Raw genomic sequence first — 230,686 nt, 5'->3', positions numbered from 1 at the left:
TGCATGCCCAGCGCGGCCGCGGCCGTCACGTTCTCCGGCATGTCGTCCACGAAGAGGCACCGGTCGAGCGCGGCGCCCGCCCGCTCGGCCGCCAGCCGGAAGATGCGCGGGTCCGGTTTGGTGAGGCCGACGCGGGCGCTGCTGACGATGTCGTCGGCGAAGCCGGACAGACCGAGGGAGGCGAGATCGGCCTCCAGGGTCACCGAGGCGTTGCTGAGCAGGACGAGCGGGACGTGCTCCCGCGCCCGGCGCAGCAGCGCCACCACCGTCTCGTCGGCGTGGAACGGCGCGTCCGCAAGGGCGTTGCCCAGCTCATAGGCGACGGGCTCGGGCACCAGCCCGGCGAGGCCCGCGACGATCGAGTGGACCCACTCCTGCGGGGTGATCCGCCCCAGCATCAGCGGCAGATCGGTCTCGGGCGCGAACGCCACCTTCATCGTGGTGCCCTCGGCCAGCCCCGCCGCCCGCTCCAGAGCGGTCAGCCGGGAGGGGTCGTAGAACCGGATCACGTTGTCGACGTCACAGAGCACCACGTCGAAGGGCCGTCTGCCGCCCGCGTCAGTCACCCGACACCGTGACCTTCTCGTCGTTGTTCAGCTGCTCGACGAGTGTCTTCACCTTGGCCTCGTCCCAGACCAGGTTGCCGCCGGACGAGCCGGAGATCGGCATGTTCATGGACTTGCCGTCCCCGCCGCTGACGCCCTTCATCGCCCAGAACATGTCGGCCAGGTCGAACAGGCCCATGTCCTTGTCGACGATGAGGGAGTCCAGGCCCGCGCCCATGGTCGGGTACAGCTTGAAGGGGTTGAGGACCGTGCCCGGGGTGGCCACCTGGTTGGCGAGGGCCGAGAGGAACTTCTGCTGGTTCTTCGTCCGGTCCAGGTCGGAGCCGGCCAGCGCGTACCGGGTGCGGACGAAGGCGAGGGCCTGCTCGCCGTTGAGGGTCTGCTTGCCCGCCTCGAAGTCGGCACCGGACTTCGTGTCCTTCATGCCGCCCTTGGGGATCTCGATCTCCACGCCGCCGACCGCGTCCACGATGTTCGCGAAGCCGGCGAAGCCGATCTCGACGTAGTGGTCGATGTGCAGGCCGGTGTTGGCCTCTACGGTGCGGACCAGCAGTTCCGGCCCGTCCTCGGCGTAGGCGGCGTTCAGCTTCACATGCCGGCCCGTGCCCTGGTACGTCTTGCCGGACTCGGAGCCGACGAACGTCGGTATCTCCACGTCCGAGTCGCGCGGCAGCGAGATCAGCGTCGGCCCGTTGTCACCGGTGTGCAGGATCATCATCGAGTCCGTGCGCTTGCCCTCCGAGGACCCGGTGTGCAGCCTCTTCTTGTCCTCGGCGGACATGCCCTCGCGGCTGTCGGAGCCGACGATGAGGTAGTTGGTGCCCTCGCCCTTCTCCGGCCGGTCGATGACCTTCGACAGGTCGACGTCGCGGTTGAGCTTGGAGTCGGCCCAGAAGTACGTGCCGACGAGCGTCACGACGAGCACGGTCACCACGGTGATCGACGTCATCTTGATCCGGCGCCGCCAGTTCGGCGCGGGGCGCGGCTCGTACATGCCCGCACCGTCGCCGGGCCCGCCGGGGCCGCGGCCGCCGTAGACCTGACCGGTGTTGTAACCGCTGTCGTATGCGTCGTATCCCTGTCCGTCGACGTACGACGGCTGCTGCGGAACGCCGTACGGCGGTGCCTGGCCCCCGCCGGGCGGTGCCGCCGGGCCGCGCCGCACCTGGCGCATCACACGGGCGCCTTCAGGCTGTGCGCCTGTGCTGCCGCGCCCGTACCGGGTGCCGCGGTTGTCGTCGGACCATCCCTGGGGCCAATCATTCATGGGCCCCAGTGTGCAGGTCGCGGCTGTGTGCGTTACAAGAGTCGGCAGAAAATCACAGCGCGGCTGTTGCGAAGCCGACACAAAATCACCGGAAGTCGCTTCGGCATAAGGTGGAGGCCATGACAGACCAGGCCAGCGCCCCGGAGCAGGAGACACCCGGCACTCCGGACATACCGGGCAGGCACACCTCCGCTTCCCGGACCACCCTCAGCCACATCATGACCCACAACGACACCAACCTTCTGGGCACGGTGCACGGCGGGGTGATCATGAAGCTGGTCGACGACGCGGCCGGCGCGGTGGCCGGCCGGCACAGCGGCGGTCCCGCCGTCACGGCCTCCATGGACGAGATGGCGTTTCTGGAGCCGGTCCGCGTGGGTGACCTGGTCCATGTGAAGGCGCAGGTCAACTGGACCGGCCGTACCTCGATGGAGGTGGGGGTACGGGTCCTGGCCGAACGCTGGAACGAGTCCGCCCCGCCCACCCAGGTCGGCTCGGCCTACCTCGTCTTCGCCGCAGTCGACGCCGACGGCAAGCCCCGCCCGGTCCCGCCGGTGATCCCGGAGACGGAAAAGGACAAGCGCCGCTACCAGGAGGCCCAGATCCGCCGCACCCACCGCCTGGCCCGCCGCCGGGCCATCATGGAGCTGCGGGAGAAGCGCGCGGCCGAGGGCTTCGAGGACTGACGCGGCCCTACGAGCACCGCACCTCGTCCCCCCGCACCACCCCGGCCTCGCCCTGCCGGAGGTCCGTCCCTTTGACCTTCCGTACCTCCCGGAAGTCCGTCCCGACGATCACCTTGAGCGTTGCCCCCTGCCCCTTGACCGCCCGCAGCCGGCTTCCGGGCAGGGCCGCCGCGAGCGACTTGGCGGAACGGTCCCACTGGGGGTCGTAGGAGATGACGGTCCGCGCGACCGACTGATTCCTCGCGTTCTTCGGCTGCCGCGTCGTGAGGAAGCCGGCCCGCGCCAGCGCCGTGTCGACGCGTTGGCCCAGCCCGGCCGTCCGCGTGCCGTTCTCCACCTGGACGCGGATCTGCTGCGGAGCCACGTCCACCTGTACCGCCGTGTCCTTCGGGCGCCCGGCGGCCAGTGGTTTGTCGTCGCGCAGTGCCTGGAAGAGCCGCCGGGACTTGACCGGGTCCCACTTCAGCGTCGAACCGATGCCCTTCACGGCGTACCCCATCTGCCCGATCGGGACGGTCGTGAACTCGGACGACGAGGGGGAGAAGTTCCGCATCGCCCGTCCGAGGTCCAGCAGTTCGTGCGCGCCGAACTCCTTGTCCGCCCGCACCGAGCCCAGCACCGCCCGGGTCACGTCGCGGAACTTCATCGGGTTCAGCAGCACCCCGGAGGAGGTCGCCTGGTCGATCAGCGCGGCCAGGAAGCGCTGCTGCCGTTGCATCCGCCCGAGGTCGGAGGCCCCGTCGACATACCGGGCGCGCACGTACTGCAGGGCCCGCCCGCCGGTCAGCGTGTGGTTCCCGGCCCGTAGGTTCAGGCCGGTGTGGGTGTCCTTCAGCGGCCGGGCGGTGCAGATCTTCACGCCGCCGAGCACGTCCACCGTCTTCATGAAGCTGGTGAAGTCGACCTCCAGGTAGTGGTCGATCTTCACCCGGGTCATGTGCTCGACCGTGCGCACGGTCAGCTGCGGCCCGCCCTCCGCGTACGCCGCGTTCAGCTTGACCGGATGCGCCTTGTGCCGCTCACCGGTGGTGCGGTCGGTGTGTGCGGGCACCTCGGCGTAGGAGTCCCGCGGCAGACTCACCACGCTGGCCCGCTCCCGGTCCTCCGAGATATGCACGATCATGATCGTGTCGGTGCAGTGGCAGGGGGCCCCGCCGAGCCGGTACCGGCGCCGCTCGGCCTCGGAGATCTTGTCCCGGCCGTCGGTGCCGACCACCAGCACGTTCATGCCGTGACCGGCCCGAGGCCGGTTCTTCATGTCCTTGAAGGGATCGACCCGGGTGATGTCCGCGTCCAGGCTCGAGACCACCGCGTGCCCGATCCCGGCCGAGGCGAGGATCACCACGGACAGCGTGGTCACCGCCCGCATGGCCCAACGCGGCTTCCTCCGTCGTACGGGCGGCCGCACGGCGCGGCGCGACTCCGGCCGGCGCTGCGGCCGGACCGGGTACGGACGAGGCGGCGTTGCGGGCATGGGGGCACCTCCGCTGAAGCGGGAGCGGCGTAAATGGGATCATGAGCACCGTAGGCCCATACGATCTGTGGCCCGGTGCACCGACCCGGGCAGGGCGGCTCGCTGTCCCCCGTTCGCGGTAACGTGAGGCCCCTATGAACGCCAATCCCGACGTGCAGCTTCCCGCCGTGTCCGTCATCATGCCCGTCCTCAATGAGGAGCGGCATCTGCGCGGCGCCGTCCACGCGATCCTCGCCCAGGAGTACGCAGGCGAGATGGAGGTCGTGATCGCCCTCGGTCCGTCCACGGACCGCACGGACGAGATCGCCGCCGAGCTGGTCCGTGAGGACCCTCGCGTGCACACGGTCCCCAACCCGACGGGCCGTACGCCCGCGGCCCTCAACGCCGCGATCAAGGCTTCTCGGCACCCGATCGTGGTCCGCGTCGACGGCCACGGCATGCTCTCGCCGAACTACATCGCGACCGCGGTACGGCTCCTTCAGGAGACCGGCGCGCAGAATGTCGGCGGCATCATGCACGCCGAGGGCGAGAACGACTGGGAGCACGCGGTCGCGGCGGCCATGACCTCACGGATCGGCGTCGGCAACGCGGCCTTCCACACGGGCGGGGAGGCCGGTCCCGCCGAGACGGTCTACCTCGGCGTCTTCCGGCGCGAGGCGCTGGAGCAGCAGGGCGGATACAACGAAGAGTTCATCCGCGCCCAGGACTGGGAGCTGAACTTCCGCATCCGTGAGGCGGGCGGTCTGATCTGGTTCTCGCCGGAGCTGAAGGTGTCGTACCGGCCGCGGCCGAGCGTGCGGGCGCTGGCCAAGCAGTACAAGGACTACGGCCGTTGGCGGCACGTCGTCGCCCGCTACCACTCCGGCTCCATCAACCTGCGTTACCTCGCCCCGCCGACCGCGGTGTGCGCGATAGCCGCGGGCCTGGTCGCCGGCGCCGCCCTGACGCCGTGGGCGTTCGTGATCCCCGGCGGCTACCTCGCGGCGATCGCGCTGGGCTCCGTCCCCGCCGGCAAGGGCCTGCCTCTGAAGGCCCGCCTCCAGATTCCCGTGGCCCTCGCCACCATGCACATGTCCTGGGGCTTCGGTTTTCTCACCAGCCCCAAGTCGCTGGCGAGGAAGGTCATCGCCTCCCGGCGCCCGGCGGTCCGGGACTCCGCGACGGCGTGACGGCCGAGGGGCGTACCGCCTGCGGCACGCCCCTCGGCCGTCACGCCGCTACCAGCGGTACGGCTCGTACACGTCCATGCACTGGCCGCTGTCCGAGCCGTTGATCGCGTCGGCGGACTCGGGAATCTCCCCGGCCTGGGGGGCCGACTTCTTCGGGTAGCTGGTGCCGGTGCGCCAGTCGGCGCCCACGACGAGGGTGACCCCGGAGACGTCGGTCGACCTCTTCACCGAACTCAGCGGAATACCCAGTGACTTGGCGATCCGCTGGGCGTCGCCCTCGAGTTCCGCGCTCGGGTAGCGGACGACGGTCTGCTCCTCGGAGAGGCCGCCCGTCAAGTCCGCCGCCGCCCTGGTGAAGCCCTTCTCCACCAGCAGCCCGGCCAGCTCGCTCGCGCGTCTGTCGACCGCGCCCTCGGCGTCGGACCGGGTGGCGTTCTGCACCAGGACGCCGATCTCGGCGTCGTCCGCCGCGGGGTCGCTGGACGCCTTCTCCGTGCCCGACGTCTTCTTCGAGCCTGCCGCCTTGCCGTTCTTGTCGAAGGCCACGTCGTCGCGGACCATCGACCAGATCTTCTCGGCGTCCTCCCCGGCCGGCACCAGATGGTTCGCGTTCTGCGGATCCACGTCGGTCGGCATGGTCGTCATGGTGATCCGGTTCGTCGGCACCGTCTTGAGCTGCATGGCAAGGTCGTACAGCTTCTTGACCGAGCCGATCTCCTCGGAGACCTTCAGCGCGTCCGTGGCCGTCTCGGCCAGGTTCATCAGCCGGCCGGTGTCGGTGAAGGCGTTCTGCTCCTTCAGTGTGCGGATCATCGAGTTCATGTACATGTGCTGGGCCTTGGCCCGGCCCACGTCGCTGAAGAACGCGTGCCGGGTGCGCAGCCACTGCAGCGCCTTCTCGCCCTGCACCTTCTGCCTGCCCTCCTTCAGCTTCAGGCCGGAACCGCCGGGCACGCCGGGCAGGGGGCGGTCATGGACGTTCTGGTTCACACAGACCTCGACGCCGCCGACGGCGTCCGCCATGCTCACCACGCCCGCGAAGTCGATCATCATCCAGTGGTCGATATAGACCCCGGTGAGGTTCTGCCAGGTGGCCAGCGTGCAGCCGGCGCCGCCGCGGGCAAGTGAGGCGTTGATGATCGTGTTGGTCGCCGGATAGGTCTCGCCGGTCTCCGGGTCCGTGCACTCGGGGATGTCGACGCGGGTGTCGCGCGGAATGCTCACCACCGACGCGTGCTTGCGGTCCGCGGACAGGTGGACCAGCATCTGCACGTCCGCGAGCGGTTTGCTGCCGACGCTGCTTTTACTGCCGCCGAGCTCCAGGTTCTCCGCCGAGTTCCGGCTGTCGGAGCCGATCAGCAGGATGTTCAGCGGCGTCTGCCCGGCCGCGTTGGGCTGTGGCTTCTCGGCCTTGGAGTCACCGCTGCTGCGTTTGCCGGTCTCGAGGTTGGCGTTCAGATGCCGGTAGTAGAGATAGCCCGCAGTCGCGGTGCCGAGTATCACCACCGCCAGGACCGTGGCCGACCAGCGCAGCACCCGCCGTCTGCGGGGTGGCCGTCCGGTGCCGCGACGCCCCCCGCCACCGTGCCTTCCGCCGCTCTCGGCCGTACTGCTCCCGGATCGCGGTGCGAGGGACATCGTGTCCTCCACCGCCGGCACGTCCCCGCGCACACCGCTTCGCGCCAACTGCCTGCCCTCCCACCCCTGCATACGAACACGGGTCCGCCCCGCGACAAGTCAGACGCACGACGGACCCGTTGGGTTACCCCCCAATTCACTACTCGGCGCACACGACCTTGTCCGCCGTGGACTTGTCGACGTCCGGCGCCTTCGTCGGAGCGGTGAGGGAGACGCCCGCACCCTTGAAGTCCTTGCCCAGCGTCAGCGTCATCGTGGGCAGGCCCTGGGAGTTGGTCACGCTCTCGCCGGGCTTCATCGCGGACCCCGACAGACCCATGACGTCGGCCAGCCTGCGCGCCTGGTCCGCCTGGTCGGGCGCGTACTCCAGGGTGGTCTTGCTCAGTTCGGCGTCCGCGTTGCCGGCGTTCTCGGACTTGGTGACGCCTTCTTCGATCTGCAGCCAGTTGAGGGTTTCCTGGGCGCTGCCGTCGGGGGCACCGCCGTTCAGGATCTGCACCCGCACCTCGGACGGGTCGGCCTTGGTGCCCTTCAGCCGGGCGGCCACCGCGGCCTTCTCCTTCGCCTTCTGCTGCTTGACCTCGGTGAAGGAGACGTCGTTCTGGATCGCCTCGAAGACCTCGGAGGCCTGCGTCGGATGGGGCACGACCGTCGCCTTGACCGTCTCGGCCGGGTTGTCGACCACCGGCACGGTCGTGAACGTCAGGTTCTTGGTGTCGAGCTTGCCCAGCTCCAGACCGAGGTCCTTCAGCTTGCCGATGCTGTCCAGCTGGGAGTCGACGGTCAGCGCCTCGGTGCCCGCCTCGGCCAGCTTCAGCATCTTCGAGGGGTTGGTGAGCGTGTCGTTCGACTTCAGCTTGCGCATCAACGCGCTCAGGAACTGCTGCTGCAGGTTGATCCGGCTCAGGTCGCCGCCGGTGCCGACGGAGTGCCGGGTGCGGACGAAGGCGAGCGCCTCCTCGCCCTCGATCTCGTGTTCGCCGACCGGTAGGTTGAGCTTGGAGTCGGGGTCGTTGATGTCCTTGGCCAGGCACACCGTGACGCCGCCGACCGCCGTGGTCAGCGTCTTCACCGCGTTGAAGTCGGCGACCATGAAGTTGTCCGGCGTGATCCCGGTCAGCTCGGTCACCGTACGCATGGTGCAGCTGGGCGTACGGCCGCTCTGGCCGAGGCTGGTGTTGAAGCGGACGCCCTGCGAGCCCGGGATGACCTCCTGGGTGCCGTCCTCCTGCGTCGTCGGGCAGTCCGGGATGTCCACGATCAGGTCGCGGGGGATGCTGAGCGCGGTCGCGTTGGAGCGGTCCTTGGAGACGTGCAGCAAGATCGTGGTGTCCGCGTGTCCGGGGCTGCCCGCGTCGCCGTAGGACTCGTTGCCCGCGCCGGTGCGCTTGTCCGTGCCGATCAGCAGGATGTTGATGGCCTTGTCCTTCTGGAAGCCACCGGTGCTCGCCCCGTCGTCCGCGACCGACGTGATGTTGTCGTTGAGGTGCTCGAGGTAGAGGTATCCGGCGCCCGCCGCGGCGACCAGCACGAACGCCATCGCGCCACCGGTCCACAGCACGACCTTCTTCGCCTTGGACGCCTTCTGCGCCGGCCGTCGCCCGCGCCGTCCCGGCGGTGGCTCGGCGGGCGCACTGCGGCGCCTGCGCTGCGCCGGGATCTCACGGCTCGGTGCGTCCTGCGGCGGGCGGCCGGGTGTCGCCGTACGGCCGCGCGGTGTGCCGCCGCGGGGGGCGGATCTGCGAGGTCCGGGAACCGTCGACTGCGGTGCGGAAGGGCCCAGTCGCAGTTCGTATTCGCCGGTGTTCGGATTGAGCACCCACTGGTCTGCGGGGTCGATGTTGTCCGCCCGCCCACGGCCTTGCGCGTCCACGGTTGTCTGAATCCTCCGTCGGGGCCACGCGGCGCCTTCCCCCTTCGAGGCGCTCGGTCTCGTACAAACCTCGTACACAGTGCGCGCCCCCCGGAAATGGACTTCGTGGCCGGGAGTCGGGTGCACCGAAGCGCTCACACTATCCGCCCAGTTCAGCGTCGAGCGACGACGGTGACAAATTCCACGTCCCTACAACTGGGCAATCCGCCCATTTCCCGGAACGAAAGTTCGTCGGCTTGGTGAGTGCTTTACCGACAGTGGTCCTCATCGGCCGTACCCCCGCTGAAGGTGGGGGCCGGGGAAGCCTCGGAATCGGCGTACAGGCTGTAACCGTTCGACTCCGTATCGGCGTTTCCGTGGGTGTTCTCGCCGTAATCCCGCGCGAAGTTTCGGGTGACATCGACCGGAGCGTCGGACCGCAGTCGCTCGAAGAGTCGCTCCGCAGCGGGCTCCATCAGTTGGTCGCGATTGGAGTTGTGCACATACGACTCCCGCGGAACCGTCAGAAACTGCACATTTTCGGTGGGGATGTCGCGTACTCCGCGCACGAGGTCGTACAGACCGCGCAGACTCGCCAGTCCCGGGTCCGTGGTGAGTGCGGATGTGGCCGAGTTCAGCAGGGGATAGAGCTTCACCGGGTTGAGCAGTACGTCGTTGCTGCGCACCTTCTTCACCAGCGCTGCGAGGAATCGCTGCTGACGCTCCATCCGGTCGGTGTCGCTGCCGTCGCCGAGGGACTTGCGGGCGCGGACGTAGCCGAGTGCCTGTTCGCCGTTGAGCGTCACGCGGCCGGCGGGCAGCTGCAGCTTGGCGGCCTTGTCCCGGATCGGCTCGGCCAGGCAGATCTGCACACCGCCGACGGCGTCGACCATCTTCTTGAAGCCGCTGAAGTCGATGACGGCGTGGTGGTCGACTCGAATGTCCGTCAGTTTCTCGACCGTTCGGATCGTGCAGGCCGAACCGCCCTTTTCGAAGGCGTAGTTGAACATCGCGAACGTGGGTTCGGTGCGGCTGCCGTCCGACCGCCGGCAGCCGGGTATGTCGACCATCAGGTCGCGGGGTATCGAAACGGCGGTGGCGCTGCGTCGCCCGGCTGACAGATGCAGCAGGATCGTGGTGTCCGACCTCTCGGTCCCGAGGTCGCGTCCGTAACGCCGGTTGTCGCCCGCCCGGGAGTCCGATCCGATCAGCAGTATGTTCTGCGCGCCGTGCACCAGGGCGGTGGGCCGCTCCTTCTCGTACCGCGCGAGCTCCGCGGCGGCGGCCTCGTCGGGGGTGATGTTCCCGTTCAGCTTCGCGTAGAGGGCCCATCCGCCGGCCACGGCCCCGATGGCGAGGAGGGCAACCCCGACGGACCCGTACCGCGCCCATCTGCGCCGGTGCCTGCGTATGAGCCCGATCCCGGATGCGGACGCCCCGACCTCCGGCCCCTGGGCTCTGTCGCCGCCCGCCGCCGGCGTGTCGTCGTCCGGACCTCCGGATGGCGTACCTGCGGTGTCCGTCACGGCTGGATCCACCCCATCATGGCGTACGAGCGTGTACGAGCGAGTCGTGCATGTCGTGCTGCTCTTACGACCATGACGCGGACGGGAGGGGGCGCGGGCGGGGGAGGCCGAATGGGTGATGGGGGTGGGGGCGGCGCGGGTGGTGACGGTGCGCTTGCGGGCCTCTCGGGTTCTCCTCCACCGTGGGCGCGACCAGCCACGACGCACCCGCAGGAGGCGTACCGGACGTCCGGCGGAGCGCTCAGCGGGCCGTCGCCGTGATCCGTTCGCTTTCGATCCGCTTGGCCAGGGCCTCCTCGTCCAGCTCCGTCAGGTGACGGCAGAGCACCACGGAGCCGCCGGTCGCAAGCGGTGCGTAGAGCCCGGCGCTGAGGCCCTCCCAGGTGTCGTACGGCAGTGCGGACAGGATCCGCGAACCGGGCCCCGTCAGATCCAGCCCGGGCGCGTCGGTCAGCGCCCGCTCCACCACCTCGGCCCCCGTGTACTGCGCCCCGGCGACGATCAGCGCGGGCGCCTCCGGGTCGACCGGCGCGTACGGCGCGAAACGGTCACCGTGACTCGGCACGTCCACGGCGTAGTCGGCGTATCCCTCCGGCGGCACCGGAAAGCGGCGCCCCAGCGGCGCCAGCGACAGCGCGTACCGCTCCCCGCCGCACGCGAGTCCATCCTGGAACCGACCGGGCCCGGCCACCACGAAGTCGGCCCGCGCCGGATCACCGTCCATGTCCGCGAGGACGCCCACCGACGAACACGCCAGCAGCCACACCGCCGTCTGCCAGTGCGCGGGCAGCAGCAGTGCGACCCGGTCACCGGGTTCGGCGGACATCCCGTCCTGGAGGAGGTTGGCGGTCTTGGCCACCCAATTGGCGAAGGTGGCCACGGACAATTCGACACGTTCGCCCGTGGCGTCGTCGTAGAAGGTCACCAGGGGGCGCGCGGGATCCGCGGCGAGCGCGGAACGCAGCAGGTCGGCAGGGGTGCGATCAGTGGCGTTCACCCGCGCAAGCGTACGCGGGCGGCCGCCTGTGCATCGAGCGGCGGGGCTCACCGGTTCGGGCGAATGGGACCCGACGGCGTGTCAATTCCCCAATGGACAGATTCATATGGATATGTCCAAGATCGGGGGCATGCGCAAACTCCTCGCTTCCTCGATAGGCGTCACCTGCGCCGCCGCACTCGCCCTCCCGATGACCCTGACCACGACGACGACGGCGACCGAGATATCAGGGCCGGCCGCTGCACCGGGCGCCGAGCCCGCGCGAGCCGCCGATCCCGGTATCCCCGGCAGCACCCAGTCGCTGCCCCTCGCCCCCCTCGCCGACGACCGCACCCTCGGCTCCGCACAGGGCCTGACCCCGCGGGACGTACGGCCCTTCTCGCTCGTCGGCGTCATCTGGGACGACCCCGACACCGAATTGCACGGCAGCGTCCAGGTCCGCACCCGTGCCACAGCCACCGGCGCCTGGTCCGGCTGGCAGGACCTCGAGACCCACAACGCCGACCACGCACCCGACCAGGGCTCGGACGAACGCACCTCCGGTCGCGTGCGCGGAGCCACCGCACCGTTGTGGGTGGGCGAGTCGGACGGAGTGGAGGTCCGCGTGCGGCCGGCCGACGAGCCCGCCGGGACCACCCCGGCACCCCTCCCCTCCGGCCTCCGCCTCGAACTCGTCGACCCGGGCTCCGAATCCACCGCCGAGGCCCCCGCCGGCGGCGCCCCCGCCGACCCTCCCGTGACCGAACCGCTGAGCCCGGACACGGCCGACGCATCCGCCCCCAACTCCGACCTCGCCCCGCTCGGCGCCACCGAGATCCCGGCACTGGACCAGGCGCAGACACAGCACGAACTGCTCACCCTGCACGCCGCCGGGCTGACCGAAGAGCAGCGGGCCAATCCGTACATCGGCCCGCGCCCGCCCATCGTCACCCGCCGCGGCTGGGGCGCGGACGAGTCGCTGCGGGAGAAGGCGTTCCTCTACACGAAGCGGGTCAAGGCCGCGTTCGTGCACCACACGGCGACCGGCAACAACTACACCTGCGCGCAGGCCCCGTCCGTCATCCGCGGTATCTACCGCTACCACGTCGTGAGCAACGGCTGGCGGGACATCGGCTACAACTTCCTCGTCGACAAGTGCGGAAACATCTACGAGGGACGCGCCGGCGGCGTGGCCAACCCGGTCATGGGCGCCCACACCCTCGGTTTCAACAGCGACAGCGCGGGGATCGCCGTCATCGGCACGTTCAACACCACCAGGCCCTCCGCCAACACAGTGACGGCCGTCAGTCAGCTGGCCTCCTGGAAGCTGGGCCTGCACGGAGGCAATCCCAGTGGCAAGACATACCTGAAGTCCGCCGGTGGCAATCTCTACGCAAAGGGCAAGAACGTACGACTGAACGTGATCTCCGGTCACCGGGACGGTTTCCTCACGGACTGCCCAGGAGGACTCCTCTACGGCAAGCTCGGCTCGATCCGCTCACAGGCGGCCCGCTTCCAGGGGCGGCCCTGAGGCCGCACGACACCGACGGCCGTCGAAGGAGCCGGACAACGGTCTGCATACACTGGCCGGCCGAAACACAGTTCGGCCGGTCCCGGCAGGAAGCAGAGACGACAGGTGACAGAAGCGATCCTCCTGGTCGGCGGCAAGGGCACCCGGCTGCGCCCGCTCACGGTGCACACGCCCAAGCCGATGGTCAGGGCGGCGGGGGTGCCGTTCCTCACGCATCAGCTGGCGAGAGCGAGAGCGGCGGGCGTCGAGCACATCGTGCTCGCCACGTCCTATCTGGCCCAGGTCTTCGAGCCGTACTTCGGTGACGGCTCGGACCTGGGGCTGCACATCGAGTACGTCACGGAGGATGAGCCACTCGGCACGGGCGGCGCGATCCGCAACGTGGCCTCGCGGCTGCACTCCGGACCCGACGACCCGGTCCTGATCTTCAACGGCGACATCCTCACCGGCCTCGACATCCGTGCCCTGGTGCGCACGCACCGGACGACGGGCGCGGACGTCTCCCTGCACCTGACGAAGGTGACCGATCCGCGGGCCTACGGCCTGGTCCCGACGGACGAGTCCGGTCGCGTCACCGCCTTCCTGGAGAAGCCGCAGACGCCGGAGGAGATCGTCACCGACCAGATCAACGCGGGGGCCTACGTCTTCCGCCGCTCGGTCATCGACACGATCCCGGCCGGCCGCCCGGTCTCGGTGGAACGCGAGACGTTCCCCGACCTCCTGGCGGCCGGCGCCCACCTCCAGGGCATGGTCGACTCCACCTACTGGCTCGACCTCGGCACCCCGGCGGCCTTTGTCCGCGGCTCGGCGGACCTGGTCCTGGGCCGCGCCCCGTCTCCGGCGGTCCCCGGCCGCTGCGGCGACCGTCTGGTCCTGCCGACGGCAAGGGTGGCCCCCGACGCCAAGCTGGCCGGCGGCACGGTGGTCGGAGAGGGCGCGTTCGTCGCCGAGGGGGCGCGCATCTTCGGCAGCACGATCCTCCCCGGCGCCGTCATCGAACCCGGCGCCGTCATCACCGACTCCCTCATCGGCACCCGCGCCCGCATCGGCGAACGCTCCGTCCTCAGCGACACGGTCATCGGCGACGGCGCGATCATAGGCCCCGACAACGAACTCCAATCCGGCGCCCGAGTCTGGTGTGACGCCCAAATCCCAGCGGGGGCACTGCGGTTCTCGTCGGATCAGTAACGGGGGTGGGTGCTTGCGGGGCGCCGCGTCAGCCCGCGGGCGCGTGCGGCCACCCGTCAGCCCGCGGGCGCGTGCGGCACCCCACCCATCAGCCCGCGGGCGCGTGCCGCACCCCGCCGCCTCGTCAGTCCGCGGCAGCCGTGCCTCCCCTCAGAGGGGCCCCAGGGCGGCACGGGTGGGCGCGTGCGGCACCCCCATCAGCGCCGGGCTGCGCGACCCACCCCGCGTCAGCCCCAACGCCGCGCCCCTACAACCGCCCGATGTCCCCCCGCGGCATCCGCGGAGCCCTCCGCGCGGCACCTTCCCGCTCAGCAGAACGAACCGAGCCGCCCGATGCCGCTGCCCCGCATACGGCTCCAGCAGCTCAAGCATCACCGCGTCGTCCGCATCCCGATTCCCGGCCAACGCCCACCCCACAATCCCCGGCAGATGCAGATCCCCACGGTCACCGCATCCGCCGCCCCATGACTGCGCTGCACGGTTTCCGCCGACGTCCACGGCCCCACGCCCGGCACAACCTCCAACCGCGCCTGCGCGGCCCGGGCCTCCATCCCCACCGCCTCCTCCAGCCGCGCAGCAACCCGCACGGCACGCAGGATCGTGGACGCCCGCTTGTTGTCGACCCCGGCCCGATGCCACTCCCATGACGGAATCAGCGCCCACGTCCGCGGCGCCGGCATCACACACATCCGCCCCGGCACGGGCCCCGGCGCCGGCTCCCCGAACTTCCGCACCAGCAACCGCCACGCCCGATACGCCTCATCGGTCGTGACCTTCTGCTCCAGAATCGACGGAATCAACGACTCCAGCACCAACCCGGTCCGGGTCAGCCGCAACCCCGGCCGCCGATGCCGCGCCAGCGCCACGATCCGATGCCGCGGCGCGAAGACGGACGGATCGTCCGACGCCCCGAGCAGGTCGGGCAACTGCTCGAGCAGCCACTCCGCCCCCGGCCCCCACGCCTCCCCGCGTACTTCCCACCCCGCACGGAAACCCGCAACGTCCCCGGCCCGACCGGCGTACGGCTGGCCCGCCACACCGACCCGTCCGGCATCGCCCGGAACGTCGGATCCCCGGGCCCGCGCCGCAACGGCCCGAGCACCAGCCCCAGATCCAGCGGCCCGTCCGGCACCAGGACCCGTAGCCGCCCCGCCGCAGCCACCGCCTGCCGCGACACCCCGCGGACACGGCGACCTCCCCACCACGCACGGTCGTACGCGTGGGCCGCGGAGCGAAACGTCCTGCCACGAAGAGTTCCCGGAGAAGAGAAGGAGGGGCCCTACGAGGGTAGGCGCCCACGGGGCATGGTCACCGCACTTCGCGCGGCCGCGAGGTCACCGCACCTCGATGAACGCTCCCGCATCCCGCTCCGCCCGCGGCTTCGGCTCCTGAGCCGGATGCCCGACCGCAACCGCCCCCATCGGATCCCACCCCTCCGGCAGCCCCAGCACCTCGCGCACGACATCCCGGCAGAACATCGTCGACGACACCCACGCCGATCCGAGCCGCTCCCCGGCCAGCGCCACCAGGAAGTTCTGTACGCCGGCCCCCGCGGCGACCACGAACATCTCCCGCTCGGCCCCGTCCCGCCGTGCGTCCCCATAGGTGTGCGATCCGTCCATGACGAGGCACGGCACGACCAGATACGGGGCGTTGCGCAGCACATCCCCGCGCCGCACCCGCTTGGTGATCGACTCCTCGCTCTTGCCGTCCCGGCGCAGGTCCGCGATCCACGCGTCCCGCATCGCGTCCAGCAGCTCGGTCCGCGACCGGGCCGACTCCAGCAGCACAAAACGCCACGGCGTCGTGTGGTGCGGCGCCGGCGCCGTGACGGCCGCGGCCACCGCCCGTCGTACCGCCCCGGGGTCGACGGGCTCGTCCGTGAAGGCCCGGATCGTACGCCGCTGGGTCACCGCCTCCCGTACCGCCTCCGACGTACCGAGCCGGAACATGTCGTCGCGCGCATCCCGTACCAAGGCTCGCGCCCCCTCTCCGTCCTCCTCGGCCACCAGCTGCGGCAGGCCGCGCACCACGGCGACGGGCAGCCCGGCGGCCTTGCCCTTGACCAGGTCGCCCGCGGCGGCGAGTTCGTCGGCCGTGGCGACGACGGTGGCGCTGAGCGGATTGCCCTGCGCGTCCGCGCCCCCACGCAGATCGTCGACGACGCGCACACCGGCGGCGCCGATCGCCACATCCGTGAGCCCCGCGCGCCAGGGCCGCCCGAAGGTGTCGGTGACGACGACCCCGACGTTGACGCCGAGGGCGTCGCGCAGCCCGCTCCGGATCGCGCGCGCGGACGCGTCCGGGTCCTCGGGCAGCAACAGCACCGTCCCGGCGGCGGTGTTGGAGGCGTCGACGCCGGCGGCGGCCATGACGAGGCCCTGCCGGTTCTCGACGATGCGCAGTGCGCCACGCCGTGCCACCACCCGTACGGTCTCGGCGTCGATCGCGGCCTCCCGGTCGGTCGCCTCGACGATCCGGCCCTCCGCCTTGGACACGACCTTCGAGGTGACGAGCAGGACGTCCCCGTCGGCCAGCCCCGGTTCGGCGGCGGCGATCAGCTTGGCGAGGTCGTCACCGGGCGCCACCTCGGGGATGCCGGGCACGGCCCAGACCCGGTAGCCCTCCGCGGTCTCCTGACTCACGACGCCCGCACCTCCTCCGCCAGCGCCAGCGCCTCGCGAGCCATCTGCGCGGCCGTGTCCTCGTCGGTCATCAGCAGCGGTACGGCCCGGCAGCGGATGCCGGCCGCCTCGACCCGCTGCACCGATTCCGCGTCCACGGTGTCGACGAGCCAGCCGTCGAGCAGTCCCGAGCCGTAGTGCTCGGCGACCGCGGCGGCCGTCGACTCCACCCCGACCGCGGCGAGCACCTTGTCGGCCATGCCGCGCACGGGCGCGTTCCCGACGATGGGGGACAGGCCGACGACCGGCACCCCGGCGTCGGCGATCGCCTCCCGGATGCCGGGCACGGCCAGGATCGTGCCGACCGACACGACCGGGTTGGACGGCGGGAAGAGGATGACGTCCGCCGCGGCGATCGCCTCCAGCACACCCGGGGCGGGCTTGGCCTGCTCGGCGCCGACCGGCACCACCGCCTCGGCCGGGACGGAGGCCCGCAGCCGCACCCAGTACTCCTGGAAGTGGATCGCCTTGCGCTCGCCGTCCATCGAGACGGCGACATGGGTCTCGACGCGGTCGTCCGTCATGGGGATGAGCCGCACCCCTGGCTTCCACCGGTCGCAGAGGGCCTCCGTCACCGCACTCAGCGGATACCCGGCGCCGATCATCTGCGTCCGCACGATGTGCGTGGCGAAGTCCCGGTCGCCCAGCCCGAACCACTCGGGCCCGACGCCGTACGCCGCGAGCTCCTCCTTCAGGTGGAAGGTCTCCTCGGCCCGCCCCCAGCCCTGCTCCTCGTTGATGCCGCCGCCGAGCGTGTACATCACCGTGTCGAGGTCCGGGCAGACCTTCAGCCCGAAGAGGTGGATGTCGTCCCCGGTGTTGCCGATGACGGTGATGTCCGCGTCCGGCACGGCCCGCTTCAGACCACGCAGGAACCGGGCACCGCCGATGCCGCCTGCCAGAACCACAATGCGCATTGAAACAGTGTGTCAGCCGCCGGGCCGACTCGTTGAGGGGTGGTGGTCGGGTGACGGGTGGGACAGTCTTGCAGGCGGGTACGACAGCGTGGTGCCCGCTTACGGGACCTGGCCGACGGCCGTGCACTGGGGGGTGTGCATCGGCATCTGCGTGAGTCCCGGGTAGTAGACGTGCAGACTGACGGCGGCCTCCAGCGCGTCGTTGACCACCTCGTGCACATACCCCGGCGCGAACACCCGCTGTGCCCCCGCCCCCAACGCGCGCGTGCCGCGCTCCGTCCGCTCGGTCAGCGTGCCCTCCAGGACGGTCAGGACGCCGGAGGAGGGGCCGTGGTCGTGCAGGCCGCTGCCCTGACCGGGTACCCAGGACAGCAGCCACACCTCGTAGCCGGGGCCGGTGCGCAGCCGGTGGTACCAGCGGCTGGTCGCGTCGTACTGGACGAGGTGCTCCCACTGGGAGCGGTCGGCGGCGATGGCGCGGGCCAGGCCGACGAACTCGGCAACCGTGGCCGGGTGCTCGCGCGGGGCCTGGAGCAGGTGCGGGACCTCGAGGATGTCGCCGGCGATCTGGAGGTCGCTGTCGCTGTTCATGGGGTGCGGTGTTCCTCGGCGGAAGAGAGAGGACTGGCGGGGTGTCGCGTACCGTCCGCCCGGGTCACGGGCGAGGTGGAGGTGCCCTGGTGGGGCTTCACGGGGAAACAGCGGTCGGGTCGCGGTGGACTCGACGGCAGCCGGAGCGATGGGGGTCCCCCGCTCGAGTGAATTCGAGAGTGGGGGAGGCTCAACAGCTGGAACAGCAACAACAGCTACAGCGAGCGTGGGCAGCACCGAGGGACCCGGCGGAGCGGGTCGAGGTGGGCGCCAAGTTCGCGAGCATGCCCACAAGAACAGCGGTTCATACCCCCACTGTCAACTCGACGCCCGGAATGTGGGACATGGTTCACCTCATCCGGTTCATCTCTCAGGTGAAAGGTTTGTTCACGGGCCCACCGGGACACATGGCGCACAACCGGGCGCACAAGCCTCGTTGCGATCCCGTGATCCGACTGTGATCCGGTTCTCTTCGTCGCGCGTGCCGGAACGAGATCGAACCTGTGAGCGTCCTTCTCCGTACAGGTCCCGTGCGGAGCGGGAAGCCTCGGGGGTCTGATCTGCGTGTCAAGGTTTATGGCGATTTGAACACTTTCCGCATGACCTTGGTTCCGCAGAGTGAATAAGGGACTCAATAGCAGATCTCGGCTTGACTCGCCCGGAGCAGCACACTTGTAATTTCACTCGTGTCGTTCAGCCGAAATCGGTAACGGCTACATCACGGGGACGTGAAAGACAGACGAGGGGCGCACATGACCGAGCTGGTGCAGCAACTGCTGGTCGACGACGCGGACGAGGAACTCGGCTGGCAGGAGCGCGCGCTGTGCGCCCAGACCGACCCCGAGTCCTTCTTCCCCGAGAAGGGCGGCTCGACCCGCGAGGCCAAGAAGGTCTGTCTCGCCTGCGAGGTCCGCTCCGAGTGCCTCGAGTACGCCCTCGCCAACGACGAGCGCTTCGGCATCTGGGGCGGTCTGTCCGAGCGTGAGCGGCGTCGGCTGAAGAAGGCGGCCATCTGACCGAACGGCATGCATCTACTGCGTACATAGGGGGCGAACGGTCCGTCGCGGGTGGGTTATCCACAGGCGGCGGGCCGTCGTCATGGCCAGCCGATAGTGTGGTCGCTCGTCCGAGACACCCCGCTGCCCCCAGTGGGCACAGGTGTCCACCGCAGTCCACCGAACCGGGGCCCGTACCTCGATGTCCGTCCACAGCCACACGGCAGCCAGTCAAGATGTCGCTGCCACGGCGGGATTCGACCCGACCCGCCCACCAGAGTTTCCGCGTCACGTGGTGACGGCGGTGCTCGTCTCTCATGACGGCGCCCGCTGGCTGCCCGACGCGCTCGCCGGGCTGCTCGGCCAGGAGCGGCCCGTTCAGTACGCCATGGCGGCCGACACCGGCAGCGCCGACGACTCCGCCCAGCTGGTCACCGACGCCCTCGGCCCCGACCGCGTGCTCCACCTCGCCCGGCGTACCGGCTTCGGCCAGGCCGTCGAGGAGGCCAACCGCACCGCCCCCGACCTCACGCCGGAGGAACTGCCGTACCTGAAGCGGCCGAGCGGCTGGGACCCCGTCACGCGCACGTGGCGCGACGACGCGTACGACATGCCCGAGCTCCCGCACGGGGAGCCGGTGCAGTGGCTGTGGCTGCTGCATGACGACTGCGCCCCCGAGCCCGACGCGCTCGCACAGCTGCTGCGGGTCGTGGAGAACGAACTCGAACTGGGCCGCGACGACGTGGCTGTCGTCGGCCCCAAGCTCCGCGGCTGGTACGACCGCCGGCAACTCCTCGAGGTCGGCGTCACCATCGCCAACTCCGGTCGCCGCTGGACCGGCCTGGACCGCCGTGAGCAGGACCAGGGACAGCACGACCACGTACGGCCCGTGCTGTCCGTGTCCACCGCCGGCATGCTGATCCGACGCGACGTCTTCGAACAACTCGGCGGGTTCGACCGCCGACTGCCCCTCATGCGTGACGACGTCGACCTGTGCTGGCGCGCACACGCCGCCGGTCACCGTGTCCTCGTCGCCCCGGAGGCGGTCGTACGACACGCCGAGGCGGCCTCCCGTGAGCGCCGGACCGTCGACTGCGTGGGCCGGACGTCGGCGTCCCCGCACAAGGTCGACAAGGCCGGCGCCGTCTACACCCTGCTGGTCAACACCCGTACGGCCACGCTGCCCTGGGTACTGCTGCGCCTCGTCCTGGGCACGCTGCTGCGGACCGTCGCCTACCTCGTCGGCAAGGTCCCCGGGCAGGCGGTCGACGAGATCCGCGGTCTGCTGGGTGTGCTGCTGCGGCCCGAGCGGATCATCGCGGGCCGCCGCAGACGCGGCCGTCCGGAGATCGACAAGGGCGAACTGCGGCCGCTGTTCCCGCCGCCCGGCGCGACCGTGCGGGCCACCGTCGAGCAGGTGGCGAGCAGTGTCGTCGGCCGCTCCGACCCGGAGGTCGCCGGCGGCGCCGGACGGCACGGCGGCGCGGTCGAGTCCGGGCCCGGCGGCGACGACGCCGACTTCCTGGAGATCGAGCAGTTCGCACGCCTGAAGCGCATCGCCCGCAATCCCGGCCCGATGCTCTTCCTGGTGCTGCTGTTCGTCTCGCTGGCCGCCTGCCGCGAACTTCTCGGCGGTGGCGCCCTCGCGGGCGGCGCCCTGCTGCCCGCCCCCGCGGACTCGAGCGAGCTGTGGTCGCGTTACCTCGACTCCTGGCATCCCGTCGGCGCCGGCGGTGACGCGTCCGCACCGCCGTACCTCGCGCTCGTGGCGATGCTGGCCTCCACGCTGTTCGGCTCCACCGGGCTCGCGGTCACCGTCCTGCTCGTCGGCTCGGTGCCGCTGGCCGGCTTCACCGCGTACTTCGCCTCCCGCCCGCTCGTCGAGTCCCGGCTGCTGCGCGCCTGGGCGGCCGTCGTGTACGCCTTCCTGCCCGCCGCCACCGGCGCCCTCGCCGGCGGCCGCATCGGCACCGCCGTCCTCGCCGTGCTGCTGCCGCTCGTCGCGCGCGCGGGCGTCGCGGCGAGCGGCCTGGCGAACGCCTCGGGCGCGCGCGGCAGTTGGCGCGCCACCTGGGCCTACGCGCTGCTGCTGACGATCACCACCGCGTTCACGCCGATCGTGTGGCCGGTCGCGCTCGTCCTCGGCATCGGGCTGCTGGCCGTGCGCCGGGGCGACATCACCGCCTACGGCCTGCGCTTCCTCGCTCAGCTGGGCACACCCCTGCTGGTCCTCGCGCCCTGGTCGCTGTCGCTGCTGCCGTTCGGCTTCTTCCAGGAGGCCGGCCTTGAGTACGGCGCCTCGGCCGCCTCCGCCCTCGATCTGCTCGGCGCCAGTCCCGGCGGGCCCGGCACGGTCAGCGGACTGATGCTCATCGGCATCGTGCTGGCCGCGCTGGCCGCCCTGATGCGCACCGAACGTCAGTCGGGCATCTGGACGGCCTGGGCGGTCGCCCTGGTGGGTATGGTCCTCGCGGTCCTGTCGAACGGCTCCGCCTGGGCCGGCCCGGCCACGCTCGTCTACGGCATCGCCCTCCTCGCGGCCGCCGTGATCGGCGCCGAAGGTGCACGCGCGCGGGTCGCCGAGCAGAGCTTCGGCTGGCGCCAGCCGGTCGCCGCGCTGATCGCCTTCGCCTCGGCCGCGGGCCCGCTGCTCGTCGCCGCCGGCTGGATGATCCGCGGCGCCGACGGGCCGCTGGAGCGCCGCGACCCGGTGCAGGTGCCCGCGTTCGTCGCCGAGGAGAGCAACACCCGCGACCAGGCCCGCACCCTCGTCCTCGACAGCGACTCCACCGCGCACGTCGGCTACACCCTGGTCCGTGGCTCCGGCGCCCGCCTCGGCGACGCCGAACTCGCCGCGGCCGACGGGGACAACGCCGCGCTCGACAAGGTCGTCGCCAACCTCGTCGCCGGCTCCGGCGCCGACCAGGCCGACCAGCTCGGTGGCTTCGCGGTCCGCTACGTCCTCGTCCACAAGGGTGCACCCCGCGAGGTCAGCCGCGTCCTGGACGCCACACCCGGCCTGAGCCGGCTCAGCCAGCAGGACGGCAGCGCCCTGTGGCGCGTCGACCGCCAGGTCGCCCGCGCGGCCATCGTCCCGGCCTCCGGTTCGGGCGACCCGCAGCCCGTCGCCGCCGGTCCGGTCGAGATCCACACGACCGTCCCGGACGGCTCCGAGGGCCGGACCCTGCGCCTCGCGGACACCGCGGCCGCCGGCTGGACCGCCACCCTCGACGGCAAGCCGCTCACCCGTACCACGGTCGACGGCTGGGCCCAGGGCTTCGAACTCCCCACCACCGGCGGCACGCTGGACGTCACCTACGAGGACCCGATCGGCCACACCGCCTGGCTGTGGGCGCAGGGCCTCCTCGCCGTCGTCCTCGTCGTGCTCGCCCTGCCCGGCCGGCGCCGCGACATCGACGACGACCTCCCCGAGGAGCCGGCGATCCCCGCACAGGCCGTCGCCGGCGAGGGCCGCCGCGCCCGCCGCCTGCGCGCCCAGGCCGAGGCCGAAGAGGCAGACCGGGCCGAGGATTCCCCGTCCCCCGAACAGGAGGGGACACCGGTGGCCGTTCCGCAGCAGCAGTACGGCGAGTGGGACACGGCGAGCTACCCGGGCGCCGAGTACGGCACCTACGGCGGCGAGCAGTACCAGGACGCCGGTCAGCAGTACGCGCCAGGCGGGTACGGGCAGTCGTACCCGACGGACCAGTACCCGGCGGATCCGTACCAGGGCGGCCAGTACGACCCGTACGCGTACGACGGCTCGTCGCAGACCAGCGGATACGACCAGGCGTACGGCCAGTCCTACGACGAGACGTACCCGCAGGGCTACGACCCGGTGTACGACCAGACGCAAGCGCACCGCGGGCACGACAACGGCAGTGAGCGCCCCGACGGGAGTCAGCAGTGAACCGCACCACCCTGTCCCTGATCGCCGGCGTGACCGCGCTCGCCGCCGTCACCGGATTCGCCGCGCTGTCCGCCCCGGATCCCACCGGCACGGACACCGCCAAGGCGGCCGCCGAGCTGCCTGTGGAGCGCACCAGCCTGCTGTGCCCGGCACCCAGCACCTCCGACCTCGCTGAGACGACGTACACGTCCTTCACACCCGTCACCAAGGGCACGGCGAGTAAGGGCAGGGCCGAACTCCGATCCGCGATAGGGGAGTCCGACGAGGGCGGCAAGAAGGGCCAGGACGACAAGCCCGTGCTGGAGCCGAAGGAGCCCGGCAAGCCCGTCTCCGGTGACACCTCGGGAGGCGACTCGCCCGCGCTGATCGGTACCGCGGAGGGGAAGTTCGCGCCCGGCTGGACCGTGCAGGAGACCACGGAGGTCGCCGCAGGCGCGGGCCGGGGACTGCAGGGCATCAACTGCTCCGCGCCGGACACCGAGTTCTGGTTCCCGGGCGCGAGCATCGCCGACGGCCGCACGGACTACGTCCATCTGACCAACCCGGACGACTCCGCCGCCGTCGTCGACATCGAGCTGTACGGCAAGGACGGGGCGCTGGAGTCCACGGTGGGCGAGGGGATCACGGTCGCGCCGCAGGCCGACGAGCCGATCCTGCTGTCGACGCTGACCGACGCCGAGGAGACCGACCTCACGGTGCACGTCAACGTCCGCAGCGGACGGGTCGGCGCCGCCGTCCAGGCGTTGGACGACGAGCTCGGCGGCGACTGGCTGGCCGCGGCGACGGACCCGGCCGGCAGCCTGGTGCTGCCGGGCATCCCGAAGGACGCCACGTCCGTCCGCCTGATCGCCTTCACGCCCGACGACGCCGACGCCGACCTGAAGGTGCGGCTCGCCTCGCCGTCGGGCCTGATCACGCCCGCCGGGCACGAGACGCTGCACGTGAAGTCGGGCATGACAACGGCGGTCGACCTCGCCGACGTCACGCGCGGCGAACCCGGATCGCTGGTCCTGACGCCGACGGACCGGGCGGTGCCGGTGGTGGCGGCGGTTCAGGTGGTGCGCGGCAAGGCGGGCTCCCAGGAAACGGCGTTCATTCCGGCCACGCGTCCGGTGGGCACGCGCGCGACGTCCGCCGGCAACACCGGGAAGGGCGCCACGCTGTCTCTGGCCGCGCCGGGGGAGACGGCGCAGGTCAAGGTCACCGCGTCGGCAGGCGCGGAGGGCGGTACGGCTGCTTCCGAGACGTACACGATCAAGTCCGGCACCACCCAGGACGTCGACCTGCCGGTGCCGAGCGGCCTGAAGGGCACGTACGCGCTGATGGTCGAGCCCGTCTCGGGCGGCCCGGTGTACGCATCCCGGACGCTCGCGGAGGCGCAGGGCGGTGTGCCGGCGTTCACGGTGCAGACCCTCCCGGACGACCGGGGGACGGTGGAGGTGCCGGAGGCGGAGCAGGATCTGTCGGTGCTGCAGAAGTAGCGCGACGACAGCGTTCAGTCCTCGCCGTACCGCGGGTCCACGGTCTCCGGCGTCAGCCCGAGCAGCTCGGCGACCTGCTCGACGACGATCTCGTGCACGAGTGCGGCCCGTTCGTCCCGCCCCTTGGTGCGGATCTCGACGGGCCGCCGGTAGACGACCACGCGCGCGGGATTCCCCTCGCGCGCGGGAACCGTGCCGCCGAGCGGAACCGCCTCGTCGTTCCAGGCCTGCCCGGGCCCGTCCAGCCTCGGTACTTCGAGGACGAGGAAATCGATGTCGGCGAGCTGCGGCCATCGCCGCTCCAGGCGCTCCACGGAGTCCTGCACCAGGTCCGCGAACGCCTCGGCGCGGCTCGCCGCGAGGGGCACCTGCGGCGGGGCGATCGGCCCGCGCATGCCCCGGCCGTGGCGATCACGACGGCGCGGCCCGGGGCCGGTGGCACGGGGTGGTACTCGGTTGTCCATCACTGGTGAAGGGTAGTCCTCGCGGGCAGTGCGCGCCCGGGCCCCACGCGGCGTCCGGGACCCCCGTCGGCCCCCGGGACGGCATGTCGACAGATGACCATTCCAGCCAAGGTTGGGCTCGATTCTGTATCCCTCCAAGACCGGCGATCACTAGGCAATTGATGGCTTTTGTGTGGAGTGTTGACCGTTTCCGGGATCGTTCGGCATCCCGGAAAGCGGCGTCCGCGCAGGTCAGCCCGGCGGGTCGGAAGGGGCGTGTGGGGCGTTTCACAACACGACACGGTGGAGTGACCTGGTGGAGAGTCGTCGCGGCCCGCTCAAGAGTGCGGTACCGTCCAACGTCGTGAGCCCTGTACGTCGCTGTTCGCGCACCGCTTGCGGCCGTCCCGCCGTAGCGACGCTGACGTACGTCTACGCCGACTCGACCGCGGTCCTCGGCCCGCTCGCCACCTACGCCGAACCCCACTGCTACGACCTGTGTGCCGAGCACTCCGAGCGCCTCACCGCCCCCCGCGGCTGGGAGGTCGTCCGGCTCCTCGACGGTTCGGCTCCCGCCCGGCCCAGTGGCGACGACCTGGAAGCGCTCGCCAACGCGGTGCGTGAGGCGGCCCGCCCCCAGGAGCGCGCGGCCCAGGCCGGTGGCGGCGGACGCGCGGCGGATCCGATGGAGGTCGCGCGCCGCGGCCACCTGCGGGTTCTGCGCTCACCCGACAACTGACCGACCGGTTAGGCCGCCCCTCCCGTTGTGCATGAGTGATGCACGTCCATTGACACAGCGTTGTCGCGGACACAGCCATTCCGTCACCCGCGAGAAATCGCTTTCCGTATGGCGGAATCAGGGGAGGTGCTCGTGTACGTGCAGGAACTGGAACCCGTCGCCGGCTCGCTCGGCCTGTCCGCCCTGGTGGCGGCCCTGTCCCTCGTGATCGTCCTGGTCCTGCTCGGCGGCGTCCGCACGAAGGCGCACCTGGCCGGCGTCACGGGCCTGCCGACGGCCGCCCTCGTCGCCCTCGGCTTCGAGCCGGTGCGCGCCGCGGTCGTGGCGCTGGTCGCCAACACTGCGCCCGTGGCGTTCGGTGCCATGGGCACGCCGGTGGTGACGCTCGCTCAGGTCACGGGGCTGCCGCTGGAGGATGTGGCGTTCGTGGTGGGGCGTCAGACGCCGCTGCCGGCCCTCGTGGTGCCGCTCGTGCTGGTCGGGCTGGTGGACGGGCGGCGCGGCCTGCGGGAGGCCTGGGTGCCGGCGGTGGCGTGCGGAATCGCCTTCGTCGTCGCTCAGTTCGCCGCCTCGAACTATGTTTCCGCGCAACTGACCGGCATCGGCGCCGCCTTGACGGGTGCGGCCGCGCTGGTGGCCGTATCCCAGGCCCGCAGGCCCGCCGCAGAGCCTGTACGGGCGTCCGTGCTGACCGGGCGCAGAGCGAGGAGCTGGAGGACAAGGAGGGCCTGTTCTGCTCATCACCCCTGATGGGAGGGCGAGCGGCGCAGGCCCCGGCACTACGACCGGCCCTTCGTCAACCACCTGCTCACGGTGGAGCGGGCTTGCTGCTCGGGTCACCGATGGCTTCGATGGGGCCCGGCTGCGTCCAGCTGCCCGGCGAGCAGTAGGGGCAATTGGCTGCACCCCGCACCTAGCGTGGTCGACACCCGTACAACCGGGCCACCGGACATATCCGGAGTTGTGCCTTCAGGGGCTCGCACGCTGGGGCAACCCGTAGCATCGGCGCTCCGGAGCTGAGCCGGCTCCAACTCGATCGAGTGAACGGCGCCGACACGGCTCGCCTTCCTGCCGCCGGTGCTCGGCTGGTTCGGTGTCGCCGTCTCCGGATCGGACACCTCGGCCAGCGCGCTCTTCGGCGCCCGCCAGGTGACCGCCGCCCGCAAGTCGGGGCTGTCGCCGGAACTGCTCGCCGCCGCCAACAGCTCGGGCGGCGTGCTGGGCAAGGTGATCTCGCCGCAGAACCTCACCATCGCCTGCGCCGCCGTCGGGCTCGCCGGCCGCGAGGGGGATCTGCTGCGCAAGGTGCTGCCCTGGAGCGTGACGCTGCTGGTGATGTGTCTGATCGTGGTCGGCCAGAGTTCGCCGGTGCCGGCCTGGATGCTGCCCTGACCTGAGGTTACGGCTGGGCTTCCGCTCACGGCCCGCACGGAGCTCTGTCAGAGGCTGCGGGTACTTTGTGGGGCACCGATAGGACTTTTCAGGAGGGGTGGCCGTGGAGGCTGATCTGTCACAGGTCGTGAAGGCGTACGACGTACGGGGGGTCGTCCCGGACCAGTGGGACGAGTCGTCGGCCGAGCTCTTCGGCGCGGCCTTCGTCCGGGTGACCGGCGCGGACGCGATCGTGATCGGGCACGACATGCGGCCCTCGTCTCCCGGCCTGTCGGCCGCCTTCGCGCGCGGGGCGGCGGCGCAGGGCGTGGACGTGACCGAGATCGGCCTCTGCTCGACCGACCAGCTGTACTACGCCTCGGGCGCGCTGAACCTGCCCGGCGCGATGTTCACCGCCTCGCACAACCCGGCCCAGTACAACGGCATCAAGATGTGCCGCGCAGGCGCCGCCCCCGTCGGCCAGGACACCGGCCTGACGGAGATCCGCGAACTGGTCGAGCGATGGATCGAGTCGGGTGCCCCGGAGCCTGCCGCCGCGCCGGGAACGATCACCCGGCGGGACACGTTGGAGGACTATGCGGCCCACCTGCGCTCCCTCGTCGACCTGACCTCGATCCGGCCTCTGAAGGTCGTCGTGGACGCGGGCAACGGCATGGGCGGCCACACCGTTCCCACGGTCTTGGCCGGCCTGCCCCTGGACCTCGTCCCGATGTACTTCGAACTCGACGGCACGTTCCCGAACCACGAGGCCAACCCCCTCGACCCGGCCAACCTCGTCGACCTGCAGAAGCGGGTCCGCGAGGAGGGCGCCGACCTCGGCATCGCCTTCGACGGCGACGCCGACCGCTGCTTCGTCGTCGACGAGAACGGCGATCCGGTCTCCCCGTCGGCCATCACCGCCCTGGTCGCCTCCCGCGAGCTGGCCAGAAACGGCGGCAAGGGCACGATCATCCACAACCTGATCACGTCCTGGTCGGTCCCGGAGGTCGTCGAGGAGAACGGCGGCACGCCGGTACGCACGCGCGTGGGCCACTCCTTCATCAAGGCCGAGATGGCCAGGACCGGCGCGATCTTCGGCGGCGAGCACTCCGCCCATTACTACTTCCGCGACTTCTGGAACGCCGACACGGGCATGCTGGCTGCGCTCCACGTCCTTGCGGCCCTCGGCGGCCAGGACGGCCCGCTGTCGGCCCTGGTCGCCCAATACGACCGCTACGTCGGCTCCGGCGAGATCAACTCCACGGTCGACGACCAGACGGCCCGCCTCGCCGCGATCAGGGCGGCGTACGAGGGGACCGAGGGCATCACCCTCGACGAACTCGACGGCCTCACGGTCACCGCCGCCGACTGGTGGTTCAACGTCCGCCCGTCCAACACGGAACCGCTGCTCCGCCTGAACGCGGAGGCACGGGACGAGGCAACGATGACCAAGGTGCGAGACGGTGCGCTGGCGATCATTCGGGGCTGAGGTCCGCCAGGGGGTGCGTTGCGGCCAGCTCGCCGTCCGCGGGCAGTCGTGCCACCCCCTCAGTCCGCGGGCAGTCGTGCCGCCAGGGGCGGCACGGGTGGGCGCGGGCGGCACCCCGCCAGCGCCGGGCTGCGCAACCCACCCCCCAGCAGCAACGCCGCGCAGGCCTCACCCCGCACAGCGCAGCACGCCCCACACAGCACCCCACGGCGGTACCCTGACCAGGCACATCCGCACAACAACACCTGCACGCACCCGCCCGAACAAGACCACCCGATCCGCCCCCGAAGGGACGCCCCCATGCCGCTCGAAGCCGGCCTCCTGGAGATCCTCGCCTGCCCGGCCTGCCACGCCCCCCTCAAGGAGCAGGACGCGGAGCTGATCTGCACCGGCCAGGACTGCGGCCTGGCCTACCCCGTCCGCGACGGCATCCCCGTCCTCCTCGTGGACGAGGCCCGCCGCCCCGCGTGAACGAGGCCCGCTGCCCGCGCAGAACCAGGCCCGCCGCCCACGTGGACGAGGCCCCGGCCCGTACAGGCGAGAGCCTGCCCGCGTAACCGACGACCCGGCGTTCGGAGGCTCCCACCCATGCTCGACGAATCGCTGCTCGACTCCCCGGAGGGCCTCGCCGAGGCCGACCACCGAGGCCTGCTCCGCGGCGCCGCGGAAGCCGGCGCCCGCGTCCGCACCGCAGCCCGGCACGCCGCCGAGGCCGGTGTCCAGGAGCTCAAGCCCGACGGCCGCCCCCGCGCCGTCCTCATCGCCGGCCCCGGCGCCGCCGCCACCCAAGCCGCCGACCTCCTCGGCACGCTCGCCGGCCCCGGCAGCCCCGTGACCCGGCTGGCCCCCACCGGCGTAGCACCGGCCGCCGGTGCCCTGCGCTGGGAACTGCCCGGCTGGGTCGGCTCGGTCGACCTGCTCCTGATCGCCACCCCCGACGGCACCGAACCGGGCCTGTCCCTGCTCGCCGAGCAGGCCTACCGTCGCGGCTGCACGGTCGCCGCCGTGGCGCCCGCCCGCACCCCGCTCGCCGAAGCCGCCGAGGGCGCCCACGGCCTGTTCGTACCGCTGGCGACCGCCCCGTACGAGCACGACGAACCCCTCGCCGCGTCCGCCCCCGGCGTCCTGTGGGCGCTGCTCACCCCGCTCCTCGCACTCCTGGACCGCATAGGTCTGCTCGCCGCCCCCGCCGACGCGATGGAGAAGGTCGCCGACCGGCTCGACCACATCGCCGAGCGCTGCGGGCCCGCCATCGCGGCGTACAGCAATCCCGCCAAGACCCTCGCCGCCGAACTCGCCGACGCCCTCCCGGTGATCTGGACGGAAGGCACCTCGGCCGGCCCGGCGGGCCGCCGTTTCGCCGCCGCGCTGGCCGAACTCTCCGGCACCCCGGCCGTGGTGTCGGAACTGCCCGAGGCGCTCGCCGCGCACAGCGCCCTGCTCGCCGGCCGGCTCGCCGCCGGCGCCGACCCCGAGGACTTCTTCCGCGACCGCGTCGAGGAGTCACCCGCCCTGCACGCGCGCGTGGTGCTGCTCCGCGACCGCCCGATCGGCAGCCTCACCGCCGCCCCCGCCGCCCGTGACCTGGCGCTCAGCCACGACACGCCGATCAGCGAACTCGAACCGGACCCCGGCGGCGAACTGGAGACCCTCGCGGAACTGATCGCCATCACGGATTTCGCCGCCGTTTACCTGGCGCTCGCATCGAGGGCTTGATCTGGCCCAGGACGAGCTGACCTTCGTACGCGGACGAGAACCCGCGTCGTACGCAGAGAGAACGGGCAGAGAGAAACCGATGGACCGCCTCGACAACACCATCCGCCCCTACGCCTGGGGTTCCACCACCGCGATCCCGCAGCTGCTCGGCGTCGAGCCGACCGGCGAGCCGCAGGCCGAGATGTGGATGGGCGCGCACCCGGGCGCACCCTCGCGCACCGACCGCGGCACGCTCGTCGACGTCATCGCGGCCGACCCGGAACGCGAACTCGGCGCCGCGGCCGTGGCCAAGTTCGGTCCCACGCTGCCCTTCCTCCTCAAGATCCTTGCCGCGGGCGCCCCCCTCTCCCTCCAGGTGCACCCCAACCTGGAACAGGCGAGGGATGGATACGCGGACGAGGAGCGCCGAGGCATCTCCGTGGACGCCCCGTACCGCAACTACAAGGACGCCAACCACAAGCCGGAACTCATCTGCGCGCTCACCGGGTTCGACGGCTTGTGCGGCTTCCGCGACCCGAACGAGGCCGCCGAACTGCTCGACGGCCTCGGCGTCGACTCCCTCAAGCCGTACGTCGACCTGCTGCACGCCCACCCCGAGGACGCGGCACTGCGCGAAGTCCTCACCGCCGTCCTCACCGCCGACCGCGAGGAGATGGCCCGCACGGTCGCCGAGGCCACCGCCGCATGCTCCCGCCTCGGCGGCGCCTACGCCCCGTACGCCGACCTCGCCCACCACTACCCCGGCGACCCGGGCGTCATCGCCGCGATGCTGCTCAACCACGTCCGCCTCCAGCCGGGCGAAGCCCTCTACCTCGGCGCGGGCATCCCGCACGCCTACCTCGACGGCCTCGGCGTCGAGATCATGGCCAACTCCGACAACGTCCTGCGCTGCGGTCTCACCCCCAAGCACGTCGACGTCCCCGAACTCCTGCGCATCGTCCGCTTCGAGCCGAGCGACCCCGGCGTGCTGCGCCCGGAGGCGTCCCCCGACGGCGAGGAGGTCTACGAGACCCCCATCGACGAGTTCCGCCTCTCCCGGTACGTCCTCCCGGCCGGCGGTGCCGCCCACGACCTCACCCGCGCCACTCCGCAGATCCTGCTCTGCACGGCCGGCACCGTACGGGCCGGCGAGCACGAGCTGACGCCCGGCCGCTCCGTCTTCGTACCGGCGGGAGAAAAGGCCGAAGTGTCCGGCGCCGGCACGGTCTTCCGGGCGACGGTGGTGGCCTGACCGACTGGCATCGGTGGCCAGGCGCGCCGTTTGTCGTACCGGGCTGCAACAATGGCCCACCGGCAAAGGACGGGCAAAGCCCACCAGCGGCGCAGCCCTGGACGGCGTACGAAGGGACAACGCGAACAACATGAGCGCGTCAGGCGGCACCAAGGCGATCGTGGCGGCACTGCTCGCCAATCTCTCGATCGCGGTAGCGAAGTTCGTGGCATTCCTCTTCAGCGGCTCGTCGTCGATGCTCGCCGAGTCGGTGCACTCGGTCGCCGACTCCGGCAACCAGGGCCTGCTGCTCCTCGGCGGCAAGAAGGCCCAGCGCGAGGCGACCCCGCAGCACCCCTTCGGCTACGGACGCGAGCGCTACATCTACGCCTTCCTCGTCTCGATCGTCCTGTTCTCCGTCGGTGGCATGTTCGCCATCTACGAGGGCTACGAGAAGATCAAGCACCCGCACGACATCGAGCACTGGTACTGGCCGGTGGGCGTCCTCGTCTTCGCGATCATCGCCGAGACCTTCTCCTTCCGGACCGCCATCAAGGAGTCCAACGTCCTGCGCGGCCAGAAGTCCTGGAAGGAGTTCGTCCGCCACGCCAAGGCCCCCGAGCTGCCGGTCGTTCTCCTGGAGGACCTCGGCGCGCTCGTCGGTCTGATCCTCGCCCTGGGCGGCGTCGGTCTGGCACTCATCACCGGTGACAGCGTCTGGGACGGCATCGGCACCCTCTGCATCGGCGTCCTGCTCATCCTGATCGCGCTCGTCCTGGCCGCCGAGACCAAGTCGCTGCTGCTCGGCGAGGCCGCGGGCGTCGAGGAGGTCCAGAAGATCGAGGCCGCGATCGTCGACGGCGACACGGTCACCCGCGTCATCCACATGCGCACGCTCCACCTCGGCCCCGAGGAACTGCTGGTCGCCGCCAAGATCGCCGTACAGCACGAGGACACGGCCGGCGAGATCGCCGCCGCCATCGACGCCGCCGAGGCCCGCATCCGCGAGGCCGTCCCGATCGCCCGCGTCATCTACCTGGAGCCGGACATCTACAGCGAGGCCGAAGCGGCCAAGGGCCCCGACCGCGCGGCGTCCCCGGGCGGCCCGGCCCCGCACGCGACCGGCCACTGACCCATTTCCATGTCCACGGCCACGGGGCCCGCCGAACATTCGGCGGGCCCCGTCGGCTGTCGTCAGGCCTGGGTGGGCCACGGTGGCACCGGCGCCGCCCTCCGCCGCCGTACGATCATCGCGGCGATTCCCAGGCCCAGGCCCGTCAGCGCGGCAACCAACCCGAGCAGCGCACTCGCGGCGAGCAGCACCAGCACCGTGTGGTCCTCCAGCACCCGGCCCTGCACGGCGGCGACCGGCACCGTCCCGTCGTGGTCGCTCGCGAAGAACCGTGAGTCATTCGAGTTCAGCCGGTGGTCACCGAGCAAGAACAGCCGCCCTTCGGGCACCGTCACGTCGTAGGGCCGGTGTGTGCCGTCGGCGATGCCGTCCTTGACGTACGACTCCTCGAGCGATTTCCCGTTGACGGTGAGCCGCTCCTTGTCGCCCTCACCCGTGCAGCACACGACGCGATCACCGCCCACACCGACGACCCGCTGCATGACGGCCGCGTCGAAGCTGTAGCGCTCCGGCGCCGTGAAGAACACCACATCGCCCCGTCCGACCTCGTCCCCGCCGACCACCTCGAACACGACCGTGTCACTGGTGTCGTACGTCGGCGCCATGCTCTCGCTCGGCACCGTGGCCGCCTGGTAACCCACTCGCAGCCCGACGCCACACGCGACGGCCAGCAGGAGCCCCAGCGGTCCCAGCAGCCATGCCGCGACGGCGAGACCCCGCCCCTTACCCATGACATCTCCCTCCCTGCACGGCGCTTGCGCCGTGGCCGAGGCGGCAGGGTAGCGGGTCGTCGACGCGCTGTGCGGGCCCGCGCCTGCACGGTCGTGGACCGCCCTCGAGCGGCGACTGCACCTCCCGTAGGACGTCCAGCACCGCCCGCTCGTCCGACGCCCTCAGCAGGCGCTCCGGGAACTCGGCGTCCATCAGCTTCCGCGACAGCAGCGCAAGGATCCGCAGCCGCTCGTCGCCTGCGGCCGCCTCCGGTACGGCGATCTGCTCCAAGCCGCGAACGTGCCCGGCCAACCGCGGCCGATACCGATCACTTGCCCGTGAACGGCCTGAATTGTTCGAAGGCGGACTGGGGAAGGCCGGGGCGCCCGGTGTAGCTTGGGACGGAGCCAGACGTCGCTGCTGATGGCGGTCGGGCGGTCCCCCAGCGGACCGGCCGAGGGAGAGAGGGCCTCCGACGGACTGCGCTGCGCGCACGCGGCCATGCCTGTGTGCTTTCGGGCACCCATGTGTCCGCTGCGGCGCAGATCAGCCGTACCCACCCTCGACCCAACCCGAGGAGCAGCTCGCAATGACGACTGTCGACAGCCGACAGGACTTCAAGGTCGCCGACCTCTCCCTGGCCGAGTTCGGCCGCAAGGAGATCACCCTCGCCGAGCACGAGATGCCGGGCCTCATGGCGATCCGCAAGGAGTACGCCGAGGCGCAGCCTCTCGCAGGCGCCCGCGTCACCGGCTCCCTGCACATGACCGTGCAGACCGCCGTCCTCATCGAGACCCTGGTCGCCCTGGGCGCGCAGGTCCGCTGGGCGTCCTGCAACATCTTCTCCACCCAGGACCACGCGGCGGCTGCCATCGCCGTCGGCCCGAACGGCACGCCCGACAACCCGCAGGGCATCCCGGTCTTCGCCTGGAAGGGCGAGACCCTTCAGGAGTACTGGTGGTGCACGGAGCAGGCCCTGACCTGGCCGAACACCCCCACCGGCGGCCCGAACATGATCCTGGACGACGGCGGTGACGCCACCCTCCTCGTCCACAAGGGCGTCGAGTACGAGAAGGACGGCAAGGTCCCCTCGCCCGACACGGCCGAGTCCGACGAGCACCGCGTCATCCTCGAACTGCTCACCCGCACCGTGAGCGAGACCCCGCAGAAGTGGACCCAGCTGGCGTCCGAAATCCGCGGTGTCACCGAGGAGACCACGACCGGTGTCCACCGTCTGTATGAAATGCAGCGCGAGGGCACCCTCCTGTTCCCGGCGATCAACGTCAACGACGCCGTCACCAAGTCGAAGTTCGACAACAAGTACGGCTGCCGCCACTCCCTGGTCGACGGCATCAACCGCGCCACCGACACCCTGATCGGCGGCAAGACCGCGGTGATCTGCGGCTACGGCGACGTGGGCAAGGGCTGCGCGGAGTCCCTGCGCGGACAGGGCGCCCGCGTGATCATCACCGAGATCGACCCGATCTGCGCCCTCCAGGCGGCGATGGACGGCTACCAGGTCACGACCCTCGACGAGGTCGTCGAGACGGCCGACATCTTCATCACCACGACCGGCAACAAGGACATCATCATGGCCTCGGACATGGCCAAGATGAAGCACCAGGCCATCGTCGGCAACATCGGTCACTTCGACAACGAGATCGACATGGCCGGCCTTGCCAAGGTCCCCGGCATCGTCAAGGACGAGATCAAGCCGCAGGTCCACACCTGGACCTTCTCCGACGGCAAGAAGATCATCGTCCTCTCCGAGGGCCGCCTGCTGAACCTGGGCAACGCCACCGGTCACCCGTCGTTCGTGATGTCCAACTCCTTCGCGGACCAGACGCTGGCCCAGATCGAGCTGTTCACCAAGCCCGACGAGTACCCGACCGACGTCTACGTGCTGCCCAAGCACCTCGACGAGAAGGTCGCCCGCCTGCACCTCGACGCGCTCGGCGTGAAGCTGACCACGCTCCGCCCCGAGCAGGCCGACTACATCGGCGTCAAGGTCGAGGGCCCCTACAAGCCGGACCACTACCGGTACTGAGTCCGCAGCCGGTCCGCTGAGCAGTGCGTCCGTGCACTGACGCGATGCTCAGCAGCAGGTCCTCCAAGGCAGGCCCCCGCACCCCCGTGCCGGGGGCCTGCCCCTTTGGCCCGCCGGACCAGCCAGTCACACCCCAGGACCCCCATGCCCCGCGGCCGCTATTCGCTCCACGATCCGCACGATCACACCCCCTTCGCAGAAGAGCACTTCCACTGCGCCCCCGGCCCTTCCGGCTGGCGCTACGTCTCCCAACTGACCACCCCCGCCGGCGATCACCGAGGCTCCGTCGACCTCGCCCTCGACGAACTCGGCCGCCCCATCCGCCTGGAACTCCACGCGGCGAGCTGGCAGGTGCGTGGCGCCGCCCTCGACGGCGTCACCTGGGTCCGTACGGACCCCACCGGCGCCCATGCCACGGAAGGCAATGTCCGCGCCCACGCCTTCACCGGCACGTCCCCCGCGTTCCTCATCGCCATCACCCGTCTGCTGCGCCTCACCCCTTCCGACTCCGCAACCCGCGTACGCCTCGTCGCCTTCACTGATCCCGTCCTCGCCCCACGCACCGTGGACCAGTCCTGGACCCTGCTGAAAAGAGAAACACACGGCACTGACAACGGCTCCCTGACCGTGGACGAATACCAGGTCACAGCCCTGGACACGGGAGAGCAGCACCTCGTCCACATCGCCGGGGACGTCGTGCTCGCGGCGCCCGGCATCGAGCTGGAGGACCTCGAGTCGCCGCCGTCCGTCTTCCCCTGAGCGCGGGCCGACTGCGGAGCCAGGAACCCCCGAGATCGCCGAGAGGACGGGCATGCCCTCTCTGTCCCTCTGTCTCTGTCGTCCCTCTGTCTCTGTCGCGCCGTTGGCCGTTGGGCGCCGAACCAACGGGTCTGACGTCGGCTGCTGCGCGGGCCGACAGCGTTACGCGGGCGGCACGAACCCCGTGGCGGGCCGGTGCGGATCGACCGACGGCCCTTCCGGCGGCAGCGCGGGCGGAGGCTCCTCCGAATGATCCGAGGGGCGGCTCTCGGGCCCTGTGGCACCAGCGAGCGGGTGTGCAGGGGGCGCGGCCGCACTGTGCGGGTCCGGCACGGCGGGGGAGCGCGGTGCGGAAGGGGCTGGGGGACGCGCGTTCACCGAGCCGTACGAGCCCGGTGCCGCACCAGCCACGGACTGCGGTCCACCGGCGACGGGCGCGCCCGAAGCCATCCCGTTCCTGAAGGCCCGCCGAACCTCCCGGGCCTGCCGCTCCTGCACCACCGCGGCCAGATACGCCGCCGGAGGCACACCCTCCGGCACCGGAGTCCCGGTCCGCCCCGCGAGGTCGGCCGCCAAGCGCTCCGCCATGGCCCCGCCGACCTGCGGGTCAAGCTGCTGCATCCGCGTCAGGTACTGGCGCACGGCCAGCCACAGCCCATCGGGGACCGCGGAAAGGTCAGTCCCCGAGAACCGCCCGGCCAGCCATGGCGGTGGCGGAGGCATATAACCCGCCCGGGCGACAGGCACCCGTTCCCGTACGACCAAGGTCCCCGCGAACACATCCCCGAGCCGACGCCCCCGCTCCGAGACGAGCGAGGCGATACAGGCCACAACCCCGAACGTCATCAGAATCTCGACTGTACCGATGGCCCCCCGCACCAGCGCATGCCGGAAACGGATCGGCCCACCGTCGTCGCGCACCACCCGCAGCCCGAACGCCGCCTTCCCCAGCGAGCGCCCATGACTGAGCGTCTCCACAGCGATCGGCCCGCCCACCAGAACCAGCAGAAACGTCGCGATGGACAGCGCAATCTGTGCAGCCTGGTCCAACGACGCCGTGGACATCACCAGAACCATCGTCACGATGAGGTACGCGGTAACGGCCACCACCAGATCGAGCAGCACGGCCAGCGCCCTGCTGGGCAGCTTCGCAGGGCGCAACTCCAGCGCCACCGCCTCGCCCGTCACCAGCTCACTCACGCCCGCCGTCCTTCCCCTGGCCTGCCCTGAAGACCGCCAGTCTGCCAAGCTGAAGGCGCATCGCGCCGCAGTGCGACAAGCTGACATTCACGACGAGCCCGCCGACGAACAGCCGAGGAGCATGCAGAACGATGGACCTCGACGTCTTCGTCTCCGCGCACCGAGCGGAATGGGACCGCCTGGAGAACCTGCTCCGGCGCCAGCGCCGTCTCACCGGCGCCGAGGCCGACGAGCTTGTCGCCCTCTACCAGCGCACTGCCACCCATCTTTCCCTGATCCAGTCCAGCGCACCCGACCCACAGCTGACCGGCCGGCTCAGCCAACTCGTGGCACGCGCGCGTAGTGCGGTCACAGGCACCCGCCGTGCCTCTTGGCGCGATGTCACACGCTTCCTTGCGTACGGCTTCCCCGCCGCCGTCTATCGATCGCGCCACTGGTGGGTGCCCACCGCACTGCTTTCCATCCTTGTCGCGGCGCTCCTCGGCTGGTGGATCGGCGCGCACCCGGAAGTCCAGGCCTCCATAGCGGCACCGAGCGAACTGCGCGAGCTCACCCGCCCCCGCGGCCAGTACGAGACCTACTACTCCAGCCACCCTGCAGCCTCCTTCGCGGCCCGCGTATGGACGAACAATGCACAGGCCGCCGCAGTGTGCCTGGTTCTCGGAGTCTTCCTCGGCCTCCCGGTGCTCTGGATCCTCTTCCAGAACATGCTCAACCTCGGCATCGGATTCGGCCTGATGTCCTCGGCCGGCCGGCTCGACACCTTCCTCGGCCTCGTCCTCCCGCACGGTCTGCTGGAGCTGACGGCGGTGTTCGTCGCGGCTGGCACGGGACTGCGCCTGGGCTGGACCGTGATCGACCCAGGCCCACACACCCGCCGCAAGGCCCTGGCCGAGGAGGGCAGAGCCGCCGTGGGCATGGCGATAGGCCTCGCGCTGGTCCTCTTCATCGCCGGCGCCATCGAAGGCTTCGTCACCCCATCGGGCCTGCCGACCTGGGCCCGCATCAGCATCGGCGTCGTCGCCGAGGTGGCCTTCCTCGCGTACGTCTACGTGCTCGGACGTCGCGCGGCTCGGGCAGGGGACACGGGCGACGTCGACGTCGCCGAACGCAGTCAGACCGTGCCGACCGCCGCCTGATGTGCGGACACAGCAGGTGAACTGCTAGTGTCCTCTTCGCCTCACAGGAGCCGTTGACACGGAGCATGTGGGGAGGTAGATTCAAACAGTTGCCTGGACTGGACCCCGTAGGGCCCGGTCGGCACCTTAAGAATCTGCTTGCTTCACGAAACCAACTTTCGATGAAGCAGCTCCCGACGAACTCGGAAATGGATGGCCGGTCAGTCCGGTCGGAAACCTCTGATAAAGTCGGAACCGCCGGAAAGGGAAACGCGAAAGCGGGAACCTGGAAAGCGCCGAGGAAATCGGATCGGGAAAAGATCTGATAGAGTCGGAAACGCAAGACCGAAGGGAAGCGCCCGGAGGAAAGCCGCGAGAGAGTCTCTCGGGTGAGTACGAAGGAAGCGTCCGTTCCTTGAGAACTCAACAGCGTGCCAAAAATCAACGCCAGATATGTTGATACCCCGTCTCCGGCCGTCAGGCCGGGGCGAGGTTCCTTTGAAATAACACAGCGAGGACGCTGTGAACGGCCGGGCCTATTCCGCCCGGCTGTTCCGCTCTCGTGGTGTTGCACCGGATGACCGGTAAACATTCACGGAGAGTTTGATCCTGGCTCAGGACGAACGCTGGCGGCGTGCTTAACACATGCAAGTCGAACGATGAAGCCCTTCGGGGTGGATTAGTGGCGAACGGGTGAGTAACACGTGGGCAATCTGCCCTTCACTCTGGGACAAGCCCTGGAAACGGGGTCTAATACCGGATACGACCATCTTGGGCATCTTTGATGGTGGAAAGCTCCGGCGGTGAAGGATGGGCCCGCGGCCTATCAGCTTGTTGGTGAGGTAACGGCTCACCAAGGCGACGACGGGTAGCCGGCCTGAGAGGGCGACCGGCCACACTGGGACTGAGACACGGCCCAGACTCCTACGGGAGGCAGCAGTGGGGAATATTGCACAATGGGCGCAAGCCTGATGCAGCGACGCCGCGTGAGGGATGACGGCCTTCGGGTTGTAAACCTCTTTCAGCAGGGAAGAAGCGCAAGTGACGGTACCTGCAGAAGAAGCGCCGGCTAACTACGTGCCAGCAGCCGCGGTAATACGTAGGGCGCAAGCGTTGTCCGGAATTATTGGGCGTAAAGAGCTCGTAGGCGGCTTGTCACGTCGGGTGTGAAAGCCCGGGGCTTAACCCCGGGTCTGCATTCGATACGGGCTGGCTAGAGTGTGGTAGGGGAGATCGGAATTCCTGGTGTAGCGGTGAAATGCGCAGATATCAGGAGGAACACCGGTGGCGAAGGCGGATCTCTGGGCCATTACTGACGCTGAGGAGCGAAAGCGTGGGGAGCGAACAGGATTAGATACCCTGGTAGTCCACGCCGTAAACGGTGGGAACTAGGTGTTGGCGACATTCCACGTCGTCGGTGCCGCAGCTAACGCATTAAGTTCCCCGCCTGGGGAGTACGGCCGCAAGGCTAAAACTCAAAGGAATTGACGGGGGCCCGCACAAGCGGCGGAGCATGTGGCTTAATTCGACGCAACGCGAAGAACCTTACCAAGGCTTGACATACACCGGAAACGTCTGGAGACAGGCGCCCCCTTGTGGTCGGTGTACAGGTGGTGCATGGCTGTCGTCAGCTCGTGTCGTGAGATGTTGGGTTAAGTCCCGCAACGAGCGCAACCCTTGTCCCGTGTTGCCAGCAGGCCCTTGTGGTGCTGGGGACTCACGGGAGACCGCCGGGGTCAACTCGGAGGAAGGTGGGGACGACGTCAAGTCATCATGCCCCTTATGTCTTGGGCTGCACACGTGCTACAATGGCGGTACAATGAGCTGCGATACCGTGAGGTGGAGCGAATCTCAAAAAGCCGGTCTCAGTCGGATTGGGGTCTGCAACTCGACCCCATGAAGTCGGAGTCGCTAGTAATCGCAGATCAGCAGTGCTGCGGTGAATACGTTCCCGGGCCTTGTACACACCGCCCGTCACGTCACGAAAGTCGGTAACACCCGAAGCCGGTGGCCCAACCCGTTCGCGGGAGGGAGCTGTCGAAGGTGGGACTGGCGATTGGGACGAAGTCGTAACAAGGTAGCCGTACCGGAAGGTGCGGCTGGATCACCTCCTTTCTAAGGAGCACTTCTAAGCCGGGCTTGCCCGGTTCAGGGGCCGGTACATCGGCGAACGTCCGATGCCGGTTGCTCATGGGTGGAACGTTGATTATTCGGCACGGTCCAGGATGGACCAGGCGCTAGTACTGCCCGCAAGGGCGTGGAACGCTGATCTGGTCGGCTGGCCGTGCCGGGCACGCTGTTGGGTGTCTGAGGGCACGGCCGCATGGTCTGTCTTCGGATGCCGGCCCCGGTGAAGCATCACGTAGTGGTGTGTGACGGGTGGCTGGTCGTTGTTTGAGAACTGCACAGTGGACGCGAGCATCTGTGGCCAAGTTTTTAAGGGCGCACGGTGGATGCCTTGGCACCAGGAACCGATGAAGGACGTGGGAGGCCACGATAGGCCCCGGGGAGTCGTCAACCAGGCTTTGATCCGGGGGTGTCCGAATGGGGAAACCCGGCAGTCGTCATGGGCTGTCACCCATGCCTGAACACATAGGGCATGTGGAGGGAACGCGGGGAAGTGAAACATCTCAGTACCCGCAGGAAGAGAAAACAACCGTGATTCCGGGAGTAGTGGCGAGCGAAACCGGATGAGGCCAAACCTACGACGTGTGAGACCCGGCAGGGGTTGCGTCGTGGGGGTTGTGGGATCTCTCTTCCACGGTCTGCCGGCCGTGGGGCGAGTCAGAAACCGTTGATGTAGGCGAAGGACATGCGAAAGGTCCGGCGTAGAGGGTAAGACCCCCGTAGTCGAAACGTCAGCGGCTCGTCTGAGAGACACCCAAGTAGCACGGGGCCCGAGAAATCCCGTGTGAATCTGGCGGGACCACCCGCTAAGCCTAAATATTCCCTGGTGACCGATAGCGGATAGTACCGTGAGGGAATGGTGAAAAGTACCCCGGGAGGGGAGTGAAATAGTACCTGAAACCGTGTGCCTACAAGCCGTGGGAGCGGTCGGAATGGAGCTTGCTTCATTCTCGTGACTGCGTGCCTTTTGAAGAATGAGCCTGCGAGTTTGCGGTGTGTTGCGAGGTTAACCCGGGTGGGGAAGCCGTAGCGAAAGCGAGTCCGAACAGGGCGGTAGAGTAGCGCGCTCAAGACCCGAAGCGGAGTGATCTAGCCATGGGCAGGTTGAAGCGGAGGTAAGACTTCGTGGAGGACCGAACCCACCAGGGTTGAAAACCTGGGGGATGACCTGTGGTTAGGGGTGAAAGGCCAATCAAACTCCGTGATAGCTGGTTCTCCCCGAAATGCATTTAGGTGCAGCGTCGTGTGTTTCTTGCCGGAGGTAGAGCACTGGATAGGCGATGGGCCCTACCGGGTTACTGACCTTAGCCAAACTCCGAATGCCGGTAAGTGAGAGCGCGGCAGTGAGACTGTGGGGGATAAGCTCCATGGTCGAGAGGGAAACAGCCCAGAGCATCGACTAAGGCCCCTAAGCGTACGCTAAGTGGGAAAGGATGTGGAGTCGCAGAGACAACCAGGAGGTTGGCTTAGAAGCAGCCACCCTTGAAAGAGTGCGTAATAGCTCACTGGTCAAGTGATTCCGCGCCGACAATGTAGCGGGGCTCAAGCGTACCGCCGAAGTCGTGTCATTGCAGTACATACTCCCAACGGAGACTGTGATGGGTAGGGGAGCGTCGTCTGCCGGGTGAAGCGGCCGCGTAAGCGAGTCGTGGACGGTTGACGAGTGAGAATGCAGGCATGAGTAGCGATACACACGTGAGAAACGTGTGCGCCGATTGACTAAGGGTTCCTGGGTCAAGCTGATCTGCCCAGGGTAAGTCGGGACCTAAGGCGAGGCCGACAGGCGTAGTCGATGGATAACCGGTTGATATTCCGGTACCCGCTGTGGAGCGTCAAACATCGAGCATCGTGATGCTAAGGCCGTGAAACCGCCGTGTGCGTCTTCGGACAAGCACGGAGTGGTGGAGCCGCCGGACCAAGCGGTTAGTAGGTGAGTGATGGGTGACGCAGGAAGGTAGTCCATCCCGGGCGGTGGTTGTCCCGGGGTAAGGGTGTAGGCCGTGCGACAGGTAAATCCGTCGCACGTGTGGCTGAGACCTGATGCCGAGCCGATTGTGGTGAAGTGGATGATCCTATGCTGTCGAGAAAAGCCTCTAGCGAGTTTCATGGCGGCCCGTACCCTAAACCGACTCAGGTGGTCAGGTAGAGAATACCGAGGCGTTCGGGTGAACTATGGTTAAGGAACTCGGCAAAATGCCCCGTAACTTCGGGAGAAGGGGGGCCGCGCCCGGTGAAGAGACTTGCTCTCCGAGCTGGGGGTGGCCGCAGAGACCAGCGAGAAGCGACTGTTTACTAAAAACACAGGTCCGTGCGAAGCCGTAAGGCGATGTATACGGACTGACGCCTGCCCGGTGCTGGAACGTTAAGGGGACCGGTTAGCTCACCTTCGGGTGGGCGAAGCTGAGAACTTAAGCGCCAGTAAACGGCGGTGGTAACTATAACCATCCTAAGGTAGCGAAATTCCTTGTCGGGTAAGTTCCGACCTGCACGAATGGCGTAACGACTTCTCGACTGTCTCAACCATAGGCCCGGTGAAATTGCACTACGAGTAAAGATGCTCGTTTCGCGCAGCAGGACGGAAAGACCCCGGGACCTTTACTACAGTTTGATATTGGTGTTCGGTTCGGCTTGTGTAGGATAGCTGGGAGACTGTGAAGTCCACACGCCAGTGTGGGTGGAGTCGTCGTTGAAATACCAGTCTGGTCGTGCTGGATGTCTAACCTGGGTCCGTGATCCGGATCAGGGACAGTGTCTGATGGGTAGTTTAACTGGGGCGGTTGCCTCCCAAAGGGTAACGGAGGCGCCCAAAGGTTCCCTCAGCCTGGTTGGCAATCAGGTGTTGAGTGTAAGTGCACAAGGGAGCTTGACTGTGAGACCGACGGGTCGAGCAGGGACGAAAGTCGGGACTAGTGATCCGGCGGTGGCTTGTGGAAGCGCCGTCGCTCAACGGATAAAAGGTACCCCGGGGATAACAGGCTGATCTTCCCCAAGAGTCCATATCGACGGGATGGTTTGGCACCTCGATGTCGGCTCGTCGCATCCTGGGGCTGGAGTCGGTCCCAAGGGTTGGGCTGTTCGCCCATTAAAGCGGTACGCGAGCTGGGTTTAGAACGTCGTGAGACAGTTCGGTCCCTATCCGCTGTGCGCGCAGGAGTCTTGAGAAGGGCTGTCCCTAGTACGAGAGGACCGGGACGGACGAACCTCTGGTGTGCCAGTTGTTCTGCCAAGGGCATGGCTGGTTGGCTACGTTCGGGAGGGATAACCGCTGAAAGCATCTAAGCGGGAAGCCTGCTTCGAGATGAGGACTCCCACCCACTAGATGGGGTAAGGCTCCCAGTAGACGACTGGGTTGATAGGCCGGATATGGAAGCCCCGCAAGGGGTGGAGTTGACCGGTACTAATAGGCCGAGGGCTTGTCCTCAGTTGCTCGCGTCCACTGTGTTGGTTCTGAAACCACGAACAGCCCCACGCCACCGCGCGTGGTGCGGCGTTCACAGTTTCACAGTGTTTCGGTGGTCATAGCGTGAGGGAAACGCCCGGTTACATTCCGAACCCGGAAGCTAAGCCTCACAGCGCCGATGGTACTGCAGGGGGGACCCTGTGGGAGAGTAGGACACCGCCGAACAATTATTGAGAAAACCCCCGTGCCGGACGGCACGGGGGTTTTCTGCGTTTCCCTCACAGCCGCCCCGCCGTCTTCAGAGACAGATACGTATCGGCCAGGGTTGGGGCCAATTCGTCAGGGGTCGCGTCGACGACCGTAACGCCATGTCGACGGAGTTGTTCGGCGGTGCGATGGCGTTCGGATTGGGCCTGGGCAGCGGCTGCGGCATCGTAGACGGATTCGGCGTCGCCGCGAGACGTTGCCATGCGGGCGATATGGGGATCTGCCACTGATGCCACCAGGACTGTGTGGCGCTGGGTGAGCCGAGGGAGGACGGGCAGCAGGCCTTCCTCGACGGGGGCCGCGTCGAGGGTGGTGAGCAGCACGATCAGGGAGCGGCGAGGGGCTGTCCGGAGTGCTGTGGCCGTGAGGCCCCGGGCGTCCGTTTCGATCAGCTCGGGCTCGAGGTTCGCCATGGCGTTGACCAGGGAAGGGAGGACGTCGCCTGCTGTGCGGCCCTGGACGAGGGCGCGCACTCGGCGGTCGTATGCGAGCAGGTCGACGCGGTCGCCGGCACGGGACGCGAGGGCCGCCAGGAGCAGGGCCGAGTCCATCGAGGCGTCGAGCCGTGGGGCGTCGCCTACGCGGCCGGCGGAGGTGCGGCCGGTGTCGAGGACTAGGAGGATGTGGCGGTCGCGCTCGGGGCGCCAGGTGCGTACGGCGACCGTGGACTGGCGGGCTGTGGCGCGCCAGTCGATCGAGCGGGTGTCATCGCCGGGGACATATTCGCGAAGGCTGTCGAATTCCGTGCCCTCACCGCGCTGCAGCACGCTCGTGCGGCCGTCGAGTTCGCGTAGGCGGGCAAGTTTGGAGGGGAGGTGCTTGCGGCTGGTGAAGGGGGGCAGGACGCGTACCGTCCAGGGGACTATGTGAATGCCCTGGCGGGTGAACAGGCGCAGGGGGCCGTATGAGCGGATGGTCACTCGGTCTGCTTGGCGGTCGCCGCGGCGGGTGGGGCGTAGGCGGGTCGTGATGCGGCGGCGTTCGCCAGCGGGGACCGTGAGGTGGTGGCGGGAGGCTGCCACCTCGGAGCCGGAGGGCCAGCTGCTGGGGGGCCAGGCGTCGCGGAGGTCAGCGCGGAGTGGTCGGCGGGACGGGTTGCTGACCGTGAGAGTGACGTCGGCTGTTTCGCCCAGGCGTACCGAGGTGTCGCCGGAGCGGGTCAGGCGCAGGCGTCGTACGGGTGCTGCGAGGACGAAGTCGCAGGCGCAAGCGATCGCCAAGGGTGTGTTCACGGCGAGGATGCCCATCCAGCCGGGTTCCCACAGGCCGACGGGGAGGGAGCCGAGGGCCGCGAGGAGGGCTGCGCGTCCGGTGAGTGCCATCAGCGAGGTACGGGGACGTGGGCGAGGACGGCGTTGATGACGGAGTCGGCTGTCACGCCTTCCATCTCGGCCTCCGGGCGGAGTTGGACGCGATGACGGAGCGTGGGAAGGGCCAGGGCTTTCACATCGTCCGGGATGACATAGTCGCGGCCGGTCAGCCAGGCCCACGCGCGGGAGGTGGCGAGCAGGGCGGTGGCTCCGCGGGGGGAGACGCCGAGAGTGAGTGACGGCGATTCGCGGGTGGCTCGGCAGATGTCGACCACATAGGCCGTGATCTCCGGGGACACCGTGGTCTTGGCGACTGCCGCGCGGGCGGCCTCCAGGACGGCTGGGCCCGCTACGGGGCGTACGCCGGCTGCGCGCAGGTCGCGAGGGTTGAAGCCCTCGGCGTGGCGGGTGAGGACGTGGATCTCGTCCTGGCGGGAGGGGAGGGGGATGGTGAGCTTGAGGAGGAAGCGGTCCAGCTGGGCTTCGGGGAGTGGGTACGTGCCCTCGTACTCGACGGGGTTCTGGGTCGCGGCGACCAGGAACGGCTCGGGGAGGGGGCGTGGGGTGCCGTCGACTGTGACCTGGCGTTCCTCCATGGCTTCGAGGAGGGACGACTGGGTCTTGGGCGGGGTGCGGTTGATCTCGTCGGCGAGGAGGAGGTTGGTGAAGACCGGGCCGGGCTGGAAGGAGAACTCGGCGGTGCGGGTGTCGTAGATCAGGGAGCCGGTCACGTCGCTGGGCATGAGGTCGGGGGTGAACTGGACGCGCTTGGTGTCGAGTTCGAGTGCCGAGGCGAGGGCGCGGACGAGCAACGTTTTGGCGACCCCGGGGACTCCTTCCAGGAGAACGTGTCCGCGGCAGAGGAGTGCGACGACGAGGCCGGTCACGGCGGGGTCCTGGCCGACCACAGCCTTGGCGATCTCGGCGCGCAGGGCCTCCAGGGCGGCTCGGGCGTTGCCCGGGTCCCCCGGCTGCCCGGCGTTGTCAGTGGTCGGGTCCATCATGGACGGCGTACCTCTCTTTCGAGGGCGTCGAGTTGGTCGGCGAGGGCGATGAGGGCCGCGTCGTCGCTGGGCGGTGGGCCGAAGAGGAGGGTGTGCAGGGACTGTCGGTCACCGTGGAGGTGGGCGGACAGGGCGGGGAGCAGGGCTTCGGGCGCGTGCGCCTGGGCTACGGGGACCCCTACGAGGGGAGCGAGGCGAGTGCGGGTGGTGGAGCGGAGAGCGGCGGCCGCGCGGTCGTGGGCGTTGGCCTTGCGGTAGAGGCGGGCGCGGCCTTCGACGGTTTCGGAGGCGCGGATCGCCACGGGGAGTTTTTCGGGCACCAGAGGGCCGAGTCGGCGTGCTCGCCACAGGGCGGCGAGGGCTGCGGCGACGAAGAGCTGCAGGGTGCCCCAGAGCCAGCCCGAGGGGAGCAGTTCGAAGAGGGTCTGGTCGTCGTCCTGGTCGGCGGCCGAGGCGTCGGAGAGCGAGGGGAGGTACCAGACCAGATGGGGGCGCGAGCCGAGGAGTTGGAGGGCGAGCGAGGCGTTGCCCTGCTCGTCGAGGCGGTCGTTGACGAGAATGTCGGGCGCACCGAGGACGACGGTGTCTCCGTCCCCGGATGCATCCGGGACGCGGATCAGGGTGGCCAGGCGTTCGCTGGGATAGCACTGGTCGGCGTCGAGGTGGATGGTGGTGTAGCGCAGGCCGCCCGTGTCGGCGGTGCCGGCGCGCTGCGCGGCGGGGAAGTCACAGTTGGGGACGAGTGTCGACTCGAGGCTGGTGGCGGGGTCCGCGGTGACGCCAGGGGCGAGCTGCTCGACGGAGGAGCTGCCGGCGGCAACGAGGACGGTACGTCCGCCGGATTCGGCGATCGTGGAACGCAGCACGGTTTGTTGACGGTCCGTCAGCAGGTCCGGGACCGCGACCAGGAGGGTGGCGTCCGGGGCGGCTGCGGCGCGTGCCGCGTCCAGGGTGGTGACCACGCGGGTGGACACGCCGCGTTCGGCGAGGAGTTCGGCGACGGCGCGGCTGCCCTGAGGGTCTGCGGAGCGCGGGTCGAGGCTGCCGCGGTGGGTGTCGGAGCGGAGCAGGGCGATCGCGACGGCGGCCGCCAGGAGGAGGACAAGGGCGAGTGCGACGCCTCGCGTGCGGGTCCACACCTGGCGGGGGGTGGGCGAGGTCGAGGTGGACGGGAGCGTGGCCTCGGCGGCGGTCATCCGGCGGCTCCCTGGCGGGTGGTGTGGTCGGCGCTGTGGGCGTTGGTGCTGGTGAGCTGTGGTTTGGTGCGTTCCAGGTCGCGGTCGAGTTCGGCGATGCGGCGGTACGACTGCTCGGTCGCCGCGCGTCCGCCGTATGTCACGTCGTCGAAGTCCCGGGCGGCGGCGCGCAGCCGGGCTGTGTGGGCGGGCAAGGCGCGGCCTGCTTCCGCGGCCGCCTCGTCGGCGGTGCGGCCGGGGCGGGCGTCGAGGAGGGCGCGTTCCTCCAGAGAGCGGACGATGGCCCGCATGCGTTCCTGGAGGGCCCGGTTCCAGTGGTGCTGGGCGGCGTGGGCCTCGGCGGCCGCGCGGTGTTCGGCTGCACTGCGGGGGCGGGCGTCGAACAGGGTGGCGGAAGAGGTCGGTTGGCGGCGCGGGGTGCCCAGGCGCCACCACAGGGCGGCCAGGACGGTGACGACGGCGATGATGACGACGACGAGGCCGAGCGCGCCTCCGGGTGTGGCAGCGGACGCGGCGCCCAGCAGGTCGTTGACCCAGCCCCAGAAGGCGTCGAGGGCCCGTTGGAAGAGGCCGGGGTCGTCCTCGTGGTACAGCCGCTTGGACAGCTCGCGCCGAGCCGCCTCCCGCGCCGGATCCCGCGGGATCGTCAGCGGCGGCTCGTCGCTCGAGCCGGCGAGGGCCGACACAGTCGTGCCGCCGCCGTGGTGCGACGGGCGCACGGCATGGTCGCCGGCGCGGAGCCAGGCACATACGGCCGTGTCGGCGGCGCGCGGCAGGGCCGGCACGGCTGTGAGGACGTCCCCGGCCAGGCTCACTGCATCAGCTCCCGGGCGTGGAGCCGGCAGAGCCGGAGCCGTAGCTCTGGACACCGGCGGCGCGGGCGAGTTCGAGGTCGAGGGCCTCGCGGCGGATGCGCTGGTCGATGTAGAGGAGCACGGTCACGCCTGCCGTGATCGGGAACGTGATCATGGAACCGATCACCGAGCCGATCCCGCTGATGATCAGGAACGTCCAGCCGAAGTCGCCGGTGCCCTCCAGGAAGCCGCTGACGCCGTCACCGCTGAGCGCTGCGGCGAGGAACCCGAAGGGGATGACGACGATCGCAGCGACGATGTTCGCGATGATCGTGGCGAGCAGTTGGATGCCGAAGACCCGCCACCAGGAGCCGCGCACGAGCTTCGCGGAGCGGCTCATCGCCTTCATGATGCCCTGCTTCTCCAGCATCAGGGCCGCGGAGGCCAGGGAGAAGCGGATCATCAGCCACAGGGCGACGACACCGGTGCACAGGCTGCCCAGGACGATGAGTCCGGCGCCGGCGGCGCCCCCTCCCGCCAGTGCCACGAGGATGCCGGGGACGGCACCCACGAAGGCGACTCCAACGGCGATGAGGAGCAACAGGAAGATCAGGCCGAACAGTTTCACCACCCGCGGACGGGCGTCGCCCCAGGCCTCAGCTGTGGTCACGGGCTTGCCGAGGACCGCACGGCTGGTCACGGTGGTGAGCAGCGCGGTCGCCGCGACGGTGCCGATCAGGGAGATCAGGAAGACGACTCCGGAACTGAGCAGCGCGTCGCCCAGGGCGCGGGTCAGTTCGCCGAGGGTGGCGCTCGGGTCGTTGAGGGCCTCCGTGCTGGTCCTGTTGTTCAGGACGAGGCCCTGGAGCAGGATGACGACGATCTCCGTGACGACCGCGACCGTCAGCGAGATGCCGAGCACGGTGCGCCAGTAGGTGCGCATCGTGGAGACGGCGCCGTCGAGGATCTCGCCGACGCCGAGCGGACGCAGGGGGATCACGCCAGGCTTGGCCGCGGGCGGGGGACCGCCCCACTGGCCGCCCCAGCCGCCGTGTCCTCCGGGGCCTTGCCAGTTGCCGTGGCCGCTGCCGTACCCGCCGGGGGGCCGGCTGCCCCAGCCGGGGCCGGGCGGTGGGGGCGGCGGTGCCTGGCCCGGGGAGTCGCCTGGGGCAGACCACTGGGCGGGTGGCGGCTGCTCCTTGGACCACTTCGAGCCGGGGTCCTGCGGCTGCGGGCCCGGCTGGTCCGCGGGCTGTGCGGGGGTCGGCTGGTCGGGCTGTTCGGCAGGGCCGGACGTGCCGGGTTCCTGCCCGTCGGACGGGGCAGGTCCGGGCGAGGCCCAGCCCGGCGTGTCTTTCATCGTCGCTCCTTCACGGTGCCCGTCCGCTGTCGCGGCGGCAGGTTGGCAGACATCGTGCCATGGGGTGGTGACCCAGGGACCGGCCGCGGTATGGGCTGCACACCTTCAATTGTCCGCCGTACTACGGGCAGACTGACCGCATGGCTGATCAGTACGCGCAATCCGGCGAGGAAAAACCGTCGACCGGGATACCCGCGATCCGGTGGGAAGAGCCTCCCGAGGGTCCGGTCGTGGTCCTGCTCGACCAGACAAGGCTGCCGGCCGAAGAGGTCGAGCTGGTCTGTACGGACGCACCCGCGCTGGTGGAGGCGATCCGCTCGCTCGCCGTGCGCGGGGCGCCATTGCTCGGCATCGCGGGCGCGTACGGCGTCGCGCTCGCCGCCGCGCGCGGGTTCGACGTGGACGAGGCCGCAAACGCGCTGGCGGGCGCCCGGCCCACCGCGGTGAACCTCTCCGTCGGCGTGCGCCGGGCCCGGTCCGCATACTTGGTGGCGCTCGCCCGGGGCGGGAGTTCCGAGTCGGCCGCCGAGGCGGCGCTGGCGGCGGCGCGGCAGCTGCACCAGGAGGACACGGAGGCCAGTGCCCGGATGGCTGCGCACGGGCTGGCGCTGCTGGACGAGCTGCTGCCCGGCGGCGGTCACCGGATCCTCACGCACTGCAACACCGGGTCGCTGGTGTCGGGCGGCTCGGGGACGGCGTTCGCGGTGGCGCTCGCCGCACATCGGCAGGGACAGCTCAGGCGGCTGTGGGTGGACGAAACGCGTCCCTTGCTGCAGGGGGCCCGTCTGACGGCGTACGAGGCGGCGCGCAGCGGCATGGCCTACACCCTGCTCACCGACAGCGCGGCGGGTTCGTTGTTCGCGGCCAGGGAGGTGGACGCCGTGCTGATCGGGGCGGATCGCATCGCGGCCGACGGTTCGGTGGCGAACAAAGTCGGGAGCTATCCCCTCGCGGTGCTCGCGCGGTACCACCATGTGCCGTTCATCGTGGTGGCGCCGGTGACGACGGTGGATCCGGACACGCCGGACGGGGCGTCCATCGAGGTCGAGCAGCGGCCGGGATACGAGGTGACCGAGGTGGCGGCCCCCAACGTGCCGGTGACGGGAGGGGGCGGCGGAGTGCCGGTGGCGCCGCTGGGGACGCAGGCGTACAACCCGGCGTTCGACGTCACACCACCCGAGCTGGTGACAGCGATCGTGACCGAGGAGGGAGCCGTGTCGCCGGTGACCGCTGAGGCCCTGGCCGAGATGTGTGCCAGGTCGCGCCAGGCCGTGATCGGCTGACGAGCACCGTCCTTGTGGCCCCTGAGCGGGAGGTCGGGGCCGATTGCTGTGCGCACGAGGCGCGGCCCGGCATCCCCCGCTGAGATCAACGGCGACGGGCGAGGGCAGACAGTAGCGACCTCGTACGACTATCGTCACGGGCCAGTGACCTCCCTCACCAGCGGCCCGGTCACCGTTACGAGAATGGGATGATGTCGTTTATGAAGGGACGAGTCCTTGTCGTCGACGACGACACCGCACTGGCCGAGATGCTCGGCATCGTGCTGCGTGGTGAAGGTTTTGAGCCGTCTTTTGTAGCCGACGGCGACAAGGCGCTGGCCGCTTTCCGGGAGGCCAAACCCGATCTGGTACTGCTCGACCTGATGCTGCCCGGCCGGGACGGCATCGAGGTGTGTCGCCTGATCCGGGCGGAGTCCGGGGTGCCGATCGTGATGCTCACGGCCAAGAGCGACACCGTCGACGTGGTGGTGGGTCTGGAGTCGGGCGCGGACGACTACATCGTGAAGCCGTTCAAGCCGAAGGAGCTCGTCGCCCGGATCCGGGCGCGGCTCAGGAGGTCCGAGGAGCCCGCTCCCGAGCAGCTCGCCATCGGTGACCTGGTCATCGACGTGGCCGGGCACTCCGTGAAGCGGGACGGGCAGTCCATTGCGCTGACGCCGCTGGAGTTCGATCTGCTGGTCGCGCTGGCCCGTAAGCCGTGGCAGGTGTTCACGCGCGAGGTGCTCCTGGAGCAGGTGTGGGGCTACCGGCACGCGGCGGACACGCGGCTGGTCAACGTCCATGTGCAGCGGCTGCGCTCCAAGGTCGAGAAGGACCCGGAGCGGCCGGAAATCGTGGTGACCGTGCGTGGTGTCGGTTACAAGGCAGGGCCGAGCTGACATGTCCGGGGACAGTGCCGCTTCGGCGCCCGGCAGGTCCGGGGGCGGTGCGGGGCGGCCTGTCGGCCGGAAGACGGCGGGCTCCCGCTGGGGACGTTTTCTTGAGAGCGGGCTGCTGCAGGGCGGGGTCCAGGGCAGCCCGGTCCTGCGTCTGTTCATGCGCTGGGTGCGTCGGCCGTTGCTGCCCGTCATGCGGTTGTGGCGGCGCAACATCCAGCTCAAGGTCGTCGTCACGACGCTGCTGATGTCGCTGGGTGTCGTCCTGCTGCTCGGCTTCGTCGTCATCGGGCAGGTGCGTAACGGACTGCTGGACGCCAAGGTGAAAGCGTCGCAGAGCCAGGCCACGGGCGGATTCGCGGTGGCCAAGCAGAAGGCCGACGAGGCGGCGAGTGGAACCGGTGACGGGGCGGCCCAGGTCGACGGTCGGCCCTCCCAGAACGTGATCCAGTGGATGAGTGATCTCGTCTCCTCGCTCTCCAGCGGTGGTCAGGGTGCCTTCGACGTGGTGACGCTTCCGGCCGGGGACGACAGCGGCGGTGGGCGTGGCCCGCGTGCCTCCGGCGGTGTGGATCCCAACGAGAGCGTGCCGGAGGCACTGCGCGCGAAGGTCAGCAACAGTACGGCGGCCGCCCAGAGCTACACCCGCATCGTCTACAGCGGTGAGAAGGAATCCCAGCCGGCGCTGGTCATCGGCAAGGAGGTCGACGACCCGAACGGCGACCCGTACCAGCTCTACTACCTCTTCCCGCTCACGCAGGAGGAGAGGTCGCTGAGCCTGGTCAAGGGGACGCTCGCGACGGCCGGCGTCTTCGTCGTCGTACTCCTCGGGGCGATCGCCTGGCTCGTGGTGCGTCAGGTCGTCACGCCGGTGCGGATGGCGGCCGGTATCGCCGAGCGGCTGTCCGCGGGTCGGCTGCAGGAGCGGATGAAGGTCACCGGCGAGGACGACATCGCACGTCTCGGCGAGGCTTTCAACAAGATGGCGCAGAACCTGCAGCTGAAGATCCAGCAGCTGGAGGACCTGTCACGGATGCAGCGGCGGTTCGTGTCGGACGTGTCCCATGAGCTGCGAACGCCGCTGACGACAGTGCGGATGGCCGCCGATGTCATCCACGAGGCGCGGGAAGACTTCGACCCGGTGACCGCGCGGTCGGCGGAGCTGCTCGCCGACCAGCTGGACCGGTTCGAGTCGCTTCTGTCGGACCTGCTGGAGATCAGCCGCTTCGACGCGGGCGCGGCGGCGCTGGAGGCCGAGGCGATCGACCTCAGGGAGGTCGTACGGCGGGTCGTCAGCGGCGCCGCGCCGCTCGCCGAGCGCAAGGGCACGCGGATCCGGATCGTGGGCGATCAGCAGCCCGTCGTCGCCGAGGCCGACGCCCGGCGAGTGGAGCGGGTGCTGCGCAACCTCGTCGTGAATGCCGTGGAGCATGGCGAGGGCAAGGACGTCGTCGTCAAGCTCGCCGCGGCGGGCGGGGCGGTTGCGGTCGCGGTGCGCGACTACGGCGTCGGGCTCAAGCCCGGCGAGGCGACCCGGGTCTTCAACCGCTTCTGGCGTGCCGACCCGGCACGCGCGCGTACGACGGGCGGTACGGGCCTGGGCCTGTCGATCGCCCTGGAGGATGCGCGGCTGCACGGCGGCTGGCTGCAGGCATGGGGTGAGCCGGGCGGTGGGTCGCAGTTCCGCCTGACGCTGCCGCGGACCGCGGACGAGCCGCTGCGGGGCTCGCCGATACCGCTGGAGCCCAAGGACTCGCGCCGGAATCGTGGACTCAATGACGCGGGTCTGCCGCGCGGTGGCGGGACGAAGACCGCCACGGTGCCCGCACAGACGACGGGCAGCGGACCGCTGCCGCCGCGGGATCCGATCACGCCCAGGCTGGCCGCCGTTGCCCCCACGGCCGATCCGACGGCGCTACCCGGCAACGGCGCGCGGGTGGTGCCGCGGCCCGCGGGGGGCACACGACGGCAGGACGACCACTCCGCCGTGGAGGCGGCACGCAGCGCGGCCCTGAACCGTTCGACGGAGGCAGGGCCGGACGAGGCGAACGATCAAGGGGAGGTATTTCGTGGGCGCTGACCGCGAGGGGGGCGCCCGGCGGACGTCGGCGCGCGCGGTGGCGTACGTCGCCTGTGGTGCCGTACTTCTGACGGGGTGTGCCTCGATGCCGGACAACGGGGACCTGCGGGGCGTCGAGTCGACCCCGCGCCAGGACACCCAGGTGCGGGTCTTCGCCATGCCGCCCCGGGAGGACGCCCCGCCCTCCGAGATCGTGCAGGGCTTCCTCGAGGCGCTGACCAGTGACGATCCGCACTATGCGACGGCGAAGCAGTATCTGACCGCGCAGGCGGCGAAGACCTGGCGGCCGGAGCTGTCCACGATGGTGCTTGCGGACGGGCCGGCCACCGAGGCCGGTCCTGCGGGAGGCCGGGAGGACGGCGACAACGTCTCCTTCACACTCACCGGCACCAAGGTCGCTCTGGTGGACGCGGAGCAGTCGTATGCGCCGGCCGAGGGTGCCTACAGCAGGCAGGTGTACCTCACGCGGGACAAGAAGAACGGACAGTGGCGCATCGACGGGCTGCCGCCGGGTGTCGTCATGGGGCAGTCGGACTTCCAGCGCAACTACATGTCCGTCAACAAGTACTACTTCGCCTCGAACTCAGCGGTCGGGGCGGCCTCGCAGCCGGCCGCCGTCGCCGATCCCGTGTACGTGCGCCGGCGCGTGGATCCGATGACGTACATGGTGCGCTCGCTCCTCAACGGGCCCACGGCCTGGCTGGGGCCCGTGGTCCGGTCGAGCTTCCCGACCGGTACAGCCCTGGAGAAGGGCGCCGGCTCGCTGACGCCCGACGATCAGAACAAGCTGACGGTGCCTCTGAACGGGAAGGCCACCCGCGTGGGGCTGGCCAAGTGCAACGAGATGGCAGCCCAGTTGCTGTTCACGCTGCAGAGCCTCACTCCCGCGGTGGACGAGGTCGAAGTGCAGGCCGACGGAGCGCAGTTGTGCGTGCTCGACGAGGACGGGGCAGCGACCGTCGCCGCGCGCGGTTCGGCCGAGAGCCCCGAGTACCTGTACTTCATCGACGGTGAGCACCGCCTGGTACGGATTTCGGGCAGCAGCAGGGGCTCGAACGCCGAACCGGTGCCGGGCGAACTGGGCGAGGGTGCACAGGCGTTGCGGTCGGTGGCGGTGTCGCGTGACGAGGACACCGCGGCCGGGGTCGCCATCGACGGCAAGGAGCTGTACGTCGGCTCGCTCGTGTCGGGCGGTTCGCTCGGGGAGCCGGTGGTGAGCAGTACGGGCAGGACGGAGGAGGACCGGCTGACCGCGCCCAGTTGGGACGCGCGGGGCGACCTGTGGGTGGCTGACCGCAACCCCGAGAAGCCGCGCTTGCTCATGCTCCAGGAAGGCAAGGGCGAGCCGGTGGAGGTGGAAGTCCCGGGGCTGGACGGGCGGATCAAGTCCGTGCGGGTGGCGGCCGACGGGGTGCGGATCGCGCTGGTCGTGGAGAACGACGGTAAGCAGTCCCTGCTGGTCGGGCGGATCGAGCGGGCGGCGAAGGACGAGACGCACGAGAAGGACGGCGAACAGCCCGGAGTCTCTGTTTTCGAACTGCGGCCCGCCGCACCGGCGTTGGAGGAGGTCACCACCATGTCGTGGGCCGGTGACGGCCGGCTCGTGGTGGTCGGACGCGAGGAGGGCGGCGTGCAGCAGATGCAGTACGTCCAGGTCGACGGCTCCACGCCGGAGGGGCCGGCGCCCGACGCTCTGACCGGGGTGAAGGCGATTGCCGCCGCCGAGGACGACCAGCTGCCGCTGGTGGCGTACTCGGAGGACGGGATCGTACGGCTGCCGGACGGGGCGCAGTGGCAGACAGTGGTCAAGGACGGCTCTGCGCCGGTTTATCCGGGGTGACTCCTGTCCGGGTGAGGCCTTGGCGCGGCGCTGAGCCGGCGTCAGGGTGGTGGATCGGCGCGCGGCGCGGTGCGGTTGTTGCGCCGTGTTGGTGATGGCGCCGGTCAGGGTTGTGTTGTGACGCGTTGAAGGGCGGCCGTCTTCGTCGAGGAGAGACTCGGCGGAGACGGCTGTTTCTGCTGGTGGCGGGGCGACGGGGAGTTATCCACAGGCAGTTGTCCCCAGGGGTGGCCGCTCGGCGCGGGCGTTGGCACAGTGGTGGGCATGCGGGGGTGGTGGCAAGACCTCAGCGACCTGGTGCTACCGGCCGAGTGCGGAGGCTGCGGAAGGCCTCGCACGGTGCTCTGCCCGGAGTGCCGTGCCGCCCTGAGTGGGGCCGCACCGCGCCGGGCGCGACCGGCGCCGGAGCCGCCCGGTCTGCCGGTGGTGTACGCGGCCGCGCGGTACGCGGACGAGGTACGGGCGGTGTTGTTGGCCCACAAGGAGCGGGGCGCGCTGACCCTTGCCGGGCCGCTCGGCGTCGCTCTGGCCGGGGCGGTGCGGACGGGGCTTCGGGACGCACGGAAGGACCGGACGGCGGTGGGCGGTGCGGCGTCGGGGCGTGCGGGGGTGCGGCGGGCTCGGCCGGGATGCGGCGCGGTGCTGTCGATGGGACGGTGTTGCTCGTTCCCGTACCGTCCGGCCGTGGGGCCGTGCGGAAGCGAGGGCATGATCCGGCGCGCCGGATCGCGCTCGCGGCGGCTGCCGAGCTGCGGCAAACGGGGACACCCACACGGGTGCTCGCCGTACTGCGGCAACGGCGGGCCGTCGCTGACCAGTCCGAGCTCACCTCCCGGCAGCGGCTGGAGAACCTTGCCGGTGCTCTCCAGGTGACGGCCGGTGGTGCAGGGCTGCTGGGCGGCGGTCCGGTGGTGCTGGTGGACGACTTGATGACCACCGGGTCCTCCCTCGCGGAGGCTGCGCGTGCCATGCGGGCGGCGGTGGCGGACAGGGCGGTCGCTCACGGCGGTGTGGCGTCCGTGGTACGCGCAGATGTGGAGAAGGCCGTGTATGGGAGAGGCAATCGGGAAAGGGCAGGGGAACAGATGACGGGATCAATGGACGGGAGTACGGGCCTGGGCCGTGTCGTGCCGGGAATGGCGGGGCCGACCGGTGCCGGCGAGGTGATCTGCGCGGCTGTGGTCGCGGCAACGCCGGATTCTTTCGAGATGAACCGGAACTGACTGCGATCTTGCATCGTTGCAGGTAGTGAGAGGGTGTATTCACCTGAACGGAGGTACGTGACAGTAGAGGGTGACGACATCCGTCCGGGCGAGATATGTTCGGTTGTGAGGGAAAGCCGCAGGCCACACCTCGCAAATCTGAATGCCGTGCCGTGGGTATTCCGCAATCACCCGGGCCGGCTGGGTGGAGATCTTGCCCATGGGGGAGGAGGAGGTGGACGTCACCGAGTCCGAGGTTCCGGGGTTCCCCGGGACCGGGTGCACAAGGGAGATGCTCCGCCACTGAAGCGGAGCGATCCGGGAACGGAGTTCTGCGTGGACATCGTCGTCAAGGGCCGCAAGACCGAGGTGCCCGAGCGGTTCCGCAAGCACGTGGCCGAGAAGCTGAAGCTGGACAAGATCCAGAAGCTCGATGGCAAGGTGATCAGCCTCGACGTCGAGGTGTCCAAGGAGCCCAACCCCCGACAGGCGGACCGCAGCGACCGAGTGGAGATCACGCTCCGCTCCCGCGGTCCGGTGATCCGGGCGGAGGCAGCGGCCAGTGATCCGTACGCGGCACTCGACATGGCGGCAGAGAAGCTGGAAGCCCGGCTGCGCAGGCAGCACGACAAGCGTCACACGCGCCGGGGCGTGCGCCGGCTCACGGCAGCCGAGGTCCCCGACCACGTTCCGGGCGTGGCAACGCTCAACGGCAACGGCGGCGCCTTCCAGGCGGAGGAGCCGGGCGGGGTACCCACCAAGAGGATCGGCTCGCTGGAGGTGCAGGGTGAAGGCCCCCTGGTGGTCCGCGAGAAGACCCACGTCGCCGCCCCCATGACCCTTGACCAGGCTCTCTACGAGATGGAGCTGGTGGGGCACGACTTCTATCTGTTCGTCGACTCCGAGACCAAGGCGCCCAGCGTTGTCTACCGGCGGCATGCGTACGACTACGGCGTGATCCACCTCGAAACGGACACGATGGTCACCCAGGCGCCCGCACCTGAAGCGGGCGGCCCGCTGGGCGGCTGACCGTAACCGGACGACAGCTGATCCGGTGCCCCTGGAGTGTGAGTACGCCCCCAGGGGCACCGGTGCGCGACCACTTCGTCCGCCGCTCGGTCACCGGAGTGTCGTCCGGGCATGAAATCATGGCGGCAACGGCCCAACCGGTGGGCCGTTGCCTTGGGTTGGTGATGGCACAGGACCACGGGCCACAGCCTTCAGGGGGAGGAACGATGGCGGACAGGTTCGGACCGATGCAGGAGGGGGATGCCGACGACGGTGTCGTCGGCATGGGCCCGGACGCGGGCTCTCCACGCAAGGAGCCGATCCGGGTTCTGGTCGTGGACGACCATGCCCTGTTCCGCCGTGGCCTGGAGATCGTGCTCGCGGCCGAGGAGGACATCCAGGTCGTGGGGGAGGCGGGCGACGGGGCCGAGGCGGTGGAGAAAGCCGCCGACCTGCTGCCCGACATCGTCCTGATGGACGTACGGATGCCGAAGCGGGGCGGAATCGAGGCGTGCACCTCCATCAAGGAGGTGGCACCCAGCGCCAAGATCATCATGCTGACGATCAGCGACGAGGAAGCAGATCTCTACGACGCCATCAAGGCGGGCGCGACGGGTTATCTCCTCAAGGAGATCTCCACCGACGAGGTGGCCACGGCCATTCGCGCGGTGGCCGACGGGCAGTCGCAGATCAGCCCCTCCATGGCGTCGAAACTGCTCACCGAGTTCAAATCGATGATCCAGCGGACAGACGAACGCCGACTGGTGCCCGCGCCGCGGCTCACCGACCGGGAGCTGGAGGTGCTCAAGCTTGTCGCCACGGGTATGAACAACCGGGACATCGCCAAGGAACTGTTCATCTCCGAGAACACCGTGAAGAACCATGTGCGCAACATCCTGGAGAAGCTGCAGCTGCACTCCAGGATGGAAGCGGTGGTGTACGCGATGCGGGAGAAGATTCTCGAAATCCGGTGACCGGGCCGGGCTTCAGGCCAGGGCGCGGGCGAGTTCCGTGGTGAGAGGGGCGTGCAGTTCCGGGGCGTCCACCCGTTCCACGCGTACGTTTGTGCAGTCCACCCAGCTCGCCGCCTCGATCAGGGCCTGGGCCACGGCCGGAACAGCTTTAGGGCCGTCCAGCGTGACCTGCTTGGCCACCAGGGTGCGGCCTTCGCGGGCGGGGTCCACACGGCCGACGAGACGGCCGCCGGCCAGCACCGGCATCGCGAAGTAGCCGTACACCCGCTTCTGCTTGGGGACGTAGGCCTCCAGACGGTGAGTGAAGCCGAAGATCCGCTCCGTGCGCGCCCGTTCCCAGATCAGCGAATCGAAGGGGGACAGGAGCGTGGTGCGGTGGCGGCCGCGTGGGGGTGTCTCCAGGGCCGCCGGGTCCGCCCAGGCAGGCTTTCCCCAGCCCTCGACCGTGACCGGCACCAGGCCTGAATCGGCGATCACCGCGTCGACCTGCTCGCCCTTGAGACGGTGGTAGTCGGCGATGTCCGCGCGGGTGCCGACACCGAGGGACTGGCCGGCGAGGCGGACCAGACGGCGCAGGCATTCGGTGTCGTCGAACTCGTCGTGCAGCAGGGCGTCGGGGACCGCGCGTTCGGCGAGGTCGTAGATCCGTTTCCAGCCGCGGCGCTCGACGCAGACCACCTCGCCGTACATCAGGGCCCGTTCGACGGCGACCTTGGCGCCGGACCAGTCCCACCAATCGCTGGTGCGCTTCGCGCCGCCCAGTTGCGTGGCCGTGAGGGGGCCCTCCGCGCGGAGTTGCTTGATGACCTGGTCGTAGGCGCCGTCCGGGAGTTCGTGGTTCCAGTGGGGGCGGTTGCGGTAGGCGCGGCGGCGGAAGGCGAAGTGGGGCCACTCCTCGATGGGGAGGATGCAGGCGGCGTGGGACCAGTACTCGAAGGCGTGCGGTCGTGTCGAAGGGGCGCCGATGGATGCAGTCGTCCAGTAGGCGTTCTCGACGGTTCTGCGGCCCACGGCGCCGAGGCGGGCGTACGGGATGAGCTCGTGGGAGCGGGCGAGGACGGAGATGGTGTCGAGTTGGACTGCGCCGAGGTGACGGAGTATGCCGCGGACGCCGGCCTTGCGGTTGGGGGTGCCGAGGAGGCCCTGGGCGCGCAGGGCGATGCGGCGGGCTTCGTCTGCGGTGAGGTCCGTGGGGCGCGGGGTCGTCATGCCGTCGAACGATAGGCGGTGGGTCTGACAACGCGGGGTGAGCTGGGGATTCGTGAACCGGGGCCCTGTGCGGCTGAGCGAGGGGGTGCGCAGCCCGGCACGACGGGGTGCCGCCGGCGCCCATCCCTGCCGCCCTGGGGGTTCCCCCTCTGAGGGAGACGCGAATGCCCACGGACTTACTGGCGGGGCGGCAGATAGGGCGCCGTCGACGGCAACCCCAGGTCCGATGGCAGGAGGGAACCCACCCAGCAGTCCCGTCGTACCCCGTTGTTGTGGAGCGCGGCGCGTAGCGTGCCCTCGATGGTGAAGCCGGTGCGTTCGGCGACCGCGCGGGAGGCGGTGTTGCCCACTTCGGCACGCCATTCCAGGCGGTCGATCGACTGGTGGATGAAGGCCCAGCGGGCGGCGGCGAGGGTGGCCTCGGTCATGTAGCCGTTGCCGCGGTGGCGTTCGGTCGCCCAGAAGCCGAGCTCGCCCACGCCGAGGGAACGCATGGTGATACCGAGCATTCCTGCCAGTTCCCCCTGGCTGAGGAAGACGCCGAAAGTGAACATCGAGCCGGTCGCCCAGCCGTCGGGGACCAGGTGCTCCGTGAAGCTCTGGGCATGTTCATGGAGGTAGGGCGACGGGATCGTGGTCCAGCGCTGGATGACGGGATCCTGACAGGCGGCGTAGACGGTGTCCGTGTCGTCCTGGCCGACCGTGCGCAGGAGGAGGCGGGCGGTGGGGATGGTGACGGGCTCCATCGGCCGATTCTGCTCGGGAAGGCGTGACGATGCCATGCATTTCGCTGCGTGTGACCACGTGATCACGATTCGCGCAATTCGTGGGAGGGGCGCGGCACTATCCAGGACTCCCGGCCGTTGTTCCGTGTGAAGACAGAATTGAAGGCAGGTCTGACGTCGGATGCGACGTCGATGTGCTGCAGTGGACTGTCGTCGCCCGGCAGGCCTCCCGGCGCGGCCGGGTCCTCGCATACGATGGCCGTTGCTCAGTACGTCGAAGGAAAACCGACCGTCCCAGGCCCGACCGGCAAGGAGACCAAACCCCGTGTCCGTCCTCTCGAAGATCATGCGTGCAGGCGAAGGCAAGATCCTGCGCAAGCTGCACCGTATCGCGGACCAGGTCAACTCCATCGAAGAGGACTTCGTCGACCTCTCCGACGCCGAGCTGCGGGCCCTCACCGATGAGTACAAGCAGCGCTATGCCGACGGTGAGAGCCTGGACGACCTGCTGCCCGAGGCATTCGCCACTGTGCGCGAGGCCGCCAAGCGCGTCCTAGGCCAGCGGCACTACGACGTGCAGATGATGGGTGGCGCCGCCCTCCACCTCGGCTACGTCGCCGAGATGAAGACCGGTGAGGGCAAGACCCTCGTGGGTACGCTGCCCGCGTATCTGAACGCCCTGTCCGGTGAGGGCGTCCACCTCATCACGGTCAACGACTACCTGGCCGAGCGCGACTCCGAGATGATGGGCCGCGTCCACAAGTTCCTGGGCCTGAGCGTCGGCTGCATCCTGGCCAACATGACGCCGGCCCAGCGCCGCGAGCAGTACGCGTGCGACATCACCTACGGTACGAACAACGAGTTCGGCTTCGACTACCTGCGCGACAACATGGCGTGGTCGAAGGAGGAGCTCGTCCAGCGCGGGCACAACTTCGCCATCGTCGACGAGGTCGACTCCATCCTCATCGACGAGGCCCGTACACCGCTGATCATCTCGGGCCCGGCCGACCAGGCCACCAAGTGGTACGGCGACTTCGCCAAGCTCGTCACCCGGCTCAAGCGCGGTGAGGCCGGCCAGCCGCTCAAGGGCATCGAGGAGACCGGCGACTACGACGTCGACGAGAAGAAGCGCACGGTCGCCATCCACGAGTCCGGTGTCAGCAAGGTCGAGGACTGGCTGGGCATCGACAACCTCTACGAGTCGGTGAATACGCCGCTGGTGGGCTACCTGAACAACGCCATCAAGGCCAAGGAGCTCTTCAAGAAGGACAAGGACTACGTCGTCATCGACGGCGAGGTCATGATCGTCGACGAGCACACCGGCCGTATCCTCGCCGGCCGTCGCTACAACGAGGGCATGCACCAGGCGATCGAGGCGAAGGAAGGGGTGCCGATCAAGGACGAGAACCAGACGCTCGCCACGATCACCCTGCAGAACTTCTTCCGCCTCTACAACAAGCTCTCCGGCATGACCGGTACGGCGATGACCGAGGCCGCCGAGTTCCACCAGATCTACAAGCTCGGTGTGGTGCCGATCCCGACCAACAAGCCGATGGTCCGTAAGGACCAGTCGGACCTGATCTACCGCACCGAGGTCGCGAAGTTCGACGCGGTCGTCGACGACATCGCCGAGAAGCACGAGAAGGGCCAGCCGATCCTGGTCGGCACCACCTCGGTCGAGAAGTCCGAGTACCTCTCGCAGCAGCTCAGCAAGCGCGGCATCCAGCACGAGGTGCTCAACGCCAAGCAGCACGACCGTGAGGCGCAGATCGTCGCTCAGGCCGGCCGCAAGGGCGCCGTGACCGTGGCGACGAACATGGCCGGCCGTGGTACGGACATCAAGCTCGGCGGCAACCCCGACGACCTCGCGGAGGCCGAGCTGCGCCAGCGTGGCCTCGACCCCGAGGAGCACATCGAGGAGTGGGCCGCCGCGCTTCCCGCCGCCCTGGAGCGGGCCGAGAAGGCGGTGCAGGCGGAGTTCGAAGAGGTCAAGAGCTTCGGCGGCCTCTACGTGCTGGGCACCGAGCGGCACGAGTCGCGGCGTATCGACAACCAGCTGCGTGGCCGTTCCGGCCGTCAGGGCGACCCCGGCGAGTCCCGCTTCTATCTCTCCCTCGGCGACGACCTGATGCGGCTGTTCAAGGCGCAGATGGTCGAGCGCGTGATGGCGATGGCGAACGTCCCGGACGATGTGCCGATCGAGAACAAGATGGTCACGCGCGCGATCGCGTCCGCCCAGTCGCAGGTCGAGCAGCAGAACTTCGAGACCCGTAAGAACGTCCTGAAGTACGACGAGGTCCTCAACCGGCAGCGTGAGGTCATCTACGGCGAGCGGCGCCGCGTCCTGGAGGGCGAGGACCTGCACGAGCAGGTGCAGCACTTCATGGACGACACGATCGACGCCTACGTCGCCGCGGAGACCGCCGAGGGCTTCGCCGAGGAGTGGGACCTGGACCGGCTGTGGGGCGCCTTCAAGCAGCTCTACCCGGTGAAGATCACCGTCGAGGAGCTGGAGGAGGCGGCCGGCGACCGGGCCGGGCTCACCGCCGACTTCATCGCCGAGTCCATCAAGGACGACATCCACGAGCAGTACGAGGCCCGTGAGGCGCAGCTCGGCTCCGAGATCATGCGTGAGCTGGAGCGCCGGGTCGTGCTGTCGGTCCTGGACCGCAAGTGGCGCGAGCACCTCTACGAGATGGACTACCTCCAGGAGGGCATCGGCCTGCGCGCGATGGCGCAGAAGGACCCGCTGGTCGAGTACCAGCGCGAGGGCTTCGACATGTTCACCGCCATGATGGAGGGCATCAAGGAGGAGTCCGTCGGCTACCTGTTCAACCTGGAGGTCCAGGTCGAGCAGCAGGTCGAGGAGGTGCCCGTCGAGGACGCCAAGCCGACGCTGGAGAAGCAGGACGCGGTGCCCGCGCAGGCGGGGGCGCGCCCCGAGATCCGCGCCAAGGGCCTGGAGGCACCGCAGCGGCGGAACCTGCACTTCACCGCTCCGACCGTGGACGGCGAGGGTGGCACCATCGAGGGCGACTTCAGCGAGGAGGAGCCGGTGCGGTCTGCGGCCGACGGCCTCACGCGCGCGGAGCGTCGCAAGCAGGCCAAGGGCGGGCGGCGCCGCAAGAAGTGACGGCGCCTGAGGCGTCGTAGCAGCGGAAGGGCCGGGTCACCTGAGGGTGCCCGGCCCTTCGGCGTGAGTGGGGTGCGTAGTGGGTCAGTTATCGACGGCGGTGCGCGTGCGAGGGCCGCCCAGTTCCACGGCCGTGCAGCGCCAGCGGTGGTCTCGGCCCAGCTCCAGGCGAAACGCCATGGCACGCAGGCGGTCGCCCGCGCCGATGCGGGCGAAGGCCTCGATGGCGCCCGGGCGGGGTTCGTAGTAGCCGACGTCGCGGACGACGGGGCGCGGGCCGCGGGTGCGCAGGGGGCCGCGTTCAGCGAGGCGGGCCAGCTCGTCGTAGGCGGGGCCGGCGGTGTGCCGGAGCATGGCGTGGACGGGGCGTTGCCCACTCAGGACGAGCAGCAGCCGGTCGGCGAAGAGGTCAGTGGGGCGGGGCTGCGGGACGACCGGCTTTCGGGTGTGGGAGGCGCTGCGGGCTGGGGCGGGGGCTTGGGGCGTCGATGGGGTGCGGAGGGCCGTGGGGCGGCAGGGCTCGGGGCGGGGCGGTGAGGGGGCGTTGGGCGGCTGGGGGCGGGTGGATGGGGGGTGGGCGTGCGGCTGCTGGGGGCGTGGCGGATCGTGCCGCCGTAGGGGTCGTCGTAGAGGTGGTGGCGGGCGTGTGGCCGCTGGGCTTGTGCGGGAGGGGCCCGCGCCTGGAGTGCGGGTGAGTTGTTGCCGGGCGGCGGTGTCGCGCGGGTCGGGGACGGGTGCCGGCGTGGTGCTGTGGCGTCCTGGTCATGACCTTGTTCATGGGGGTCCCCGTTCGGTGGGCCCGGCGCGCGGTGCGTACCGGGCAGTAACTTGCTGTTGGGGATCTTGTACGGGCCCTGGTCGAGGGCGGGCAAACAAGCGGGCGGGAGGCCGGTGGCCGGAATGTTCACCTATCCGGGTGAGGAGCGGGGACAGGAGCCCGTGGGGAACGGGGTGCACCGGGTGACTTTCCGGCGTCGAGTGGACGCCCTGCGAGGCGCGGGCAGGGGCTCGAAAGGGGACCCCGCACGTATCCTGAAGGCCCTCACCGGGGCCTTGCGGAGGCCCTCCGACCACGAAAGCGGCCAACCATGCGCGTCTACGTCCCCCTGACCCTCTCCGGTCTCGCCGAGGCGTACAAGACGGGCGAGGTCGGCGCGGGGCCGCTCGTCGCCTACGCCGTCACGCCGGCCTTGCGTGAGTGGTACCTCTCCGACGACATCGAGGAGTTGGAGTACGCGGCGCTGAGCCGGGCCGCGCTGGCCTCGCTGCGGCTGCTCGCCGCGGACCCGGGGGCACCACGGCGGCGGGTGGTGGTCGCCATCGACGTCCCTGACGGACAGGCGGCCGCCGACCCAGGACGGGGGCCCGACCCGGCCGCGCTCGGCGAGGTGCGGATCGCCGGCGCCGTACCGCTGGCCAAGGCGGCCTCGGTGCATGTCGACTCGGGTGAGGCGGAGCCGGATGTCGCCGCAGCCGCCGAGGCGCTTCAGGCGGCGGACGGCGGGGACGACGACGCGCAGTTCGTCGTGGACGGGGCCGAGGACCACGAGTTGCTGTGGTACGCGACGCAGGAGATCCCCAACCTGGTCGGCTCGCAGGACTGACGCTCACCGTGGCACGACTGCTCACGGCTGCTTGGTGCCAGGCTGACCTGGGGATCTCTTGATTGTCAGTGGTGGCGGGTAACGTTTTTAGGCATGGGGAAGCACGGAGCTGAGCACATTGTCTGGGACTGGAACGGCACGCTGTTCCACGACAATGACGCGATCATCGGGGCGACGAACGCGGCGTTCGCCGAGCTGGGGCTGGAACCGATCACGATGGAGCAGTACCGGGCGCTGTACTGCGTGCCGGTGCCGAAGTTCTACGAGCGGCTGCTGGGGCGGCTGCCCACCGATGCCGAGTGGGAGGTCATGGATGCGACCTTCCACCGGTACTACTCGGAGCACCGGGTTCGGTGCGGGCTGACCGAGGGGGCGATCGAGCTGCTGGCGGAGTGGCAGTCGGCAGGGCGCAGCCAGTCGATCCTCAGCATGTACGTCCATGACGAACTCGTCCCGCTGGTACGGGGGTTCGGGATCGAGACGCACTTCATACGCGTCGACGGGCGGACCGGGCCCTCCGGGGGCAGCAAGGCCGAGCACATGGTGCGGCACCTCGCGGCGCTCGCCGGGGTGGAGCCCGGTCGGACCGTGGTGATCGGCGACGCCGCGGATGACGCGGTGGCCGCGCGGCACGTGGGAGCGCGGGCCGTGCTCTACACCGGGGGCTCGCACAGCCGGGCCAGCCTGGAGGAAGCGGGCGTGCCGGTGGTGGACTCGCTCGGGGAGGCGGTCGCGGTGGCGGAGGAGCTGGCGGCCTGAGGGAGCGTTGGTGCCGGTAGGGCGGTTCGCGCAGCCCGGCGCTGCGGGGTGCCTCCCCCACTCTCGGCTTCGCGTGAGCGGGGGGACCCCTATTGCCCTGGGTCCCCCAGGCCCTTGAGGCACTGGGGGAGGCACGACTGCCCGCAGCTCGGCGGCGCGGCGCCGGGGCGTTGCTGGTGGGCGGGGCTCAGGTTGCCGGGGCCTTGGCGCGCAGCACCTTGAGGAACTCGCGCATCCAGGCGGAGTGGTCCGGCCAGGCGCGCGAGGAGACCAGGGTGCCGTCGATCACTGCCTCGGCGTCCTGGAAGGTGGCGCCGGCGGCCTGCATGTCGAGTTCCAGCGCGGGGTACGCCGTGACGCGGCGGCCGCGGAGGCCGTCGATCGCGGCGGTGAGCAGGGGGCCGTGGCAGATCTGGGCGACGGGTTTGTCGGCGTCGAAGAAGGACTTGAGGATCTTGCGGAGTTCGGGATCGTTGCGGAGGTACTCCGGGGCGCGGCCGCCGGGGATGACCACGGCGGCGTACTGGCCGGGGTCGACCTCCGAGAAGGCGAGGTCGGCGGGCCAGGTGTAGCCGGGCTTTTCGGTGTAGGTGTCGAAGCCGGGTTCGAAGTCGTGGACGACGAATTGCAGTTTCTTGCGGGTGGGGGCTGCGATGTGGACGTCGTAGCCCTCTTCGCGGAGGCGTTGGTAGGGGTAGAGGACTTCGAGGGACTCTGCTGCGTCGCCGGTGACGATGAGGATCTTGGTGGTCATGGCGGTGGGCTGCCCTTCGTGGGTGGCTTCCGGCTGCGTGGGTCGTTCAGGGGCAAGGTGCCTCCGGGGCGGGGGGTTGCCAAGGGTACGCGCCGGTTTCCGGGCGAGGTGGGGTTGTGGGGCGCGTGGTCCGGCGCTGCGGCGTCCGCTACGGCCGCGGCCGGCGTTGGTGCTGGTAGGGCGGTTCACGCAGCCCGGCGCTGCGGGGTGCCTCCCCCACGCTCGAACGAGCTCGCGCGGGGGCACCCCCATCGCCCACCCGTGCCGCCCCAGCGGCACGACTGCCCGCAGCTGCGACGGCACGGTTGACCGGAGTTGCGGCGGTGCGACTGCCCGCGGCTCAGGCAGCCACCGTCGTCGCAGCGCGCTTGTCCCTGTGCAGACTGTCAAAGTTCCGGTCCCGGTTTTGTACACATACGGCTCATGACGGACCCCCGGTAATGAGCGATAGCCTTGTGGCGTGATCAGCGCGATAGTTCGCGGGGGCCTTGGTGTCCCTGCTCTGCGCCCGGAGAGCACGGACGACATCCGTATCCGGGCGGTGGTCGCTGGTCTTCGCGGGCGGGTCGGGGCCCCGAGGGGCTCCACGGTGACGCGCACACTGCGGGCGCAGACGTTGTGGAGAGCAGCGTCACATGCCCCGGTCGCGTTGGAAATGGCTGATAACCCACCGCTCATCTCACCTTGCGGCATAGCGTCGGAACGGACCGGACACCCCGCGTCACGGCGTCGCGTCGGAAGGGCAGAGACCGTACTTCCTTCTACGTCACGCAACGGCGCGCGACAGGAGCCAGAGGACAATGCAGACCAAGCTGGACGAAGCCAAGGCCGAGCTGCTCGATCGGGCCGCCCGGGTAGCTGAGCACAGCCCGGTCGGGGGGCACCTACCGACTGGGACGACGGAACACGGCATCCCCGACCGGGCGGCCGTGCTCGCGTTCCTCCAGCGCTACTACCTGCACACCGCCCCGGAGGACCTCACCGACCGCGACCCGGTCGACATCTTCGGAGCTGCCTACTCCCACTACCGACTGGCCGAAAACCGCCCCCAGGGCACGGCCAACGTCCGCGTGCACACCCCGACGGTCGAGGAGAACGGCTGGACGTGCAGCCACTCCGTCGTCGAGGTCGTCACCGACGACATGCCGTTCCTGGTCGACTCCGTCACCAACGAGCTGACGCGCCAGGGACGCGGCATCCACGTCGTCATCCACCCGCAGATGGTGGTGCGCCGCGATGTCACCGGCAAGCTCAACGAGGTGCTCACCACGCCGCCCACCGGCGACCTCCCGCACGATGCGCACATCGAGTCCTGGATCCACGTCGAGATCGACCGCGAGACCGACCGCTCCGACCTGAAGCAGATCACCGCCGACCTGCTGCGTGTCCTGTCCGACGTCCGCGAGGCCGTCGAGGACTGGGGCAAGATGCGGGACGGGGCGCTGCGGATCGCCGAGGGCCTGCCCGAGGAGCCCATCGCCGGTGACCTGCCCGAGCAGGAGATCGAGGAGGCCCGTGAGCTGCTGCGCTGGCTGGCCGCCGATCACTTCACGTTCCTCGGCTACCGCGAGTACGAGCTGCGCGACGACGACTCCCTCGCCGCGGTGCCCGGCACCGGTCTCGGCATACTGCGGGCCGACCCGCACCACGAGACCGGCGAGGCCCACCCGGTCAGCCCGTCCTTCGAGCGGCTTCCGGCCGATGCCCGCGCCAAGGCCCGTGAGCACAAGCTACTCGTGCTGACCAAGGCGAACAGCCGGGCCACCGTGCACCGCCCGTCGTACCTGGACTACATCGGCGTCAAGAAGTTCGACGAGCAGGGCAATGTCGTCGGTGAGCGGCGCTTCCTGGGACTGTTCTCCTCCGCCGCCTACACCGAGTCCGTCCGCCGGGTTCCCGTCATCCGGCGCAAGGTCGACGAGGTGCTCAAGCGTGCCGGGTTCTCGCCCAACAGTCACGACGGACGTGATCTGCTCCAGATCCTCGAGACGTATCCGCGTGACGAGCTGTTCCAGACACCGGTCGACGAGCTGCAGTCCATCGTCACCTCGGTCCTCTACCTCCAGGAGCGGCGGCGGCTGCGGCTCTACCTGCGCCAGGACGAGTACGGCCGCTACTACTCGGCCCTGGTCTATCTGCCCCGCGACCGCTACACCACCGGCGTCCGGCTCAGGATCATCGACATCCTGAAGGAGGAACTCGGCGGCACCAGCGTCGACTTCACCGCCTGGAACACCGAGTCGATCCTCTCCCGGCTGCACTTCGTGGTCCGGGTCCCGCAGGGCACCGAGCTGCCGGAGCTGTCCGACGCCGACAAGGAGCGTATCGAGGCCCGCCTCGTCGAGGCCGCGCGCTCCTGGGCGGACGGATTCGCCGATGCGCTGAACGCCGAGTTCGGCGAGGAGCGCGCCGCCGAACTGCTGCGCCGCTACGGCAACGCCTTCCCGGAGGGCTACAAGGCCGACCACAACCCGCGCGCCGCGGTCGCCGACCTCGGCCAGATCGAACGGCTCGAGGAGGACAACGACTTCGCGCTCAGCCTGTACGAGCCGGTGGGCGCCGCCCTCGACGAGCGCCGCTTCAAGATCTACCGCAAGGGCGAGGCCGTCTCCCTGTCCGCCGTCCTGCCGGTCCTCAACCGGCTCGGCGTCGAGGTGGTCGACGAGCGGCCGTACGAACTGCGCGGCGCCGACCGCAGCGTCTCCTGGATCTACGACTTCGGCCTGCGTATGCCCAAGGCGAAGGACGGCGTGGATTACGGCCGCGACGACGCCCGCGAGCGGTTCCAGGAGGCCTTCGCCGCCACCTGGACCGGCAAGGCGGAGAACGACGGCTTCAACGCCCTCGTGCTGAGTGCCGGGCTGAACTGGCGGCAGGCGATGGTGCTGCGGGCGTACGCCAAGTACCTGCGCCAGGCGGGTTCGACGTTCAGCCAGGACTACATGGAGGACACCCTCCGAAACAATGTCCACACCACCCGGCTGCTCGTCTCCCTGTTCGAGGCGCGGATGTCGCCGGACCGGCAGCGCGCCGGGCGCGAGATCGTCGACGCCCTGCTCGAGGAGCTCGACGCGGCCCTGGACCAGGTGGCCTCGCTCGACGAGGACCGGATCCTGCGGTCCTTCCTCACGGTCATCAAGGCGACCCTGCGCACGAACTTCTTCCAGGAGGCGTGGGGCGGCCGGCCGCACGAGTACGTGTCCATGAAGTTCGACCCGCAGGTCATTCCGGACCTGCCGGCGCCGCGCCCGGCGTACGAGATCTGGGTGTACTCGCCGCGCGTCGAAGGTGTGCACCTCAGGTTCGGCAAGGTCGCGCGTGGTGGTCTGCGCTGGTCGGACCGCCGGGAGGACTTCCGTACGGAGATCCTCGGCCTGGTCAAGGCGCAGATGGTGAAGAACACCGTCATCGTGCCGGTCGGCGCCAAGGGCGGCTTCGTCGCCAAGCAGCTGCCGGATCCGTCCGTGGACCGGGACGCGTGGATGGCGGAGGGCATCGCCAGCTACAAGACGTTCATCTCGGCGCTGCTCGACATCACCGACAACATGGTGGCCGGTGAGGTCGTCCCGCCCGCCGAGGTCGTACGGCACGACGAGGACGACACGTACCTCGTGGTCGCGGCCGACAAGGGCACCGCCACCTTCTCCGACATCGCCAACGGTGTCGCGGAGCAGTACAACTTCTGGCTCGGCGACGCCTTCGCCTCCGGCGGCTCCGCGGGCTACGACCACAAGGCGATGGGCATCACCGCCCGCGGCGCCTGGGAGTCCGTCAAGCGGCATTTCCGGGAGTTGGGTGTGAACACCCAGGTCGAGGACTTCACGGTGGTCGGCATCGGTGACATGTCCGGTGACGTGTTCGGCAACGGCATGCTGCTCAGCGAGCACATCCGCCTGGTCGCCGCCTTCGACCACCGGCACATCTTCATCGATCCACACCCGGACGCGGCCACCTCCTACGCCGAGCGACGCCGGCTGTTCGAGCTGCCGCGCTCCAGCTGGGAGGACTACAACACCGAGCTGCTGTCGGCCGGTGGCGGTGTCTTCTCCCGTAGCGCCAAAGCGATCCCGGTCAACGCGCACATCCGCGACGCCCTCGGCATCGAGGGCAAGGTCACCAAGATGACCCCGGCCGAGCTGATGAAGGCCATCCTCAAGGCGCCGGTGGACCTGCTGTGGAACGGCGGCATCGGTACGTACGTGAAGGCCTCGACCGAGTCTCACGCGGACGTCGGTGACAAGGCCAACGACCCGATCCGCGTCGACGGCGCCGACCTGCGCGTCAAGGTCGTCGGCGAGGGCGGCAACCTGGGCCTGACCCAGCTCGGCCGGATCGAGTTCGCCCTGCACGGCGGCAAGATCAACACGGATGCGATCGACAACAGTGCGGGCGTGGACACCTCCGACCACGAGGTCAACATCAAGATCCTGCTCAACAGCCTGGTCACGGACGGCGACATGACCGTCAAGCAGCGCAACAGGCTGCTCGCCGACATGACCGACGAGGTCGGCCGTCTGGTCCTGCGCAACAACTATGCGCAGAACACGGCCATCGCCAACGCCCTCGCCCAGTCCAAGGACATGCTCCACGCCCAGCAGCGCTTCATGCGCCACCTGGTGCGCGAGGGCCACCTCGACCGGGCGCTGGAGTTCCTGCCCACCGACCGCCAGATCCGCGAGCGGCTCGGCCAGGGCCAGGGGCTGACCGGTCCGGAGACGGCCGTCCTGCTGGCGTACACGAAGATCACGGTCGCCGAGGAGCTGCTGCACACCTCGCTGCCCGACGACCCGTACCTGCGCGGGCTGCTCTACGCGTACTTCCCGACCGCGCTGCGCGAGAAGTTCCCCGAGCACATCGACAGCCACCCGCTGCGCCGCGAGATCACCACGACCGTGCTGGTCAACGACACGGTCAACACCGGTGGTACGACGTACTTGCACCGCCTGCGCGAGGAAACCGGCGCGTCGCTGGAGGAGATCGTCCGGGCGCAGACCGCGGCCCGCACGATCTTCCGCTCGGGGACGGTGTGGGACGCCGTCGAGGCGCTGGACAACAAGGTCGAGGCCGCCGTCCAGACCCGGATCCGGTTGCACTCGCGCCGACTGGTGGAGCGCGGCACCCGCTGGCTGCTCAACAACCGGCCGCAGCCGCTCCAGCTCGCCGAGACCGTCACCTTCTTCGCCGACCGCGTCGAGCAGGTCTGGTCGCAGCTGCCCAAGCTGTTGCGCGGCGCGGACCTGGAGTGGTGGCAGAAGATCTACGAGGAGCTGACCGGCTCCGGCGTGCCGGACGAACTCGCCACCCGGGTGGCCGGGTTCTCCTCCGCCTTCCCGGCACTGGACATCGTGCTGGTGGCCGACCGTATGGGCCGGGACCCGATGGACGTCGCGGATGTCTACTACGACCTCGCCGACCGTCTCGGCATCACCCAGCTCATGGACCGCATCATCGAGCTGCCCCGCGCCGACCGCTGGCAGTCCATGGCCCGCGCGGCCATCCGCGAAGACCTGTACGCGGCCCATGCAGCCGTCACGGCCGACGTCCTCGCGGTGGGCAACGGGGCCTCGACCCCCGAGCAGCGCTTCAAGGTCTGGGAGCAGAAGAACGCGGCGATCCTCGGCCGCGCCCGGGCCACCCTGGAGGAGATCCAGAGCTCGGAGTCCTTCGACCTGGCGAACCTGTCGGTGGCGATGCGCACGATGCGGACGCTGCTGCGGAGTCACTCGTAGTCGGCAGTCGCGGTACGCATCCGACGTCCGGCGTCGGTACGTACGACAGCGGGGCGCCCCAAGCCGTTCAGGCCCGGGGCGCCCCGTCGTCCGTCGGTGGCCGTCGCGACGTCAGGAAGGCTGGGCGACCGTCGGCTCCGCCGGCTTGGCTGCGGCCTTCGGCTTGGGCTTGGGCTTCGGCTTGGCGTCCCCGGTGAAGGCCTCGTACTCCTTCATGACGTCCTCGGTGGGGCCGTCCATGCGCAGCTCGCCGCGTTCCAGCCACAGGACACGGTCGCAGGTGTCGCGGATCGACTTGTTGCTGTGGCTGACCAGAAACACCGTGCCGGCTTCCTTGCGCAGCTCCCGGATGCGTTCCTCGGAGCGCTTCTGGAACTTGCGGTCGCCGGTGGCGAGGGCCTCGTCGATGAGCAGGACGTCGTGGTCCTTGGCGGCGGCGATGGAGAAGCGCAGGCGGGCGGCCATGCCGGAGGAGTAGGTGCGCATTGGGAGGGTGATGAAGTCGCCCTTCTCGTTGATGCCGGAGAAGTCGACGATCTCCTGGTAGCGCTCCTTGACCTGCTCGCGGGACATGCCCATGGCGAGGCCGCCGAGGTGGACGTTGCGCTCACCCGTCAGGTCGTTCATCAGGGCCGCGTTGACGCCGAGGAGGGAGGGCTGGCCGCCCGTGTAGATCCGGCCGTTCTCCACGGGGAGGAGGCCGGCGACTGCCTTGAGCAGGGTCGACTTGCCGGAGCCGTTGGTCCCGATCAGGCCGATCGCCTCGCCCTTGTACGCGACGAAGGAGACGTCCCGGACCGCGTGCACCGTGCGCACGCCCGCCGCCTTCTCGGCCTTCTTGCGGCGCAGGATGCGGTTGAGGGCGGCGGTCGCGGAGCCCCGGCCGGCGCCCGTGCCGTTGACGCGGTACACGATGTCGACGTGGTCGGCGATGACGGTGGGGGTCAGGTCGGGCGTGTTCCCGTTGGTGTGCTCAGCCACGGCCGTAGGTCTCCTCAGCCTTCCAGAAGTAGATGAAGCCGCCGACTCCGGCGAGCAGCGCCCAGCCTGTCGCAAGCGCCCAGACGTGCGGGGGCAGCTGGCTCGCGTGGAAGCTGTCGATCAGCGCGAACCGCATCAGGTCGATGTAGACGGCGGCGGGGTTGGCCTGGAGTACGGTGCCCACCCAGGACGGAAGATCGGTGTGGCGGCTGAGGATGTGGTCGATGCTGAACATCACGCCGGAGGCGTACATCCACGTCCGCAGCACGAACGGCATCAACTGTGCCAGGTCCGGCGTCTTCGCTCCCAGCCTGGCCAGGATCATCGAGACGCCCGCGTTGAAGGTGAACTGCAGGACCAGGGCCGGGATCGCCAGCACCCAGGAGACGGCGACCGGCACGCCGAAGAAGAGCAGGATGACGACCAGGGCGGCCATCGAGAACAGCAGCTGCTGAAGCTGCTGGAGGCAGAAGGAGATCGGCAGCGCGGCGCGCGGGAAGTGCAGGGCGCGGACGAGGCCGAGGTTGCCGGAGATCGCGCGGGTGCCGGCGAGGATCGAGCTCTGGGTGAACGTCCAGATGAACACGCCCGTGACCAGGAACGGCACGTAGTCCGGCACACCCTTTTTGGTCTGCAGCAGCACGCCGAAGATCAGGTAGTAGACGGCCGCGTTCAGCAGCGGGGTCATCACCTGCCAGACCTGGCCCAGCTTCGCCTGGCTGTACTGGGCGGTGAGCTTGGCCGTCGAGAACGCCGCGATGAAGTGGCGGCGGGCCCACAGTTGGCGGACGTACTGGGGCAGGGACGGGCGGGCGCCGCTGACCGAGAGGCCGTGGCGGGCGGCGAGGGCCACGAGGTCGTCGTCGGCCGGGGCCGCCGGGGTGGGGGCCGTCTTCAGGGGCGGTGTGTCGAGGACCTGGCTCACATCCGCTGCTTTCGGTCGGGGGTGGGGATGCGTGCGTGCGGTCGAGGTGTGCGTCTTCCGGCGTTTCCTTACGCGTCTCTTCACGTTTTCTTACGTCGGGACGGGACCGTATCGTCGCAACGGGAGCGTATGGCCAGTGGGCGTCAGAACGCAACCGTTTCGTCGAACCGTATCCGTCGGGACGGGACCGTATCGTCGTGACGTGCCGGGCCGACCGGGTGGCGCGAGAGCGGAGGACGGTACCGTTTCGTCGCAACGTCACCGGCGTCAGAACGCAACCGTTTCGTCGTAACGCCCTATGCTGGTCCGCATGACGACGAACGCCGACGGGCCCCAGACGCGTCCGCGCCGCCGGACCCCCGCAGGAGCGGCCGTACTTCGCGAGGACGTGACGGAAGCCATCCGGGCGGCCGTGTTCGAGGAGCTCGCCGCCGTCGGCTATGCGCGGATGTCGATCGAGGGGATCGCCCGCCGGGCCGGCGTCGGTAAGACCGCGGTGTACCGCCGGTGGCGTTCCAAGCTGCACCTGGTGCTCGATGTCGTCTCGGCGATAGCGGTGCAGGGCCTGCCCGCGCCGGACACGGGCTCGCTGGAGGGCGATCTGCGGCTGCTGTACGAGGTGACGTCCCGTGCGCTGCGGCACCCGGTGGCCTCGCAGATCATCCCCGACCTCCAGGCGGAGGCGGCCCGCAACCCGGAGATCGCCGAGGCCCTGCAGAAGGCCCTGCGGGAGGGGCAGGAGGGGGTTGCCAGCAAGATCGTGGCGGCGGCGGAGCAGCGCGGCGAGCTCCGCGACGGCGTCGACGAGGAGCTTGCTCTCGACCTGATCTCGGGGCCGCTGTACTGGCGATCGGTGGTGATCCGCAGCCCGAAGCTGCCCAAGGGATACCTGGCGTCCCTGGCCCGGGCGACCGCGGCGGCGGTCAAGGCGCTGTGACCGGAGACAGCCCTGGGGCCTGTCCGGCGGATCAGGCCGGCTCCAACGGGCGGTGACTGATCGGCGCAGATGGGCGTGCCAGGCCCCGCGATTCCGGCATGATCCGCCGGACAGGCCCTAGTCCCGCACCGCCCCCGGATATTGCCGTACCCAGCCGTCCCACGCCGATGTGATCATGTCCTGGACGTCGTGCCGGGCCTTCCAGCCCAGTTCGGCGGTGATGCGGTCGGCGGAGGCGACGACGCGGGCCGGGTCGCCCGGGCGGCGTGGGGTGACCGTCGGCGGGCGGTGGTGGCCGGTGACGGCGTTGATGCGGTCGATCATCTCGCGTACCGAAACGCCTTCCCCGCGGCCGATGTTGAGCGTGAGGTCGCGGCCGGGGGAGGCCTGCAGAGCGCGGGCGACCGCCACGTGGGCCTCGGCCAGGTCCACCACGTGGATGTAGTCCCGGATGCAGGTCCCGTCGGGGGTGGGGTAGTCGTCGCCGAAGATGCGCGGGGGCGCCCCCTCCGTGAGCTTCTCGAAGACCATCGGGATGAGGTTGAAGACGCCGACGTCCGCCAGCTCGGGGCTCGCGGCACCCGCCACGTTGAAGTAACGCAGGGACGCCGTGGACAGGCCGGTGGCGCGTCCCGTCGCACGGACCAGCCACTCACCGGCCAGCTTCGTCTCGCCGTACGGCGACATGGGCGCACACGGCGTCTCCTCCGTGACGAGGTGTACGTCCGGCATGCCGTACACGGCCGCCGACGACGAGAACACGAAGGAGGGCACGCCGGCCGCCGTGACCGCCTCCAGCAGAACGCGCAGGCCCTCGATGTTCTCCCGGTAGTAGTGCAGCGGCAGGTCCACCGACTCGCCGACCTGCTTCTTCGCCGCCAGGTGGACGACCCCGGTGACGGAGTGCTCGGTGAGCACGCGCCCCAGCAGCTCACCGTCCAGCGTCGAGCCGACCACGAGCGGCACGCCGTCCGGCACGCGCTCGGCGATGCCGGTCGACAGGTCGTCGTACACGACCGCCTGTTCGCCCGCCTCGGTCATCGCGCGTACGACGTGCGCCCCGATATAGCCGGCGCCGCCGGTGATCAGCCAGGTCATGTACGGCCGTCCCCTCGTCAGTTGGCCTGTGCGGTGTCCGCCTCACGGCGAAGCACCCGCGTGATGTCCGCTTCAGTCAAGCAGGTGACGCGGCGTGCGTTCAGCTGGCGCCCGATGCCTCCGCCCGGGCCGCCGCGTCGAGCGCCGTCGTGAGCTGGTCGAGGCGGGTGCGCAGCTCGTGGATCTCGTCGATGTCGAAGCCGGTCGCCGCGGCGATACGGCGCGGTACCTGAAGCGCCCGCTCGCGCAGGGCGGCGCCGTCCTCGGTCAGGTGGACCTCGACCGAGCGCTCGTCGTGGGTACTGCGCTCCCGGCGCACCAGTCCGGCCCCCTCCAGCCGCTTCAGGAGCGGTGACAGGGTGCCGGAGTCGAGGCGCAGGTGTTCGCCCAGCTTCTTGACCGGCAGGTCGCCGTGCTCCCACAGCACGAGCATCACCAAGTACTGCGGGTAGGTGAGCCCGAGGTCCTTGAGGATCACGCGGTAGACACCGCCGAAGGCGCGCGACGCCGCGTTCAGGGAGAAGCAGATCTGCTGGTCGAGGCGGAGCCAGTCCGCTGTGGGCGTGGTCGTCATGGTCCCAGGGTAGCTCTTGCCCGCCATTTAGTTGTGCGCAATTGAATTGTGTGCTCTAATTGATGCGTCAGGCCGGCCGGACAGGCCGCCGGAAGACGACTTGAGAGGGATGTTTTTCCATGGACGCGCTCTACACCGCTGTCGCCACCGCCACCCACGGCCGCGAGGGCCGCGCCGTCTCCTCCGACGGCAAGCTGGACCTGCAGCTGGGCATCCCGACCGAAATGGGCGGCAATGGCCAGGGCGCCAACCCCGAGCAGCTCTTCGCCGCCGGTTACGCCGCCTGTTTCGCCAGCGCTCTCGGCCTGGTCGGCCGACAGGCCAAGGTGGACGTGAGTGATGCCGCCGTCACCGGTGAGGTGAGCATCGGCAAGCAGGGCGAGGGCTTCGGGCTGGCCGTCACCCTGCGCGTCGAGCTGCCCGCAGGCGTGGACGAGACGACCGGGCGCAAGCTGGTCGAGCAGGCCCACCAGGTCTGCCCGTACTCCAACGCCACCCGCGGCAACATCCCGGTCGAGCTCGTCATCGAGTAACCCCGCGGATCCCGGCCCGCAGCCAGGCCGCACCGCCGCTGCGCCACCCGGGTGACGAGATGCCGTCGCGGGCTCTCGTCGCCGACCGGTGGGCGTGACGCAGGGCGTGGAACGCCGTGTAGGCCCCGAGCGCCAGCAGCCGGTGCTGTACGCCGACGCTGCCGCCGGGTGCGCGGTGGCCGGCCCGAAGATGGCGGCGGTAGAGCACGCCCGCCCGGCGGAAGAAGGCGCGGCGGTGCCGCGCGGGCAGCCGGCGGGGATCGGCCGCCGTCCTCAGGGCCACAGCGAAGAGCTGGTCGAACAGGGCGTCGCGCCGCGCGGCGGACAGACGTTGCTCGGCGGCCTGGAACAGCACCAGTTCGACCTGGTCGAGCAGATCGAGCTGGTGCGCGCCCGGAAGATCGAGCCGGCTGCCCTGCGGGCGCAGCAGATGCCGTACGACGACCGAGCGGAGCACCGCCATCCGCTCGGCCGTCACCGTCACCATCCCGCCCCAGCCGAGGTCCGTGAAGTGCCCGTAAGGGAAGACGAGCTGGTGGGCGGTGAGGAATCCGCGGCGATAGGCCGCGCTCCAGGCGGGGCGGTCCACCGAGGTCAGCCGCGGTGCCGCATCGGGAGTGAAGGTTCCCGCGGGGGTCGGCGGGAGCGGGGGAGTGTGCGTGGGGTCGCTCCGCCAGTGCACGCGCTCGTGCTCGAAGTGCAGTACGTCCACCGGGCCCGTCTCCCGCAGCCGTGCGTCCAGTGCGGCCAGCGCGCCCGGTACGAGGGTGTCGTCGCCGTCGAGGAACAGCAGATAGGCGCCGGTGGCCTCGCGCAGGCCGGTGGTGCGCGCCGCGCTCAGGCCGGCGGACGGCGGCGAGTACGCGGGCGCCACCCGGCTGTCCTGCTTGGCGTACTCGGCAGTGATGTCCGCTGCGGGGGTCTCCGGCTCGTCGCACACCGTGATCAGCTCGAAGTCGCCGTAGGACTGGGCGAGGACCGAGTCAAGGGTCCGGGGCAGCAGGCCCTTCACCCCGTGCGAGGGGACGATGATGCTGAAACGGGGCATGTCGTTCTTTCGAGGTGGGTTGCGTCGAACTACGGGACATACGGGCTCCTGTCAGGTGAAACGGCGATCAGTGGCTTTCGGTGACGGTGAAGTGACCAGAAGGTTGCGGAACGGTGGCTACCAGGAGGGCGTCACGGGGATTCGCCGGGAACGCGAAGGGGCGGGCCGGTCGGCCCGCCCCAACGGTGTTGCTTCCGCGGTTACTTCACCGCGCCTGCCATCACACCGGACACGAACTGCCGCTGGAACGCGAAGAACACGGCCAGCGGGATCACCATGGAGATGAACGCGCCGGGCGCCAGGACGTCGATGTTGTTGCCGAACTGCCGTACCTGCGTCTGCAGTGCGACCGTGATCGGCTGGCTGCCGGAGTCGGAGAACACCAGCGCGACCAGCATGTCGTTCCACACCCACAGGAACTGGAAGATGCCCAGGCTCGCGATCGCCGGCCCGCCCAGCGGCATCACCACCCGTGCGAACAGGCGCAGTTCACCGGCCCCGTCCAGCCGGGCCGCCTCCAGCAGCTCGCGTGGGATCTCCGCGAAGAAGTTCCGCAGCAGGAACACCGCGAACGGCAGACCGAAGCCGACATGGAACAGGATCACGCCGAGCATCGAGCCGAACAGGCCGATGTTGCCGAAGAGCTCGGCGATCGGGATCAGCGCGACCTGCACGGGCACGACCAGCAGGCCGACCACCGCCAGGAACCACCAGTCGCGGCCCGGGAACTCCATCCATGCGAAGGCGTAGCCCGCGAGCGAGCCGATGACCACGACCAGCACGGTCGCCGGCACCGTGATCAGGATCGTGTTCACCAACGAGTCGGTGATGTCGCTGTTCTGGAGCAGCTTGTCGTAGCTCTCGAAGGTGAGTTGGGCGGGCTCGGTGAACACCGTCCACCAGCCGCTCTCGTTCATGTCCGCCGGAGTGCGCAGCGAGGAGAGCAGCAGACCGATCGTCGGCACCAGCCAGAACAGGCCGACGACGATCAGGAAGACGCGTACCAGACCGCCGCTGACGCCTTCGGCGAGGCGGGAGCCGAGGGACGCCTTGGCCTTGCCGGACTCCTTGGTCACGGCTTGCGTGGTCATCGCCGCACCTCCCGCCTGAGCCTGCGGACGTTGAACCACATCACCGGGATCACCAGAAGCAGCAGGAACACCGCGATCGCGCTGGCGATGCCCGGCTGGTCCTCGGAGAAGCCCTTGCGGTACAGCTCCAGGGCGAGCACGTTCGCGTCGTCCTGGGAGGAGCCGGGGGCGATGATGAAGACCAGGTCGAAGATCTTCAGGACATTGATCATCAACGTGACGGTGACGACCGCGAGGACAGGTGCGAGGAGCGGAACCGTGACCCGTCTGAACACCTGCCATTCGTTGGCGCCGTCGACGCGGGCCGCTTCGAGCAGTTCACGCGGGACGCCGGCCAGTCCCGCCGCGATCAGCACCATTGCGAAGCCCGCCCACATCCAGATGTACGAGCCGATGATGGCCGGCGTGACCAGGGACGGGCCGAGCCAGTCCAGGCCGTTGTACGGCTCCTTGAAGTTGTCGGCGGGCAGCCGCAGTTGGGCTCCCTCGGCGGCGGCCGGGAGCGTGAACGTGCCGTCGTCGGCGGCCGTGGTCGACGCGACCACCCTGCCGTCCTTGACGGCCTCGATCCTCATGCCGGGATAGCCCAGCTCGGAGGCGTCCGGGGCGCCGAGGGTGCCGACGCCCTTGCCGCGCGTGAAGTCCTGCCAGGTCGTGCCGGTGACCTTGCCCGGGTCGGCCTTCGCCGCTACGGCCCTCGCGGCGTCGCCGGGCATCTGGTCGGGGGCGACGCCGACCAGGGGCAGGGCGACCGGCTCGCCCAGGCGGACGGGCTCCTTGGTGACGAAGGCGCCGCCGCCGGCCGCTTCGAGCGGCGACTCACGGCCCGGATGCGCCTTCGGGAACGCCGACGACTGGGCGAACGTGTCGTGCACACCCACCCACACCGCGTTCGCGATGCCCTTGTCCGGATCCTGGTCGTACACCAGGCGGAAGATGATGCCCGCCGCGAGCATCGAGATCGCCATCGGCATGAAGACGACCAGTTTGAACGCCGTGCCCCAGCGCACCCGTTCGGTCAGCACCGCGAAGATCAGCCCCAGCGCGGTCGCGATCGTCGGGGCGAACACCACCCAGATGATGTTGTTCTTCAGCGCGGTGCGGATGCCGTCGTCGGTGAACAGGGCCTCGTAGTTGTCGAATCCGGCGAAGCCGTCGCCGGACTGGTCGTAGAAGCTGCGGACGACCGAGTACCCGATCGGGTAGACCACGAGCGCGCCGAGCAGCACCAGGGCGGGCAGCAGGAAGAGGGCTGCCACGGTCCTGCGGGTGCCGGTCACGCTCTTGTGCTTACGGGGAGGGGCCCCGGGAATCTTCGGTTCCGGGACCCCTGCCGTCGGCGCCGACGACATCATCGTCGGCTCAGTTCCCGTACGCCGCGGCCGCGTCGGCCTCCAGCTGTTCCTGGGTGCCCTTGACGTCCTTCGGGTTCTTCAGGAAGTCCTGCAGCGCCTTCCACTCGCCCTTGCCGGGCGTGCCGCCGAACGCCTGCGGGGCCTGGTCGGACATGTCGAAGCGGAAGTCGTCGCCGGCCGCGACCAGCGACTTGGCCATCTCCTGCTGCACCGCGTTCGGATACGCCGACGGGTCCACGTTCTTGTTCGGCGACAGATAGCCGCCGAGCTCCGCCTGGATGGTCGCCGCGTCCGGCGAGGCCAGGAAGGTGGCCAGCGCCTGCGCCGCCTTGGAGTCCTCCAGGATGACGGCCGCGTCACCGCCGGAGACCACCGGCGCGGTGTCGCCGACCGCCGGGAACGCGAACACCTTCGCGTCCGTCCCCACCTCGGCGTCCGTCTCCGCGATGTTGACCTGCACGAAGTCGCCCTCGAAGACCATGCCCGCCTTCGGCTGGTCGCCGCCGGTGAAGGTCTGGGTCACCGAGGCCGGGAACTCCGTCTGCAGGGCGCCGTCCGCGCCGCCCGCGATGTAGTCCTTCTTGCCCCAGATCTCCGCGAGCGTCGTCAACGCCTCGGTCACGGAGGGGTCCGTCCACTTGATCTCGTGCTGCGCGAGCTGGTCGTACTTCTCCGGGCCCGCCTGCGAGAGGTAGACGTTCTCGAACCAGTCGGTCAGCGTCCAGCCGTCGGCACCACCGATCGAGAACGGGGTGACACCGGAGTCGTAGACCGTCTGCGCGGTGGTGAGCAGGTCGTCCCAGGTCTTGGGCTCCTCGGCGCCCGCGTTCTCGAGGACCTGTGTGTTGTACCAGATCAGGGACTTGTTGGCGGCCTTGTAGTACACGCCGTACTGCTTGCCGTCGACCTTGCCGAGGTCCTGCCAGCCCTGCGAGTAGTTCTTGGCCAACTGCTCCTGGGCTTCCGCCCCGACCGGCTTCGCCCAGCCCTTGTCCACGGCCTGCTTGATCGCCCCGACCTGGGGCAGCATCGCGATGTCCGGCGGTGCGCCGCCCGCGATCTTCGAGCCGAGGAAGTTGATGATCGGGTCCTGCGCGGGGACGAAGGTGACCTTGGCGCCCGTGCGCTTCTCGAATTCCTGAAGGACCTTCTTGAAGTTGGCCTGCTCCGGGCCGGTCCAGACGGCGGCGACCTCCAGGGTCTCGCCGTTCAGCTTGGGGAGGGTGACGGTGCTGGCGGTCTCGTTGGCGCCGCCGTCGGTTTCGTTGCCGCCGTCGCCGTCGTCGCCCCCGCAGGCGGTGAGCGAGAACGCGAGCGCTCCCGCCAGTGCGGCTGCGGCGGCCCGAGCGGCCCTGCGTGTCCGTGTCCGGCTGGTGGTGTTGCTCCTGCTGTGCATCACGGCCCCGTTCTTCGTTCCTCGTCGAACGTTCGAGCGCTGTCCCGTGCGCTCTGGTCTACGCCGGGGAGGTGGGGTCGGCAAGAGCGCGTACGGTGTCAAGAGGGTGATCGTGACCGCGTCGTGACTCGGGGTGGCCGAAGCCGCGGGCTACAGAAGTGACGGCACCTCAGGCGCCGCAACCTCCCGCGCCGCCCGCTCCAACGCGCTCGCCAGCAGTGCCAGGTCCGTCGGCCCGTTCCCCAACTCCCGTACGGGACGGCGCGTCGGCGGGTCGCCCATCCGCTGCCACTCCAGGGGAACGACCGTCGGCCGCAGCGTCGCCGTGCGCGGGATGCGGCCGGTGACCCGACCGCCCTGGAAGGGCGTGACCCGTCCGTCGGGCCGGGTCAGCCGGCCTCGCCCCGGCGCCGGTTCGTCCGGCCCCGCGGTGGGTGCGTCGAGGGCGACGCGGAGGGAGGCCCTCCGCGCGGGTTCCGTCTCCGCCGTACGGCCCCCGGGGCCCGCCGCGGCCACGAGGTGGACGCCGAGCCGCTCGCCCTCCCGGGCCACCGCCTCCAGCGCACGCATCACGGACCCGGCCGCGGGCCGTCCCGGCGAGCCCAGCGGGGGTGACACCAGGGCGTCCAGATCGTCGACGACCACGACGAGCCGGGGCAGCGGCGGCGTCGCCTCCGCCTCCCTGCGAGCCGCGGGCCGCAGCCGCAGTGTGGCACTGGGCGGGGTGTCAAGATCCCCGGCACCGGCCGTGCTCGCCGAGCGCTGGGCGACCATCCGGCCCGACACCACACGCCCGGTGTGCCATTCCGCGAAGTCCGACCGGCCGAGCAGCTCGCCGCGCCGCTTCAGCTCGGCCGACAGGGACTGCGCGAACTCCCGCATACGGACCGGGTCGTTGGCGAGGAGATGGGTGGTGACATGCGGGATGTCCATACAGACACGCAGTCCGTCGCCGGGCCCGCGGCCCGTGCTCACACCGTCCCGGCCGTCCATCAGGACCACGCTGAGCCGGTCCGGCCGCTCGGCCGCGGCGAGCGAGGCGACGATCGCCCGCAGCAGTTCCGTACGTCCGCTGCCCGGTGGTCCCTCGACCAGCAGGTGTGGGCCCTCGGCGACGAGGTCCACGCCGACCGGCCCGCGCGGCCCGGCGCCGAGCACGGCGCACGCCCGGCCGCCGAGCGCCTCGGTGTCGTCGGCCGCGTCCGCCCAGCGCGCCATCAATGACGCCGGCGTGGCCCGGGCCAGCCCCAGTTCGTCCAGCAGCCGTGCCGCCTGCGGCAACGGCGCCGACACACGCGCGTGCCGCCCATCGGCGGCGGCATCCGTACGCAGCGGCGCCAGCGCCCGGGCGAACCGCTCGGCCCACGCGGGGGAGACGGCGTCCACGGCGGCCACCGTGCCGTGCCCCACGGGGCCCGGCCGATCTCCCTGCGCTGTCCCCGCCCGTGCGACCCGCAGCAGCCGCAACGCCGTCGCCACGTCACCGCTGAGCAGCGCGACGGCCCCGCACTCCCGGAACGCCGGCGCCACCGCGCAGGCCGCCTCGTAGGTCTCGGTGACGGGCGACGCGGGCGAGGCGGGGTCCGTCTCGGCCAGACACACCACGTGGATGCCGGCGCGGGGCCCCTCCACGACCAGCCGCGTCACCGCGTCCCGCAGTCCCGCACCGCCGGGATCGCCGTCCACGACGACCACGGTGTACGGCCCCGCGAAGCCGCCGCCCGGCTCCTCGTCCTCCGGTCCGTCGTCCCGGGCCCAGGAGGGGCGTCGAGGGGGCGGCAGGGGCGGTGCCGGGCGGTGGCGTGCTGTTCGGCGGCTCGGGGAGGTGTCCGCCGGGCGGGGGCCGGTGGGCGGTGCCGGGGGCCGGGTGGCGCTCGGCCGGTCCGTGAGGTGGTCCTCCAGGCGGCGCAGGAGTTCGTCGGTGCGGGCCGCGGCCTGTTCGCGGTCGTGGGCGAGGAGGAGGCGGCAGTCCTGGCCGTGCGCCGGGCGGACATGCGGAAGCCAGCCGAGCCAGGACCACTCGGCGGTGCGCTCCTCGATGGAGCGCGAGCGGTCCGTGCTGATCAGGACGATTTCCAGGGCATCGGGCGCGTGCAGGGCGGCGAGCTGGGCCAGCACCGCGCGCGCCAGCCCGGCCAGTCGGGGGCGCGGCCCGGCCAGGCCCAGTGCCCCGGCCTCGCGCAGGTCGGCGGTCACCGGCACCGCGGGCAGCAGTCCAAAACCGTCGGGCGCGGTCCGGTCGGCCGTGCCGAGCCGCACGGTGAGCGCCTCCGGATGGCCCGGCCCGCGCTCCCACAGCCGCGGCCCCGGCCCCAGGGCCGTCAGCAGCAGGGCCGCCGGGTCCGGCCATGTCTCCGGTGCCGTGGCCCCGGCGGCGTGCCCCGCCGCTCCAGCGGCCGCTTCGGCGTCGTACACCCCGGATCGTCCGGCCGCTCCCTGCTCGGCCCGCCCACCGCCAGCCGCCGCGCCCACGCCGTGAGCCCTCCGCGCCTGCGCACGCCCTGCGGTACGTCCATGCCCCGCAGCGGGGTGCCCTTGCGGCGGCCCTCGCCGGCCGGCACGCCGTCGAGGTGTCCTACGCCGAATCCGGCGTGCGTCTCGCCGCCGGGGGGCGCCGCCGGTCCGGAGCCCGGGTGCGGACGCGGGTGCGGGTCGGGGTGCGGATCCTGTCGGGTCTCGATCCGTGGAGCGCCGCCCTGCTCCGGAACGAGGGGCGCCTCGACGGGCCCGTGCTCCGAGCCGCCGGGCGATGCGGGGGACGTGGGGAAGGGATGGCGGCCGTCCTGGGGCGCACCGGCCGGGGGTGTCCGCCGGCTCTCGGGGGTACGGCTGCCGGGGTGCTCCGGCGGCTGTCCTGAGCCGTGGCTGCGTGATCCGACCGCGGGTTGTCCTGTGCCGTGCCGCGCGGATTCGACGCGGTTCGTCGTGAACCGTGCCCGCAGACGGCTCGCCCACCGGACCGGACCGCAGCATGTCCTGTGAGGTGCCCGCCGACCATCACGCAGTGCGCCCCCCGACACACCGCCCGCGGGCCGTCCTGCGCCGCCCCCGCAAAGCTGCCCCCGCCTCGCCGTCACGCCCTCGCTGCGCCCCCGCTCGCCGAACCGTCGTCCCCCGCTCGCCGGCGCCTCCAGGTCCGCCGCCGGGCCGTAGGTGTGCCGGGTCCCGTCGGCCGGGGTGTTCGCGCGCGCGTGGGTCTCGTCCGGCGTCGGAGACACCCGAACGTGTCCCTCCCCGTCAGGGGCCGTCCGCATCCGCGCCCCCGGCCCTCCGGCGGGGGCGAGGCGCAGGGTCGACTCGCCGATCCGCAGCAGCACGCCCGGTGTGAAGCGGACCGGGCGGGCACCCACGCGCGTGCCGTCCAGGGTGGTGCCGTTCGTGGAGCCGAGGTCGGCGACCGAGATGCGGCCCTCGGTGTCGAGAGTCACCGCACAGTGCAGCCGGGAGACGTCCGGGTCGTCGAGCGGGACGTCGGCGTCGGCGGAGCGGCCGATGCGGACCTGGCCGCCGTGCAGCAGATGGACGCCGCCGGCGTCGGGGCCGGCGATCACGTCGAGGCGGGCCGGGGCGTCGTCCACCTCCGGGTGGGGCTCGGGCTCGGCCGGAGCGCCCACGGACAGGACGGCGCCGTCGAGCAGCGGGGGCTCGCCCAGCGTGCAGCGCTGTGGGTCGAGGCGCTCCGCACCGGCGTACAGCACCACGGCTCCGGACAGCGGGGCACCGCCGTCTCCGGAGACCGCCGAGGCCAGTGCGGAGGCCACCGCCGACAGAGCCGTGCCGGCCGGGGCCGTGACCAGCACGTCGCGGCTCGCGGCGCGGCCCTGCGCGTCGGCGGGTGCGGGCGGGCCCAGCGGGTCTACGACGGTCAGCCGGATCTGCATCGCCGTCAGCGGTCCCTTCTGCGCGGGCGCCCGCGGAACGGGGCCGAGGCCGCCCCGCGGTCCCCCACCGCGGACTTCCCCCACCACCACACGAGCACGTCGGCCAGTACTGGAGGCATCCTCGCACCTGCCACTGACAACGCGCCCGCCGCCCGCCGCCAAGTGATCTTGATTGGTCGGCTCTGCCCGCAAAAGTGACTGACCAGGGCCGTGCGGATGACCGCTTGAGATCGGTCACGTCCGGGTTCGGCAACCAACGGATCGGGTCGAGCGTCTTTCCTTCGAACATGTACCGGAGCGACGTGCCGGAACAGGTACCGGAACAAGTACCGGAACAAGTACCGGAACAGGTAGGGGAACAAGTACCGAAGCAGGTACCGGAACAAGTACGGAGCGTGTACCGGAACCAGAAGGGAACCAGTCCGTAGGCCGCATGGACAGACGGCAGCCCGGTACCGAGGACGGCGGCACTACAGTGGGTCGGAAACAGTGGGTCGGAACACGCAAGCAAGCAGCAGGGAGCGCATGACGTGCGGCCGGTAGGCAGCAAGTACCTGCTCGAGGAGCCGCTCGGACGCGGCGCCACGGGCACCGTCTGGCGAGCCCGCCAGCGGGAGACCGCGGGTGCCGAGGCGGCCGTGCCCGGACAGCCCGGTGAGACCGTCGCGATCAAGGTCCTCAAGGAGGAGCTCGCGAGCGATCCCGATGTCGTGATGCGGTTCCTGCGGGAGCGGTCCGTCCTGCTCCGCCTGACCCACCCGAACATCGTCCGGGTCCGCGACCTGGTCGTCGAGGGCGATCTGCTGGCCCTGGTCATGGACCTCGTCGACGGCCCCGACCTGCACCGCTACCTGCGTGAGAACGGTCCCTTCACACCTGTCGCGGCCGCCCTGCTCACCGCGCAGATCGCCGACGCGCTGGCCGCCAGCCACGCCGACGGCGTCGTCCACCGCGACCTGAAGCCGGCGAACGTCCTGCTCCAGCAGCACGGCGGCCAGATGCACCCGCTGCTGACCGACTTCGGCATCGCCCGGCTCGCCGACTCGCCCGGCCTCACCCGCACCCAGGAGTTCGTGGGCACGCCCGCGTACGTGGCGCCGGAGTCCGCCGAGGGCCGCCCGCAGACCTCGGCCGTCGACATCTACGGCGCCGGCATCCTGCTGTACGAGCTGGTCACCGGCCGACCGCCGTTCTCCGGCAGCTCGGCCCTGGAGGTGCTGCACCAGCACCTGAGCGCCGAACCGCGCCGCCCCTCCACCGTCCCCGAACCGCTGTGGACGGTCATCGAGCGCTGCCTGCGCAAGAACCCCGACGAACGGCCCAGCGCCGAGAACCTCGCGCGCGGGCTGCGGGTCGTCGCCGACGGCGTCGGCGTGCACGCGAACTCCGCGCAGATCGCCGCGGCCGAGGGCGTCGCCGCCCTCCTCGCACCTGACCCGGCGCCCGCGCCCGTGCCCGGAACTCCAGGTGCCGCCGACCCGACGCAGGTGCTGCCGCACGGATCGGCCGGGGCGGGGGCGTACGACCCGAACGGCGCAACCAGCGTGCTGCCGCACACCGGGGGCCCGGCGGGCGCCGCCGACCCCACCGCCGTACTGCCGAACACCGGGGCCGCCGACCCGACCGCGGTGATGCCGCCGGTGCCGCCGAACCAGCCCGGCGGGCAGCAGGGGCAGCAGCCCGATCAGCCGCACCCGTGGCAGTCGCAGCTGCGTGCCGCGCGCGACCGCAACGAGCAGACGCAGGTTCAGTACCTCGACCCCGGCGAGGACCCGCTGCGCCGCCGCCCGCAGCGGCAGGTCGCCCGCCCGCAGCAGCAGCCGCGGCCGGCGCAGCAGCCCCAGCGGCGTCCGCAGCAGGGGCCGCCGCCCGGATACGGCCATCCGCAGCAGCAACAGCCGCAGCAGTACGCCCCGCCGCCGCACCAGCAGCCTCAGCGGTACGCCCCTGCGCCCACGCCCGAGCCGCAGCGGCCGGCGCGTGAGCCGCGCCAGCCGCGGCAGCGCAGCGCCAATCCGATGCGGATTCCGGGGCTGGGCTGCCTGAAGGGGTGCCTGTTCACGATCGTCATCCTGTTCGTCGCAGGCTGGCTGATCTGGGAGCTGAGCCCGCTGCAGGAGTGGATCGGCACGGGCAAGGGCTACTGGGACCAGCTCACGGACTGGTTCACCACGGTGACGGGGTGGATCGGGGATCTGGGCGGGGACTCCGGGACCTCCGAGGAGGGGTCCGGAGGTACGTCCACGCAGTAGCGGGTGAGTTGATTTGTCGACACCTGGCGGGTGATTTCCCTCTCCGCGGTGAAGGTAACGGCTCCGGGCGCGTAGTTTTGTCGGCTGGAGGTCCGGGGGTCGGCCCCCGGGACGGCGCAGCAGCGACAACACGCGTCTGTAGGAGCAGCCTTGGCACGGAAGATCGGCAGCCGGTACACCGCGAACCAGATCCTGGGACGTGGCAGCGCCGGCACGGTGTGGCTGGGCGAGGGACCCGACGGTCCCGTCGCCATCAAGCTGCTGCGCGAGGACCTCGCGTCCGACCAGGAGCTCGTCGGACGCTTCGTGCAGGAGCGCACCGCCCTGCTCGGCCTCGAGCACCCCAACGTCGTCTCGGTCCGCGACCTGGTGGTGGACGGCAACGACCTCGCGCTCGTCATGGACCTGGTCCGGGGCACGGACCTGCGCACCCGTCTGGAACGTGAGCGGCGGCTGTCCCCCGAGGCGGCCGTCGCGATCGTGGCCGACGTGGCGGAGGGGCTGGCGGCGGCGCACGCGGCAGGGGTCGTCCACCGGGACGTGAAGCCGGAGAACGTCCTGCTGGACATGCAGGGCCCGCTGGGCCCCGGGGGCTCGCATCGAGCGCTGCTCACGGACTTCGGCGTGGCCAAGCTGATCGATTCTCCACGGCGGACACGTGCCACGAAGATCATCGGTACGCCGGACTACCTGGCGCCCGAGATCGTGGAGGGACTGCCGCCACGGGCCGCGGTCGACATCTATGCGTTGGCGACCGTGCTGTACGAGCTGCTGGCCGGGTTCACGCCGTTCGGCGGTGGCCACCCGGGCGCGGTGCTGCGCCGGCATGTGACGGAGACGGTCGTCCCCCTCCCCGGCATCCCCGACGAGCTGTGGCAGCTGATCGTGCAGTGCCTGGCGAAGGGACCGGCGTCCCGGCTGCGGGCGTCGGAGCTGGCGGCACGGCTGCGGGAGCAGCTGCCGGCGCTTGCGGGCATGCCGCCGCTGGATGTGGACGAGCCGGACGTGGAGGACGGCGACGTCCCGGCCGAGGCGGCGCCGGTGGCGGGGGAGCCGGAGATGCCGGTACGGGTGCGGCGGGGGGCTGTGCCCCTGGTACCCGGCGCGAAGCCCGACTCCAACCGTGACACGCATACGTCGATGAGGGTGCCGGCCCCGGACGAGCTGGCGGGCGGTGCGCGGGGGACGGCACGGGCGCCGCGCGCGACGGGCGCCCCGCGCCCCGGTTCGGCCCGGCACCGGGCAACCACCCGACGCCGACGCCTGACCCTGGCCGTGGCGGCGGTCACGCTGGTGGCGGCGGCCGGGGTCGGTACATGGCTGGCCACGTCGGGTGACGGGCCGGAGACGACGCCTGACACGAAGAATTCGGCTCCGGCATCCCCCTGAGCGGGAATGTCTGCAGACCGGGCTCTTCAGCGCCGGGCGGCACCCATCAGCCCGTTGGGGGTGCCCCCTCTGGGGGAGTTTGAGGACGAGGCCGTTCAGGCCGAAGGGGGTCTGGGGGCGCAGCCCCCAGAGGGCCAGGCACCAGCGCCGGGTGCCCCCACAACCCACGCTCACCCGGCGCTGGCCACCTGGCGGAGCCGTTACGCTGGGAGCGTGGCAGTCGTCGATGTATCCGAAGAGCTCAAGTCCCTCTCCTCGACCATGGAGTCGATCGAGGCCGTTCTGGACCTCGAGAAGCTGAGGGCAGACATCGCCGTGCTCGAGGAGCAGGCAGCCGCGCCGTCCCTGTGGGACAACCCGGACGAGGCGCAGAAGATCACCAGCAAGCTCTCCCACCTCCAGGCCGAGGTCAGGAAGGCGGAGGCGCTGCGCGGTCGGATCGACGATCTTGCCGTGCTGTTCGAGATGGCCGAGGAGGAGGACGACCCGGACACCCGTGCCGAGGCGGAGTCCGAGCTCGCCGCCGTCAGGAAGGCGCTGGACGAGATGGAAGTGCGGACGCTGCTCAGCGGGGAGTACGACGCCCGTGAGGCGCTCGTCAACATCCGTGCCGAGGCCGGTGGCGTCGACGCCGCCGACTTCGCCGAGCGGCTCCAGCGCATGTACCTGCGGTGGGCCGAGCAGCACGGCTACAAGACCGAGGTCTACGAGACGTCGTACGCCGAAGAGGCCGGCATCAAGTCGACCACCTTCGCCGTCCAGGTGCCGTACGCCTACGGCACCCTCTCCGTCGAGCAGGGCACCCACCGCCTCGTGCGCATCTCGCCCTTCGACAACCAGGGGCGCCGGCAGACCTCCTTCGCCGGTGTGGAAGTGCTTCCCGTCGTCGAGCAGTCCGACCACGTCGAGATCGACGAGTCCGAACTGCGTATCGACGTCTACCGGTCCTCCGGGCCGGGTGGTCAGGGCGTCAACACCACCGACTCCGCGGTGCGCATCACGCACCTGCCGACCGGCATCGTCGTCTCCTGCCAGAACGAGCGGTCGCAGATCCAGAACAAGGCCACGGCCATGAACGTCCTTCAGGCCAAGCTGCTGGAGCGGCGCCGCCAGGAGGAGCAGGCCAAGATGGACGCCCTCAAGGGCGACGGTGGCAACTCCTGGGGCAACCAGATGCGTTCGTACGTGCTGCACCCGTACCAGATGGTCAAGGACCTGCGCACCGAGCACGAAGTCGGTAACCCCGAGGCCGTGTTCAACGGCGAGATCGACGGGTTCCTGGAGGCTGGAATTCGCTGGCGCAAGCAGCAGGAGAAGTAAGCGAAGCGTTTTGTCGACAAGGCAACTGCCGCCCTTCCGGCGGCAGTTGCCTTTTCTGTTCCTGCATGTCTGGGTTTTACATCACACTCACACGCTTCAACCCCCGGCAAAGAAGGCGTAACTGGACATCGCGCGCGCAACGGCCTTGACGTTGCTTTGAAAAATGGGAAGGGTGAAGCGTGGCATGCGTATCTCTGGGGCGCATGTGAACCGGGGGGCTTCACCACAGCTGTCTCCGTCGATCACGGCCCCGAGCGCCGCCTCACTGACGATCAGCTACTGGGGGTAGCAACCACATGACCAAGAAGACGCGGATCCGGATCGCGCGGATCGCGGCCGGTGCCGTGATCGCCGCCGGCGCCTCGCTGACCGCCGCGGGCGCCGCCTCCGCCGCGGAGACCGACGACTGCCTGCTCAGCCTTCTGTGTGCCGACGAGTCGCCCACCCCGACTCCGACCGAGCTTCCCACGGACCTGCCGACGGACCCGACGGATCTTCCGACGGATCCCACGGACCTGCCGACCGATCCCACGGAGGAGCCCACCGAGCCCACCGAGGAGCCGACGGAAGAGCCCACCGAGGAGCCGACCGCCGAGCCGACCGACGGCCCGGGCAACGGCAACGGTGGCGGCAACGGTGGTGGCAACAACAACACCGACCCCGACGGCGGCTCCGGCGACGCCGCCCAGGGTGAGGGCGACTCGGCCCTCACCGACACCGGTACGGAGCCCTCGGCCGACACCTCGGCCCAGGGCGGCGGCGAGGAGCTCGCCGAGACGGGTGCCGCACAGACCACGTTCCTGGTCATCGGTGCCGCCACGATGATCGCCGGCGGTATCGGCTTCCGCGTGCTGCCGCGTCTCGTGGGCGGCCGTGGTGGTGCGGCTGCCTGACGGTAGCCGTCAGTAGCCGACGCGGTACGGAACGTACGCACGACGTACCGCGAAGGGCCCGGAGCGCACGCTCCGGGCCCTTCGTATGTCTCTGACGGCTGCTGTTTCCGACGGCCGCGCGGATTACCGGATCACGCGGTCTGGTGCGCCAGCAGCGCCACCGCCGCGATCAGCACCGCGAGCAGCGCGATCAGCGTCATCGGGTTCAGCGCGGCGAACGGGTTCTCCTGCTGCAGCCGCTCGCGGTTGGCCCGGCATACGGGGCAGCGGCCCTCGCTGACGGGCGACGCACAATTCGCGCACACCAGCCGGTCGTACGTCATGCGCTCGCCCTCCTAGCGGCCGTACCGGTTCACTTCTCCAACGCTTGGGGGAACGCGAACGTTCCCCCTCCACTGTGCCAGGTTCCTCCGGAGGGTGCGCCGGGTCGCTCCGAGAGGGGTGGCTTGTCATGTTTCGCGGCTGCGGGTCGTCGGTGGTTTCTCGCGCAGTGCCCCGCGCCCCTTCACGTACGTGACCTTGCCGTCGGGACAAATGCGCACAAGCCTTACGCAACCCCTACCGGTGCCTGCGCTTGCGTCCCCGGGTCGCGTATGGTCACGCACATCTACCCCCGGCGACCCGTGGTGCATCCGTGATCCGATTCGACAACGTCTCCAAGGTCTACCCCAAGCAGACCCGCCCCGCACTCAGGGATGTCTCCCTGGAAGTGGAGAAGGGTGAGTTCGTGTTCCTTGTGGGGTCCTCCGGCTCCGGAAAGTCCACCTTCCTGCGGCTGGTCCTCCGCGAGGAGCGGGCCAGTCACGGGCAGGTGCACGTCCTGGGCAAGGATCTCGCCCGTCTGTCCAACTGGAAGGTGCCGCACATGCGGCGGCAGCTGGGGACGGTGTTCCAGGACTTCCGGCTGCTGCCGAACAAGACGGTCGGCGAGAACGTCGCGTTCGCGCAGGAGGTCATCGGCAAGTCGCGCGGCGAGATCCGCAAGTCCGTGCCGCAGGTGCTCGAACTGGTCGGGCTCGGCGGCAAGGAGGACCGGATGCCGGGCGAGCTGTCCGGTGGTGAACAGCAGCGCGTCGCCATCGCGCGGGCCTTCGTCAACCGGCCCAAGCTACTGATCGCCGACGAGCCCACGGGCAACCTCGACCCGCAGACCTCCGTCGGCATCATGAAGCTGCTCGACCGCATCAACCGGACGGGCACCACTGTGGTGATGGCGACGCACGACCAGAACATCGTGGACCAGATGCGCAAGCGCGTCATCGAGCTGGAGAAGGGCCGTCTCGTCCGCGACCAGGCCCGCGGCGTCTACGGCTACCAGCACTGAGACAGCAACCGCAGACCCCTCGCAGACGTCCACGGAAAGGCTTGAAGCAGACGCCATGCGCGCCCAGTTCGTTCTGTCGGAGATCGGTGTCGGTCTCCGCCGCAATCTGACGATGACCTTCGCGGTCATCGTCTCGGTCGCCCTGTCCCTGGCCCTGTTCGGCGGTTCACTGCTGATGAGCGACCAGGTGAACACCATGAAGGGGTACTGGTACGACAAGGTCAACGTCTCGATCTTCCTCTGCAACAAGAGCGACGCCGAGTCCGACCCCAACTGCGCCAAGGGTGCGGTCACCGGGGAGCAGAAGGAGCAGATCCTCACCGACCTCAAGAAGATGTCGGTCGTCGACACGGTGACGCACGAGTCGCAGGACCGGGCGTACAAGCACTACAAGGAGCAGTTCGGTGACTCCCCGCTGGCCAGCTCCCTCACGCCGGACCAGATGCAGGAGTCGTACCGCATCAAGCTGAAGGACCCGGAGAAGTACCAGGTCATCGCTACCGCCTTCAACGGGCGGGACGGTGTGCAGTCGGTGCAGGACCAAAAGGGCATTCTGGACAATCTGTTCGGGCTGCTCAACGGCATGAACTGGGCCGCGCGCGCGGTGATGGCGCTGATGCTGGTCGTCGCGCTGATGCTGATCGTCAACACCGTGCGCGTCTCGGCGTTCAGCCGACGGCGTGAGACCGGGATCATGCGCCTGGTCGGCGCCTCGGGCTTCTACATCCAGGCGCCGTTCATCATGGAGGCCGCGGTCGCCGGACTCATCGGCGGCGGTGTCGCCTGCGCGTTCCTGGTGATCGCGCGGTACTTCATCATCGATCACGGGCTCGCGCTGTCCGAGAAGCTGAATCTGATCAACTTCATTGGCTGGGACGCCGTTCTGACGAAGCTCCCACTCATTCTTGCGACAAGTCTGCTGATGCCTGCCTTGGCCGCGTTCTTCGCGTTGCGCAAGTACCTGAAGGTGTGACGCATGCCAAGAGGGCCGTACGGTCAACCCGCCGTGCGGCCCTTCGCGTTGTCCTAGACTCACCGGCATGTCAGGTCCCGACCCGTTCTGTCAGCCCCGCCGCCTGCGCCGTGGGGCCGCCCTGACATTGGTGTTCGCGAGCGTGCTCGTCGCCGGTGCGGCCACGGGCTCGCTGCCGACGTCGGACCGCAAGCCCACCCCCGGCGCCACCCGTACCGCCGCCTCCGCCGCCCGGCCGGACGAGGTCACCGAGGCCGCCGCCGAGGCCCTGGCCGAGGGCAAGTCCCCGATGGAGGCCGCGCAGCGCGCCGTCAGCCGTAGCGGGGACCGCTGGGACGCCGTCTACTCCCAGGGCGAGTACGAGGAGTTCGAGGAGGCTCTCGACGGCGAGTACACCGGCGTCGGACTGTCGGCGCGGCGTGAGCGGGACGGCCGGATCGAGGTGACCGAGGTGGCCGCCGGTTCACCCGCGGCCGCTGCCGGCATCCGCGCGGGCGACCGGCTGCACAGCATCGACGGCACGAAGGTCGACGGGCGTCCCGTCACCGAGGTCGTCTCCTTACTGCGCGGTGACGCCACCGACGCGGCCGCCGGGACGTCCGTCCGCCTCGGTCTGGAGCGCGGCACGCGCGCGTGGACCCAGGCCCTGCACCGGGCCCGCCTCTCCACCGACTCCGTGACCTCTCAGAAGCTGTCCGACGACGTCACCGCCATCAGGATCGGCGCCTTCACCAAGGGCTCCGGCGACATCGTCCGCAACGCCGTACAACAAGCCCCGGCCGCCTCCGGGATCATCCTCGACCTGCGCGGCAACTCCGGCGGTCTGGTCACCGAGGCCGTCACCGCCGCCTCCGCCTTCCTCGACGGCGGCCTGGTCGCCACCTACGACGTCGACGGCGAGCAGCGCGCCCTGCACGCCGAACCCGGCGGCGACACCGCCAGACCTCTGGTCGCGCTCGTCGACGGCGGCACGATGAGCGCGGCCGAGCTGCTCACCGGCGCCCTGCAGGACCGCGGCCGCGCGGTCGTCGTGGGCTCCCGCACCTTCGGCAAGGGCTCGGTCCAGATGCCGAGCCGGCTGCCCGACGGCTCCGTCGCCGAGCTGACCGTCGGCCACTACCGCACGCCCGCCGGCCGCAGCGTCGACGGCCACGGCATCACCCCTGACCTGGAGGCCGACCGGCAGGCGCTGCAGCGGGCGGAGACGGTCCTGACAGGTCTCGGTCAGTAGCCGCCCGCACTGTAAATCGGCTTCCCCCGGACCCCCTCCGTAGTGCGAAAATGGACGGCACTATGAGCAAGGGAATGTACGTACCGAAGGAGTCCCAGCCCAAGCAGGGCGGGGCGGCCGCGAAGGCCAGGGACGGTGAGAAGGGCGGCAAGCGCAAGATCGTCGCCCAGAACAAGAAGGCCCGGCACGACTACGCCATCATCGACACCTATGAGGCCGGCCTCGTCCTCATGGGTACCGAGGTCAAGTCGCTGCGCGAGGGGCGGACGTCGCTGACGGACGGCTTCGTCCAGATCGACCGGGGCGAGGCGTGGCTGCACAACGCCCACATCCCCGAGTACCACCAGGGCAGCTGGACCAACCACTCCGCGCGCCGCAAGCGCAAGCTCCTCCTGCACCGCGAGGAGATCGACAAGCTGGAGGCCAAGTCCCAGGAGACGGGTCACACGATCGTGCCCCTCGCCCTGTACTTCAAGGACGGTCGCGCGAAGGCCGAGATCGCCCTGGCGCGAGGCAAGAAGGAGTACGACAAGCGCCAGACCCTGCGGGAGAAGCAGGACCGGCGGGAGTCGGACCGGGCGATCGCGGCGGCGAAGCGGCGACAGCGGAGCGCCTGACGGGCGGGAATACAGTGGCATCGTCGTGCGTTGGTCACGTACGATGGCACCAACACCGGCTGGCCCGGTGGGCGCATTGAGCTGTTTCTTAATTAAACACAACAACATGGGGATGATCGGTTTCGACAGCGGCTGTTGAAGCAGGGGAAGCGTGTCGAGGAAGCGGCAATGATCTCGTAAACCATATGTCGCAAAAAATAATCGCCAACACCAAGCGCGATTCCTTCGCCCTCGCTGCCTAAGTAGCGACTTGCGAAGTGTCAGCCCGGGGCTGTTCCCGACCCGGATCCTGGCATCAGCTAGGGAACTAAACCTCGATCCCGGTCACGGGGTGAAGAGGGAAACCAAACAGTGACTGGGCCCGTCGGCGACTTGTTCGCGTGATCGCCGGGGCCAAGAAAATCACAGCGGACTGCACACGGAGAAGCCCTGATTCTGCACCGTTGGACGCGGGTTCGATTCCCGCCATCTCCACGATTCGGGAGGTTTCCGAACCTCCTTCCCCCATGTGGGCAAAGGCCTCGCCGCCTCCGGGCAGCGGGGCCTTTGTCATGCTGACCACCTGAACCAGAGTGATCTGTGACACTGCTGTGACCGGAGGTGTGGGTTCCGCCACAGCCTGGGGGTGCGGGCCCTGGTGAGGTGGGCGGATGCCTACCGCCCCGCGCACCGTTCCCGCCGCCCTCGCCGGTGCTCTGCTGCTTGCCGCGTGTGGTTCCCAGAGCGCCTCGCAGGGCGACGACGCGACGGGTGCCGGCGGCGACGTTCGGGTCCGAGCCGACGCGCTGTGCCCGTCCGACTTCTCGCAGTACGGCAGTCCGCCGCCGTCCTCCGAGCCGTCCGTCACCCCCTCCGGTACGCCGACGCCGCTTCCCCTGCCCTCCCTCGATGGTCCGGGCGAGGACGGGGTCAAGGTCACCGGCCTGTACGCCTGGGGTGCGGAAAGCGGATGCGCGGCGGACTTCTCCGCCGAATTCGAGGTCACCAACCGAGGGACGAAGGCGGCCACTTATACGGTGACCATCGGGTTCCTGACGGGTTCCGGAGGCGCGGTCGCCAACGTCGAGAAGACCGTCGAGTCGGTCGGGCCGGGGCGGACCGTCAAGGGGACCGTCGCCATGACGGAGCCGGCCGGGGACGCACCCGAGGTGTCGGGCGTGAAGGTGATCAAGGTGCGCAGCGTTCCCGTCGACGAGGCGCCGTCCGCCTCGGGGCCGTGCCCCGCGTCCGGCGTGCACGTCTACGCGGACAAGGGGGACGCCGCCATGGGGCTGCGCGTCGTCGGGCTGCATCTCGTCAACTGCGGCACCGAGACCTACCGGCTCAACGGCTACCCGGAGCTCGAACTCCTCGACGAGGACCACGACAAAGTCGACGGCGTGCGGATCCTCCAGGGGACCGACCGGATCAGCACCGCCACCGGTGGGAGCGGCAGCCCGCAACCCGTTGTTCTGCGGCCGGGTGAGGCCGCGCAGTCGACGTTGGCGTGGCGGAACACCACGGAGGCCGGCGTCGGCGACCCGGTCAACGCGCCGTACGTCCGCGTGCGGGCGAAGCCCGGTGCCGGCCCGGTGGTGGTCGAGCCGGAACTGGACCTCGGGACGACGGGTCAGCTCGGCGTCGGGCCGTGGAAGACGGACGAGATGCACCGAGGGACCGACACCGACACCGCGCGGCCGATGCCGCCGTACCCGTCCGTCGTCCCTTCGTCCTTCCCGTCTCCCTGAGCCCTCGGTGATCGGTTTCTTGGTCCTCCTCGCGTGGGCGGGAGCGCTGTACCTGCTCGCCCTGTCTGTTTCGTCAGCAGCCTGCTGCTGCTCGCGGTCGGCCTGTGGCAGGTCGCGCGGGACCCGAAGACGCTTGCGCGGCAGTTCCGTACGGGCAGGTCGCTCACTCGGTGAACCACCATGGTGGACGCGTCCGTTGTGGTGTCCCACTCCATATCGGCGGGTCGTTCACGCTTCTACGGTCCTTCCGCATGACACAGACCAGAGCCGCAAGTCGTCGCGTCGCCGTCCTGACCACTCTTCTCATCGCCCTGATCGCAGCCTTCCTCACGCCGGGCAGAGCCACGGCCGCCTCGCTCCAGGAAGTGACCGGGTTCGGCTCCAACCCCGGCGCCCTGCGCATGTTCCGGTACGTCCCCGACGGGCTGCCCGCCGGCCGGCCCGTCGTCGTCGCGCTGCACGGGTGCACGCAGAACGCCTCCGGGTACGGCACCGGCAGCGGATGGATGCAGCTCGCCGACCGCTGGGGCTTCTCCGTCGTGCTGCCGCAGCAGCAGACCGCCAACAACGCCTCGTCCTGCTTCAACTGGTTCCAGAGCGGCGACATCGCACGCGGCCAGGGCGAGGCCGCGTCCGTCGCGCAGATGGTCGACCGGCAGCTCGCCGACACCTCCGGCGACGCGTCGCGCGTCTATGTCACCGGGCTGTCCGCGGGGGGCGGGATGACCGCCGTGATGATGGCGGCGTACCCGGAGAAGTTCACGGCGGGCGGGGTCGTCGCCGGGCTGCCGTACGGGTGTGCGCAGGCCGCCGGGTCGCCGTATGTGTGCATGTATGTCGGGGCCACACAGACCCCGAAGCAGTGGGGCGACCGCGTGCGCGCCGCCCGGCCCGGGCACACCGGCCCCTGGCCCACACTGATCGCCTTCCAGGGCACGGCCGACTACACCGTGAAGCCCGTCAACATGACCGACCTGATGCGGCAGTGGACCGATGTGCACGGGGCCGATCAGGCCGCCGACGTCAGCGACACCGTCGCCGGCTATCCCCACCAGGTCTTCAAGGACGCGGGCGGGCGTGCGGTCGTGGAGACGTACAGCATCACCGGGATGGGACACGGGCAGCCCGTCGATCCGGGGAGCGGGAGCGAGCAGTGCGGGAGCGCCGGGGCGTATGTCCTCGACGTGAACCTGTGCGCAGCATTCCGGATGGGCGGGCCTGGGGGCTGGGCTGAGCCGAAGTGCTCTGTCGCCGCCGGCACTTGTCCGGTGGCGCGCCCTGTGGGTGCGTCCTCCCTTCACCCCGGGCCCCCGGTTCCCTCGGGGCCCGGGGTGAAGAGAGCGGTTCCGGGACCGAGCAAGGCCGCCTCACGTCGTTCACGCAACCGCCCGCCGCGCCGTACTCCCCCGCTCCGTCATCCTCGGCGCCAGCAACGTCGCCTCCGGTACGGCCTTTCCGCCCAGCTTCTTCACCAGCAACTCCACCGCCCGCGCCCCCACCTCACCAGACGGCAGCGCGATCGACGTCACCGGCACCCGCAGCGACTCGGCCAGCTCGTCCGGGCAGATCGCGGTGACGGACAGGTCACCCGGCACCCGCAGCCCCAGCTCCTCGAAGGCGTCGATCAGCGGCTCCAGGATCGCCTCGTTGTGGACGACGACGCCCGTCAACGCGGGCTGCTCCCACAGCAGTTGCTCCGCGACAGCGCGAGCCGCCGCGGGTGACGCCGCGCACGGGTGCACGGACGAGGCGAGCCGCCCCCGGTCGGCGGCGGCCGTGAAGCCCTGCACCACCCGCTGGGCGAACGCCGTCTGCCGTACGTACACCTCCGGCGGTGAGCCGACCAGCGCCACCACCCGGTGCCCGAGCCCGGCCAGATGCTCCACGCAACGCTCGCCGGCCGCCTTGAAGTCGAGGTCGATGCAGGTCAGGCCGGCCGGCTCGGCGGGGAAGCCGATCAGCACCGACGGCCGGTCCAGTGAGCGCAGCAACGGCAGCCGGGGGTCGGCGAGTTGGACGTCCATCACGATCAGCGCGTCCACCAGCGCGGTGTCCGCGACCCGCCGGAGGCCCTCCTCGCCCTCCTCCTGCGTCAGCAGCAGCACATCGTGGTCGTGTCCGCGTGCCGTGGTCACCACCGACACCGCGAACTGCATCACCACCGGCACATGGATCCCGGCCCGTAACGGCACCACCAGCGCCAGCACCTTCGACCTGCTGGTGGCCAGCGCGCGGGCGCCGGCGTGCGGGCGGTAGCCGAGGGCGCGGATGGACGCCTCGACGCGCTGCCGGGTCTCCTCGGAGATCGGGCGTTTGCCGCTGAGCGCGTAGGACACGGTGCTGGGGGAGACCCCGGCGTGCCGGGCCACGTCCGTGATCTTGACCATCAGTCCAGCTCCAGGGAGAGAAACGTCGAAGCGCTTCGACGGGGGAAGGTATGGGGGAGCTGTGAGGGCGTCAATGGGTTGCGCGGGAACTTGCGCTGGAACTTGCGCGGGAATCCGTGAGGCGGTTCGGGCCGCCGAACGAACCGAGCGAGACCGCCAGCGCCAGGGTGGCCGCCGCGACGGGCACGCCGTACCCGGCCGTCACCGACAGCTGCTCCACCGCCCAGCCGCCGACGGCGCTGCCGCAGGCGATGCCGCCGAGGAGGGCGGTCACGGCGAGGGTCATGCCCTCGTTGAGCCGGTCGGCGGGCGTGCGGTGCTGGAGAAGCGTCATGGCGGTGACCATCGTGGGCGCCGTTGCCGTGCCGGCCAGGAGCAGTGCGGCCGCCAGGGCGACGAGGGACGGCGTCAGGTTCGCGGCCAGTAGGGGGAGGGCCATGAGGGCCGCCATGGCGGCCATGCACCACGGCAGCCGGCGTTCCGCCGGGCCCGTCGGCCGCAGCGTGCCGAACAGCAGCCCGGCCGCGCCCGAGGCCGCCGCCTGGAGGCTGAGCAGGACACCCGCCGCCGCGCGGCTGCCCTGTGCGTCGGCGAAGGCGATCGTGACCACCTCCATCGAGCCGAACACCGCGCCGGTGGCCAGGAAGGCGGTGAGCAGCCGGGGGATGCCGGGTGAGCGGAGCGGGGACCGGGTTTTCCGGAGGGGTCCGACGGGCGGCTGCGTCGAACGCTGTGCGGTGAACAGCAGCATGCCGGTGAGCAGCAGCACCGCGCCGGCCAGCGTGCCCGCCTCCGGGAAGAGCGTCCCGCACAGCAGGGCCGCGAGCACCGGGCCCAGCATGAAGCACAGCTCGTCCGCGGCCTGCTCGAAGGAGTTCGCGGTGTGCAGGGCCTCGGCGTCGCCGCGCAGCAGATGGGCCCAGCGGGCGCGGGACATGCCGCCGATGTTGGGGGTCGTCGCGGTGGCGGCGTAGGCGGCGAAGAGGGTCCAGTCGGGGGCGTCGTAGTGCACGCAGAGCAGCAGGGCCAGGCTGCCGAGGACCGCCAGCAGCGTGGCCGGTACGGCGATCCGGGCCTGGCCGTGGCGGTCGATGAGCCGGGCGACCCACGGAGCGACCACCGCGGTCGCCGCGAGGCCGGTCGCGGTGACGGCGCCGGCGAGGGCGTACGAGCCCCGCGTGCCGGCGATCATCACGACCGCGCTCACGCTGAACATGCCCATGGGAAGCCGGGCGATCAGGTTCCCGGCCGTGAAGGCCCGGGTGCCGGGGATCGTGAACAGGCGGCGGTACGGGCTGGGCCGGCGGTCGCCGGAGCGGGGGGAGAAGTCGACGGTGACGAGGGAGTCCGCGGTGACGGTGTGGAGGGGCTGAGGGGTGGCGGTGCGGAGGGGCTGAGGGCTGTCCGGCATGGGGCAACCGTCGCCCGTGAACGATCACCGGGTCCAACACTTACTCCGTACCGATTCACGCACCCGTGTTGTAAGTTCGCCGGATGCCCGCCCCGCCCCACCTCGACCCCCGCCTCCTGCGCGCCTTCGTCACCGTCGCCGAGGAGCTGCACTTCACCCGCGCCGCGGCCCGTCTCTACGTCGCCCAGCAGGCGCTCAGCAGGGACGTACGGCGGCTGGAGCGGGAGGTGGGCGCCGAGCTGTTCGTACGGACCACCCGGCAGGTGACGCTGACGGCGGACGGCGAGCGGCTGCTGCCGTACGCACGCCGGGTGCTGACGGCGCAGGAGGAGCTTCTCGCCGCCTTCGGGCAGGCCCGCCCCCTGCTGGTCGACCTGAACTCCCCGGGGCTCGGCACCCCGCGCCAGGTGCTGCACCGGGCCCGTGAACTCGCCCCGGAACATGAGCTGATGGCCCGCTACGAGAGCGGGCTGACCGGCGCGGCGGGGGAGCTGCTCGCCGGGCGGCTCGACGCGTCGTTCGGGCACTTCGCGGGGCTGGAACCGGCGCTGCAGGCCCGGCTGGAGCACCAGTTCGTCCGGTACGAGCCGATGGCGATCGTGCTGCCCGAGGACCACCGGCTGGTCTCCCTGGAGGCGGTGCCGCTCGCCGAGCTGGCGGGCGAGACCGTGTACGCGGGGGCGGGGAACCCGCGGACGCCGGAGTGGACCGACCTGGCGCGCCGACTGTTCGAGGGGCGGGGGATCGAGATCGCGCCACCGCTTCCCCTGGCCGTCGGCGACGAGGAGTTCGAGCGGATCATGGCCAAGACCCGCTGCCCGGTGCTTGCCGTGGTGGACTTCCCGGACATGCCCCGGACGGTACGGCGGCCGCTCGTCGACCCCGTTCCGCTGTCACCGGTGTCGTTGGTGTGGCGGAAGGGGCTGGTACATCCGGCGTTCGACGCGCTGCGTCGGGCGGCTGCCGGGCTGGCGGCCGAGAAGGGGTGGCTGCGGCTGCCGGTGGGGGGCTGGATCCCCGCCATCGACAGGCGCTCGCCGAATGTCCAGAAATGACACCCCGCACACACACAACCTCCGCGTGCGCTACATTCATGGCCCGAGCACGGTGTGGTAAACGGGGCGCTCGAACCTCATGGGGGCTTGGTTCGGTCGACGGGTGCTCGGTGTCGTCTGCGCACCCGGAACTGTCCCGTGGGGGGAAGTGCGCGCGTGAGCAAGTGGCGAGAAGACGCCCGACCTGAAGCAGAGTGGCCCGAGCCTGCGTCCCCGACGGGGGAAGTGCGGGGGCTGCCGGGCCGGGGTCGGGACCGGGTCGGTCAGACCCAGGCCTTCCCGGAGACCGCGAGTACGTCGGCCGTACAGGACGACGACCGCGATCCGGAGACCAGGGCGATCGCCCTACGCGATCCCTGGGCGGAACCCGAGGAGAGCGGACACCCTGGTAGACGTGCCGGCGGTGCGGCGGGCAGGCACACCGAGATGTCCCCCGAGATATCCGGCGACCCCACCCACGACCCCCACGAGGTCACCGTCCAGCTCGACGCCGTAGGCCTGCACCTGGGTCAGCTGGTCCCCGGGCAGCCGGGACCCGCGCGGCCGGGCGGGGCGCAGGACGCCTCCGACGGGCCTGTGTTCGTGGACGAGTCGGGGCGCAGAAGCCGCACGTTCCGCCGCATAGGCATGGCCGTGGGCCTGGCCTGCGCGATCTACGCCGTCGTCATGGTCGCGACGCTCCTGTCCGGCAGCTCCAACGCCCCCTGGCTGCCCGTCCCGGACCAGAACGGCAAACCGGCCGGCAAGGTCGACAGCCCTCCGCTGCCCGCACAGTCGGCGCAGCCCACCGCCCCCGGCGTCGAAACCCCGGGCAGCACGCCGACGGCCGCGCCGACACCACCCGGTGCCGGGCGACGCCGACGCCACCGCCCCGGCACCGCACCACCCCCGACGCGCAGGGCACGTCCGCCGACCCCACGCCCACCGCGACGCGACGATCCCGGCCCCGCACCAGCGACCCGGCCCCGCCCGTTCCGTCGTCGCCGGTCACCAACTCGCCCGACCCGAGCCCCACCGGCGGCCCCTCGGCCGACCCGTCCCCGTCGGCGGGCGGTGACAGGGGGCACGAGCGCCGGCACCGGCACGGTGGCGGACGGCCCGCCCAGCCGTCCCCGCCGCCCAGGACCAGGCTGCCGCCGCGCTCACCACCCCGTCCCTGTAGTCCCTGGAGTACCACCTCTGATGGCATCCCGCCCAAGCCGTCAAGGGGCCGGCCGGACCGGAGCCCGCGACGGCTCCCGACGCCGCCGCCTGCCCCTGCGCTATCTGCTGCCCGTGCTCGTCCTCGTCGCCCTGATGGCGATGCTGATGCTGCGCGGCTATGTGCACAGCGAGATCCTGGCCGACCACCGCGTCCGCCCCCCGGCCGCCACCGACCGCGTACCGGAGCGGATCCTGAACGGCGGCCCGGTCATCGACACGCGCAGCGGCCGCACCGCGAGCCTGAGCGTGCCCGACCACCGTCTCGTCCTCACCTTCGACGACGGCCCGGACCCGGTCTGGACGCCGAAGGTCCTGGACGTACTGAAGAAGCACGACGCGCACGCCGTCTTCTTCGTCACCGGCACCATGGCCTCGCGCTATCCCGACCTGGTCAAACGCATGGTGGAGGAGGGCCACGAGGTCGGCCTGCACACCTTCAACCACCCCGACCTCTCCTACCAGTCGAAGCAGCGCATCGACTGGGAGCTGTCCCAGAACCAGCTCGCGATATCCGGCGCCGCCGGCATCCGCACCTCGCTCTTCCGCCCGCCGTACTCCTCGTTCTCCGCCGCGATGGACAACAAGTCCTGGCCGGTGACGGAGTACATCGGCAGGCGCGGCTACATCACCGTCGTCAACAACACCGACAGCGAGGACTGGCGCAGGCCCGGCGCCGACGAGATCATCCGCCGCTCCACCCCGGCCGACGGCAAGGGCGCGATCGTCCTGATGCACGACTCCGGCGGCGACCGCAGCCAGACGGTGGTGGCGCTGGACCGGTTCCTGCCGGACATGAAGGACCGGGGCTACGAGTTCGACAACCTCACCGAGGCCCTCGACGCGCCCAGCGCGCACACGCAGGTCAGCGGCCTGGAGCTGTGGAAGGGCAAGGCATGGATCGTTCTCGTCCAGGCCTCGGAGAACATCACCGACGTGCTGGTGGTCGGCCTGGCGGCGGTCGGCTCCCTCGTCATCGGCCGCTTCGTCCTGATGCTCGTCCTCTCCGGCTGGCACGCCCGCCGCGTCCGGCGCCCCGGCTTCCGCTGGGGACCGCCGGTCACCGAACCGGTGTCGGTGCTGGTCCCGGCGTACAACGAGGCCAAGTGCATCGAGAACACCGTCCGTTCCCTGATGGCGAGCGAGCACCCGATCGAGGTGATCGTCGTCGACGACGGCTCCTCCGACGGCACGGCACGGATCGTCGAGGCGATGGGCCTGCCGAACGTCCGGGTGGTACGCCAGCTCAACGCGGGCAAGCCGGCGGCGCTCAACCGGGGCCTGGCGAACGCCCGTTACGACATCATCGTGATGATGGACGGCGACACCGTCTTCGAACCGTCCACGGTCCGCGAACTCGTCCAGCCCTTCGGCGATTCGCGCGTGGGCGCCGTCGCGGGCAATGCGAAGGTCGGCAACCGGGACTCCCTCATCGGGGCCTGGCAGCACATCGAGTACGTGATGGGCTTCAACCTCGACCGCCGCATGTACGACATCCTGCGCTGCATGCCGACGATCCCCGGCGCGGTCGGCGCGTTCCGCCGATCGGCGTTGGAACGAGTCGGCGGCATGAGCGACGACACCCTCGCCGAGGACACCGACATCACCATGGCGTTGCACCGCGACGGCTGGCGAGTCGTCTACGCGGAGAACGCCCGCGCCTGGACCGAGGCCCCGGAAACGGTCCAGCAGCTGTGGTCGCAGCGTTACCGCTGGTCGTACGGCACGATGCAGGCCATCTGGAAGCACCGCCGCGCCCTTCTGGACCGAGGCCCGTCGGGCCGCTTCGGCCGCGTGGGCCTGCCGCTGGTGTCCCTGTTCATGGTGCTGGCCCCACTCCTGGCCCCGCTGATCGACGTGTTCTTGTTGTACGGCATCATCTTCGGCCCGACCGGAAAGACGATCATGGCCTGGCTGGGCGTCCTGGCCATCCAGCTCTTCTGCGCGGCGTACGCGTTCCGCCTGGACCGCGAACGCATGACCCACCTCATCTCGCTTCCCCTCCAGCAGATCCTCTACCGCCAACTCATGTACGTGGTCCTCCTCCAGTCCTGGATCACCGCCCTGACGGGCGGTCGGCTGCGGTGGCAGAAGCTGCGGCGGACGGGAGCGGTCGGGGCGCCGTTGGGGGCGGTCCCCAGCCCGCGGACTACGAGCAGTGAGGACCGGAGGCCGGTGGGATGAGCAGCCCAGCCACCATGCCGTCCGGCACGGACGCCCCAGATCAGCCACCCTCCCATTCCCAGGGGCGGGTCAGAGACCGCTACTTCGACCTGCTCCGCGCCATCGCCCTCTTTCGAGTAGTCCTCTACCACCTGACAGGCTGGGCGTGGCTGCCGTTGGTGTTCCCGTCCATGGGCGTGATGTTCGCCCTCGCGGGCAATCTCATGGCCCGCTCGCTCAAGCGCCCGCCGTTGTCCGTCGTACGAGGCCGGCTCCGCCGACTGCTTCCTCCGCTGTGGCTACTGGGTGCGATCGGCGTGGCGGGGATGCTGTTGCAGGGTTGGGGACCGGAGGACGACGGCCACCCCGGTTCGTGGTGGCTCCACCTCACGTTTTGGATCCTGCCGCTCAGCGACCCGCCGTACGCCGAGGGCCTGCCCGGCATTCAAGGTCTCCTCGGTGAGGACTGGGCCACGGAACTGGCCGGACCGCTGTGGTACGTCCGCGCCTATGTCTGGTACGTCCTCCTTTCCCCCTTCCTGTTGCGAGCTCTGCGCCGGCTGCCGTGGCCGACGATCCTGATGCCGATCGCCCTGTCGGCCGCCCTCGAATCCGGCCTGCTCTCCCTGCCCGGCGAGCGAATCGACTCCGCCGTCACGGACTTCAGCACGTTCGGCGCTTGTTGGATCCTCGGCATGGCGTACCAGGAAGGCGTCCTGAAGCGCCTGCCGCGCTACGTCATCCCGTCCGTCGCCCCGTTCATCGCAGGCCTGGGCCTCTGGTACGCCGTGAGCCACAACTTCACCACGGACCACGATCTGGACAGCATGCCCCTGGCCCAGGCCATGTGGTCCTTCGGAACGGTTTTGCTGCTGTTGCACGTCAGCCCGTCCTGGTCCGAGTGGCCCCACCGGCTGCACCGCTGGTCCGGCCTGATCGAGCTCCTTAATTCCCGCGCCGTGACGATCTACCTCTGGCACAACATCTGCATTCTCGTGGCCGCGACGCTGTGGGACCGGCTGTGGAGTGTGGAGACGTTGGAGCAGCACTACTCGTGGCTGTTGGAGAGCCCATGGCCGACCCTGGCCCTCACTTGGGTGCTCATCGGGGGCTGCATCGTCTGGTTCGGTTGGGCGGAGGACCTGGCGGCGAAGAGGAAGCCGCAGCTGTGGCCGGACGGGGGTCGCAAGAGGCGCACACACGCCAGGTAGGAGATACCGGGACCTGGCTGGAGACCGTTTCCTTTCTTCTGTCGCACGTGCACCTGGCCGCCAGTGTCGTCAACTGGCGGCCAGGGACGGCGTCACCCGATCGCGATGCGCGTCTTCCAGTAGCTCGCCGGAGCGATGATCTCTGTGCCGGACCCCGGAACGGTGGTCCGCCCGCCCGCGTAGAACCGTACGGATCCGTCGGACCGCACGCCCCATACGTCGGGGATGGCGTCGCCGTTGGCGTCGGGGGTGCCCATGAGCAGCGGGAAGTTGCTGACCGCCCAGCCTGCTGCGCCGTACTCGCTGTCCTCGCCCCCGGCCGAGCTTCCGGCGTTGCCCAGTGAGGTGAGGCTGACCCCGCCTCCGGAGGCGGCGATGCCCTTGCGCAGCAGGAGCCTGCCCGACGTGTCGGACCGGTAGACGAGGTCGGTGACACCGTCGCCGCTGATATCCAGCGCGGTGACGATGTCCCGGCTGGTCCAGCCCGAGGCCCACAGCCGGGTCGCCTGGTCGATGGTTGCTCCGTGGTAGCCGGTGAAGACCCACAGCTCGTCGCCGATGGTGGCGAAGAAGTCGGTCCGGCCGTCTCCGGTGGCGTCGCCTGCCGACACGAACTGGGTCAGGTCGGCGGGGCTGGGGGCGCCGTCGGGGAGGAGGATTTCGCGGCGCTTGTCGATGTTGACGGCGCCGTAGCCGTCACCGGGGTACACCCACAGCTTGCCTCCGACCCTGACGACCAGGTCCTGGAGACCGTCGCCGCCGTAGATGTCGCCGTTGTGGGTGATCAGCGCGCCCTTGAAGTGACCGTTGGGCGCGGCCACGTAGGGTGGCAGGTCGTCGCCGTTGGGGTCCTTGTCGGGGTTGTCCCGGTAGGCGCCGGGCATCGAGTAGTCCAGGTCGCCGCTGCCCTTGGCGAGGTCGGTGGTGGCCTGCGAGGGATACATGGCCAAATTGCCAGCCTCGGTGACCACCATCATGTCGGGAAGTTTGTCGCCGGTGAAGTCGCCGGGCGCGTCGGCCTGGTCCCGGGGCGTGACGTAGAAGAAGTACTTCGTCGCCTGTGAGGGGTTGCCCGCGCTGTCCACGGCTCTGACGTAGAGCACGTTGGGCCCGGCCGTCGGCGGTTTGGCGTTCGAGAGGGTCGCGCTGACGCTGGTGGCCGTGCCAGCGGTGCGGGTGAGGCTGCCGGTGTAGGTGGGCGAGTTGAAGCCATACTCGTAGCGCACGACGTCGCTGTTTAGCGCGCGGACCGTGAACGACCCGGGTGTGCCGAACTTCTTGGTGGACCAGTTGGCGTCCTCGGCGTCGTTGCCGAAGCCGTTCTCGCTGCCGTCGGCGTTGGGGAAGTCGGTGGAGCTGACCTTCGGCGGCCTGGGCGCGGTGGTGTCGAGGACGAAGCGGCACGGCGTCTTGGCCGGGGCGTAGCTCGAGCTGGTACCGGCGTCGTCGACGGCGCGCACCCGCCACGAGTACAGGGTGCCGTTGGTGAGCTTGCTGGTGGAGAAGCCCGTCGTCGTGCGCAGTGCGGTGTCCTTGTCACCGCCGACGGAGACCTTGCCGGTGGAGCCCAGCAGATCGCCAGTCGTCTCCCACTTGCCGTGCGGCCACAGGTCGAAATCGAGGTAGTCGAGGTTGCTGTCCTTGTCGGACGCTCGTGCGGTGAACGTCAGGTTGCCCGAGCCCATGCGGACGTACGGCTCGGTGGTGGTGCACTTGCCGTCCGGGCCGAGATCGAGCGACTTGGCGTCCACGGTCGGTTTGCGGTTGTAGACGAGCTCCAGCACGGGCGCGTTGTCGCCATTGGCCTGGAACTTCTTCCACGCGTACTGCGAGTGCTCGTCACGTGCGCGCAGGCCGAAGGTGATGGTGTCCTTGCCCTGGTCGGCCTGCTTCTGGGCCGCCTTCCGCACGTCGAACGTCTCGTACGCGTCCCGGCAACCGGACTTGTATCCGTGCGCGAAGCTCTTGGTCGCGAACTTGTTGCCATCGTGCAGCTTGGGTGCGTTCTTCCAGTTGGTCTTGCCGTTGACCGGGCCGGTGAGGTGCACGCTCATCGAACGGGCGCTGCACGACCAGGAGTACGTCTCCAGCATCCGCAGCTTCGCGCTGGTGATCTTCGTGCCCTTGAGGTCCTTGTCGAAGGCGATGTTGAAGTACGAGCGCGAGGTGCCCCAGGTGTCCGACTCGAAGCCGACGCGGGCCTCGTGCGTACCGCCCTTGTTGAAGCCCCTGCCGTTGTAGAAGGTGGCGTTGGGGTGGCGGCTGTAGGCGGTGGTCCAGTCCTGCGTGTGCTTCTTCACCGACGGGTCGATGAAGACCGGGTACGTGGTGGCCGGGTCGTTGAGGAAGGCCAGGTCGGGGATGAGTACCCAGTTCGCCCCATTCAGGCTGGGCTCGACCAGCTCGCCGCGCGAGTCGGGAGAGGGTCCGTCGAGGCCGGGCAAGCTGAGCGTGGCCGCCGAGCCGGTCTGTGAGGGCGCGGGCGTCGGCTCGGCCGGGGCGGACGGCAGCGGGGACTCGGACACCGAGGGCTCGGGGCCGTCGGTGGCCGCCGGCAGGGTCTCGGGGGCGGTGTCCGCCTGTTCGTCGGTCTCGATGAGCTCCTCGGTGGGGCTCGGGCTCTCGCTCGGCCCGTCGGTGGCCGACTCGGTCGGTGCGGGGCCTTCCGACGTGGTCGGCTGGGCGGTGGCGCCGACGGATCCGTCGGTGACGGCCGGCTGGCCGCTGTTGTCCCACATCAGCGGTGTCGGCGACATCGCGACCTCGTTGGCGTAGGCGTCCTCGGCGGTGAGGACGCCCGTGACCGGATCCAGCCGGAAGTTCAGCGTTGCGGAGGTGATGCCGTACGAGATCTGCCGGGCCCGCGGATCGGCCGCGGCTTGCCGGTTCTTGAGGACCAACAACTGGGCGAACCCGTCGTCGTCGGCCGTCAGCACCAGGTCGGCGCCCGGGAAGATCTCGGGGTACAGGGCGCGCGAGCCGTCGATGACCGGGGCTGGGACCGTGCCCGGCCAGGTGAGCTGGATCTCGTGGCCGTCGACGGTCAGGGTGACCAGGGGGCTCGCGGTCTCGTCAGCGGTGGCGCTCTTCAGCCCTTTCACCAGGGAGACCCGGCGCACGGTGGAGCGCGAGGCGCGCTGTTCCCCGTCGCGCGACTCGGAGCCGGCCGAGAACACGATCCGTGTGTTCGTGGCCCTGGGCTCCCAACCGGCCTTCGTGCGGCGGAGGTCGTAGTCGATGTCCCTCCATTCGCCGCCCACCTTGGCCCGGATCGGTGACGAGTACAGTTTCTTGGCCATCAGACCGTCGGGCCGCGCCCATGTGGTGGAGCGCGCGGTGCGCAGAGCGGTGACCTCGACAGACTTGCCGGTCTTCGTCGCCCGCGCGATCGCGGCGGCCTCGGTCACGGGCTTCGCCTTCGCCTCTTGGCCTGACCCCTCGCGCGAACCTGGGTCGTCCAGACCGAGGCCGAAGAAGGTGATGCCGGTAGCGGCGAGCGCCGCGGTCAGTACGGCGGCGATGGTCCGACGTCCGGGCACACGGCGCCAGTTGCGCGTCTTGCGCGTCATCGGGCGAGCTCCCCTTCCCCCTTGGAACCGGCGCGGGACAGGGCGCGGCCGGGCGAGCCGATGATGACCTATGAGCGGGCTGTCGTCACCCTTCGCGAGCGGGGAAGGGAGTTGAGCCAATCAACCTCCTGGGTCGTAAGGGTGGTTGTCGTGAAGTGCATCAACTCGAGTGCGTCACCATGGGCTTGGGGGCAAAACGCCGCGAATTATTCATCAACGCCCTTGATTTGACGGCTATTTGCCAGGGTAATCGACGAATTATGCGATTGATCGCGGAGGTGCAGCGCCTTCCGTTATCTCAGGTAGGTGGCGGACCCGGGCATCACGTACCGCTATAGAGCACTACGCACCGTGATGGTCATCACATCCGCACAGTCGATCTAGCGGAACTCCACAGAGGCATCACAAAATCTCCGGCATCTGATACGCCATCACGCGTGGTCCGTTCCCGGTCCCGCCTTGAGTGGTCCGGGGGGCCTCGTCGTGTTCGGTCGCTCTTCGCATGCCCGTCGCCGCCGTCTGCGTCGTCTGCGCACGGCCGTCGTACCCACCATCGGGGCCGCCCTGTTCGTGGGTCTCCTGCCCGCGCAGTCGCTGGCGCTGCCGCCCGATCCATCGGTCGCCGAAAAGGGCCGCGAGACCCTGGACCTGGAGACGCTCGCCCAGGATGAACCCGTTGCCGGCCAGGTCTTCGAGCGGGACCTGGAGTCCCTGAAGGTCGAGGTCCCCCCGGACCAGCAAGCGGCCCCGGCGGGCACGACGACAGCCCCGCAGCCCGACACCGGCACGGTGAGCTTCGGCGCGACGGCTTCCACCACGACCCAGGCCTCGGCCCGCACAGGCACGACCGCCCAGCAGGTCGCCCTGACCCCCGTCGACGACCTCCCCGTCAGCCTCGGGCAGGCCCCGGACCAGCCGGCCCCCACCGGTACCTGGTCCGTCCAGGTCTTCGACCGCACCGCGCCCGTGTCCCAGGGCGTCGACGGCGCCGTCGTGAAGGTGCAGGCGCCCGCGACCGGCTCGGTCCCGATCTCGGTCAAGCTCGACTACGCCAAGTTCAAGAACCTGTACGGCGCCGACTGGGCCTCCCGGCTGCGCTTCGTCCAGTTCCCCGAGTGCTACCTGACCACGCCGGACGACGAGGCGTGCCAGGTGTACGAGGAAATGGAGACGACCAACGACACCAAGACCCAGTCGATCACGGCGACGGTCGACACGGCGGCGGACGGAACGGTCACCCCGGCCTCGGCGGAGAGAACCACTACGGCCGACGGCCCGTCGATCGCCCAGGCGGCGTTCCGTACCTCGGCCACCCCTGTCGCCGCGACGGGTGACACGGCCGTCGTCGGCGCGGTGGACTCCGGCGGCGGCGCGGGCGGTACCTTCAAGGCCACGCCTCTGGTCTCCAACGGCAAGTGGGAGGCGGGTGGTTCGTCGGGCGCGTTCACCTGGTCGTATCCGCTGACGGTGCCGGCGGCTCCGGCAGGCCCCGTACCCAGCGTCACCTTCGATTACAACTCCCAGATCGTGGACGGTCGTACGGCGGTCTCCTCCCCCCAGGCCTCCTGGATCGGTGAGGGTTGGGACTACGACCCGGGCCATATCGAGCGCCGCTACCGCACTTGCCAGGACGACCGCAAGACGCTCAAGTCCGGCGCCCCCAACAACACGGCCAAGAAGGACAAGACGTCCGACCTGTGCTGGGTGTCGTACAACGCGGTGATGTCGCTGGGCGGCAAGACCACGGAGCTGGTACGGGACGCCGGCTCCGGCAGCGACCCCGAGACGGACACCGAGATTTACCGTCCCCAGCAGGACGACGGCACCCGCATCGAGCGCCGCACCGGCGGCACCAACGGCGACAACAACGGCGAGTACTGGATCGTCACAACCCGGGACGGCACCAAGTACTACTTCGGCCTCAACCAGGTCGGCGGCGGCCACGCCGACACGAGCTCCGTCTCCACGGTCCCCGTCTTCGGCAACCACCCCGGCGAACCCTGCCACGCCACCGCCTTCGCCGACTCCCGCTGCGGCGCGGGCAAGAAGCAGGCCTGGCGCTGGGGCCTGGACAAGGTCGTCGACATGCACGACAACACGATGGTCGTCAACTGGAAGCAGGAGACGAACCACTACGCCGTCAAGAAGAAGTTCACATCCCCCGAGCAGTACGACCGCTACGCCTACCCGACGTCTATCGAGTACGGCATGCGCTCGGACCTGACCAAGCCGTCCGCCACCGTCGAGTTCGGCGTCAAGCAGCGTTGCCTGAAGTCGGAGACGGCCTGCGACCCCGCCAACTTCGCCAAGACGGACGACCCCGGCGCCTACCGCCCCTGGTGGGACACCCCCGGCAACTTCAACTGCAAGTCGACGTCGAAGCTGTGCCCACCCTTTCCTACCTTCTGGACGCAGATGCGCCTGGACTCGGTGACGACGAAGGCCGCCCGCGCGGGCCAGACGGGCCTGGGCAAGGTGGACACGTACGAGCTCCACCAGTCCTTCCCCGAGGACTGGTACGACACGGCCCCCGGCCTGTGGCTGAACTCGATCACCCGCCGCGGCTTCGCGCCCGGCGACACCACGGGCACCCTCCAGCACAAGGACGGCGTGAGCTTCGCCGAGTACTCGGTCGGCTCGACGTCACCTTTGCACACCCGCCTGAAGGACAGGCAGCTCCCGAACCTGGTCCCCAGCGGCCCGAACGACCAGCGCCCGGCCTTCACCCGCCCGCGCATCGGCACGGTCGCCACCGAATACGGTGGGGACATTGAGGTCGAGTACACGGGTGGCTGCGCCACCGAGCCATCCCAGGACAAGGGCGCAAACAACGGCACTTGCTACCCCGTCCGCTGGTCCCCCGACGGCGACGAGAAGACACCTGCGAAGTCCTGGTTCAACAAGTACGTCGTCGACTCCGTGACCGAGACCGACAAGGTCACCTCTCACGGCAAGCCCGTCCACACGGTCTACACGTACACGGACTCCGCCTGGGCCAAGAGCGACGACGAGTTCACCCGCCCCTCCCTGCGCACGTACAGCGTCTGGCGCGGCTACCGTCAGGTCGCGGTGACCAAGGGCAGCAAAACTAGCTCCCAGACGGGGTTGCCGCAGGCGCAGTCGTACACCGAGACGCGGTACTTCCTGGGCGCCGGCGGAGAGGTGAAGGACTCCACCGACAAGTACACGCTGGTCACCGACGACGCGCCGCAATACGCGGGCGTGGTGGCGGAGAGCATCACCTATCTCGACTCGGGCAAGGACGTCAAGAAGAGGACACTGAGTTTCCCCTGGTCGAAGCAGACCGCGTCCCGTGCCCGGGAGAACGAGGACGGGACGGACATGGCCCCGCTCCTCGCGCATCAGAGCGGCATCAAGCGCACAGACGAGATCCAGATGGCCGACCCGAGCTGGCGGGCTGTCCGGACGCTCACCGAGGTCGACGACATGTACGGCCTTCCGGTCCAGGTTGAGACGGCCGTGGTCAAGCCGAACGGGACCGGCGAGACGCTGTCCGACCAGTCCTGCACCAAGACGTCGTATGTGCACAACACGTCGGCGTGGCTGATCGGGCTGGTGAAGGAACAGCGGACCACGGGCACGTCGTGCGCCGCGCATGACACCGCCGACCCCGCGACCAAGCTCGTCAATGCGGTGCGCAATAGCTACGACGACTTGACGTACGGCGCCACCCCGGTGAAGGGCCTGGTCACCTCCGAGGCCACTGTGGACGGCACGGGTGCTTCGTACTCGGTCGTCACGAAGACCACTTACGACGGCCTCGGCCGCACCCGCACCGTCACCAAGCCGGGTGCCGGCACGACCGAGACGCAGTACACCCCGGAGACGGGCGGGCCGGTCACCTCCGTCAAGAACATCAACGCCGAGGGCCACGCCGTCACCACTACCTTCGACCCGGGCCGCAGCCTGGTGCTGACGGTCACCGACGCCAACGGCCGGGTCACACGCAACGAGTACGACGTCCTGGGCCGACTGGTGAAGGGCTGGTCCCCGTCTCGCTCCTCGGGCGGCAAGTCCCCGGACGTGGAGATCGCGTACCAACCGGCGATCGCGACCGCCGACGAGACCCGCCCCGCCGCGGTCACCATCAAGACCCTGAAGGACGACGGCACCTACAGCCGCCAGGTGACGATCTACGACGGCCTGTTGCGGGAGGTACAGACCCAGTCCGAGGCCCACGGACCCGGCCGCGTCATCACCGACACCACCTACGACGACCACGGCCTGGTCGATGAACAGACCAGCGCCTACCTCGCGAAGGGTGAACCGGCCGCCGAGGTCTTCGCCCCCAAGTCGAAGTCGCTGATCCCGAGTTGGATCAAGTACCGCTACGACGGCATGGAGCGTAAGGCGCGCGAGTCGACGTACCACGACGGCGACTACGTCTACGCGACCTACACCTACTACAGCGACACGAGCACCTACGTGGACCCGGCGGGCTCGACGGCCCCGCGGACCCGCACCTTCACCGACGCCCTCGGCCGGGTCACCTCGATCCGTCACTACAAGGACGACGCGGCCACGAGCGAGGGGCGCACCACCGTCTACGAGTACGACGCCCGCGGCTACCGCAGCAAGGTCACCGACCCGGCGGGCAACTCCTGGACGTACACGTACGATGCACGCGGCCGGGTCACCTCCGCCGCCGACCCCGACGTGGGGAAGACCGAGACGTGGTACGACGACGCCGACCGTCCGAAGAAGGTCACGGACGCCAAGTCGCGGACGACGTACACGGAGTACGACGAGCTGGGCCGGATCACGCACGTCCGTGAAGGCTCCGAGACGGCCATCCCGGTCAAGTCGTTCACCTACGACACCCTGCCGGGTGCCCTGGGCCAGCCGGTCGCCCAGGTCCGGCACACTGCGAACGGCGACTACATCAACCGCGTCACCGGCTACGACACCGAGTACCGGCCCACCGGCAGTGAGACGGTGATCCCCGCCAACTCGATGACCACGGGCGTCGCCGGCACGTACGCCTACACCTACACCTACACCGCGACCGGCAAGCCGCTCTCGGTCACGCTGCCCGCCGTGGGCGGACTGGCGAAGGAGAGGGTCGTCACTCGCTACAACGGCGACGGCCTCGCCGAGTCGACCTCGGGACTCGCCTGGTACACCTCCGACGCCACCTACTCGCCGTACGGCGAGGTCCTGCGGACGGTGTCCGGCTCCCAGCCCTACCGGGTCTGGACCACCAACTTCGTCGACCCGCACACCGGCCGTCTCCAGCGCACGGTCGCCGACCGGGAGACCTCGGGTCCGCATCGCATCTCGGACGGCTACTACTCGTACGACAAGTCGGGCACGATCACGTCCCACGCGCGCAAGCTGTCGGACGCCTCGGGCGAGACCTGGGACAGCCAGTGCTTCACGTACGACGTTATGGGCGAGCTGGTCAACGCCTGGACCTCGAAGATCACCCCTGACGGCAACGGCACCGGCTGCAAGGCGTCGAACGGCACGACGTGGGGCCACCGCACCGACTATGTGGCGTCCTCCGGCCCGGTGGCCGATGCCCCGGACGCGTCGACGGACGTGTCGAGCCCGGACAGCTCGCTGTCGTCGACACTGGCGGCTACCGCTCCCGACGCGGCCACGGTCGCCACCGGCACGACGGCCTATCGCCAGTCCTTCACCTACGACTGGCTCGGCAACCGCCGCGTGATGACGGAGCAGGACCCGGCGGACGCGTCCAATAACACCACCTTCACGTACGGCTACGACACCGCGCGGCCGCACCTCATGAAGTGGGTCAGCTCCAACCCGTCCGGCCAGGGCAGCAGCTACACCTACGACGCGGTCGGCAACACCGAGGTCCGGGACCTGTCCTCCACGACGCAGAACCTGACCTGGACGGCCGAGAACAAGCTCGACACCATCACGGACGACGGTACGAAGACGACGTACGTCTACGACGCGAACGGCAACCGCATCCTGGAGAACTCCCCGTCGGGCTCCACGCTCTACCTGGGCGAGACCGAGGTGACGACGGACGCGGCAGGTGCTGTGACTCGCGCGTCCCGCACGTACGCCCACACCGGCGCACCGACGGTGGTCCGCACCACGAGCAACGGCGCGACGACGGCCCACAAGCTCAGCGTTCTGCTCGCCGACCACCTGGGCACGGCCGGCACGTCCGTGGATCTGTCGAGCGGCCAGCCGGTCACCCGCCGCGCCTTCAAGCCGTACGGCGAACTCCGCGGTCCCAAGCCGTCGACATGGCCGAACAAGCGCAGCTACCTGGGCGTTGGCATCGACGACGCAGCCACGGGCCTGACCCACATCGGTGCCCGTGAATACGACCAGAACTCGGGCCGCTTCCTTTCCGCCGACCCGATCATCGACATCGCGGACCCGCTCCAGATCAACGGGTACGCCTACAGCAACAACAGCCCTGTCAGCAAGAGCGACCCCACCGGCCTGTGCCCGAAGGACATATGCGATGGCTACGGCCAGAACACGGCCGAGACTCCGTTCCAGAACACAGGAGGTGCCGGTGGCGGCGGTGGTGGCGGAACGTCAACGGACAAGAAGGGACGAGACAGTAAGGAGATGGTGGCCGACACCATTCGCCACAACGCCGCAGTCCGGACTATCGCGGCGTATCTGTCCGCCATTTACTGGCAGAATCCCCAAATACAGGTCAGGACCAATGTGAAGATTCCCAACGGTGGCACGGGAAAGACCAAGGACGGATTCGCCGACGTGGTCGTCTACTTCGATGACTACATCTTCATCTGGGAAGTGAAGTCCGCCAAGACCGCTGAAAAGGACGCACCTGCCCAGCTGGACCGCTATGTCAGGGCGATGCAGAAGGAACAGCGCAAGTACGGCAAGACCGTGCAGCGAGGCCATGAACTCCCTCAGCTGGCGACGATCGATCCGTTGAACCCCAAGCAGCAGCTGGTCGTGCAGTCGACGCGAACCCGGCTGGGCTCGCCGCACAAGGGGCCCAGGTACCAGGGGGTCGTGGGCTGGTGGACGCGCAAGCAGTCCTTCAAGACCCCCAAGGGGCATGAAGCCTCCAGCGTCTACGCTCCGCTGAGCATCCAGGTGTGGCAGCCGACTCCCGAACAGCAGAGAAACATCGCATGGGGAGCCATCACAGCTGGCACCCTGTATGTGCTCGGGAAGATGGTGACGAGCCCGTTCGGTCTTGAGTAGGCTCAACAGGAGGCTCAACAGGAGATGGGTTCAGTGGACATCCTCGACGCGATCAATGCCAACCTTTCACATGCGCTGGTGATGGAGCTCACGGTGTTCGACACCGAATTCGCCGGGTTGCACGACTGTGCGTTCCGCTGGCTCACCGAGGGCGTCCGAGAATATGCGGGAGTCGATATCCTGCAGAGCGCTGGCCGGTACAGAATCTCCACCGAAGGGCTGTCTCGGGTTCCCGCCCTGAAACCACATGGCGACTCGAACCGATGGTCCTATGTTTCGGTGGCGCCGCGCGACACGTTCGAAGTCCGCTACAACCCGTACAGCCCGCAAGTATTTCCGTGGCTGAAGATGGCCATCGACGATCGAGCGGAGTCGATCACCGTCGAGAGCGGGGAATTCACGTCCGAAGGTGAAATCGGCGACCCTGACGTCTGGATCTCGGCCACTTTTGATGAGGACCTTCCGGAATATGTGAAGTTGGTCGTCCACATGGATGAGGCCGAACTTCTCGATCCGGGAAGGGCTTCGGACGCACAGGACCGCCTACTGCGGTCCGCCCGGTGGGTGTGCGATCGGTACAACGTCGTGTACGGGCATGTCTCCTACCGCCACGCCTGTGAAATGACGGAGCTCGAACGTTTCCTCCGGGGTGAGGCCGGTGACCCGACGGTCAACACTCCTCGATGGCGCTCGGAGTTGCGGGGCTATTCATGGCTCATGGTCATCTCCGCCGACGTTGCCGTCAGACTGGGAGGCGCCGACGCCCTGCGGGAATCGCAGGCCTTCCACTCCGTGATCGCACTGCCCAACGGATCGCTGCTCCTTCAGGCCACACCGACGTTCCGGGAGTACCGCGGCCCGGCAGTCGCGAACGTCTACCGCGCCGTGCGGGACGTGCTTGTTACCGGCGAATTCCGCGTCCCTCCGCCCATGCCCGGCGTACCTCCCGCCCACATGGTCGTCCTGCCGGACTGAACGGCAGGAACCTTGTGCGACGGACCTCGCGCCAGCGCGAACTGGGGGACACACAGGGCTGTTTCAAAGTCCCGGTGACGCTGCGAAGTTGCAGGTCACGGTGGTGTGACTGCTGCTGGTCAGCCCCGTCTCGTATGCAATGAAGCTCCGGTTGGAGCGGGTGACCTATCAAGTCGCCCTGCTGAACCGGAGCTTCGGTGTGCCGCCAGTCTGTCAGTGTCTGCCTGATCAAGTCGCCTCGCGTCGGCACCGCGCACTGCCGGGACTGCCACCGAGGCTGGCCACACTGGCTGATCCGCGGCACTGGCGCGGGAAGCGTCACCCGTTCGTGAGCGTGCTGCTGATCGCGTGCTCGGCCGTGCTGGCCGGGGCCCGCTCGTTCGCCGCGATCGGGCAGTGGGCCAAGAACGCTCCGAAGGAGGCTCTCGCCCGGCTCGGTGCCCCCACCACCAGCGTGTTCGCCGTCCGCGTCGCGCCGAGTCCGGCGACCGTCCGCCGGATCCGAAGTCCGCCCAGCCCGGGGCGAAGAAGGACCTGTGGGCGGACCGTGAGCTCGATCCGGGGCCGAACGGCGTGGACTTCGTCGGCGGCACGCTGGCGCGCTGCGCCGAGTCCTTCTGCCCTCCCGGTTCGGAACACTGGCTCTTCCTCCACCTCGACCACCCCACGGACATTCCACTCCCGGTCTGTGCAGCAATCGGGCCGGCGCAAGCTCCCCGCGAGGAGACGCTCCGTGCCCTCACCGAGGCGGACGACCCGAACGCGGTCGAACCTTCCGTCGTCAAGAGCTTCCGTTCCGAGCGGCTCGGCGAAGGCGTGACGACTTTCCGGTATGTGTCACAAGAAGACTCACCGCATCCGCTGGCCTGCGTTCGCTATGCGTGGCAGGTGGCGGAGCACGAAGCGGACGTAGTCATGTGGACCGCCACGGAGGACGTCGGGCGCATCCATCAGGCCGCCGAGGACCTGGAAGAGCTGGCGCGTTCGCTGGCAATCTTCGTTCCTTGATATGGAGCAGGGCACCTCAATGACCCTGGACAGGGTCGGTCATTGACGGCTGCCTCGCTGGCACCGACCTGGTCCTGGACGCGTGAGCCCGCCTCGGTGGTATGCCGGTGCGGGTGGCGTGCGTCGGCTGCGGCACCCCTCACCGATCCCGCCCCGAGAGGTAATTGGCAGATTTGGGTCGCTGTCGGGGCCGTCCGACCGGGGCATTCGCCCTCTTGGGGTGTCCCAAACCCGCCAGTTGCCGATGCGGGTGCGCCGTGAGATCGCGCTGATCCGGATGTGCCGTGGTGGGCGAGTGAACGGGGACAGCCCGGCAAGCCAGCGCAATTCACTCGGGTGCGGCGCCCGGAACCACCACTAACGTAGCGCTGCCTCCAGCCCCACATCCTGCCCAGGAGCCCCCTGTGACCCGCCGCCCTCGCCGCCTCCTCATCACCACTGCCGCCGCAGCAGCAACGGCCGCGCTCCTCCTCGCGGGGTGCGGCGATGACGGCGACGCGAAGGCGAACGAGGAGATCGCGGGGGCGGACACCGGCAGTGAGGGGTCGTCCGCTTCGCCGACTGCGAGCGCGACGGAATCGGTGGAGCGGCCCATGATCAACCTGCCGTCCGATCTCACGTACACATTTGATTGGCCGAAGACGGGCGATGGAGACAAGGACGCTGTCCTGAACGATGGCCAGCAGTTCATTAAGGCTGTGGATATAGCCATTGCCGAACAGGATCCGCTCAACAAGGCCTATCGCTTTTACTCCGAGGGCGCAGCGGCGGCAGGGACGCAGGATTTCATCCAGGAGTTCGTGGAATACAAGGACCGCATCACCGGGAAGAAGCACTACTACGACGCCAAGGTGCAGGTCAACGATGACGGAACTGCAGGTCTTGTCTACTGCGAAGACCAGAACAAGGCCTACAACAAGAGCCTGAAGAACGGCAAGATGGCGGTGACTCCGGAGTCGAAGGACAACTACGTCCTCTACAACAGCCGACTGCGGGTGAACAAGGAAGGCATCTGGGTCACCGAGACACTGACGTCGCAACGGGGGAGTGCCGTATTCCAGCCCTGAAGTACCGAGGTTGGGCGGTAGTAGTCCAGTTGACGCAGCGTTATTCCAGCGCGTCGAGAAACTTGCGGCGCTTCTTTCGGTCTGCTCGAGTGGGGGGAAGCCAGATCTGGCCGGTGAGGCGCCACCACTTCAGGCGTCCCCACAGGTCTTCCAACGTGCCCGGAAGCTTTTTCCGAAGGTGGTCACACGAGCGCTCGACGGTGTAATCGAGCTCGCCGTGCACGTTCGTCCAGAAGGGGGACGTGTCCACGCCCGGGCCCAGCGTCCATCGATAGCCGCGCGGTGCCTTTGTCCTGGCGAATCGCAGCATCCTGGCCTCGTGGCCTTCGCCTTGCATCACCGCAGGAACACGGGCGTGCTGTATATGCACGCGCTGGCAGGCGCGGCATACGTCATAGTCGATCGATCCCCAGCTCCGCTTGCCCAGCATCAACAAAACCTGCCGGCATTCGGTGTCCGGTGAGCAGCGTAGGTACGCGAGCTGGGTCGAGTCAGCCGTGGACTACGCAGACCCGTATTCGAACCGCATCGCTCCAGCGTAGACCGAGCTACCAGCGCGGAAAACAAGCGTGGCAGATCCTTCCGGTGCCGACAGTGGGGACGAAGTAGACGAAGTAGCTGTTGGTTTACGGGTCGTCCTGGCAGTCGTTGCCGGGCCGCCTGGCGAAGTGGGACCGCGTGGTGACGCTGTCCAACAACCGCGCGGTCACGATCTACTTGTGGCACAACACGCTGATCATGGCGACGGTCCCGATCATCGACCTGGCGTACGAACTCCCGTTCCTGCAGAGCGACACCGCGGTGGCGGCGCTGGACGCGGCCGACCCGGTGCTGATGTTCTGCCTGGTCTGGCCCTTGATCGGGCTCGCGATCCTGACGGTCGGCTGGATCGAGGACATCGGCGCGGGGCGGGGGCCGCGGTTGTGGCCGGACGGGGGGAAACGTGGGGGGTCACCGAGGAGGCCGTTGAGCGCATGCCGGCGTTCAGCCGGTTCAGCCATGCCGATGGACTTCATTGCGGTATGAAATATTGTCCATGCGATCACACTCTTCGTAGGCGGCTTCTGTCGGGATTTTCCTGGTTAGAGAGTCAAGCTCGACGCAAACACACCTGGTGTCACTCAGGTCGCGTCGATAGCGTTGGTCCGCTTGAGTTACCCCACACCTCAACGGGAGTCCAGAGTGAACCGCCCCGCCCGGCTCGCGACGGCCGTGCTCACCGCATCCGCGGCCCTGCTGCTCACCGCCTGCAGAGGCGGAGGCGGCGGATCCGACGACACCGACAAGATCGCAGGCGCGGACGTCGGTGATGAGAAGTCGGCGTCGCCAACGGCATCGGCCTCGACAGCCGTCGACCGTCCGAAGATCGCGCTGCCGTCGGATGTGACGTACAAGTTCGAGTGGAAGAAGACCGGCGACTCGGACAAGGACGCCGTGCTGAGGGATGCCGAGCAGCGGATCAAGGCCGTGGACATGGCCATCGCGAAACAGGACCGGCTTCATGAGGCGTACCGCTTCTACTCGGAAGGCACTGCAGCGGCCGGAAGCGAGAAGTACATCCAGGAGTTCGTCAACCACAAGGCACGCACGACCGGCTTGACGCGCTACTACAACGAGAGCGTGACCGTCAAGGACGACGGCACCGCCGCCCTCGTGTACTGCGAGGACCAGAGCAAGGCGTTCAACAAGTTCCTGGAGACCGGCAAGACGGACGTCACGCCGGTGACGAAGGACAGCTACGTCATCTACGCCAGCACCCTACGCAAGAACAAGAACGGCGTCTGGGTCACCGAGCGTCTGGACTCGCAGAGGGGGAGCGCAAAGTGCCAGCCTTGATCCGGCGAAATCCCCTACTCCTCGCTTCAGGACTCACGGCCCTGACCCTGGCTGCCGCTGGCCCTGCTCATGCCGAGAAGGGCTTCGACGGCGGCACGGACGGTCAGACGGAACAGCACGCCGACACCGGTGACGACGGCACCGTCTCCGTGACCGTCGGTGGCGTCGTCTTCGACCGCTCCAAGAACGGCAGCGGCAACGCCACGGGTGCGCTGACGTCGAGCACATCGTGGACGCCGCCACCCTGCTGGTATGCCCCCAAGTACACCCCCGAGCAGCTTCAGAAGTACCTGGAGCCGATCTGGGAGGCCGGGTCGACGGGTTATCAGTGGGATGCCCAGCAGCGGGAGAAGTACCTCAACAAGGAGGATCCCTCCAAGGACTTCAACAAGGACAAGACCGGCGAGGGCTACTGGTGGGGCTCGTACGTCAACGAGAGCTACCCGCCGGGCTGGGACTCCTGCACGAAGGACTACTTCTGGGTGGACACGGGCGACGCCCCGCCCGCCGACATCGAAAACGCCGTCACCCCGGAGATCCTCGCCGAACTCGCGTACGCCGAAATCCGCGTTCCCGGCACCAAGGTGACCCTGGCCCCCGAGAACGCGACCAAGGTCAACCTCCCGACCTGGGCCTGGCTGGACGCCGCCGAGTTCAAGCCTGTCTCCGTCACCGCGTCCGTACCGGCGATCGGCATCGAGGCGACCGCGACGGCAGAGCCGGTCTCCCTGAAGATTGCGCCTGGCACTGGGGACGCCGTGACCTACCCGGCATCCGGCGTGTGCGAGATCAACAACGGCCGTATCGGCGAGCCCTACGCCAAGGGCAAGGCCAACGAGACACCGCCCTGTGGCGTGAAGTACCTGCGCTCCTCGGGCGACGGTACGTACCCGCTCCAAGCCACCATCACTTGGAAGATCCAGTGGACCGGTAGCGGCGGCGCGGGTGGTGACCTTCCCGACGGCACGTTCGGCGCCACTCAGGATGTCGTCGTACAGGAGATCCAGGCGATCAACCGTTGAACGGCCCACGCCAGTCGGGAACGCAGTGTCCCGGTACAGGTGATGCGGGCGGAGAGCAGATCCAGTCGGTCAACCGCTGAGCCACGGCATGCTTTGCTACCAACCGGAGCCGGTTTCGACCGCATCAGGGCGAAGGGAGACGCATCGATGTCGGACCCGGTACTCGGCATCCGGGCGACCACCATCGCCGAACCGGTCTCTCTCAAACTCGACCCCGGGACTGCGGACGCCGAGACCTACCCGGCATCCGGTGTCTGCGAAATCTCAGGCGGCCGTATCGGAGAGCCGTACGCAAAGGGCAAGGCGGACGAAACCCCGCCGTGCGGTGTGAAGTACCTCCGCTCGTCGGGCCAGGGCTCGTACCAGCTCAAGGCCACCATCACTTGGAAGATCCACTGGACCGGCACAGGTGTTGACGAGCCACAGAATTTGCCTGATGGCGAGTTCGGTGCCGAGCAGGACGTAGTCGTCCAGGAGATCCAGGCGATCAACCGCTGAAGGAGGATGCGTTTCCGGCCAGTGACCGACCGCTCCCGCGGAGGGCGGTTGGCCCGGCCGGGCGAAGCGCGGTTAGTGTCGGTCCTCCCTCTGATACCGACGGGACTGGACGGGGTGGAACGCGGTGGCGGATCGGCTGGCTGTTGACGGCGATGAGCTTGCGAATTTCATGAGAATGCTCAATAAATCGGCCAATTCGCTCAAGGGTGTCCGTAAGGCGCTGTCGGACGCCACCGTAACCGGGCTGGGCACGGACGATCTCGACGGCGCGTGTGAGGAATTCCAGGAGGACTGGAAGTACGGCTCGGAGGAGATCGGCAAGCAGACGGAGGACCTGGCCGAGATCATCGGCAAGAGCAAGGACAGCTACCGCGAGGTGGACGTGGCCCTTGAGCAGGCGTTGAAGGAGGCCGCGGGCGGCAAGGGCGGAGGCAAGAAGTGAGCCTCACGCCGGGCGTCGAGCCTTCGCCGTACGCCGATTCCGAAGCCCGCAGGAACGGCCCTCTTCCGCAGGGCCTGAAGTCCTATCCGGAGATCCCGAACCCCAACTATCCACACCTGGGCTTCAACCCCGTGCCGGGCGACACGGAGATGGTACGGAAGCTGCACAAAAAACTCTCCGGTTGCGCCAAAGTCCTCGCGGACACACACGACTTGGTGACCAAGCTCCTGGACGGAAGCTACTGGAAGGGCGACGCCGCAGTCGCCTTCCGCGAACAGCTCCAGGACGGCCCTCTGCCGCTGAACCTGAAGAACGCGGCGCGCTCCATCCGGAAGGCGGCCAGGCAGCTCACCGACTGGGAGAGCGAACTCGACGACTTCCAGCGCCGGGCGAAGAAACTCGAGGAGGAGGCCAAGGACGCGCAAGACGCGGTGGACCGGGCCAAAGGACGCGCCACCAGCGCTGCCGACAGTCCTGACCTGGACAAGAAGGGCGCCGGCCGGGAAGACTCACAGAAGGCACTCGACCGCGCGAACGCGGCAGTCGAAGAGGCCGAGGCCGAGCTGGAGAAGATCCGCGGCAGGGCGAAGAAGCTCGCCGAGGAACACGAGAACAAGGCCAAGCACCGCGCGGGCAAGATCCGCGAGGCGACGGAGAAGCTGGCGCCGCAGGAGCCGGGGTGGTTCGACGAGGCGCTGGATTGGCTCGGCGAAAATCTGCCGGACATCCTCAGCTTTGTGGCGGGCGTCATCGGGGTCGTGGCGATCATCTTCGCGGGTCCACTGGGGATCGCGATGGTGGCGGCGCTGATGCTGACGGCCTCTGCCCTGAGTGCAACCGCCTTGGGGCTCCGTCTTTCCAACCCTGAGACGCTGGCCTCTCTCATGGACGGCTTCACCAAAGGGGAGTTCGACGCCGACTTCTGGAGCAACCTGGTTTCAGTGGGAGCTGACGCGATGGGGGTACTTCCAGGGATCGGAGCGGTCGTAGGCGGAGCTAAAGGGCTGACGACTGCGATGCGGACCGGGAGTGAGGCCATGACTCTCGGGCAGAAGTTCACCACGTTCGGTACTAAGACCCTGGAAAGCATGCAAGGCATCGCTCGCCTGGACAATCCAATGATCGCCCGGGCCGTACGGGGTCTCAGCAACCCTGAGAGCGCGGCCAAGGCCGTGGCTGCCACCTCGGGCCTGGTGGGCGTGGGCACCGGTGGTTTCGGCCTCTACAACAAGGTGGCGGACGCGGATGACAGCAAATACAAGGACGGTACTGTTGCTGTTATCGACGGTACGCGCCTCGCTATCGACAACGGTGGGATCCTGAACCTTGTCCGCCATGTTTTCTGACAGCCGCTCGTCTGAAGAGGGAAACCTGTGAATCCCGCTGACTACCCAACCGCCTGGGAGCACCCACCCACCCGACGGGCTTGGGCTGGCCACATGACTATGAATGTCGTCGGCCTAATCGGTTGGATTGTTGGCTGGTGGGCCCTGTTGTACGTACTGGTTGTGTTCTTTTCTCCCGGTTTCAGTGTCCTGTTTGTTTTGCCCCTTTGTTACTGCTTGTATCGGGTTGTGACGCAACTGCGCTACTTCTCTCCGGCAATTCGAATGCTTCGGATTTTGCGAACCTATCCCTGGCGGATGGTACAAAACGTCCCATATGGGCTGACCGAGCACCCCGATGTCCCCGGAAAGAAGAACGGCTGGTTTGAGTTCGTCAACCCGGCTCGCCCCGAACAACACATTGCGCTTGTCTTCCCGACGCATCTCCGGACTGAGTGGTGGCACCGCCGGATGGCTCTGCGAGCCAAACCCAAGCTGAAGGAGCAGATCCAGACAGTCTGGTTCGCTGGCGACCCGCGTTTCATCGGTCTCATCGCCGCGCCTGCACATAGCGGTTCTGAGCCCCGTCGCCTGCACGTTCTTGAACAGTGGACGGCACTGCAGAACGGTCGGACCTTCGCCGACTGGGGTGCCACCCCGGATGACATCGAGCGCGGCCGACGCGTCGGCGTCTCCCCGGCCACACTGCCTCCCCGTGTGGGAGAAGGCCTGTGAGTGCCCCCACGTTCCTCCTCGATGACTCCGTCAACGACCCAGAAGCCGAACTGTGGTTCGCCGAACCCGCCGGCTTCACCACCCTCCCCCTCGACGCCCTGTTGCCCGAATCCGGCTCTCCGGCGGCCGAACAGTTGCGTACGGCCGTCGCCCCCTTCCTCGACGCCGCACCCGACGAGATGGCCCGGCAACAGTTCATTGCGCAGTTCGCGTCAGCCCAGCAGTTGATGAGCGCGCTGCGTGAGGTGGGCACCGTGCACTGTTCCATCGGCCTGCACCGCGACGACGTAGACGAGACGGGAGCCGACAACGGCCGGCCGCTGCTCTCCTTCTTCACTCTCTCCTGGCGTGAAACAGCAGTGGCCCCGCGTCGGGTAACGGCCGCTCGCGCGGTGACCGGTGCCGAGGGGCACACGCACATCGAGTACCGCGAACTGCCCTGCGGACCCACCACGTTCAGCGAGACCATCCGCACGCCCTTGGCTGAGAGCGGGCTCCCGCCGCACCCTCTCCTCCAGATCCACGCCTACCTGCCCCACCCGGACTGCAAGCGCCTGGCCGTCCTCACGCTCAGCACGACGGCCGTGGCGCGACGGGGTGAGTATCGGGCCGTACTCCACCAGATCGCAGAGACAGTCAGCTTCGAGAACCCGCTCGCGGCGTCCGAGGAGCAGCCGCGTAAGAAATGAAGGGCGCCCAGGCGGAGGGCGGGAAGGTGAGATGGGGGCCCTCGGCGCGCTTGGAGTCGCGTATGTGGATGGTGGCCGGGGTGGCTGCTATCTCGACGCAGTTTGAGCCGTCGCCGCTGTACGTGGACCTCTGCCAGCGGGTGATCTGCATGGTTGGTCCTTTCAGAGGTTCTGGAGGCGATGGTGGATGAAGTCGCGTGACTCGGCGGGGTCGAGAGCGCAGGCCTCCATGCGATCCAGTACCGCCCGGTACTTGCTCAACTGCGCTTCGGCGTCGAGGAATTCGCAAGCCCCGTGATGTGTGTCCAACTGGACCGTGTCGAGCTGTGGGACAGGACCCTCGACGTAGTCGAAGGACTGTCCTGTGGTCGGGAAGTGATCCGTGCCGAACGGGATCACGCGCACGGCGACATGGGGCAGCTCGCTCATGTCGAGCAGGTGCTTGAGCTGACCCCGGGTGACCGCGGGGCCACCGAAGCCCATGCGGAGTGCCGTTTCGTGAATGATCGCCTTGTACGGTGGCGGGTCCTCACGGTGCAGGACGCCTTGCCGCTTGATGCGGTGCGTGAGGCGGTGCTCGATCTCGTACTGCCGCATGGGCGGGACCACGGCTTGGAACAGGGCGCGGGCGTGGTCGGTGGTCTGTAGTAGCGCCGGGATATGGATCACGAGTGCGACGCGCAGCGCGGTGGCGTGGTGCTCCAGTTCCGCCAGGTCGACGAGCGCCGGGGGTACGTGTTCTCGGTACGACTCCCACCAGCCGCGAGTTCGGCGGCCCGTCATCGAGGCGAGGGCGTCGATGAGCCGTTCGTCGGAGCAGTCGTAGGCGGATGCCATTGCGCGCACGCGGTCAGCGCTGACGGGCGTGCGTCCGGTCTCGACCATGCTGACCCGCGCCTGGTTGACGCCTAGCAGTTCGGCGGCGCCGGTGGCGGTAAGGCCGGACCTCTCGCGGAGTTTGCGCAGCTCAGCTCCCAGCCTCCGCTGTCGCAGCGTGGGGTTGCTGGTGGGCGGCACAGGTTCTCCTTTCGGGCCGCGGCACGGCGTCCTCTCCCTCACACGGGTGATGCCTGGATGCTTTTCACTGATTTCATTAGAGGTATCTAACCATCCACCCTACGATGGTCACGTATCGCTCAACTCCCCCCGCTCATAAGTCGGAAGCGCACCAACCAGGCACTGCCACCGCCCGGCGCGGCCATGGGCGAGTCGTCCAATTCCCCTTCCTTCCGGAGGTGTTCCATGGTCACCGTAGCCCTGCCCAACGCCTGGGTGTACGCCCTCCGTCTCCCGCATGACCCCCGCGCCGCACGTGTCGCACGTATGACCGTGCGCGCGGCGCTTCACGGGCACGGCATGCATGAAGTCCTGGACGTCGTCGAGCTGTTGACCTCCGAGCTGGTCAGCAACGCGTACCGGCACACGCATGGACCCGCCTCGTTGCGGCTGACCGCACTTGGCGGCGGGCGGCTGCAGGTCGGCGTGTGGGACAGCCACCCGCGTATCCCCGCCCCTTTCAGCAGGCCTCCCGGCGAGCGCGTCCCGCCTGTTCCAGCCGACGCCGACGACGGGCGCGGGCTGTACCTCGTACAGCAGTATGCCGATGCGTGGGGCGGCTGGCCGCTCGGCGACGGTCTGCTCGACAGCGGAGCCGGGAAGCTGCTGTGGTTCGAGGTCGGGGGAGGTGGCGAGCGGTGGTAGGCAATCCGGGATTCCTACGGTGAGTAGCGGAGACGTTACCCTTATAGGCTAGCCTGAACGCGACTAGGCTAAGTGAGGTAAGGCTAATCGCCATCAGGCCAGGAGGCCGGACCCATGCCCATCCCCAAGCCGACCCCCCTCTTCGACCGATCCCACGAGTGGGACGAACTGACGCGCTTCTGTACCGACCGGGCGCCTGGCCTGCGTATCGGTGTCGTACGTGGCCGGCGCCGGCACGGTAAGTCGTTCCTGCTGGAGCACCTGTGCCGGGCCGTGGACGGCGTCTACACCCTTGCCCTGCAGCAGAGCCGCGCCATGGCTCTGGACCGTTTCGCCGACAGCCTCGCCCAGGGGCTCGGCTTCCGGATCGGGCGGTTCACCTCGTGGGTGGAGGCCATGGACACCGCCGCCGACGTGCTCACGAGCCGCCGGGAGCAAGGGACGCCCCCGCTGCTCGTCCTCGACGAGTTCCCCTACCTTGTCCAACACTCCCCGGAACTGCCATCCGTTCTCCAGGCCCTCTACGACCAGCGGGGTCCGTCGTCCGGAAAGCCGCCGCTTCGGATCATCCTCTGCGGCTCGGCGATCTCGACCATGTCGACCCTGCTCGCCGGCGACCAGGCACTGCGGGGACGGGCCGTGATCGACATGCGGATCGGGCCCTTCGGGTTCCGGGACGCTGCGGAGTACTGGGGTGTGACCGATCTCGATACGGCCTTTCTCGTGGACGCCGTTCTGGGCGGGGCGCCCGGCTACCGGGACGTCGTCGGAGACCCGCCCGAGCCCGGAGATGACGGGTTCTACGCGTGGCTGGCGCGTAGCGTCTTCAATCCGTCGCACATCCTGTTCACGGAGCCTGAGTATCTCCTGGCGGAGGATCCACGCATCAGCGACCGTGCGACCTACCACGCCATCTGGGAGGCGGTGGCCTCCGGTGCCGCCACGCCCACACAGATCGGTGGCCTGGTCGGCATGGACGCCAAGTCGCTGACCTATCACCTCAACATCATGAAGGCGGCCGCCTTTGTCCGATACGACCAGGACTTGCTGCTCCAGCGCAAACCCCTGATCACTGTCGCCGATCCCATCGTGCGGTTCCATGATCTGATCGTGCGGCCGAATCTCGTCGACTTCGAGATGAGGGAGGGGCGGGCGGCCTGGGAGCGGTCGAGGGAAACCTTCTCCTCCAAGGTCCTGGGGCCCCATTTCGAGGACCTGGCCCGGCAGTGGACGCTCCGGTACAGCCGCGAGCGCGGTCTCGACGACATCGGGCACGTGGGTACGACGATCGTCGCCTGCCGCGAACACCGTGGGCACGAGGTGGACGTCGTCGCGCTCAGCCGTACGTCCCGTCCGCGTGACAAGAAGGCCCGCATCACCCTGCTCGGTGAGGCCAAGGCGACGAACAAGCAGCGAACAGTTGCTGATCTTCAGCGACTTGAACATATTCGTGATCTTCTCGGCGCCCAGGGATGGGATACGGACACCTGTGTCCTCGCCGTTTACGTACGCAGCGAGCCCGCACCGGACCTCGCTCTGGCGGCGGAGGCGGGACGCGTGCAGATCGTGGGGATGCGGGATCTGTACGGCACCGGATGACTCCCCGACGCCCGTGTGAAAAACTGCCCCGCGTTGCGGACGTGAAGACGGTGACCCGGCGGGGGAGTTGGTTGCGGGTGAGCAAGCGGCAGGTGCAGAAAATGCTGCAGTTGATGGCCGGGGGTGGGCCGGTTCAGCTCACCAGTCCCATGGCCTCCGTGAAGAAGCTCGCCCGGCTCGCCTTCATCGCCCAGCAGTTCGGGTACGAGTACGCGGACGCACGGCAGACCGGCGGTCGCAACAACGCGCTCGTGATGATGATCGTGCCCGATCCCAGCCCGCACGCCCGTGCGCGGGCCGCGCAGAACTGGGCGCAGTATCCGAACGCCGGCGACGGTGTCTCGCTGCCGCCCCTCGTGCCGGACGCCGTCGAGCTCCTCAAGGCGCGGATCAACTTCGACCTCACCGGCCGGCACTCCGAGAAGCAGCGGCTGGGGTACGCGGCGATCGCCATCACGGTCGGGTCCTTTGTCGTTGCTGTGAACATCGGCGGGGACACCGGCTTCCTCATCGGCGGGATCATGTGGGCCGTGACCATGGGCCTGCTCGGCTTCGCGCTCACCTGGGGCCGGAAGCGCAACGCCAAGTTCGCCGCCCTTCTCCAGGCCGCCGGGTTCGCGCCGGTCACGGACGAGACCGGGCGGCTGCGGTATCTGCCGCCGGGGGCGCAGCTTCCGGGGCACGGGAATCCGTTCGCGAGCGGGCCGTACGGGGGGCCGGCCGCGGGGCCGTACGGCGGTCCGGCCGGTGGGCCGTCTGGCGGTCAGCCGGGTGCGCCCGGTGGTTACGGGCAGCAGCAGGCGCCGGGGCCGTACGTCCCTCCGCCCGCGTCCGGGACGCCGGGGCCCTACGCCCCTCCGCCCGCCTCCGGGCCGTACCTCGCCGCCCCCCAAGCCCAGCCCCAGCCGGGGCCCCAGCCCTACGGTCCCCCTCAGCCGTATCCACAGCAGTCACCTCAGCCCCACCAGCCCCAACCCAACCCCCACTGGCAGCCCCCACAGCACTGACCCGGCACCAACCTGGCACCACCCCCGGGCCACCCCGCGCCGAAGAACCTCTCATCCCACCCCCGCCCAGGGTGAGAGCAAAGTTCCTTTCCGGTCACCCACAGCCACAGACAGGAAACGCGCCCTCCCTACCTTCGGGACTCAACCGCTCAGAGCAGTACCCGAGTCCCGGAGCACCGTGGAGGCGTCATGACAGCCCCGAGTACAGCCCCCGCACCCCCGAACAGGGGCGGCCGCTGGATCCAGCACTGGGATCCGGAGGACGAGACCTTCTGGAACGAGACGGGTGAGAAGGTCGCCCGGCGGAACCTCTTCTTCTCCGTCCTCTCCGAGCACATCGGGTTCTCGATCTGGACCCTGTGGTCGGTGATGGTGCTCTTCATGGGCCCGGAGTACGGGCTCACCCCGGCCGACAAGTTCTTCATCGTGTCGATGGCGACCCTGGTCGGCGCGCTCGTGCGCGTGCCGTACACCTTCGCCGTCGCGATCTTCGGCGGGCGGAACTGGACGATCGTGTCCGCCTCCCTGCTGCTGCTCCCGACCATCGCCGCGTTCGTCGTCATGGAGCCGGGGACGTCCTTCACCACCTTCCTCCTCTGCGCCATGCTCGCCGGTATCGGCGGTGGCAACTTCGCCTCCTCCATGACCAACATCAACGCCTTCTTCCCGCTGAGGAAGAAGGGGTGGGCGCTCGGCCTCAACGCCGGCGGCGGCAACATCGGTGTGCCTGTCGTGCAGCTCGTCGGTCTGGCCGTCATCGGGGCCAGTGGTGGGCCGCGGGTGCTGCTCGGGATCTACATTCCGCTCATCGTCATCGCCGCCGTCCTCGCCGCGCGGTACATGGACAACATCGCGTCCGTGAAGAACGACACCGGCGCCGCCAAGGAGGCCGTGAAGGACGCCCACACCTGGATCATGTCCTTCCTCTACATCGGCACGTTCGGCTCGTTCATCGGGTACAGCTTCGCGTTCGGGCTGGTGCTCCAGACGCAGTTCGGGCGTACGCCGCTGCAGGCCGCGTACGTCACCTTCATCGGGCCGCTGCTCGGCTCCCTGATCCGCCCGGTGGGCGGTTCGCTCGCCGACCGGTTCGGCGGGGCGAAGATCACGCTGTGGAACTTCGTCGGCATGGCCGCCGCGACCAGCGTCATCATCATCGCCTCGATGCAGGAGTCGCTGCCGCTGTTCACCGTCGCCTTCATCGCGCTGTTCGTGCTGACCGGTCTCGGCAACGGGTCGACGTACAAGATGATCCCCGGGATCTTCCAGAAGAAGGCGCTCGCCATGGGGCTGACCGGTGAGGAGGCGGCCTCCTACGGGCGGCGGCTGTCCGGGGCGTCCATGGGGCTCATCGGCGCGGTGGGCGCGCTCGGCGGGCTCGGGATCAACCTGGCCTTCCGCCAGTCGTTCCTGAGCGTGGGCTCCGGCACCGGTGCCTTCGTCGCCTTCCTGGCCTTCTACGGCCTGTGCTTCGTGGTCACCTGGGCCGTATACCTTCGCCGCCCGGCCGCCACGGAGACCCACGCCACATCGGCCACGGAGGCAAAGCCGCAGCTCAGCTACGCCGAGGTGTGACGTAACACGGGCGACATCGAGCCGAACCGAGCCTGTCACGCACCGTTGACAGGCTCGGTCGGCATGTAGGTGCAACGACTCGAGCGCGGGACGAGAGTTATGTACGAGCAACAACAGCGACCGGATCAGCCGGCGAGGCAGGCGGCGGACATGGCGGGACAGCGGGCGGAACACGGGCCCCTCGCCGGGTTCACCGTGGGCGTGACGGCCGCGCGCCGGGCCGACGAACTCGGGGCGCTGCTGCAGCGGCGCGGCGCCGCCGTCCTGCATGCTCCCGCCCTGCGCATCGTGCCGCTCGCCGACGACAGCGAGCTGCTCGCCGCCACCAAGGAGCTCATCGACCGCGTGCCGGATGTCGTCGTGGCCACCACGGCCATCGGTTTCCGGGGCTGGGTCGAGGCCGCCGACGGGGGGGCTCGGGGAGGCGCTCCTGGACCGGCTGCGCGGGTGGAGCTGCTCGCGCGCGGGCCGAAGGTGAAGGGGGCGATCCGGGCCGCGGGGCTGACCGAGGAGTGGTCGCCGTGCTCCGAATCCATGGCCGAGGTGCTCGACCGGCTGCTGGAGGAGGGCGTCGACGGGCGGCGGATCGCCGTACAGCTGCACGGGGAGCCGCTGCCCGGGTTCGTGGAGTCGCTCAGGGCGGGCGGGGCCGAGGTCGTCGGCGTGCCCGTCTACCGGTGGATGCCGCCGGAGGATCTCTCGCCGGTCGACCGGCTGCTGGACGCCACCGTCTCGCGCGGTGTGGACGCGCTCACCTTCACCAGCGCGCCGGCCGCCGCGTCCCTGCTGTCCCGGGCCGAGGAGCGCGGGCTGCTGCCCGAGCTGCTCGCCGCGCTCCACCACGACGTGCTGCCGGCCTGCGTCGGGCCGGTCACCGCGCTGCCGTTGCAGGCCCGCGGCGTGGACACGGTGCAGCCCGAGCGTTTCCGGCTCGGTCCCCTCGTACAGCTGCTGTGCCAGGAGCTGCCCGGGCGGGCGCGGTCGCTGCCGATCGCCGGGCACCGGGTGGAGATCCGTGGGCACGCGGTGCTGGTGGACGGCGACCTCAAGCCCGTACCGCCGGCCGGGATGTCCCTGCTGCGTGCGCTGTCCCGGCGGCCCGGCTGGGTGGTCGCCCGCGCCGAGCTGCTGCGCGCGCTGCCCGGCGCCGGCCGGGACGAGCACGCCGTGGAGACGGCGATGGCCCGGCTGCGTACGGCGCTGGGGGCGCCGAAGCTGATCCAGACGGTCGTCAAGCGCGGCTACCGGCTCGCCCTGGATCCGGCTGCCGATGCGAAGTACGCGGACGTGTGACGGCCGGACAGGAGTAGCGCGCGGGCCCGGACGCGCGCTCGCATAAGCGGGCGTCCAGGAGCGCACGGTACGCGGGGTTCCGGTGGCCGCGGCGGGCAGGCACTGTGGGAGGGAACGGTTCCTCAGCCTCCCCCGGCTAGGCGGTGACGCGCGCATGGCACTGGGTACGGCCCCGGCCCCGTACGAGCTGCGGTTCGACGCCGGGCGGATCTGTCTGGACCTGCTGGCGACCACCCACCCGGTGGAACGGCTCGGCTCCGTCGAGGTGCTGCGCGCCTGGATCACCGGGTCGGGGCTCGTCCCGCCCGGCACCCCGCTGGCGCACGCCGACGCCTCCTGGCTGGTCGGCGTCCGTGAACTGCGCAGCCACGTCGGCCAGTTGGTGCACGGCACGTCGGCGCCCACGACCCGGCCGTATGATCTCGCGCTCGCCCGCGTCAACGACATCGCCCGCACCGCACCACCGGCGCCGCGCGCCCTGCGCGCCGAGGACGGCACGCTCGTACGGGAGTTGGACGGGCCCCCTGAGTGCGCCGCACTGCTCGGTGCGATCGCCCGGGACGCCGTGGAGCTGCTCACCGATCCCGTCGCCCGGGCGAGCCTGCGGCAGTGTGCGGGCGACGACTGTCCGATCGTCTACCTCGACACGTCCCGGGGCCGGCGCCGACGCTGGTGTTCCAGTGAGGTGTGCGGGAACCGGGAGCGGGTCGCCCGGCACCGGCGTCGCACGGCCGCGCTCGCTCGCGGCTGACGGTCCTTTATGTGCCTTCTGCGGCATGTCGGTTGGTGTGTCGTCGAAGTGATTTCGACAACATCGCGTTTCGGACTCCGAACGCCCCAGGGCCGTAACGATCTTGCCAGTGTGGCGGAAATGTGAAGGTCGGGCGGGGGGATTGTGCACCCATGTCCCGCTCGTCACGTCACTCCGAAGAAAAATGTCACCTCACTTTGAACACACAACGGCCTGCGTTCGTACCCGGTGTTGAGCGACCGACTGGGGGAACCCCCGGACACCGGAGGTGGGCGTGCGCAAGGATGCGGCCGTGGCCAATGAACGTGGATCGAGGGCCCGACATCGCATGTCCCAGCCCTCGGAACCTGACGAGGAGCTGATGCGTGCGCTGTATCGAGAGCACGCCGGACCGCTGCTCGCGTACGTGCTGCGCCTGGTCGCCGGAGACCGGCAGCGCGCCGAGGACGTCGTGCAGGAGACGCTCATCCGTGCCTGGAAGAACGCCGGTCAGCTCAACCGAGCGACCGGATCGGTACGCCCCTGGCTGGTGACGGTCGCCCGGCGCATCGTCATCGACGGCCACCGCAGCCGGCAGGCCCGGCCGCAGGAGGTCGACCCGTCGCCGCTGGAGGTCATCCCCGCGGAGGACGAGATCGACAAGGCGCTGTGGCTGATGACGCTGTCGGACGCACTCGACGACCTGACCCCGGCCCACCGGGAGGTGCTCGTCGAGACGTACTTCAAGGGGCGTACCGTCAATGAGGCGGCAGAGACGCTGGGCATACCCAGTGGCACCGTGCGTTCACGGGTGTTCTACGCCCTGCGTTCGATGAAGCTGGCACTGGAGGAGCGGGGGGTGACGGCGTGATGAACACATACGGGGGATACGGAGCAGGGGGTCCGGGTATGTCTGGCCCCATGCAGGGAGCACAGGGCGGCGGGTCGGTGGGTCCGAACGAACACGAGACCGTCGGGGCCTACGCCCTCGGGATTCTCGACGACGCCGAAGCAACCGCTTTCGAGGCCCACCTCGCCACCTGCGAGTGGTGCGCCCAGCAGCTCGACGAGCTCGCCGGGATGGAACCGATGCTGGCCGCCCTCGCCGACCTGCCCGGTGCCGGCACGCCCTCGATCGGCGAGTCACTGTCCGCCAGGCCCAGCCCGCGACTCGCGGAGAAGCTGGTCGACGAGGTCGCCGAGCGCCGTGCCCAGAAGCGCCGCCGCGGTATGTACATGGTGGCCGCGGCCGCCGCGCTGATCGTCGGCGGCCCGCTGGTCTCCGTCGCGGCGACCGGGGGCGACGACTCGGGGGGCGGCAACGTCCCGCTCCAGGCGTCCAGCCCCGCCAAGGCCGCGTTCGACGGTATGCCCGACCGGGTCACCGCGACCGACCCGAAGACCAAGGTCAGCGCGACCGTGGCCATGGAGGAGAAGCCGCACGGCACCGACGCCGTCCTGGAACTCAAGGGTGTCAAGGGCCCCGAGAAGTGCTCCCTGATCGCCGTCGGCAAGAACGGCGAGCGCGAGACGCTCAGCAACTGGTCCGTCCCGAACTGGGGCTACGGCCTCCCGGACGCCAAGACCGAGCAGGCCAAGAACCCGCTCTACGTCCAGGGCGGCGCCGCCTTCACCCCCAATGAGATCGACCACTTCGAGATCATGACCTTCGACGGTGAGCTGCTGGCCGAGGTCGATGTGTAAGTCGTACGGCAGGCCCCGGGACGTTGTGGACAACGGACCCGGGGCCTATACGTAGCCTTTCCGGGTCCCCTTCGCGTACGGTGGACGGCTGCCCAGCACGTCAGAAGGGGGCCCGGTGGCCGCTCAGGCTCAACAGGAAACCGCGCTCGGCTCGGTCCATGACTCCGTACGCGACCGGGAGATCGGCGTGGAACAGGAACACCTGGACCGGGTGTACCGCCGCCTGGAGGAGAAGATCCACGAGGCGGAGTTCCTCATGCAGGACGCGGCCAAACGCGGCCAGGTCGGCACACCCGGCGCGCTCGCCGAGCGCGACGCACAGGTCTTCCGGGCGGGCGTCCACCTGAACCGGCTGAACAACGAGTTCGAGGACTTCCTCTTCGGCCGCATCGACCTGCTGCCCGGCAAGGACGGCAAGAAGGGCCCGGACGGCGCGTACACCGCGGTCGAGCCTGCCGAGGGCGCGGTCCGCGACGACGGCACGGCCGACATTGCCGAGACCCTGCACATCGGTCGCATCGGCGTCCTCGACCAGGACTACGCGCCGCTGGTCATCGACTGGCGGGCTCCCGCCGCGGCCCCCTTCTACCGCTCCACGCCGGTCGACCCCGGCCGGGTGGTCCGCCGCCGGGTCATCCGCTCCAAGGGCCGCCGCGTCCTCGGTGTCGAGGACGACCTGATGCGCCCCGAGCTGAAGGCGTTCCTCGACGGCGACGAACTGCCCGTCATCGGCGACGGCGCCCTGATGGCCGCCCTCGGCCAGGCCCGCAGCCACACCATGCGGGACATCGTCGCCTCCATCCAGGCCGAGCAGGACCTGGTCATCCGCGCCCCCGCCGCCTCCGTGACGTACGTCGAGGGCGGCCCCGGCACGGGCAAGACCGCCGTCGCCCTGCACCGCGCGGCATACCTCCTCTACCAGGACCGGCGCCGCTACGCGGGCGGCATCCTGATCGTCTCGCCGACCCCGCTGCTGGTCGCCTACACCGAGGGCGTGCTGCCCTCCCTCGGCGAGGAGGGCCAGGTCGCCATCCGCGCGATCGGTTCGCTCGTCGACGGCGCCGAGGCCACGCTGTACGACTCCCCGTCCGTGGCCCGCGCCAAGGGCTCGTACCGCATGCTCAAGGTGCTGCGGAAGGCCGCCCGCGGAGCGCTGGAGCTGAACGATTCACCACAGCGGCTGCGCGTCGTCGCCTTCGGCCGGCGGCTCGAACTGGAGGCCGCCGAGCTGGAGCGGATCCGGCGCACCGCGCTGGGCGGCACGGCTCCGGTGAACCTGCTGCGTCCCCGGGCGCGCAGGCTGCTCCTCGACGCGCTGTGGGAGCAGTCGGGCGGTGCGACCCGCCACTCCGACCCCGAGCTCGCCGCCGAGCTGCGCTCCTCGTTCGACGAGGACGTGACATCCGAGGACGCCTTCGTGGGCTTCCTCGACGCCTGGTGGCCGGAGCTGACCCCGCAGCATGTGCTGCGGGCCATGGCCGACGAGAAGCGGTTGGGCCGCTGGGCCCGCCGGATCCTGAACCCGGGCGAGGTGCGCAAGGTGGCCCGCTCGCTCAGGCGGGACGGCCACTCCGTGCACGACATCGCCATGCTCGACGAGCTGCAGGCCACCCTCGGTGTCCCCGCCCGCCCCGGAAGAAGCGCGAGCTCGACCCGCTCGACCAGCTCACCGGTCTGGAGGAGCTGATGCCGGTGCGCGAGGAGTCGCAGCGCGAGCGGGCCGAGCGGCTGGCGCAGGAGCGCACCGAGTACGCGCACGTCATCGTCGACGAGGCCCAGGACCTCACGCCCATGCAGTGGCGCATGATCGGCCGGCGCGGCCGGCACGCCACCTGGACGGTGGTCGGCGACCCGGCCCAGTCCTCCTGGTCCGACCCGGACGAGGCGGCCGAGGCCCGCGACGAGGCGCTCGGTACCCGCCCCCGCCGCCGCTTCCGCCTCACCGTGAACTACCGCAACCCGGCCGAGATCGCCGAACTGGCGTCGAAGGTGCTGGCCCTCGCCATGCCCGGCTCCGAGTCGCCGTCGGCGGTGCGCTCCACCGGCGTCGAGCCGCGCTTCACGGTCGTACGGGAGTCCCTGGGGCACACCGTGCGCGAGGAGGCAGCCCGGCTCCTCGACCGCGTGGACGGCACGGTCGGTGTGGTGGTGGCCATGAACCGGCGTGAGGAGGCCCGGCGCTGGCTCGCCGGGCTCGGTGACCGGGTGGTGGCGCTCGGCAGCCTGGAGGCGAAGGGCCTGGAGTACGACGCGACGGTGGTCGTCTCGCCCGCGGAGATCGCCGACGAGTCGCCCGCCGGGCTGCGGGTGCTGTATGTCGCCCTGACCCGGGCCACCCAGCAGCTCACGGTCGTCTCCGACGCGCGCGACGAACCGGACGCGGCCGGGGTGCCTGACCTGCTCAGAGACTGACGCGGAAGAGACCGACCCGGATGGACTCCCGGGACGGGAATGGCCGTGCGGGATCCGTTTGTTAGCCTTGACGTGACACCGGCCCGATCCAAGCCCCCGGGCCCAACCTTCGTCGCTTCGAGCGACCACTTGCCGCGAGGCGAGCATGGCGGGTCGGTGTCACTGACTGGTGAGAGGCCCACGTCACGATGTGACGTGGGCCTCTTTCGTTGTCTGATCGTTTCTCGTATGGTGGAAGGAGTTTTCCGAAATTGCATCCCTGGGTGTGAACTAAATGAGCGCAATCCCGGGCGGCTACCGCGTACTCAGGGGTAGGTGCGACGATCGGACGGCACAACGCAGCATTCGGTGAAAGCAGAGGAAGTCGGCCATGGCAACGGCGCCCAGCGTCTCCTACTCGATGACCATCCGGCTGGAGGTGCCCGCGAGCGGAACCGCCGTCTCGCAGCTCACCACCGTCGTGGAGTCCTCCGGAGGCTCGGTGACCGGCCTCGACGTCACCGCGTCCGGCCACGAGAAGCTCCGCATCGACGTCACCATCGCGGCGACCTCCACCGGCCACGCCGACGAGATCGTGGAGAAGCTCCGCGGCATCGAGGGCATCACGCTCGGCAAGGTCTCGGACCGTACGTTCCTCATGCACCTCGGCGGCAAGATCGAGATGCAGTCCAAGCACCCCATCCGCAACCGTGACGACCTGTCCATGGTCTACACGCCGGGTGTGGCCCGCGTCTGCATGGCGATCGCCGAGAACCCCGAGGACGCCCGCCGTCTGACGATCAAGCGCAATTCGGTTGCGGTCGTGACGGACGGCTCGGCCGTTCTGGGCCTCGGCAACATCGGCCCGAAGGCCGCACTGCCGGTCATGGAGGGCAAGGCGGCCCTCTTCAAGCGGTTCGCCGGCATCGACGCCTGGCCCATCTGCCTGGACACCCAGGACACCGACGCCATCGTCGAGATCGTGAAGGCGATCGCCCCGGGCTTCGCCGGTATCAACCTCGAGGACATCTCCGCCCCCCGCTGCTTCGAGATCGAGGCGCGGCTGCGCGAGGCCCTCGACATCCCCGTCTTCCACGACGACCAGCACGGCACCGCGATCGTCGTCCTCGCCGCCCTCACCAACGCACTTCGCGTGGTGGGCAAGGCAGTTGGGGACGTGCGGGTCGTCATGTCCGGCGCGGGCGCGGCCGGTACGGCGATCCTGAAGCTGCTGCTCGCCGCGGGCGTGAAGCACGCCGTTGTCGCCGACATCCACGGTGTCGTGCACTCCGGCCGCGAGGACCTGGTCGACGCCGCCCCCGACTCGGCGCTGCGCTGGATCGCCGACAACACCAACCCCGACGGCATCACCGGCACCCTCAAGGACGCCGTGCGCGGCGCCGACGTCTTCATCGGCGTCTCGGCTCCCAACGTGCTCGACGGTGACGACGTGGCCGGAATGGCCGACGACGCGATCGTGTTCGCGCTCGCGAATCCGGACCCCGAGGTCGACCCGGCAATCGCTCGCCAGACCGCGGCAGTTGTGGCCACCGGCCGCTCCGACTTCCCCAACCAGATCAACAACGTCCTGGTCTTCCCGGGCGTCTTCCGTGGCCTGCTGGACGCACAGTCCCGTACTGTTAACACGGAAATGATGCTCGCCGCCGCGAAGGCGCTGGCGGACGTGGTGACCGAGGACGAGCTGAACCCGAACTACATCGTCCCGAGCGTGTTCAACGACAAGGTCGCCGGCGCGGTCGCGGGTGCGGTGCGGGAAGCGGCGAAGGCTGCCGGAGCGTCGGCGACGGCGTTGTAGTACATGCGGCGCCGGCGTCAACCCGCGCTGGGCTGTGGCTGTGAGGATTGCCACGGCTGCGCTGGTCAACGGCGCGTCGTGGAACCACCCAGCGTCGGCTGCCATCTAGGGTGGCGGCCGGTCAGTGGCGCTTTTCGTGTGACTCCCACGGGTGTTCTCACGACTCCTGCGGGTGCCGGATTGGCATTCCCGCCGCAGGTGGGGGCAGGATGCGTCCCTGGGCGCGAGCGTCGGACGACGGACCCGGGTCCGGGGACTGTCCGAGGACCCTGGCAGCATCGGCTTCGCTGTGCCCGATATGCGGCTCCGCCGCGTGGCACGCCTCAACGGCAAGAAGAACACGGGAGTAACAAAATGAACCGCAGTGAGCTGGTGGCCGCGCTGGCCGACCGCGCCGAGGTGACCCGCAAGGACGCCGACGCCGTGCTGGCCGCGTTCGCCGACGTGGTCGGCGAGATCGTCTCCAAGGGCGACGAGAAGGTCACCATCCCCGGCTTCCTGACCTTCGAGCGCACCCACCGTGCCGCTCGCACCGCGCGCAACCCGCAGACCGGCGACCCGATCCAGATCCCGGCCGGTTACAGCGTGAAGGTCTCCGCGGGCTCCAAGCTCAAGGAAGCCGCCAAGGGCCAGTAATCCTTGCCCGTACACCACGGGACGGTGTACGGCGCCTGAGTAACGCCAATGGGGCGGCCACCCGGCATCCGGGAGGCCGCCCCATCGTCGTAGCTGTGCTCATCCGGTGGCAGCCCCCGGGCTCCCGGCTGGGAGCGGCGCTGCCCCGGGCCGGAGCGGGGAGGCGGGTGCCTAGCCGAGCGCCTTGCCCGGCAGCTCCACCTTCGCGCCCAGCTCCACCAGCTTCTCCATGCTGTGCTCATCCGGGGTAACCCCCGGCCCCCAGCCGAAGGCCTGCGTGCTCTGGGCCGGCGTTAAGAGATCGCCGTCAGCCGAGCGCCTTGCCCGGCAGCTCCACCTTCGCGCCCAGCTCCACCAGCTTCTCCATGCTGTGCTCATCCGGGGGTAACCCCCGGACCCCCAGCCGAAGGCCTGCGTGCTCTGGGCCGGCGTTAAGAGATCGCCGTCAGCCGAGCGCCTTGCCCGGCAGCTCCACCTTCGCGCCCAGCTCCACCAGCTTCTCCATGAAGTTCTCGTAGCCCCGGTTGATGAGGTCGATGCCGTGGACCCGGGACGTGCCCTGGGCGGCCAGTGCGGCGATGAGGTAGGAGAAGCCGCCGCGGAGGTCGGGGATGACCAGGTCGGCGCCCTGGAGGCGGGTGGGGCCGCTCACGACCGCCGAGTGCAGGAAGTTGCGCTGGCCGAAGCGGCAGTTCGAGCCGCCCAGGCACTCGCGGTAGAGCTGGATGTGGGCGCCCATCTGGTTGAGCGCGGACGTGAAGCCGAGACGGGACTCGTAGACCGTCTCGTGAATGATCGACAGCCCCGTCGCCTGTGTGAGGGCGACGACCAGCGGCTGCTGCCAGTCGGTCTGGAAGCCGGGGTGGACGTCCGTTTCGAGGGCGATGGACTTCAACTGTCCGCCGGGGTGCCAGAAGCGGATGCCCTCGTCGTCGATCTCGAAGGCGCCGCCCACCTTCCGGTAGGTGTTGAGGAACGTCATCATCGACCGCTGCTGAGCGCCACGGACATAGATGTTGCCCTCGGTCGCGAGCGCCGCGGACGCCCAGGAGGCGGCCTCCAGGCGGTCCGGGAGGGCGCGGTGGGTGTAGCCGCCGAGCTGGTCCACACCAGTGATGCGGATCGTGCGGTCGGTGTCCATCGCGATGATGGCACCCATCTTCTGCAGTACGCAGATGAGGTCCTCGATCTCCGGCTCGACCGCCGCGTTCGCGAGTTCCGTCACGCCCTCCGCGAGGACGGCCGTCAGCAGCACCTGCTCGGTCGCGCCCACGGACGGGTACGGCAGCTGGATCTTCGTACCGCGCAGCCGCTGCGGGGCCTCCAGGTACTGCCCGTCCGCCCGCTTCTCGATCCGCGCGCCGAACTGCCGCAGCACGTCGAAGTGGAAGTCGATGGGTCGGCCGCCGATGTCGCAGCCGCCGAGGCCCGGGATGAACGCGTGGCCGAGGCGGTGCAGCAGGGGGCCGCAGAAGAGGATCGGGATGCGCGAGGAACCCGCGTGGGCATCGATGTCAGCGACGTTCGCGCTCTCCACCCGGGTCGGGTCGAGGACCAGCTCGCCCGGCTCGTCGCCCGGACGCACCGACACGCCGTGCAGCTGGAGCAGACCGCGGACCACACGGACGTCACGGATGTCCGGGACGTTGCGCAGTCGGCTCGGCGCACTGCCCAGCAGGGCGGCGACCATGGCCTTCGGTACGAGGTTCTTCGCACCACGGACACGGATCTCGCCCTCCAGCGGGGTTCCGCCGTGGACAAGCAGGACATCGTCGTTGACGGTCATGAATCTCGCGTTCCGATGAGTGGGGCAGGGGCCGGGGAGACAGGGTAATCGCCGCCCACACAATCGGGTAAAGTCCGTGGCGGGAGCTGCGAGAACCAAGCATGTGCTCACCAATGACGTTCATGTCAACCGGGCTGGTTCCAACCCGGCTGGTGTTGAGGGTGTAAGACCTCGCCGTTCGCTGAGCGGTGAGGCGACCTGAGCCAGGAATCTCCCGCCCAGGCGGGAGAGGGTTCAAAACACGAACCGTTCCCATCGGGTTCACGAGGTCGTCGGCGCCACCGTGCGTCGGCGACCATTCCCGTTTGCCTCCCCACTTCAGGCGAAGATGCGGGATCATGTCTGCCATGACCGAGGTGTCCTCGCTCACAGGGCGGCTGCTCGTGGCAACGCCCGCCCTGGCGGACCCGAACTTCGACCGCGCGGTGGTGCTCCTTCTCGACCACGACGAGGAGGGCTCGCTGGGTGTCGTTCTCAACCGTCCGACGCCGGTGGGGGTGGGCGACATCCTGGAGGGCTGGGCGGAGCTGGCCGGCGAACCCGGCGTGGTCTTCCAGGGCGGGCCGGTCTCCCTGGACTCCGCTCTCGGTGTGGCGGTCATCCCGGGCGGCGCGTCCGGGGAGGCCGTCCCGCTCGGCTTTCGGCGGGTGCACGGCGCGATCGGCCTGGTCGACCTGGAGGCCCCGCCGGAGCTGCTCGCCTCGGCCCTCGGCTCGCTCAGGATCTTCGCCGGATACGCGGGCTGGGGCCCCGGCCAGCTGGAGGACGAGCTGGTCGAGGGCGCCTGGTACGTGGTCGAGTCCGAGCCGGGCGACGTCTACTACCCGGCCCCCGAACGGCTCTGGCGGGAGGTGCTGCGCCGACAGCGCAACGAGCTGGCGATGGTGGCCACCTATCCGGACGACCCTTCGCTCAACTGATGCGTGTGAGCTTCAGTACCCTTGGCCGTATGAGCACTCTCGAGCCCGAGCGCGGGACTGGTACGGGGACCCTCGTAGAGCCCACGCCGCAGACTTCCCACGGCGACGGTGACCACGAGCGCTTCGCCCACTACGTCCAGAAGGACAAGATCATGGCGAGCGCCCTCGACGGTACGCCCGTCGTGGCGCTGTGCGGCAAGGTCTGGGTGCCCGGCCGCGACCCGAAGAAGTACCCGGTGTGTCCCATGTGCAAGGAGATCTACGAGTCCATGGGCGTCGGCGGGGACGACAAGGGCAAGGGCGGCGACAAGAAGTAGGCCGTCAGGCCGTCAGGCCGGTAGGCCGTAGGTCCGTAGCCGGGCAGCTCTGCCCGTCTGGTTTTCCGGGAGGCCCCCCGGGGTGTGTTTTGGTGCACCCCGGGGGCCTTCGTGCCGGGCCCTCCCTGGACTCCTTCCGGCGTTTCTTCGGGGAGCAGGAACTCGGCCGGCAATTCTTCAACAGTCCTGGTCGCCAAGTCCCTCATCATCAGCGACACTTCGCAGTCGACGCAAAGGACTGACGACGTGACTGCATTGACGGATCTGATTCCGGCGCCGCGCGCCGTCGAGGGGCCCATGCGCTGCGAGGTGCTGTTCGACCGGAAAACGGCCCTGTGGGCCGCCCCGGGCACGGGCACCACGGAGCGCTGGCTGCGCTCCACCGTGGGTGCGGCCCTCGGCCTGCCGTTTCCGCCCGGACCGGAGGACCGCCCCGGCTCCGTACGGCTGTACCTGGACGACGCACTGGAGCCGGAGGCGTACCGGCTCTCCGTCGGCGCCGACCGGGGCGTCGAGATCCGGGGCGGCAGCGCGGCCGGCGTCTTCTGGGGTGCGCAGACACTGCGCCAACTCCTCGGCCCCGACGCCTTCCGACGCGCCCCTGTACGCCCCGGAACCACCCTCGGAATCCCGCACCAGATCATCGAGGACGCCCCCCGGTTCCGCTGGCGCGGCCTCATGCTCGATGTCGCCCGGCACTTCATGCCCAAGGAGGGCGTGCTGCGCTACCTGGACCTGATGGCGGCGCACAAACTCAACGTCTTCCACTTTCACCTGACGGATGATCAGGGCTGGCGGATCGAGATCAGGAAGTACCCGAAGCTCACCGAGGTCGGTTCCTGGCGGGCGCGCACGAAATTCGGCCACCGGGCTTCGCCGTCGTGGGAGGAGAAACCGCACGGCGGCTACTACACCCAGGACGACATCCGGGAGATCGTCGTCTACGCCGCCGAGCGGCATATCACCGTCGTCCCGGAAATCGACGTACCGGGACACTCGCAGGCCGCCATCGCCGCGTATCCGGAACTCGGCAACACCGACGTCATCGACACCACCGCCCTCACCGTCTGGGACACCTGGGGGATCAATCCGAACGTACTCGCCCCCACTGACAACACCCTGCGTTTCTACGAGGGGGTGTTCGAGGAAGTCCTGGAGCTGTTCCCGTCGGAGTTCATTCACGTGGGCGGCGACGAATGCCCGAAGGACCAGTGGAAGCAGTCGCCGGCCGCACAGGCGCGGATCAGGGAACTCGGGCTCGCCGACGAGGACGAGCTGCAGTCCTGGTTCGTCGGCCACTTCGACAAGTGGCTCTCCGCGCGCGGGCGCAGGCTCATCGGCTGGGACGAGATCCTGGAGGGTGGGCTCGCGGACGGGGCGGCCGTGTCGTCCTGGCGCGGCTACGCGGGCGGAGTCGCCGCCGCGCGGGCCGGTCACGACGTCGTCATGTGCCCTGAGCAGCAGGTGTACCTGGACCACCGCCAGTCCGCCGGCACGGACGAACCCGTACCGATCGGCTATGTGCGCACCTTGGCGGACGTCTACCGGTTCGAGCCGGTCCCGCCGCAGCTCAGCGGGGAGCAGATGCGCCATGTCCTGGGCACGCAGGCCAACGTGTGGACCGAGGTGATGGAGGACCAGGCGCGCGTGGACTACCAGGTCTTCCCGAGGCTCGCGGCCTTCGCCGAGGTCGCCTGGAGCGCCCTGCCCGCCCCGGCGGAACGGGACTTCGAGGACTTCGGGCGGCGGATGGCCGTCCACTACCGGCGGCTCGACGCCCTGGGAGTGGCGTACCGGCCGCCCGCCGGACCGCGGCCCTGGCAGCGGCGTCCCGGCGTGCTCGGCCGGCCGATCGACGGCCCGCCCCCGAACAAGTGATGGAAAAAGCGTCCAAGCGTCACCGAAGAGTGGCAATTCCAGCGCACGGGTGACGAACGTCCAAATCGGACCATTTCCCCGGTGAGGTGGGCGAACGCCTCCTAGCGGACCCGCGCGTTCGGGTCCTGCGAAGATGTGCCAGAGTTGCCACGTCCGCCCTGTCAGCACGTACCGTACGGCAGCACGGGCGGGACCAGGTGGGGCAGCGGGAAGGGGCAGCCGGTTTGACCACGCACGCACCGCAGGCGGCGCAGGCCGTCACGCTGCCCGCCACGCTGGACGAGGCGGTGGCGGCGCTCACCGCCATGCCCGCCGCCGTGCCCGTGGCCGGCGGCACCGATCTGATGACCGCCGTCAACTCGGGGCAGCTCAGGCCCGCCGGGCTGGTCGGCCTCGGCAAGATCAGCGAAATCCGCGGCTGGCAGTACCAGGACGGGCACGCCCTGCTCGGCGCGGGCCTCACCCACGCGCGTATGGGCCGCCCCGACTTCGCCGCGCTCATCCCGGCGCTCGCCGCCGCCGCGCGGGCCGCCGGTCCGCCGCACATCCGCAACGCCGGCACCCTGGGCGGCAACATCGCCACGGCCGCCCCCACCGGCGACGCGCTGCCGGTGCTGGCCGCCCTGGAGGCGACGCTGATCGTCGCGGGTACGGGCGGGGCCCGCCGGGAGCTCCCGGTGTCGCACCTGCTGGCCGGCATGGAGATGCTGCGTGCCGGTGAACTCATCGGCTACGTGCGCGTGCCGCTGCTGCACGCGCCGCAGGTCTTCCTGAAGGCGACCGGCCGCACCGGCCCCGGGCGGGCCGTCGCGTCCGTCGCGCTCGTCCTCGACCCCGCCCGCCGCGGAGTCAGGTGCGCCGTCGGCGCCATAGCGCCGATGCCGCTCAGGCCCCTGGAGGCCGAGCAGTGGGTCGCGCAGCTCATCGACTGGGACAACAACCGCGCGATCGTCCCCGAGGCGCTGAACGCCTTCGGCGAGTACGTCGCCGCGGCCTGCATCCCCGACCCGGTCCCGGCCGAGGACGGCTCCGTACAGCAGCTTCCGCCCGCCGTACTGCACCTGCGGCGCACCGTCGCCGCGCTGGCCCGACGAGCACTGGGGAGGGCGCTGTCGTGACCGACGACCAGCACGAAGGGGGCACGCCCCAGGGCGGCGGCCGCTGGGACCCGCTGCCCCAGGGCGACTACGACGACGGTGCCACTGCCTTCGTGAAACTCCCCGAGGGCGGCATCGACGCACTGCTGGCCTCCGCCGAGAGCCCGCTCGCCGCGCCCGGCCACGGTTACGTACCGCCGCCGATAACGGTCACGCCCGCGACCACCGCCGGCACCGACCCCGCCGCCACCGGCACCTGGGCGATGCCCTCCGAAGGCGTGCAGTGGCCCGACCCGAACGCGGTGCCGCAGGACGCCTCCGGGCAGGACCGGTTCACGTACAACCCCCCGGCCACGGGCCAGTGGACCTTCGAGGACGCCAACGCCGCGGAGGCACCCGCGGCACCCGGCCACGACGTGACCGGGCAGTGGTCGATTCCCGTTGCGAATGGCGATCTTCCGGACGAATCGGGCGAGTTCACCACCTCGTCCCTCGTGGAGCAGTGGGGCGGCACACCACCGGCCACGCTTCCCGGGGGTGCATCCGCGCCCTGGGCGACCGAGTCGGTGGGGCAGCCGTGGAGCCGGGAACCGTCGCCGGGCGCGGGGCCGGGGCCGTCCGGGCATGAACACGGTGAGCCGGGGGCGTCCGGGGACCGGCGTCACGAGCCGGAAGAGTCCGGTGCCGCCGCGCCGCAGCCCGATCCGGGGCAGGCCGCGCAATCCGCTTCCGCGTACGCGTCGGCCGCGGGCGCCGAGGCGGCCGCTCAGGCAGCCAGTCCCGCCCAGCCGTACGCGGAGGCCCCGCCGCCCGCCCCTGTGGCCGGCGAGACGGTCGAGGACACCCGGGGGCTAGGGCCCGCCGAGGCCGCTGAGAGCCCCGCTGAGCCCTCCGCGCCGCCCGCACCGGCCTCCGATTCGGGCGCCGGGCCGGAGGGCGCCGAGCCGCCCGTGACGGACGCCGACGGCGAGACCACGGACGACGCCCCGGAGGATGCCGGCGCACCGGCCGCCCCGTCCGCACACGAGGAGCACCCGCTCGCCTCGTACGTGCTGCGCGTCAACGGCACGGAGCGCCCCGTCACCGACGCGTGGATCGGCGAGTCGCTGCTCTACGTCCTGCGGGAGCGGCTCGGCCTCGCGGGCGCCAAGGACGGCTGCTCGCAGGGCGAGTGCGGGGCCTGCAACGTCCAGGTCGACGGGCGGCTCGTCGCCTCCTGCCTGGTGCCCGCGGTCACCGCGGCCGGCAGCGAGGTGCGCACCGTGGAGGGCCTGGCCGCCGACGGGCAGCCCTCGGACGTGCAGCGGGCGCTCGCCAGGTGCGGTGCGGTGCAGTGCGGTTTCTGCGTGCCGGGCATGGCGATGACCGTGCACGACCTTCTGGAGGGCAACCCGGCGCCGACCGAGCTGGAGACCCGCCAGGCGCTGTGCGGCAACCTGTGCCGCTGCTCCGGCTACCGGGCCGTCCTGGACGCCGTCAAGGACGTCGTCGCCGAACGCGAGGCGCACTCCGCGGCCGACGCGTCCGAACACGACGCGGACGAGGCACGTATCCCCCACCAGGCGGGGCCCGGGGCCGGCGGTGTCAACCCGTCGGCGTTCGAGTCCTCCGGGACACCCGGCCCGCACGACCAGCCGTACGGACAGGGACAGGACGGAGGCCAGGCGTGAGCAACGAAGCCGCCACCGCGACCACCACCGCGGAGGCCGTCCCCGCTGCCGAGTCGATCCCGCACGGCCTCGGCGCCTCCCTGCCCGCCGCGGACGCCCGCGCGAAGACCGAGGGCACCTTCCCGTACGCGGCCGACCTGTGGGCCGAAGGACTGCTGTGGGCGGCCGTGTTGCGCTCACCGCACCCGCACGCGCGCATTGTGTCCATCGACACCTCCCACGCGCGTGAGATGCCCGGCGTACGGGCCGTCGTCACGCACGAGGACGTGCCCGGCGCGCCGCTGCACGGCCGCGGCAGGTCCGACCGCCCCGTGTTCGCCTCCGAGGTCGTACGCCACCACGGTGAACCCATCGCCGCCGTCGCCGCCGACCACCCCGACACCGCGCGGATGGCCGCTGCGGCCGTCATCGTCGAGTACGAGGTACTCGACCCGGTGACCGACCCCGAGCAGGCCTTCGAGGCCGAGCCGCTGCACCCCGACGGCAACCTGATCCGGCACATCCCGCTGCGCCACGGCGACCCGGAGGCGGCCGGCGAGGTCGTCGTCGAGGGCCTGTACCGCATCGGCCGCCAGGACCCGGCGCCCATCGGCGCCGAGGCGGGCCTCGCCGTGCCGCGCCCCGACGGCGGAGTGGAGCTGTACCTGGCGTCCACGGACCCGCACACCGACCGCGACACCGCCGCCGCCTGCTACGGCCTGGAACCGGAGCGTGTGAAGGTCGTCGTCACCGGCGTGCCCGGCGCCACCGCCGACCGCGAGGACCAGGGCTTCCAACTCCCGCTCGGCCTGCTGGCGCTCAAGACCGGCTGCCCGGTGAAACTGACCGCCACGCGCGAGGAGTCCTTCCTGGGCCACGCGCACCGGCATCCGACCCTGCTCAGGTACCGCCATCACGCGGACGCCGAGGGCAAGCTGGTGAAGGTCGAGGCGCAGATCCTGCTGGACGCGGGCGCCTACGCCGACACCTCCTCGGACGCCCTTGCGGCCGCCGTCTCCTTCGCCTGCGGCCCGTACGTCGTTCCGAACGCCTTCATCGAGGGCTGGGCCGTGCGCACCAACAACCCGCCCTCCGGCCATGTGCGCGGCGAGGGCGCGATGCAGGTGGCCGCCGCCTACGAGGCGCAGATGGACAAGCTGGCGAAGAAGCTGGGCGTCGACCCGGCGGAGCTGCGCCTGCGCAACGTCATGGCGACGGGCGACGTACTCCCGACGGGCCAGACGGTGACGTGCCCGGCTCCCGTCGCGGAACTCCTCCAGGCCGTACGGGACTTCCCCCTCCCGGCGCTTCCCAAGGACACGCCCGAGGACGAGTGGCTGCTGCCCGGCGGCCCGGAGGGCGCGGGCGAACCCGGCGCGGTGCGCCGCGGCGTCGGATACGGCCTCGGCATGGTGCACATGCTCGGCGCGGAGGGCGCCGACGAGGTCTCCACGGCGACGGTGAAGGTCCAGGACGGCGTGGCGACGGTGCTCTGTGCGGCCGTCGAGACCGGCCAGGGCTTCAGTACGCTCGCGCGTCAGATCGTCCAGGAGACGCTGGGCATCGACGAGGTGCACGTGGCCCCCGTGGACACCGACCAGCCTCCGGCCGGCGCGGGCTGCCGTGGCCGCCACACATGGGTGTCGGGCGGTGCGGTGGAGCGCGCGGCCAAGATGGTCCGCACGCAGCTTCTGCAACCCCTGGCGCACAAGTTCGGCATGTCCACCGAACTGCTCCAGATCACCGACGGCAAGATCACGTCGTACGACGGAGTCCTGTCGACCACCGTCACCGAGGCGATGGACGGCAAGGAACTGTGGGCGACCGCGCAGTGCCGCCCGCACCCGACCGAACCGCTCGACGCGACCGGTCAGGGCGACGCCTTCGTCGGGCTCGCCTTCTGCGCGATCCGCGCCGTGGTCGACGTCGACATCGAGCTCGGTTCCGTACGGGTGGTGGAGCTGGCGGTCGCCCAGGACGTCGGCCAGGTGCTGAACCCGGCGCAGCTCGCGGCCCGTATCGAGGCGGGCGTCACCCAGGGCGTGGGCATCGCCCTCACGGAGAACCTGCGCACCCCGCGCGGAGTGATACGGCATCCCGACCTCACCGGGTACGCCCTGCCGACCGCCCTGGACGCGCCCGACATCCAGATCGTCAAGCTGGTCGAGGAACGCGACGTGGTCGCCCCCTTCGGCGCGAAGGCGGCCAGTGCGGTACCGGTCGTGGCGTCCCCGGCGGCGATCGCGTCGGCCGTGCGCGCCGCGACGGGCCGCCCGGTGAACCGACTGCCGATCCGCCCGCAGGCGGCGGTGGTGACGGGGCAGTGACCCGCAGCTGCTGATTCTCCGACGGACGCTGTTCGCTCGCTGTTTGCGCAGGTCGGAGCGATTGTCAGTGGTGCCGCGTAGTGTTCTGGGCAGTGGGACGGCCGGTGCCGGGAGGCACGGACGACCGGCGTCGCCCTGGGGACAACCATGCGCGGGGGAACCATGAGCACGATCGATGCCGCTGCGGCGGTGATCACCTTGACGGAGGCCGAGCTGGATCCGTACGTCACGCATGCGCCGACGCGCCGCTGGCTGACGGGTCCCGGACTGCCGGGCGACAGCGGGCTGTTGACGTTCGAGGCGCTGCGCAGCGACGGCCTGCGTACGGTGGCGGACTCGACGGGCGACCCCGACCGCCTGGCGGCTCAGCTGCGCGAACAGCTGGTCCTAGGCGGACTCCTGGCTCCCGAGGGCCTGGAGGGCGAGTCGGTCCTGCTCGACGGCGTGACGGGCGAGGTCTCGACGACGTACTTCTTCCACGACTGCCCCGACCTGATGGACACCCGCCCGCTCGCTCCGTCGCTGCGGACGCTGGTGCGCTTCGCGTCGACCACGGAGGAACTGGCCCAGCTGCGCGGACAGTTCGCCGCCTACGCGGGCCGCTTCGGGCCGAAGGCGGTGGCGCAGGCGTCCCGGCAACTGCTGGCGGTGTTCGAGGAGGAGACGGGCCCGGACGGTGAAGTGCCGCCCTTCTGGCGGATTGCGGCACTGATCCGCCCCCTCGCCCTGGTGGCGGGCCCGGGTACGGAATCCGGCCTCACCCTCGACCTGCCGGCCCGCCTGCTGGACCAGGAGTTCGGCCCGGGCCGGGTCGCCCGTTTCGAGGACGTCGACTTCCCCACCACTCTCACCCACGAACCGACCCGCCGCTTCCTGCGCGAGACGGGCCTGCCCGAGGACGGCTTCCTCTTCTCTCTGGACACGGACGTCCCGCTGCCGACCCTGACCGAGTACTACGCGGACGAGCGCCCCGGCGACTATCCGACCGAGCAACTCCCCGCGCGTGCCGACCACTTGATACGCCTCGGATACCTCATCGAGGACAACAGCCTGGTCGTCGACGGCGCGACGGGCGAGGTGCTGAACTGGAGCGAGCCCGAGGCGAGGCTGTACGCCCTCAACACGGACGTCTCCACGCTGGCCTTCACCCTCTGGCTGCTGCACCGGGAGAAGGCGCTCGACGAGGAGTCGGACCACGCGCTCACGACCGACGCCTACGACCAGTTGGCGGCGACGATGATCCAGGTCCTGAGAACCGTCGACCCGACGGGCACGACACCCTCCTCGCCCTGGCACTACTGGACGGAGCTGTTCCAGGACGAGGCGGGCGGGGTGCTGTGACATGGCTGGCGTGGAGGCCGTGATCGGAATCGAACCGACGTAACTCGCTTTGCAGGCGAGCCCCTCAACCACTCGGGCACACGGCCGTGTGATTCGAAGGTAGGGCCGGCCGACGCGGGCCTCAAGGAAAGCCGGGGCGCTGCAATGGGACTGCCATACGGCGTTCACAAAAGCCCAGGAAGGGCCTGCGGGCCTACGACCATGGGCTGAGTCCACCACCGTCTCCCGACAGGGGTCACATCAGGTTGTGCCCCTTACGCTGGCGTACATGGCTGCCCTGGACCCCCGCGACACCGACGTCGCAGACACCCGCACCGTCCCGTCGGAACCCGACAGTGACAGTGTGCTGAGCCGGTCCTACCGGGCGCTCAGCGTCGGGATCGTCTCCGTCGTGCTGCTGATCGCCTTCGAGGCGACGGCGGTCGGCACGGCGATGCCGGTCGCGGCGCGGGAGCTGGACGGTGTGTCGCTGTACGCGTTCGCGTTCTCGGGGTACTTCACGACCAGTCTGTTCGGGATGGTGCTCGCCGGTCAGTGGTCGGACCGGCGCGGCCCGCTCGGCGCGCTGACCACGGGTATCGCGGCGTTCGCCACGGGGCTGCTGCTGTCCGGGACCGCGGCTGCGATGTGGCCGTTCATTCTCGGGCGGGCGGTGCAGGGGCTCGGCGGCGGGCTGGTCATCGTCGCGCTGTACGTCGTCGTGGGCCGCGCCTATCCGGAGCGGCTGCGGCCGGCGATCATGGCGGCGTTCGCGGCGAGCTGGGCCGTTCCGTCCGTGGTCGGCCCCCTCGCGTCGGGCGCGGTGACCGAACACCTGGGCTGGCGTTGGGTGTTCGTCGGGATCCCGCTGCTCGTCCTGCTCCCGCTGGCCCTTGCGCTGCCCCAGATACGCAGGCGCGCGGCCGGGCCGGTGACGAAGGAGACCGGGGAGAGTTCCTTCGACCGCCGCCGGATCCGGCTCGCCCTCGGCATCTCCCTCGGCGCGGGCCTGCTCCAGTACGCCGCCCAGGATCTGCGCTGGCTCTCGCTGCTGCCCGGCGTCGCCGGTGCTGCGCTGCTCGTACCGGCGGTGCTGGGCCTGCTCCCGCGCGGCACTTACCGGGCAGCCCGCGGATTGCCCTCCGTGGTGCTGCTGCGCGGTGTCGCCGCCGGGTCCTTCATCGCCGCGGAGTCCTTCGTGCCGCTGATGCTGGTGACTCAGCGGGGGCTGTCGCCGACGCTGGCCGGCTTCTCGCTGGCGGCGGGCGGGGCGACCTGGGCACTCGGCTCATGGATGCAGTCGCGTCCGCGCCTCGAGCCGTACCGCGAACGCCTGGTGACGCTGGGGATGGTGCTGGTCGCCGCGGCGATCGCCACCGCGCCGAGCGTGCTCATCGACTCCGTGCCGGTGTGGATCGTGGCCGTGGCCTGGGGCTTCGGCTGCTTCGGGATGGGCCTGGTGATCTCCTCCACCAGCGTTCTGCTCCTCCACCTCTCCGCTCCCGAGGAGGCCGGCACCAACTCCGCCGCCCTCCAGATCTCCGACGGCCTCTCCAACGTCGTCCTCCTCTCGGCGGGCGGCGCGGCCTTCGCGGCCCTCGGGGGCGGCTCAGTGACGCACGCGGCGACCGAGGCCACGGGTTCGCATCCGGCCGCCTTCGCTGCCGTGTTCCTGCCGATGGCGGGGGTGGCGTTGGTGGGGGCTTGGGTGAGTACGCGGTTGCGGAAGCCAACGCCCTGAGTGGTACCACTATGACACCAGCGTGTGGTACCGTTTTGGTATGGCAATGAACCTGCGTCTTCGCGACGACCAGACGGAAGCTCTGAAGCTGCGGGCCGAAGAGGAGGGCGTCAGTATGCACGCCATACTGCTGAGGGCTGTGGACGACTACCTGGCCCGGACGGCGCACGAAGTACTTGTCCGCAAGGCCGCCAAGGAACAGACCGTCAAGTGGGCTGAGCTGCTGGAGCGGCTCAAGTGACCTGTATCTACCTGTCGGCCGAGGATGTCCTGGCCATCGCAGAGCTCGCAGTCGATGACCAGGACGTCGTCGTGCGTGATGCGGGCCTGCTGGAGTCGGCCGTGCATCGCCCTTCGGCTTCGATGTTCGGGCAGGAGGCCTACACCGACCTGTTCGACAAGGCGGCGGCGCTCCTGCAATCGCTGGCGATCAATCACCCCTTCGTCGACGGGAACAAGCGCACGGCGTGGACGTCATGCGTGGTCTTTCTTGCACTGAACGAGGTGCAGCTGCGGCCGGACATCGATGCCGCCGAGCGCCTGGTGATCGCGGTGGCCACAGGCAGCCTGGACGAAGTCAAGGGCATCTCCGAGGCGTTGCGGGAGCTCGCCGAGTAGCTGGTGTGACGTCGATCCCACCCACGGACGACCCAGGGTGGTTCGCCGCTTGGCGGGAGTCGCCCGCCGGTAGGGTGGCCCGGTTGTCCTACCCAGCCGAGCCGCCCGACCCCCCCCCGGAGACCGTGACTACCTCCCGCCCGTCGCCGCCACCACCCTCAACGGAGGGCCCTCCGGGCCCGCCCCTGTGTCTGCTTCCTCCTCGTCCTCCCATCACCTCTCGCCCGCGTTCCCCGGCCGCGCCCCCTGGGGTACCGCCAGCAAGCTGCGTGCCTGGCAGCAGGGTGCGATGGAGAAGTACATCCAGGAGCAGCCGCGTGACTTCCTCGCGGTCGCCACCCCCGGCGCCGGCAAGACGACCTTCGCGCTGACGCTGGCGTCCTGGCTGCTGCACCACCACGTCGTGCAGCAGGTCACCGTGGTCGCGCCCACCGAGCATCTGAAGAAGCAGTGGGCGGAGGCCGCGGCGCGGATAGGGATCAAGCTCGACCCGGAGTACAGCGCGGGCCCGCTCAGCAGGGAGTACCACGGTGTTGCGGTCACCTACGCGGGCGTCGGCGTCCGCCCCATGCTGCACCGCAACCGCGTCGAGCAGCGCAAGACCCTCGTCATCCTCGACGAGATCCACCACGCCGGTGACAGCAAGTCCTGGGGTGAGGCCTGTCTCGAGGCCTTCGAGCCCGCGACCCGCCGGCTCGCGCTCACCGGTACGCCCTTCCGGTCCGACACCAACCCCATCCCCTTCGTGACGTACGAGGAGGGGAACGACGGGATCCGGCGGTCGGCCGCCGACTACACCTACGGGTACGGCAACGCGCTCGCCGACCACGTCGTGCGGCCCGTCATCTTCCTCTCCTACAGCGGCAACATGCGCTGGCGCACCAAGGCCGGGGACGAGATCGAGGCCCGGCTCGGCGAGCCCATGACCAAGGACGCGATCAGCCAGGCCTGGCGTACCGCGCTCGACCCGCGCGGCGAGTGGATGCCTGCCGTGCTGCGCGCCGCCGACCAGCGGCTGACCGAGGTCAGGAAGGCCATCCCGGACGCGGGCGCCCTCGTCATCGCCTCCGACCAGGACTCGGCGCGCGCCTACGCCAAGCTCATCCGGGACATCACCGGCAACAAGGCGACCCTCGTCCTGTCCGACGACGCCGGCGCCTCCGACCGGATCGACGAGTTCAGCAACAACACCGACCGCTGGATGGTCGCGGTGCGGATGGTGTCCGAGGGCGTCGACGTGCCGAGGCTCGCGGTCGGGGTGTACGCCACCACCATCTCGACGCCGCTCTTCTTCGCGCAGGCCGTCGGGCGTTTCGTACGGTCCCGCAGGCGCGGCGAGACCGCGTCCGTGTTCCTGCCGACCGTGCCCGACCTGCTCTCCTTTGCCAACGAGATGGAGCGCGAGCGCGACCACGTCCTCGACAAGCCGAAGAAGGACGGCGAGGAGGACCCGTACGCCGAGGAGGAGAAGCTCCTCCAGGAGGCCGAGAAGCAGCAGGACGAGGACACCGGCGAGCAGGACATGCTCCCCTTCGAGGCCCTCGAGTCGGACGCCGTCTTCGACCGGGTCATGTACAACGGCGCCGAGTTCGGTATGCAGGCCCACCCGGGGAGCGAAGAGGAGCAGGACTACCTGGGCATCCCCGGACTGCTGGAGCCCGAGCAGGTGCAGCTGCTGCTGCAGAAGCGGCAGGCCCGGCAGATCGCACACAGCCGCAAGAAGCCGGACGCCGAGGCCGACCTGCTCGAACTGCCCGCCGAGCGGCGGCCGGTGGTCTCGCACAAGGAGCTGATGGAGCTGCGCCGACAGCTCAACACCATGGTCGGGGCGTACGTCCACCAGAGCGGCAAGCCGCACGGCGTCATCCACACCGAACTGCGCCGGGTCTGCGGCGGCCCGCCGAGCGCGGAGGCCACGGCCGGGCAACTGCGGCAGCGGATCGCCAAGGTGCAGGAGTGGGCCACCCGGATGCGGTGACGCTGGGCGCTGTGCCTGAGCTGGTCTTTTCGGGGGGCACCTGGCGCGCTTCGGCTGCGGCCCGGTGAGGGCTGGTCGCGCCCACGCGGCGGTAGCCGCATATCGACTACAGCCCCGCGCCCCTTGGGGGCGTACATATCGCCGCAAATCAAAACAGTCCGTACCGGCCACTGCCCGGATTCTGGACGGAGCCTTCCGCTCAGCGAACCCCCTTCGCTACTGTCCCGCTACGCACACGCCCCGTGGCAGCGCCGCCGCGGAGCGCAGCCGTGAAGCGACTGGGTCCGGACCACCGGCCGGGCCGTCAGCCGATCGGCAGCCTCTGAAGCGCGTCGCTGACGGGACTCGGCGACGCATCCGCCGCGAGGGGGCTGTCGACCTCACCACCAAAGGAGTGGGCGTCGTGACCGCGGAGACCTCTCAGACGCTCGACCGGGGACTGCGCGTCCTCAAACTGCTGGCCGACACCGACCACGGGCTGACCGTCACCGAACTGTCCACCAAACTGGGCGTGAACCGGACCGTGGTGTACCGGCTGCTGGCCACGCTGGAGCAGCATGCGCTCGTACGTCGTGACCTGGGCGGACGTGCCCGGGTCGGGCTGGGTGTGCTGGGGCTCGGACGCCAGGTGCATCCGCTGGTACGGGAGGCTGCGCTGCCGGCGCTGCGGTCGCTGGCCGAGGACATCGGCGCGACCGCGCATCTGACGCTGGTGGACGGGGCCGAGGCGCTCGCCGTCGCCGTCGTCGAACCGACCTGGACGGACTATCACGTGGCCTACCGGGCGGGCTTCCGGCATTCGCTGGAACGTGGCGCCGCCGGCAAGGCGATCCTCTCTGCCCGGCAGCGGCCGGCCGGTGAACCCGGGTACACCCTGACGCAGGGGGAGTTGGAGGCAGGGGCCTGTGGGGCCGCCGCGCCGTTGGTCGGGGTCACCGGGGTCGAGGGCAGCGTCGGGGTCGTGATGCTGGCGGACGCGGTGCCGGAGCGGGTCGGCCCGCGGGTCGTGGACGCGGCACGCGAGGTGGCGGAGGCGCTGCGCTGACCGGCGTGATCCGAACCGGGGGCGGCTCGAACACGCCGTCGCGTTAGATTGACCTCGTGCTCTCTCGTCTCACACGCTCCCAGGCTCTCGCCGTCTGCGCTCTGCCCGTCGTGGGCCTGATCGCCACGGCGGTGTTCGCGCCGCTGCCGTTCTCGGTGGCGCAGCCCGGGATGACGGCGAACGTCCTCGGCGATGACCAGGGCACGCCGGTGATCACGATCTCCGGTGCCCCGACCCGGGACACGAGCGGGCAGCTGCGGATGACGACGATCGAGGCGACCAACCCGGACGCGCACATCTCGCTCGGCGATGTGATCGACGCCTGGTGGCGTACCGACCAGGCCGTCATGCCGCGCGACGCGGTCTATCCGAGCGGTGACAGCGTCAAGGAGATCGAGCGGCACAACGAGGCCCAGATGCGCCAGTCCCAGGACGAGGCGACCCGGGCCGCGCTGACCTACCTGGACCGGGGCGACGAGAACATCAAGGTCGACCTCGAACTCGCCGACGTCGGCGGCCCCAGCGCCGGCCTGCTGTTCTCCCTGGGCATCGTCGACAAGCTCGACGGCGACGGCAGCGGCGGCGACCTCACGGGCGGCCGCACCATCGCCGGTACGGGGACGATCGACGCCGACGGCACGGTCGGCGCGGTGGGCGGTGTGGCCCTGAAGACGCAGGCCGCTCGGCGGGACGGGGCGACGGTGTTCCTGGTGCCGCGGGCCGAATGCTCCGACGCCAAGTCGGAACTGCCGAAGGGGCTGCGGCTGATTCCGGTGACCACGCTGAAGGGGGCGGTGGACTCCCTGGTGAATTTGGAGAAGGGAACCGGCTCGGTACCGAGCTGCTAGGCCGAGCACGGCTCACCCCTCCTTGACGAACCCCTCCTCCACCAGCCAGTCCAGCGCCACCTGATGCGGATCCTCCCCGTCGACGTCCACCTTCGCGTTGAGCGTCTGTGCCACGGAGTTGTTCAGCTTCTTCGTGATCGGGTCGAGGATGCCGGTGATCGCCGGCCACTCCTTCAGTGTCTTGGTGTTGATCACGGGTGCCGCGTTGTAGTTGGGGAAGAACTTCCGGTCGTCCTCCATCACCACCAGGTTCATGGACTTGATGCGCCCGTCGGTGGTGAACACCTCCCCGAAGGTGCAACTCCCCTTCGCCGCCTGGGTGTAGATGATCCCGGTGTCCATCTGGGTGATGCGGGCCGGCGGGATGTTCATGCCGTACGCCTTCTGCATCCCCGGCAGCCCGTCCGCCCGGTTGGCGAACTCGCCCTCCACGCACAGCGTCACGGCCGAGGGGTTCGACGTGGACAGGGCGGCCACGTCGGAGAGGGTCCGCGTGCCGTACTTCTTGAAGTTGGCCTGGTTCATCGCCAGGGCGTAGGTGTTGTTGAGGGACGCCGGCGGCAGCCAGGTCAGGCCGTTCCTCAGGTCCGCGTCGTGCACCGCCTGCCACTGCTGCCGGGGGTCGGTGATGGGCTCGCTGTTGCCCATGTACGTGATCCAGGCGGTGCCGGTGTACTCGTAGACGCCGTCCGCGTCACCGCTCTTGACCGCCTCGCGGGAGCCCACGGAGCCCTGGATGCCGGTGCGGTCCAGGACGTTCGCACCGGCCGCCTCGAAGGCGATGCCCATGATCGCGCCGAGGATGAGCTGCTCGGTGAACTCCTTCGACGTCACGGTCAGATCGGCGCCCTTCAGCGGCTCGCCCTGTCCGATCGAGCCGGGCTGCACGTCGTCCACCATCGGCGAACCGCTGGTCAGGCCGCAGCCGGAGGCGGCGACCAGCAGCCCGGCCAGCAGCAGACACCCGCGCCTCATCGCCCCACCTCCAACCCCCGCGGCCGCAGCAGCAGTTCCGCCAGCGAGGCCATCCAGTCCACCAGCAGGGCCAGCGAGACGGTGAGGATCGAGCCCAGCACCAGCACCGGCATCCGCTGGCTGGTGATGCCGGTGGTGATCAGCACGCCCAGTCCGCCGCCTCCGCCGAAGGCCGCCAGGGTCGCCGTACCGACGTTCAGGACCAGCGCCGTACGAACGCCGGCCAGGATCAGTGGGACCGCCAGGGGGAGTTCGACCTGCCTCAGCACCCCCGTCGGGGACATGCCGATGCCCCGCGCGGCCTCCAGCAGGGTCGGGTCGTTGGCCTTCAGGCCGGTGATGGTGTTCGACAGCACCGGCAGCACGGCGTAGACGATGATGCCGATCAGGGCCGCCCTGCGGCCGATGCCCAGCCAGATCACCAGCAGGGCGAGCAGGCCGATCGCCGGGGTCGCCTGGCCCATGTTGGCGATCGCCATGGCCGCCGGGGTTGCCCTGCGGAAGGCCTTGCGGGTGAGCAGGATGCCCAGCGGGATGGCGATGATCAGCACGAAGAAGGTGGAGATCACGGTCAGTTCGATGTGCTGCCACAGCGCCTTGGACACCCGGCCGCCGGACAGCGCGTTCTCGGAGATCGTGTCCAGGTCGGCCTGCGCGAACCACAGCCAGGTCGCGAGCAGCAGCGCCACCAGGAACGCGGGCAGCACGGTCAGCTTCTGCCAGCTGATCCGGGGGGCCGTCGGACTCGGCGGGGGCGGCGGCTCCTGGTCGTCCGGGAGCTCGCCCTCCTCCAGGTAGGGGTGGCCCTCGACGTCGTGCTCGCCCGCCGGCCGGTTCTGGTCCGAAGAGGTGGTCACGCCTTCGCCTCCCCTGCGTTGCCCTCCTGCTCGGCATGCGTCTGGGCGGCCCTCGCCTCCTCCAGGTCGTGCTGGTGCGCCATGGCCTCCAGCCGGTCGGCCTCCAGCAACTCGTGCACGGAGTTGATGAGCGTCTCCATGTCGACGACGCCGGTGTACTCGCCGCGCCGCCCGGTCACCGCCACCCGCCCGGCGCTGTCCGTGAGCACCGCCTCCAGCGCGTCCCGCAGCGTGGCGTCCCGGGTCACCGTGTCGTACACGAGCGTGCCCGCGCGCGCCAGCGAGCCCTTGGCCCGCATCAGGTCGCCACGTCTGAGCCACTTGTACGGGCGGCCCCGCTTGTCCAGCAGGAGGATCTCGTTGGTGCCGCTGGAGCGGAGCAGGCTGAAGATGGACTGGAGCGGGTCGTCGACGGTCACCGTCGGGTAGTCGGTGATCTCCACATCCCGTACGCGGGTCAGGTTCAGCCGTTTCAGCGCCGCCCCGGCGCCGACGAAGCCGGAGACGAAGTCGTCCGCCGGGTTGGTGAGGATCGCCTCCGGGGTGTCGAACTGCGCGATGTGCGAGCGCTCCCGCAGCACCGCGATCCGGTCGCCGAGCTTGATCGCCTCGTCGAAGTCGTGCGTGACGAACACGATCGTCTTGTGCAGCTCGCGCTGCAGCCGGATCAGCTCGTCCTGGAGGTGGTCCCGGGTGATCGGGTCCACCGCGCCGAACGGCTCGTCCATCAGCAGCACCGGCGGATCGGCGGCCAGCGCCCGGGCCACGCCCACCCGCTGTTGCTGGCCTCCGGACAGCTGGCGGGGATAGCGGCCGTGGAACTCGCGCGGGTCGAGCCCGACCAGGTCGAGCATCTCCTCGACCCGCTCCCGGATCCGCGTCTTGGACCAGCCGATCATCTTCGGGACGAGCGCGATGTTCTGCGCCACCGTCATGTGCGGGAACAGGCCGGACGCCTGGATCGCGTACCCCACATGGCGGCGCAGCTTGACCGGATCCATGCGGGTCACGTCTTCCTCGTTGATCCGGATACGACCGCTGCTCGGCTCGATCAACCTGTTGATCATCTTGAGCGTGGTTGATTTTCCGCATCCGGACGGACCGACGAAGATGACGGTCTCGCCCGCGTTGATGTGCATGGTGACGTTGTCCACAGCCGGGCCCGGGTTGCCCGGGTAGCGCTTGCTGAGGTTCTCCAGCTCGATCGCGGCCCCCCTGGTGGACGTCTCAGGCACGGATCCCCCTGGGGATGGTCAGCCGTCCGATGAGGACGTAGACGGCGTCGAACAGCAGGGCCAGGATGATGATCGCGAGCGTGCCGGAGAGCACCTGGTTGAGCGCGTTCTTGCTGCCCAGGGACGCGAGGCCGCGGAAGATCAGATTGCCGAGGCCGGGGCCGGAGGCGTACGCCGCGATGGCCGCGATGCCCATCAGCATCTGCGTCGAGACCCGGATGCCGGTCAGGATCGGCGGCCAGGCGAGCGGCAGTTCGATCCGCACCAGGCGCATCGGCCGGGACATCCCGATGCCCGTGGCCGCGTCCACCAGAGTGGGGTCCACGCCGCGCAGCCCCACGATCGCGTTCCGCACGATCGGCAGCAGCCCGTACAACGTCAGTGCGATCACCGTCGGCGGTACGCCGAGCCCCACGACCGGGATCAGCAGACCGATCATCGCCAGCGACGGAACGGTCAGGATGGCAGAGGTGGTCAGGGTGGCGAGGTTGCCCGCCCGCTCCGAGCGGTAGGTGACGACGCCGATCAGCACGCCCAGCACAGTCGCCACGACCATGCACTGGAAGACGGCGCTGGCGTGTTGGTAGGCGTCGGTGAGCAGCTGCTGGTGGCGGCTGCCGAGGTACTCCCAGAAGTTCACCCGCGATCACCCCACAGCCTTGCTCACGCCCACCGGTCGCGGTGGCTCACTCCCGAAGCGCCGCCTGCTCCACCAGCGGGATGATCCGCAGCGGAACGGGGTTCTCCATCACGATCGCCGTGGCGGCCCGGACGATGCCATCAAAACCGACGACCCGGTCGATCACACGTTGAAGGTCGGCGTTGGAGCGGGCCACCAGCCGGCACAGCATGTCGCCGCTGCCGGTGGTGGTGTGCAGCTCCAGTACCTCCGGTACGGTCGCCAAATGGGCCCGTACGTCGGGCCCTTGGCCCTGCCGGATCTGCAGGGTGGCGAAGGCGGTGACGGGGTAGCCGAGGGCCGCCGGGTCCACCTGCGGGCCGAATCCGCGGATGACGCCGTTCGACTGAAGCCGGTCCAGCCGCGCCTGCACCGTGCCGCGCGCGACGCCGAGTCGCCGCGACATCTCCAGCACGCCGATCCGCGGCTCACGGGCCAGCAGCACGATGATGCGGCCGTCCAGGTGATCGATTGCCACAGCGGGCCTCCCAGCTGGTCATCCTGTACACAACGCCCGCCGATACGGGCATCTCACTGGTCACATTGCCCAGCAAGGACGCAAACTATTGCGCACCTTGCGGGACCGGAGAGACGCTGCGGCTATGACGCAGACCACACACCACACTCCCGACACCGCACGGCAGGCCGACCCCTTCCCGGTCAAGGGAATGGACGCGGTCGTGTTCGCCGTGGGCAACGCCAAGCAGGCGGCGCACTACTACTCCACCGCCTTCGGCATGCGCCTGGTCGCCTACTCCGGACCGGAGAACGGCAGCCGCGAGACCGCTGCGTACGTCCTGGAGAACGGCTCCGCCCGTTTCGTGTTCACGTCGGTGATCAAGCCCGCCACCACCTGGGGCCACTTCCTCGCCGAGCACGTGGCCGAGCACGGCGACGGCGTCATCGACCTCGCCATCGAGGTGCCCGACGCACGCGCCGCGTACGCCTACGCCGTCGAGCACGGGGCCCGGTCGGTCGCCGAGCCGTACGAGCTGAAGGACGAGCACGGCACGGTGGTCCTCGCCGCGATCGCCACGTACGGCCGGACCCGCCACACCCTGGTCGAACGCTCCGGCTACGACGGCCCCTACCTCCCCGGCTTCGTCGCCGCCGCGCCCCTCGTCGAACCGCCCGCCCAGCGCACCTTCCAGGCCATCGACCACTGCGTCGGCAACGTCGAACTCGGCCGGATGAACGAGTGGGTCGGCTTCTACAACAAGGTCATGGGCTTCACGAACATGAAGGAGTTCGTGGGCGACGACATCGCGACCGAGTACAGCGCGCTGATGTCCAAGGTGGTGGCCGACGGGACGCTCAAGGTCAAGTTCCCGATCAACGAGCCCGCCATCGCCAAGAAGAAGTCCCAGATCGACGAGTACCTGGAGTTCTACGGCGGCGCGGGCGTCCAGCACATCGCGCTCAACACGGGCGACATCGTCCAGACGGTACGGACGATGCGGGCGGCCGGCGTGCAGTTCCTGGAAACGCCCGACTCGTACTACGACACCCTGGGGGCGTGGGTCGGCGAGACCCGCGTCCCCGTCGACACCCTGCGCGAGCTGAAGATCCTCGCGGACCGTGACGAGGACGGCTACCTGCTCCAGATCTTCACCAAGCCGGTCCAGGACCGCCCGACCGTCTTCTTCGAGATCATCGAACGCCACGGCTCGATGGGCTTCGGCAAGGGCAACTTCAAGGCGCTGTTCGAGGCGATCGAGCGGGAGCAGGCAAGGCGCGGCAACCTCTGAGCCGAGCGCTGGGGACAAGGACAGCGGCGGCCTCCGCCGCTGCTCCTACATGCCGTCCTCGGTCGGCTCACCCAACTCCCCCAGCGCCGCCTCGGCCACGGGCACATGCAACGGCGAGAAGTACGGGTTGATCCGCAGCGCCTCCCGCAGATGCCGCCGCGCGGGCCCGTCCAGCCCCAGCTCCTTCTCGATCATCCCCCGGTGGTACGAGTACAGCGCACTGCGCACCTCACCCCCGTGCTCCCTGTTCGTCGCCCGCTCCGCGAACCACAGCGCCTCCTCGTGCGCGCCCGCCCGGTGCAGCGCCCACCCCAGCGCGTCGGCCACCGCGAGCCCGGGCTGGCGCCGCCACTCGGCCCGCAGCCGCTCCACCGCCGCCTCGGGATCACCGTGGTCCGCCTCGAACCGCCCGAGCACCAGCTCCTCGTCGACCCCGCCCTCGGCGGCGCTGAGCACCTGCGACCGCAGCCGCTCGAACTGCACCCCCGCCGCCTCCTGCAGCCCCAGCGACTCGTACAGCTCGCCCAGCTCCAGGGCGTAACCCGGCGACGGCTGCTTGTCGAGCGCCACCCGGTAGGCGCTCAGCGCCTGGGCCGTCCGCCCCAGCGCCGCCAGCACCCGCCCCTGCCCGGCCTGCGCGGCCCGCTGGTCGGGATCGAGCCGCACCGCCTCCTCGAAGTACCGCAGCGCCGCCTTGAGGTCCCCGCGTTCCCAGGCGAGCTGCCCGGCCTGCTCCAGCCACGCCGCCCGCTCGGCCGGAGACCCGGCGGCCGCCGCCGCGTCGGACAGGGTCGCCGCCGCGTCCTCGCGCCAGCCGCGGTCCCAGTACACGCCGGCCGCCCGGGCCATGACCGCCGGGCCGGAGTGCAGTTCCTGGAGCCGTTCGAGGGTCCGCCGGCTCGCCTTGTAGTCACCGAGGCCGGTGTACGCGTCGATCAGCAGCGGATAGGTCGTCCACCTCTTGGGGTCCGCCTTCAGTGCCGCTTCCGCCCACTTCCGCGCGGTGCGGAAGTCACGGCGGGCGCCGGCCAGGGCCGCCATGCCGTTCAGCGCGTCGACGTTGCCGCGCGGCCGCACCTTCAGGGACATCCGCAGCGCCTGCTCGGCCTTCGGGTAGTTCGTGGCGTCGGCGGTCCGCCGCCCCTGCTGGACGTACGCCGCGCCCAGCACCGCCCACGACCGGGCGTCCGTGGGCCGCGCCCGCAGCCGGGCCTCGCGGTCGCCGATCAGCGCCTCCAGCTCGGCCGGCGCGGCCGGCATCCCGTTCGTGACCGCGGTCATCGCCGGTGCCGCCGGACGCGGCGCGGGCCGCGGCGGGCGGTCCGGCCGCTCGGGCCGCTCGGGCCGCAGCACCAGCACCCCGGCGACGAAGAGGCACCCCACGAGCGAGCCGATCACGACACCCGCGAGGAGCCGGGAACGGCGCCGCGGGTCACGCCGTCCCGCCCGCTTCCGACCCTCGTCGCGCTCCTGGTTCTTCCGGGTCTCCTCGGTCTCCATGACGGTCTTCATGCCGCACACTGTGCGCCAGTACGACGACCGGGTCCCGGCACGCCGAGGGTGCCGTCGACGGGGTTCACACCGATGGCCCCGGGTGACACGCTGTGATCATGAGCCGTATCCAAGCCCCTTCCGACGAAGTGCAGGGCAACCTCACGGACCGGCTGCTGGCGGGCCTGCCGGCCGAGGCCGTCCTGACCGACCCCGACGTCACCGCCTCCTACGCCAACGACATGGCGAGCTTCTGCCCGGCCGGCAGCCCGGCCGTGGTCGTGCTGCCGCGCACCGTCGAACAGGTCCAGCACGTCATGCGCACCGCCACCGAGCTGCGCGTCCCGGTCGTCCCGCAGGGCGCCCGCACCGGGCTGTCCGGCGGGGCCAACGCCTCCGACGGCTGCATCGTGCTGTCCCTGACGAAGATGGACCGGATCATCGAGATCAACCCGGTCGACCGCATCGCCGTCGTCGAACCCGGCGTCATCAACGCCGCTCTGTCCCGCGCGGTGGGCGAGCACGGCCTGTACTACCCTCCCGACCCCTCCAGCTGGGAGATGTGCACCATCGGCGGCAACATCGGCACCGCCTCGGGCGGCCTGTGCTGCGTGAAGTACGGGGTGACCGCCGAGTACGTCCTCGGACTCGATGTCGTCCTGGCCGACGGACGGCTGATGTCCACCGGCCGGCGCACCGCGAAGGGCGTCGCCGGTTACGACCTCACACGCCTGTTCGTGGGCTCCGAGGGCTCCCTCGGCATCGTCGTACGGGCGATCCTGGCGCTGAAGCCGCAGCCGCTCCAGCAGCTGGTGCTGGCCGCCGAGTTCGCCTCCGGAGCCGCCGCCTGCGACGCCGTGTGCCGGATCATGGCCGGCGGGCACGTGCCGTCCCTCCTCGAACTGATGGACCGTACGACGGTCAAGGCCGTCAACGACATGGCGCACATGGGCCTGCCGGAGACCACCGAGGCCCTCCTCCTCGCCGCCTTCGACACCCCCGACCCGGCCGCAGACCTCGCCGCCGTCGGCGCGCTGTGCGAGGCCGCCGGCGCCACCGAGGTCGTCCCGGCCGACGATGCGGCCGAGTCCGAACTGCTCCTCAAGGCACGGCGGTTGTCGCTCACCGCACTCGAGGCCGTCAAGGGCACCACGATGATCGACGACGTGTGTGTGCCCCGGTCCAGGCTCGGCGAGATGCTCGACGGCGTCGAGCGCATCGCCGAGAAGTACCAGCTCACCATCGGCGTCGTCGCCCACGCGGGCGACGGCAACACCCACCCGACGGTCTGCTTCGACGCACAGAACCCCGACGAGTCCCGGCGCGCCCGCGAGTCCTTCGACGAGATCATGGCCCTCGGCCTGGAACTCGGCGGCACGATCACCGGCGAACACGGCGTGGGCGTCCTGAAGAAGGAATGGCTGGCGCGCGAGATCGGCCCCGTGGGCGTGGAGATGCAGCGCGCGGTCAAACAGGTCTTCGACCCGCTGGGCATCCTCAACCCGGGCAAACTGTTCTGAAGCGCGCGCCTCACCAGGCGAGCAGCTCGGCCAGACCGTCGTCGAGGCCGAGCTGAGCGCCCTCACTCCCCGGGGGCACCACCCGCAGCGTGCGCTCCAGCCAGGCCGACACCTGCGCCGCCGGGGCGTGAAGCAGGGCGTCCCCGTCGGGTGAACTCAGCGCTATCAGAACGACGCTGCGCCCGTTCGCCTTCGACGGCCATACCCGCACGTCCCCGCGTCCGCACGGCCGGAACACCCCCTCCACGAGGAGTTCACGGGCGAACGTCCAGTTGACGGGCTGGTCGGAGTCGATGTGGAAGGTGATGTGGACGGCGTACGGGTCGTCGGAGCGGTAGCCGAGCCGGGCCGCGACCGGGACGCTCCGCTCGGGCGACAGAACGAGCCGCATCTCCAACTCCCGCTCTACCACGGTGTGCATGGCTGTCTTTCCTCTCTGCACAGGTCTGCACGGATCTGTCGTACGGGCCCTGTGGGCGGGCCCGTACGAGTGGAGAGCGGGGGAAGCCGGGAGCATTACGCGGATTCCCCGAAGTTTTTTCGCGGGGGTAGCACAAGCGTGCTCGAAAGGGGCGGGTCCGGCGGGACGGGCGGTGCTGGTCCGGCGGGTCTGATAGATGTGGAGGCCCCCATAACACCCCCGAGCAGATACGGGACGACGGACATGAGCGCCCCAACCCCGGCACCCGGCGACGACAGGCCCCGCGAGGGCTATTACCCGGACCCTTCCATTCCCGGATATGTCCGGTACTGGAACGGCGCCGCCTGGGTGCCGGGCACCAGCCGTCCGGCCCCGGCCGACGGCGAACCGCTCGCGCCGCCGCCCGGCGCGCACCCCGCGCAGCCCGCCGTCGAGGAGACCGGGCCGCACTTCTTCGACGAGGATCCCGAACCGCAGGCCCAGGCCGGCCCCGCCGACGCCCAGCACGGCAGCCGGCCCGAGCCGGCCTCCGCATGGGGCGCCGACCGCTCCCGGCAGTCCGGCTTCGGCGGCGACCAGGACCGCCGCGTCTCCTGGGGCGCACCGCAGGGCGCCGACCCGCGCGTACCCGCAGACGCCCCCACGTCGCCCGACGGCCAGTCCGCTCGCACGGACGGCACGGCGACGATCCCGCCGGCCGCGTCCGACGCGGACGCGGCCGGCGGCAACACGTTCGTCTTCCGCCGCCCGACCGCCAACTCCCAGGGCCCGGGCGCCGGTACGGACGGTGCCGCCGAGGACGAGGGCACGATGACCTTCCGCGCCGTCACCCGCAGCACGGGTCAGCAGGACGGGACACCGGGGGCGCAGCCCGGGAGCCCGGGCATGCCGGGGCCGCGAGCGTCGGGCGCGGCGGGGGCCTCCGGCTTGGCGGGTTCCGGCCCGGCGGGCGCCACCCCGGCGGGTTCCCCCCTGGGCGTATCCGGCCTGGCGGGTTCCGGCCCGGGTGTGTCCGGTCCGGCGGGTTCCACCCCGGCGGGCGCCGCCCCGGGCGCATCCGCCCCGGCGCATCAATCCCCGGCCCCTCCGGCCCCGGCGCCCCCACCCCGGCGCCCTCCGCCGGATCGGGCGCCCCCGGTTTCGGTGCCGGAAAGGCGGCCGCGGCGCGCGCTGCCGCGGTGCAGGCCGGGCAGGCGCAGGTGGCGTCGGCCGCGCAGGCCGGTGTGCAGGAGGCGCCGGCCACCCCGCAGTCCACCACCCCCTCGTCCGCGCCCCCGGTGTGCCCCATCAGGCCGCCGCTCCAGGCACCGCCGCCCCGGTGACCAGCGGCCCCGGTGGCGGCCAGTCCTCCTGGGCACAGCAGGTCCACCATCTCGCCGGCACCTCGGGGGCCGACGAGCAGCCGGTCGCACCGTGGAAGCCGCCGGTCGAGGACCCGTTCCAGGCGGCGGCGCGGCGGCAAGCGGCGGCGCGGCCCGCGGCGCTCGGCAAGCGGCTGGCCGCCCGCCTGATCGACACCGTGGTCATCGGCGCCGTCACCGCCGTCGCCGCCGTACCGCTCGGCGCACAGGCCCTCGACCACATCCAGGGCAAGATCGACGAGGCCAAGCTCTCCGGCCGGACGGTCACGGTCTGGCTGCTCGACGGCACGACGTCCACCTACCTGGGCATCATCCTCGCCGTCCTGCTCCTCTTCGGTGTCCTCTACGAGGCGCTGCCGACCGCCAAGTGGGGCCGCACGCTGGGCAAGCGACTGCTCGGCCTGGAGGTGCGGGACATCGAGGCCCACGAGGCTCCGTCCTTCGGCGCGGCCCTGCGCCGCTGGCTGGTCTACAGCGTCCCCGGACTGCTCTGCGTCGGTCTCATCGGTGTCCTGTGGTGCCTGTTCGACAAGCCGTGGCACCAGTGCTGGCACGACAAGGCCGCACACACGTTCGTCGCAGGGTGACCTCCACCCGGGTGACCAGGTAATTCTGTACCCCCGGACGGCCGCTCGCCGGATGCGCGGGGGGAGGGTTCGCGGTCCACTCGGGCCATGAGCACCGAACCGCCCCCCGGATCCGGCGGACAGCCGCCGGAGGACGATCCGTTCAAGAAGCAGCCCCCGCCCGGCGAGGGGGCCGGCTCACCGTACGACTCGCCCCCGGGCGGCCAGGAACCCCCGCCGTACGGCGGTGACCAGCCACCTCCCTACGGCGGTGGCCAGCCACCCCCGTACGGCGGCGGCCCTTATGGCGGCGGCCCCGAGGAGCCGCTCGCGGGCATGCCCCCGCTCGCCGACAGCGGCAAGCGCACGCTCGCCCGCATCATCGACATGATCCTCGTCGGCGTCGTCGTCTGGCTGCTCGCCTGGGGTTTCAACGTCGACGAGTACGGCGTGGGCGCCGACGAGGTCGACACCGGCAGCTCCCTCGCGCAGTCCACCATCGCCGCCGTGCTCTTCATGGCGTACGACACCTTCATGATCAGCAAGTGGGGGCAGACACTGGGCAAGAAGTGGCTCGGCATGCGGGTGGCCAACCTCGACAACGGCGCCACGCCCTCGGTGCAGACCGCGCTGATCCGCTCCGCGGTGCTCTGGATTCCGTTCGCGTTCTGCTGTGCCTGCCTCTGGACGGTGATCTGCGGCGGCTGGAGCTTCTTCGACAAGCCCTACAAACAGGGCCTGCACGACAAGGCGGCCAAGACGGTGGTGGTCAGCGCGACGTGACGCCGGACGTCGGCTCCCGTACCGGCTCGGGTGCCGCCGGGACCGGAGCCGCCACGCGGGAGGCCGGGGCGGAGCGCCGTACGACGGTCGGTGTGCGCTTCGGCACGGGTACCGTCAGGGCGACCAGCAGCCCGAGGACGAGCGCCGCGACGGCGATGACCGCGATCCCCGCATCCGAACTCGTCTGTGACAGCAGCAGCATGGCGAGCGTCGAGGCGATGACGGTCAACGAACCGTAGGCGAGCTGTACGGCAGTCGGACGAGGCATGGCAATCGAGTCCTAGAAAGTGGGGGTGGTCTCCCCCCGTGCCTCTCGCTTGGGGGAGGGTGCGGACAGAATCTATTCGCGTGCATGCCCGAGTGGAACGAACCGTAAGCGTGAGATGACCAACAGTGCCGATGCATAAGGGGCGCACCGATTCATGCAGTCCGACAAGTGGACGGTCCTGCGCGCCCGTTGAGCGAAGCACACTGTTCGGTGAGCGAAACGTCGTCTCCGCATAATGCAGTTGTCCTGCTCAAGTCAAGGTCTGTCTTTTCTCCTCAACCTCTAGTCAAATGTCGTCACTTGACTACACGCGTTGATCACGCGCGCGCGGAGCGCTCCATGACCGGGCCCTCTCCTTCCGCGCGCCCGGACGCGGGGGAGGATCTCAAGTGACCAGCAGACCCTGGACGTTCAGAGCGACCGCGACCGCGGTCGCATTCGCGGCGGCGACCGCCATGTTCTCCACCTACGCGGTGGCGCAGGGCGATCCCGCCGACTCCGCCGCCGTAGAGCGGAGGGACCCGGCGACACCCGAGGCGCACGACGAGCACGAGCACGACCTCGACGGCCCGCTCACCAAAACCGTCGAAGCTCAGCGCGAAGAGGCCCTGAAGCAGGTCATATCCGGCGAGGCCGAGGTCGAGGAGCGCAAGGGCTCCAAGGTCGTCGAGCTCGAGAGCCGTAAGGGCCACAGCAAGTACGTCGAACTCGGCCGGGAGAAGACGGACAAGATCTTCACCGTTCTGGTCGAGTTCGGCGACCAGATCGACAGCCGCTACGGCGGCACCCCCGGCCCGCTGCACAACCAGATCGCCGAGCCGGACCGCAAGCAGGACAACAGCACGGCCTGGCAGGCGGACTACAACCGCGAGCACTTCCAGGACCTCTACTTCGGCGACGGCACCGCCTCGATGAAGACCTACTACGAGAAGCAGTCCTCGGGCCGCTACTCCATCGAGGGCGAGGTCACCGACTGGGTCAAGGTCCCCTACAACGAGGCCCGTTACGGCTCCAACAAGTGCGACCCCGACAACTGCGCCTGGTACGCGGTGCAGGACGGCGTCAACGCGTGGGCCGACCAGCAGAAGGCAGCCGGCAAGACCGACGCGGAGATCAAGGCCAAGCTCGCCGAGTACGACCAGTGGGACCGCTACGACTTCGACGGCGACGGCGACTTCAACGAACGCGACGGCTACATCGACCACTTCCAGATCGTGCACGCCGGCGAGGACGAGTCCGCGGGCGGCGGCGCGCAGGGCGAGGACGCGATCTGGGCCCACCGCTGGTACGCGTTCGGCACCGACGCCGGCTCCACCGGCCCCGACGGCAACCGGCTCGGCGGCACACAGATCGGCGACAGCGGTATCTGGGTCGGCGACTACACCATCCAGCCGGAGAACGGCGGACTCGGCGTCTTCGCCCACGAGTACGGCCACGACCTCGGTCTGCCGGACCACTACGACACCAACGGCGGCGAGAACTCCACCGGCTTCTGGACGCTGATGTCGTCCGGTTCCTGGCTCGGCACCGGCAAGGACACCATCGGCGACCTGCCCGGCGACATGACCGCCTGGGACAAGCTCCAGCTGGGCTGGCTCGACTACGACGTCGCCAAGGCGGCCACGAAGTCGACGCACAAGCTGGGCGTCGCCGAGTACAACACCAAGAACAAGCAGGCCCTGGTGGTCGAGCTGCCCAAGAAGGCGGTCACCACCGAGCTCGTTCCTCCTGCACAGGGTGCGACTCAGTGGTGGAGCGGCAGCGGAAACAACCTGAAGAACACGCTCAGCCGCTCCGTGGATCTCACCGGCAAGTCCTCGGCGACCCTGACGCTGGACGGCTGGTGGGCGATCGAGGCCGACTACGACTACCTCTACGCCGAGGTGTCCACCGACGGCGGCGCCAACTGGACGGCGGTCGACGGCACGGCGGACGGCCAGGCCATCCCGCGCGACGGCAGCGACAAGCCGGCGTTGACCGGCTTCTCCGAGCAGTACAAGAAGCTGTCGTACTCCCTCGACGCCTACGCGGGCAAGAAGATCGAGCTGCGCTTCCGCTACGCCACCGACGGCGGTGTCGCGGAGAAGGGCTTCGCGGCCGACCAGATCTCCGTGACCGCCGACGGCACCGCGCTGTTCACGGACAACGCGGAGAGCGCGGACGTGGCTTGGACGGCGACCGGCTTCTCCCGGATCGGCGCGTCGTTCACCAAGGAGTACGCGCAGTACTACATCGCCGAGAACCGCCAGTACGTGTCGTACGACAAGACCCTGAAGGTCGGCCCGTACAACTTCGGCTTCGCCACCACCCGTCCGTCCTGGGTCGAGCACTTCCCGTACCAGAACGGCCTGTTGATCTGGAAGTGGGACACCTCCCAGGCCGACAACAACACCAGCCAGCACCCGGGCGTGGGCCTGCTCCTGCCCGTCGACTCCCACCCGACCGCGCTGAAGTGGTCCGACGGCACGCTGATGCGCAACCGCATCCAGACCTACGACGCGCCGTTCAGCCTGTACCGCACGGACGGCATCACGCTGCACAAGGCGGACGTCGCGACGCGGATCCCGTCGTCGAAGGGCGTGCCGGTCTTCAACGACCACACCAGCACCTACTACGACGAGAGCAACAAGGCCGGCGGCGTCAAGATCACTGACACCAACACCAAGATCAGGATCGTCAAGGAGGCCAAGAACGGCTCGACGATCTTGCTCCAAGTCGGCCCCGCGGTGAAGTAAGCAGCATTTCCGCAGGTCAGAAACGTATCGGCGGTAACCCCTGGCGGGTTGCCGCCGATCGTGTTTAGGTGCGTCCTGATGGCTCTCTTATTGACACCTGAGCGAACGGGGATGTGACTGCATGGCCGCAGGAGGTTTCTGCAAGCTGCCGAACGGCACGGTGGTCGTGGCGCTGAACCTGCCCAGCCCCGCCGCCGACGGCCCGGCCGGAGTGCGTGTCCTGGTGCACGCCCGGAACCGGGCCCGTGCCCTGACCCGGCTGCGCAACCTCGGCCTGCGCGCGATCTACCTGCGCGGCAACGCGGCCCCGCCGACCCCGGACGAGATCACCGCGGTCCTGCACCACCCCGACGGTCTGATATGGCGCACGGTCCCCGACAGCGAAGTCGGTCCCATGGAGCTGTGGCGCCCGATCAGGGCCCTGCTCAGACAGCCGACGGCACAGGTGTAAGGCCCGCCCCTACTGAACGACCGGCTTCCCGGACAGCTCCACGCCCGCTTCCCGCAGCTCCTCCAGCGCCCGCTCGGTGCTCTCCGGGGCCACCCCGGCGGTGAGGTCCAGCAGCACATGCGTACGGAAACCCTCCCGCGCGGCGTCCAGGGCGGTGGCCCGTACGCAGTGGTCGGTGGCGATGCCGACCACGTCCACCTCGTCGATCGACCGGGCCTTCAGCCAGTCGGCCAGGGACACGCCGTTCTCGTCGACCCCCTCGAACCCGCTGTACGCCGCCGAGTACGCCCCCTTGTCGAACACGGCGTCGATCGAGCCGGACGCGACGGCCGGGGCGAAGTTCGGATGGAAGCCGACCCCCTCCGTGCCCGCGACGCAGTGCGCGGGCCAGGAGTGGGCGAAGTCGGGGTTGTCCGCGAAGTGGCCGCCGGGGGCGATGTGGTGGTCGCGGGTCGCCACGACATGGCGGTACCCGGCGGGGGCCTGCCCGATCAGCTCGGTGATCGCGGCGGCCACATCGGCACCTCCGGCCACCGGGAGGCTGCCCCCTTCGCAGAAATCGTTCTGCACGTCTACGACGATCAAGGCGCGGCGCATGGTCGGTGTCCTTCGGCTATGGGGCGGCTATGGGGTCTCTTCGGTCACGGTGCCGAGAGGTGCGGGCCCGGCCGGTGACGAACCTGAACCTCCGAGCCTAGAGACTTCGGGGACGGTGCGGGAGGGGGCACCACCGGCGCGCACCCCTAACCCGCGGAACCCTCGTTGACGTACTCCGTCGGAATGACGGGTTCCCCCTGGGACAGCTGCGTAGCCGAGAGCGGCAGAGCGGCGAGGGCGGCGATGTGCCGCTCGCGCGGGGTGTCGAGCGGCTCGCGGGCGACCACCTCGCCGCCCTTGACCAGCTCGACCAGGAGCTGCCGGTCGACGAGCCCGTCCGGTACCGGCCCGGTACCGACCACCTCCGCCTCCGCGATGCCCTGCTCGTCCAGCCGGCGCGCGGCCCACTTGCGGCCGCCGATGGACGTCTTGCCGCCGGTGGCCTTCTTCGCCACCGGCACCAGTGGCGCCTTCGGGTCGGCGGACCCGGCGCGGGCGACCAGCTTGTACACCATGGAGCAGGTCGGGTGCCCGGAGCCGGTGACCAGCCGCGTACCGACGCCGTACGCGTCCACGGGCGCCGCGGCGAGCGAGGCGATGGCGTACTCGTCGAGATCCGAGGTCACGATGATCTTCGTGTTCGTGGCCCCCAGCTCGTCCAGCTGCTGCCGCACCCGGTGCGCGACCAGCAGCAGGTCACCGGAGTCGATCCGGACGGCGCCCAGCTCGGGACCGGCGACCTCCACGGCCGTACGGACCGCCTCGGCGACGTCGTAGGTGTCCACCAGCAGGGTGGTCCCGCGGCCCATGGTGTTGACCTGGGCCTGGAAGGCGTCCCGCTCGCGGTCGTGCAGCAGGGTGAACGCGTGCGCGGACGTGCCGACCGTGGGGATGCCGTAGCGGAAGCCGGCCGCCAGGTCGGAGGTGGAGGCGAAACCGCCGACGTACGCGGCGCGCGCCGCGGCGACGGCGGCCAGCTCGTGGGTGCGGCGGGCGCCCATCTCGATCAGCGGGCGCTCCCCGGCCGCCGACGCCATGCGCGAGGCGGCCGCGGCGATCGCGGAGTCGTGGTTGAGGATGGAGAGGATCACCGTCTCCAGCAGCACACACTCGGCGAACGACCCCTCGACCCGCATGACCGGCGAGCCCGGGAAGTACACCTCGCCCTCGGGATAGCCCCAGATGTCGCCGCTGAACCGGTAGTCCGCGAGCCAGTCCAGGGTCTCCTCGCCGACGATCCCGTGTGCGCGCAGGAAGCCGAGGACGCCAGCGTCGAAGCGGAAGTTCTCGACGGCGTCCAGGACACGGCCGGTGCCCGCCACCACGCCGTAGCGGCGCCCCTCCGGCAGCCGCCGGGTGAAGACCTCGAAGACACTGCGCCGCCCGGCCGTGCCCGCCTTCAGAGCGGCCTGGAGCATCGTCAGCTCGTACTGGTCCGTGAAGAGCGCCGTAGACGGAACTCCCACCCGTCGCCCACCACCACCCTTCTGCGGATGCGCTTCGCGCTCTTCCTTTTCTGGCAGCCCAATGTCCGCTGTGCTCATGGCAACCGATGGTACCCCCATTTCGTCAGTGTGACGATTTAGCGGGCGCATGGCAGCATGGGACATGTGACGTCAGCCGCTCCCATCGAGATCGAACGCACCGAGTCGGCGGAGGAGGTCTCTGCCGTACCAGAGCCCGACGTCCCCTGGGTCACGATCGTCCACAACGACCCGGTCAACCTCATGAGCTATGTGACGTACGTCTTCCAGTCGTACTTCGGCTACTCCAAGGACAAGGCCACCAAGCTCATGCTCGACGTCCACCACAAGGGCCGGGCGGTCGTCTCCAGCGGCAGCCGCGAGGAGATGGAACGCGACGTGCAGGCCATGCACGGCTACGGTCTGTGGGCCACCCTCCAGCAGGACCGGAAGTAGCGATCGCCGCCATGCCAGGAACCTTCGAACCGCTCCCCGGCGGCGGCGCGGCCGTCGCCCTCGACGACGTCGAGATCTCCATCATCCGGTCGCTGGCCGTCCAGCTCCTGGAACTCATCGGCCCCGGCCCCGGCGAGGACGCCTCCGCCGACCCGCTCGCCGAGCTGTTCGCCGAGGGACCCAGCGAACCGCCCTCCGATCCGGTGCTCCAGCGCCTGTTCCCGGACGCCTACCGCGACCCCGAGGGGACGCCGGGGCCCGAGGCGGCCGAGGAGGAGAAGGCGTACTCCGCCGAGTTCCGCCGCTACACCGAGAACGACCTGCGCGCCGGTAAGCGTGAGAACGCCCTCGCGGTGATCCGCTCACTGGACACGCTGACGTCCGCGGGGGACGGCGGGGCGGTCCTGGAGCTGACGGTGGAGCAGTCCCAGCAGTGGCTCGGCGCCCTCAACGACCTGCGCCTGGCCATCGGTTCCCGGCTGGAGATCACCGACGAGGACGACAGCGACCTTCTCTACCGGCTGCCGGACGAGGACCCGCGTAAGCCGATGGTGATGGCGTATCTGTGGCTGGGCGGGCTCCAGGAAACGTTGGTCGGCACACTGATGTCGTAAATATGCGGATCTTGTGTTCGCTCAGCGGACACTCAAATCCGAATAACGATCCCGTTACCTCGCCTGCGTTATATGCGTGTTTAAGGTGCGGTCTGTCCGCTTCTTCCTGTGTGATGCGCCACAGGGTCGCCGGGTGATCAGAGTTGCGGCCGTGATAAATCTTCACGACCGCCCGGCGAACACCACCCTTATGTCCGCCGGGTGCGCCACCAGCCGGCGACCGCCGGCCAGGCACGAGCGGCCCGGGGAGGCCGCTCAGCTCCATCAATCCGGGGGGATCGAAACCCGATCCGAGGCCGACGAGAGGCCGGGGTCGGCATGGAGAAAGGCGCACTACACATGACCTCTGCGAAGGTCACCGAAGCCCCTGAAGAGGGGTACGAGCGGGGACTCGGCAGCCGTCAGGTCCAGATGATCGCGATCGGCGGCGCCATCGGCGTCGGCCTGTTCCTGGGTGCCGGGGCGAACATCGCCAAGGCCGGGCCCAGCCTGATCCTCATGTACGCCCTCGCGGGCGTGATCATCTTCTTCATCATGCGGGCGCTCGGTGAGCTCCTGCTCTACCGCCCTGTCTCGGGCTCCTTCGCGGAGTACTCCCGCGAGTTCCTCGGCCCGTTCTTCGGCTACTTCACCGGCTGGACGTACTGGCTGATGTGGGTGGTCACCGGCATGGCGGAACTCACCGCCGCCGCGATCTACGTCAACTACTGGTTCCCGTCCATTCCGCAATGGGTGACGGCACTGGTCTTCCTGGTGATCCTGTTCGGGGTCAACCTGATCTCCGTGAAGCTCTTCGGCGAGCTGGAGTTCTGGTTCTCGATGGTCAAGGTCACCGCCCTGATCGGCATGATCGTGATCGGCCTCGGCGTGCTGACCTTCGGCTTCAGCAGCGCCGGTGACACGGCGGCCGTCTCCAACCTCTGGGCCTTCGACGGCTTCTTCCCCAAGGGCATCGGTTCGTCCCTGATGACCCTCCAGGGCGTCATGTTCGCCTACCTCGCCGTCGAGCTGGTCGGTGTCACGGCCGGCGAGTCCGAGAACCCGGAGAAGACCCTCCCCAAGGCGATCAACACCCTGCCGTGGCGCATCGCCCTGTTCTACGTCGGTGCCCTCACCGTCATCCTCTGCGTCGTGAAGTGGACGGAGTTCGCGCCAGGCGTCAGCCCGTTCGTCGAGGCCTTCGCGCAGATCGGCATCCCGGCGGGCGCGGCCATCGTCAACTTCGTCGTGCTCACCGCGGCGCTGTCGTCCTGCAACTCCGGCATGTACTCGACGGGCCGCATGCTGCGGAACCTGGCCGAGAGCGGCGAGGCCCCCCGGGCCTTCACCAAGCTGTCGTCGACCAAGACGCCCGCCCTGGGCATCCTCGTCTCCGTGTGCTTCATGGGCATCGGCGTGATCCTGAACTACGTCGTCCCGGAGAAGGCCTTCGGCTACGTCACCTCCATCGCCACCGCCGCCGGCATCTGGACCTGGCTGATGATCCTGGTCAGCCACGTCCTGTACCGCCGCGCGGTGGTCGCGGGCCGGCTGCCCGCCTCGTCCTTCCCTGCGCCGGGCGGCGCGGTGTGCTCCTACATCGCCATCGCGTTCCTGCTCTTCGTGACCGGCATCATCGCCTACGACGCCGACGCCCGCGTCTGCCTCTACGTGATGGCCGGCTGGGCCGCCGCCCTGGCCGTCGGCTGGGCCGTCCTCAAGGCCCGCAACCCGGAGATCGCCGAGCGCCGCACGCCGGAGTTCGAGAAGGTCGGCTGACGACCACCGGACGGCCCTGGCGGCAGGGAGTACTCGTGGCACTCCCTGCCGCTGCCGCTCAGGACGTCCGGCATGTGGGCCGCCCCGTACCACCCCTCGGTACGGGGCGGCCCTTCTGCTTATCCTGGCCAGCATGCTGACCCTCACCCAGGCCCTCTTCGACCAGATCGTCGCCCACGCGCGCGAGGACCACCCCGACGAGGCGTGCGGCGTGGTCGCGGGCCCGGTGGGCTCGGGCCGCCCGGAGCGCTTCATCCCGATGCTGAACGCCGCCCGCTCACCCACGTTCTACGAGTTCGACTCCGGCGACCTCCTCAAGCTCTACCGCGAGATGGACGACCGCGACGAGGAGCCGGTGATCATCTACCACTCCCACACGGCCACCGAGGCCTACCCCTCCCGCACCGACATCTCCTACGCCAACGAGCCCGGCGCGCACTACGTCCTGGTCTCCACCGCGGACACCGACGGGGCCGGCGAGTTCCAGTTCCGGTCGTTCCGGATCATCGACGGCGAGGTGACGGAGGAGGAGGTCAAGGTCGTGGAGGCCTACTGATCCCGGGATTCGGTCAGAATTCATCCACTATCCGAGATCACATTCCAGGACCCGGACCGGGAATCGATACGATGAGCCCATGGTTTTCCACGACGTGAGCGAGAAGACGCCGGGCGCACTGCTCGTGGCGCGGCTGCACGTCGACCTGTGCAGGCTCGCCAGCGCCATCTGTTGACGCTGCCCTGCCCGCCGTACGGCCGTGAGCCGCGGCGCCTCATCACGCACGACCTGCTGTAGCTGCGCTGCCGCGCGCCCACCGACCTGACCACTCCCGACAGGAGCCCTGAGCCATGGCCATCGAGGTCCGCATCCCCACCATCTCGCCGAGCTTCGTCGACCGACGCCGACCCCGGTCGAAGGCAGTGCACCTCGCCGAGCTGTTCGCCGACCTCGACGCCCGGCACACGGGAATCCAGGCCCGCATCGTGGACGGCGACCAGCTGCGCCGCTTCGTCAACGTCTACCTGAACGACGAGGACGTCCGCTTCCTCGACGGCATCAACACCAAGCTGTCCGACGGCGACAGCGTCACGATCCTGCCGGCCGTGGCCGGCGGCATGGCCTGAGGTCTCTGACCACCGATGCGTTACGACTCCCCGCTGGCTGCGGTGGGCAACACCCCGTTGGTGCGCCTGCCGCGGCTCTCGCCGTCCGCCGACGTCCGGATCTGGGCCAAGCTGGAGGACCGCAACCCGACCGGCTCGGTCAAGGACCGTCCCGCCCTGCACATGATCGAGCAGGCGGAGAAGGACGGCCGGCTGACCCCGGGCTGCACCATCCTCGAGCCCACCTCCGGCAACACCGGCATCTCACTGGCCATGGCGGCCAAGCTCAAGGGCTACCGCATGGTGTGCGTGATGCCCGAGAACACCTCCACGGAACGCCGGGACCTGCTCGGCATGTGGGGCGCCGAGATCATCTCCTCCCCGGCCGCGGGCGGCTCCAACACCGCCGTACGCGTCGCCAAGGAGCTGGCCGCCGAGCACCCCGACTGGGTGATGCTCTACCAGTACGGCAACCCGGACAACGCCGGCGCCCACTACGCCACCACCGGCCCCGAGATCCTCGCCGACCTCCCCTCCATCACCCACTTCGTGGCCGGACTGGGGACGACGGGCACGCTGATGGGCGTCGGCCGCTATCTGCGTGAGCACAAGCCGGACGTGAAGATCGTCGCCGCGGAGCCCCGCTACGACGACCTGGTGTACGGCCTGCGCAACCTCGACGAGGGCTTCGTACCCGAGCTGTACGACGCCTCCGTCCTCACCACCCGCTTCTCGGTCGGCTCCGCCGACGCGGTCACCCGCACCCGGGAACTCCTCCAGCAGGAGGGCATCTTCGCGGGCGTCTCCACCGGTGCCGCCCTGCACGCGGCGATCGGCGTCGGAAGGAAGGCGATCAAGGCCGGCGAGAGCGCCGACATCGTGTTCATCGTGGCCGACGGCGGCTGGAAGTATCTGTCGACGGGGGTGTACACGGCGGCGACGACGGAGGAAGCGATCGAGACGTTGCAGGGTCAACTCTGGGCATGAGCAGCCGGCCCAGGGGCGCGGGGCTGTAGTCGATATGCGGCTAACCGCCGCGTGGGCGAGACCAGCCCCCACCGGCCCGCAGACGGCGAACCGGCCCTCCAGCGGAGCTACGTCGCGAGGTGACGGACCTGGTCCCACAGGACCGGGTCCACCACCCCCACCCGCCGCCGGAAGTCCCACACCGCGACCTCCCGCAGCTCGTCCGTCTCCAGGAAACTCGCCCGGCCCTGGGTGTCCCCGACCGAGCCCGGCGGCAGGGGTATCACCCCGGCCCGCTCGTCGTGGAACCTGCTGGTGATCTTCGCGACCGTCGCCCGCCGCCCGTGCACCGCCAGCACCAGACACGGCCGGTCCTTCGCGCCGGGACCGTCCTCGTAGGGCACGTTCGCCCACCAGATCTCCGCGGCCCGCGGCCGCTGCGCCGCCCGCGACCGCTCCGCCCGCCCCGGCGGCCGCGTGCGACGGCCCTCGGGACGCCGCCGCCCCCAGCCGTCGACGAGCGCGGCAACGAGCGCGAGCAGTATCACCGCCGCGAGTGCCAACCACCAGGACGTGTCCATACGATGACGTTACCGGCGCACGCATCAGGTCGCGCGCCCTGTCCCACACCCCATGCGCCCCACATCCAGCCGAACCGGTGACAGCACAGGTGAGTTCGCCCACAACGGCCCTTGGTGGAGGAGCGACCAACGGTTTTGCGCCTTACGCTCGACGGACCGCACGACCCCCGTTTTCTCCACATCCGCCAGCGGAGGTTTCTGCTTCATGAAGCTCACCGTCGTCGGCTGCTCGGGGTCGTTCCCGTCCGCGGAATCGGCCTGCTCGAGCTACCTCGTCGAGGCCGACGGCTTCCGGCTGCTCCTCGACATGGGCAACGGCGCCCTGGGCGAGCTGCAGCGCCACTGCGGTCTCTACGACCTCGACGCGATCTTCCTCAGCCATCTGCACGCCGACCACTGCATCGACATGTGCGCCTACTTCGTGGCGCGCTACTACCGGCACGACGGTGGCCGCTGCGCCCCCCTCCCGGTCTACGGCCCCGAGGGCACCGAACACCGCCTGACCACCGCGTACGCCGACACCCCCTCGGCCTCCTCGATGAGCGAGGTCTTCGACTTCCACACGGTCAAGCCGTCCACCTTCGAGATCGGCCCCTTCACCGTCCACACCGAACGGGTGGCCCACCCCGTCGAGGCCTACGGCATCCGCATCGAGCACGGCGGACGGACCCTGACCTACTCCGGCGACACGGGCGTCAGCACGGCACTGGACGAACTCGCCCGGGACGTCGACCTGTTCCTGTGCGAGGCCGCCTTCACCCACGGCAAGGAAAAGATCCCCGACCTGCACCTCAACGGCCGCGAGGCGGGCGAGACGGCCGCGCGGGCAGGAGCCCGCCGACTGCTCCTCACCCACATCCCCCCGTGGACCGACCCGCAGGTCAACCTGGCCGACGCCCGCGCGGTCTACGACGGGGCGGCGGAGCTGGCGGTGCCCAGGAAGTCGTACGAGATCTGACATCCCCAGCATGACGAAGGCCCCCGGAGCTCCTGGCTCCGGGGGCCTTCGTACGGTCGGGGCGGACGGGTCTACTTCGCCTCGGCCTTCTGCAGTTCCGCCAGTTCCTCGTCGGACTCGCGGCCCGGCGTCGGCAGGTTGAACTTGGTGATCGCGAAGCGGAAGATCACGTAGTAGACCGCCGCGAAGCACAGGCCGACCAGCGCCAGGCCCCACGGGTTGGTCGCGATGCCCAGGTTCAGGAAGAAGTCGACCGCGCCGGCCGAGAAGCCGAAGCCGTCCTTCATACCGAGCGCCCAGGTCAGCGCCATCGACACACCCGTGAGGAGCGCGTGGATCGCATACAGGACCGGCGCGATGAACATGAACGTGAACTCGATCGGCTCGGTGACGCCCGTGACGAACGACGTGAGCGCGAGGGAGAACATCATGCCGCCGACGACCTTGCGGCGCTCCGGGCGGGCGCAGTGGACGATCGCCAGGCACGCGGCGGGCAGCGCGAACATCATGATCGGGAAGAAGCCCGTCATGAACTGGCCCGCGGTCGGGTCACCGGCCAGGAAGCGGGCGATGTCGCCGCTCTTGCCCTCGAACTCGCCCGCCTGGAACCACGGGAAGGAGTTCAGCAGGTGGTGCATGCCGATCGGGATCAGCGCGCGGTTGGCGACACCGAAGATGCCCGCGCCGGCCGCGCCGGAGCCGACCAGCCACTCACCGAAGTTGTGCAGACCCGTGCCGAGGACCGGCCAGATGTAGCCGAAGACGATACCGATGACCAGACCCGCGAAAGCCGCCAGGATCGGGACCAGACGGCGGCCGCCGAAGAAGCCCGCCCAGTCGGGCAGCTTGGTGCGGTAGAAGCGCTGGTAGAGCAGGGCGACGACGAGGCCCATGACCACACCGCCGAGCACCTTGGCGTCCACCGCCTGCTCGACCATGACGATCTTGCCGTCGACGATGGCTTCCTTCTTCGGCAGACTGCCGTCGGTGAACGTGGCCAGCACGTTCTTGAAGACCAGGTAGCCGACGACGGCCGCGAGCGCGGTCGAACCGTCCGACTTCTTCGCGAAGCCGATCGCGATGCCCACCGCGAACAGCAGCGCCATGTTGTCGAGGATCGCGTTGCCGCCGGCGGTCATGAAGGAGGCGATCTTCGTCAGGAAGGCCGGGAACTCCGGGTCGCCGAGCATGTCGGGGTTGCCGAAGCGGACCAGCAGCGCGGCGGCGGGCAGAACCGCCACCGGCAGCATCAGGCTGCGGCCGATGCGCTGCAGGACAGCCATCGTGCCGGAGCCCTTCTTCTTGTCGGCCGCGGGAGCGGCGCTGGCCGTGGTCACAACTTCCTCCAGTGGGCATGGCGCCGCCCAGGGACAATGAGAAGGGGACGGCGGCGTCCGGCGATGCCCCGCGGCAGCACCGCAAGGGTCTACACCACTCAGTGGTGTAGACCTGTTGTAGCACGATGAAGGCGGGATAAGGAACCCGCGATTCCCGCGCCCGTGCGGCTGCTTACCCCTTCGTGACGTCCTCCACCTCCTCCTCCGCCTCCCGCCCCGGCGTCTTCAGATCGAACCTGGTGATCGCGAAGCGGAACACTACGTAATAGACGGCAGCGAAGCACAGCCCGATCGGAATGATCGCCCAGGGTCTCGTCGCCAGATTCCAGTTGATGAGGTAGTCGATCAGACCGGCCGAGAAGCTGAACCCGTCGTGCACCCCGAGCCCCCACGTCACCGCCATCGACACACCCGTCAACAGCGCGTGGACCGCATACAGGACCGGCGCGATGAAGAGGAACGAATACTCGAGCGGCTCGGTGATGCCTGTGACGAACGACGTCAGGGCGGTGGACAGCATCAGCCCGCCGACCTCCTTGCGGCGGCTCGGCCGCGCACAGTGCGTCATCGCCAGCGCGGCGGCCGGCAGCGCGAACATCATGATCGGGAAGAACCCCGACGTGAACTGACCCGCGTCCGGGTCGCCGTTCAGGAACATGTTGATGTCGCCGTGCACCACCGTGCCGTCGGGCTTGGTGTACGTGCCGAACTGGAACCAGATGGGCACGTTCAGAAACTGGTGCAGGCCGATCACCAGCAGCGCCCGGTTGGCGACACCGAAGACACCCGCACCCCAGGCGCCCAGATCACTCATCCAGTCACTGAAACTCTCCAGCGCCTCACCGATCGGCGGCCAGACCCACAGGCACAGCACCGCGAACGCGATCGCCACGAACGCCATGATGATCGGCACCAGCCGACGCCCGTTGAAGAAACCGAGCCAGTCCACCAGCTTCGTACGGTGGAAACGCGCCCAGAAGAAAGCCGCCAGCAACCCCATGACAATGCCGCCGAACACCCCTGGATTCGAGTAGGTGAACTCGGTCACCGTCCCGTCCGCCACCTGGCAGCCCGTGCCCACCGCCCGCGAACCCTCCGGACAGTCCTCCGGGAACTGGCGCAGCACATTGAAGTAGACGAGGAACCCGGCAACCGCCGCGAGCGCCGTCGACCCGTCCGCCTTCTTCGCCATGCCGATGGCCACACCCACACAGAACAGCAGCGGCAACCCCAACGAAGCGTCCAGGAGCGCGCCGCCCGCACCCGCCATCACCCTCGAGACATCGATCCAGCCCAGCCCCTCCTCGCCGAACACATCCGGCTGCCCCAGCCGGTTCAGAATGCCCGCGGCCGGCAGCACCGCGATCGGGAGCTGAAGACTGCGCCCCATCTTCTGCAAGCCCTGGAACAGGCGGTTCCAGCGCACACGGGAGGGACTGGCAGCGCTGTCGGCACTCATCGGGCTCCTCCCGGAAGGACCGGGTTTGGCGACCACCCCCCAGCTGGTGTAGACCAGTTGGCGGAAGGTTCCGCTGTCGTGACGCCATCATTCGGTACGCACGCCATGACCGCTCGCGAAGCTGAGCCAACTGTGGGTAACTGCGACATAGCGCTTCGGACCAGGCCGGATCAGGGAGAAAGACATGGCCAGCAAGGCTGAGAAAATCGTTGCCGGACTCGGCGGCATCGACAACATCGAAGAAGTCGAAGGCTGCATCACACGGCTGCGCGTCGAGGTGGCCGACGCCTCGCTGGTCGACGACGCCGCACTCAAGGGCGCCGGCGCCCACGGCGTCGTCAAGATGGGCACCGCCATCCAGGTCGTCATCGGCACCGACGCCGACCCCGTCGCCGCAGACATCGAAGACATGATGTGAGCACCCCCTCACCCTCAGGGGCCCCTTCCCCCACCGGAAGGGGCCCCTCGGCCGCAGCGAGCTAGGCTCACCCCATGTCTCGAATCGACGGCCGCACCCCCGAACAACTCCGCCCGATCACCATCGAACGCGGCTGGAGCAAGCACGCCGAAGGCTCCGTCCTCGTCTCCTTCGGCGACACCAAGGTCTTCTGCACCGCCTCCGTCACCGAAGGCGTCCCACGCTGGCGCAAAGGCAGCGGCGAAGGCTGGGTCACCGCCGAATACGCCATGCTGCCCCGCTCCACCAACACCCGCGGCGACCGCGAATCCGTCAAGGGCAAGATCGGCGGCCGTACACACGAGATCTCCCGCCTCATCGGCCGCTCCCTGCGCGCCGTCATCGACTACAAGGCCCTCGGCGAGAACACCATCGTCCTCGACTGCGACGTACTCCAGGCCGACGGCGGCACCCGCACCGCCGCCATCACCGGCGCCTACGTCGCCCTCGCCGACGCCGTCTCCTGGGCCCAGAAGAAAAAACTCGTCAAGCCCGGCCGCAACCCCCTCACCGGCACCGTCTCCGCCGTCTCCGTCGGCATCGTCGGCGGCATCCCCCTGCTCGACCTCTGCTACGAAGAAGACGTCCGCGCCGAAACCGACATGAACGTCGTCTGCACCGGAGACGGACGCTTCGTCGAAGTCCAGGGCACCGCCGAAGCCGAACCCTTCGCCCGCGACGAGCTCAACGCCCTGCTCGACCTCGCCGTCGCCGGCTGCACCGAACTGGCAGCACTGCAGCGCACCGCGCTCGAAACCCCCGCCGAAAAGTAAAGGGCACACCAAGACACGGGGTCGGAGCGGGCAACCACGCCCACCACCACCGCGTCTGAAGAAATACGGGCGCACGGCTCATCCCTGTGCGCCCGGCCAGCTGACCGGGCCCGCCGGGCCCAACCAAGGGAGGGACCGTTCCATGGCCGCGAGCCGCCGCCGACGCCGTACCACCGCCGTCGCCACCACCCTGGCGGCGATAGCGCTGACCGCCGGACTCACCACCGGCTGCGACGCCGTGAACAAGGCGCTCGACTGCGTCAACACCGCCGACGCCATCGCCGACAGCGTCACCGACCTCCAGCAGGCCGTCGACAACGCGGCCAACGACCCCACCCAGCTCGACGAATCCCTCGACTCCATCGAGCAGAACCTCGGCGAAATCGGCGACAAGACCGACAACACCGACGTCAACAAGGCGGTCGACGACCTCGAGAAAGCCGTCACCAACGTCCGCACCGCCATCGAGAACGGCGACGAAACCCCCGACATCAGCCCCGTCACCGACGCGGCCGGCGAACTGACCAAGGTCTGCACGCCGTAACAAGCGCGGCGAGGCAGCCGGGATACTGGACGGCATGACCCGCCTGATCCTCGCCACCCGCAACGCCGGAAAGATCACCGAACTCAAGGCCATCCTCGCCGACGCAGGCCTCCCACACGACCTCGTCGGCGCGGACGCCTACCCCGACATCCCCGACGTCAAGGAAACCGGCGTCACCTTCGCCGAGAACGCGCTCCTCAAGGCCCACGCCCTCGCCCAGGCCACCGGCCTCCCCGCCGTCGCCGACGACTCCGGCCTCTGCGTCGACGTCCTCAACGGCGCGCCGGGGATCTTCTCGGCCCGCTGGGCGGGGCGGCACGGCGACGACCACGCGAACCTGGAGCTGCTGCTGGCCCAGCTGGCCGACATCGCCGACGAGCATCGGGGGGCCCACTTCGCGTGCGCGGCGGCGCTGGCGCTGCCGGACGGGCGGGAGCGGGTGGTCGAGGGGCAGCTGAGGGGCGTACTGCGGCATGCGCCCGCGGGCACCGGTGGCTTCGGCTACGACCCGATCCTCCAGCCGGAGGGTGAGACCCGGACGTGCGCGGAGCTGAGCCCCGAGGAGAAGAACGCGATCAGTCATCGGGGGAAGGCGTTTCGGGCGTTGGTGCCGGTGGTGCGGGAGTTGTTGGGCTGAAGCGCGGGAGGGGCCGTCCAGACGGACGGCCCCTATGTGCGTGCGGCCGATGGGAGTCGAACCCACATGGGCAAATGCCCCGAGGCACCTAAAACCTCTGCTTATACCATTCAGCAACGGCCGCGTGCCCGCCCATGCTACCGGGGATGCGTCCGGTTTCGGTTCCCGCCTCTGCACCACGTGCTGGTGATCGCGTGGCAGTTGGGGCACAGCAGCCGCAGGTTCTCCCGCCGGTCGTCGCTCCAGTCCCCGTTGATGTGATCGACCTCCAGCGTCATGGGCTTGCCGAGCCACTCGGGGCCGATCCCGCAGTCTGCGCACTCTTCGGGGACGCCGACTTCGCACAGAGCGCGGCGTAGCAGGTAGGTCCGGGTTCGGCGCTTTCCGTCGTGCTGTACCAGGACATCCTGCGGGCGCCTGAGGATGTCAGGGCGGCTCTTCCCTCGCTGGTGGGCCTGCCCCAAGAAGTGCGCAGTATTGAGACCTTCCTCGGCGACCCACTGACGCAACAATGCGCGCTGCCTGCCGTTGTCCGGGCGTTCCAGGCGGCGCAGCGCTTCTGCGATGGACACTGATCCGGCGATTGCAGCTCGCAACTCGTCGGGGGTGGGGCGTCGCCGCCTGCCATAGGGGCTGAAGTGCGAGATGTCGATGCCGAAGTGGGCGAACCGCCGGACTAGGTAGCGGCGGAGTGTGGCGTACGGCTGGGTGCCAAAGAAGGCGATGACCTCCTCGATGTCGGAACACCGCGCGGCGGCTTCGGCCAGTCGTTCCCGCGTGTACTGCACGCCGCTGCTCATGAAGCGCCACCTTGGGTGCGCCCTTTGCCGCGGCCCCGGTAACTGTCTGTCGTGGAGTGGCAGTTGGGGCAGAGGAACCGTAGATTCTCGATGCGGTTGTCCCGCCAGTTGCCGTCGATGTGGTCGACTTCGAGGGGCAGCGGATACCCACGCCAGACTGCTTCGATGCCGCACAGAGCGCACCGCTCTGGTACGCCTACGCTCGTCATCGCCCACCTGAGGCGATCGCTTTGGATACGCCGGGCGTCGTCTGCCGACTGCTCGATGAGCAGGTCCCCTGGCGTTCGAGGGCGCAGCGCCCTGCCCCGTTGGGTCGGCACCTGGAAGTGCGAGGTGTCGATGCCGTACGCCTTGATCCGGCGGCTGATGTGCGTGTGCTGCCCGCCGACGACCTCAACCCCGAGACGGCGCAGCACCTCGCACATGTTCGTCGATGCCGAAACCGCGGCTTCAAGGACCTCCCTCGTCCACCGGCCCCCCCTCCCGCTCGAAGTGCGAGGTGTCCACCCCCAGCTTCTTCATCCGCTCCCGGATGTAGTTCCGCGAGGAGCTTTTCGGATCCACCCCCAACCACACCAACGCCTCCGACAACGTCCGCGCCCCCCGAGCCGCCTCCTCCAGCCGCTCCTTGGTGTACGCACTGGCCCCCATCGAGCCCCTCCGTTCCGACCACACGTTCGTGGTCCACACGGAGTAACGAACCGGTTATCGGACAGTCACGCCCGACATGCAAAGCGACCCGTGCCGGGTCACCCCGGCACGGGCCGCTCCCGTCGGGCGGAGCCTGCGCTCAGATGCCCAGGTCCTTGATGATCTTGGCCACGTGCCCCGTCGCCCGCACGTTGTACAGCGCGCGCTCGACCTTGCCCTCCTCGTCGACGACGATCGTGGAGCGGATGACGCCCATGTACGTCTTGCCGTAGTTCTTCTTCTCGCCGTAGGCGCCGTACGCCTCGATGACGGTCTTGTCGGGGTCGCCGGCGAGGGTGACCTTCAGGGATTCCTTCTCGCGGAACTTCGCCAGCTTCTCGGGCTTGTCCGGCGAGATGCCGATGACGTCGTAGCCGGCGGTGGCCAGGACGTCGAGGTTGTCGGTGAAGTCGCAGGCCTGCTTCGTGCAGCCGGGGGTCAGGGCGGCCGGGTAGAAGTAGACGATGACCTTGCGGCCCGTGTGGTCCGACAGGGAGACCTCGTTGCCGTCGGCGTCGGGGAGGGTGAAGGCGGGGGCCACGTCCCCGGGCTGGAGTCGCTCACTCATCGGGCTAGCGTAACCGGGGGTCCTGACGGTGCGGTCGCCCGAAGAACTGACAGACTGTCCGGAACAAGCATCAGCTGACTTCGGAGGCCGTACGGTGGCGGACACGTCGGACACCAGAACCCCGGCGCAGATCGAGGCGGACATCAGGCGTCGCCGCGAGAGGCTGGCCGAGACGCTCGACGAGATCGGGGTGCGGGTGCATCCGAAGACGATCGTCGGGGACGCCAAGGCCAAGGTCGTGTCGAATGTCGATCGCACCCTTGGGCGGGCGTACGTGCAGGTCAATCGGGCGGTGAGTGATGTGAAGGGGCAGTTCGTCGATGAGAAGGGCGCGCCTCGGATGGAGCGTGTGCTGCCCGTCGCGCTCGTGGCCGTCGGGGTTGTGGGACTGCTCGTGCTGGGTACTCGGCGGCGGAACCGCTGACCCTCCCGCGGACGAACGCTTCGATGGCAGGTAGGTTCAAAGGCGTGAGCTCCAACAGAAACGACCACAGCACCCATCCCGACAAGCTGCCCATCCGGATGCTGCACGACCGTGTGCTCGTGCGGCAGGACACCAGCGAGGGCGAGCGGCGTTCCGGTGGCGGCATCCTGATTCCCGCCACGGCGGCCGTGGGCCGTCGGCTGGCGTGGGCGGAGGTTGTCGCGGTGGGGCAGAACGTACGGACCGTCGAGCCGGGTGACCGGGTGCTGTACGACCCGGAGGACCGCGCCGAGGTGGAGGTGCGGGGTATCGCGTATGTGCTGATGCGCGAGCGGGACCTGCATGCCGTGGCGGCGGACCGGTTCGAGGGGTCGGAGGATTCGACCGGGCTGTACCTGTAGATCAGGGCTGTACCTGTGGATCAGGAGCTGTACCTGTAGATCAGGGCTGAGAAGGGGCTGGTGACCATCGTCACCGGCCCCTTTTGTCGCCTTCCTTGCTACATTCGAAGGAGCCCGACGAGACGCGCCGTACCGGGACGAAGGCAAAGACGACGCACCCCCGTTCGTCCTGTCTGTGTCTCGGAGGTGCCTGTCATGGCCTGGGTTCTGCTGATCGTCGCCGGTGTGCTCGAAGTCGGCTGGTCGGTCGGGATGAAGTACACCGACGGTTTCACGCGGCTCGTGCCGAGCCTGTTCACCGGTGCCGGCATCGTCGCCAGCATGCTGTTGCTGTCGTATGCGGCGAGGTCCCTGCCCATCGGTACGGCCTATGGCGTCTGGGTGGGGATCGGGGCCGCCGGGTCGGCGGTGGTCGGCATGGTGGTGCTGGGTGAGCCGGCGACCGCCGCCCGGATCTTCTTCGTCTGTCTGTTGCTGGTCGCTGTCGTGGGGCTGAAGGCGACGTCGGGGCACTGAGCCGCGCGGTTCACAGTCTGATCGTGTACCGCGGAGCCGAGTTCGATGTGCTCGTGCCCGTGGTCGTTCCGCCGCCGGTGGTGCCTCCGGTGGTTCCGCCGCCGGTGGTTCCGCCGCTTGTGGTGGGGTCACCGCCGGTTGTGGTCCCGCCGCCTGTGGTGGTGCCGCCGTCGGTGGTCGTGCCCCCGTCCGTGGGTGTGCCGCCCGTCGTGGTGTCGCCGGTCGTTCCGTCCGTGGGCGTGCCTCCGGTGGTCCCGTCCGTGGGTGTGCCCCCGGTCGTGGTGTCGCCGGGGGTCTCGTCCGGGCTCTCCTGGCCGGTGTCGTCGCTCGGTGTGGCGCTGTCGGTGGGGGCGCCGGTGCCGGGGCTCTGGGAGGGCGGGATCTCGGGGAGGTCCCATTCCTCGGCGCCGTCCTGGAGCTGGAGGTTGAAGTCGGTGGGCGGGGTGCCTTCGAGGGCGTCCTTGGTGAACTGGGCCCAGATGTCGGCGGGCGCGCCGCCGCCGTTGACGCGGTTCAGGCCCATGGCGCCGTAGAGCGGCATGTGATCGGCCGTGACGGGGTCCTGGCCCATGACGGCGACGACGGTGGCGAGGTCGGGGGTGTAGCCGGCGAACCAGGCGGCGGTGTCCTCCTCGGCGGTGCCGGTCTTGCCCGCGGCGGGGCGGCCGGCGGCCTGGGCGGCGGTGGCGGTGCCGTTCTCGACGACGCTCTGCAGGACCGATGTCGTGGTGTCGGCGGCTTCGCGGCTGACGGCCTGGTGGGTCTGGCGGGTGGGCAGTTCGATGACGTCGGTGCCGTCCTTGGTGATCTTCTCGATCATGGTGTACGTGCCGTGTTCGCCGTGGTTGGCGAGGGTGGCGTACGCCTGGGCCATGTCGAGGACGCTGGCCCGGGCCACGCCGAGTGCGATCGACGGGTAGGGGCCCATCTCCGGTGTGGCGGTGGGCAGGCCGAGGTCGATCGCGGTCTGTTCGACCTTGTCGGGGCCGACGTCGACGGCCATCTGTGCGTACACCGCGTTGACGGACTTGTCGGTGGCCTCGCGGACGGTGATGTCGCCGTACGACTTCTGGTCCTCGTTCTCGGGGTTGTAGGCGCTGTTCCAGCCCTGGACGGGGCGTTTGTTGGTGCCGTCGTAGTAGGTGTTGGGGGTGATCGGTGTGCCGCCCTGGGTGGTGGAGTCGTTCTCGACGGCCGAGGTGAACACGAACGGTTTGAAGGTGGAGCCGACCTGGAAGTCCCGGCGGGTGGCGCCGTTGGTGTACTGCTTGACGTAGTCGATGCCGCCGTACAGGGCGACGACCTTGCCGGTTTTGGGGTCGACGGCGGCGCCGCCTGCGCGGACGTAGGTGTCGACCTTGCGCTCCTTCGGGTCCAGTTTGGACATCAGCTGGTCGTTCACGGCCTTGACGAAGGCGTCCTGCCGGGGCTTTTCGAGGGTGGTGGTGATGCGGTAGCCGCCCCTTTCGAGCTCGTCCGGGTCGACGATCTTGTTCTCGGTGAGGTACTGCTTGATCGCGTCGACGACGTAGCCGCGCTGCCCGGACATGCCGGTGGAGACGGTGGCTTCCTTCGGCATCGGGAACTTCAGGCCGGCCCGCTCGGCGCGGCTGAGCCAGCCTTCCTTGACCATGCCGTTGAGGACGTAGTTCCAACGGGCCTCGGCGGCGGCCTTGTTCTCGGGGTGGGCGACGACGTCGTACTCGCTGGGCGCGTTGAGCAGTGCGGCGAGGTAGGCGCCGCGGGCGGGGTCGAGGTCGGTGGCGTCCATGCCGTAGTAGGCGTGGGCGGCGGCCTGGATGCCGTAGGCGTTGCGGCCGAAGTAGCTGGTGTTGAGGTAGCCCTCCAGGATGTCGTCCTTGGTCTTTTCCTGGTCGAGCTTGATCGAGATGAAGAACTCCTTCACCTTGCGGGTGAGGGTCTGTTCCTGGGCGAGGTAGTAGTTCTTGACGTACTGCTGGGTGATCGTGGAGCCGGACTGCTTGCCCTTGCCGGTGGCGGTGTTCCAGGCCGCGCGGAGCATCGCTTGGGGGTCGATGGCGGACTCGCTGTAGAAGTCGCGGTCCTCGGCGGCCAGTACGGCGTGCTGGGCGTCCTTGGAGATCTGGGCGAGGGTGACGTTCTCCCGGTTGACCTCGCCGTCCCGGGCGAGTTGGGAGCCGTCTGCGTAGAGGTAGACGTTGCTCTGCTTGGTGGCGAGGGCGTTCGCCGGTGGGATCTTGACCAGTGAGTAGCCGAGGAAGAACAGGCCGATCACCAGCAGGGCGCCGAGGACGAAGGTGCCGAGCACCATGCGCCAGGTGGGGATGATCCGGCGCCAGCCGGTGCGCTTGGGCCGCTTGGGCTTGCCGTCCCCCGTCGCGCCCTGGGTCGGCTGCTGCTGCTGCGGCTGCGGCTGCGGCTCGTGGCTCATGTCGTGCACGGACTCCTGTTTTCCTCGTACGTTCCGGTACGAATTTCTCCTCGTACGATCCCGTACGGTCCCGTACGCCCTCGTACGTCTTCTGCGCCCCCTGTTGAAGACTCTCGCACCAAGCGTTCCGTTCCCGTTCCCGGCACGCGTTGTGCCCGGAAATTGCGTGGCCGCCGGGGTCGGCCGCGTACTAGGCTCCTGCGCTTCGGTGCCGGGCGCGGTCGGGAGGGTGGTGGGTGTGGGCACGGGACGGTTGTACGTGGCCGTCGCGGTGGGAGGTTTCCGACGATACGCGACGTACCGGGTGGCCACGGTCGCCGGGGTGTTCACCAACACCGTGTTCGGGCTGATCCTCGTCTACACGTACCTGGCGCTGTGGGAGGAGAGGCCGCAGCTCGGCGGGTACGACCAGGCGCAGGCCGTCACCTATGTGTGGCTGGGGCAGGCGCTGTTGTCGACGCTCGCGATCGGGGGTGGCGGCTTCGAGGACGAGTTGATCGAGCGTATCCGTACGGGTGATGTGGCGATCGACCTCTATCGGCCGGCCGACCTCCAACTGTGGTGGCTGGCAAGTGACTTGGGCCGGGCGCTGTTCCAGTTGCTGGGGCGTGGGGTGGTGCCGTTCGCGTTCGGGGCGCTGGTCTTCGATGTGGCGCTGCCCTCGGATCCGGTGACGTGGGCGGGTTTTCTGCTGGCGGTGCTGTTCGGGATGGTGGTCGGTTTCGGGATCCGGTACCTGGTGGCGCTGAGCGCGTTCTGGCTGATGGACGGCACCGGGGTGGTGCAGATGGCGTGGCTGCTGGGGTTCTTCTGTTCGGGGATGCTGCTGCCGCTGAACGTCTTCCCGGGCCTGCTGGGCGAGATCGTACGGGTGCTGCCGTGGTCGTCGCTGCTGCAGGCGCCGGCGGATGTGCTGCTGGGGCGGGCCGATCCGCTGGGCACGTTCGCGTTCCAGGGGGTGTGGGCGGTTGCGCTGTTGGCGGCGGGGCGGCTGGTGCAGTCGGCGGCGACGCGGCGGGTGGTGCAGGGTGGGTGAGCGCGCTCGGGTGGCGGAGGGGCTGCGGGCGTACGGCCTGATCGTCGCGATGTGGATCCGTTCGACGATGGCGTACCGGGCCTCCTTCGTCATGACCACGGTCGGCAACTTCGCGGCGACGTCGCTGGACTTCGTCGCGATCCTGCTGATGTTCTCCCGTGTGGAGGCGCTCGGCGGTTATGCGCTGCCCGAGATCGCTTTCCTGTACGGCCTGTCCAGCGTTGCTTTCGGGCTGGCCGACTTGGCGATCGGATCGATGGACCGGCTGGGGCGCCGGGTGCGTGACGGCACGCTGGACACGTTGCTGGTGCGGCCGGCGCCGGTGCTCGCGCAGGTCGCCGCGGACCGCTTCGGGCTGCGCCGCCTGGGCCGGGTCACCCAGGGGGCGCTGGTGCTCGGCTACGCGCTGACGACGGTGGACATCGACTGGACGCCGCTGAAGGTGCTGCTGATGCCGGTGATGCTGCTCAGCGGGGCGGTGATCTTCTGTGCGGTGTTCGTCGGGGGCGCGGCCTTCCAGTTCGTGGCGCAGGACGCCTCCGAGGTGCAGAACGCGTTCACCTACGGCGGTACGACGCTGCTCCAGTATCCGCCGACCGTGTTCGGCAAGGAGCTGGTGCGCGGGGTGACGTTCGTGCTGCCGCTTGCCTTCGTCAACTGGCTGCCCGCGAGTTATGTGCTGGGGCGGCCGTATCCGCTGGACCTGCCGACCTGGGTGGCGTTCTCGCCGCCGCTGGTGGCGGTGGGGTGCTGTGCGCTCGCGGGGATGGCGTGGCGGGCGGGGCTGAAGTCGTATCGAAGCACAGGGAGTTAGACCATTGACTGGTGGTGGCTTCATCGAACTCGACCGGGTCGAGAAGGTCTTCGACGTGCGGAAGAAGACCGGTTTCCTCAGGTGGGAGCGGCGTCAGGTGCGGGCCGTCGACTCGCTGTCGTTCTCGGTGGCGCGTGGTGAGATGGTCGGCTACATCGGGCCGAACGGCGCCGGCAAGTCGACCACGATCAAGATGCTGACCGGCATCCTGACGCCGAGCGGCGGGCGGCTGCGGGTGGCCGGCATCGACCCTTCCCGTGAGCGGACGCGGCTCGCGCACCGCATAGGGGTGGTGTTCGGGCAGCGGACGACGCTGTGGTGGGACCTGCCGCTGATCGACTCGTACAAGCTGATGCACCGTATGTACCGGATCCCGGACGCCCGTTACCGGTCGAACCTCGAACAGTGTGTGGAACTGCTGCAGCTGGACGCCTTGTTGGATGTGCCGGTACGGCAGCTCTCCCTCGGTCAGCGGATGCGCGGCGACATCGCGGCCGCTCTGCTGCACGACCCCGAGGTGCTCTACCTCGACGAGCCGACCATCGGCCTGGACGTCATCTCCAAGGCCCGGGTGCGGGAGTTCCTGCGCGAGCTGAACACCGAGCGCGGGACGACGGTGCTGCTGACCACGCACGACCTGCAGGACATCGAGCAGCTGTGCTCGCGCGTGATGGTCATCGACCACGGCCGTCTGATGTACGACGGTCCGCTGGCCGGTCTGCACGAGGCGGGGGAGAGCGAGCGGACCCTGGTCGTGGACCTGGAGCGCGAGCTGCCGCCGATCGACGCGCCGGCACCGGCCCGGGTGGTACGGGTGGAGGGGCCGCGGCAGTGGCTGGCCTTCCCGGCGGCGCAGTCCGCGGCGCCGCTGGTGGCGCGGATCGCCGCGGAGTATCCGCTGGTGGACCTGTCGGTGCGGGAGCCGGACATCGAGGCGGTGATCGCGCGCATGTACGCGGACCGGGCGACCGCGTAGGGCAGCGTGCAGGCGGCGGGGATGCGCTGAGCGCATAGTCTCCGGGCCGGGGAAAACGTACGCTGCTGTGCATGACCGACGATGCCCCGGAGCTGCGTGCCTCCGACGCCGATCGTGAGCGGGTTGCCGAGGTCCTGCGGGACGCCCTCGCGGAGGGCCGGCTGGACATGGCGGAGTTCGAGGAACGGCTGGAGGCGACGTACCAGGCACGGACGTACGGCGAGCTGGCGCCGATCACCCGGGACCTGCCGGTTGCCGGCGGCGCCCCGGCCCCCTCGGTCTCGCTGGTCAAGGAACCGGCCGGGAGTGGGAGTTGGGCGGGGCGGATCGTCGGCGGCGAGGGCACGTCGACGTGGGGTGTCGCCGTGATGTCGGGGTTTCAGCGCAAGGGGCGCTGGACGGTGCCGAAGCGGTTCACCTGCTTCGCCTTCTGGGGCGGCGGCGAGATCGATCTGCGCGAGGCGAACTTCGCCGACCGCGAGGTCGAGATCAACTGCATCGCGATCATGGGCGGGATGAACGTCGTCGTGCCGCCCGGCGTCGAGGTCGTGGTGCGCGGCATCGGGATCATGGGCGGCTTCGATCACCGCGAGGAGGGCGTGCCGGGCGACCCCGGAGCCCCGCGGGTGATCGTCTCCGGGTTCGCCTTCTGGGGCGGGGTCGGCGTGGAACGGAAGCTGACCCGGGCCGAGCGGAAGCGGCTGAAGGAGGAACGTCGGAAGGGGAAGCTGGAGCGCAAGGCGGCGATGCGGGATCTGCACGCGTCGTTCCACGAGGATGTCGCGGAGGCGCATCGCAAGATGGTCGAGGGGCATCGCGATTTCGTGCGCGACCTGCATGAGGAGCGGCGGGAGAAGCGGCGCCGGCTGGAGGACTGACCCGCGCGTAGCTGCGGGCAGTCGTGCCTCCCCCAGTGCCTGAAGGGCCTGGGGGGACCCCCAGGGCGATGGGGGTCCCCCCCCGCGCGAGCGAAGCCGAGCGTGGGGAGGGGTGGGCGCTGGGGGTCCCCCCTCTGGGGGAGGCACCCCGTCAACGCCGGGCTGCGCGACCCACCTCCCCGCCAGCACCAAGTGGCGGCGCCACGAATGCCCGCGGCTCGCCGGGAGCTACAGCTGCGCCGGCACCGAGCCCTTCAGGTCCTTGAGGTCGAACTGCTCCGCTATCCGCGCATACCCCTTGTCGTTGGGGTGCAGATGGTCGCCCGAGTCGTAGTCGGAGCGGAACCTGCGCGGGTTGTACGGATCCCGCAGCGCCTCGTCGAAGTCGACGACCGCGTCGAACACCCGCCCTGAGCGGATCTCGGCGTTGATCTCCTGCCGTATCGCTTCGCGGGCGTCGGTGTAGCCGCGGTGGCCCTGGAACGGCATCAGGGTCGCACCGACGACCTTGATACCGCCCGCGTGCGCCTGGCCGACCAGGGTGCGCAGGCCGTCGAGGATCTGGTCGGGGTCGGTGACCGGGGGGTTGCGCAGGATGTCGTTGACGCCGAGATCGATGACGACGACCTTGACGTTCGTACGGCCCAGGACGTCACGGGAGAAACGGTTGAGCCCGCTGGGGTTGTCGGCGGGGCGGCCGTTGCCGCCGGTCAGGACGCGGTTGCCGCCGATGCCCTGGTTGACGATGCCGTAGCGGGGCACGTCCTGCCCGGCGTCGGCCGCCTCGCGCAGCCGCTGGGCGAGGACGTCGGTCCAGCGCCGGTTGGCGCCCACCGTCGAGGAGTGGCCCTCGGTGAGGGAGTCGCCGAAGGCGACCAGGGTGCCGTCGGACTCCCTGCTGAGCACGTCCAGCGCGGTCAGGTACCGCCAGGACTCGACCTGCTCGGTGTACGGGGCGCCGGTGACGTCCTCGGCGTAGTCGCCCTGTGCGGCGTAGGAGATCTGGCGCGCATGCGCGTGGACGGTGACCGGCCCCGGCTCGGCGGGGGAGTAGGTGGTGACCAGGACGTCGCTGTCGGGCGGGATGGTCAGGCGCGCGGCGTCGCTCACCACCTGCCGTCCGGCCGGGACGACGACCGTGGTGGTGCCGTTGAACGTCAGCCGCCGCATCGTGTCGGGTGCGGCGGCCGCACTGTCGTCGGCGGCGGCGAGGGCGATCGTCGCGTGGGTGATGGTCAGCGGCTGCCGGCCGTACAGGTTGGACAGCGTGATCCGGGCACTCGTACCGCCGACACTGGCGTGTACGACGTTGCGCACCGAGCGGTCGGTCAGTCCGGCCGTCTCGGTGCCGGGTTCCGCGGCGGCCGGGGACGTCGACCAGGAGCCGACCCAGATGCCGGTGGAGGCCGGGGCGGCGGAGTTGTGGGGGCGGGGGCCTGCGACCGTGCGCTGGGCGGTGCCGTTGTCGGAGGCCACTCCGACGTAGATGGCGACCGACAGTCCCACGATCAGAGCGATGATCGCGCTGAGCAAGGCATAACCGTGATGACGCCTGGTCATGCGGTGCGTTTCTCCTCGGGCGAAATGGAGCCCGGGGCTCCGATGTTGATCACCCCATGATGCGGCATGGAGCTGCGGGAAGTTGACCGGGTCCCCCCTTCGGGCCACGAGAGTTCACAGTTGCGCTTCCCGCCCGGAAGGACGCCGGGAACTCTTCTTCCGTTCCAGGAGTCGGTCAGGAAGGGACAATGTTGCTGTGAGGGATCGTGAACGGGTGGAGCGGATGGACCGTACGAATCCGGAAGAACATGGTGAAACCGGAGCAGCTGCCGTAGAGCAGCATGCCCGGCCCGACACCGCCGGTAACCATGCCGGCGCTCGCGGCAGTCTTCCCGCCTCGGCGGTCCGCGCCATGACGACCTTCAGCGCCGCCGACGAGGAGAAGCAGCGTGGGGTGCGGCGGATGAAACTCACCGCGACCGGCCTGCTGCTGTTCGTGGCCGTCGTGTACGTCCTCGCCAAGTGGACGTCGAACGCGGGCGCAGGCCCTTGGGCGGGCTATGTCGCGGCGGCGGCCGAGGCCGGCATGGTCGGCGCGCTCGCCGACTGGTTCGCGGTCACCGCCCTCTTCCGCCACCCGCTCGGCATCCCGATCCCGCACACCGCGATCATCCCCACCAAGAAGGACCAGCTGGGCGTCACGCTGGGCGACTTCGTCGGCGAGAACTTCCTCTCCGAGGCCGTCGTACGCCAGCGGCTGCGCGCCGTCGGCATCGGCAGCCGCCTCGGCGCCTGGCTCGCCGAGCCGCAGAACGCCGACCGGGTCACCGCCGAGCTGGCGACGGCCCTCAGAGGCGCCCTGACGGTGCTGCGCGACTCCGACGTCCAGGCCGTGGTCGGCGAGGCGATCACCCGGCGGGCCAACATCCAGGAGATCGCGCCCGGCATAGGCAAGATGCTGGAGAAGATCGTCCTCGACGGCGGCCACAAACGCGTCGTCGACCTCGTCGTCTCCCGTGCGCACGACTGGCTGGTGCTGCACGACGAGCAGGTCATGGACGCCGTGCAGGGCGGCGCGCCCGGCTGGACCCCGCGGTTCGTCGACAAGAAGGTCGGCGAGCGGGTCTACAAGGAGCTGCTGCGCTTCGTCACCGAGATGCGTGACATGCCTCCCACCGCCCGCGGCACCCTCGACCGCTTCCTCACCGACTTCGCCTCCGACCTGCAGTCCGACACCGACACCCGCGCGCGCGTGGAGCGGCTCAAGGGCGAGGTGCTGGGCCGCGGCGAGGTCCAGGACCTGATCGCCTCCGCCTGGACGGCCGTACGCTCCATGATCGTGGCCGCGGCCGAGGACGAGCGCAGCGAGCTACGGCTGCGGGTGCGGGCCTCCCTGCTGTCGCTGGGCGCCCGCATGGCCACCGAACCCAAGATCCAGGGCAAGGTCGACAGCTGGCTCGAGGGCGCCGCGGTGCACGTCGTGACGACGTACCGCAAGGAGATCACCTCCCTGATCACAGACACCGTGGCCAGCTGGGACGCCGAGCACACCACGAAGAAGATCGAGGCCAACATCGGCCGCGACCTGCAGTTCATCCGCATCAACGGCACGGTGGTGGGCTCACTGGCGGGCTTGTTGATCTACACGGTGACACACGCGCTGGGGGCGTGAACGCAGCTGCGGGCAGTCGTGCCTCCCCCCCTCTGGGGGAGGCACCCCGTCAGCGCGGGCGAGCGAACCCCGCCGCCGCACCCGCCGGGCGCCTACCGAGCCCCGGCCCGCACGTCCCCGGCGGCGCAGCAGCAACAGCCCACCCGCCAGAGCGGTGACACCAGTGGCGGCAACCCAACCCACAACGTCCCCAGAACCGGTAGCGGCAAGGTCACCGCCCGCAGCGGCCGACGCGGACGCGGACCCGCCAGCCGGCGAAGGCTGCCGGAGGGAGCCGAGGACGCCGCTCGGACGCTGCACCGCCCGGCGTCGGCGTAGGCGAGGACGACGCCCCAACCTCCCCCCGATCCCGAGTGAACGCCAACGTCCCGAACCCCAACTGGTCGTACCCCCCTGTTGGGCCGTAGTCCCCGCCACCCCCCTCAGGCGCAGCCTTGGCGGCAATCTGCGTGACGTACGACGCATCCAACCCCCGCCGTTTGGTGTAGTGGTTGGCGATCATCGCCCAGACCGGACGCATCATCGCCGGATCAACGCCCGCAGCCTCACTCGCCGTCTCGGACCCGGACCACCCGTTGATCGCACCCTTCTTACGGGTGTTCGCGGTGTACGGCACATCCCCGCCGAGACTCCACTTGGCCACATACTGCGCCCCCTTGAGGAACCGGCTGTCGTCGTACCCGTACAGGTCGATCCCCTGATTCCACGCCATCTCGCAGAACGTGCCCATCAGCCCGATACCCAGCAGCGCATGCCCCTGGTCGCGCCCGGCCTCGACCCACTCGGCGAGCCCGTCGTCGTGCACGACAGGGATGGCGTTCTTGATGGAGCCCAGGCCGGCGCCGTTCTTGAAGTACTCGACGGCCCGGTCGACCGCACCCCGGTCGTCGCAGAAGATCCCGGTGGCCAGGACGCAGGCCATCGCGGTGAGATCCCAGTTGGTCCAGTAGTTGGTGACGTACGCGCCGTTGTGATGGACGAGGAAGTCGTCACTGAGCGGAAGGAACACCTCCCGCATCATCTTCTGGAACCGCTCCAGCTCGAAGCCGTCGTGGTCGCGGACGAGTTCGGCGGCGTTGGCGAACTGGTAGCCGTAGATGCCGGCGGCGAGGAACCGGTCGGCGGAGCCTTCTACCGACGTCAGTTTCGCCGACCAGGCGCTGAGGATGGCGACCGCGGCGTCGGCGTGCGCGGTGTCGCCGGAGACATGTGCGCGCAGGGCGTTCTGGTAGGCGGCGTGGATGTCGTTGTAGAGGATCGCGTAGTTCTGCGGGCTGCCCGCTCCTCGGTACACGGTGGCCTGCGGGTTGGCCGTCCAGCCGCTCTGCGCATGCCGGTTGGCGGTCAGCTTGGCGAACCCGGCGGTGTAGGGCGCGGCGCCCGCCTTGACCTTCGCGGCCATACGGTCCAGGTCGGCGCGGGTGTGCAGGAGGCCCGGGTGGGCGAAGGCGGCGGGGCGGCGGTCGCGGGGGCCGGTGCGAGGACCGTACTCATGCCGACGGCTCCGGCTGCGGCACCGGTTGCCTTGAGCATGGTCCGTCGGCTGATCTGTCGTGTCACGTCGTCGTACCTCAACGTCGTCGGTGGCGTGCTTGCGCGGGGACGGTGAGGAGACGTGCGGGGACGGGGGCAATAACAAAAACTGAGGCGCCCGCCGGTCGGCGCGGTGGCCGCAGGGGTCCAGGGCTCACGCCCGCCGGTCGGCGACCGCCCACGACGCGAGGGCAACCGCCCCGGCCACCCCGAACACGGCGGGCCAGGCGCCCACCTTCTTGGCCAGCGGATGGGACGCGCCGAAGGCGGTGACGTACGCGGCGGTCAGCGCCCCCGCGGCCTTCCCACCGGCCTGCTCCCGCCACTGCTGCGCGGCCGCGGCCCCCGCGACGGCCAGTACGGCCCCGCCGAGCTGCCGCTTCTTCGTCCAGCGGGCGACGCCGTACCCGCCGACGAGCCCGCTCGCGGCGACGAGTGCGCTGGGAACCCTGGCCATCCGTGCCTCCTGCGTACGAGGGTCTGCTGCACCGAGGCTACCGCTCACCTGCGCCGCAGCACCGAACCTGAGTCGGAGCTTGTCAAGTTTTATCCACGGAGCTATATAAGAAGCCGTAGGGCATCGCACCCCAGCCCCTTCAGGAAAGGAGTGATCCGTGATGCTCATGCGTACAGACCCGTTCCGCGAATTCGACCGCCTCGCGCAGCAGGTCTTCGGCCCCACCCGCCCGGCCGCGATGCCGATGGACGCCTACCGGGCCGGGGACGACTTCATCGTCCACTTCGACCTGCCCGGCATCGACCCCGAGACGATCGAGCTGGACGTCGAACGCAACGTCCTGAACGTCCGCGCCGAGCGCCGTTCCCCCGCCCCCGAGGGCGCGGAAATGATCGTCGCCGAGCGCCCCACGGGCAGCTTCACCCGTCAGCTCTTCCTCGGTGAAACGCTCGACACGGACCGCATCGACGCCTCGTACGAAGCCGGCGTCCTGACCCTGCGCATCCCCGTGGCGGAGCAGGCGAAGCCGCGCCGCATCCAGATCACCGGCGGTGACAGCCGCAAGCAGATCAGCAACTGACCGCAGCAGCCGACGCAGAGCGTCCCGCGGACCCCATACGCCGTATGCGTCCGCGGGACGCGTCCCCTGTGCCCATCGGACCCGGAGGAGGAGCCGCACGATGACCACGACGATGGTGCCGACCCCGACGACGCCCGCACCCGTCACCACCCCCCCCCGCACCGGCACTGCGGCGCCACCCGGCGAGCGACGGCTGGACGGCTCTGGTCGAGGCGGTACGGGACGCGGGCCAGTACACGACGAGCGCGGAAGCCGAACGCATCACCCGCATTGTCCTCTCCGCCCTGGGCGGCCACGTCACGGGCGACGAACGACTGGCCCTGGCCCGAGCCCTCCCGGAAGAGGCGGCCGGCGTCATCACCTCCCAGATCACGGCAACCCGCCCCCTGACGGCGGCCGAGTTCGTCGACTCGGTGGCAGCCCGCATCGAGGGCGCCACCCCGGCCACGGCCCGCTGGGACGTGAGTTCGGTCCTGAGCGTCCTGCCACCCCTGATCGGCGACACCCTGACCAACCGCATCCTGAAGCAACTCCCTCCGGGCTACGCCCTGTTGTTCGGCCGGGCGGACCTGGGCGCGAAGGACGACTGACGGCACAAACACGGGGCCACCGCCGAGTTGATCGGCGGTGGCCCCACCGACATGGCCCCTTTGCCGGCCGAGCCGCGACGGCGCCCGTCAGTCGACCACCTGACCGCAGGTCACATTGGGCACAGCTCCGGTCATGGCGCCGGCGTAGTCCGATGCCATGAGCGCCGCGACGTTGCCTACGTCGGCGAGCGAGGGCAACCGCTTCAGCAGTGTCATGTCCGTGAGACTGGCGATGAACTCGTCACGCGTCATCCCGATGGTGCCGGCGTGCTTGTCCAGCACGTCCTCGATCGACTCCACCGATCCGGCCGAGCGCAGACAGATGACGCGGACACCCTTGGGGCCCAGCTCCGCCGCCAGAGTGCGGGAGAAGCCCTCCAGCGCGGCGCAGGCGACACCGAAGCCGCCGACGAGGGGGAAGGGAATCCGGGACGGCGACGCCGTGATCATCATGATCACACCCGACCCTGCCTCGATCATGTGCGGTGCGACCGCCTTCGCGGTCAGGAACTGCGTTCTGGTCGCGATGGTGATCGGGCGGGCGAAGTCGTCGTAGGACATCTCGATGAGCGGTGTCCCCTGAACTTCGTCCAGACCGATGGCGTTGAACGAAACGTCGACTCTCCCGGCTTTCTTGACGATGCCGGCGACGCACTCGTTGACGGCCTGCTCGTCGAGCGCATCGACCTGAGCGGTCTCGGCCGTTCCTCCCGAGCCGGCGATCTCCCCGGCCACGGCCTGGAGCTTGGCCTCGGTACGACCGGCGAGGAAGACCTTGGCTCCCTCTCGGACAAAGGCGCGAGCGACCGCGCCGCCGATCGCCCCACCAGCTCCGTAGATCACGGCGTTCTTGTCTGCGAGCAACATGGGCATCAGGGGTGGTCGTGCGGATGGAGCACCAGCTTCTCTGGATCAATCGTCCGCGTGAGCTGACGAGATCGCATCTCGGCCTCCGTCGCCGATTCCGCCACATGGCCGGGACGAACCTCCTCCAGACCTGAACCGGCCGCAATGCCCTGACGACCCTCAGGCCTGGTACACCAGCAGGTACCGCCAGAACAGCAGGCGCCGCAGGGTCGAGCCGGGCAGCAGACGGGCGGATTCGGCGCGGGTTTCGCCGTACGACAGTGGAGGCGGCCAGACCATCGGGATCCGCACGGACGGGGCGTGGTCGTGCCTGCTCAGTACACGGTCCGCCCTGAGCAGGCACAACGCCGGCAGGGCCCACGCGAAGTCGGCCGCCGTTCTGACCGGATAGAGCCCCAGCACCGCCAGAACACCGCCCGGAGCGAGAGCCTTCCGCAACGTCAGCACCGTGTCGAACGGCATGTGGTGGAGACTGGCGATGCACGAGATGAAGTCGTACCGACCGTCGGGCAGTTGCCCTTCGCGCACATCGGCCTGACGGTACCGAGGGCCACCTCCAGCCGCTCCTGCCGCCTCAATGACCTCCGCATGCGCGTCGACCCCTTCGACCTCCAGGCCCCGCCCCGCGAGCAGCCGCGCGAACCGCCCCGTCCCGCATCCGACGTCCAACGCCGTCCGCGCGCCGTCCGGCACCTGCTTCAGCAGCAGCGGGTGGTAGTGATCGTTGAAATTGAGACCCATCCCAGAGGCCTGCCCCCGGGACGACCATCCCATGGGCCTGTCCTCTCGAACCGCCAGGCAGACGATCTCCCACCGAGGAATGATATTTGACCTCAACTTTGCTTGAGGTTCTAGGTTGCCCTTGCGATGTCCACCGGAACAGGCAGGGATGTGTTCGTGATGCGTGCGATTCAGGTGCGAGAGTTCGGCGGCCCCGAGGTGCTGGTACCCGAGGAGATTCCCGATCCGGTGGCCGGTCCGGGACAGGTCGTGGTGGGGCTGGCTGCCGCCGACGTCATCTACCTCGACACGCTGCTGCGCGCCGGCTGGGGAGGGGAGTACTTCCCGGTCAAGCCTCCCTACGTACCCGGTGGCGGCGGCGCGGGCGGGTGCTGTCCGTGGGGGGGGGTGGATCCCGGTTGGATCGGGCGCCACGTCGTCGCCTGGGGCTCCGGCGGCTATGCGGAGCAGATGGCCGCCGCCGTGGAGGAGATCGTGGAGGTTCCCGATGGAGTGAGCTCCCTCGATGCGGCGGCCGTACTCCACGACGGGACCACCGCCGTGATGCTCACCCACAAGGCGAAGATCGCACAGGATGAGTGGGTCCTGGTCGCCGCGGCCACCGGTGGGGCGGGCTCGCTGCTGGTGCAACTGGCGCGCACCGCCGGCGCCCGGGTCGTCGCGGCGGCCCGGGGCGAGCGCAAGCTCGCGCTGGCCCGGGAGCTGGGCGCAGAGGTCGCGATCGACTACTCGCAGCAGGGATGGCAGCACCAGGTCCGCGAGGCGGTCGGCGGCTCCGGTGTCGACCTGGCCTTCGACGGCGCGGGAGGAGAACTCGGCAAGGCGGCTTTCGAAGCGGTGGCCCCGGGCGGCCGATTCATCACCTACGGCACGTCCAGCGGCGCGTTCGCCGACATCGATCCCAAGGCAGCCGAACAACGGCAGGTGCAGGTGACCAACGCACTGGAGTCCGGCCCGCCCGACCGGACCACCATGCGGGACGCGCTCACACAGGCGCTCACGCTGACCGCGCAGGACCGCATCCACCCCGTCATCGGCGCGACCTATCCGCTGGAACGGGCGAGCGACGCCCACACGTCCCTCGCCCAGCGCGCCACTCTCGGAAAATCCCTCCTCCTGACCTGAGTGATCCGACGGCGTCCGGGCATCCCGCCACCACCTGCGGGATCCTGGAATCAGGATGCGGATCGTCTGTGTCGTGCTCGTCCTGGCCGCCGCGAACCTGATCAACAACTGGCTCGCCCGCGGCCCCGTTGCGTACGTCCTCACCTGTGTGGCCGCGACGGCCGTCCTCCTGCTGATCGCCCGCTGGGACGGTCTCACCCTGGCCGATCTCGGGATCGACGCGGCGGGGCTGCGCCGGGGACTGCGGTGGGCGCCCGTCCTGGCCGCTGCCGTCCTCGTCGTCCTCCTGCTCCTCCTCGCCGTTCCGGCCGGCCGGGAGGCGTTCCGGGACTCCAGGGCCGCCGACCTGTCCGTCGGGCAACTGCTGTCGCGAGTACTGGTACGCGTACCGATCGGCACCGTACTGCTGGAGGAGACCGCCTTCCGCGGTGTGCTGTGGGCCATGATCCGGCGCCGACGCGGCACGGCATGGGCCACCGCAGCCTCGTCCCTGCTCTTCGGCCTGTGGCACCTACTGCCCTCCCGCGGCCTCAACCGCTCCAACTCCGCCGTGGGAACAGCCTTCGGAACCGGCTCGGCAAGCGTGGCACCGACCGTGGCGGCGGCCGTCGTCGCCATGGTCGCCGCCGGCGCGATCCTGTGCGAGCTGCGCCGCCGCTCCGGCAGCCTGCTCGCACCCGCGGCCCTGCACTGGTCGATCAACGGCTTCGGCTACGCCCTGGCCTGGGCGGCGCCCCGCTGGTGGCCTCCCGCCTGAACCAGGGGCGCGGACCCAGCCTGGAGTTCGTGAGGGACCATCCCGCGATGCTGCGACGCCGTTACGCACTTTCGGGTGCTGGGGCGGACGGTTGCCGGTCCGCGTGCCGGGACGGTGGTGGCGGGGTTGGCCAGTGCCTGCAACGGGTTGCAGGTCGGCGGGCCATCAACTCGGATCATTTGCTGCATAAATGGACATTGCAGGTGAGAGTAACGGTAATGTGAGTAATTCGTAACACGGTGCGCGTATCTCGCTCGTGTCCTGCAGCTGCGGCCAAGGTGTGGGTGCGCGGCCGGCCGGCCGCCATCCGTACACCGCACCATCACTTCCGCTTCCAGTCCCACTGGTGGGCTGAACAGCGGACCGGTGCCCGCACTTGCAGGAGGCCTTCGTGTCTTCTTCCCTTGTGACCGCCCGTCATCTGTCCGCCGCCGTCCTCGCGGCCGCCACGGTCCTCGGCGCCGGAGCGCTGCCGGCGTCGGCCGCCGACCACCCTCGCTGGGACCGTGCGAAGGTGGAGATCTCGGCCGTGCAGTACGACTCCCCGGGCCGTGACGACTGGTCCAACCGCTCACTGAACAGGGAGTGGGTGGAGATCACCAACAACAGCCGTCGCGAGGTCGACCTGGACGGCTGGACCCTTCAGGACGAGGACGGTAACACCTACGTCTTCGACGGTTACCGCCTCGAGGGCCGCTCGACGGTGCGTATCCACACCGGCGTCGGCCGCGACACCGAGGCGGACCTCTACCAGGACCGCCGCCGCGAGGTCTGGGACAACCGCTCCGACACCGCGACCCTGCGCGATGACCGCGGCCGCTTCGTGGACGACCGCGCGTGGGGCAACGACCGCGACCGTCACCACCACGGCGGCGACCACCGCGACCGTCACCACGACGGTGGCGGCCATCACCGTCGGTAGGGCAGCCGGGCAACTGACACCCATGATGTAGGCGACGGGGCAGGCCGAAAGATTCGGTCTGCCCCGTCACTCACCTCAGGAAAACCGGGCAGCCTTGGGCCACTTGACGCCAAGGTGTCCCAAGGCGCACACGAGGTCATCGTGAGGCTTGCGTCCCGTCTCGCACGATGATCTTGCCGGTGTTCTGGCCGCGCAGCATTCCCAAGAACGCGTCCACGATGCGCTCGAACCCGTCAACCACCGTCTCGTCCAGAGCAAGCCGGCCACTCTGCAGATGCGGTACGGCGAACTCGTACAACTCCTCCTGCAAATCACGGTAGTTGCTGACCAGGAACCCCTCCATGCGGATGCTCTTCTCCACGATGTCCGCGTAGTCGAAGCGCGGCGGCGGTGCGTCAGGGGTGTTGTACTGGCTGATCGTGCCGATGCGGACGATGCGCCCGAACTCACGCAACAGTCCCACCGCCGCGGCAAGTTGCTCGCCGCCGACGTTGTCGACGAACACGTCGATGCCGTCCGGTGCGACCTTGCCGAGCAGATCGGCGACGGGCCCGTCGTGGTAGTCGAAGACGGCGTCGTAGCCGACCTCCCGCGTGAGATGGCCGGCCTTCGCTGCCGAGCCCGCGCTGCCCACGAGCCGTCCGGCGCCGAGCAGCCGGGCGAACCGCCCGGTCGCCGTGCCGACCCCGCCCGCTGCGGCCGACACGAACAGGTCCTCGCCCTCCTGGAGCCGGGCGATGCGGGTCAGACCGACATAGGCGGTCAGGCCGGTGCCGCCGAGGATGCTCAGGTACGCGGTCAGGGGCACCCCGTCGAAGCGGGGCAGCTGCCGGACCTCCTCGGGCGTGACAACCGCGTGCGTGCGCCAGCCCTGCCGGTGGAACACGATCTCACCCTCGGCCAGCCGAGGCGTGCGCGAGGCGATGACCCGCCCGATGGTGCGGCCCTCCAGCGGTGCGTCGAGCGCGAAGCCGCCGGGCACGTCGTCCATCATCTCGCGGTGGTAGGGGTCGACGGACCAGTAGAGGTTCTCCACAAGAGCACTGCCGACTACGGGCTCGGGAACCGTGGACTCGACGAAGGCGAAATGCCTGGCGGTGGGAAAGCCGTGCGGGCGGGCGGTCTGGTGCACGGTGAGCGCGGTCTCGTTCATGACCGGACCGTAGGGCGGGAATGGGCCTGGTGGGCAGCCGGTTGGGCTCATGCGACACCCCGTTCCATGAGCAGTTCTCATACGTTGAGGTGAGTGCCCCGTGGCCCGCACGACCGACTCCGATCTCGCCCCGCACGAACTGCGCGTCCTGGTGGCGGTCGCGGACACCGGCGGCTTCTCGGCCGCGGCCGAGAAGCTCGGTCTGACGCAGTCCGCGGTCTCCCACTCGGTTCGCGGCAGTGAGCGCAAGATCGGTGCCGTCCTCTTCGAACGCGGCCGCACCGGCGCCCGTCCCACCCCGGCCGGAGAGAAGGCCGTGGCGCACGCCCGCCGCATCCTGCGCCTGCTGGACGTCCTGACCGCTGAGGCGCGCGGTGCGGCCCGGTCCGACGCGGCGGAAGGGCCGCTTCGGATCGCGGCCTTCCGCAGCGCGGCTCTCCATCTGCTGCCGCCCGTCCTGCAGCGGCTGCGCGCCCGGCATCCCGCGATCGAGCCGCGGGTGCGGATCGTACGCGAGGTGGGGCGCGGCACCGCGGGCGAAGTGGCCGACGGGAAAGCCGACATAGCCATCGCCACGCTGGGCGGCTCCATGCCGCTTCCACCAGGGCTGGTCGCGAGCGGACTCTTCGAGGAGCCGTACGCCCTGGTGCACGCGGCGGGTCACGCCGCCCCGCGTTCGCTGCCGCTGGTCGACTGGGCCGAAAACTGTGGCTCGTACACCCGCGACTGGTGGGCTGCACAGGACTGGATCCCGAAAGCGACCGTCGAGGCCGAGGACGACGGAGCGGTGCTCTCCTTGGTGAGCGCAGGCCACGGAATGGCGATCATGCCCGCGCTCTCCTTGGCCGGAGCACCGGCCTCGGTTCGTATCTCTGATCTCGGCCCCCAGCGCCCCACACGCCAGATCGGCTACGTCACCACCTCCGAACTGGCCGGATCCGCTGTCGTGCGCGCCTTGGTAAGGGAACTGCGGGCCACGGTGCCCCAGGAGGTGAGCCTTCTCAGCCGCGAGGCTTGATCAGGTCGAGTGCGTGACCCGGGTATGACCGGTAGTGGTCGACGCGCGTGAAGACGGCAAGCCGGTGTTCTACGCCTTGCCCTCCCCGCCCCGCAGGGACGACAGGACCAGGCGCCCATACCGTGTGCTGAGGGCCGCGGCTGTGGCGGCGACCGACAGGGTGAGCGCGATGAGCAGGTGTGCCACAGAGTGGTCGTCGAGCACGAAGGAAGATCACTAGTCTGCATGGGTGCTCTCATACGACGAGTTGACCTCACCGGAGCGTGAGCTGTGGGACGCGTTCCCGGAGGGGCGCCGCGTGGACCTGCGCACGGGTGTGCCCGAGGACGACCGTGTCTCCGAGGGTGGGCAGTGGGGCCCGGGGAGGACGGTTCGGGCCGTCGTGATCGTGGCGCTCCTCCTGGGCGCGAACACCGCGCAGCCGGGCGCCGTCGCGTGCCTGAGGCTCGCCGGGGCGCGGATATCGGGACACCTGAACCTGGCCGGCGCGCAGATCGCTCACGCCCTCTGGCTCGAGGACTGCTGGTTCGCGGAGGGCGTGGACCTCTCCGGAGCGTCGGCCCAGTCGATTGCGATCACGGGCAGCCGAGTGCCGGGCGTGGAAGCCGGAATGATCCGTATCGAGGGACGACTCGACCTGCGACACTCCCACCTGGAAAGCAGCTCTGCCTCGCCCTTCCACCGCAGGGTCACCGCCTTGTCACTCATCAACGCCCAGGTGAGCGGCGCCGTGAACCTCAACGACGCCAAAATCACCGCATCCGAAGAATGGGCAGTGTCCGCCGGCGGACTGGTCGCGGAGGGCGGCGTCTACTGCCAGGACGGATTTGTCGCGCACGGCGAAGTCCGTCTCATGGGAGCGCAGTTGCCAGGCGGACTGCACATGCGGGGCGCACTACTGGAACACCCCGGCCGGCGCGGGGTGGCGCTCGCCCTGGACAACGCCGTGGCCTCGACGCTCGACTTCTCCGACGGGTTCACCGCGAACGGGACCGTACGGCTGCGCGGTGCCCGGATCTCGGACAACCTGACCTTTGAAGGAGCCGTCCTGAACGGACCGCCCGACGGCCACGGCCCGTCACTGGTCGCCCTACTGATGCAGGCCGTCGACTTCGACTTCACCCTCGCCCGGCCGCCGTCCGGCACCGTGGACCTGCGGGGCGCGCAGGTGTCCTACCTCCACGACAGCGACCACAGCTGGCCGGACCTGGTGGAACTGGACGGCTTCGTCTACGGCTCCATCAAGATGGACGAAGCAGGCGAGCGGCGGGAGGCAGTGGGACAGCGGGACTCCGTGGCCCACCGTGTGGCATGGATACGACGCAGCCCGGGCTACAACCCCCAGCCCTATGAGCAGTTGGCGATCTGGTACCGGAAGGCCGGCCACGACGACGACGCCCGCCGCGTACTCCTGGCCAAACAGCGCCATCGGCGTCGAACCCTTCACCCGGCCGCACGCGTGTGGGGGCACCTGCTCGATGCGACCGTCGGCTACGGCTACCGCCCCTGGCTGGCCGGCGTCTGGCTCCTCGCGCTGACCTTGCTGGGCACGCTGTCCTTCGGCGCTCACTCCCCCCACCCGGTCAAACAAGGCGAAGGCGCCCCGTTCCGGCCCCTCGTCTACACACTCGACCTCTTGATCCCCATCGGTGGTCTGGGTCAGCGCACGGCCTGGTACTGGTCGAACGACAGCCTCCAGTGGCTGGCCTACCTGCTGATCGCCTTCGGCTGGGTGCTGACGACCGCCATCATCGCGGGTGCCACCCGCACCCTGCAGAAGAACTGACGGGCGACAGCTGAGTTCAAGCGTCAAGCGGTTCTATACGGAGGGTCTCGGCTGGAAGGTCCAGCAGGACTACGGGGTCTCGGTGTTCTTCGAACCGGACGGCGGCTCGCCCGTCGGCTTCTATGGCCGCGAAGGCCTGGCCGACCAGGTGGGCACGAGCCCGGAGGGCAGCGGCTTCAGCGGGCTGGTCCTCACCTACGTGGTCCGCAGCGAGGCGCGGGTCGACGAGATCATCGCGGAAGCCGAGAAGGCCGGCGCTACGATCCTCAAGCCCGCCGGCACCCTGCCGTGGGGCGGATACGGCGGTTCCTTCGCGGACCCGGACGGCTACATCTGGAGCCTCGGTTACAGCGCCCAGGGAAAGGACCAGCCCTACGCGGAGTAGCCGCCGAAGAGAGCCTCGGGCGATGACGGCCCCCGAACATCGCATGAAGGGTGTGCCGCGGCACCCCCAGCCAGTCCGCCCAAGTCCCGTACTCCCGGGTCTCGTCCACGAGTCACTCACCGACATCGAAGACCACTGCGCGTGCTCTCCCGGCCTGCGGCCGACGAAACCTCAAACCTTATAGGTGCACAGCGAAATGGAATCTCCTAAGACTGGGCTCGTGAGCGCGAGTCGGCCGGTGTGGTCGGCTCACCCCCTAGGGAGGGAAACGAATGCGAGCCTTGACAAGGATCCTCGGCAGTGCCACCACCGCCGTCGGCATAGCCGCCGGGAGCCTGGCACTTGCGGCTACCAGCGCAGCGGCATCCGAAACACCCACCAAGCAGGTGGTGAGCGCCGAGGCCTACGCCCCGCTCGCGACGCAGAACTTCGGCCTGAGCGAGGATGAGGCCAAGGGGCTCCAGGGTTGGCTCAAGCGCGTCTGGGGTTACGAGGGCGAGATCGACGGGAAGCTCGGCACCAACAGCTGGAAGGCAATGCAGCGCCTCCTCAAGGAGCACCACGGCTACAACGATGCGATCGACGGAATCCCCGGAACGAACACAGTCAAGGCGTTACAGCGCTTGCTGAGGCACTACGACTACACCGGCGACATCGACGGAATCGCCGGGCCGGAGACCAGGGCCGCGTTCAAGCGCTTCGCCAACGTGTTCTAGAGCAACTGCAGGCCGGGGCTGACGCGAAGGGCCTGACTACCTGGGACGTCAGCGTGGACTCCACGCTCGCCCGCGCCCACCAGCATGCCGCCGGGGCTCGCAAAAGGGAGATCTGCAGAAGGAGCCTCCTGGTGGAGTCGACACCGAGCTCGACGACCACGGCCTCGGACGCTCGCGTGGCGGGTTGACCACCAAGCTGCACGTCGCGGTCGAGCAGGGGCAGAAGCCGCTGTCCCTGCTCGTCACCGAGTAATTGTCAAATTCTGTGGCTCGGTTGAGGTGGCTCGGGTCCGGCGGAGCGTGTCAGGGCAGTTCCGTCGCCCTGCGGGTTGAGCGGCCTGTAGGTCCCTGCCGCATGGCTTCAGAGGTCGAGCTGGTACTCCAGCGCCTTGTGGGTGGGGACGTACCCCAGTGCGTCATTGATGCGCCGCATGTGCGTGTTGCTGTCCGCCGTATCGGTGACCAGGCCGGTGAGCTCGGGGTGGTTGGTGCGGGCGAGGCGGATCGACTCGGCCTTCATCCAGCGGCCGAGGCCGTGGCCGCGGTGCTCGGGCAGTACGCCGGTGCCGTAGTGCAGCCCGTCGCCCTTGCCGTTGCCTGGCACGACGAGCTCCGAGAAGCCGGCGATCGAGCCGTCCGACTCGTCGACGGCGACCACCGTGGTGAGCAGCTCCCCGCGGTCGGCAATGGCCTTGGCAGCGGCCAGAACCCGCTCGACGTCCCAGGCCACGACACCGTAGTCGGTGTCGTCCATCGGCATGTCGTCCATCGCGCGGCGCGAGTCGGCAAAGGTCTTGGCCAGTTCCTCGGGGACGGTGCCGCGCCATGACGCGAGACGGTAGCCAGGGTGCGGCCGCTCGACGATCGCGTGGATCTCCTCAACCTTGCTGCTGTCCAACTCGTCCAGCGCAAGCCGGGCATACGTCAGTGTCAGCACCTTGCGGAACCCACTTGCGGCAAGGAAGCGATCGCCGGGCGTGCCCGCGTCGGCCTGCGCGACCACCGACCGCCTGCCCACCTCCCGCGCGGCAGCCACCGCCGTCTCGAGGAGTCGCGACCCGACCCGCCTGCGCCGCTCCGCCGTGTGCACATTCAACTGCAGCTCGGCCAGGTGCTCCTGGCCCTCCCGGGTGAACACCCGCAGGAACGCGGACCCGAGGGGTTCGCCGTCATCCCCGCTGGCCAGCCACGCGAGGCGATAGCCAGAAGACGTGCGGTCGGGATCGGCCAGGGCAGTGATGCGGATGGGCAAGGTAGCTCCGGTGAGGTCAATGGGGTTGCCTACGGCCACAGTTGATCACGCAACCGGTCAGAGGGGCAGGGAATTTTGGCGGAGAGGAAGGGGAGTCCGCGTCGAGGGGATCACTTCCCGCCACGCGACTCAGTTCCGCGCTCCGCGTCACGGAACCAGCCGGACAGCCCCGGGGGCTCAGGCGGCGCTGAGCTCCGGTCGCTCGACGACTGGCCGCGTTCTCCGGCGCGGACGAGGGCGACCAGGTGGGATGCGTTTACGGCCCTCCACCGTTGCTGGGCGGACTCGATGAGCTTGAAGACCATGGCCAGGGCGGCCGTGCCGGAGCCGGCCCTGCGGGTGACGTTGGTCCGCAGCCGCACTGTGGCGAGGGTGAACGCGATGGGGTTCGTCGTCCGCAGGTGGATCCAGTGCCCGGCCGGGAAGTCGTAGAACCAAACCATAAGTACACGCCTCCGGAGTCGTCAGCTGGCACGCCGGCCGTGAGTTGCGGGCGAGACCTGGTGTGGTCATGCGGTTTCCGCGCCGGAGCCTCAGCTGTTGGCCAGGCTGCGGTCCAGGAGAGAGAGCAGGCGGTCCCAGTGGAGCCTCAGCCCGGAAGCGTTAAATGCGTCGGTGTCGGACATGGTGAAGCCGTGGACGGTGCCGGGGTAGATCTCGCAGGTGTAGCCGACACCTGCGGCATCCAGGGCCTGGTTGAGCTCGCTGATGACCTCGGGCGACAGGTCGCCTTCGGCGAGGCCGAGATGGACTTCGGCCGTGAGCTTGGGCACGAGGCGGTGAGGGCTGTCGGGCGCGTCGGTGACCACGAAGCCGGGGTGGAATCCGGCAACGGCGGCCACCTGGTCGGGGTGGGCCGCTGCGGTGCGCAGCGCCAAGAGGGTGCCGATGCAGTAGCCGGTCACGGCGACCGGCCCGGCGCTGACCTCGGGCTGGGCGGTGAGGAACTCGAGGTAGGCGCCGGCGTCGCGCAGGACACATTCGGTGGTGGTGTGTGCCTCGAGCAAGGGCATGAGCTGGGCGATGACCGCGGGCCGGATCTCTTCTCCGATGTGCTCGGGAAGCTCGACCACCGGTGCGGGGCCGTGCCGGTAGTAGAGGTTGGGGACGAGCACGTAGTAGCCGTGCCCGGCCAGTTCGCGGGCCATCTCCTCCAGCACGGGCCGCACGCCGAAGGCGTCCGAGTACAGCAGCACCCCAGGGTGCCGCTCGCCACGGTCGGGGAAGGCGGCGAAAGCGTCGGCCTGACCGTCAGGGGTGGGAATCTGCAGTGTCTCGGTGGGAATGGCGGATCTTCCTTCCTGGAATTCGCTCAACTGGCGTTAGTCGCACTAACGGTGTCGGTGCGGGCAAACGTATATCGTTAGTTGGACTAACGCAACGGGTAGGGTTGGTGCCATGATCAGAGCCGAAGCCGCGGACATGCCCGACGATAGCCCGCTCAAGACGCCCGACAGGCTGCGTCGGCGGGCGAGCCGACTGTTGTCGCAGCTGTCCACGCGGTCGGACCGGCTGATCAACGAGGGGCTGGCCCGGGCCGACGCCCGCAAGTGGCACTACGCCGTGCTCGCCTCACTGCAGGAGTGCGGGCCGGCCAGCCAGGCGGAGCTGAGCAGGCGCACGGGCATCTACCGCAGCGACATGGTCGGCGTGCTCAACGAACTGGCCGAGCGTGACCTCGTCGAGCGGGCGCCGGATCCCGACGACCGGCGCCGCAACGTCATCACGATCTCCACCCAAGGTCGCCGTCACCTACGCCGCCTCGACAAGGTCCTGGACGACCTCAATGACGAACTGCTCGCGCCGCTGAGTCCGGCCGAACGCGACCAGTTCGTGCAGTTGCTCACCCGCTTGCTGGACCACCACGCCCGGACCTCCTGACCCCGCGTAGCCGCCTCGGCGCCCGCCATAGACGACCGCCAGGCGCTCAAGATCACCCCGTGATGGGCCTCTGGCGTATGGGGTATGCCCGGCATGACGGAAATCGACATCCAGGTGCTGGAAGATGCTGCGGCGGCCGCTGAGTGACTCTCGGGGCGGCCACTTACCAGGGCAGCGGCCGACCGTCCCTGAAGAATCCGCCGCTGGGGCCGGTGTCGGGCAGCGTGGCCGCCCAGACCGCACCGGCAGCGCCCTGATCGACCGGGCCGCCGGCCGGGCCGCCCATGTCGGTGGCGATCCAGCCCGGGCAGACGGCGTTGACCAGGATCCGCTCGGCGCGCAGTTCGTCGGCGAACTTGCGAGTGAGCGCGTTCAGGGCCGCTTTGGAGATCCCGTATGCCGGTGTCCCCCCGGACATCGTCTCCAGCGAACCGGACTCGCTGGAGACGTTGACCACCCGCGGGTGGGCGGAACGGTGCAGCAGCGGGAGGAACGCCTGCGTCATCCGCCAGGCGCCGAAGAGATTGCTCTCCAACGTGCGGTGGACCTCTTCGATATCGACATCGACGGCCCGTGCGGCGGTGTCGTAGTTGATGGCGGCGTTGTTGACGAGTACGTCCAGTCGGCCGAAGTCTCCCTCGACGGACCGGGCGAGGGCTCGAACACCGGCAGGATCGGTCACGTCCAGTCGGCGCGGCAGGACGGTGCCCGGCAGTCCGGCCAGGTCATCGGCAGCCCGTTCGGCGTCCTCAAGCCGACGGGCGCACAGCAAGACGGTGTGGCCGAGTACGGCGAGCTGACGCGCGGTCTCCCGGCCGATTCCGCGGTTGGCGCCTGTGACCAGCGATACCGGCGCGACGGTGCTCATGTTGTGCTCCTGATTCAGATCGGATACGGGGGCGGACCCCGGCAGCCCGATCCCTTAGAGGGCGAGGTTCCTGCGCTTGGCGGGCCCCTTGCCGCACGCTAGGCCGTCGCCATGCGAAAGCGGATCAGGCCACGGTCGCAGTCCGCGTGGGACCGCCGACGTAGGCCCTGTCCGAGGGCAAGAAGTACGAGCGCAAGCCCGCCGACTTCGTCATGCGCGGCAAGAGTTGTGGTTCGGGTGACGCGTGATCAGGCAGCGGTGGCCTCTGCGCGCTCGACCAGGACGCCGCTCTCGAACGTGGCGCCCGCGCGGACCAGGGCGACGAAGTGGGCTCCGGTGACCGCGCGCCAGCGGGCCTGGGCGGACTCGACGAGCTTGAACACCATCGTGAGGGCCGCGGCGGGGCTGCCGGCGCCCCGCGCACCCTCGTCCTCGACGGCTTCACCGATCCGACGGTCGACGAGTCCAGGGGCGCGGCTCTCCTCGTCCCCTTCGAGGACCGGGCCATGACGATACGGGCGTGGGCGTACGGGAATCAGTGGGTCGGCACGGGGACGGCGCGGGACGCCGAGGAGACCGAGCGGCCGGTGCTGGTGGTCGCTCACAGGGAGGTGCCAAAACCCTTGACCCTCGCTCCAGGCGAGGACGAAGACGTCGACTGGCTGGTGCTCCTGGCCCTTTCCTGAAACGGCCTGAGTTCTAGGGTACGGCCGACGGCGCGTCAGCCGCCCACCGTGCACGCCGAAGCCCTCCAGCCGAGTGACGACGTCAGCTCGTCACGCCTGGCACGACCACCAACCTCAATCAACTCAATTTGTTAGCGGTTGTTAGAAAGCCCGCGCATGCCGTTTCGCAATGCCCTGCTGTCTTCCGAAGGTCGGTTGCCCACAGCACTGGGCGCGCTGAAGGCGGAAGCATGCGCGGTGCACCGGCATTTGATTCCGGTGTATCGGCGGCGCACCCGGCACGGGCAGGAGTGGCGGGGAGGGGCCGCCTCGGCGACCCTGACACGGTCGTATGGAGCTCACTCGTCGCCGAGTGGATCGTGTGCCTGACCGGCCCGTGCGGCGGGAGTAAAACCCGGTGAAAATCCCTGCGCAATTCAACCACCGGTGCGACTCTGCGCGGCGCCGGACCGTCTGCCGAGATGCATCGGAGTTGCCCCCGTGGGACTCTGATGGTACCTGGCTACATCGAATGCCCTCCTCGGGGACGCGGTGCCGCCGGTCAGCGGGGCGGGAAAGAGGCCAGTGCAACATCCCACTGATCTGCCGCGTGAAGCAGTGCAGCCGTTTCTACCGGCACTTCCAAAGGTCGCTCCCGCTCCGCAGCTGTCCCGGCCTCAGGGCTCTGAAGAGACGGTTCGTCCGCCTCACTGCTGCGGCCCGCCCTGGAGGTGGCGCCCCTGTCACGCTGCCGTCACGTCTCCGGAGTAAGGCTAGTTCCAGGAGCTGCTGTGCCCATCTCCGACCTTATCCGCGAAGGGACAAAAGATGAACTCGCAGCGTTACCTCGCACTTCTCACTCCTCTGCTCATTTCCTCGGTCGCATTCGCCCCGGCTGTCGCTGCCCCGGCGCCGACCGCAACCACACCGGCCTCCGTCACCCGCGCTCCCAGCGCGGCGTGCACGGTGACAGATGTCGACCCCACCCGCATCGGGGTCGGTGCGTCAGGGGAGGGATTCACGCCTGGGGATACCGTCAAACTCACCGAAACGGGCGGCAAGTTCAGCATTGAATTCGCCGTGGAAGCTGACGGAACCTGGACGATCGGCGGTCTGCCAGTCGTCGGCGACTACCGCGCCATCACGCCCGCAGAGACCGTGGAGTGCACCACGGTCGATGGGACGAAGCCCGAAAAGCCGGGCCAGTCCGAGCAGGAGCGGGCCCGTGCGGAATTTCGGCAGGGGCAAAAGGACGGGTTCGCCCTCGGCCGGGAGCTGTGCGAGGCCGCCGCGCCGAAGAAGGGCGTCGCCGCCCTCGACCCGAACTACGAACGCGGCTTCGAGTCCGGGAAGAAGAGCGCAATCGACCAATTCTGCAACTAAGACGCGGACTATCGAAACACCGCAGCCAGTGCAGAGCTGCATCCTCGCCGCTTTAGGAGAAACCATGAACAGAAAATGCACGGCCAGGCGAAGCGTCGCGCTGATCGCGTCGGCGCTGTTCGTCTCCCTGGCGCTCCCGCAGGCTTTCGCTGCACCGAGCCCGGCGGCTCATGCCTCCGTGTCGGCCGCCGTCACGCAGGGCGGCGGCGATTTCGAAAGGGGATTCCGCGCGGGTTTCAAGGCTGGGAAGGCGCAGATCCCGAAGGCCTGTACGACCAAGGTTCCGCTCAAGATCCTCACACCCAGCAAGGCCGAACGGGACGGCTTCATCGCGGGCTTCAACAACGCACTGGCCACCTTCTGCCCCAAGGGAACCAAGCCGGGGGAGCCCTCCGGGAGGGGGTCCGATGTTGCAAGGGCATCCACCGCCGGCTTCCAGGCCGGGAAGGCGGGGGTCCCGGGGGCTTGCAAGACCAGGACTCCGCCCAGGTTCGTCACCCTCAACTCGGCCGAACGGGACGCCTTCATCGCGGGCTTCAACAACGCGCTGAACGAATTCTGCCCGAAGGGCCGATGACCGGCTGGAGCTGACGCGCCTCGGACCACGTTCCAGCAGCTCATCCAGCACCTGAAACAGGGATGACTGTTGCTGGCGCAGCGGTTGAAGGGGCAGGTGGGGGAAGTACAGCGATCCGGCCGAGCGCAGACAGGTCCGTACGGCGTTGACGTGTTGCTGATGCGGCCAGTCACCATGTTCTACGCCTTGTCATCCCCGCCCCGCAGGGATGACAAGACCAGGCGTCCATACCGTGTGGTGAGGGCTGCGGCCGTCGCGGCGACCGAGAGTGTGAGCGCGATGAGCAGGTGTGCCACAGAGTGGTCGTCGAGCACTTGCAGGATGCTGAGGGCCGTGCCGAGTGGCAGGCCGAGAATGGTGAGGACGCCCAGGGCTCCGCTGATCTGCTGGCTTTCCTGGGTCTGTACGAGCCTGCTGTAGTCGGCCGCTTCAGCAAGGATTCCGTCGAATCGTGCCGGTAGCCGGTGCTGGTTCTGGAAGGCGAGCAGCAGATCGTTCGCCGGGCCGTGTGCGGTGAGGTGCTGTCGCCAGTAGGTGCTGCGGAAGACGGCGATGTTCCGCTCCAGCGTGGCGACCCGGTGTGCCAGCCGTGAGGAGTTGAATACCTCGGAGATTTCGTCGGTGAGCTCGTCGATGTGGTCGCGCTGGAGCGAGCCGAGGAGCAGGGCGTCGAGGTAGACGGTACGGGAGTGCAGCGCCCCGAATTCGAAGAAGTCGCCCGCACCGGTGTCGGCCCGGTGACCGAGGAAGGCAGCCCCTTGACGGAGCACCAGGGCGCTCCAGTCCGCCGAGATTCTTACGGCGTCCTTGAGCTGTTCGCCGACGGTCTCCGGAGGCAGGGGGAAATCCTCCGGTGTGGAGCGTGAGGCCAGCTGCCACAGCCAGCGGTCCGCGGTGGCGGGAAGCGCCCCTTCTGGGCCGGAGCGGAGGGCGGGGGACTGCTGTGCCGTAGGGGTCATGAAGGCGATGGTGTAAGGCCGGGCTATGGCGAACGGTGCGTCGGGGTCACGGACGTCGGCGATGCCGGCGAGCAGCCCAGCCGGGTCGAAGGGCCCAGTGAGCGGCTCATCGGCGGGGTTCGGCCGCCGCAGGGCCCGCAGTACGGGTAGCAGCTGTCTTTGCACGCTGAAGTGCAGTACAGCGAGGGCGTGTTCCGGGTTACGAGCGGTGGCCGCACGGAGAAGTTCCATGCCGAGCAGATGCAGCCCCTCGTGCTTGACGTCCAGCGGCAGGTGCCAGCGGCGCGGACGTCCGGGGGCCCCGTAGAGTGCGCGTGCTGAGGCGGGGGCGAAGTAGGTGGAGCGGGTCTGGGCGTCCGTGCGGCGGCTGCCCAGCTCGAACGGGAAGGGACCTTCGGGCCAGTTGGGGGCGCGTAGCAGCCGCACGGGCAGGACGACGGTCAGCTCCTGGCGTGCCCCTGTGACGTTCTCGAGGGGCGGAGCCCCGTAGGTGGTCACCGGTAGTACTCGGCTGGGTCGGGCTGATCGAGGCGAATGACGAACTCCGCCCGGTCGGGGCTTTCGGCGCTGACGTGAAACCGGACGCGTTCGCCCGTGCGGATGGTCCGGAATCCCTCGGTCACGATCTGCCGGTAGTCGAAGGTGTAGTACCGCTCGTCCTCGTCGTCCCGGACGACATAGGAGCCGAGCGCACCGCTCAGCCCTCCGCCGCTCGGGCGCCTGTCGACGATGGTTCCGTGACGTGGCCCCCCGCCGCTCATGCCGTCGCCTCCTCTGCCCCGGACGTATCGATGTCCTGCACACACCGGAAGCCGACCGCGTTGCTTCCGCCGCGCTTGCGGTAGACGCCCTTGCTGCTGGTCTGCACCGCACGCATCGGGTTGTCGTAGCTGCCACCGCAGATGACGGCCTCGCCCGGGTCGTCCAGGCTGGTGGAAGTCCATTCCCAGCAGTTGCCCACCATGTCGAGGACGCCGAACGGGGAGCGGTTGCCCGGGCGTTCGTCGACGGGTGTCGCCCCGGCTCGCCGAACGGCGTCGCCTGCGAAATCCCGGTACCACGCCTGATACGTCACGACAGGTCGGCCGACCCATGTGTCGGCGCAGTTGACACGGCTGCTGTCGGGGGAGTCGCCCCAGGGGAACAGGCGCCCGTCGGTGCCACGCGCGGCGGCCTCCCATTCGAGGGAGGTCGGCAGGCGTTTGCCTTCGAACGCCGCGAAGGCGTATGCGCTCCACCAGTTGACGCAGACGGCGGGGTGGGCGTCGTATTGCGGATGCTCGTAGTAGTCGGGCCGCTTCAGACGGTCGGTCCAGGGGCGGTGTGTGACGCCGGCCGGCTGGTCGGGGTGGTCCCACTGCGAGGTGCCGTCTGCGTCGAGGGCGTCGAGGAAGCGGCGGTAGCGTGCGACGGTCACGGCGTGGCGGTCGAAGCGTACGGGACGCTCGACGCGGCGGATCAGCAGCCGCTCGGCCGGCCCGACCAGGTACGCCCCGGCGGGCAGCACACAGTCGTCAGTCTCCGGACTGCCGGGCATTTCGGCGAGGAAGGCCCGCACCTGCTCGGTGAGAAAGGCGCCGCCGGGAAGGTCCGCTGCCAGGTCCCGGTTCGTCCGCTCGGCCAGAAACCTGGCAGCCAGGAGTTCCTGGTACGCCGTGTGCACGAAGGCGACGTGATCGGGCCCCGCGGGCCGCAGCAGCGGAGCCAGGACACAGGCGTCGAGATCCAGGCGTCCGCCCTTGAAGGCGTTGGCACCCAACTGCCGATGTATGTCGAGGAGGGAGAACACCGTGCGGTCGGTGAGAAATGCATGCCCGAACACGGCGGGCAGCCGTGGCTCCAGATCGGGCTGCCCACGCTCGGCCAGCGTCCGCGCGATGTGAACGCCCAGAATGTCCGCGAGCGGCTTCCCCGCAGGAAGGTCCAGCGCTGTGGTGAGGCGCGTCTCGAGAGGAGTTGCCTCCGGTTCGGCCAGGCGTACGACATGGAAGTGCGGCACGCGGGAGGGGTCGACGCCGTTCGCGTACATCTGCTCGACCAGCTGCTCGGAGCGGCCCGCGCCACTGTCCAGCAGCTGACGTACCTGGGGCGAGTCCGCGAGGAAGGACACCCGCGAACTCATGGCCACCGCCGATTCGGCGGACAGGACGGCCGCGAGGTCGGTGAAGAGCCGCAGGAAACCGGCAGCGCTTGGTTCCTCGACGCCCTCGTCGACGGCATCGAGCACGCACAGCGCCGTCCCGGAACGGATCAGGTAGAGGAAGAGTTCGTAAGCCCGCGAGCGGTCCGACGTCATGGCCGGTGCGAGGAGGCGGGCCGCGTACTCGGAGAACGGTTCGTCCTTCGGTTTGAGACCGAGGTCGAAGTAGAAGCGGAAGCGGCGGATCTCCGGGTTGACGGCCAGCGAGCGCAGGAGCGTGCTCTTGCCGCTTCCCGGACGGCCGGTGACCAGGACGTTCGCACTGCCGCGTGCCAGGCGCGTCAGGAGCTCCGCCGCGTCGCCGGACTGCTCCATCCGCGACTCGCCGGTGCGCGGGTCGGTGGTCAGTGCCGCAGCAGCGAGCGCGGCCCGCGGTTCCGCCGGGTTGTCGGCGGAGGCGAGATCGGCGAGGTGGGTGTCGAGATTGACGACGGTGTCGACGAAGCCGTCGTAACGCACGATCCGGAAGTCCAGACCCAGCATCTGATGGAGGGCACCGGGTGCCGCACCGCCGTCGTCGTCCAGGACGACGAAGCGGGTGAGCTTGGGCAGCCGGGTGCGCAACAGCTCCCCACCGCTGGAGGCAAGGACGGTACTCAAGTCGTCGGCATCGCGGGAGAGCATCAGCTCCACGTACTCCAGCCGCATCCCCGACTCACGGCAGAACAGCTGGTACACGGTGTCCGGGCTGAGGACGAACCGCTTGGCCTGCCGATATCCAAGGGTCACGTACAGCCCGGCAAGGAACTCGCAGCGGCGCGCCACCTCGGGCGCCATATCGGGCTCACCGCCAAGAAGAGCCGCACTCCCGGTGTCGGTGAACCAGACCAGCACGTCGACGAGCCTGCGGACCGCCAGCAGCCCGTCCTCGTCACTGATGTCGTACCCGTCGTGTGTGGACCGGTTGCGGAGGCGACGAATGTCGTCGAGCGCATCCAGAACCGTGCTGCTGCGAATGTACGGACGGCAGCGCTTGACCAGGTCGTTCAGGGCCTTCGTCGACGGGTCGCCCTCGACGCCGTGGTGGCGCCATAACTCCTTGAGGAGCTTCTCGGTCAGCTTCCCGACGAGGGCGACTGCGTTCTCGGGATAGCCGTCGTTGAGGGACCGTAACGGCCGTTCCAGATCAAGCCCCAGTCGATCAGCGATGCGCGAGTGGTCATCGAGTTCACTCCGCAGGCGCCGCAGCCGCTCGTCGACCATGGTGCTCACACGGACTCCCCACGTCGCCGGCCGAGGACGAACGCGAACCGGTCGGGAAACACCAGAACGGGCTCCGGATGAGCGACGCGCATCTCATCGATGCCCTTCTCGATCTCGCTGTCGCTGAAGGTGGAGAGCAACGACATGTAGCGGGCGCGCACCATGCCGAAGTACTTGTCCCGGTCGATACGCAGCTCATGCTCGACGTAGCTGAGACCGGCTTCCAGCCCAGCCGCGTCCAGATGTCCCTCGACAACGGCGGGGTCCGGCTGCAACTCCTCGAAGCGCGCAAGGGCCGCCTTGAACAGCGGGTACTGGATACTGGCCGGGAGCATCACCACCAGCAGCCGCCCTCCGGGCGCCAGCCGATCGGCCAGGCCGCGGAGCGTGTGTGCCGGATCGGCCACGTGGTGCACCGACTCTTTCAGCCACATCGCATCGAGCTGTTCGTACGGCAGACGAGCACGCCCTTCGGCGATGTCCTCGGCGGAAGCGACGATCGGCGTCAGATCGGCCGGAGGAGGCGTCCCGAGCTGACTGAGCATCGCTGCGGAAGGATCGACGCACAGAATGGGTTGGCGAGGCTGGAGCTGCTTGGCCACTTCCCTGGCGAACAGGCCCGTCCCGGAACCGATGTCGGCGATCCGGTCCGTGGGGGCGAGACGCAGTGCCTCGGCGATCCGGCCGGACATCCAGGGAACATAGTCCGGACCGTAGACCCAGTGCTCGTCGTACTCGGCTGCCAACTCCTCGTAGTGCCCTCGCACGTCGCGCCCCTCCACGATCCCCCTCGCGTGTCGCCGGTTGTGCCGTACAAGGCACAGGTCAGGCTATCGCGGGTGCTTGATCGGCAACAGGCTGTAACAGGACGTTGGTGGCGGCGCCTGAACGCGGGCCGTCCAGCCCTGCTCGCCCTCGCCCACCTCCGCAACGGCCACCCGTACGCCCAGCTCGTGGCCGGGTTCGAGATCGGCACCACCACCTACCGCTACATCACCGAGGCCGTCGACGTCCTGGCCGCCCTCGCCCGACCCTCACCGATGCAGCCCGGGGGAGCGTCGACGGAGGCGTTCGTCCTGCTGGACGGGACGCTGCCAGGACGGAAAGAGAGATCCGGAATGCTGGTGGTCATCATGGCTGGGTAACCCGTAGGTGTCGTCGTTCGGCCAGCTCCTCCGCGCTGACCACGGTCAGAACCGGGGCACCCGCCGGCGCGAACATGGTCACCACCAGCTGCGACTGCGCGTCCGGAAGGTTGTTGGCGCCCTGGTAGTGGATCACGTCGCCCCCGGGCTCGAACAGGGCGTCACCGGCCTTGAGCACCCGGGGCGGCTGCCCCTCCAGCTCGAAGAGGATCTCGCCCTGGGTCACGTAGCCGAAGAGCGGCCCGGGGTGCCGGTGCGGCGGCGCGCCGGGGTCACCGGGCGGCAGGGTGACCCGGATGGTCCTGGCCTCGGCGCCGGCCGGGATCCGGGCCGCAGCCTCCGGCAGGATCGTGATCACCTCAATGCCTGGGGGCAGGTGTGCGTGCTCAGCGCTCATGTATTCCTCCAAACAGGGACTGTCCACAGACAGGACAAGACGGCCTCTCCGCTTGTGACAGCCCTACGCGGCGAACCTGCCCAGGCCCGCGCCGGAGATCCGGCCGCCCTCCTGCGTGGTGGCTGGTGTACTCGTGCCGGTGTGGCATCGAAAACGGCGGCGGCAGGCCGGGAGGCGGCGGCCGTGCACGGGCTGATCCCCGGCTGATGGACGAGCTCGCCGGGCTCGCCGCGGCCTCACCCCAGGCAGAAATCCTCAGTAGCTCTGTCGGCGCTGATGAGCACTCCAACGCCCCCGCCCGGTAGCCGAAGAGTCAGTTGCTGCTCCACAAGGCCAAGGCTTTGGTGATCAGTCCTTTGGCCGCGTCTCCGTAGCAGGCGGCGTCGCTGAGCGCGCTGAACGCCTTTTCATGCAGGGCGATTTCGTCTGCATCAGTGATGTCCGCGCTGGTGGAAACGAGTTCGTAGTGGACTCGGCCACCGTCGTACATGTCGAATCCGGGCATGAGATGGACGGCCACTTCGGCTGTGGTGGGGAGGATGCCGAGAGACAGCGAGGGGAGGTCGATGTCACGGAGGAGCCGCTCCATCTGCCCTCGCATCACCACCGGCCCACCGATGTTCGTATACAAGGCCTGCTCGCCGAGAACCACCTCGTAATGGTGCTCACCGTCGTACAGGACCTGCTGGCGCTCCATCCGCTTGGCCACCCCCGCCGCCACATCGTCCGGTACGCCGAGAAAGTCCACGACCTGGCGGAGGATCACGGTGGCGTAGCTCTCGGTCTGGAGCGTGCCCCAGATCATTTCGGGAACGTACGCCTTGCCATGCCGCGTCTGCCGGTACCACCCGATCACCTCTTCCTGGGTGGATTCCGTGCCGGTGGAAAGCCGTTGCTGCCACGGGACCATACTCGTCACGCCGCTTCTCTCTTCGCCTGCCAGGTCGGCCACATGGATGGATCCCCTTCGCGTAAGCACGGCACGCCTTCTCCCCGATGCATTGCTGCCCGCTCTACGACGACTTGGACGCCGTACGGCCTTGTCGCTTCGGCTGCTACTGGACAGGACACGCCAGTTCAGGCCTCGAACGGTTCGGGAGGCACGTCACCACTGCCAGTGACAGAAACGAGGGGCGTTCGAGATAGAAGCCGAGCGACACATCAGCTCCCGAATCCAGCCTCTCAACGGCAGAGTTGACCAGCAGCGCCAGGTGGGCGGTGTTGCGACATCTCTCCGAGGCGAACCGAGGTGCGTACTCCGCCAGCTGCTCCCCGAGCCAGGCTGCCGCCTCCTTCGTCTCATCCCACGTACCACGGACCAGGGACCGCGGCTTGACGAGCCAATACGCGGGCTCCAGCGGCGGCATATCAGAAGTGGGGAACTCCGCCGCCACCTCCCGGTAGCGCTGGATCAGCTCTGGTTTGCTTCCTGCCGGGGGCGGCTCGGGATGCGAGGGCCGCCGCAGAGCTTCATCGTCAAAGCGCTCCTTCGGACCGGTCCACAGAAAGCCGTGATGGTGCACCACTCATTCCATTTCGCCGTCGAAAATCGAAGGAGCAGCCAGCCCCGATCCATGGAGGAGTTGGCCGGGGCCGGCTGCAGAGGAGTGGCTCAGACAGACAGGCCGAACCGTGCCGGGTCGATACCGGCTGCCGTCAGTTCCTCCGTCGTGAACCGCAGGGGCACCGCGTCCGGCTGCTTGCTATCACCCAGGGCCCAGGCGTTGTCGCCGATCCGGGCCAGGGTCACGCAGCCCTCGGTACAAGGGCCTCCACACGCCTTCATGAAGGAAGCCCCGCTGATGTCGAGCCCGTACACATCGGTTCCGTCCAGCATCACTGCACCTTCCTGCTCAACTGCCACGGCCATGACTGACCGCCGCCGCCCGTGGCGGGCGGGAGTCCATAGAGGGGAGAGAGCCGCTTCAGCGGTTGGAGAACCCACCGCGCCCCATGCAGCGTGGGCACTGGCACGGGGGCCATTCCGAGGTGAGGAGGGGCGGGAGGTCATCCGTAGCAAAGACGGCTCGCTCAGATCCCCAAGTCCGCCCAGAATCACGAGAGACGCGCATGGTCATCAAAGGACGGTCGGTAAGGAATCCGGATTCCTGTACCCCGCTCATGACGCGTGCGCCGCCGCTTGGTGCCGACGCAGGTCCACATTTGCGTCGGATGCGGCGCTGTAGTCGCCTCTGGAGCGGGCGTCATCTCGACGTACACAAATACCGAGACACGCGCCGCAACCTGGCGATGCTTTTGGTTCCGCAGGAAATTCTGAAAGTTCGTACTCCTGAGGCTTCTGCGTACCCGCCATCGATCCTCCCCGGCTTCATTGCTCATCCATATTCCACCGGTTAGCGGGTGTAGCCGAGCTTTATTCCCGTTGTCTACTAAAGATCAACGATAGAGGGTGGCCCATTCCTGAAGAAGGGTCCTGGCGGTGTCTCCGAAGTGAGCCTTCTGCTCATACTCACGAAAAACGTCCAGATGTTCGTTAATGTCGCGGGCGTCGCGGAATACTGTTCGTCCGGTGAACGTCTCGACAGTGGCCAGCCTGTCATCATACACCGTGAAAGTATTCATGGGTCCACGATTTATGGCCGTGCCAATAGGTATGAGTCCTATTCGCACGTTGGGCAGATGAGACAAAGAAGCCAGGTGATCGATCTGCACAGCCATGGCGGGTGGTGGGACCACGGCCCACCTCGCAGCCTGCTCCGTAAGCAGGAAAGTGAAGTGTTTCGTGCTGTCGTAGAGCACCGCCTGCCGCGAGAGCTTTCGAGCCACGGTCTTCGAGACGTCTCCCGGTGAATATTCGAGGCTGGCGCGGATGTACTCGGGGGTGGCCAACAAGCCTGTGATCATCGCCGGGAGGAAGTACCGAAGCTCTCTGGACTCGGTCTCCAGGCCGGCCAACTCTGCCTGACGTTTCTCCAGGCCGCGCCGCCATGACGAGCGGATGGGTTGCCACTCGGTGTTTGCCAGCCGCGCCAGAGCCGTGACTTCGGCCACCAATTGCTCAGGGGCCCCGAGCGCCCGCAAGATGAGTTCTACGTCGACCAGGCTCGGCGTGATCTCAGCGGTTTCGATCTTGCTGATCTTGGATTGAGACACATTGCAACGCCCAGCGAGCCGGACCTGGGACAGTCCGGCTCGCTTACGCAGCGTTCTCAGTGTCTCGGCTAGGTCGGCTTTCGATTGCCCTAGCTGCTCAGGGTCAAGCGTCAAGGCCCTTCACATACTCCTCAAAGGGCACCGATTCTGCGAGGGCGATGCGCTGGTACTCCCGGAATGGCTCCGGGTCGCCTTCGTATACTTCCCGGTTGGTCTGAGTCCCGTCCGGCTCGTAGTGCATGAGCACAATCTGAGAACGGTCGAACATCCAGAAGTCCTGAACCCCATCAAGGGGGTTGGGGCGGCTGGTCACATCCAGGATACGGACGGCCTCTCCGGCTTCTACGTTGTGGCGGTAGTGCTCGAACTCGAAGCGGAGGTAGTCCGAGAGGGGCCGAGTGACGATGTGCACTCGCCCAACACTGCGGCCGCTGGCCACATACGCCTTGACCCGATCAAACCAAGGCTGCGTCGCTTCGCGCCTGACCGGCTCACCGGCCAGGAATCGGCGGATCGCCTCTTCCTCCTGCGGCACCCGGTAGACAGGCAGAGTTTCCAGCCGCCACGCCTCCTCTTGCATGGCGTCGAACGTCCTCCGCCAGTCCTCAC

General features: G+C 69.4%; 183 protein-coding genes, 2 tRNA genes, 3 rRNA genes, 1 other RNA gene, 19 pseudogenes and 1 riboswitch (3 of these 209 cut by a window edge). Of the genes and pseudogenes, 125 read left to right on the top strand and 83 right to left on the bottom strand.

All coding sequences use genetic code 11. The features are described 5' to 3' along the window. Both StrepF001_RS21445 and StrepF001_RS21440 read right to left on the bottom strand, forming a co-directional pair. Window positions 1–566, bottom strand: the 5' portion of a protein-coding gene (locus StrepF001_RS21445) for an HAD-IA family hydrolase (RefSeq protein WP_129799843.1). Its footprint begins 58 nt before the window's first position; the window shows 566 of its 624 coding nt (coding positions 1–566); its start codon is at window positions 564–566; its stop codon lies off the left edge, out of view. Then, window positions 559–1,833: an LCP family protein gene (locus StrepF001_RS21440; protein ID WP_129799842.1), complete on the bottom strand. Its 1,275-nt coding sequence runs from the start codon at window positions 1,831–1,833 to the stop codon at window positions 559–561. Before StrepF001_RS21440 ends, StrepF001_RS21445 begins: the two co-directional genes overlap by 8 nt. 119 nt (window positions 1,834–1,952) lie before the next feature. On the opposite strand from StrepF001_RS21440, the gene StrepF001_RS21435 reads away from it, so the two are divergent. Continuing rightward, entirely contained in the window at window positions 1,953–2,519 is a 567-nt protein-coding gene (locus StrepF001_RS21435) for an acyl-CoA thioesterase (protein ID WP_129799841.1), read from the top strand. A 7-nt stretch (window positions 2,520–2,526) separates the two neighbouring features. Here the strand turns inward: StrepF001_RS21435 and StrepF001_RS21430 are convergent, their stop codons facing one another. Continuing rightward, the gene (locus tag StrepF001_RS21430) at window positions 2,527–3,888 is read right to left on the bottom strand and encodes an LCP family protein (RefSeq protein WP_165396320.1); all 1,362 of its coding nucleotides are present in this window, start codon (window positions 3,886–3,888) and stop codon (window positions 2,527–2,529) included. 239 nt (window positions 3,889–4,127) lie between these two features. On the opposite strand from StrepF001_RS21430, the gene StrepF001_RS21425 reads away from it, so the two are divergent. Further along, on the top strand, window positions 4,128–5,162 hold the full coding sequence (locus StrepF001_RS21425) for a glycosyltransferase family 2 protein (protein ID WP_129799840.1): 1,035 nt from the start codon (window positions 4,128–4,130) through the stop codon (window positions 5,160–5,162). Window positions 5,163–5,210: 48 nt separating this feature from the next. Here StrepF001_RS21425 and StrepF001_RS21420 read toward each other — a convergent pair whose 3' ends face one another. The 4 genes from StrepF001_RS21420 to StrepF001_RS21405 all read right to left on the bottom strand — a co-directional run bounded on the left by StrepF001_RS21420 (window position 5,211) and on the right by StrepF001_RS21405 (window position 11,175). Beyond that, window positions 5,211–6,800, bottom strand: coding sequence for an LCP family protein (locus tag StrepF001_RS21420; RefSeq protein ID WP_129799839.1), 1,590 nt, complete (start codon window positions 6,798–6,800; stop codon window positions 5,211–5,213). Between the two features lie 139 nt (window positions 6,801–6,939). Continuing rightward, on the bottom strand, window positions 6,940–8,673 hold the full coding sequence (locus StrepF001_RS21415) for an LCP family protein (protein WP_129799838.1): 1,734 nt from the start codon (window positions 8,671–8,673) through the stop codon (window positions 6,940–6,942). Window positions 8,674–8,921: 248 nt separating this feature from the next. Continuing rightward, on the bottom strand, window positions 8,922–10,073 hold the full coding sequence (locus tag StrepF001_RS21410) for an LCP family protein (RefSeq protein WP_346656961.1): 1,152 nt from the start codon (window positions 10,071–10,073) through the stop codon (window positions 8,922–8,924). A gap of 346 nt (window positions 10,074–10,419) precedes the next feature. Then, window positions 10,420–11,175, bottom strand: a complete 756-nt coding sequence (locus tag StrepF001_RS21405) for a TIGR03089 family protein (RefSeq protein WP_129799836.1) — start codon at window positions 11,173–11,175, stop codon at window positions 10,420–10,422. A gap of 112 nt (window positions 11,176–11,287) precedes the next feature. Between StrepF001_RS21405 and StrepF001_RS21400 the strand changes: the two genes are divergently transcribed. Together StrepF001_RS21400 and StrepF001_RS21395 are read left to right on the top strand one after the other, a co-directional pair. Further along, entirely contained in the window at window positions 11,288–12,685 is a 1,398-nt protein-coding gene (locus tag StrepF001_RS21400; RefSeq protein WP_129800082.1) for a peptidoglycan recognition protein, read from the top strand. 105 nt (window positions 12,686–12,790) lie between these two features. Further along, window positions 12,791–13,873 carry an NDP-sugar synthase gene (locus StrepF001_RS21395; protein ID WP_129799835.1) on the top strand — a complete coding sequence of 361 codons (1,083 nt, stop codon included), beginning with the start codon at window positions 12,791–12,793 and terminating at the stop codon, window positions 13,871–13,873. Between the two features lie 247 nt (window positions 13,874–14,120). On the opposite strand, the pseudogene StrepF001_RS21390 reads toward StrepF001_RS21395, so the two are convergent. From StrepF001_RS21390 to StrepF001_RS21375, 4 genes and pseudogenes are all read right to left on the bottom strand, one after another. Beyond that, window positions 14,121–15,121, bottom strand: a pseudogene (locus StrepF001_RS21390) (DNA-3-methyladenine glycosylase 2 family protein). 86 nt (window positions 15,122–15,207) lie between these two features. Continuing rightward, a complete protein-coding gene (locus tag StrepF001_RS21385) occupies window positions 15,208–16,518 on the bottom strand; it encodes a coenzyme F420-0:L-glutamate ligase (protein WP_129799834.1) in 1,311 nt (436 codons plus the stop codon). Beyond that, window positions 16,515–17,474, bottom strand: coding sequence for a 2-phospho-L-lactate transferase (cofD, locus tag StrepF001_RS21380; protein ID WP_129799833.1), 960 nt, complete (start codon window positions 17,472–17,474; stop codon window positions 16,515–16,517). The genes StrepF001_RS21385 and cofD overlap by 4 nt, the downstream gene beginning before the upstream one ends. A 99-nt stretch (window positions 17,475–17,573) precedes the next feature. Beyond that, on the bottom strand, window positions 17,574–18,065 hold the full coding sequence (locus StrepF001_RS21375; protein WP_129799832.1) for a cysteine dioxygenase family protein: 492 nt from the start codon (window positions 18,063–18,065) through the stop codon (window positions 17,574–17,576). A gap of 752 nt (window positions 18,066–18,817) precedes the next feature. Here StrepF001_RS21375 and StrepF001_RS21365 point away from each other — a divergent pair. The 3 genes from StrepF001_RS21365 to StrepF001_RS21355 all read left to right on the top strand — a co-directional run bounded on the left by StrepF001_RS21365 (window position 18,818) and on the right by StrepF001_RS21355 (window position 24,451). Continuing rightward, window positions 18,818–19,081 (top strand): WhiB family transcriptional regulator, encoded by a 264-nt coding sequence (locus StrepF001_RS21365; RefSeq protein ID WP_010986447.1) that lies wholly within the window; start codon window positions 18,818–18,820, stop codon window positions 19,079–19,081. Between the two features lie 181 nt (window positions 19,082–19,262). Continuing rightward, entirely contained in the window at window positions 19,263–22,970 is a 3,708-nt protein-coding gene (locus tag StrepF001_RS21360; RefSeq protein ID WP_129799830.1) for a glycosyltransferase, read from the top strand. Beyond that, on the top strand, window positions 22,967–24,451 hold the full coding sequence (locus tag StrepF001_RS21355) for a DUF5719 family protein (protein WP_129799829.1): 1,485 nt from the start codon (window positions 22,967–22,969) through the stop codon (window positions 24,449–24,451). Before StrepF001_RS21360 ends, StrepF001_RS21355 begins: the two co-directional genes overlap by 4 nt. Window positions 24,452–24,465: 14 nt before the next feature. On the opposite strand, the gene StrepF001_RS21350 is transcribed toward StrepF001_RS21355, so the two are convergent. After that, window positions 24,466–24,915, bottom strand: a complete 450-nt coding sequence (locus tag StrepF001_RS21350; RefSeq protein WP_129800081.1) for a metallopeptidase family protein — start codon at window positions 24,913–24,915, stop codon at window positions 24,466–24,468. 295 nt (window positions 24,916–25,210) lie between these two features. Between StrepF001_RS21350 and StrepF001_RS21345 the strand changes: the two genes are divergently transcribed. The 8 genes and pseudogenes from StrepF001_RS21345 (at window position 25,211) to StrepF001_RS21310 (ending at window position 32,551) form a co-directional block, all read left to right on the top strand. Continuing rightward, a complete protein-coding gene (locus StrepF001_RS21345) occupies window positions 25,211–25,633 on the top strand; it encodes a DUF3499 domain-containing protein (RefSeq protein ID WP_053760356.1) in 423 nt (140 codons plus the stop codon). Window positions 25,634–25,765: 132 nt separating this feature from the next. Next, window positions 25,766–26,338: pseudogene (locus StrepF001_RS21340) on the top strand (L-lactate permease); the annotation flags it as partial. Between the two features lie 354 nt (window positions 26,339–26,692). Then, window positions 26,693–27,025 (top strand): annotated as a pseudogene (locus StrepF001_RS21335) (L-lactate permease); the annotation flags it as partial. 103 nt (window positions 27,026–27,128) lie between these two features. Further along, window positions 27,129–28,493, top strand: coding sequence for a phosphomannomutase/phosphoglucomutase (locus StrepF001_RS21330; protein WP_129799828.1), 1,365 nt, complete (start codon window positions 27,129–27,131; stop codon window positions 28,491–28,493). A gap of 300 nt (window positions 28,494–28,793) precedes the next feature. Continuing rightward, window positions 28,794–28,964, top strand: coding sequence for a Trm112 family protein (locus StrepF001_RS21325; protein ID WP_020940431.1), 171 nt, complete (start codon window positions 28,794–28,796; stop codon window positions 28,962–28,964). 117 nt (window positions 28,965–29,081) lie between these two features. Further along, a complete protein-coding gene (locus tag StrepF001_RS21320) occupies window positions 29,082–30,209 on the top strand; it encodes an SIS domain-containing protein (RefSeq protein WP_129799827.1) in 1,128 nt (375 codons plus the stop codon). Between the two features lie 79 nt (window positions 30,210–30,288). Beyond that, window positions 30,289–31,440, top strand: coding sequence for a mannose-6-phosphate isomerase, class I (gene manA / locus StrepF001_RS21315; protein ID WP_129799826.1), 1,152 nt, complete (start codon window positions 30,289–30,291; stop codon window positions 31,438–31,440). 130 nt (window positions 31,441–31,570) lie between these two features. Then, window positions 31,571–32,551: a cation diffusion facilitator family transporter gene (locus StrepF001_RS21310; RefSeq protein WP_129799825.1), complete on the top strand. Its 981-nt coding sequence runs from the start codon at window positions 31,571–31,573 to the stop codon at window positions 32,549–32,551. Between the two features lie 62 nt (window positions 32,552–32,613). Here the strand turns inward: StrepF001_RS21310 and lepB are convergent, their stop codons facing one another. Beyond that, window positions 32,614–33,282: a signal peptidase I gene (lepB, locus tag StrepF001_RS21305; protein WP_129799824.1), complete on the bottom strand. Its 669-nt coding sequence runs from the start codon at window positions 33,280–33,282 to the stop codon at window positions 32,614–32,616. Next, window positions 33,275–33,553: a PTS sugar transporter subunit IIA gene (locus StrepF001_RS50115; protein ID WP_129799823.1), complete on the bottom strand. Its 279-nt coding sequence runs from the start codon at window positions 33,551–33,553 to the stop codon at window positions 33,275–33,277. Before StrepF001_RS50115 ends, lepB begins: the two co-directional genes overlap by 8 nt. A 298-nt stretch (window positions 33,554–33,851) precedes the next feature. Here StrepF001_RS50115 and ahcY point away from each other — a divergent pair, with 298 nt between their 5' ends. Together ahcY and StrepF001_RS21290 are read left to right on the top strand one after the other, a co-directional pair. Further along, window positions 33,852–35,309 carry an adenosylhomocysteinase gene (gene ahcY / locus StrepF001_RS21295; protein WP_129799822.1) on the top strand — a complete coding sequence of 486 codons (1,458 nt, stop codon included), beginning with the start codon at window positions 33,852–33,854 and terminating at the stop codon, window positions 35,307–35,309. 144 nt (window positions 35,310–35,453) lie between these two features. Further along, a complete protein-coding gene (locus StrepF001_RS21290) occupies window positions 35,454–36,068 on the top strand; it encodes a hypothetical protein (protein ID WP_129799821.1) in 615 nt (204 codons plus the stop codon). 162 nt (window positions 36,069–36,230) lie between these two features. Here the strand turns inward: StrepF001_RS21290 and StrepF001_RS21285 are convergent, their stop codons facing one another. Further along, window positions 36,231–37,268, bottom strand: a complete 1,038-nt coding sequence (locus tag StrepF001_RS21285; protein WP_129799820.1) for an RDD family protein — start codon at window positions 37,266–37,268, stop codon at window positions 36,231–36,233. A 131-nt stretch (window positions 37,269–37,399) separates the two neighbouring features. Here StrepF001_RS21285 and StrepF001_RS21280 point away from each other — a divergent pair, with 131 nt between their 5' ends. The 4 genes from StrepF001_RS21280 to rrf all read left to right on the top strand — a co-directional run bounded on the left by StrepF001_RS21280 (window position 37,400) and on the right by rrf (window position 44,138). Next, window positions 37,400–38,407 (top strand): stage II sporulation protein M, encoded by a 1,008-nt coding sequence (locus StrepF001_RS21280; RefSeq protein ID WP_129799819.1) that lies wholly within the window; start codon window positions 37,400–37,402, stop codon window positions 38,405–38,407. 570 nt (window positions 38,408–38,977) lie between these two features. After that, window positions 38,978–40,501, top strand: a 16S ribosomal RNA gene (locus tag StrepF001_RS21270). 311 nt (window positions 40,502–40,812) lie between these two features. Next, window positions 40,813–43,934: ribosomal RNA gene (locus StrepF001_RS21265) — 23S ribosomal RNA — on the top strand. Between the two features lie 87 nt (window positions 43,935–44,021). Then, a 5S ribosomal RNA gene (gene rrf, locus StrepF001_RS21260) occupies window positions 44,022–44,138 on the top strand. Together the 16S, 23S and 5S rRNA genes form the textbook arrangement of a ribosomal RNA operon. Window positions 44,139–44,191: 53 nt before the next feature. Here rrf and StrepF001_RS21255 read toward each other — a convergent pair. The 5 genes from StrepF001_RS21255 to StrepF001_RS21235 are packed head-to-tail and all read right to left on the bottom strand — an operon-like array spanning window position 44,192 to window position 49,844. After that, complete coding sequence (locus tag StrepF001_RS21255) at window positions 44,192–45,502, bottom strand: DUF58 domain-containing protein (RefSeq protein WP_129799818.1); 1,311 nt, start codon at window positions 45,500–45,502, stop codon at window positions 44,192–44,194. Beyond that, window positions 45,502–46,491: a MoxR family ATPase gene (locus tag StrepF001_RS21250; RefSeq protein ID WP_129800080.1), complete on the bottom strand. Its 990-nt coding sequence runs from the start codon at window positions 46,489–46,491 to the stop codon at window positions 45,502–45,504. The genes StrepF001_RS21255 and StrepF001_RS21250 overlap by 1 nt, the downstream gene beginning before the upstream one ends. After that, window positions 46,491–47,690: a DUF4350 domain-containing protein gene (locus StrepF001_RS21245; protein ID WP_129799817.1), complete on the bottom strand. Its 1,200-nt coding sequence runs from the start codon at window positions 47,688–47,690 to the stop codon at window positions 46,491–46,493. The genes StrepF001_RS21250 and StrepF001_RS21245 overlap by 1 nt, the downstream gene beginning before the upstream one ends. After that, window positions 47,687–48,505 carry a DUF4129 domain-containing protein gene (locus StrepF001_RS21240; protein WP_129799816.1) on the bottom strand — a complete coding sequence of 273 codons (819 nt, stop codon included), beginning with the start codon at window positions 48,503–48,505 and terminating at the stop codon, window positions 47,687–47,689. Before StrepF001_RS21240 ends, StrepF001_RS21245 begins: the two co-directional genes overlap by 4 nt. 4 nt (window positions 48,506–48,509) lie before the next feature. After that, on the bottom strand, window positions 48,510–49,844 hold the full coding sequence (locus tag StrepF001_RS21235; RefSeq protein ID WP_129799815.1) for a proline-rich domain-containing protein: 1,335 nt from the start codon (window positions 49,842–49,844) through the stop codon (window positions 48,510–48,512). A 140-nt stretch (window positions 49,845–49,984) separates the two neighbouring features. Here StrepF001_RS21235 and mtnA point away from each other — a divergent pair, with 140 nt between their 5' ends. The 7 genes from mtnA to StrepF001_RS21200 all read left to right on the top strand — a co-directional run bounded on the left by mtnA (window position 49,985) and on the right by StrepF001_RS21200 (window position 59,106). Further along, entirely contained in the window at window positions 49,985–51,127 is a 1,143-nt protein-coding gene (gene mtnA / locus StrepF001_RS21230; protein WP_129799814.1) for an S-methyl-5-thioribose-1-phosphate isomerase, read from the top strand. 188 nt (window positions 51,128–51,315) lie between these two features. Beyond that, window positions 51,316–52,005 (top strand): two-component system response regulator MtrA, encoded by a 690-nt coding sequence (gene mtrA, locus StrepF001_RS21225; RefSeq protein WP_187283109.1) that lies wholly within the window; start codon window positions 51,316–51,318, stop codon window positions 52,003–52,005. Window position 52,006: 1 nt separating this feature from the next. Beyond that, on the top strand, window positions 52,007–54,082 hold the full coding sequence (mtrB, locus tag StrepF001_RS21220) for an MtrAB system histidine kinase MtrB (protein ID WP_129799813.1): 2,076 nt from the start codon (window positions 52,007–52,009) through the stop codon (window positions 54,080–54,082). Then, a complete protein-coding gene (locus tag StrepF001_RS21215) occupies window positions 54,072–55,922 on the top strand; it encodes an LpqB family beta-propeller domain-containing protein (protein WP_129799812.1) in 1,851 nt (616 codons plus the stop codon). Before mtrB ends, StrepF001_RS21215 begins: the two co-directional genes overlap by 11 nt. 692 nt (window positions 55,923–56,614) lie before the next feature. Then, window positions 56,615–57,145, top strand: coding sequence for a hypothetical protein (locus StrepF001_RS50110; RefSeq protein WP_346656958.1), 531 nt, complete (start codon window positions 56,615–56,617; stop codon window positions 57,143–57,145). 282 nt (window positions 57,146–57,427) lie between these two features. Next, window positions 57,428–58,153, top strand: a complete 726-nt coding sequence (raiA, locus tag StrepF001_RS21205) for a ribosome-associated translation inhibitor RaiA (protein WP_129800079.1) — start codon at window positions 57,428–57,430, stop codon at window positions 58,151–58,153. Between the two features lie 206 nt (window positions 58,154–58,359). Next, a complete protein-coding gene (locus tag StrepF001_RS21200) occupies window positions 58,360–59,106 on the top strand; it encodes a response regulator transcription factor (RefSeq protein WP_129799811.1) in 747 nt (248 codons plus the stop codon). Between the two features lie 12 nt (window positions 59,107–59,118). Here StrepF001_RS21200 and StrepF001_RS21195 read toward each other — a convergent pair whose 3' ends face one another. Continuing rightward, window positions 59,119–60,315, bottom strand: a complete 1,197-nt coding sequence (locus StrepF001_RS21195) for a crosslink repair DNA glycosylase YcaQ family protein (protein WP_129799810.1) — start codon at window positions 60,313–60,315, stop codon at window positions 59,119–59,121. A 176-nt stretch (window positions 60,316–60,491) separates the two neighbouring features. Further along, window positions 60,492–61,061 (bottom strand): GNAT family N-acetyltransferase, encoded by a 570-nt coding sequence (locus StrepF001_RS21190; RefSeq protein WP_129799809.1) that lies wholly within the window; start codon window positions 61,059–61,061, stop codon window positions 60,492–60,494. A gap of 304 nt (window positions 61,062–61,365) precedes the next feature. Here StrepF001_RS21190 and secA point away from each other — a divergent pair, with 304 nt between their 5' ends. Beyond that, a complete protein-coding gene (secA, locus tag StrepF001_RS21185; RefSeq protein WP_129799808.1) occupies window positions 61,366–64,173 on the top strand; it encodes a preprotein translocase subunit SecA in 2,808 nt (935 codons plus the stop codon). A gap of 84 nt (window positions 64,174–64,257) precedes the next feature. On the opposite strand, the pseudogene StrepF001_RS21180 reads toward secA, so the two are convergent. Then, window positions 64,258–64,951: pseudogene (locus tag StrepF001_RS21180) on the bottom strand (Rv3235 family protein). A gap of 310 nt (window positions 64,952–65,261) precedes the next feature. Between StrepF001_RS21180 and StrepF001_RS21175 the strand changes: the two are divergent. Together StrepF001_RS21175 and StrepF001_RS21170 are read left to right on the top strand one after the other, a co-directional pair. Further along, window positions 65,262–65,777, top strand: coding sequence for a hypothetical protein (locus tag StrepF001_RS21175; protein ID WP_129799807.1), 516 nt, complete (start codon window positions 65,262–65,264; stop codon window positions 65,775–65,777). A 93-nt stretch (window positions 65,778–65,870) separates the two neighbouring features. Further along, window positions 65,871–66,536, top strand: coding sequence for an HAD family hydrolase (locus StrepF001_RS21170; RefSeq protein WP_129799806.1), 666 nt, complete (start codon window positions 65,871–65,873; stop codon window positions 66,534–66,536). Window positions 66,537–66,723: 187 nt separating this feature from the next. Here the strand turns inward: StrepF001_RS21170 and StrepF001_RS21165 are convergent, their stop codons facing one another. Beyond that, window positions 66,724–67,290, bottom strand: coding sequence for a DJ-1/PfpI family protein (locus StrepF001_RS21165; RefSeq protein ID WP_129799805.1), 567 nt, complete (start codon window positions 67,288–67,290; stop codon window positions 66,724–66,726). An 800-nt stretch (window positions 67,291–68,090) separates the two neighbouring features. On the opposite strand from StrepF001_RS21165, the gene StrepF001_RS21160 reads away from it, so the two are divergent. Beyond that, complete coding sequence (locus tag StrepF001_RS21160) at window positions 68,091–73,019, top strand: NAD-glutamate dehydrogenase (RefSeq protein WP_129799804.1); 4,929 nt, start codon at window positions 68,091–68,093, stop codon at window positions 73,017–73,019. Between the two features lie 111 nt (window positions 73,020–73,130). On the opposite strand, the gene StrepF001_RS21155 is transcribed toward StrepF001_RS21160, so the two are convergent. Then, on the bottom strand, window positions 73,131–74,000 hold the full coding sequence (locus tag StrepF001_RS21155) for an ABC transporter ATP-binding protein (RefSeq protein WP_129799803.1): 870 nt from the start codon (window positions 73,998–74,000) through the stop codon (window positions 73,131–73,133). Next, complete coding sequence (locus StrepF001_RS21150; protein ID WP_129799802.1) at window positions 73,993–74,925, bottom strand: ABC transporter permease; 933 nt, start codon at window positions 74,923–74,925, stop codon at window positions 73,993–73,995. Before StrepF001_RS21150 ends, StrepF001_RS21155 begins: the two co-directional genes overlap by 8 nt. 298 nt (window positions 74,926–75,223) lie before the next feature. On the opposite strand from StrepF001_RS21150, the gene StrepF001_RS21145 reads away from it, so the two are divergent. Beyond that, window positions 75,224–75,862, top strand: coding sequence for a TetR/AcrR family transcriptional regulator (locus tag StrepF001_RS21145; RefSeq protein ID WP_129799801.1), 639 nt, complete (start codon window positions 75,224–75,226; stop codon window positions 75,860–75,862). A gap of 117 nt (window positions 75,863–75,979) precedes the next feature. Here StrepF001_RS21145 and galE read toward each other — a convergent pair whose 3' ends face one another. Next, window positions 75,980–76,960 (bottom strand): UDP-glucose 4-epimerase GalE, encoded by a 981-nt coding sequence (galE, locus tag StrepF001_RS21140; protein WP_129799800.1) that lies wholly within the window; start codon window positions 76,958–76,960, stop codon window positions 75,980–75,982. Window positions 76,961–77,060: 100 nt separating this feature from the next. Continuing rightward, a complete protein-coding gene (locus StrepF001_RS21135) occupies window positions 77,061–77,534 on the bottom strand; it encodes a MarR family transcriptional regulator (protein ID WP_129799799.1) in 474 nt (157 codons plus the stop codon). A 119-nt stretch (window positions 77,535–77,653) separates the two neighbouring features. Here StrepF001_RS21135 and StrepF001_RS21130 point away from each other — a divergent pair, with 119 nt between their 5' ends. Beyond that, window positions 77,654–78,067 (top strand): organic hydroperoxide resistance protein, encoded by a 414-nt coding sequence (locus StrepF001_RS21130; protein WP_129799798.1) that lies wholly within the window; start codon window positions 77,654–77,656, stop codon window positions 78,065–78,067. 70 nt (window positions 78,068–78,137) lie between these two features. Here StrepF001_RS21130 and StrepF001_RS21125 read toward each other — a convergent pair. The 5 genes and pseudogenes from StrepF001_RS21125 to StrepF001_RS21105 all read right to left on the bottom strand — a co-directional run. Then, window positions 78,138–79,115, bottom strand: a pseudogene (locus StrepF001_RS21125) (glycosyltransferase family A protein); the annotation flags it as partial. Between the two features lie 200 nt (window positions 79,116–79,315). Continuing rightward, on the bottom strand, window positions 79,316–80,206 hold the full coding sequence (locus StrepF001_RS21120; protein ID WP_129799796.1) for a carbohydrate ABC transporter permease: 891 nt from the start codon (window positions 80,204–80,206) through the stop codon (window positions 79,316–79,318). Next, window positions 80,203–81,486, bottom strand: a complete 1,284-nt coding sequence (locus tag StrepF001_RS21115; RefSeq protein WP_129799795.1) for a sugar ABC transporter permease — start codon at window positions 81,484–81,486, stop codon at window positions 80,203–80,205. The genes StrepF001_RS21120 and StrepF001_RS21115 overlap by 4 nt, the downstream gene beginning before the upstream one ends. A gap of 82 nt (window positions 81,487–81,568) precedes the next feature. Beyond that, window positions 81,569–82,957 carry an ABC transporter substrate-binding protein gene (locus tag StrepF001_RS21110; protein ID WP_129800078.1) on the bottom strand — a complete coding sequence of 463 codons (1,389 nt, stop codon included), beginning with the start codon at window positions 82,955–82,957 and terminating at the stop codon, window positions 81,569–81,571. Between the two features lie 150 nt (window positions 82,958–83,107). After that, window positions 83,108–86,838: pseudogene (locus tag StrepF001_RS21105) on the bottom strand (FHA domain-containing protein). A gap of 530 nt (window positions 86,839–87,368) precedes the next feature. On the opposite strand from StrepF001_RS21105, the gene StrepF001_RS21100 reads away from it, so the two are divergent. The 4 genes from StrepF001_RS21100 (at window position 87,369) to StrepF001_RS21085 (ending at window position 92,692) form a co-directional block, all read left to right on the top strand. Beyond that, window positions 87,369–89,090, top strand: a complete 1,722-nt coding sequence (locus tag StrepF001_RS21100; RefSeq protein WP_129799794.1) for a serine/threonine-protein kinase — start codon at window positions 87,369–87,371, stop codon at window positions 89,088–89,090. 150 nt (window positions 89,091–89,240) lie between these two features. Then, window positions 89,241–90,479 (top strand): serine/threonine-protein kinase, encoded by a 1,239-nt coding sequence (locus StrepF001_RS21095; RefSeq protein ID WP_129799793.1) that lies wholly within the window; start codon window positions 89,241–89,243, stop codon window positions 90,477–90,479. 213 nt (window positions 90,480–90,692) lie between these two features. Further along, window positions 90,693–91,799, top strand: coding sequence for a peptide chain release factor 2 (gene prfB, locus StrepF001_RS21090; protein WP_129799792.1), 1,107 nt, complete (start codon window positions 90,693–90,695; stop codon window positions 91,797–91,799). A 296-nt stretch (window positions 91,800–92,095) separates the two neighbouring features. Continuing rightward, complete coding sequence (locus StrepF001_RS21085) at window positions 92,096–92,692, top strand: LPXTG cell wall anchor domain-containing protein (protein WP_129799791.1); 597 nt, start codon at window positions 92,096–92,098, stop codon at window positions 92,690–92,692. A 131-nt stretch (window positions 92,693–92,823) separates the two neighbouring features. Here StrepF001_RS21085 and StrepF001_RS21080 read toward each other — a convergent pair whose 3' ends face one another. After that, a complete protein-coding gene (locus tag StrepF001_RS21080) occupies window positions 92,824–93,015 on the bottom strand; it encodes a hypothetical protein (RefSeq protein ID WP_129799790.1) in 192 nt (63 codons plus the stop codon). A gap of 311 nt (window positions 93,016–93,326) precedes the next feature. Here StrepF001_RS21080 and ftsE point away from each other — a divergent pair, with 311 nt between their 5' ends. From ftsE to StrepF001_RS48125, 7 genes and pseudogenes are all read left to right on the top strand, one after another. After that, complete coding sequence (gene ftsE, locus StrepF001_RS21075) at window positions 93,327–94,016, top strand: cell division ATP-binding protein FtsE (RefSeq protein ID WP_129799789.1); 690 nt, start codon at window positions 93,327–93,329, stop codon at window positions 94,014–94,016. Between the two features lie 55 nt (window positions 94,017–94,071). Continuing rightward, a complete protein-coding gene (ftsX, locus tag StrepF001_RS21070) occupies window positions 94,072–94,989 on the top strand; it encodes a permease-like cell division protein FtsX (RefSeq protein WP_129799788.1) in 918 nt (305 codons plus the stop codon). 67 nt (window positions 94,990–95,056) lie between these two features. Beyond that, window positions 95,057–96,220 carry a S41 family peptidase gene (locus StrepF001_RS21065; protein ID WP_129799787.1) on the top strand — a complete coding sequence of 388 codons (1,164 nt, stop codon included), beginning with the start codon at window positions 95,057–95,059 and terminating at the stop codon, window positions 96,218–96,220. Between the two features lie 74 nt (window positions 96,221–96,294). Then, window positions 96,295–96,837, top strand: coding sequence for an SsrA-binding protein SmpB (gene smpB, locus StrepF001_RS21060; protein WP_240797634.1), 543 nt, complete (start codon window positions 96,295–96,297; stop codon window positions 96,835–96,837). A 108-nt stretch (window positions 96,838–96,945) separates the two neighbouring features. Next, window positions 96,946–97,314: a transfer-messenger RNA gene (gene ssrA, locus StrepF001_RS21055) on the top strand. A 173-nt stretch (window positions 97,315–97,487) separates the two neighbouring features. Then, the gene (locus StrepF001_RS21050; protein ID WP_129799785.1) at window positions 97,488–98,564 is read left to right on the top strand and encodes a DUF4232 domain-containing protein; all 1,077 of its coding nucleotides are present in this window, start codon (window positions 97,488–97,490) and stop codon (window positions 98,562–98,564) included. A 251-nt stretch (window positions 98,565–98,815) separates the two neighbouring features. Beyond that, window positions 98,816–99,547: pseudogene (locus StrepF001_RS48125) on the top strand (PHB depolymerase family esterase); the annotation flags it as partial. A 393-nt stretch (window positions 99,548–99,940) separates the two neighbouring features. On the opposite strand, the gene StrepF001_RS21040 reads toward StrepF001_RS48125, so the two are convergent. Next, the gene (locus tag StrepF001_RS21040) at window positions 99,941–100,951 is read right to left on the bottom strand and encodes a LacI family DNA-binding transcriptional regulator (protein ID WP_206306901.1); all 1,011 of its coding nucleotides are present in this window, start codon (window positions 100,949–100,951) and stop codon (window positions 99,941–99,943) included. A 70-nt stretch (window positions 100,952–101,021) separates the two neighbouring features. Further along, window positions 101,022–102,362: an MFS transporter gene (locus tag StrepF001_RS21035; protein ID WP_129799783.1), complete on the bottom strand. Its 1,341-nt coding sequence runs from the start codon at window positions 102,360–102,362 to the stop codon at window positions 101,022–101,024. Window positions 102,363–102,445: 83 nt separating this feature from the next. Here StrepF001_RS21035 and StrepF001_RS21030 point away from each other — a divergent pair, with 83 nt between their 5' ends. The 3 genes from StrepF001_RS21030 to StrepF001_RS21020 all read left to right on the top strand — a co-directional run bounded on the left by StrepF001_RS21030 (window position 102,446) and on the right by StrepF001_RS21020 (window position 107,991). Further along, entirely contained in the window at window positions 102,446–103,417 is a 972-nt protein-coding gene (locus StrepF001_RS21030) for a LysR family transcriptional regulator (RefSeq protein ID WP_129799782.1), read from the top strand. A gap of 1,182 nt (window positions 103,418–104,599) precedes the next feature. Next, the gene (locus StrepF001_RS21025; protein ID WP_129800076.1) at window positions 104,600–106,801 is read left to right on the top strand and encodes a glycosyltransferase; all 2,202 of its coding nucleotides are present in this window, start codon (window positions 104,600–104,602) and stop codon (window positions 106,799–106,801) included. A gap of 14 nt (window positions 106,802–106,815) precedes the next feature. Beyond that, window positions 106,816–107,991 carry an acyltransferase gene (locus StrepF001_RS21020; protein WP_129800077.1) on the top strand — a complete coding sequence of 392 codons (1,176 nt, stop codon included), beginning with the start codon at window positions 106,816–106,818 and terminating at the stop codon, window positions 107,989–107,991. A gap of 92 nt (window positions 107,992–108,083) precedes the next feature. On the opposite strand, the gene StrepF001_RS21015 is transcribed toward StrepF001_RS21020, so the two are convergent. Continuing rightward, entirely contained in the window at window positions 108,084–111,560 is a 3,477-nt protein-coding gene (locus StrepF001_RS21015) for a DNRLRE domain-containing protein (protein ID WP_129799781.1), read from the bottom strand. 483 nt (window positions 111,561–112,043) lie between these two features. On the opposite strand from StrepF001_RS21015, the gene StrepF001_RS21010 reads away from it, so the two are divergent. From StrepF001_RS21010 to StrepF001_RS20990, 5 genes and pseudogenes are all read left to right on the top strand, one after another. Then, window positions 112,044–118,751: an RHS repeat-associated core domain-containing protein gene (locus StrepF001_RS21010; RefSeq protein ID WP_240797601.1), complete on the top strand. Its 6,708-nt coding sequence runs from the start codon at window positions 112,044–112,046 to the stop codon at window positions 118,749–118,751. Between the two features lie 33 nt (window positions 118,752–118,784). Further along, window positions 118,785–119,726: a hypothetical protein gene (locus tag StrepF001_RS21005; protein ID WP_129799780.1), complete on the top strand. Its 942-nt coding sequence runs from the start codon at window positions 118,785–118,787 to the stop codon at window positions 119,724–119,726. 139 nt (window positions 119,727–119,865) lie between these two features. Beyond that, window positions 119,866–120,216, top strand: a pseudogene (locus StrepF001_RS48120) (transposase family protein); the annotation flags it as partial. An 83-nt stretch (window positions 120,217–120,299) separates the two neighbouring features. Further along, window positions 120,300–120,734 (top strand): hypothetical protein, encoded by a 435-nt coding sequence (locus tag StrepF001_RS20995; RefSeq protein WP_240797642.1) that lies wholly within the window; start codon window positions 120,300–120,302, stop codon window positions 120,732–120,734. Between the two features lie 404 nt (window positions 120,735–121,138). Continuing rightward, window positions 121,139–121,801 (top strand): hypothetical protein, encoded by a 663-nt coding sequence (locus tag StrepF001_RS20990; protein ID WP_240797600.1) that lies wholly within the window; start codon window positions 121,139–121,141, stop codon window positions 121,799–121,801. A 40-nt stretch (window positions 121,802–121,841) separates the two neighbouring features. Here the strand turns inward: StrepF001_RS20990 and StrepF001_RS20985 are convergent, their stop codons facing one another. Continuing rightward, window positions 121,842–122,231: a hypothetical protein gene (locus tag StrepF001_RS20985; RefSeq protein ID WP_129799779.1), complete on the bottom strand. Its 390-nt coding sequence runs from the start codon at window positions 122,229–122,231 to the stop codon at window positions 121,842–121,844. Between the two features lie 206 nt (window positions 122,232–122,437). On the opposite strand from StrepF001_RS20985, the pseudogene StrepF001_RS20980 reads away from it, so the two are divergent. The 8 genes and pseudogenes from StrepF001_RS20980 to StrepF001_RS20945 all read left to right on the top strand — a co-directional run. After that, a pseudogene (locus StrepF001_RS20980) lies at window positions 122,438–122,827 on the top strand (hypothetical protein); the annotation flags it as partial. Between the two features lie 156 nt (window positions 122,828–122,983). Continuing rightward, the gene (locus StrepF001_RS20975; RefSeq protein WP_129799778.1) at window positions 122,984–123,637 is read left to right on the top strand and encodes a hypothetical protein; all 654 of its coding nucleotides are present in this window, start codon (window positions 122,984–122,986) and stop codon (window positions 123,635–123,637) included. A 47-nt stretch (window positions 123,638–123,684) separates the two neighbouring features. Continuing rightward, window positions 123,685–124,659: a hypothetical protein gene (locus StrepF001_RS20970; protein WP_129800074.1), complete on the top strand. Its 975-nt coding sequence runs from the start codon at window positions 123,685–123,687 to the stop codon at window positions 124,657–124,659. 156 nt (window positions 124,660–124,815) lie between these two features. After that, a pseudogene (locus tag StrepF001_RS20965) lies at window positions 124,816–125,157 on the top strand (hypothetical protein); the annotation flags it as partial. 124 nt (window positions 125,158–125,281) lie between these two features. Further along, window positions 125,282–125,599: a hypothetical protein gene (locus StrepF001_RS20960; protein ID WP_129799777.1), complete on the top strand. Its 318-nt coding sequence runs from the start codon at window positions 125,282–125,284 to the stop codon at window positions 125,597–125,599. Next, window positions 125,596–126,945 (top strand): putative T7SS-secreted protein, encoded by a 1,350-nt coding sequence (locus StrepF001_RS20955; protein WP_129799776.1) that lies wholly within the window; start codon window positions 125,596–125,598, stop codon window positions 126,943–126,945. Before StrepF001_RS20960 ends, StrepF001_RS20955 begins: the two co-directional genes overlap by 4 nt. Before the next feature lie 93 nt (window positions 126,946–127,038). After that, the gene (locus StrepF001_RS20950; protein ID WP_129799775.1) at window positions 127,039–127,659 is read left to right on the top strand and encodes a hypothetical protein; all 621 of its coding nucleotides are present in this window, start codon (window positions 127,039–127,041) and stop codon (window positions 127,657–127,659) included. Further along, entirely contained in the window at window positions 127,656–128,348 is a 693-nt protein-coding gene (locus StrepF001_RS20945; RefSeq protein ID WP_129799774.1) for a hypothetical protein, read from the top strand. The genes StrepF001_RS20950 and StrepF001_RS20945 overlap by 4 nt, the downstream gene beginning before the upstream one ends. Here the strand turns inward: StrepF001_RS20945 and StrepF001_RS20940 are convergent. Both StrepF001_RS20940 and StrepF001_RS20935 read right to left on the bottom strand, forming a co-directional pair. Then, the gene (locus tag StrepF001_RS20940; protein ID WP_129799773.1) at window positions 128,296–128,499 is read right to left on the bottom strand and encodes a DUF397 domain-containing protein; all 204 of its coding nucleotides are present in this window, start codon (window positions 128,497–128,499) and stop codon (window positions 128,296–128,298) included. The genes StrepF001_RS20945 and StrepF001_RS20940 overlap by 53 nt on opposite strands. Before the next feature lie 11 nt (window positions 128,500–128,510). Continuing rightward, window positions 128,511–129,365, bottom strand: a complete 855-nt coding sequence (locus tag StrepF001_RS20935) for a helix-turn-helix transcriptional regulator (protein WP_129799772.1) — start codon at window positions 129,363–129,365, stop codon at window positions 128,511–128,513. Window positions 129,366–129,590: 225 nt separating this feature from the next. Here StrepF001_RS20935 and StrepF001_RS20930 point away from each other — a divergent pair, with 225 nt between their 5' ends. The 11 genes and pseudogenes from StrepF001_RS20930 to StrepF001_RS20880 all read left to right on the top strand — a co-directional run bounded on the left by StrepF001_RS20930 (window position 129,591) and on the right by StrepF001_RS20880 (window position 142,800). Continuing rightward, window positions 129,591–130,049, top strand: coding sequence for an ATP-binding protein (locus StrepF001_RS20930; RefSeq protein ID WP_129799771.1), 459 nt, complete (start codon window positions 129,591–129,593; stop codon window positions 130,047–130,049). Window positions 130,050–130,163: 114 nt separating this feature from the next. Continuing rightward, window positions 130,164–131,648, top strand: a complete 1,485-nt coding sequence (locus StrepF001_RS20925; protein ID WP_129799770.1) for an ATP-binding protein — start codon at window positions 130,164–130,166, stop codon at window positions 131,646–131,648. Window positions 131,649–131,725: 77 nt separating this feature from the next. Continuing rightward, window positions 131,726–132,655, top strand: a complete 930-nt coding sequence (locus StrepF001_RS20920; RefSeq protein ID WP_129799769.1) for a hypothetical protein — start codon at window positions 131,726–131,728, stop codon at window positions 132,653–132,655. A gap of 189 nt (window positions 132,656–132,844) precedes the next feature. Further along, complete coding sequence (locus StrepF001_RS20915; RefSeq protein WP_129799768.1) at window positions 132,845–134,230, top strand: nitrate/nitrite transporter; 1,386 nt, start codon at window positions 132,845–132,847, stop codon at window positions 134,228–134,230. Window positions 134,231–134,380: 150 nt separating this feature from the next. Continuing rightward, window positions 134,381–135,523: a uroporphyrinogen-III synthase gene (locus StrepF001_RS20910; protein ID WP_240797599.1), complete on the top strand. Its 1,143-nt coding sequence runs from the start codon at window positions 134,381–134,383 to the stop codon at window positions 135,521–135,523. 154 nt (window positions 135,524–135,677) lie between these two features. Then, on the top strand, window positions 135,678–136,274 hold the full coding sequence (locus StrepF001_RS20905) for a CGNR zinc finger domain-containing protein (RefSeq protein ID WP_129799767.1): 597 nt from the start codon (window positions 135,678–135,680) through the stop codon (window positions 136,272–136,274). Between the two features lie 328 nt (window positions 136,275–136,602). Further along, the gene (locus tag StrepF001_RS20900) at window positions 136,603–137,124 is read left to right on the top strand and encodes a sigma-70 family RNA polymerase sigma factor (RefSeq protein ID WP_010039908.1); all 522 of its coding nucleotides are present in this window, start codon (window positions 136,603–136,605) and stop codon (window positions 137,122–137,124) included. Window positions 137,125–137,174: 50 nt separating this feature from the next. Beyond that, a complete protein-coding gene (locus tag StrepF001_RS20895; protein ID WP_240797598.1) occupies window positions 137,175–137,957 on the top strand; it encodes a zf-HC2 domain-containing protein in 783 nt (260 codons plus the stop codon). 115 nt (window positions 137,958–138,072) lie between these two features. Further along, window positions 138,073–140,369 (top strand): annotated as a pseudogene (locus StrepF001_RS20890) (UvrD-helicase domain-containing protein). 370 nt (window positions 140,370–140,739) lie between these two features. Next, the gene (locus StrepF001_RS20885; RefSeq protein ID WP_129799765.1) at window positions 140,740–142,164 is read left to right on the top strand and encodes an NAD-dependent malic enzyme; all 1,425 of its coding nucleotides are present in this window, start codon (window positions 140,740–140,742) and stop codon (window positions 142,162–142,164) included. 354 nt (window positions 142,165–142,518) lie between these two features. Further along, window positions 142,519–142,800 (top strand): HU family DNA-binding protein, encoded by a 282-nt coding sequence (locus StrepF001_RS20880; RefSeq protein WP_129799764.1) that lies wholly within the window; start codon window positions 142,519–142,521, stop codon window positions 142,798–142,800. A 445-nt stretch (window positions 142,801–143,245) separates the two neighbouring features. Here the strand turns inward: StrepF001_RS20880 and murA are convergent, their stop codons facing one another. Next, window positions 143,246–144,586, bottom strand: coding sequence for a UDP-N-acetylglucosamine 1-carboxyvinyltransferase (gene murA / locus StrepF001_RS20875; protein WP_129799763.1), 1,341 nt, complete (start codon window positions 144,584–144,586; stop codon window positions 143,246–143,248). Window positions 144,587–144,933: 347 nt separating this feature from the next. On the opposite strand from murA, the gene StrepF001_RS20870 reads away from it, so the two are divergent. The 7 genes from StrepF001_RS20870 to StrepF001_RS20840 all read left to right on the top strand — a co-directional run bounded on the left by StrepF001_RS20870 (window position 144,934) and on the right by StrepF001_RS20840 (window position 154,115). Next, window positions 144,934–145,506 carry a YqgE/AlgH family protein gene (locus StrepF001_RS20870; RefSeq protein ID WP_129799762.1) on the top strand — a complete coding sequence of 191 codons (573 nt, stop codon included), beginning with the start codon at window positions 144,934–144,936 and terminating at the stop codon, window positions 145,504–145,506. Between the two features lie 29 nt (window positions 145,507–145,535). After that, window positions 145,536–145,823 (top strand): DUF3039 domain-containing protein, encoded by a 288-nt coding sequence (locus StrepF001_RS20865; RefSeq protein ID WP_129799761.1) that lies wholly within the window; start codon window positions 145,536–145,538, stop codon window positions 145,821–145,823. A gap of 246 nt (window positions 145,824–146,069) precedes the next feature. Next, window positions 146,070–147,701 (top strand): beta-N-acetylhexosaminidase, encoded by a 1,632-nt coding sequence (locus tag StrepF001_RS20860; protein WP_129799760.1) that lies wholly within the window; start codon window positions 146,070–146,072, stop codon window positions 147,699–147,701. A 224-nt stretch (window positions 147,702–147,925) separates the two neighbouring features. Further along, a complete protein-coding gene (locus StrepF001_RS20855) occupies window positions 147,926–148,819 on the top strand; it encodes an FAD binding domain-containing protein (protein ID WP_129799759.1) in 894 nt (297 codons plus the stop codon). Further along, window positions 148,816–150,468: a (2Fe-2S)-binding protein gene (locus tag StrepF001_RS20850; RefSeq protein ID WP_129799758.1), complete on the top strand. Its 1,653-nt coding sequence runs from the start codon at window positions 148,816–148,818 to the stop codon at window positions 150,466–150,468. The genes StrepF001_RS20855 and StrepF001_RS20850 overlap by 4 nt, the downstream gene beginning before the upstream one ends. Then, the gene (locus tag StrepF001_RS20845) at window positions 150,465–152,774 is read left to right on the top strand and encodes a molybdopterin cofactor-binding domain-containing protein (RefSeq protein ID WP_129799757.1); all 2,310 of its coding nucleotides are present in this window, start codon (window positions 150,465–150,467) and stop codon (window positions 152,772–152,774) included. Before StrepF001_RS20850 ends, StrepF001_RS20845 begins: the two co-directional genes overlap by 4 nt. 162 nt (window positions 152,775–152,936) lie before the next feature. Continuing rightward, the gene (locus StrepF001_RS20840; RefSeq protein WP_129799756.1) at window positions 152,937–154,115 is read left to right on the top strand and encodes an SUKH-4 family immunity protein; all 1,179 of its coding nucleotides are present in this window, start codon (window positions 152,937–152,939) and stop codon (window positions 154,113–154,115) included. 11 nt (window positions 154,116–154,126) lie between these two features. On the opposite strand, the gene StrepF001_RS20835 is transcribed toward StrepF001_RS20840, so the two are convergent. Further along, window positions 154,127–154,201 (bottom strand) — tRNA-Cys (locus StrepF001_RS20835). Between the two features lie 182 nt (window positions 154,202–154,383). On the opposite strand from StrepF001_RS20835, the gene StrepF001_RS20830 reads away from it, so the two are divergent. The 6 genes from StrepF001_RS20830 (at window position 154,384) to StrepF001_RS20805 (ending at window position 160,324) form a co-directional block, all read left to right on the top strand. Further along, on the top strand, window positions 154,384–155,835 hold the full coding sequence (locus StrepF001_RS20830) for an MFS transporter (RefSeq protein ID WP_129799755.1): 1,452 nt from the start codon (window positions 154,384–154,386) through the stop codon (window positions 155,833–155,835). A gap of 40 nt (window positions 155,836–155,875) precedes the next feature. Next, window positions 155,876–156,076: a ribbon-helix-helix protein, CopG family gene (locus tag StrepF001_RS20825; protein WP_129799754.1), complete on the top strand. Its 201-nt coding sequence runs from the start codon at window positions 155,876–155,878 to the stop codon at window positions 156,074–156,076. Next, window positions 156,073–156,453 (top strand): type II toxin-antitoxin system death-on-curing family toxin, encoded by a 381-nt coding sequence (locus StrepF001_RS20820; RefSeq protein WP_129799753.1) that lies wholly within the window; start codon window positions 156,073–156,075, stop codon window positions 156,451–156,453. Before StrepF001_RS20825 ends, StrepF001_RS20820 begins: the two co-directional genes overlap by 4 nt. A gap of 187 nt (window positions 156,454–156,640) precedes the next feature. Next, window positions 156,641–158,431: a DEAD/DEAH box helicase gene (locus StrepF001_RS20815; RefSeq protein WP_129799752.1), complete on the top strand. Its 1,791-nt coding sequence runs from the start codon at window positions 156,641–156,643 to the stop codon at window positions 158,429–158,431. 403 nt (window positions 158,432–158,834) lie between these two features. Further along, window positions 158,835–159,476: a helix-turn-helix domain-containing protein gene (locus tag StrepF001_RS20810; RefSeq protein ID WP_129799751.1), complete on the top strand. Its 642-nt coding sequence runs from the start codon at window positions 158,835–158,837 to the stop codon at window positions 159,474–159,476. Between the two features lie 56 nt (window positions 159,477–159,532). Further along, entirely contained in the window at window positions 159,533–160,324 is a 792-nt protein-coding gene (locus StrepF001_RS20805) for a S16 family serine protease (protein ID WP_129799750.1), read from the top strand. A gap of 12 nt (window positions 160,325–160,336) precedes the next feature. On the opposite strand, the gene StrepF001_RS20800 is transcribed toward StrepF001_RS20805, so the two are convergent. The 5 genes from StrepF001_RS20800 to StrepF001_RS20780 are packed head-to-tail and all read right to left on the bottom strand — an operon-like array spanning window position 160,337 to window position 164,548. Beyond that, on the bottom strand, window positions 160,337–161,299 hold the full coding sequence (locus StrepF001_RS20800; protein WP_129799749.1) for a glycine betaine ABC transporter substrate-binding protein: 963 nt from the start codon (window positions 161,297–161,299) through the stop codon (window positions 160,337–160,339). Further along, window positions 161,296–162,093, bottom strand: coding sequence for an ABC transporter permease (locus tag StrepF001_RS20795; RefSeq protein ID WP_240797632.1), 798 nt, complete (start codon window positions 162,091–162,093; stop codon window positions 161,296–161,298). The genes StrepF001_RS20800 and StrepF001_RS20795 overlap by 4 nt, the downstream gene beginning before the upstream one ends. Before the next feature lie 59 nt (window positions 162,094–162,152). Beyond that, the gene (locus tag StrepF001_RS20790) at window positions 162,153–163,391 is read right to left on the bottom strand and encodes an ABC transporter ATP-binding protein (RefSeq protein WP_129799747.1); all 1,239 of its coding nucleotides are present in this window, start codon (window positions 163,389–163,391) and stop codon (window positions 162,153–162,155) included. Further along, window positions 163,384–164,031 (bottom strand): ABC transporter permease, encoded by a 648-nt coding sequence (locus tag StrepF001_RS20785; protein ID WP_129799746.1) that lies wholly within the window; start codon window positions 164,029–164,031, stop codon window positions 163,384–163,386. Before StrepF001_RS20785 ends, StrepF001_RS20790 begins: the two co-directional genes overlap by 8 nt. 46 nt (window positions 164,032–164,077) lie before the next feature. Then, window positions 164,078–164,548 carry an Lrp/AsnC family transcriptional regulator gene (locus tag StrepF001_RS20780; protein WP_129799745.1) on the bottom strand — a complete coding sequence of 157 codons (471 nt, stop codon included), beginning with the start codon at window positions 164,546–164,548 and terminating at the stop codon, window positions 164,078–164,080. A 124-nt stretch (window positions 164,549–164,672) separates the two neighbouring features. Between StrepF001_RS20780 and hppD the strand changes: the two genes are divergently transcribed. Continuing rightward, window positions 164,673–165,818, top strand: coding sequence for a 4-hydroxyphenylpyruvate dioxygenase (hppD, locus tag StrepF001_RS20775; RefSeq protein WP_129799744.1), 1,146 nt, complete (start codon window positions 164,673–164,675; stop codon window positions 165,816–165,818). Window positions 165,819–165,863: 45 nt separating this feature from the next. Here the strand turns inward: hppD and StrepF001_RS20770 are convergent, their stop codons facing one another. Next, complete coding sequence (locus tag StrepF001_RS20770) at window positions 165,864–167,330, bottom strand: tetratricopeptide repeat protein (RefSeq protein ID WP_240797597.1); 1,467 nt, start codon at window positions 167,328–167,330, stop codon at window positions 165,864–165,866. 92 nt (window positions 167,331–167,422) lie between these two features. Here StrepF001_RS20770 and StrepF001_RS20765 point away from each other — a divergent pair, with 92 nt between their 5' ends. Next, on the top strand, window positions 167,423–168,829 hold the full coding sequence (locus tag StrepF001_RS20765; protein ID WP_129799743.1) for an FAD-linked oxidase C-terminal domain-containing protein: 1,407 nt from the start codon (window positions 167,423–167,425) through the stop codon (window positions 168,827–168,829). Between the two features lie 10 nt (window positions 168,830–168,839). Here StrepF001_RS20765 and StrepF001_RS20760 read toward each other — a convergent pair whose 3' ends face one another. Continuing rightward, a complete protein-coding gene (locus StrepF001_RS20760) occupies window positions 168,840–169,250 on the bottom strand; it encodes an SsgA family sporulation/cell division regulator (protein ID WP_129799742.1) in 411 nt (136 codons plus the stop codon). A gap of 243 nt (window positions 169,251–169,493) precedes the next feature. Here StrepF001_RS20760 and StrepF001_RS48115 point away from each other — a divergent pair. Both StrepF001_RS48115 and StrepF001_RS20745 read left to right on the top strand, forming a co-directional pair. Next, window positions 169,494–171,198: pseudogene (locus tag StrepF001_RS48115) on the top strand (RDD family protein). A gap of 87 nt (window positions 171,199–171,285) precedes the next feature. After that, window positions 171,286–171,960, top strand: a complete 675-nt coding sequence (locus StrepF001_RS20745) for an RDD family protein (protein WP_129799740.1) — start codon at window positions 171,286–171,288, stop codon at window positions 171,958–171,960. On the opposite strand, the gene StrepF001_RS20740 is transcribed toward StrepF001_RS20745, so the two are convergent. Continuing rightward, entirely contained in the window at window positions 171,947–172,228 is a 282-nt protein-coding gene (locus tag StrepF001_RS20740) for a hypothetical protein (RefSeq protein ID WP_129799739.1), read from the bottom strand. The two genes, StrepF001_RS20745 and StrepF001_RS20740, sit on opposite strands and share 14 nt — an antisense overlap. Window positions 172,229–172,617: 389 nt before the next feature. Here StrepF001_RS20740 and StrepF001_RS20735 point away from each other — a divergent pair, with 389 nt between their 5' ends. Both StrepF001_RS20735 and StrepF001_RS20730 read left to right on the top strand, forming a co-directional pair. Next, window positions 172,618–174,963: an immune inhibitor A domain-containing protein gene (locus StrepF001_RS20735; RefSeq protein ID WP_129799738.1), complete on the top strand. Its 2,346-nt coding sequence runs from the start codon at window positions 172,618–172,620 to the stop codon at window positions 174,961–174,963. 121 nt (window positions 174,964–175,084) lie between these two features. Continuing rightward, window positions 175,085–175,414, top strand: a complete 330-nt coding sequence (locus tag StrepF001_RS20730) for a hypothetical protein (RefSeq protein WP_129799737.1) — start codon at window positions 175,085–175,087, stop codon at window positions 175,412–175,414. Window positions 175,415–175,423: 9 nt separating this feature from the next. On the opposite strand, the gene StrepF001_RS20725 is transcribed toward StrepF001_RS20730, so the two are convergent. Together StrepF001_RS20725 and StrepF001_RS20720 are read right to left on the bottom strand one after the other, a co-directional pair. Next, on the bottom strand, window positions 175,424–176,011 hold the full coding sequence (locus tag StrepF001_RS20725; RefSeq protein ID WP_129799736.1) for an isochorismatase family protein: 588 nt from the start codon (window positions 176,009–176,011) through the stop codon (window positions 175,424–175,426). 146 nt (window positions 176,012–176,157) lie between these two features. Beyond that, window positions 176,158–177,477, bottom strand: a complete 1,320-nt coding sequence (locus StrepF001_RS20720; RefSeq protein ID WP_129800072.1) for a nicotinate phosphoribosyltransferase — start codon at window positions 177,475–177,477, stop codon at window positions 176,158–176,160. A gap of 135 nt (window positions 177,478–177,612) precedes the next feature. On the opposite strand from StrepF001_RS20720, the gene clpS reads away from it, so the two are divergent. From clpS to StrepF001_RS20690, 7 genes are all read left to right on the top strand, one after another. Then, window positions 177,613–177,930 carry an ATP-dependent Clp protease adapter ClpS gene (gene clpS / locus StrepF001_RS20715; RefSeq protein ID WP_129799735.1) on the top strand — a complete coding sequence of 106 codons (318 nt, stop codon included), beginning with the start codon at window positions 177,613–177,615 and terminating at the stop codon, window positions 177,928–177,930. Between the two features lie 11 nt (window positions 177,931–177,941). Then, window positions 177,942–178,544, top strand: a complete 603-nt coding sequence (locus StrepF001_RS20710) for a DUF2017 domain-containing protein (protein ID WP_129799734.1) — start codon at window positions 177,942–177,944, stop codon at window positions 178,542–178,544. Between the two features lie 339 nt (window positions 178,545–178,883). Continuing rightward, entirely contained in the window at window positions 178,884–180,302 is a 1,419-nt protein-coding gene (locus tag StrepF001_RS20705) for an amino acid permease (RefSeq protein ID WP_129799733.1), read from the top strand. A gap of 133 nt (window positions 180,303–180,435) precedes the next feature. After that, window positions 180,436–180,858: a M67 family metallopeptidase gene (locus StrepF001_RS20700; RefSeq protein WP_129799732.1), complete on the top strand. Its 423-nt coding sequence runs from the start codon at window positions 180,436–180,438 to the stop codon at window positions 180,856–180,858. 79 nt (window positions 180,859–180,937) lie between these two features. After that, window positions 180,938–181,033 (top strand): putative leader peptide, encoded by a 96-nt coding sequence (locus tag StrepF001_RS50105; protein ID WP_309504872.1) that lies wholly within the window; start codon window positions 180,938–180,940, stop codon window positions 181,031–181,033. 115 nt (window positions 181,034–181,148) lie between these two features. Beyond that, window positions 181,149–181,424: a MoaD/ThiS family protein gene (locus tag StrepF001_RS20695; RefSeq protein ID WP_129799731.1), complete on the top strand. Its 276-nt coding sequence runs from the start codon at window positions 181,149–181,151 to the stop codon at window positions 181,422–181,424. 15 nt (window positions 181,425–181,439) lie between these two features. Further along, on the top strand, window positions 181,440–182,390 hold the full coding sequence (locus StrepF001_RS20690; RefSeq protein WP_129799730.1) for a cysteine synthase: 951 nt from the start codon (window positions 181,440–181,442) through the stop codon (window positions 182,388–182,390). Window positions 182,391–182,497: 107 nt separating this feature from the next. Here the strand turns inward: StrepF001_RS20690 and StrepF001_RS20685 are convergent, their stop codons facing one another. Beyond that, window positions 182,498–182,950 (bottom strand): type II toxin-antitoxin system PemK/MazF family toxin, encoded by a 453-nt coding sequence (locus StrepF001_RS20685; protein WP_129799729.1) that lies wholly within the window; start codon window positions 182,948–182,950, stop codon window positions 182,498–182,500. 205 nt (window positions 182,951–183,155) lie between these two features. Between StrepF001_RS20685 and StrepF001_RS20680 the strand changes: the two genes are divergently transcribed. Further along, window positions 183,156–183,908 carry an MBL fold metallo-hydrolase gene (locus StrepF001_RS20680; protein WP_129799728.1) on the top strand — a complete coding sequence of 251 codons (753 nt, stop codon included), beginning with the start codon at window positions 183,156–183,158 and terminating at the stop codon, window positions 183,906–183,908. 71 nt (window positions 183,909–183,979) lie between these two features. On the opposite strand, the gene StrepF001_RS20675 is transcribed toward StrepF001_RS20680, so the two are convergent. After that, window positions 183,980–185,245, bottom strand: a complete 1,266-nt coding sequence (locus StrepF001_RS20675; protein ID WP_129799727.1) for a PTS transporter subunit EIIC — start codon at window positions 185,243–185,245, stop codon at window positions 183,980–183,982. Between the two features lie 172 nt (window positions 185,246–185,417). Further along, complete coding sequence (locus StrepF001_RS20670) at window positions 185,418–186,704, bottom strand: PTS transporter subunit EIIC (protein ID WP_129799726.1); 1,287 nt, start codon at window positions 186,702–186,704, stop codon at window positions 185,418–185,420. A gap of 184 nt (window positions 186,705–186,888) precedes the next feature. On the opposite strand from StrepF001_RS20670, the gene StrepF001_RS20665 reads away from it, so the two are divergent. From StrepF001_RS20665 to rdgB, 4 genes are all read left to right on the top strand, one after another. Beyond that, window positions 186,889–187,122 carry a PTS glucose/sucrose transporter subunit IIB gene (locus StrepF001_RS20665; RefSeq protein WP_129799725.1) on the top strand — a complete coding sequence of 78 codons (234 nt, stop codon included), beginning with the start codon at window positions 186,889–186,891 and terminating at the stop codon, window positions 187,120–187,122. Window positions 187,123–187,196: 74 nt separating this feature from the next. After that, window positions 187,197–187,934: a ribonuclease PH gene (gene rph, locus StrepF001_RS20660; RefSeq protein WP_129799724.1), complete on the top strand. Its 738-nt coding sequence runs from the start codon at window positions 187,197–187,199 to the stop codon at window positions 187,932–187,934. Window positions 187,935–188,076: 142 nt separating this feature from the next. Then, window positions 188,077–188,478, top strand: a complete 402-nt coding sequence (locus StrepF001_RS20655; protein ID WP_129799723.1) for a hypothetical protein — start codon at window positions 188,077–188,079, stop codon at window positions 188,476–188,478. A gap of 34 nt (window positions 188,479–188,512) precedes the next feature. Further along, window positions 188,513–189,115 (top strand): RdgB/HAM1 family non-canonical purine NTP pyrophosphatase, encoded by a 603-nt coding sequence (gene rdgB, locus StrepF001_RS20650; RefSeq protein ID WP_129799722.1) that lies wholly within the window; start codon window positions 188,513–188,515, stop codon window positions 189,113–189,115. A gap of 41 nt (window positions 189,116–189,156) precedes the next feature. Here the strand turns inward: rdgB and StrepF001_RS20645 are convergent. The 4 genes and pseudogenes from StrepF001_RS20645 to bcp all read right to left on the bottom strand — a co-directional run bounded on the left by StrepF001_RS20645 (window position 189,157) and on the right by bcp (window position 191,173). Further along, a tRNA-Leu gene (locus tag StrepF001_RS20645) sits at window positions 189,157–189,239 on the bottom strand. Between the two features lie 13 nt (window positions 189,240–189,252). Further along, complete coding sequence (locus StrepF001_RS20640; protein ID WP_129799721.1) at window positions 189,253–189,915, bottom strand: HNH endonuclease; 663 nt, start codon at window positions 189,913–189,915, stop codon at window positions 189,253–189,255. Further along, window positions 189,912–190,566 (bottom strand): annotated as a pseudogene (locus StrepF001_RS20635) (HNH endonuclease signature motif containing protein). Before StrepF001_RS20635 ends, StrepF001_RS20640 begins: the two are co-directional and overlap by 4 nt. A gap of 139 nt (window positions 190,567–190,705) precedes the next feature. After that, window positions 190,706–191,173: a thioredoxin-dependent thiol peroxidase gene (gene bcp, locus StrepF001_RS20630; protein ID WP_129799720.1), complete on the bottom strand. Its 468-nt coding sequence runs from the start codon at window positions 191,171–191,173 to the stop codon at window positions 190,706–190,708. Between the two features lie 94 nt (window positions 191,174–191,267). Here bcp and StrepF001_RS20625 point away from each other — a divergent pair, with 94 nt between their 5' ends. From StrepF001_RS20625 to StrepF001_RS20615, 3 genes are all read left to right on the top strand, one after another. Beyond that, entirely contained in the window at window positions 191,268–191,597 is a 330-nt protein-coding gene (locus tag StrepF001_RS20625) for a DUF3618 domain-containing protein (protein WP_129799719.1), read from the top strand. Between the two features lie 44 nt (window positions 191,598–191,641). Continuing rightward, a complete protein-coding gene (locus tag StrepF001_RS20620; RefSeq protein WP_129799718.1) occupies window positions 191,642–191,998 on the top strand; it encodes a co-chaperone GroES in 357 nt (118 codons plus the stop codon). 88 nt (window positions 191,999–192,086) lie between these two features. Beyond that, window positions 192,087–192,157: riboswitch (guanidine-III (ykkC-III) riboswitch) on the top strand. 36 nt (window positions 192,158–192,193) lie between these two features. Next, entirely contained in the window at window positions 192,194–192,514 is a 321-nt protein-coding gene (locus tag StrepF001_RS20615; protein WP_129799717.1) for an SMR family transporter, read from the top strand. A 10-nt stretch (window positions 192,515–192,524) separates the two neighbouring features. On the opposite strand, the gene StrepF001_RS20610 is transcribed toward StrepF001_RS20615, so the two are convergent. Next, window positions 192,525–194,927, bottom strand: coding sequence for a transglycosylase domain-containing protein (locus StrepF001_RS20610; protein ID WP_129799716.1), 2,403 nt, complete (start codon window positions 194,925–194,927; stop codon window positions 192,525–192,527). Between the two features lie 238 nt (window positions 194,928–195,165). Between StrepF001_RS20610 and StrepF001_RS48110 the strand changes: the two genes are divergently transcribed. The 4 genes from StrepF001_RS48110 (at window position 195,166) to StrepF001_RS20590 (ending at window position 198,631) form a co-directional block, all read left to right on the top strand. Further along, window positions 195,166–195,963: an ABC-2 family transporter protein gene (locus StrepF001_RS48110; RefSeq protein WP_240797630.1), complete on the top strand. Its 798-nt coding sequence runs from the start codon at window positions 195,166–195,168 to the stop codon at window positions 195,961–195,963. 49 nt (window positions 195,964–196,012) lie between these two features. Continuing rightward, on the top strand, window positions 196,013–196,777 hold the full coding sequence (locus tag StrepF001_RS20600) for an ABC transporter permease (RefSeq protein WP_240797629.1): 765 nt from the start codon (window positions 196,013–196,015) through the stop codon (window positions 196,775–196,777). 4 nt (window positions 196,778–196,781) lie between these two features. Further along, complete coding sequence (locus StrepF001_RS20595; protein WP_129799713.1) at window positions 196,782–197,753, top strand: ATP-binding cassette domain-containing protein; 972 nt, start codon at window positions 196,782–196,784, stop codon at window positions 197,751–197,753. 71 nt (window positions 197,754–197,824) lie between these two features. Then, window positions 197,825–198,631 (top strand): DUF1707 domain-containing protein, encoded by an 807-nt coding sequence (locus tag StrepF001_RS20590; protein ID WP_129799712.1) that lies wholly within the window; start codon window positions 197,825–197,827, stop codon window positions 198,629–198,631. A gap of 228 nt (window positions 198,632–198,859) precedes the next feature. Here StrepF001_RS20590 and StrepF001_RS20585 read toward each other — a convergent pair whose 3' ends face one another. Continuing rightward, a complete protein-coding gene (locus tag StrepF001_RS20585; protein WP_129799711.1) occupies window positions 198,860–200,191 on the bottom strand; it encodes an SGNH/GDSL hydrolase family protein in 1,332 nt (443 codons plus the stop codon). 223 nt (window positions 200,192–200,414) lie between these two features. Between StrepF001_RS20585 and StrepF001_RS20580 the strand changes: the two genes are divergently transcribed. Continuing rightward, complete coding sequence (locus StrepF001_RS20580) at window positions 200,415–201,803, top strand: DUF445 domain-containing protein (protein ID WP_129800071.1); 1,389 nt, start codon at window positions 200,415–200,417, stop codon at window positions 201,801–201,803. Window positions 201,804–201,914: 111 nt separating this feature from the next. On the opposite strand, the pseudogene StrepF001_RS20575 reads toward StrepF001_RS20580, so the two are convergent. Together StrepF001_RS20575 and StrepF001_RS20570 are read right to left on the bottom strand one after the other, a co-directional pair. Next, a pseudogene (locus StrepF001_RS20575) lies at window positions 201,915–203,363 on the bottom strand (alginate lyase family protein); the annotation flags it as partial. Between the two features lie 127 nt (window positions 203,364–203,490). Then, entirely contained in the window at window positions 203,491–203,793 is a 303-nt protein-coding gene (locus StrepF001_RS20570; RefSeq protein ID WP_129799710.1) for a hypothetical protein, read from the bottom strand. Between the two features lie 160 nt (window positions 203,794–203,953). On the opposite strand from StrepF001_RS20570, the gene StrepF001_RS20565 reads away from it, so the two are divergent. Beyond that, window positions 203,954–204,373 carry an Hsp20/alpha crystallin family protein gene (locus StrepF001_RS20565; RefSeq protein WP_206306900.1) on the top strand — a complete coding sequence of 140 codons (420 nt, stop codon included), beginning with the start codon at window positions 203,954–203,956 and terminating at the stop codon, window positions 204,371–204,373. Between the two features lie 167 nt (window positions 204,374–204,540). Beyond that, window positions 204,541–204,963 (top strand): DUF2267 domain-containing protein, encoded by a 423-nt coding sequence (locus tag StrepF001_RS20560; protein WP_129799708.1) that lies wholly within the window; start codon window positions 204,541–204,543, stop codon window positions 204,961–204,963. A gap of 87 nt (window positions 204,964–205,050) precedes the next feature. Here the strand turns inward: StrepF001_RS20560 and StrepF001_RS20555 are convergent, their stop codons facing one another. Then, window positions 205,051–205,830, bottom strand: a complete 780-nt coding sequence (locus tag StrepF001_RS20555; protein ID WP_129799707.1) for an SDR family oxidoreductase — start codon at window positions 205,828–205,830, stop codon at window positions 205,051–205,053. 159 nt (window positions 205,831–205,989) lie between these two features. Next, entirely contained in the window at window positions 205,990–206,571 is a 582-nt protein-coding gene (locus tag StrepF001_RS20550) for a class I SAM-dependent methyltransferase (RefSeq protein ID WP_129799706.1), read from the bottom strand. Between the two features lie 159 nt (window positions 206,572–206,730). Here StrepF001_RS20550 and StrepF001_RS20545 point away from each other — a divergent pair, with 159 nt between their 5' ends. The 3 genes from StrepF001_RS20545 to StrepF001_RS20535 all read left to right on the top strand — a co-directional run bounded on the left by StrepF001_RS20545 (window position 206,731) and on the right by StrepF001_RS20535 (window position 209,375). Beyond that, window positions 206,731–207,696, top strand: coding sequence for a zinc-binding dehydrogenase (locus tag StrepF001_RS20545; RefSeq protein ID WP_129799705.1), 966 nt, complete (start codon window positions 206,731–206,733; stop codon window positions 207,694–207,696). A 55-nt stretch (window positions 207,697–207,751) separates the two neighbouring features. After that, window positions 207,752–208,453, top strand: coding sequence for a CPBP family intramembrane glutamic endopeptidase (locus StrepF001_RS20540; protein WP_129799704.1), 702 nt, complete (start codon window positions 207,752–207,754; stop codon window positions 208,451–208,453). Window positions 208,454–208,844: 391 nt separating this feature from the next. After that, window positions 208,845–209,375, top strand: a complete 531-nt coding sequence (locus StrepF001_RS20535; RefSeq protein WP_240797596.1) for a lamin tail domain-containing protein — start codon at window positions 208,845–208,847, stop codon at window positions 209,373–209,375. Between the two features lie 136 nt (window positions 209,376–209,511). On the opposite strand, the gene StrepF001_RS20530 is transcribed toward StrepF001_RS20535, so the two are convergent. Continuing rightward, on the bottom strand, window positions 209,512–210,528 hold the full coding sequence (locus StrepF001_RS20530; protein ID WP_129799703.1) for an NADP-dependent oxidoreductase: 1,017 nt from the start codon (window positions 210,526–210,528) through the stop codon (window positions 209,512–209,514). Window positions 210,529–210,628: 100 nt separating this feature from the next. On the opposite strand from StrepF001_RS20530, the gene StrepF001_RS20525 reads away from it, so the two are divergent. From StrepF001_RS20525 to StrepF001_RS20515, 3 genes are all read left to right on the top strand, one after another. After that, window positions 210,629–211,546, top strand: a complete 918-nt coding sequence (locus tag StrepF001_RS20525; RefSeq protein ID WP_129799702.1) for a LysR family transcriptional regulator — start codon at window positions 210,629–210,631, stop codon at window positions 211,544–211,546. A 229-nt stretch (window positions 211,547–211,775) separates the two neighbouring features. Continuing rightward, window positions 211,776–213,332, top strand: a complete 1,557-nt coding sequence (locus tag StrepF001_RS20520; RefSeq protein WP_129799701.1) for an oxidoreductase — start codon at window positions 211,776–211,778, stop codon at window positions 213,330–213,332. Then, complete coding sequence (locus tag StrepF001_RS20515; RefSeq protein ID WP_129799700.1) at window positions 213,304–213,717, top strand: VOC family protein; 414 nt, start codon at window positions 213,304–213,306, stop codon at window positions 213,715–213,717. Before StrepF001_RS20520 ends, StrepF001_RS20515 begins: the two co-directional genes overlap by 29 nt. Before the next feature lie 31 nt (window positions 213,718–213,748). Here the strand turns inward: StrepF001_RS20515 and StrepF001_RS48105 are convergent. After that, window positions 213,749–213,853 (bottom strand): annotated as a pseudogene (locus StrepF001_RS48105) (haloacid dehalogenase); the annotation flags it as partial. A 136-nt stretch (window positions 213,854–213,989) separates the two neighbouring features. Here StrepF001_RS48105 and StrepF001_RS20505 point away from each other — a divergent pair. Continuing rightward, window positions 213,990–214,433: a peptidoglycan-binding domain-containing protein gene (locus StrepF001_RS20505; RefSeq protein ID WP_129799699.1), complete on the top strand. Its 444-nt coding sequence runs from the start codon at window positions 213,990–213,992 to the stop codon at window positions 214,431–214,433. 56 nt (window positions 214,434–214,489) lie between these two features. Beyond that, window positions 214,490–214,638: pseudogene (locus tag StrepF001_RS48100) on the top strand (IS5/IS1182 family transposase); the annotation flags it as partial. A 156-nt stretch (window positions 214,639–214,794) separates the two neighbouring features. Here StrepF001_RS48100 and StrepF001_RS20495 read toward each other — a convergent pair. The 3 genes and pseudogenes from StrepF001_RS20495 to StrepF001_RS20485 all read right to left on the bottom strand — a co-directional run bounded on the left by StrepF001_RS20495 (window position 214,795) and on the right by StrepF001_RS20485 (window position 216,971). Then, window positions 214,795–215,685 carry a GNAT family N-acetyltransferase gene (locus StrepF001_RS20495; protein WP_165396316.1) on the bottom strand — a complete coding sequence of 297 codons (891 nt, stop codon included), beginning with the start codon at window positions 215,683–215,685 and terminating at the stop codon, window positions 214,795–214,797. A 110-nt stretch (window positions 215,686–215,795) separates the two neighbouring features. Further along, window positions 215,796–216,131: pseudogene (locus StrepF001_RS20490) on the bottom strand (hypothetical protein); the annotation flags it as partial. An 87-nt stretch (window positions 216,132–216,218) separates the two neighbouring features. Further along, complete coding sequence (locus StrepF001_RS20485) at window positions 216,219–216,971, bottom strand: dienelactone hydrolase family protein (RefSeq protein ID WP_129800069.1); 753 nt, start codon at window positions 216,969–216,971, stop codon at window positions 216,219–216,221. Window positions 216,972–217,083: 112 nt separating this feature from the next. Here StrepF001_RS20485 and StrepF001_RS20480 point away from each other — a divergent pair, with 112 nt between their 5' ends. Next, complete coding sequence (locus StrepF001_RS20480; protein ID WP_129799697.1) at window positions 217,084–217,566, top strand: MarR family winged helix-turn-helix transcriptional regulator; 483 nt, start codon at window positions 217,084–217,086, stop codon at window positions 217,564–217,566. A 163-nt stretch (window positions 217,567–217,729) separates the two neighbouring features. Here the strand turns inward: StrepF001_RS20480 and StrepF001_RS20475 are convergent, their stop codons facing one another. Both StrepF001_RS20475 and StrepF001_RS48095 read right to left on the bottom strand, forming a co-directional pair. Next, a complete protein-coding gene (locus tag StrepF001_RS20475; protein ID WP_129799696.1) occupies window positions 217,730–218,434 on the bottom strand; it encodes an SDR family oxidoreductase in 705 nt (234 codons plus the stop codon). A gap of 248 nt (window positions 218,435–218,682) precedes the next feature. Then, window positions 218,683–218,853, bottom strand: a pseudogene (locus tag StrepF001_RS48095) (IS256 family transposase); the annotation flags it as partial. A 1,074-nt stretch (window positions 218,854–219,927) separates the two neighbouring features. On the opposite strand from StrepF001_RS48095, the gene StrepF001_RS20460 reads away from it, so the two are divergent. Together StrepF001_RS20460 and StrepF001_RS20455 are read left to right on the top strand one after the other, a co-directional pair. Further along, on the top strand, window positions 219,928–220,482 hold the full coding sequence (locus StrepF001_RS20460) for a hypothetical protein (protein ID WP_129799695.1): 555 nt from the start codon (window positions 219,928–219,930) through the stop codon (window positions 220,480–220,482). Between the two features lie 28 nt (window positions 220,483–220,510). Next, a complete protein-coding gene (locus tag StrepF001_RS20455) occupies window positions 220,511–221,059 on the top strand; it encodes a hypothetical protein (RefSeq protein WP_129799694.1) in 549 nt (182 codons plus the stop codon). Window positions 221,060–221,238: 179 nt separating this feature from the next. Here the strand turns inward: StrepF001_RS20455 and StrepF001_RS20450 are convergent, their stop codons facing one another. From StrepF001_RS20450 to StrepF001_RS20435, 4 genes are read right to left on the bottom strand one after another with little or no spacing between them, the layout of a single operon-like run. Next, window positions 221,239–222,516, bottom strand: a complete 1,278-nt coding sequence (locus tag StrepF001_RS20450) for a hypothetical protein (RefSeq protein WP_129799693.1) — start codon at window positions 222,514–222,516, stop codon at window positions 221,239–221,241. Then, entirely contained in the window at window positions 222,513–222,779 is a 267-nt protein-coding gene (locus tag StrepF001_RS20445; protein ID WP_129799692.1) for a hypothetical protein, read from the bottom strand. Before StrepF001_RS20445 ends, StrepF001_RS20450 begins: the two co-directional genes overlap by 4 nt. After that, on the bottom strand, window positions 222,776–225,421 hold the full coding sequence (locus StrepF001_RS20440; protein ID WP_240797627.1) for an SUMF1/EgtB/PvdO family nonheme iron enzyme: 2,646 nt from the start codon (window positions 225,419–225,421) through the stop codon (window positions 222,776–222,778). Before StrepF001_RS20440 ends, StrepF001_RS20445 begins: the two co-directional genes overlap by 4 nt. 5 nt (window positions 225,422–225,426) lie before the next feature. After that, a complete protein-coding gene (locus tag StrepF001_RS20435; RefSeq protein ID WP_240797595.1) occupies window positions 225,427–226,113 on the bottom strand; it encodes a class I SAM-dependent methyltransferase in 687 nt (228 codons plus the stop codon). A 183-nt stretch (window positions 226,114–226,296) separates the two neighbouring features. Here StrepF001_RS20435 and StrepF001_RS20430 point away from each other — a divergent pair. Beyond that, window positions 226,297–226,515 (top strand): annotated as a pseudogene (locus StrepF001_RS20430) (transposase family protein); the annotation flags it as partial. Between the two features lie 37 nt (window positions 226,516–226,552). On the opposite strand, the gene StrepF001_RS20425 reads toward StrepF001_RS20430, so the two are convergent. Next, window positions 226,553–226,963: a cupin domain-containing protein gene (locus StrepF001_RS20425; RefSeq protein WP_129799689.1), complete on the bottom strand. Its 411-nt coding sequence runs from the start codon at window positions 226,961–226,963 to the stop codon at window positions 226,553–226,555. 313 nt (window positions 226,964–227,276) lie between these two features. Continuing rightward, the gene (locus StrepF001_RS20420) at window positions 227,277–227,915 is read right to left on the bottom strand and encodes a DUF5753 domain-containing protein (RefSeq protein WP_240797594.1); all 639 of its coding nucleotides are present in this window, start codon (window positions 227,913–227,915) and stop codon (window positions 227,277–227,279) included. 103 nt (window positions 227,916–228,018) lie between these two features. Continuing rightward, a complete protein-coding gene (locus tag StrepF001_RS20415) occupies window positions 228,019–228,486 on the bottom strand; it encodes a hypothetical protein (protein ID WP_129799688.1) in 468 nt (155 codons plus the stop codon). Window positions 228,487–228,575: 89 nt separating this feature from the next. Further along, a complete protein-coding gene (locus StrepF001_RS20410; protein ID WP_129799687.1) occupies window positions 228,576–228,800 on the bottom strand; it encodes a DUF397 domain-containing protein in 225 nt (74 codons plus the stop codon). A 560-nt stretch (window positions 228,801–229,360) separates the two neighbouring features. Next, window positions 229,361–230,191, bottom strand: a complete 831-nt coding sequence (locus StrepF001_RS20395; RefSeq protein WP_129799684.1) for a helix-turn-helix transcriptional regulator — start codon at window positions 230,189–230,191, stop codon at window positions 229,361–229,363. After that, a protein-coding gene (locus StrepF001_RS20390; RefSeq protein WP_129799683.1) for a DUF6879 family protein crosses the window boundary here: on the bottom strand, window positions 230,181–230,686 show its 3' portion. The gene runs 13 nt beyond the window's last position; only the last 506 of its 519 coding nucleotides appear in the window; its start codon lies beyond the right edge, outside the window; it ends in the stop codon at window positions 230,181–230,183. Before StrepF001_RS20390 ends, StrepF001_RS20395 begins: the two co-directional genes overlap by 11 nt. Next, a protein-coding gene (locus StrepF001_RS20385; protein ID WP_129799682.1) for a hypothetical protein crosses the window boundary here: on the bottom strand, window positions 230,683–230,686 show its end. It continues 203 nt past the right edge of the window; 4 of the gene's 207 nt are visible here — the last part of the coding sequence; its start codon lies off the right edge, out of view — the gene reads right to left on this strand; its stop codon occupies window positions 230,683–230,685. Before StrepF001_RS20385 ends, StrepF001_RS20390 begins: the two co-directional genes overlap by 17 nt.

The organism is Streptomyces sp. F001 (assembly GCF_004187715.1).
Taxonomy (GTDB): Bacteria; Actinomycetota; Actinomycetes; order Streptomycetales; family Streptomycetaceae; genus Streptomyces; species Streptomyces flavusporus.
The sequence above is the reverse complement of the archived record's forward strand: the minus strand, read 5'-3'. Positions and strand labels throughout refer to the sequence as shown.

What these genes read in the sequence shown, in the direction of transcription:
- StrepF001_RS21440 (WP_129799842.1), bottom strand. Translation starts at nt 1,833, where the DNA reads ATGAATGATTGGCCCCAGGGATGGTCCGACGACAACCGCGGCACCCGG.
- StrepF001_RS21435 (WP_129799841.1), top strand. Translation starts at nt 1,953, where the DNA reads ATGACAGACCAGGCCAGCGCCCCGGAGCAGGAGACACCCGGCACTCCG.
- StrepF001_RS21430 (WP_165396320.1), bottom strand. Translation starts at nt 3,888, where the DNA reads ATGCGGGCGGTGACCACGCTGTCCGTGGTGATCCTCGCCTCGGCCGGG.
- StrepF001_RS21425 (WP_129799840.1), top strand. Translation starts at nt 4,128, where the DNA reads ATGAACGCCAATCCCGACGTGCAGCTTCCCGCCGTGTCCGTCATCATG.
- StrepF001_RS21420 (WP_129799839.1), bottom strand. Translation starts at nt 6,800, where the DNA reads ATGTCCCTCGCACCGCGATCCGGGAGCAGTACGGCCGAGAGCGGCGGA.
- StrepF001_RS21400 (WP_129800082.1), top strand. Translation starts at nt 11,288, where the DNA reads ATGTCCAAGATCGGGGGCATGCGCAAACTCCTCGCTTCCTCGATAGGC.
- cofD (WP_129799833.1), bottom strand. Translation starts at nt 17,474, where the DNA reads ATGCGCATTGTGGTTCTGGCAGGCGGCATCGGCGGTGCCCGGTTCCTG.
- StrepF001_RS21375 (WP_129799832.1), bottom strand. Translation starts at nt 18,065, where the DNA reads ATGAACAGCGACAGCGACCTCCAGATCGCCGGCGACATCCTCGAGGTC.
- StrepF001_RS21365 (WP_010986447.1), top strand. Translation starts at nt 18,818, where the DNA reads ATGACCGAGCTGGTGCAGCAACTGCTGGTCGACGACGCGGACGAGGAA.
- StrepF001_RS21360 (WP_129799830.1), top strand. Translation starts at nt 19,263, where the DNA reads ATGTCCGTCCACAGCCACACGGCAGCCAGTCAAGATGTCGCTGCCACG.
- StrepF001_RS21350 (WP_129800081.1), bottom strand. Translation starts at nt 24,915, where the DNA reads ATGGACAACCGAGTACCACCCCGTGCCACCGGCCCCGGGCCGCGCCGT.
- StrepF001_RS21325 (WP_020940431.1), top strand. Translation starts at nt 28,794, where the DNA reads ATGCCGCTCGAAGCCGGCCTCCTGGAGATCCTCGCCTGCCCGGCCTGC.
- StrepF001_RS21320 (WP_129799827.1), top strand. Translation starts at nt 29,082, where the DNA reads ATGCTCGACGAATCGCTGCTCGACTCCCCGGAGGGCCTCGCCGAGGCC.
- manA (WP_129799826.1), top strand. Translation starts at nt 30,289, where the DNA reads ATGGACCGCCTCGACAACACCATCCGCCCCTACGCCTGGGGTTCCACC.
- StrepF001_RS21310 (WP_129799825.1), top strand. Translation starts at nt 31,571, where the DNA reads ATGAGCGCGTCAGGCGGCACCAAGGCGATCGTGGCGGCACTGCTCGCC.
- lepB (WP_129799824.1), bottom strand. Translation starts at nt 33,282, where the DNA reads ATGGGTAAGGGGCGGGGTCTCGCCGTCGCGGCATGGCTGCTGGGACCG.
- ahcY (WP_129799822.1), top strand. Translation starts at nt 33,852, where the DNA reads ATGACGACTGTCGACAGCCGACAGGACTTCAAGGTCGCCGACCTCTCC.
- StrepF001_RS21290 (WP_129799821.1), top strand. Translation starts at nt 35,454, where the DNA reads ATGCCCCGCGGCCGCTATTCGCTCCACGATCCGCACGATCACACCCCC.
- StrepF001_RS21280 (WP_129799819.1), top strand. Translation starts at nt 37,400, where the DNA reads ATGGACCTCGACGTCTTCGTCTCCGCGCACCGAGCGGAATGGGACCGC.
- StrepF001_RS21255 (WP_129799818.1), bottom strand. Translation starts at nt 45,502, where the DNA reads ATGGCACTCACCGGACGCGCAGCCCTCCTCGCGGCCCTCGGCTCCCTC.
- StrepF001_RS21250 (WP_129800080.1), bottom strand. Translation starts at nt 46,491, where the DNA reads ATGGACCCGACCACTGACAACGCCGGGCAGCCGGGGGACCCGGGCAAC.
- StrepF001_RS21245 (WP_129799817.1), bottom strand. Translation starts at nt 47,690, where the DNA reads ATGACCGCCGCCGAGGCCACGCTCCCGTCCACCTCGACCTCGCCCACC.
- StrepF001_RS21235 (WP_129799815.1), bottom strand. Translation starts at nt 49,844, where the DNA reads ATGAAAGACACGCCGGGCTGGGCCTCGCCCGGACCTGCCCCGTCCGAC.
- mtnA (WP_129799814.1), top strand. Translation starts at nt 49,985, where the DNA reads ATGGCTGATCAGTACGCGCAATCCGGCGAGGAAAAACCGTCGACCGGG.
- mtrA (WP_187283109.1), top strand. Translation starts at nt 51,316, where the DNA reads ATGATGTCGTTTATGAAGGGACGAGTCCTTGTCGTCGACGACGACACC.
- mtrB (WP_129799813.1), top strand. Translation starts at nt 52,007, where the DNA reads ATGTCCGGGGACAGTGCCGCTTCGGCGCCCGGCAGGTCCGGGGGCGGT.
- StrepF001_RS21200 (WP_129799811.1), top strand. Translation starts at nt 58,360, where the DNA reads ATGGCGGACAGGTTCGGACCGATGCAGGAGGGGGATGCCGACGACGGT.
- StrepF001_RS21195 (WP_129799810.1), bottom strand. Translation starts at nt 60,315, where the DNA reads ATGACGACCCCGCGCCCCACGGACCTCACCGCAGACGAAGCCCGCCGC.
- StrepF001_RS21190 (WP_129799809.1), bottom strand. Translation starts at nt 61,061, where the DNA reads ATGGAGCCCGTCACCATCCCCACCGCCCGCCTCCTCCTGCGCACGGTC.
- StrepF001_RS21175 (WP_129799807.1), top strand. Translation starts at nt 65,262, where the DNA reads ATGCGCGTCTACGTCCCCCTGACCCTCTCCGGTCTCGCCGAGGCGTAC.
- StrepF001_RS21170 (WP_129799806.1), top strand. Translation starts at nt 65,871, where the DNA reads ATGGGGAAGCACGGAGCTGAGCACATTGTCTGGGACTGGAACGGCACG.
- StrepF001_RS21165 (WP_129799805.1), bottom strand. Translation starts at nt 67,290, where the DNA reads ATGACCACCAAGATCCTCATCGTCACCGGCGACGCAGCAGAGTCCCTC.
- StrepF001_RS21160 (WP_129799804.1), top strand. Translation starts at nt 68,091, where the DNA reads ATGCAGACCAAGCTGGACGAAGCCAAGGCCGAGCTGCTCGATCGGGCC.
- StrepF001_RS21145 (WP_129799801.1), top strand. Translation starts at nt 75,224, where the DNA reads ATGCTGGTCCGCATGACGACGAACGCCGACGGGCCCCAGACGCGTCCG.
- galE (WP_129799800.1), bottom strand. Translation starts at nt 76,960, where the DNA reads ATGACCTGGCTGATCACCGGCGGCGCCGGCTATATCGGGGCGCACGTC.
- StrepF001_RS21135 (WP_129799799.1), bottom strand. Translation starts at nt 77,534, where the DNA reads ATGACGACCACGCCCACAGCGGACTGGCTCCGCCTCGACCAGCAGATC.
- StrepF001_RS21130 (WP_129799798.1), top strand. Translation starts at nt 77,654, where the DNA reads ATGGACGCGCTCTACACCGCTGTCGCCACCGCCACCCACGGCCGCGAG.
- StrepF001_RS21120 (WP_129799796.1), bottom strand. Translation starts at nt 80,206, where the DNA reads ATGACCACGCAAGCCGTGACCAAGGAGTCCGGCAAGGCCAAGGCGTCC.
- StrepF001_RS21110 (WP_129800078.1), bottom strand. Translation starts at nt 82,957, where the DNA reads ATGCACAGCAGGAGCAACACCACCAGCCGGACACGGACACGCAGGGCC.
- StrepF001_RS21085 (WP_129799791.1), top strand. Translation starts at nt 92,096, where the DNA reads ATGACCAAGAAGACGCGGATCCGGATCGCGCGGATCGCGGCCGGTGCC.
- StrepF001_RS21080 (WP_129799790.1), bottom strand. Translation starts at nt 93,015, where the DNA reads ATGACGTACGACCGGCTGGTGTGCGCGAATTGTGCGTCGCCCGTCAGC.
- ftsX (WP_129799788.1), top strand. Translation starts at nt 94,072, where the DNA reads ATGCGCGCCCAGTTCGTTCTGTCGGAGATCGGTGTCGGTCTCCGCCGC.
- StrepF001_RS21065 (WP_129799787.1), top strand. Translation starts at nt 95,057, where the DNA reads ATGTCAGGTCCCGACCCGTTCTGTCAGCCCCGCCGCCTGCGCCGTGGG.
- smpB (WP_240797634.1), top strand. Translation starts at nt 96,295, where the DNA reads ATGTACGTACCGAAGGAGTCCCAGCCCAAGCAGGGCGGGGCGGCCGCG.
- StrepF001_RS21050 (WP_129799785.1), top strand. Translation starts at nt 97,488, where the DNA reads ATGCCTACCGCCCCGCGCACCGTTCCCGCCGCCCTCGCCGGTGCTCTG.
- StrepF001_RS21040 (WP_206306901.1), bottom strand. Translation starts at nt 100,951, where the DNA reads ATGGTCAAGATCACGGACGTGGCCCGGCACGCCGGGGTCTCCCCCAGC.
- StrepF001_RS21035 (WP_129799783.1), bottom strand. Translation starts at nt 102,362, where the DNA reads ATGCCGGACAGCCCTCAGCCCCTCCGCACCGCCACCCCTCAGCCCCTC.
- StrepF001_RS21030 (WP_129799782.1), top strand. Translation starts at nt 102,446, where the DNA reads ATGCCCGCCCCGCCCCACCTCGACCCCCGCCTCCTGCGCGCCTTCGTC.
- StrepF001_RS21025 (WP_129800076.1), top strand. Translation starts at nt 104,600, where the DNA reads ATGGCATCCCGCCCAAGCCGTCAAGGGGCCGGCCGGACCGGAGCCCGC.
- StrepF001_RS21020 (WP_129800077.1), top strand. Translation starts at nt 106,816, where the DNA reads ATGCCGTCCGGCACGGACGCCCCAGATCAGCCACCCTCCCATTCCCAG.
- StrepF001_RS21015 (WP_129799781.1), bottom strand. Translation starts at nt 111,560, where the DNA reads ATGACGCGCAAGACGCGCAACTGGCGCCGTGTGCCCGGACGTCGGACC.
- StrepF001_RS20985 (WP_129799779.1), bottom strand. Translation starts at nt 122,231, where the DNA reads ATGCTGGGCAAGCGGAGCTGGGGATCGATCGACTATGACGTATGCCGC.
- StrepF001_RS20950 (WP_129799775.1), top strand. Translation starts at nt 127,039, where the DNA reads ATGACTATGAATGTCGTCGGCCTAATCGGTTGGATTGTTGGCTGGTGG.
- StrepF001_RS20940 (WP_129799773.1), bottom strand. Translation starts at nt 128,499, where the DNA reads ATGCAGATCACCCGCTGGCAGAGGTCCACGTACAGCGGCGACGGCTCA.
- StrepF001_RS20930 (WP_129799771.1), top strand. Translation starts at nt 129,591, where the DNA reads ATGGTCACCGTAGCCCTGCCCAACGCCTGGGTGTACGCCCTCCGTCTC.
- StrepF001_RS20925 (WP_129799770.1), top strand. Translation starts at nt 130,164, where the DNA reads ATGCCCATCCCCAAGCCGACCCCCCTCTTCGACCGATCCCACGAGTGG.
- StrepF001_RS20915 (WP_129799768.1), top strand. Translation starts at nt 132,845, where the DNA reads ATGACAGCCCCGAGTACAGCCCCCGCACCCCCGAACAGGGGCGGCCGC.
- StrepF001_RS20910 (WP_240797599.1), top strand. Translation starts at nt 134,381, where the DNA reads ATGGCGGGACAGCGGGCGGAACACGGGCCCCTCGCCGGGTTCACCGTG.
- StrepF001_RS20905 (WP_129799767.1), top strand. Translation starts at nt 135,678, where the DNA reads ATGGCACTGGGTACGGCCCCGGCCCCGTACGAGCTGCGGTTCGACGCC.
- StrepF001_RS20900 (WP_010039908.1), top strand. Translation starts at nt 136,603, where the DNA reads ATGTCCCAGCCCTCGGAACCTGACGAGGAGCTGATGCGTGCGCTGTAT.
- StrepF001_RS20895 (WP_240797598.1), top strand. Translation starts at nt 137,175, where the DNA reads ATGCAGGGAGCACAGGGCGGCGGGTCGGTGGGTCCGAACGAACACGAG.
- StrepF001_RS20885 (WP_129799765.1), top strand. Translation starts at nt 140,740, where the DNA reads ATGGCAACGGCGCCCAGCGTCTCCTACTCGATGACCATCCGGCTGGAG.
- StrepF001_RS20880 (WP_129799764.1), top strand. Translation starts at nt 142,519, where the DNA reads ATGAACCGCAGTGAGCTGGTGGCCGCGCTGGCCGACCGCGCCGAGGTG.
- murA (WP_129799763.1), bottom strand. Translation starts at nt 144,586, where the DNA reads ATGACCGTCAACGACGATGTCCTGCTTGTCCACGGCGGAACCCCGCTG.
- StrepF001_RS20870 (WP_129799762.1), top strand. Translation starts at nt 144,934, where the DNA reads ATGACCGAGGTGTCCTCGCTCACAGGGCGGCTGCTCGTGGCAACGCCC.
- StrepF001_RS20865 (WP_129799761.1), top strand. Translation starts at nt 145,536, where the DNA reads ATGAGCACTCTCGAGCCCGAGCGCGGGACTGGTACGGGGACCCTCGTA.
- StrepF001_RS20840 (WP_129799756.1), top strand. Translation starts at nt 152,937, where the DNA reads ATGAGCACGATCGATGCCGCTGCGGCGGTGATCACCTTGACGGAGGCC.
- StrepF001_RS20830 (WP_129799755.1), top strand. Translation starts at nt 154,384, where the DNA reads ATGGCTGCCCTGGACCCCCGCGACACCGACGTCGCAGACACCCGCACC.
- StrepF001_RS20825 (WP_129799754.1), top strand. Translation starts at nt 155,876, where the DNA reads ATGGCAATGAACCTGCGTCTTCGCGACGACCAGACGGAAGCTCTGAAG.
- StrepF001_RS20800 (WP_129799749.1), bottom strand. Translation starts at nt 161,299, where the DNA reads ATGAGGCGCGGGTGTCTGCTGCTGGCCGGGCTGCTGGTCGCCGCCTCC.
- hppD (WP_129799744.1), top strand. Translation starts at nt 164,673, where the DNA reads ATGACGCAGACCACACACCACACTCCCGACACCGCACGGCAGGCCGAC.
- StrepF001_RS20770 (WP_240797597.1), bottom strand. Translation starts at nt 167,330, where the DNA reads ATGAAGACCGTCATGGAGACCGAGGAGACCCGGAAGAACCAGGAGCGC.
- StrepF001_RS20760 (WP_129799742.1), bottom strand. Translation starts at nt 169,250, where the DNA reads ATGCACACCGTGGTAGAGCGGGAGTTGGAGATGCGGCTCGTTCTGTCG.
- StrepF001_RS20745 (WP_129799740.1), top strand. Translation starts at nt 171,286, where the DNA reads ATGAGCACCGAACCGCCCCCCGGATCCGGCGGACAGCCGCCGGAGGAC.
- StrepF001_RS20740 (WP_129799739.1), bottom strand. Translation starts at nt 172,228, where the DNA reads ATGCCTCGTCCGACTGCCGTACAGCTCGCCTACGGTTCGTTGACCGTC.
- StrepF001_RS20730 (WP_129799737.1), top strand. Translation starts at nt 175,085, where the DNA reads ATGGCCGCAGGAGGTTTCTGCAAGCTGCCGAACGGCACGGTGGTCGTG.
- StrepF001_RS20725 (WP_129799736.1), bottom strand. Translation starts at nt 176,011, where the DNA reads ATGCGCCGCGCCTTGATCGTCGTAGACGTGCAGAACGATTTCTGCGAA.
- clpS (WP_129799735.1), top strand. Translation starts at nt 177,613, where the DNA reads ATGGGACATGTGACGTCAGCCGCTCCCATCGAGATCGAACGCACCGAG.
- StrepF001_RS20710 (WP_129799734.1), top strand. Translation starts at nt 177,942, where the DNA reads ATGCCAGGAACCTTCGAACCGCTCCCCGGCGGCGGCGCGGCCGTCGCC.
- StrepF001_RS20705 (WP_129799733.1), top strand. Translation starts at nt 178,884, where the DNA reads ATGACCTCTGCGAAGGTCACCGAAGCCCCTGAAGAGGGGTACGAGCGG.
- StrepF001_RS20700 (WP_129799732.1), top strand. Translation starts at nt 180,436, where the DNA reads ATGCTGACCCTCACCCAGGCCCTCTTCGACCAGATCGTCGCCCACGCG.
- StrepF001_RS50105 (WP_309504872.1), top strand. Translation starts at nt 180,938, where the DNA reads ATGGTTTTCCACGACGTGAGCGAGAAGACGCCGGGCGCACTGCTCGTG.
- StrepF001_RS20695 (WP_129799731.1), top strand. Translation starts at nt 181,149, where the DNA reads ATGGCCATCGAGGTCCGCATCCCCACCATCTCGCCGAGCTTCGTCGAC.
- StrepF001_RS20690 (WP_129799730.1), top strand. Translation starts at nt 181,440, where the DNA reads ATGCGTTACGACTCCCCGCTGGCTGCGGTGGGCAACACCCCGTTGGTG.
- StrepF001_RS20685 (WP_129799729.1), bottom strand. Translation starts at nt 182,950, where the DNA reads ATGGACACGTCCTGGTGGTTGGCACTCGCGGCGGTGATACTGCTCGCG.
- StrepF001_RS20680 (WP_129799728.1), top strand. Translation starts at nt 183,156, where the DNA reads ATGAAGCTCACCGTCGTCGGCTGCTCGGGGTCGTTCCCGTCCGCGGAA.
- StrepF001_RS20670 (WP_129799726.1), bottom strand. Translation starts at nt 186,704, where the DNA reads ATGAGTGCCGACAGCGCTGCCAGTCCCTCCCGTGTGCGCTGGAACCGC.
- StrepF001_RS20665 (WP_129799725.1), top strand. Translation starts at nt 186,889, where the DNA reads ATGGCCAGCAAGGCTGAGAAAATCGTTGCCGGACTCGGCGGCATCGAC.
- rph (WP_129799724.1), top strand. Translation starts at nt 187,197, where the DNA reads ATGTCTCGAATCGACGGCCGCACCCCCGAACAACTCCGCCCGATCACC.
- StrepF001_RS20655 (WP_129799723.1), top strand. Translation starts at nt 188,077, where the DNA reads ATGGCCGCGAGCCGCCGCCGACGCCGTACCACCGCCGTCGCCACCACC.
- rdgB (WP_129799722.1), top strand. Translation starts at nt 188,513, where the DNA reads ATGACCCGCCTGATCCTCGCCACCCGCAACGCCGGAAAGATCACCGAA.
- StrepF001_RS20640 (WP_129799721.1), bottom strand. Translation starts at nt 189,915, where the DNA reads ATGAGCAGCGGCGTGCAGTACACGCGGGAACGACTGGCCGAAGCCGCC.
- bcp (WP_129799720.1), bottom strand. Translation starts at nt 191,173, where the DNA reads ATGAGTGAGCGACTCCAGCCCGGGGACGTGGCCCCCGCCTTCACCCTC.
- StrepF001_RS20615 (WP_129799717.1), top strand. Translation starts at nt 192,194, where the DNA reads ATGGCCTGGGTTCTGCTGATCGTCGCCGGTGTGCTCGAAGTCGGCTGG.
- StrepF001_RS20610 (WP_129799716.1), bottom strand. Translation starts at nt 194,927, where the DNA reads ATGAGCCACGAGCCGCAGCCGCAGCCGCAGCAGCAGCAGCCGACCCAG.
- StrepF001_RS20600 (WP_240797629.1), top strand. Translation starts at nt 196,013, where the DNA reads ATGTGGATCCGTTCGACGATGGCGTACCGGGCCTCCTTCGTCATGACC.
- StrepF001_RS20590 (WP_129799712.1), top strand. Translation starts at nt 197,825, where the DNA reads ATGACCGACGATGCCCCGGAGCTGCGTGCCTCCGACGCCGATCGTGAG.
- StrepF001_RS20585 (WP_129799711.1), bottom strand. Translation starts at nt 200,191, where the DNA reads ATGACCAGGCGTCATCACGGTTATGCCTTGCTCAGCGCGATCATCGCT.
- StrepF001_RS20580 (WP_129800071.1), top strand. Translation starts at nt 200,415, where the DNA reads ATGGACCGTACGAATCCGGAAGAACATGGTGAAACCGGAGCAGCTGCC.
- StrepF001_RS20570 (WP_129799710.1), bottom strand. Translation starts at nt 203,793, where the DNA reads ATGGCCAGGGTTCCCAGCGCACTCGTCGCCGCGAGCGGGCTCGTCGGC.
- StrepF001_RS20565 (WP_206306900.1), top strand. Translation starts at nt 203,954, where the DNA reads ATGCTCATGCGTACAGACCCGTTCCGCGAATTCGACCGCCTCGCGCAG.
- StrepF001_RS20555 (WP_129799707.1), bottom strand. Translation starts at nt 205,830, where the DNA reads ATGTTGCTCGCAGACAAGAACGCCGTGATCTACGGAGCTGGTGGGGCG.
- StrepF001_RS20550 (WP_129799706.1), bottom strand. Translation starts at nt 206,571, where the DNA reads ATGGGTCTCAATTTCAACGATCACTACCACCCGCTGCTGCTGAAGCAG.
- StrepF001_RS20545 (WP_129799705.1), top strand. Translation starts at nt 206,731, where the DNA reads ATGCGTGCGATTCAGGTGCGAGAGTTCGGCGGCCCCGAGGTGCTGGTA.
- StrepF001_RS20540 (WP_129799704.1), top strand. Translation starts at nt 207,752, where the DNA reads ATGCGGATCGTCTGTGTCGTGCTCGTCCTGGCCGCCGCGAACCTGATC.
- StrepF001_RS20530 (WP_129799703.1), bottom strand. Translation starts at nt 210,528, where the DNA reads ATGAACGAGACCGCGCTCACCGTGCACCAGACCGCCCGCCCGCACGGC.
- StrepF001_RS20505 (WP_129799699.1), top strand. Translation starts at nt 213,990, where the DNA reads ATGCGAGCCTTGACAAGGATCCTCGGCAGTGCCACCACCGCCGTCGGC.
- StrepF001_RS20480 (WP_129799697.1), top strand. Translation starts at nt 217,084, where the DNA reads ATGATCAGAGCCGAAGCCGCGGACATGCCCGACGATAGCCCGCTCAAG.
- StrepF001_RS20475 (WP_129799696.1), bottom strand. Translation starts at nt 218,434, where the DNA reads ATGAGCACCGTCGCGCCGGTATCGCTGGTCACAGGCGCCAACCGCGGA.
- StrepF001_RS20460 (WP_129799695.1), top strand. Translation starts at nt 219,928, where the DNA reads ATGAACTCGCAGCGTTACCTCGCACTTCTCACTCCTCTGCTCATTTCC.
- StrepF001_RS20445 (WP_129799692.1), bottom strand. Translation starts at nt 222,779, where the DNA reads ATGAGCGGCGGGGGGCCACGTCACGGAACCATCGTCGACAGGCGCCCG.
- StrepF001_RS20440 (WP_240797627.1), bottom strand. Translation starts at nt 225,421, where the DNA reads ATGGTCGACGAGCGGCTGCGGCGCCTGCGGAGTGAACTCGATGACCAC.
- StrepF001_RS20435 (WP_240797595.1), bottom strand. Translation starts at nt 226,113, where the DNA reads ATGTCCGGCCGGATCGCCGAGGCACTGCGTCTCGCCCCCACGGACCGG.
- StrepF001_RS20425 (WP_129799689.1), bottom strand. Translation starts at nt 226,963, where the DNA reads ATGAGCGCTGAGCACGCACACCTGCCCCCAGGCATTGAGGTGATCACG.
- StrepF001_RS20410 (WP_129799687.1), bottom strand. Translation starts at nt 228,800, where the DNA reads ATGCTGGACGGAACCGATGTGTACGGGCTCGACATCAGCGGGGCTTCC.